Raw genomic sequence first — 230,686 nt, forward strand, 5'->3', positions numbered from 1 at the left:
TAATGCTATCAAGGACCTCTGTATCTGTAACCTCAAGCAGCACGGCTGCTTCCCGGTGGGTGAGTCCCCTGCACTCTCTTGCTTTTTCTAAAATGGACTGGACATAGGTCTCGTCGCCTGCCTTCACCTTGGCTTCTTCCAGACTGAGCAGAATCTCCTCGTCATTGATAAAATCAGCGGGTTCCCAATCTTTCCGCAACTTCGTCAGCCTCCTCAAAGTTTTGTGCTACGGAAGCATAGGTTTAAAACCTGGAACGCGTCACATAATGCGTGTGCAGCAGCTCATGTGCAAGGTGACTGTTAGGAGCACCCAGAAACTCTTCATAAAGAGCTTTTATATAAGGATTGTGATGTGATTTACGGACCGTTTGGGCCTCATCCTCCGTGTAAATGGCTTTTGCCCGTTCAGCCTTAATATCAATCCGCTCGGAGGTTCCCGCATCCACGATGGGCTGACCGCCACCCGTAATACAGCCGCCGGGACAGGCCATTACTTCTATGAAATCATAGCTTTTCTCGCCACGTTCCATCGCTTCCATCAGCTTGCGCGTATTGCCGAGACCATGAACAACAGCGGTGCGAATCTTCTGGCCGCCCGGCAGCTCAATAACATTTTCCTTGATTCCGTCCATTCCCCGGACAGCAGTGTATTCGATAGTCTCCAGCTCCTTGCCTGAGGTGAATTCGAACACGGTACGCAGCGCAGCTTCTGCAACACCGCCGGTTGCACCGAATATAACGCCCGCACCAGAGCCTTCACCAATCGGATTATCGAACGCTTCATCCTTCAGGTTAGCAAAGTCGATTCCCGCTTCTTTGATCATTGCCGCAAGCTCACGGGTCGTCAGCACCCAATCGACATCCTGCAGCCCTTCATGCGACAGCTCTTCCCGCGCGCCCTCGAACTTCTTGGCGGTACAAGGCATGATCGAGACGACGACAATATTCTGCGGATCAATCCCCATTTTCTTGGCGAAAAAGGACTTAACCATTGCACCTTCCATTTCATGCGGTGATTTGCAGGTAGACAGGTTACCCAGCCTATCCGGGAAATTATGCTCCATAAATTTAACCCAGCCTGGACAGCAGGACGTCATAAGCGGCAGGTTCTGTCCGCTAGTGAGACGGGAGATCAGCTCCGTGCCTTCTTCCATAATCGTCAGGTCTGCACCAAAGTTTGTGTCGAATACTTTATCGAAGCCAAGCTTCCGCAGGGCTGCAACCATTTTGCCGGTCACGCGGGTTCCCACGGGCATGCCGAATTCTTCTCCAAGAGCAACACGTACGGCAGGCGCTGTCTGGACCACCACATATTTGCCCGGTTCTGCGAGATCATTCCACACATCATTGATGCTCTCATGCTCACTAAGGGCGCCTACGGGACAAGCCATAATGCACTGGCCGCAGTTGACACAGGTTGAATCCGCAAGTGAGCGGCCGAATGCGGTCGAGATCACCGTATCAAAGCCGCGCCTAGCGAAGCTGATCGCCCCCACAGTTTGCACAGTACCGCAAGCCCCGACACAACGCCCGCAAAGGATACATTTGGACGCGTCACGAACAATGGACGGGGATGTGTAGTCCTTCTCCTGGCTCGATTTTTCACCGGTATATGTCACTTTGCGGATATTGAGCGCACTGGAGACGGTTTGCAGTTCACAGCCCCCGCTGCGGGAGCAGCTGAGACATTCCTGGTTATGATCGGACAGCAGCAGCTCTACGGAGGTTTTTCGGGCATCCCGGACCTTCTTGGTGTTCGTCCGGATGTTCATGCCCTCCTCCGCGATCAGCGTACAGGAAGCAATAAGCCTTGGGCCCACTTCAACCACACACACCCGGCAGCTTGAAGAATGGTTGATCCCTTTCAAATAACACAGGGTCGGAATATGAATGCCCTGGTCACGGGCTGCTTCGAGAACCGTTGTCCCTTTGGCAACTTCTGCCTCGATGCCGTCAATCATTATTTTAATGGTATCCAACTTGATCACTCTCCTCGTCAGACTATCGCTACGGCTTTGAACTTGCATACATCGAAGCAGACACCACACTTGATGCAGGCCGCCGTGTCGATGACAAACGGTTCTTTCATTTCACCGGAGATCGCATCACTCGGGCATTTTTTCGCACAGAGGCTGCAGCCCCGGCATAGCTCAGGATCAATTTGATAAGAAATCAGAGATTTACAGACGCCAGCCGGACATTTGTTGTCGGCAATATGGGCCATGTACTCTTCACGAAAATATTTAATCGTAGACAATACCGGATTGGGAGCAGTCTGGCCTAGCGCACACAGGGATGCATTCTTGATCTGGAGCGAGAGGTCCTCAAGCTTCTCCAGATCCTCGATACTGCCTTTGCCTCCCGTGATCTTATCTAGCAATTCAAGCAGACGTTTTGTACCTATGCGGCAGGGCGTACATTTACCGCAGGACTCATCGCGTGTGAAATCCAGGTAGAACCTTGCAACGTCAACCATACAGGTGTCTTCGTCCATGATGATCATGCCGCCGGAGCCCATCATTGAACCGAGACTGGTCAGCGTATCAAAATCAATGGTACAGTCCAGATGCTCTTCCGTCAGACAGCCGCCGGATGGACCGCCGGTCTGGACAGCCTTGAATTTTTTGCCGCCTGGAATCCCGCCGCCAATTTCAAAAATAACTTCACGCAAGGTTATGCCCATCGGCACTTCAACCAGGCCGGTGTTCACGACCTTTCCGCCCAGGGCAAATACCTTAGTGCCTTTAGACTTCTCGGTTCCGATGCTTGCATACCACTGCGCGCCGCGCAGAATAATCTGGGCAATATTAGCCAGTGTTTCAACATTGTTGATAATCGTCGGCTGGCCCCACAGGCCTTCTACTGCCGGAAAAGGCGGTTTGGGCGTCGGCATCCCCCGGTGGCCTTCAATGGAGTGAATCAAAGCCGTTTCTTCACCGCAGACAAAAGCTCCGGCACCCAGCCGCACATCAATGTTGAAGGTAAAGCCGGTTCCAAGGATATTTTCACCCAGCAGCCCATACTCACGGGCTTGATCAAGCGCTTTCATGAAGCGTTCGACAGCGATTGGATATTCTGCGCGAACATAGATAAACCCTTGGTTTGAACCAATGGCATAACCGGCAATAGTCATCGCTTCAATTACAGAATGCGGATTGCCTTCAAGGATCGAGCGGTCCATAAATGCCCCCGGGTCGCCTTCGTCCGCATTACAAATGACATACTTCATCTTCTTATCCTGCTTCGCGGCAAATTCCCACTTCAGCCCCGTGTTGAAGCCGCCGCCGCCGCGCCCCCGGAGACCGGACTGCTTAATCGTATCAATTACCTCTTGGCGGCTCATGGTCTTCAGTACTTGGTCCAGCGCTTTATAGCCCTCACTACCGATATACTCATCAATATTTTCCGGGTCAATGACACCGCAGTTGTGCAGGGCGATCCGCACTTGTTTTTTGTAGAATTCAGTTTCTTCAAAGTTCAGAATTTCGCCGTCCTGCTTGGTCTTCTCGTAAATTTTCTTCTCATACGGTTTCCCGTGGAGCAGATGCTCTTCAACCAGCTTCGGAATATCCTTAACCTCTACGCGGCTGTAAAAAATCCCTTCCGGGTATACGATAACGACTGGACCAAGCTCGCATAGGCCGAAGCAGCCTGTACGCACGATCTCCACCTGTTCCTGAATGCCGTGATTTACTATTTCCTTGTTCAATTCAGCGATGATTTTATTGGAATCCGAAGATGTGCATCCCGTCCCCCCACACACCATTACGGATCTGAACTTGATGGAATCAGCGGTTTCTCCCGTGATTTTCCGGTTATCGAGACGACCCTGCGCGAGCGTTTTGATTGCATCAAGATCCGTTACAAGCTTCATGCCCATACCTCCCGTATCAAATGCGCCTCTAGCGCAAGATCATCATTTGTATTCTTTCAGAATTTTCGGAATGTTGTTGGGAACCAGCCGTCCGTGGACCTTCTCGCCAATGGTCATGACCGGTGCAAGGCCGCAGGCTCCAAGGCAGCGGGTCGCTTCAAGCGTGAATTTGTTGTCCTCTGTGGTTCCTTGTACAGGCACTTTAAGCTCTGTGCTGAGACGGTCAAGCACACCTTGTGCGCCCTTGATATAGCAGGCTGTCCCGAGGCACACATGGATCACATTTTCCCCTTTAGGAGTGAGTGAAAAGAAATGATAAAACGACGCCACACCATAGATTTCACTCATCGGCAAGTTAAGCTCTGTGGACACGATCTGGAGCACATGCTCCGGCAAGTAGCCGTAGATATCCTGAATTTCATGGAGCACTGGAATCAGCGCCCCCTTGAGCATTTTGAACTGCAGGATTGCCGACTGTACCTTCATAAGCTTCTCGTCAGCTTCGGCTACGCCTCCGCAGCTCTTGGCCTGTTGATGTTCCATTAAGAACGCTCCCTCCACTCAAAGTAAAGATTTGGGCTCAGTTATTTAAGAATGCAGCATCTTTTGCGGAAATCCGGATATAATGTATTGAGAATGATTTTCAGTTGGGAAAAAGAGGCCGAAGCCTTTACCTATCGGCCTCCACAGAATTCTAGAGCAATGAGCTCTCATGTCTGAGCTTCAGCCTGCTCCAGCGGCGCTCAATTTCGGCTTCGAAGCTTTGCAGCAGCTCTTCATCCTTCAGCAGATGTTTGGTTTTACCCATTCCCTTCAGCCATTCCACTGCCGGGATGCGCTTGCCCTTCAGTTCCGGGTTGTATGTGATATTGGTGATGCCCTGCTCAATTTCATATAGCGGGAAGAAGCAGGAATCAACAGCCGCTTTCACCAGGTCATGGCCGCTATGGTCAGAGGTTCTCCAGTTCAGCGGGCAGGCGCAGAGAAGTTTTCCGTAGGCAGTACCCACATTATTGGCGTACCACTGGGCTTTGGCTGCTTTTTGCAATAAATCCTGCGGATTAGATTCAGCACCGGTGAACACATAAGGGATGTTGCAAGCCGCCAAGATTTGCGCTGTATCCTTGTGATGGCCCTTTTTGCCCTTTTGCGTTTTCCCCACCCCGGAGGTGCTGGTCAAGTGACCCACTGGCGTGGAGTAAGACAACTGCGAACCGGTGTTCATGTAACCCTCATTATCGTACTCAAGGATGATCATCTTGTGGTTGCGAAGTGCCGCACCTATAGTTGCGCCCATCCCGATATCCATTCCCCCGTCGCCGGATACCATGATGAAGGTAACATCGTCGCTGACCTGAACTTCGCCACGGCGCTTCAATTCATAGAAGGCATCAACCATACCGGCCAAGGTAGCAGCACCGTTCTGGAACAAGTTGTGTACGAAGGTCTGGTTATGTGAGGAGTACGGATAACTTGCGGTTACAACATACGCACAGCCTGTTTGGAACAGGACCACCATGTCGCCTTCGATTCCTTTGAAGAACAGCTCCAGTGCAGAAAGTGCGCCACAGCCGGGACAAGCGCCATGTCCGGGAGCCAGACGATGCGGCTTGGCAGTCAGTTGCCGGAGCGGGGGAAGCTTAACCTTCAGCAGACCGGTATCTTCACTAGGTGTCACTTGGATGAGGCCGCTCTTGTAGGCGCCGCCATGCAGCGGTTCATGAACCGGAACAAGTGCATCCTTGGCGTCCCCCGGGTAATGACCATGATAATCAAAAGGCTTCTCGGCATAGCCCTTTTCTGCCGCCTCTATAGCTAGTTTAAAGAATGCTTCTGCATCATCCGCATAGAAATCCTTGCCACCGAGACCAAAGATGCGGGAGAGGACGATCGTCTTATTGTCTGGATCTACTTGAAGTGCGGAGCGAATTTCGTGAGTCAGATTGCCGCCTTTGGCTCCATACGAGTCTGCGCGTTCACCGACAAGCAGTGCCTTGACGTTCTTGAGGGCTCGGCGCAGTTGTTCAGCCGGGAACGGACGGATAATGTTCGGGCGAACCAGCCCTGCTCGGATGCCTTTGGCACGAAGTGCGTCAACGGTATCCTTGGCGGATTCCCCTGCCGAGTTGAGCAGGAACACAGCTACTTCGGCATCATCCATTCGATACAGGTCGAGAACCGGATATTCACGTCCTGACAAAAGAGCATACTCCTGCGCAACTTCCTCATAGACTTCACCCGCTTTTTCCAGCGCTTCTGACAACTGATAGTGGTTATTCAGCAGGTCATCGCCGCCCATATGCGCACCAATGGTTACCGGACGGGAAGGGTCTGAGACATTCGGATAATTGTGATTCGGATTCGGACCTACAAAATTCTGTACGACCTCATTCTCTTTGAAGTATTTGACCTTGCGTTTTTGGTGGGAGGTGAAGAAGCCGTCATAAGCAACGATAACAGGCAGACGCACCTTAGAATGCTCGGCAATTTTGAGTGCCATGATGTTCATGTCATATACAGCTTGCGGTGTACTGGCCGTCAGGATGACCCACCCGGTATTAAGACCATAGTACAAGTCAGAGTGATCTCCGCGAATATCCAGCGGTCCACTGACAGCACGGGTAACGAGGTTCAACACCATCGGGAAACGTGTTCCAGACTGGGTGGGGAGCTGCTCCAGCATATACAGGAAACCTTGGGAACTGGTCGCATTGATAACGCGCGCACCAGCCATAGCCGCACCGTAGCATATCCCGGCAGAACCATGCTCGCCATCCGCTGCGATCAGTTCAATATCGTGCTGCCCCCTGGCTTTCATCTGGTCTAGGTATTGGGCCACTTCCGTGGAAGGTGTAATCGGAAAGTAACCCATGATGTGGTAATTAATTTGAGCGGCAGCGGTAGCCGCCATTTCATTGCCGGATTCGAAGCAGGTAACCTGCTCAGCCGCTCCTGTCTCTACTTGTGTATTTTCACTAATAGACATTGTCGTATCCTCCCTTTCCATTACTTGAACATTTGGGCTACACGATGTTGCTCGGCAAAACCAACCTCTTCCCGGATACTGGTAAGAGCTTCCGTCGGGCATACTTCGATGCATTTCAGACAGCCTTTACAGTATTGATAGTCGATGCCAAGCAGAACCTGCTGCGGCCGTCCACGCTTGTCTTCGCTTTCTTCCCAGACAAAGCAATTGTCAGGGCACACATTGTCACATGCCGCGCAGCTAATGCATGACTCAGTATCAAGTACTGGCAGCATGCCTGCACGCGAGCCGCTCAAATCCTTCAGAGTACTATTGCCCTGAGCCATAATCACGCCGCCGGGGAGCTGTGTCTCATAACCAAATGGAGATCTGGCACGGATAAAAGGAACTGCTTCAGTGCCTGCCGGTACTTCATATGTTTTAAATTTCACTTCATTGTAGCCGCGGTCAAAGGTGCGGATGTTCGGCTCCACCAGGTGCGGATATTTCTTCTCAAAGGTTCTGCGGATAACCTTGCGCATGGCTTCGGGATCAAGAAAGTCGCAGATACGGAACATAGCGCCAAGCATCGAAGTATTTACTTTCGTTTTCTCTTCAACGGCAATTCCCATGGCATCTACCAAAGCAACCGTTCCATATTCAAGCTTCAGGTCTGCCCGTACATCATCAAAGTCTCGCGTGGTGTTAACCAGAACAACTCCGTCCGGCTGCATGCCGCTAACCACGTTAACCGTCTTGTACAGCGCTTCATGAAAAACCGCTACCAGATGGGGCTCCTCGATTGGACTGTGGTCCCTTATCTCAACCTCCGGGTCACAGAAGCGGACAAAGGTTTTTATGGGAGTGCCTTTTTTCTCCGAGCCGTAAGATGAGAAGTTGGATGCATTGAAGCCAAGCTCAAGCGCGCCAGTCTCGGCAAGCATTTTACCTGCAAGGTTGGCCCCCAGTCCGCCGATGGATTCAAGACGAATCTCGTAGAAGCCAAGCGCATTCTTTTTCGGCAAAGTTGACATTGAATCTCCTCCTTAAAGCTTTGTCAGACCACAAAACGTGAAAATATTCACTTGAAACGTAAAAATGATGCCCGCAGCATTGGATTTTAACTGGTGTGCGTAATGAAGCTGCAGTGATCCCCTCTACTGAGTTCAATCTTAAATCCGGCGGCTGCGATTCTCATTTCAATACAGCTCCTGCAATGCGCGGCTTCGTCGCCCATACAAATCTTGTTCTCATAGAGGGCATATTTCTCGCGCACCTTCAGGGGGGACAGAATAGGCATAACAACATTGCTTCCTGCCAAAAGCGCCTTCTCCCTACCTTCTCTATCAAGAGTCCCTATTGCCGTAGTAGCAGGCATCAGCGCATCCGGAATAAGCAATCTTGCCATAGCAATCATCACGAGCGTATCTTCAACGGTTCCGCCTTGAGCAGCTTTTAGAGGAGTTGCGCTATGCGGGATGAATGGTCCTATGCCGATCATTTCCGGATGGAGCTCTTTCAGAAACAGCAGATCCTCTGCAAGATGCTCATGGGTCTGACCCGGAAGTCCTACCATAAAACCGGCTCCCACCTGGTAGCCAATATCCTTGAGAATCCGCAGGCAGTTCACACGGTTGTCATACGACATCCCCGGATGCAGAGATTGGTACAGCGAACGTGAGGCCGCCTCATGCCGGAGCAAGTACCTATCAGTGCCTGCATCAAAAAGCGCACGATAAAAAGCTTCGCTTCGTTCTCCGATGGATAAAGTGATGGCCGCATCAGGATAACTGGCCTTCATGTTCTTGACTACAGAGGTCATCCGTTCTTCCGTAAAATAAAAATCTTCGCCGCTCTGTAAAACAAACGAACGATATCCGAGGCGGTATCCCTCTGCCGCACACTCCAGAATCTCTTCCTCCGTCAGCCGGTAACGCTCTGCCCTGGAGTTCGATCTGCGCAGACCACAGTACAGGCAATCCCTTTTACAGAAGCTTGAAAATTCAATCAGGCCCCGCATAAAAACGCTTTCATTGTAATGCTTCTTCCGAGTTTGTGCCGCCAAATCAAACAAGCGATACTTGAGATCAGGAGTCAAATGCTTAAGGAAATAAATAATTTCCTCCTTAGTCAGCTCATTCTGCTCAAATAATTTGCCAAGCAAATCTCCCATCCGGCATATTCCTCCATCCCATATGGCTGAACGAATTACTATACACTATGCTGGGGTTATGGGTTAAATGACGGCTTGATCCGATCATATTTGGCATAATAACGAATTTGTAAAAAAGTGCAAAAAAACAGCGGGTCTCCGCTAACCGGAAACCCGCTGTCTATCCGCAATATAAAGTTATCTAAAATTCAGCTCCGCGCACCTTCGCATACACCTTCGAGTCATGCAATTCCCCATCCATGCCGCGGGTGCTGAGCCGCAGGATGCCGTCCAGTGTAAAGCCCGCCCGCTCGGCAACGGCAGCGCTTTTGGCATTACGCCCGCTGCAGCGGATTTCGATCCGGTTCGCTTCAAGCTCCCTGATGGCAAAGTCCACAACCCCGTTCACCGCCTCGGTTATGTATCCCTTGCCCGCGCAGAGGTTCTGATCCAGTATCCGGTCTCAAAACAGCGTGCCTCCCAATCAATATGGTGCAAGCCGCTGCAGCCAAGGAACTTCCCGTCTGTTTTGTGAAAGATGAGCATGTTCAACTGTGTGCGTTTGAGGAAATTCAGCCGCGACTCCCTGACGAATGGCTCGGATTCCGTAAGGGGCGGCATGCTTTGAGCAAAAGGCATCCACGGCTTCAGCTCCTCCAGACTCTCACCGATAGCCTCATTCACCGCTGCCCCATCTCCCCACAGCGGAGCACGTACCAATAATCGTTCAGTCTCAAAGCTCTCGGGAAAATCAAGCAAAAGCGGGTTCATACGTTCAGAGTTCATTTTGGTATAAAGCCTCCTGTTCAAATTATTTTACTAACCTTCTCCATGCCCTAACTCAACCTTCATGCCCGTTACCGCGAGCGTAACATTTTCCGGCAAAATATAGTCTTTTCTCAAATCCACATCATGCGACATGTGTGTATACACGGCCCGGCGTGGACGTACAAGTTCCAGCAGCTCTGCCGCCTCCGTCATATCGTACACAGAACGGGTGGACAGCTCCGCCGATTCATAATAAAAGCTCGTCCCGAGCACCAGCAGATCCGCTGCTTGCATCCGCTTCGTCTCCTCCGGCGTGAGGGAAATGGAGTCCGGGCAATAGACCCAAGCGTAGCCGTTCTTCTCCAGCCGGTAGGCGTAAGAATATCCGTTCTTGCCGTGGTTAACCCGCCAGGTGCTGATCTGCCAGCCGTCAAGCGTAAGTCCGTCGTCACAAGGAATCATATCCATATGGCTGCCAAGCCACGGATATTGCCGCTGTATAACAGGAATCACCTCCGCCGGGGCGTACAGCTCTCCCCTATATCCCATCCAGCGGCAGCTGTCCGCCCATTCCGGCAGTCCGCCGATATGATCGAAATGGGCATGCGTCACCAGCAGCCTGCGCATGCTGCGCCGTCCCTGCATTTCCATCTGCCGCCGCCAGTCGGGACCGCAGTCAATCGCCCAAAAATCACTGCCGTTATCTATAAGCACGGAGGAGCGCAGCCGAATATTTTGCCCGGTGCTTCTCGCTTCCGTACAGGTCTCACAGTTGCAATACACCCGGGGTACGCCCATAGCATCCCCAGTCCCCAAAAACACCAATGTGTCCATAAGCCAGCTCTCCCTTTTCAACGTCACGGATGTATATAAGTTGAACTTTAGTTTTTCATATTTGGGCCTAGTCGTAACTGCGGGGAATGTTTGGACTTCCGGCCGCTGCCCTCCTGCAGATTTCTTGATTTATACCGCTCTTCGTGGTGGAAATCCGCAGACAGCCTAATCATACGGCCAGCTTTCCTACGGAAAGCTCTCAGACGGACGCGTTCGCTCCTCCAGTTCCAAACTTCCCCTCCGTCACTTCTGCCCTTTTATATTTTCTCTAGTTCAACTTATATAGATATATCTTTTTATTATAGTACAGGTCCGCGAACCCAAACAAATAAAGAGCTGTCCCGTCCACAGTAATGCTGCGGATGTGACAACTCTTTTAACGATGGCAATTTCATATCATTCCACTACACATGCTCCAAGCTTCAATTAATCCCGGCCAGCACCTGATACCAGATTCCCCGCTTGGAATACAGTGTTGAGCGCACTTTATCCCAGCCGCCGAGATAATTGATATCGAACAGCCCCGCAGGAACTGGATAACGGTCCTCATGCTCCGCATAGACCATCTTATCTACAGGACGGAAGCCGTATTTAGCAAAAACCTCCTGCGCCTGCGGCGTTGTCAGGAAAGCGACCAGCGCCTCTGCTGCCTGGCGGGTACCATGCTTATCAGCATATTTATCCACCACCGCTGCCGGGTTCTCAATCAGAATCGTATCCTTGGGGATAATCACCTCATACTTCACCCCTTTGGCGATCCGCGCAAGCAGCTCATTCTCGTAGGTAACAATAACATCGCCCACACCATATTCAAAGGCAGCCATCGAAGCCCGCCCGCTTTTGTCCAGTGACTCCACGTTGGCATGTACGCTCTCCAAAAAAGCTTTGGCAGCAGCAGGGTCCTTCTCCCCCTTCTGCTCCTCAGACAGCTTCAGGCCCGCCCCGTAGATGGCGTTGATGTCCCATTGCGCCCCGCCGGAGGTCTTCGGATTGGGATAGAGCACCTTCACTCCCGGCTTCGCCAGATCGGTGAAATCATGAATATTCTTCGGATTACCTTCCCGCGTGCCAAGCGCCACCACCGAGCGGGTCACCATCCCGTTCTGGCCCCGGTTTTTCCAGGCTTTGTCTACCAGCCCCGCCTTAACCAGCTTATCAACATCGCCCTCCATCGCCAGCAAGGTTACATCCGCTTCGAAGCCGCCGGCAATCGCCCGCGCCTGTGTTCCCGAAGCCTCATAGGACTGCTGAAACGTGATGCTCTGTCCGGTTTTGGCCTTCCAGTCCGCCGCGAACAGGGGCAGAATTTCACCCATGGCATCCTTCGCCACACTGTAGGCTCCAATGACAAGCGTCAGATCGCCTTGCTGCGGACTCTCGGCCGCCGCTGCGTTGTCATTCCCATTCCCGCAACCGGCCACAGCCAGCGCGAGCATTGCCAGCATTAGGACAGCCAGCCATCCGTGCAGTTGTCTGCTCCTTTTGAAAAGCCTCATCCCGGCCACACATCCTTTGACAAGATACCCCCACAAAGTGGAGATTTGACTTCGAAGCTTACTCAGGTACTTATTTATTAGATAAATACCGGCATTGGATCTTCCTTCAATCCGTTCTCCTGAATCCAGCTCCGTTCATCATTGAACAGATAAGCACGGTGGACAAGCACAGCGATTTCCTGGCCCGGCGTAAGCGTCTCTTTCTCCAGAGAGCGGTAAGTCACCAGCTTATGCCCGTTCACTTCCACCTCTACCAGCCATTCGCTGCCGCGGAAGTGCAGATGCTTCACGATGCCCTGCTCCGTGGCCGATGCCATTTTGAATTCGTGCAAATGCCCTACCTCAATATATTCCGGCCGGATCAGCGCCTTGGTCGGCTTGCCGCCGCCTGCGTCCTTGAAGCCCTTCAGCTCGGAGGCACGCTCGATCAGCGTCGATTCCCCGATAAAAGTCGCGACGAACGGCGTCTTCGGCTCTTTATAAATATCCCAAGGTGTGCCCTTCTGCTCCAGGCGTCCCTGATTGATGATCATAATCTCATCGGCTACCTCAATCGCTTCGTCCTGGTCATGGGTTACAAAAATAGACGTGATCCCGACGCGTTCAATCAGCTCACGCAGCCAGGAACGCAGCTCTTGGCGGATCTTGGCATCAATCGCTGCGAACGGCTCATCCAGCAGCAGAAGCTGCGGCTGTGGCGCAAGCGCCCGGGCAAAAGCAACCCGCTGCCGCTGGCCCCCCGAAAGCTGATGCGGATAACGCTTCTCAAAGCCCTTCAGTCCGGTAAGCTCCACAAGCTCGGCTACGCGGTCCTGGATTACGCTTTTATTGGCTTTCTTGACCTTCAGTCCAAACGCAATATTCTCATATACGGTCATATGCTTAAAGAGCGCATAGTTCTGGAACACAAAGCCGATCTCGCGCTCCTGCGGCGGAAGATGATTCACCGTCTTGCCATGAAAAATAATCTCCCCGCTGTCCGGTGTCTCCAGCCCCGCCAGCATGCGCAGAATCGAGGTTTTGCCCCCGCCGCTTGGGCCGAGCAGCCCAATGAGATGGCCTTTGGTAATTCCGAAGTTAACGTCCTTTACGGCATGAAAATCTCCAAAATGCTTATCGAGTCCCCGGACTTCCACATGCATATTAGTGCACTTCCTTTCTTCTTTTGCTCCATTCCATAAGCAGCAGCAGACCTGCGGAAAATGCAGCCAGCACCAGCGCTACACCGCCCGCAGCCGTTACATTGAAATTCTCGACATCCTGATATACCAGCGTGGTTGCGGTCTGGGTTTTATTCATGATGTTGCCCGAAACAACCAGCACCGCCCCGAATTCACCCAGCGAGCGCGCAACCGTCAGGATCACGCCGTAAATCACCGCCCAGCGGATCGAAGGCCAGGTCACCTTCCAAAAGGTGGTCCAGCCGTACGCTCCCAGCGTCGAGGCCGCCTCCTCCTGCTGCGAACCGATCTCCTGAAGCACCGGCATCACCTCGCGCACCATCAGAGGGAAGGTCACAAAGAGTGTAGCAATGACCATCCCCGGAAAAGCATATACAATCTTCAGCCCGATTTGCTCAAATAAAGCGCCCAGCGCACTGTCCGGACCGAGCAGCAGCACGATCATCAGCCCGCCAATAACCGGAGATACAGCGTAAGGCAAATCGACGATGCTGTTGAGCAGGCTTTTGACCCGGTTGCCCAGCCAATTCGCCCGCACCAGATACAGCGCCAGCATAATGCCGAACAGCGTGTTCAGCAGTGTGACCACTACAACGACGAACCCGGTCATCATCAGCGCGTGCAACGCCTCCGGCCGGGTCAAGGCATCCCAGAACCCGCCAAAGCCTTCACTGAATGCGCCAATCGTCATTTTCCCCAGCGGTGCGGCAATCAGGAGGAAAAATACAAGGTAAGTGAGTCCAATCCATAGTCTTCTCATGCTCTTCTCCCCCGCATCTGCAGCATATTGATCAGCCAGAGAATAACAAAGGACAAGGTTAACAGAATAATGGAAACCCCCGCAGCCCCCACCGGATTGTCACTTTCGACTTCACCGAAAATAAAAACAGAGGATACGAGCGTGCGGCCCGGAATGTTCCCGGCTACCAGCACGACAGCTCCGAATTCAGCCAGCGCCCGTGAAAATGCCAGCATGCCGCCGCTAATCATCCCAGGTGCCATAGAAGGCAAAATAATCTGCCGGAATACCCGGCTGCGCCCCGCTCCCATCGTATATGCCGCTTCTTCCTCAGAGGGGTCAAGCTCCTCCAGCAGCGGCTGTACCGCCCGTATCACAAAAGGAAAGGTTACAAAGATCATGGCGATAACAATCGCCGGCTGATGGAACACAATTTCGAAGCCCAAGGATTCGGCCAGACCGCCGATCAGACTGCCCGGACCGAGCAGCAGCAGAATCATCAGACCGCCAACCGCCGTCGGCAGCGCAAAAGGCAGGTCCACCAGGCTGTTGAGCAGTGCCTTGCCGGGGAACCGGTAACGGATAAGCACCCAGGCAATCATCGTGCCAAGCAGCACATTAATAACCGTAGCAATAACCGCCAGCTTCAAAGTAAGCAGTACCGACTTCCAGGCAATCGGGTCGCTAATGCTCTCGGCAAAGCTGCCAAAGCCAAGCGAAAATGAGTTGTAATAGACACCAAGTATCGGCAGAACGATCAATATTACAAAATAAAGCAGAATCGTCGTGCGGAATCCCCAGGTCCAGCCCTTGTGTCTAAGCAGCGTATTCAAGAATCAATCCCCCCACCTCCGGCTTACCGGTCGGTATACTCGCCTTTACAGCCATAATTATTCCTATTAATATACTTGGTTTAAAGTTATCACTACTTTACCAAAGCCGCTTACTTCCGTCAATTACTTTCGTTCGATTTGGGGTAAACTATGGTATATTTACTGTACAGAGAGGGGACTACATTATGCTGCATACTATGGAGATTACTACCAGCAAACGGGATGAGCTGCGGGACATCACCCGCGAAGTCGTTTCCTATGTCAAAAAGAGCGGGGTACAGAATGGCATCGTCGTCGTCTATTGTCCGCATACTACTGCAGGAATAGCCATCAATGAAAATGCCGATCCCGACGTGAAGCATGATGTGCTGATGAGACTGGACGAGGTTTATCCGTGGGAGCATCCCAAATACCGCCATGCGGAAGGCAACACCGCTTCCCATCTGAAATCCATCACCGCCGGCCCTTCCCAAAGCATCATTATCCATGAGGGCGCACTGCTGCTGGGCCGCTGGCAAGGCATATACTTCTGTGAATTCGACGGGCCAAGACACCTCCAATGTTATCTGAAGATTATTCAGGGGTAAATACCGCTTGCCGGTTCTTAAAAAACGGTATCCGATACACAAATTGCAGCTCTGCTGGAACTAGCATACCCCACAAACAAATTGCGGCCCTGCCAGTTCAAGCAGAGCCGCATTCTATATAATTTATAGTCTCTTTCACACTTTCACCGTTCAAAGTTATACCAATGCAACGCGCTAAACCGAGAAAAGATAAAAAAACACCGAAATTATAAACTGCGGCTTAGTACTTTGACATGCATCACTGCAGCCTGCTTAACATCCTCGAACGAAACTTTGTCCTGAATATAATAAGAGATAAATCCGTGAGCCGACAAGAACAAGGTTAACGGTATGCTCTGCCAGTCCTCAGATACATAGCCCTCTTCCTTCATGTGAGAACGCACAATACTTGCGAACAACTCAAAACATCGTCCCTGTTCCGCACGACAATAAGCAAGCAGCTCTTCATCGCGGATCATGAACATGATTTCATACTGATAAGGATGATCCAGCCCAAAGCGGATAAACTCCATAATTAGCTGCTCTACCCGGGTCATTCCCTGTTCAGGGGGAGTATTCATAACTTGATTAAGCAGTGCGGCTACATGATTGAAATCCTCGACTACAATGGCGTAGAACAACTCCGCCTTTTCCTTGAAATGATAATAGAGCGAGCCATGGCTATATCCCAAATGCTGACCGATGCTGCGCATCGAAATCGCCCGGTATCCTTTGGTTATAAACAGATGCCTGGCCGCTTCCAATATTCTTTCCCTCGACAACTCCTGCTCCACTGCTCTTCTTGCCATATCTTATTCCCCTTCGCTGTAGTAAAGCCGCCGCCCTTCTGTAACCAGCGCTTGCCCCTGGGTAAGATCCGTTATCCATGCCATAAATGTGTCGCCTTCCTCATTACGCGGGAGACACAGCAGCGTAACTTTATCTGTAAACAAAGTTTCACCGGTCTTTATGCCTCTTCCCCTTAGCTCGTTCTCAACCTTGCCCAGCCAGGTATAGTCAAGCTCCACAAATACCTCTCGCCTAAGCACACGGGTGATTACTTCTCCAGCTTCAAGTGCCAGCACAGCGCCATCCGTATACGCCCGGATCAGACCGCCTGCGCCCAGCATAATGCCACCAAAATAACGGGTGACGACAATTGCGACATTTTTAACGTTCTGGCTGCGGATTACCTCCAAGATCGGTTTACCGGCCGTTCCACTCGGTTCCCCGTCATCCGACTGTCTCTGGATCTCATCCCGCTCACCAATCATATAAGCAGAGCAGTTATGTGTGGCGTTCCAATGCTGCTTCTTGATGTCTTCGATAAATTGCACCGCTTCTTCTTCGTTCTCCACCGGCATGACATGCCCAATGAAGTGTGACTTACGGATTACGACTTCCCGGGAACCGGGAGAACGCACCGTCCGGTATTGTTCCAGCATCATTATTCCAGTCCTTATTTCCATATGGATAACTTGATATATATTAGGAGCAGCCCGCGGTATTGGATTACCTATGGACTGCTCCCTGGTGAGTTACATTAGTATGAATGATCTGCGATGTTTGGTAATGCTACTCGTTAAGTCTGGCTTCCAGTTCTGCTTTTTCCTTTTCGTAGCCCGGTTTGCCAAGCAGAGCGAACATGTTTTTCTTGTATGCTTCTACGCCCGGTTGGTCGAACGGGTTAACGCCCATCAGGTATCCGCTGATACCGCAGGCTTTTTCAAAGAAATAAACCAGGTAGCCGAAAGTATAAGGTGTTTGGTCCGGGATCGTGACGATCAGGTTCGGCACCTGTCCGTCTGTGTGCGCCAGCATAGTACCTTGGAAAGCCTTCTTGTTGACAAAATCCATTGTCTTGCCGGTCAGGAAGTTTAGACCGTCCAGATCGTCCGGATCATTCTCGATGGATACATGGTGCTGTACTTGATCCACCTGGATAACCGTTTCGAAGATGTTGCGGTTGCCCTCCTGAATAAATTGTCCCATGGAGTGCAGATCCGTGGAGAAATCAACAGAGGCAGGATAGATACCCTTGAAATCCTTGCCTTCGCTTTCGCCGTACAATTGCTTCCACCATTCGGATACAAAGTGCAGGGAAGGCTCGTAGTTGACTAGAATTTCCGTTGTTTTGCCTTTGCGGTACAAAGCGTTACGAACAGCAGCATATTGATAGCTTTGGTTCGTAGCCACATCCGGGTTGTTGAACTCGTCCGCTGCGGCTGCGGCCCCTTGCATCATTTCTTCAATGTTGATTCCCGCTACGGCGATTGGCAGAAGTCCTACTGGAGTCAGTACAGAATAACGTCCGCCTACATCGTCAGGGATAATGAACGACTCATAGCCTTCTTCATTTGCCAGCTTCTTGAGAGCGCCCTTCTCTTTGTCTGTAGTAGCGTAAATGCGTTTGCGTGCTTCTTCCTTGCCGTACTTCTTCTCCAGCGCTGCGCGGAAAATGCGGAAGGCGATGGCCGGCTCGGTGGTTGTTCCCGATTTGGAGATAACATTCACGGAGAAATCCTTGCCTTCTACCAGATCGAGCAAATGCGTGATGTACGTCGAGCTGATATTATTGCCGGCAAAATAAATTTCCGGTGTCTTGCGTTGATCCTTAGTAAGGTTATTGTAGAAGGAATGTGAGAGCGCCTCAATCGCTGCGCGTGCTCCCAGATAAGAGCCTCCGATACCGATAACGATAAGCACATCGGAATCGCTCTGGATCTTCTTGGCGGCCTGCTGGATGCGGGCGAACTCTTCCTTGTCATACGCGGTTGGCAGATCAATCCAGCCGAGGTAATCGGAGCCTGCGCCACTCTTGTTGTGGAGCTGCTCATGAGCCAGCTTCACCGGAGCGGCCAAATAATCAATCTCATGCTGGCTGAAGAAGGAAAGGGCTTTAGTGTAGTCAAAATTAATCTTTTTGGACATCGGTAATGGTAACCTCCTGTATATCTCTTTAGATTTGACACCGTTTGTTACAACTTTATAATAGGATACTTTAATTTTCCTTGACTGGCAAGGTCTTAGCGCACATCCCGGGCTTTAGGACCATGTTTTCGGAAGTTTCTTGGAAGCGCTTGCTGTGAGAACAAAAGCCCGGTTCTGTGGAACATGCCCGGATGCCGTGATAGAATGTAGAAAAGCATCCCTAAGGAAGCTGGACTAAGACAGCCCCGGTTCAAATTCTATTAGGTATCTCAAAGAGCGAAGGTGGAAATGGAATGAAACAGATCGGCTTTATCGGACTCGGAACAATGGGAGCGCCTATGGCTTCCAACCTGCTGCGCAGCGGGTTTCAGGTTACGGTGTACAATCGCACAGCGTCAAAAAGCGAGCCGCTGGCAGCGGAAGGCGCTAAAGTCGCCGCGACTCCGCAAAGTGCTGCTGAAGGCAAGGATGTTATTATTACCATGATCAGCAATGATGATTCAATCCGTGAAGTATTCTACGGCGATCACGGTATCCTGAACGCCATGAAGCCGGGAGCAGTTATTATTGATTCCAGCACCATTTCTCCCGGCTTGGTACGGGAAATTGCTGCGGCTGTAGAGGAACGCGGCGGTAAATTCCTGGACGCTCCTGTAACCGGCAGCAAACCGGCAGCCATTGAGGGTACACTGGTATTCATGGTCGGCGGCAATGCCTCAGTCATTGAGGAACACCGTGATATCTTCGACGCTATGGGCAGATTGTTGCTGCATATGGGCGAAAACGGCAGCGGAGCCGTTGCCAAGCTGGCTCATAACGCCATGGTCGGCATTCATAACGTCGCTCTGGCCGAAGGCTTCTCCATCGCTGTGAAATCCGGTGTCCCGGCAGACAAGTTCCTGGAGCTGGTGCAGAACGGCTCTGCAGGAAGCAAGCAGGCCGAGCTTAAAGGCCGCAAGATTATCGACGATGATTTCAGCAACCAGTTCTCCCTCGCGCTGATGCTGAAGGATCTGAAGCTGGCCTCCTCGCTCAGCGATTCTACAGGCGTTCCTTCACCAATGCTTGGCCTAGCCAAAAGCATGTTCCAAACCGGCTATAACCATGGCTATGGCGATGAAGACCTGTCTGCGGTGGTCAAAACCTATGAAGAATGGATTGGCCAGAAAATCGGGAATAACTCAAGCAAGGAATAGATGTTGGTGAGTCGTAACATGGGTCTGGTCGTAACTGCGGGGAATGTTTGGACTTCCGGCCGCTGTTGTCTGCAGATTTCTTGATTTTTACCGCTCTTCGCGGTGGAAATCCGCAGACAAAGGCGGACGCTACCGCTCCTCCAGTTCCAAACTTCCCCTCCGTCACTTCTGCCCTTTTTATATTTTCTTTTGTTCAACTTACTATAGGCGCGGCCGAAGCTTCCGGCTGCGTTTTTTATTGTGGATACAGGGCATATCCCCATGCAGGATTTCGCCGTTCTTCTCCGAAGAACTAATAGTGTGCTCAATTACATAAAATACCACAGAATACAAAGGAGGAAAAAATACATATGCTATCCATTCAGCTAGCTAACCCGGAGGACGCCTCCAGGTTAGCAGAGGTACAAAAAAGAACTTTTGATCACGACGCCCAGCAGTATCAGAACAAACTCGAAGACGGCCCTCCGGGATACGGATCAATTTCCTGGCAGAGTGATATGATGAAGTCCGGGCATTATTACAAGCTGCTTGAGGATGATGTTATTATCGGTGGAATGGTTCTCTTCCCTTCTGAGAACAAGGAAGAATTCCATCTGGGCCGCATCTACATCGACCCTAACTATCAGAACCGCGGCTACGGGCAGGAGGCCTTCCGTTTCCTGTTCAGCACCTTCTCCAGCGCGCAGAAATGGACGCTCGATACACCGTCATGGGCGGTAAGAAATCACTATTTCTACAAAAAGCATGGATTTGTCCAAATTGCAGAGGTCCTCGATACCCAAAGTGGCGAAACACTCTTTCAATATGAACGAATCACCGAAGAAGCTCGGCCTTAAGACCCAAGATTAACTCTGTTGAGCCACTCTCTTGCCATCACGCCCAGCAGCCGTTCCTGCTCCAAATGAAGATTGTGTCCGGCACGGTCCAATACGGCAAAAGTCGCGTGAGTGTATGTATCAAGCAGCTTCCAGGCGTCCTTATATCCTGTCATTGAATCCTGACGCCCAGTCAATATCAGGCTGGGCTTGTCAAAGGGAGGCAACGCATCTACATCAAAGCTGTAGGCATACCCGCCGTCCGCTCTTATTCGCTGCATGAAAGCTTCATCGGCGAGCTGCAAACCGCTAATGATCTCACGGCTGTACCGCTCCCATATCATTCTGGTTTGTACCACCGCAATTGAGGTGAACTCCTCCCTGTCCGCTGCACCAAGCTCCTTCAGCAATTCAGCATCGTACTCCATCACTTGGTGCGGCGGCAGCTCTCTCTGCGACGGTTCGGCAATGACGCAAGGACACAGCAGAAATACGCCATCCATTAATCCGGCATAGTTCCTCATTAGCCCTCTTGCCAGGTAGCCGCCATAGGATTGCCCTACAAGAATGAATCGTTCACCCGGAATCAGGGCTTCAATCATCATCTCCACGGCCCGCAGCATATCATCTGACGAGGTAATCCAATCTGCAGCAGGTGATCTCCCCATCCCCGGCAAGTCAACATATATTCTTCTATACCGGTCTTGCGGCAAAAACAAAGGCTCCATACAGCCCATCATCATCTGATGATCCGGACCGTTTCCGTGTATGATCAGCATTGGCCTTCCCTCTCCGGCCACTTCGTAATTAAAGGTTATGTATGAATCAGAATACAGCACAATTCCACTCCTCTCATAGCTAGCGGCCGAGGACATCCAAGCAACACTTGACTTACTTATAAACCCAAACCACAAACATTTGTTCTCATTTAGAATAGCAAACAAATCATGAAAGGGCAAGCTCTTTTTGGCATGCAGTACTACACAAAGAAGCCCCGCCACAAGGCGGGACCTCCCTAAGCAAGCTATTCTGGTGCTGATTACGGGGTACTTGTAGTATTTGCAGGTTCTGGCTGTATTTCCCCGGATATGTCATCATCTGTTGTCGTAGTTGGCACTGTTTCCTCTGTCGGCCACTTGAGTTCTGTCTTTCGTCCGTCAATCCACCAACTGCCGTTTGGAGTCGAGGCTAGCAGCCAGGTTCCCCATCTTCCCGATACCTGGACGGTTTGTGGAGCGAGAACGGTTACCTTAGGTGCGAAAGCATCCGGATATTTATAGGCGGGTGTGCTCACCTTCAATTCAGCAGTCGCCGTGATATCCTCGACGATTACCAGCTTTCCCGGTGAAGGATGAATCCACCCTAGTCCTTTATCCGCCTGAACCTGATACCAGTCACCCTTCTGTGCAATAACTTGAAGCTTCTGCGGCTGTAGATTCGTACCTCCGGCTGTGGCCCCTACTTGCGTATAGAGTTCCGTTCCAGCCAGCAGGCTCATGGATTGTTGAAGATACTGAAGCTTCTGCTTCTTCAGCCACAAGGAATAGGATTGCTTCGCGGAATAAAGCCCTACCTCCTTGTTCTCAGACCAGATCCGGTTGAACTGTCTTAACGGAACACTGCTCTCTCCGGCATAATTTGCGATTTCAATAGTAAATCCGGGACGGCCATACTCTTGAATGAACCAATCCTTATATCCGCCTCCCGAAGGGTTTTTCTCCGGATTCACAAGAGAGTAACCTGTCAGGTAGCCAATTGCCCGGGCCATGGATTTATCGCGGGCCAGATTGCTGTTCAAAGTATTAAAGTGCCAAAATATAATCTCCCCGGAGCTATGGTAGGAAATTGTAACCTCAGGATCAATCTTATGCGTAAAATCCATCATCATCTGCACTTCAGCAGCCTGCCCCGGCTTCTTGCCCTTATAATTCTGATACCAAGGATATGTAGTGGCATGCTTAATCGTATCCCATTTCGCCGGATATTGGCGGTTAAGGTCAATTCCCTGCATATTTGCTTTCCAGCGGGTAAAATTTGTGCTGTTTCCATTATATTGACGCAGCGTTTTGGCTAGATCCGCCGGCAATCCTGCCGTGCCTTGCTGGGATAAGGTTACACCGTCCGGATTTACCATCGGAACAATCCAAATGCTGACTTCATCCAGTAAACTGCGTACGTTATAGTCAGCGATTTTCCCATTGTTGTAATAGGTCTGAGCATAAATATCGATCATTTTCATCAGCAGTGAACTAGTCATCCATTCTCTGGCATGATGAGAACCGTTAAGAAACAGCACGGATTCTCCTCTGCCCAGCTTCACCGCCCACAACTGCCGTCCATATGCGGTCTGTCCCAAAGATTCATAAGATATAAGGTCGGGGTATTCCTTCGCTAATCTCTCAATATCCCTTTGCATTACCTTGTAGGAATATACCTGATTGGGGTTCACAATGTTTGCCGATGCCTGTACAGATCCCGGAGTTACAAATAACGATCCTAGCAACAAAAAACTTAAGAAAAATAGTATGTACTTATGTATTTCCTTGCTAAACGGTGACTTTTTCATCTTCCATCTCCCATTCTATCTGCCTTGAGGCGATTCTAGCCTCTCTAGTAGCTAGTGGAAGTATATGAAAATGTACCTATTATCGTCAATGATATTGTTTAGAAGATTCATTTTTTTATAGTATCGTTAGGTATTACGACTTAATAATGGAAGTTTAAGTAAATATAAAAAATATCCCGACAGCCGAAGCTGCCGGGACATCTCTTTGTTTGAATTACAAAACCGGGTAAGAACAGCAATAATCAGTTAAAGCGAATACTTCCAGCGCAAACTTGGAGTTTCCGGGAACGTGGAATGTTTCTGTTCCTTTAATTTCTTTCCACACGTCTGTTCCGGGAAGCAGCACCTTAAGATCACCCGACAGAATTTCCATAGTCTCGGGGCCTTCCGTGCCGAATTCATACACTCCAGGCAGCATAATGCCAAGCGTCACCTTGGTACCGTCCTGCAAAATAACCGTACGGCTGGTAACTTTTCCATCGTAGTAAATATTAGCTGCTTTTTGAATTGTTGCGTTGGTGAACTGACTCATGTGCTTAATTCTCCCCCTTGTCTTTGATTCCGTCTATTATAGCAGGGCTTTCACACGGCTGACTACATTTTCTACAGTGAAGCCATATTCTTTGATTACAGTATCGCCAGGTGCGGAAGCGCCGAACGTGGTGATGCCGAGGATGTCGCCTTGGTCGCCTGTGTAACGTTCCCAACCGAAGGTTTGCGCCATTTCGATAGCCAGACGCGCTTTGACTTCAGGCAGGATTACGGAATCACGGTAAGCTTTATCCTGTTTCTCGAACAGATCCCAGCTTGGCAAGCTGATAACACGGACATCAATACCTTCTTCGGCAAGCGCAGCTTGTGCTTTCACAGCCAGCTGAACCTCGGAGCCTGTAGCGATAATTTGTGCTTGCGGTGTACCGTTCTTGGAGTCGGAAACCACGTATCCGCCGCGTTTGATGTTCTCACGCACACCGTCTACGGTTCCTGCCAGGATCGGCAGGTTTTGACGGGTCAGTACCAGCGCTACCGGGTTTGCTGTATTTTCCATCGCATAAGCCCAGGCTGCAGAGGTTTCGTTGCCGTCAGCCGGACGGATGACAGTAAGGCCTGGAATAATGCGCAGGGAAGCCAGTTGTTCAATCGGCTCATGGGTAGGGCCGTCTTCACCGACAGCAATACTGTCATGCGTAAGCACATAGGTTACCGGCAGCTTCATGATAGAAGCCAGACGAACCGCTGGACGCAGGTAGTCCGTGAATACGAAGAAGGTACCGCCGAATACTTTGAGACCGCTGTGGAGGGCAATCCCGTTCATAGCCGCAGCCATACCAAACTCGCGTACGCCAAAATAAATGTTGCGACCGTCATAAGAATCCGGTGTGAACTGGGCCAAGCCATTCAGATGCGTCATTGTGGAGCTTTCCAGGTCAGCGGAACCGCCCACCAATTGTGGAACGCCGGCAGTGAGACCGTTCAGGGCATTACCGGAGGCAACACGTGTGGACAGGGCCTTGTCTTCAACTTTATAGAATGGGAGATTAGCATCCCAGCCTGCAGGAAGCCCGCCGTTCAATGCTGTTTCGAGCTGTGCCGCAAGCTCTGGGTAAGCCTTTTTGTAAGCAGCAAATTTTTCATTCCAAGCTTTGTTCGCTGCAATGCCTTTTTCCTTCACTTCAGCAAAAAGAGCCCGAACTTCGTCAGGTACATAGAAGTTTTCCTCGTATACCCATTTGTAGAAATTCTTCGTCAGCTTGGCTTCCTCAGCTCCCAGCGGGGACCCGTGAGTACCGCCATGACCGCCTTTACCCTGTTTGTTCGGGCTGCCGTAGCCGATGACTGTCTTCACTTCGATCAGTGTCGGTTTGCCGCTCTCGGCTTGTGCTTCAGCAATAGCTTTGCCGAGTGCAGGAAGATCATTGCCGTCTTCTACACGCAGAACCTGCCAGCCATAAGCTTCAAAACGTTTGGCTACATTCTCGGAGAACGCCAGATTCAGCTTGCCGTCCAAGGAAATATCATTCGAATCGTACATTACAATCAGTTTGCCGAGCTTTAGATGACCTGCAAGTGAAGCAGATTCGGAAGAAATTCCTTCCATCAAATCACCGTCGCCACAGATTGCGTACGTATAGTGGTCAATTACATTATGTCCATCCTTGTTGTAGGTAGCGCCAAGCTGAGCCTCAGCCATCGCCATCCCTACCGCCATACCAATCCCTTGTCCAAGCGGACCTGTAGTAGCATCAACACCTGCAGTATGGCCGAACTCCGGATGCCCCGGTGTCAGACTTCCCCATTGGCGGAATTGCTTCAATTCTTCCATCGGCAGATCATAGCCGCTAAGGTGCAGCAAGCCATACAGAAGCATCGAGCCATGTCCTGCGGACAGCACAAAACGGTCACGGTTAACCCAAGTCGGGTGGTCCGGGTTATGAGTCATCGTCTTAGCAAACAACTGGTAGCCCATCGGCGCTGAACCCATCGGCATTCCTGGATGTCCGGAATTCGCTTTTTCAATGGCATCAATTGCTAGTGTGCGGATCGTGGTTATGGCCAGATTGTCCACCGTAGAGTTTTCTTCTTTGTGGATCGCTTGATCTTTTGCCTGTTCAGTCATTAAAATAAGCCTCCTCTAAATCAAGAATGTCATTTTGACTATTATTGTATCACTAATGTGGAAGCATTATCAATTGTTTTTGTAAACCTGGCGTTCGAACAACTTATATTTTGCGTCTTGCAGCCAATTTATACATCATGATTCCAGAAAAATAACAGACCTTAGTCTTTTGCAAGCAGCGAAAAAAGCAGCCCTATCCTAGAAGAACAAGGCTGCCGCAGCACATATACCTGCATAGGTCCAGTCACCGACTTAGCCTTTGGTCCAGTTGCCGGATAAGACTAAAGTTTGTTTTGCAGCGCTGGAATATACAGTAAGATGGGGTTACTTCAGTGAAGAAAGGAATTTCACCGATGACTCCAAATAAAAATATCTACATCGTTCTTACCGGAACAGGAACTGCCTTTAGCGGACTCATAAAATGGTTCACCAAAGCCGAGCTCAATCACGCTTCAATTGCCTTTGACAGTGAACTGCGTGAAGTATACAGCTTCGGACGCAAAAAAGCATACAATCCTTTCGTGGCGGGTCTAATCCGCGAGGACTTTGTTCATCCTTTTTACAGCAGTGCGGACTGCGCAATCTATCAGCTCAGAGTAAGCAAAGCGGAATACGAGAAGATGTACAATCATGTGAAAGGCATGATGCAGCATCAGGACCGCTACAAATATCATCTGCTAGGCTTGATAGGCGTTCTGCTGAATGTAAAAATCGACCGGGAGGACGCTTATTTCTGCTCCCATTTTGTCGCCTCCGTGTTCGAAAAGTCCGCTGTTCATCCGGTAGCTAAGCCCTCTTGCTTCGTAACGCCGGAAGATTTCGCTTCCTCCCTGTACGCCCATAAAATCTTCAGCGGCAAGCTCTCCTACTACATGCGCAGAACCCACGGAATGACGGGATTGAACGAAGAAAGGACGGAAGAAGTTGTCTGAGAGACAGCCCCCTTCCTTTGCTGTGAATTCTTTATTTCACCCGGTGGCTCTGAAAATAGTCCGTCCAATCCCCCAAGATAGTCACCGTCACCGCATCTGTTTTGACGTTATATTCATTCCTCGCGGTAAAAGTAAATGTAACAGGACCATCAGGCAGCTTTTCAAAAGCAGGATCATACAGCTCGCCGGTCCAAATCGTCTTATTGCTGTCTGTTGGACTAAGGTTTGTAGTGTACCCTCCGGACATTGCCACTTCAATAGTATCCGGCAGACCTGTTGCATTCGCTTGAAGCACAAAACGTTCACCCGCCCAATATACGTTGTAGCCCCGCGGGCTTTCCGCATTCCCGCTTTTATTCAAATTGTAAGCCTGACGGTTTCCGTTCCATTCCGCCGTATGCTGAACTCCCCCCTTCACCGAGAGCAGATTCACCATGAAGTATTTACGCGGTGACACACTGCTCCAATTGAAGCCGTCGTACACCTCTACTTCCACTGCATACTTTTGGTTCTCCACCAAGGCGTTAGCTGGAATCTGCCATTGCTTGGCGCTTGAAGTTTGCTCGCCCGACTGCACCGTGACCGCTCCAGTTGTCAGGTTGATGATCCGCACTTTATACCGCTGCTGTTGATCTCCGTCTTCGTCCTGGTAATCCCATTTAATTACCGGCGTAAGCGTACTAGCTATTGTTGGACTTGCCTGGCTGGTGCTGGTTGGATATGTGATATTCAACGTTGGAGTACGGTTCACTACCGTAATGGTTTGAGTGAGCTCCCGGTACAATCCCAATGAATCCGTGACCACCTGCCGTAAGGTGAAAGTTCCATTTGTAGTAAATTGCTTGGTAAATGCACTCTGCGTGCTGATGAGCCCCTCCGTCCCATTTGAAGGCTTCAGGAAATATTGATGGGTGATGCTGTCACTTTTCGGCACATCCAGATCCGATGCTGTACTCTTTATCTGCATTACATCTGTCCGGTAGATCGGTACCGCTGAAGCATCGCGCCCGGTATCCGTGATTAGTGTAAATCCTGGTTTCGGCGGATTGTCGATAATGAAAGCCTTGTCGTTAGAAATATCAGACCAAGATTGTTTGGAAAACACTCGCCCATTTAGGTAAAAGTACTTGAACCGTTCAAAAGTTTTGTTCGGAACCTGATATTGTCTCAATATACCCGTTGGATCCGCATTTTCTACAGTATAAACCAACAAATCATCCTCTTTTGAGTAAAAGTCTAAATGGTACTGTTCCTGCTGGTCATTTTCAGGGTCAGAATAAGCCCATTTCACCAAAGGATCTCCTTGAAGCTCTGCGTCCAATACAGTCGGCGCGGTTAGTGTTCCTGCCGGAGAAGTTATGGTCATAGAAGGGGCAATATTCTTGTCCACTTTCACTTGAAGCACGGCAATATTCGATTTATCACCAATTTGATCAATGGCCCAATGCTCCAGTGTATACACTCCTGGTTCTAAGAAAGTAAGGGCTACGTTGGAAGTCCGGTAAGATCTAATGTCACCGTCCGCATTAGTTACCTTCCAATAGTAGGACAGAGAACTTTGATCAGACGTATCCTCATCCACATCATTGGAAGAGTATATTTGCGTATCAAATTGATGGACATTACTTTCCCCGTTTATAGCTGCCACTGGAACATGATTTTTTACAACAAAAGTACGTGTGGCGTTTGAACTCAGTGTTCCGTCTGAAGCAGTCAACCGCATTTCCCAGCCTTCTGAGATTGCTTGCTTCGGTGAAATACCATTTCTATTAATCAGATCCCGTATAGTCAGGGATTGATAGCGGTTGTTGCCTGACCAGTAATACGGGCTGTTGTTAATTCGTGCATTCCAGATATATGTGAGTGCATCACCATCTGCGTCCGGATCAGGTGTTTGGTTATCCAGGGCTATCACTGTGTCTCTATACACTTCATTTGGCATGTTAAATGCAGCGACAGGTGGATGGTTTACTACCTTTACGTTTTGGCTGTAGTTCTCGGACCATGATCCCCGATTGTCGCGGACCTGTAAGCTAATTTGATAATCCCCTATCCCATATCCTGCGATATTAGGCGGTGTATTCGCCGCGCCATAATGCGTCCATACCGTGTTCCATCCATCCTTAACCACACTCCATTTGTATGTATCCAGTGGGTCATTGTCCGGATCAAAGGATTTATCTATAATCGTCGTGGCCTTACGGTACGACACTATACTGGGATTAACAGTGAACATAGCGACAGGCGGCAAGTTCCCTCCAGCAGTCCCAACTGTGCGTTGGCACCAGTCTGACCAGGCCCCAAGTCCATCATTTCCGTCTATATCCCGAACGCGTAAACGTATATCATAATTATCTGTTGCCGATACAGCTCCAGGCTTCCCGTCTACCCACATAGTCTCTGTCGTTTTTTTATACTGCCATTGCCACTGACTAAGCCCTTTATCGTCACTGGAGACATGATCCAAGTCGTAGGAACTGTCAATGAGCTGCACGGTAGAGCCAACCAGCTTCGCGGCAAAAAGTGCAATAGGCTTCCGGTGTACTTGAAAACTCATGGTAGAAGCTGCATCCCTACTCCACATCTGATATTCCGAAAATGCGGCATCCGCTTTGGGATTGTCTTTGGCCTGATACGTCACTACATATTCGCCCGTATACGGAAATGAACTGTATAATTGAGTCCTCCATAATCCGGAATCATTGATTATACCCATTGGATTTTCAAAATAGTTCGGATCATGATCATATCTTACACGCTCTGCATATTTAGGATCACTTTCATAGTCTTTATAGGTTGTCCCGCTGTTCTCTATAGGCGTGTTTACCAAGACATACGCATTTCGCTTCAGCCTAATCCTGACTTTTACAGTCATTGAAGTAGAAGCAGACATATTAGACGGATCAGCAACCTTTACATTGATCGTGTAGTCTCCCGGAGGAATAGAATCCGCAATTACATCAATGGGTATCGTGAACGGTTGATAGCTTTTCGTCTGCCTGACCACCGTTTTTTTGTAGAACACGTTTGGTATTTCCGCACTCACGATCAGATCATCATTGTCCGGGTCATGAACATACCCTTCGATATTCATCGTGTTCCGCCCTGGTTCATTCTGTAGCACTTGATCGTTAGGTGAATTCAAACTAATCGTCGGCGGTCCGTTTTCTACCAAGGGAATGACAAAGTTCATCGTATGGCCTATCATGGGGGAACCAAATCCATATTCTGCACCTACTCTCCATGAATCCTGTTTGCCTGCTGTCCAAGCAAGTCTGACAAAAAAAGCCATAGGATTTCTACCGGCAACAACATTATGTCGTGTACCGAGACTGTCGCCTGTAGCGTATGGAACATCCGTAGCTAAATTAAAAGATGTGGCAAAGCTGGCGTCGGAGAACGGACCCTGGAACCAGTGATTATCTAACAGAGTAGCAACCATTGTGGGGTGACCCATATAATAGTTTGTGGGACAAGCATAAAAGTCCAAACTATCAGGATACTTCAGCGGATATTCATCGTCTCCCACTACCCCTATACAAAATTGCAATTCCTCTACTCGTACATCATTTGAATTACTAGGTGCATCCAAGGTCGTATTCGTTGTAAACTTTGCATCTGGATTAAGATCATACGTGATTTTTCTTGTTGTTTTGTCGTATTTTATATTGGAGAAGGTTATCGTATTGGTACTACCCGTTGTTGTTCCTCCATAGGGACTGTTAAAGGTGGATTGTGATGCAGGAATGGTAATGTTTTTGTAATTGATAATATTCGGATTATCACTCGTTGCATATGCTGTTTCGGTAAAATCATTTACCTCAGAAAGAAGACTGAACAGCATTATAAATGACATCATAGTAAATAATATTCTCTTAAGTCGTACCATCATGTTCACCCCTTACCAAGACCAGTCAACCTCTGGCCCGCGATTCTTCACTTCAACAATTCGCTCTGATTGCGCCTGCCCATCCGAATTTGTTGATCTGCGATCATTTTCCGTAACAAATTCCTCTATAGTCGGCTGGCCAAACTCCTCAAAAACGGTTAACCGGACCTCATATTTTCCAACCTCACTTACTTCCAGGTTCAGGCGGTCCTTATTTTCATTGCTGAATATTACCCACGGCTCGTTGTTAAAATTACCATCATTATTGGAATCATAGCGATACTCCCATAGCCGCCGGCCAATGACATCTTTATCCGGGGAATAAGACATATCATCTATTGCAATAAGTGCTTTATTACCATTGTCTGGACTTCGATATGCTACTCCTACCAACGAGAAGTAATTAACCGGCGCTTCATCCGGAACAATATCAAACATGATGGAATCACTTGAAGAATATCCCAGCGTGTTCTCCACATAAATAGCTGCTTTGTACTTCCCTGGCTTCTTGAACAGTATATCTTTTGTTTCAAAGTCTCCTAATGTACCCTTGTACTTGATATCTGCATTCGTTCCTCCAGAAAGAGCAGTTATGTATACATACGTTTTCTCAGGAATCAATGGAAACCGGGTTGGACTTGTACTGCTGTTCCTTAGAATAACTTTACGGTTTTGCTTCAACGTTCCCTCTACCCTTAAACTGGCCTCTGGTTCCGGCTTGATGACTTTGATCTTCGTACTTGTGCTGCCGAACTGCAAATCGTTATCGACTACGGTTAAAGAGATGTCGAAGGTTTTTCCTACTTGCGCTTGGGTGTACCACGTGGTTCCCTTGGCCGTATTCCCGATTTTCTCCTGTGCACCAGGAGTATCCCACCAGTAATCTTTAATGAATCCATCCGGGTCATGCGATAAGGAGCCGTCAATCAGCGCATCGTCACCAGCTTTAATTTCACTTGGGGCGTTGATTACAGCAACTGGCGGCTTTCCGATTGGTGCTGGGGGCTGGGGAACAGGGGGAAAAGTGACTTCCGGTTTGTTTTTATACACGCCAGCCGCAGTACTTAACTTCTCCTCTAGTGAGTCAATCTCTCCCGTCTTTGTAACGATCTTTTTATTAAATCGAACCACAACTGTTAAATCGTAATCCTGCGTAAAGTTTTCGCCTGTTACCTCTGTCAGCATAATCTTAAAGTCGAAGCTCTTACCTGCAGTGAATGTTTTCGCAGCTTCCTTTTTGATCTGAAGTGTTTCGTTTTTATCCTTTTTTTTCGCGTAAAATAACCATTCTCTGATGTTAGACGAATCTGTGTACCCTTGCAGTTCCCCTTTTACAGAAATTTGAACAGGCATGTCCGTATTTCCTAGTTTGGCTGGATTGGGATTTGGTTTGTCTAACGTTACCGTCCCGACTAGAGTAGGTTCAGTCGGGAGTTTATAGTCGAAAGTGACGTTTCCGCTATATTTGTAAGTAGTTACGTTGGCGGAGGCGGTGAAGTAATATTCCAAATCTATTCTGTAACGTCTGCCTGTAGCCCACCCTCCTTTAAAACTATCAGGGACTTCCTCGGGCACATAATTTTTTGAAGCAGAATCCGTCATGTAAGAAATAATAAATTGATTGCCATTTACGATATTATGATTAACATACGTCGGTGGCAACGATTTTGTGAAGACAATTAATTGAACAGAAGACTCAATGATATTAGTAGGATCTATAACATTATTAACGTCCTTGTTATACCACTTGACTCCATCTCTAATTACAGGCGATTGAGTTACTATTTTCATGTCCGGAGGATCATTTCTTGGAGCACCTGTTCCTTGTCCATTTATGTCCTTATGTTTCTGAGAGTTAGTATTAGTATCCCATTCATTAATTTGCCAGCGAACTCCATCTGAATATCTCCAAATTGAATTCCCGGGACTTGTTTTGAACTTAGTCTCCCACGAAGAATGATACCCTAGAACGTTATCTATTCTCTGCTTAGCTTCCACACCTTTTAATGTCACTTTCACTTTTCCGTTTTCTATGGATAGAGCTACTTTTTGATTAATGCCATTATATTTTAGCGATGAAGCATTGATGGAAGAACTAGAAACTCCACTAGGCAAAGTTAAATAGTATGTCTGCTGGCTATTAGTTGATCCAGTAAGTATTTCCGTCGGTATGGATATTGTTTTATTCTGCGAGTCAGCAGCCTTCATAGAATTCGGGAGATTAGGTAATAGGAAAATGACAATAAGCAGTATGATATAGATTTTCTTCATCTTTACTTACTCTCCTGGACGCTTAACAATGAACTTTTCATCAAACCCACCACCAACAAAAGTACGAATTACTACATTTGTTGGATTTTCCATAGCGCCATACATTTGATATGTAGTCAGTTTCTGACCAGGATTTAAAACCCATGTGTATAGAGCTTATTTGTTGTTTTTTTCATTCATTACATTTCCAGGAGTAGGTGTAGAAAGTGAGTAATCATTAAAACTCAAAGACCATTTCGGCATCAAATCCCTGGCCCCCCATTGGATAACCTTTTTACTCTTATTTTCAATTGTGATTTTTGTCCAAACCATATATTTAGTTGGCTCTCTATAGATTTTATCTGAATAACCATACTTCTTCATCAACGCCTGAGCATCCTTAGACTTCACATCATAAATCATCAGCTTTTCCAACGTATAGCTAAACCCTCCGGATGTAACAGTCACTGGTAACTCAACAGCCTTTTTCAATCCATACTTCGAAAGGTTATCCCGCATAACCGGCGCAGCAGTCGCCGAAGGAGAAGTCCCAGCAGCGTGCGAGACACTTCCCTGTCCTACCACTGCACCAAGTAACATCGTTGCTGCCAAAATTGATTTCATCATTATTGTTTTTTTCATGTTCGAGTTCTCCCTAATAGTTAGTATTTGACTGCTCAATCTCTTAATCATTCATCTTGTACTCCTGCACTGCTGGCACGACGATAGCCTCCTGCACCTTTGCGCGCGAGATGAGTACCGGGTGGGCCGTCTCGATGACGGCAATAACGGAAGGGCCTTGTATGTATTTGGTAATGCCATACTTGCTGTCCTCATAGAGAAAAGGAAAAGCAACTCCGCTAGTTTGATCGACAATATCGAACTTAACGATTTTAACTTGAGTTTGGAGCCTGCTGCCTGCCAGGGGGGACAGGCCGTCGTCCAGTCCCAGATTAGCCTGAAGGGATTGCCGGAAGACGGCAAAAGCTTCAGCCGGGTCAATAATCAGACGGCCTTGTGCCCGTGCGGCTTCATTCAGCTCCTGTGATGCATCGTGTACAGCAATGTTATTGGCATCCTTCAGCATGCTGCGCAGCGTGTCCCACTCCTGATTTTGAATCTGAAAAAACCAGGAGTAGACGAAGATCAATAGAACAAACGCCAGCTTAATAATATAATCCATAGATTCGGTTCATCCCTTAATCAGTCGAGATACTCACTCATGATAGATCCATGTCCGTAATAACGCATAGGCTGGGTCACACCAGAAAAATTGTAGGGAAACAAATTCAACCGCGGTGCTGAGATATATACATCCATCCGCTGCTTGCGTTCTTGTACGGTTTCCGTACTGCTTGTTATTTGAATGGACGCCTCAGGAAATCCTACAGCCTTCAGGTTGGAGATCACCTCGCTCCTCATTGAAGCCGTGACCATCCCCTCCGTTGCCGCTTTTTGCGTTATATACGATGTGTTGGCTTTAACCTGCAAATCCAGCAAATAATCGATATAGGTGAAAATCGGCTGCAGGATAATGAACAAGACGAGCCACATGAATAATGCCCGGAGGACAGTAGCCTTCATGGCAGACTCCCCCTTTAATACTGCTCGACTTGTTTGGTATGTGTGATGATATCATCCTGGCTGCTGCCGATAATATGGGTTGCCGCCGCGATGAACATCCCGGCAATCACAAAACCAATAGCCAGAAACAGCGCGACTGAGATTGAATCTTTTTTCATGGCGATTATACCGCTGTATGGGATAGCGTTTGAGCGGATGCGGTCGATGTGCCGGAATCCAGTGGCTGAATTATACTCACACCAGGTATAGTCGGTCTGTTGTCATCTGCAGAGTTAATAACATCCCGTACAACCGGAATCAAAATGGCAATTACGATGGCAACACACAGGAACCCGATAGCGATGAACAATCCAGCAGAAATAGCGTCTTTTTTCATTGTTAATTTCTCCCTTTTCATTTTATATTTTTATTTGATTCTTGAATACAACAAAAATTTCAGACAATGCATTTTATCCACTCATTGGAACATTCCCACGCCGTTGAAATTTCCTTTGATCAGCAAAATGTACTGCATCGCCAGCGATACGATCATCAGGAAGGTGGCAATAGAAGGAATGACATTGATAATGGTCGAGACGTCACCGATGAAGGACCATTTTTTCAAATACTGGTCGCTGGAAATTTTGGTGATGATTTTGCCCTGCTCCCGTAAATAATTCGCCGCTTCCGAATCGTCGTCCATGCCTTCCGTAGCCAGCAGAATGGAGCGGATGTCATTAATGAACGCATGATCGTCCGGAAATTTGCCGCAGAACCATTCGATGGCCCGTTCGTTCCCCTCATCCACTGCCCGCTCGGACAGCTCATACAGATCCTGCCGGATGTAGCTGAAATGGCTAGCCGTTCCCGCACAGAATGCGCCAAACTGCATATATCCCCGCTTGCGCAGTCGATTGTTCTCGTAGAGTCGAATGAAGGAGATTAACTCGCCGTCTTTTTGAATGAGCGTTTTCTGATGCAGCCAGGCCAGCAGCCAGCCCAGCGGGAGATATCTCAGCGGACTGGTGATGAGCAGGATCAGAACACCCACAAGCAGATCGTAGATGGAAAAAGGTACGGAGCGCAGAAAGTCACCTGCAGCTTGAACCAGCACATAAATTAGCGCCGCCGAATAGCGGAACAAAGTAATTTTACCGGCAGAAATGGTTAGGCCGCTGTTATGCAGCAGTTGCTGGAGCCGTTCATTATGCATACGTTCCCCGATTATTTTCCACCTTGCCCCCAGCCGAAGCATATAACGCTCCTGTCTGGTGCTGCTGCTCACAAAAACCAGCAATGAGAGATACACAAGTCCCAGGACGGCAATCAAAAGTAAAAGTCTATCCATTATTCATCACCTTAGTGGTAGTCCAGTTTTGGCCTGGCGAGTACGGTACTGATCATAAAAGAGATGAACAGCCCTGAAATAATAACCATCAAAAAAGTTAAGCCGACACTAGTCTGAAACTGCAGCTTGAAATAGACATCAGGCTTCAGCATATACATAAATGTTCCGACCGACGACACCAGCACGACCAGATTACCGTATAACCCCAGGCTAATAGCATCTCTGCTTCCCGCCTTTACCGTCAAAATCGTCTCCCGCTGCTGCTCCATCGAGCGGCTCAGCATCATAAGGGTGTTCTTCAGGTAACGCGTGCCTTCTTTCTCGCAGTACAGCAAATCCGACACGAACTCCACGGCAAAGGTAGTCCCGATTGCCCGCGCGAACCGCTCCGCCTCATGGGTAAGCTCCCGTTCATTGCTGTAATTGGCAAACGCCGCCCCCATCAGCCTGAGAGGAGTCTTCAGTACATTTTCCTCCGTCAAAAGGTCAGCGGTTTTGGACAAAATCGAATCCACCGACAGATGCGTGAATTTGGCCGCTATTTTGATTACATCGAGCAAATCATAGCTCCCCCGTACCTTTCTCTGCGCATAGGCATACCTCAGCCGAAGATAAGGGATACTCGCCGCAATAATTGCTACAAAGAGCGGAAAACGCCAGGCCCCCTGAACCGGAAGCCGATCATCGAAGCTGATTCCTTCCAGAAAAGGATTGCTGAAGCTCAAATGCCCCGGCAGCTCTCTTAAGGTCAGCAGTCCCGAGAGAAAAACAGCGCTGAACAGAAACACGGTGCGAACGGAAAAGCGCATCACGCTGATGCCCGGTTCATATTTACGGTGAACAAAATACAGCAAATCGTCCAAGTGCCGGTACAGCCACCTCCTTTTCTTATTACTGCTGACCTTTTTGCCAAAAATACTGATCCGCAAGCTCATTCCCAGGTCGATCTTCTGCCCAAGCTGCCGCAAGTGCCCTTCAATCAGCGGCTTCACCAGCAGCCACAGGCCACCCGCAATCAATAAATGAAAGGCAACTCGAAGCATATAAAATAACAGCTCCATCCCTTCTCCCCCTTCATTCGTTCAGCACAATCTTCGATTTAAGACTCTCCTTCAGCGGCTCCTCCATCGGCTTCAGCGCGGCCAAATGTCCAAGCTCCTGCAGCAGCACGCGCGAGGCCCGGGGATTTTTCTTTTTCATCTTCCGCATGAGTCCGGCTGTCAACTTGTCATTATAGGTCCAGGCGGATTGTTCCTCTTCCCAGCGCATCAGATCATTGGCGAACACCGAGTTTGCGGCTTCGTCATAATACACCTCGGAGATCCGCGCCAGCCGCTTTTTCCCGTCAGCGACACTTTCCAGAATAAACACCAGCTCGCAGGATTTGAGCGCAGAGATCAGATGTCCCTTCAGACTCCCGCCGATCCGTGTCGATACCGCAAAAGCCCCCTGATAAGGAATATCCTCCGAATCCACCGTATGAAAGGTTCCTGTAATGCCGTCATAGCCCTTTTCACCGCTCCACAAATAGAACTCCCATTCGTTATAACGCATTTCCGTCATATAAAGGATGTTCGGATCATGCCGCAGCGACTCCACCCCAACCTCCATCAGCTCTTCGTTTGCAGCCTGAATCGGGATGATCCTATGGCCTTTGATCTGATATGGTAAAATTGACTCCGGATGCTTCTCAATCATCACCACACCCATGCAGGAGGAGGAGCCGAGAAGCTGTTCACCGACAATCGTGTTGGCAAAAGTAGTTTTGCCCGAGCCGACTGCCCCGGCAATAATCGTATTGCGGAACGTACCCGACAGGGCGCGGATCAGTTCAATAGCTTCAGCAGGGATGCACTCCGTACCGGCCTGATCCTCCAGATCGAGGAATTCCACCACCTGGCGCCGCAGCGAAATCGTTGTGAAGCCCTCCCAGACTCTAGGGGAAACCCAAATTGCGAGACGGATGAAGCGGCCCGGCCAGAGCGGATCATCCATTTTGAACTCTACTGAAGGATTGTCCTTGTTGAGCTTCTTATTGGGATCGCTTTTGAGCAAGGAGCGTTTGAGCTGCTCCACCCGGTCCAGTGAGGGCATCTCGTAAGGATAGACCACAAATCTGCCGCGATGGTTGTAAAAAATCTGCCGTCCGATCATCTGCAGCCCGGTAGACTCACTGTAAGCACGGTCGGTGAACCAGCGATAGGCTGGCCCGAAGCCCTTCCATTCATGAAAAAGCGCCTCCGCTGCTGTACCATACGCCTCCGGCACCTTGCCGGTAAACGGTGTTTTGCGCAAATATTTCTCGATCTCATTCATAAAAAAGCTGACTGCCTGCGGATCGCCGATCAATGCCTTGGCATTAAGCTCGAAGTACCCTTCGTCCTCCCGCTCCAGCTCGGCGTTCATATCATTTTTCATCATTTGAAGGAAACCATAAAAATCATCTTTGCCTGGCTTACTGGTCCGCAGAACGCTTTGCTTAAGCGAGAACAAACGTGGGCCATCATTATGGTTAGGCAGCCTTAACGGTTCCAATACAGATTCCTGCACAGTTCCTTCCCGCTGGTCTTGCGCTGCGCTCGTCCTATTGCACCATACTTCTTCCCGGTATTCGATCACTGGAAAATCCCCTTCTTTCGAGCTTCCGGCGCCAGGCCCAGTGCTACCAGCAGCGCGTGAACCTTATCGTCCACATGCTGAAGCTCCCTTTTGCCAAGCGGAAGGCTGTCCTGAAATGGCTGATAATAGGGAAGCTCAAGTAAAATCTCACTGCCGAAGCGAAGCGCCAGATTCTTGGGTGAGCTCAGCTCCTCCACATTGCTGCGGTTAATGAGCCACTGAAAATCCTGCGGCTGCAGATCCATATGACCGGCAAGCTCCATTAATGATTGAAGCCGGTACTCATGCTTCGGATGCGTAACGATCATACGCAATGCCGATTTCTGCATGCCTACATACCACGCCGCGCTTTCGGGGATAGAACCGAAGTCGGCAACCACCACATCGGCGGTTTCGGCTGCTTTGGCAAGCAGATATTCAATCTCTTCCTCCTGATAATCCTGGACACTCAGATAGTCAAAGTTGCCCGGCAAATAGGCGTAGCCCTCCTGCTTAACCAATCCTTCAAAATCCGCAGCCTGCAGCATTTTACCGGTCAACCGGGGCCGCAGCCTGTCGAGACTGATTGCCGTCTTGCGGTCGTATCCGGGATCGTACAGATTTAAGCCGAGCAGAATCACCTGCATTCCTGCTGCCGCCATCCGCCGGGCGAACAGCTTGGCCATACTCGTACAGCCAATGCCCGGACCGGAGCCGAAAAAACCGACGAGATTGCTCCGTTCCTCGCGCTCCTCCTCCAGAATAAAGCGCAGCTTGTCCACAATTGCCGACGAAGTCGAGCGCGGCGGAATAAAGAAGATTCCCAGGCTCTCACATAACATATGAATGGCCTGATAGCTGCGGACTCCTTTTTGCCGGTATACATACAATAACGATGAGTTCGGATAACCACGCCGCAGTTCACTAAGTCCCGACACGGGAATCTGCTCGCTCGTAACCATCAGCATCTGCCCCTGTGTTTGGGATGGTTCAGGCAGAACATTTTGCGTAACTACTGTGAACCCGGCAAGCTTAAGCTCATTAACCGTCAATTGATCCATGCCAAAACTAAATATTTTCATGTCATTGGCCTCCCTTCATTTTTACTCGACCCGCACAATCCACAGCTTCTTGCCCTGCTCCAGATATTGTCCCAGCAGTTCGCCGTCGCTTTTCTTCAGCTTCAGCTCGGGTGCAGCCACCTTGCCGGTTGAGGTGAAACGGTTGTTATTGTTGCCGTTCTCGGAATCCAACACATCATTGTTGTCCTCGGTCCTCACATAATTCACGGTGACACCAGTGAGAAACACCTTGCGGGCAGGCTCCGCGGGACCGGATTCAATAGCACCCGTTCCCGCTGTTGATCCCGCAGCACCTGGAGATCGGCCGCCTGCACCTGTAGAACCGTAGCCGCTACTCCGCAGCTGATTAGCCAATTCAGCGTCAACCAGATAAATATCCACCTTGTCTCTGCTGCGCAGGGAACCGTTGATCGCATAGATAGCGTCCTTTGGAATAGGGAAAATGCCTTCGTCCTGCTGCGGCTCCAGATCACTGACATCCACAAGGGATGCCGTCAAAATACTGCCGTTTGTCAAATTTACATTTGTAATTTTATGCTCTACCTGGCTTATGTCCGTGATCACCCCGTTGGGGATGTCCTTGGTCTGGACAGAATCCAGATAGAGATCGCTTGACTTCAATTCATAATTTTTTGGCAAAAAGCTGCCCTCGGCCACTTTAACCTTCACCACAGTCTGCGATAACACGTATGGCTTGAAATATAGATCATAGCCGAGCAATCCGCCGAAGCCGACGATCAGAATGAGAAAAGCAAACAAATAATTGCGTCTTAACAAATGTCCCCGTTGTGATGCCAAGCCTCTTACCCCCTTTGAAATGTCGTTTTTGCCCATGACAAAATACACCTTGGCCCAAAGTGCCAAAATGCCGGTAAAATGCTTTTTTACCTATAGTGGTTGAGAATAGTATTAGATTATCAATGAGGCTGTGAAGCTTGAGGATAACTGCGGGAGCAGGCTCCCGGCTGGAGAAGGGTTCCGGTGAAGGGCAGACACGGTGCCAAATATAACAGGACTGCCGCCATTCACCGGAGGATGTATCAATTAATTAAAAACCACAGTTTTGTTGTGATGGACAAGAATTCTGTCCTCGATATGCCATTTGACCGCCCGGGCCAGAACAACACGTTCAATCGTACGGCCGATGCGCTTCAGCTCATTCACATCATCGCTGTGGCTGACCCGCTGCACATCCTGCTCAATAATCGGACCGCCATCTAGCTCTTCAGTAACATAGTGGGCGGTTGCGCCGATAATTTTCACCCCGCGCTGGTAGGCCTGGGCATACGGCTTGCCGCCAACAAACGCCGGGAGGAACGAATGATGAATGTTAATGATCCGGTGGCGGTAATGTTCTATGAACGCAGGCGAGATAATCTGCATGTACCGCGCCAAAATAATGACGTCGATATCATCACCAATGACCTCAAGCTGGCGTTGCTCCGCTTCCGCTTTGGTGTCCGCCGTAACCGGGATATGATGGAACGGAATGCCGAAGGATTCAACATACGCCTGCATGTCGGTATGATTGCTGACCACAAGGGCAATATCCGCATCCAGATCACCGGCCTGCCATTGCCAGAGCAATTCAACCAGACAGTGATCCTCTTTGGAGACAAAGATCGCGAGCCGTTTCTTGTGGCTTACATTGAAAATTTGCCAGTTCATCTTAAACCGCTCAGCCACGCTGCCAAAGATAGAGCGCACTTCATCAATCCGCTCATCCAGGTTAGGCAGGTCAAACTCTACTCTCATAAAAAACATTCCGCCAACCGGGTCCATAGTGTATTGATCCGACTGCACAATATTGGCACCATGCTGGTACAGAAAATGCGATACAGCGGCTACTATCCCAGGTCCGTCCGGACAAGAAATGAGCATGCGCGCCCGGTTTGGGTAATGTCCGCTTGACGAATGATCTCTTTTTACATGTAAATCCATGATCCTCTTTCCATCCTCTCATCTACTAGCGCATTCTGTAATTAAGCTTATGCGTTCACGAGCAACTACTTGCCGGCCAGCCAGGCGATCAGCCGTTGATTGATGGCTTCCTCACTAAGCTGCGGGAAAAGCTGTGCAGCAGCAACATTATCGTATAGCCGTTCCAGCGGTTCACGCGGGTCAGCCTTTTTGGCCTTAGCGTCGTTCTTCAGCAGCTCCCATACATCCAGCACATACTGGCGGGGATCAAGCTCCTGTTTGGCAAAAAAGGCCTGCAGCTCCTCAACCTGCTGGAGAAACTCTGCTCCAAAGCGTTCCGCTACGTTGCCGCGCAAGAGAGCAATCTCCACCTCGTACATCGGGCGTACCGTCTTCGCATCCTTCCCAATCCAAGGAGTCTCCAAAATAAATGGCAAACCTGCCAGCGCTTCGTGATGAACTACCTTGTTGATGGCCTCAAAGCCAATGTAGCCTGAGCCAATCGGGGTATGACGGTCCTTGCCCGCTCCGCGCGGATTTTTGCTGTCGTTGATATGAACAACACCCAGCCGCTTAAGGCCAATAATCTGGTCGAACTGCTGCAGTACACCATCCAGATCGCTGACGATATCATAACCGGCATCATGAATGTGGCATGTATCGAGACAAATGGACAGCCGTTCGTTATGTTCAACTTTGTCGATGATCGAGGCAATCTCCTCGAAGCTGCGGCCAATTTCAGTCCCTTTGCCAGCCATAGTCTCCAGAGCAATGTGCACTTCCGTCTCGTCTGTACCGCCAAGCACCTCATTCAGACCATCCGCAATCCGCTGTACTCCGTATGCGGCATCCTTGTCCGTATAGGCTCCAGGATGGAGCACAATATGCTTCACCTCAAGGGCATGCGTGCGGCGGATTTCCTCCTGCAGGAAATCAACGGCCAATTGATACGTGTTATCCTTGTAGGAGCCCAGATTAATGATGTATGGAGCATGGACAACAATCTCCTCGACACCGTTCTCCTTCATCGCCTGCTTTCCTTCAGCGGGATACATGGATTCGATCGGCTTGCGGCGCGTATTCTGCGGCGCCCCCGTATATATCATAAATGAGGTAGAACCATATTCATTTGCTTCATTGGCCGCGCTCAGGAGACCCTTGTCCGCGCAGGACACATGTGAACCTATTTTCAGCATGCCTTTTCCCTCTTTCCTTCACGAATTAACCCCTATTCTACCGTGATCGGGAAAATAAATCTAGACAAGCTGCAGTAGCTGTCTTTGGCTTCGCAAAACTTTGGAAATACGCTATACTTTATCTGAGAATGAAGTTTGTGACAATCATCATTGTCAAAGGCGGTGTATACATGTCATTCAAATCAAGCTTAAGCTTGCTGTCCACAGCACCGAGCAATTGGTTTATGAACTCCATCGCATTTTGGACTTTCCTGCTGCTGGGCTGCATGTGCATCGGCGGCTATTTCATGTTCCGCAAATTTCTCAAGGTGCTGCCGAAGGCCGATGGCAAATCGAAGCTCGACTGGCAGAATTACTGGGTAGAGCGCAGCCGTCCGCTCTGGAGCGACGAGATGAAAGCTTTTCTGGATCAGCTTGTCCAGCCTGTACCGGGTCCCTTCCGCGATATCGCCAAGCATTCCATAGCTGCCGAGATTGGCAAGATCGCTGTGGAGAGCCAAGCGACGGAGGTCACCCGCGAGCATTGCATCAGAGGTTATATCATAGCTACACCGCGGCGTGATAACCGTTTCCTGGTCAGCTTCCTTGAAAAAAACGGCATCGACTACTCTCCTTACCAGCATCTGATCAAATAAACAACATCATTTCAGGACGGCCTGAACCGAAGGAGCTAACCTTATGAAATACGTAATCTGCGGCGGCAGCGGCTTTATCGGGCGCAAGCTTACAGAATATTGGCTGCAGGGTGGACATCAAGTCATCGTCGTTGGCCGTAAGCTGCCTGAGGCCCACCCTCCCCATCCAGGCCTTAGCTGCCTCACATGGGACAGCGTGGCGGCAAATCCAAAGCTTGCCGAAGGCGCAGATGCACTCATCAACCTTGCCGGAGCCTCGCTCAGTCAACGCTGGAGCCCAAAGGGCAAGAAGGTGATTATGCAGTCCCGGCTTGAGACCGTTTCTGCGGCTGCCAAGCTGCTAAATGCGCTGCAGCATAAACCCGCAGTGGTTATCCAAGCTTCCGCTGTCGCCATTTACGGCACATCGCTAACGGGTTCCTTTGATGAAACTTCCCCCGCCCATGTTATGGACTTCCCTTCCGGGGTTGTGCAGGCATGGGAAGAAGCTGCTGATACAGCTTACGCGGGAGTAAGGCTGGTCAAGCTGCGCACCGGAGTAGTGCTCGGCAACGAAAGCGGCGCTTTGCCCAAAATGAAGCTGCCTTATATGCTCGGCTTCGGCGGTAAAATCGGCAGCGGGAAGCAGTGGCTGTCCTGGATTGACATCGCTGATATCGTTCGGCTGATTGATTTCTGTGTACAAACTCCCGGAATCGAGGGTCCAGTCAATGCAACGGCTCCGCAGCCCGTGACCAATGAAGAATTCGGCAGAATGATCGGCAAAGTCTACCATCGTCCGCATTGGTTCCCGCTGCCAGGCTTTCTGCTGAACGCAGCAGTAGGCGAGCTGTCGGAAATTCTGCTGAAGGGTCAGCGTGTGCTCCCTGCCAAAGCGCTGGACCACGGCTTTACTTTCAGCTATTCAACCCTCCAGCCAGCGCTGGAGCATTTGAAATCGAAGTAACGCCAGCCCTTAGGCTGAATGAAACGTGTAGCAGCCTTTTAAAATGGTGAACACTGTCCCTTCCGTCAGCGGATACTCCTTGTACGGAATCATCGCCTCTCCCTGAAAAAGCGTTCCGTTTCGGGAGTCCAGATCCTTAAGGATGTATCCCCCCGGACCCTTGAGGATTTCGGCATGCACTCTGGATGCCCCCTCGGATTTTTCAACATACTGCGCTACCTCAGGTGAGCGGCCAATGAGAAAGCTGGGGCGGTTCAGTTCGATTTTTTCCGGACTGCCATTTTCGTCCTTCTCTACTCTCTCAAGGTATGGACCGGCCCTCCCTGTCTTCTCCTTGTCCCGCTCATTCTCGGAGGGCTGATCCCGTGTCAGCAGCGTTGTTGCCTCTACTGGTAATGGTACTGGTGCTTTTACATGCTGGCTGTGTACTTCTGCCTCGCCTTTGAATTGTATACCTTGAGCACCACCGTTGACCGGAGTATCAGGTTTCTGAGGGGGCCGTGTAGCAATCGGAGTCCCCAGAGTAATAACCGGAGTACCAGCAGCATTAGCTGAAGCATCAAGATTTCTTCCGAAATCCCATTCCAGCGCCCTATGATTCATCCACCTTTTATCCTCCGTGTCACCTTCTGCGTCTTCTTCACCCTTAACGCCCCCAAGCATCAATCTTCCGCTCCATACCAGCCAGCAGAGAATTGCGAGCGCCAGCGTCACTGCTGCACAGACCACCAGCCAAAGCGGCTTAGGATTGTTCAAATAAAGAAACTTCCATAATAACGCGTCGGCGAGAACACCGCCAAGCACAACATAGGTCCTGCTCGCGGACGGTTCAGTTGAGGCTTGACTCTCGGAACCCAGTTCGTCCAATTGTGGCTGCGGCTCCTCTTCCCTTAGTCTGAGTCTCGGATAACCGTTCATCCATGTAGCCTGACTCTGAGCTGCACCAGCCGTGTTTCCGTTACCCAGCTCTATTTTCCCCCTCTCCGGGATAGCTGGTTCACTCCCTGCGGAAACATTGTTCCGCTCCCGGACTACTCTTTCTGTTGACAAAGGTACTGACGGCAAAGGGAGGCTTGGAGCAGGCGGAGCAGCATCCCTTTGCCTTGTTGATCCATCACCGTCTGTCAGCAACTCCGCCAACAGCTCCTTTAACCCTGCCGGAGTAAATTCCTCCCCGCCACAGTATTGCAGCAGCCTCTGCACACCATCACCGGAGAGCTCACTTACTGAAGACATAAGCACCATAATTAATGACTTCAGTGAGTCTCCGGGACGCACGGCAGATTCGGCAGATAACAGAGGAAGGTAAGTGAGATATACCTTGCCGCCGCGAAGAGGCCCGTCGATAAAAATGTAATCCTCATGTAGCGCATACTGCTCCGCCCGAAGCATATACAACTGCCCCTCCTCCATACCCGCAGCAATTTGCAGTAGCAGTCCGAAGAGATCCGTCAGGCTAAGCTTTTCGCTTTTCAAAAGGTGGCTGAGCATTTTCCGGCGGGACAGTGCATACTCCAAGGTTACCTGCAAGTCAATTTCCCGGAGTAGTAGCCGCAGATGATGCGGAATGCCGGTATTCATCAGCATGCGGGCCTGAACCATGTTAAGCTCCGCCGTACGCAATCCTTCAGGCCTACTTAGCAGCATCGAGAACCCATCCTGTTGCACAAAATCACGGTTCAATCCGAACAATAACCATCACCTCCCTTATAGATACAAATAAGCACAGATAAACCCTGGAACGACCGCCAGCATAAAAGGAAATCTCAACAGCTCACTGGCGTTTCCCTTCTTGAATAAACGAAGATCGCGAAGCAGTAAAAATCCGGCTGTCCTGCTGATAATCCCCCGTATGCGTCTTCCGGTTTCACGCCTGGTCAGAACAATGATCCAGCCAATCACTGCCCCAAATAACACAGAATATACCGTAACCTGCAGTGTGAACAATATCCCCGTCCAGGCCCCGATTCCCGCAAAAAGCTTAACATCTCCTGCCCCAACCGCACCGATAAGATGCATGATCAGCAGCAGCAGGAACCCCGTAATTGCGCCGTAGAGGGAAAACAGAACGCCATGCCACCCTTTCATCAGGCCCTGCACAAGCACTCCGGCAAGCAGCGCGGTCAGAGTGATCCAGTTCGGTATCCGCATATAGCGGATATCCGTAATTAACGCCACTGCCAGGAACGGCAGGCAGCCCCAAAATGCCCATACCGCCATTAACATGTCCCTTCTTCCGCCAAATTCATTTCACTACTGTAAAGGTTGCTTCAAGCGTGGTCCCGTCGTCCAGGCGAATCACAAATGGCCATGAGCCTGGCGTAGTGTTAACACCGATTTTCCATTCCCATTCGATATATCCGTTCGCATCCGCCTGCTTCCAGCCCAAATATTTGGCCGTACTCTGACCACTCTTATAGAAGATCGACAGATTTGCGGAAGCATTCGGCGGGATTTTAACCCGAATCCTGCCCTGATGATTGGCCACTCCCGGGTTTGGCTTCTCCAGAATGACAATGGAGCTGTTCCCCTCCTGAGCTCCCCCATTCCCGCCTTTATCGCCTGCCGCGTCAGTATTTCCAATCCACAAGCGTTCAACCGCACTAGCCTCCAGTACAATGCTCTGATTCAGAAAAGGAACCTTCATCGGCAGCTCATAGCTCACAACCAGCCCAAAATATGGACGCGAGCCCTCCTTCAGCTCGGGTATCATCACATTGGAGACATGAATGCGGTCATACTCCAGCCAGTCCGATACGAGATAAGGCTTCATTACAGGCTTCAGCGCCAAATCCAGCACAGACTGTGACGCCTCTGCCTGCAGCTTCTGCAAAGGGGCTTCGCCCTTCTGCACGGCAGACTTTACCCACTCATCAATAGGCTCCGGGATATCCGCCACATAGCTCTCACTCCACTCCTCAATCGACAGCCTTGGAATGCTCCAACTGCCCGAAGCCGACCCTGCTCCTCCAGCAGCCTCTGTATTTCCGCTAGAGCTTCCGTTCCCTTTAATATCCGAAGCTCCGGCAGCGGTACCGCCATCCAACTCACCTGATGCAGCCTTCCCGTTTCCCTCTGTCCCCCATTTCTGAGCGGCAAGCGCGGCAGGGTACATATGAGTCGAGATCATTTTAACCGTATCCGAAGCGGTGCTCTGCAAGGCAGTCGAATATAAGGTCATCTGCACAATGAAGATCAGAAACAGGACAAACAGCAGAAACATGGGGAGAACCATTGCAGCTTCCACTACCATACTGCCTTCATCTTTTGCCCTCTTTTGCTTCCGGTACCAGCTCCCCACGGTGTTCACCCCCATGCTAATAAGAGAAATCGGCCTTCACTGCCCGGTAATATAACTTGCCCTGCACATCACCGGGAAGACCTGCACTGTAGTCGAGCAGCTTCACCACACCCGGCAAAAACCATAACGGCGTCGCCATTTTGATATCCGCAGCCGCATAGGTGAACTTCTCATTAGGATTGCTGCCGGTATTCAGCCGAATCAAGGCCAGCATCCGCGACAACTGCACATCGCCGCCTCCATGCAGCACCAGGAACAAGCGCAGGTAATCCCGATAACTAAGCTTGACGGGTATGTACTTGGAGAGCGGAATTTCGCCATCCTTGCATAACAGCAGCATATCCTGTACCGCCTGCTCGACTCCGTATAGAAGCGCCGCAGCCAGGATTAACAACGGATTACCTAGAGCAGCCTTTTCTGAAAGCCCCTCCATAGTTCGTATAGCCAGACGCGTTGCAAAAATCTCTCCATAAGCCGCCGCTACATTCCCGCCAGGATTATAGAAGCCATATAGGATATACTCTAGCTCTTGGGCATTAGGATCAAGCTGATCTGCGAGCAGCCCCGCTGCATCACCTATAGAGCCTGAAGTTAGGCCGCTTAATTTCGAAGGATCAAAGGCTGGAAAATACAGCGCCGAATATTCGGTTTGGAATAGCCTGTCCCTGGCTCCCTCCAGCACATCACCCATTGCAGCGTAAAGACCGTCCATTTTGCTCATGGATGAGCTTCCTGCCGTATATGGATTTGTGCTTGCGGACTCTGTGGCTGCTTCCTGGTCCACCCCCTTGTTAAAAGCAAGGTTCTCCTCATAATACTGGCGCAACGTCTGGTACCGCTTCATGGCTTCTCCCGCGCCATCGCTCAGCCCGCGGATCTGGTCCAGCAGCTTCATGGCATCACCCAGCTTGCCCTTGGCCTCCTGCTCAATTTGCTTGCGCTGGCTGTCTGATGTGCGGTGCGCTTCGATCTGAGCAGCTTCGGCAGCAATGACCGTCCCATTGCTGCCATAATCCCGCATGTAGCTGCTTATAGCTTGAGAAGCGGCCAGAACACTGTTAACTATAAGAGAAAGCTCCGCATTGTAACCCGTTGCTGCCCCCAAGCTCCCAGGCAACCCGGACACCGCCGGCCCCACCGCCTGCGAGGCTCCCTTCTGTGCAGATAAACTATTCTCCAGCTTGCTGATGTCACTATCCGTGAGAATAAGCGAGTCCTCCTGTTCGCGCAGCTTCTTAATGGGATCGGCGCTCTGCTCATCTGTACTGTCTGGAATATCCCAATCCCGCGCGGCATCCCTCGCATCATCCGGTCCGTTGTTCCTGGCCTGCTCCAATAAGCTCTTCATTTGAGCATTCAAGGTTTTGACCTGCTCAAGCGCAGACCCGGCATCCTCCATGAATTGGTCGTGTTCTTTTTGAAAATCAGACAGGGCAGCGGGAATCCGCGAAATCAGCTCAGCGGATTGCTGTGAATAAAGTGCCAGAATACTTCCGTACTGTGCAGACTCGTCTTCATCACGATACAAATCGGCATAATATTTGCCGACATAATCGCTGTACATAGCCGGGATATCCGCAGCCGAAGTGATATTTCCCACTGCGATAGACCCAATGCTAACGCCGGGGGGATTCATGACCAGCTCCTGCAGCGCTTTTCCGCTATCTGCAGCCTGCTTCCGCCGCTTCAGCATCAGATCCAGCGCTTCCTCGCGCTCATCATACAAGGGCTGGAGCTTACTAAGCATCTTCGTTGTCCGTGAGGCCTCTCCCATAGCTGCAGACAGAGGCTTGAACTCCCCGGCCAGCTCCAGGGCAAAATCAATCGGCGCCTTGTATTTCATCTCCTCAACGATTTGCCGGCGAAAGATTTCATAGCTGCCAAGCGGACGGCTCCAGCTCAGAGATGAGGAATCCACCTTCACCGGCAGCAAATTAAAAGCGTCGCCGCGCCCGCTCTCATAAAGATTGTCGTTCAGCACTCCGGCCAATAGCTGGTCGCCGTCACTGCCGCCAAAAGCAAACAAGCCATACTTGTCCTTGAGTTCAATATCGTAAGATGACATCACTGAACGGACGCCAGCTCTCGCCAAACGCTCCTCCTGCACATTGACAGCAGCAATTCGCGCATAGTCAATCAGCACAGCGGAGAACAGAAACACAAAAGCCAGCACCATAATCAGAAATATAGAGACCGAGCCATCTGTCCTGTGAATCCAGCGATAATTCCAGCTATGATTCCAGATCCTGTTGATCGGGCTTCTGAAACCTAGCATTCTGTTGCCCTGACTTCGGCCAATCGGGCTTCTGTTACCCTGACTTCTAAATATCAAGCTCCCGTTTTTCTTGTGCCTTATCCGTTTATCAATACCGCCGCCCTTCTCTTGCTGCACACCTCATCCACCTCCTTTCCTCGTTGTTATCTGCACGCATCTTTCATCTTGTGGCTTATCCCGCCTGCCGCATGCAACACCATTTGCCTATTTCAGTTTAGTCATCATAATGGCGGCATTCTTCTTCTCCATGCCTGTCCCTGACTTGGCGTTCTGCGCACCGCTCTTGAATTTGGCACCATAATAGCGCATCAGATCTACGGTACGAATGAATTCCACTGGCTCAGCAACCACAGACTGGGCAGTCACCTCAGGACTAGCCTTGTCAGCCAGCAGCTCATCCAGCACGGGCAGATTCAGCACCCGCTTCAGCTCTGCGCTTACCTTCCGGCCGGTGAGACTGAAGGCGTACTTCATCTCCCCCGGCATATTGGCCGGAACCATCCCGGAGGACCGCTGAAGCTTAACCGCGGCTAATGCGCCTCCACCTTCGGCGGCAGGAAGTGTTATTGTAACTGCACCGTTATCCGCCCCCACACCGAACAAGGAAGATAACAGGCCATCCTCGCCAATTCGCCAATACAGAGGGTCATATTGTCCGATGGCAAAAGAGCCCTCTTTCGCCTTACTGCTGTTATCCCAATTGTAGGCTGCGCGTTCAGTGGCGGCTGAAGCCACCTGTAGCAGCATCGACTTCTGATAGCTGTATAGACAGAAGAACAGCAGCAGCATAGTGATGAACATGATAATTGACAGCAGCATAGAGGCTTCAATGGTAAAGCTGCCCTCATCCTTCTTAAGTGCAATCACTCGAATACTTCCTGACTCTTGTCTCCCGCCGTGCTGATCAAGGATTTGACCACCTTCACAATCTCCTCACGGAATACCAGCACTACCGCAATCAACACCGCAATAATCAAGATCATCTCCAGCGTACCCAGCCCTTCCTCATCCTTCCAAAAGCCCTTTGCAGCTTCTACAACCGTTGAACTCATCATCAGCTTCATCCTCCTACATTTTTAGCATCATGAACGCCGGTGTCCCCACCAGCACAATTACAATTAAAAAGATAACCACCATCGGGAAAACCAGCTTCGATGAAGCCTGCTCCCCGCGCGTCCGGCTGATCGCCTTCCGCTTCTCCCACAGCATCCGCGAAAGGTCGCGCAGCGACAAAACAAAGTCTGCGCCGCCTCGGCGGTAATTGAGGAGCACTGTAGTCGTGAACAACGACACCTCCTGCACCGCGCAGCGCTTGCTGAAATTCTCAAACGCCTGCTGAAACGAATAGCCGCTCTCCCATTCGCTGGTCATGGTTCGCAGTTCCTTATACAGCGGATGTGAACTGTCTACTTTCCGGCTGTCCACACAGCGGACGACCGCCCGCTGCACTGTCTCTCCCGCACCCACCAGCAGCACAATGCTGTTCAGCAGCTCCGGCAGCTCCAGCAAAATATTCTGCTCCCGCAGTCTTACCTTCTTATGCAAATCGCTGACCAGCGCCACCGGAAGGATTGCCGCCAGCACTGTTCCCAGAAGAATCCCGGCCTTCTCCCCGCTGAACATAGTGAGTGTGCTTCCAGCCGCCAGGAACAGCCAGCTGTAGCTGAACATCTCCCCCATGAAGAGCAGTGTCCGCTCTGCACTGTGGCGGTTTCCATAGGTCCGCTGCAGCGAGCGCTGAATCCTGAACATTACCGAAGGAACATAACTGCCAAGCTTCCCCTTCTCTATCAGCAAAAGAATAGGCTCGCCAAGCCTGCGAAGCCGCAGTCCTTCCACCCTCAATCCGCGCAGCCCGGCATACCGGTTGCCACATTTTAGGCGCAGGAACGCCCAGCCGAGTGTGAGCGCCAACGTGATGGCGCCGCATACCCAAATCATCTTTTCACCCCCTTCACAGCGGAATATCCATGATTTTGGAGGTCCAGAGATAACATAGAAACAAGCTGCCGAGTGCCAGTGTGGAGATTGCAATTCCTGCACCGGTATACATAGGCTCCATGTAATCCCCTGCTGTCAGACTCATAAACGCCACCATAACAAGTGGCGAGACCAGCAGAGCCTTGGCTTCGAATTTCTTCTGGGCGATGCTGACAGCGATATCCTGCTGAATATCCAGCTTTTCCCCGATTATCGTCGAAGTCCGGCGCACGATTTCCACCAGGTCGCCTCCTGTCCGCTTGCAGACAGAGAATACGTCGGCGAACCGTTCAACGTCGTCCATGCCGGCCCGTTTGCTGAAATCATGCAGCGCTTCTTCCACCGGCTGGCCATACTCCATGCGCGCGCAGATAATATTCAGCTCAGAGATCATATCGCTGCCGCCCTCCGGGTCGAGCATGAGCAGGTCCTGCACCGCTTCACGAAAAGCATTCTCGACGGAGCGGCCTGCAGACAGCGAAGAAGAGAGTGAGAATAACGTCATCTTGAATTGCAGATTCAGTGCAGCACGCCGCCGGCGGAGCAGATAGTCGCGCAGCATTCTCGGTGCATATGCCCCGCCCGGGACCAGCAGCAGAGACAGCAGAACATTGTGGTAGAAAAGAAACCCAATGCCCCAGAGCAGCCCCCCTCCTGCCAGCAATGACAGGATTCTTTGCAGCGAAGTTAACGTGTACACCGTATAATCCGGCAATTGCACCTGGCTTCCACGAGCGCGAGCAGCCTCCGCTGCTTGAGTGCCTTCCTTCCTGCCTTTGAGGGCAAAGAATCTTCTTCCAGACTTCCGCGAACGCTGCGTTTTCTTATTCAAAATCATCAGATGACCTCCTCCTCCCGCCTCTGATCTCCGGCACTAAATTGGGACAACGGATAGCTGTGAACCCCGGCCATCTTCAGCTTGCCGTCATGCATCAGCGGATTCCCGCAAGCGACAAGACCTCCCTGCACCCGCCCACCTCTCTCCCCTGTTTCCCGGAACTCATACAGCGGGCTCAGCACCACCTCCCCGTCCTGCAAACCTATGACCTCACAGATTTCCATCACCCGCCGCGAACGGTCCCGCAGCCGCGACAGATGCACGAAAATATCTATCGCCGAGCCAATCTGCTGGCGGACCACCGCAACAGGCAGATCGGCCGCACTCAGCACCATCGTTTCCAGACGGCTGACCATATCCCGCGCACTGTTAGAATGGCCGGTCGACAAACTCCCATCGTGTCCCGTGTTCATCGCCTGCAGCATATCGAGACATTCCGCTCCCCGGACTTCTCCGACCACAATACGGTTGGGTCGCATGCGCAGCGAGGAGCGGATCAGGTCCCGGATAGTGATCTCGCCGCGTCCTTCCGTATTGGCATTTCTCGTCTCCAGCGAGACGAGGTTCGGCACAGTCACGATCTGCAGCTCGGCGGAATCCTCTACTGTAATGACACGCTCCTGAGGCGGAATGAACTGGGACAAGGCATTCAGAAAGGTTGTCTTGCCCGAGCCGGTGCCCCCGCTGATAAAAATGTTGTATTTGGCTGCCACCAGTATTTGCAGCAGCTCCGCTGCTTCCCCGCTTAACGCCTCACGGCGGATCAGTTCGCTCATCGTCATTGGCGTCTCGGGAAATTTGCGGATCGTCATCGCCGGGCCCTTAAGCGCAACGGGCGGCAGAACGATATTGACGCGGGAGCCATCCTTCAGCCGGGCATCTACGATTGGCGAAGAGTCGTTCACCACACGGTTAACACCGGAGACCACGGACTGGATAATATCCTCCAGCCTGCTTCTGGATTCAAAAGCCAGCGGCAACCGGCGGATATGTCCGTCCTCCTCAACAAAAATCTCATCATGACTGTTGATCATAATCTCGGTAATCGCCGGATTATCCACCAGCGGCTGCAGCACATCCAGTCCACGGAAGGAATCGAACAGCTTCTTAACCAGTTCATGTTTCTCTTGGGCGGTCAAATACCGCAGACTGTCGCGCTCCAGAATCGTCCGCTCAATATGAGCCGTAAGCTCGCGGTTCCCCACAGCGGAGGTAACATCAAGCCCTGACCGGATATCGCTGCGCAGTTCTCTGAACATCTCTTCATTCATAAAGGCTTCCGGTAAAAACACGCGGCAGCGCCGGCTCAACGAATTCCGTGCAAATCTGCAGCACCCCAGCCACAAATTGCGGCGAATTCAGGCTAAGCTCCCCGTGATGCGGCAGCGCCCAGGATGGGATGTAAGGTAGGACGGCATCAATTCTGATTTCCACAGGCATAGCCCTGTCATACGTTGAATCCGCTGCGAAATTCATAACAAATCTGCTCTTGTCCGGCACCTCCTGCAGCTTGCCTGAATTCGGATTGCTGCAATGTCCGAGCCACCTAGCCGTCTTATACAGACTGGCCTCATCATTCCTCAGCACCCACAGCAGAATGCCGCATCTCTGCAAAACAGCCTGGGCCCGTTCCTCCTCAATGCTTCCGGTATCTACAATTACGACATCATAGCGTCCCGCTGCAGACAGCCGCTCCAATAGATCCAGCGTATCCGCAAGCGACATCTGCAGCATTTCCTTGAAATTCGCTACAGGTCTGAAGGAATCACTCCGAAGGCTGTCCTGCCGCACAGTATATCTTTCCAGTGCAAGCCTGTCCGGCGCGGCCTCCCCCCCCTCTCCTCCGCTTGCCTTCAGTTCATACAGCAGACGTTCCAGCCCGGGGGAATTTCCAGCCGGCATCCGCAGCACCAATGCACTGCTGTCCACACTTTCCAGGTTCAGATAAAAAACCGACAGTCCCAGTCCGCCAAGCTGCTTGGCCAAATTCAGCGCAAGCGTGGTTTTGCCGCTGCTTCCGCTAGCCGAGACCACACCCAGAAGCAGCGTCTCTTCCTTCGGAATGGAGGATGCCCTGCTTCGCTTCACATCACATAACCGGAGTATGGACTCCAGCAATGACGGCAGCGACTGGTATTTGGCAATAACCTGACCGCCTGCCAGACTCCCGTGCTGCTTGCCCGAAATCTCCCCGGCTTCGCTCAGAACCGCCCACGGAACCGTGCTTCTCCCTTCCACGAGCCAAGCCTCGATAAAAGAAGGATCGCCTACAACAGCATCGGGAACCTCCTCTCCCTTCATAAATTCCACAAAGGTATCCAGCCGGCTAAACGCCGTGATCCGCAGCATTCCTCCATACTCGGTATGGTGGATGTAATGCAGTAGTGGCTCAATATATTGACTCTCCCGCACGGCGAGCACGATCCTTGCCGCCATATAACCCCTCTCCTTTCCGCATAAAAGAACGCAAAAAAAGCACCGCCAATAACCGTGAGATACGGTTACTGAACGGTGCTTCCGTTACTATTCCTATAATTTACAGCTATAGTAGCATATATATAAGAACACAGCAATAGCTTTTTTTAAAATTGTCGTTTTATAGCCTGCGCAGTACCTTCCATTATCCGTCACTTCCCTGTATAATTCATACGTCCATTATTTTCCTGAAACTAGATCATAACAAAGGAGCACATCTCATCATGAAGCTAGTACCTGGTTTTCTTGCCGTACTCACCTTGTCCGGTGCCATCAGCCTTTCGGCAGCCGCCGCAGAGCGGCCCATCACAGTCCAGATTGATCAGCAGAAGCTGAACCTGACCACCAATGCACCGGTTAAAGATCACGACTCCATCCTCATTCCTATGCGGCCCATTTTTGAGAAACTGGGGCTGAACCTGGTGTGGAACGCCAAAACAGGCACCATTACAGCAGCAAAGGAAGGCCTGACGATCACACTGCAGATTGGCAGCAAAAAAGCGAGCGTGAACGGAACCGTTAAGCAACTGGCAACCGCTCCCAAAATGATCAACAATGTCACCTACGTGCCTCTGCGTTTTGTCAGCGAAGCGACAGGAAACAGCGTCACCTGGAATGCAGCAGCAAATACCGTTGAAATCAAAAGCAATCAGAGCAGCGCGGACACCAAAGGGATTGCGGAGCTTTTCGACAAATATGTCACCTACTCCAACAAGGGCAATTCCGAAGGCTTCATAAGCCTCATTGATCCGAAATCACCGCTTGCCGCAGCCGGTCCACAGCTCAAGCAGCAGATGAATACCTTCACTACCACCACAGCGATTGTCCAGATGGACATTATTGATGTGCAAGCCAAGGAAGCGACCGTACATACCATTGAAACGACAGACAAAGTCAGCGGCCCCTTCATGCTGAACTCGAAAGCGGAGTATGTATATTCTCTTACCAGGAATGCAGATAACTCCGGCTGGCAGATCAGCAGCATCCAAATCAAAGGAATCCAATATATCCTCCCGGATGCTATGCTGAAAGCGGATATTACAGTTCCAAAAGCAGATGAAGATCAAATTAAGGCCACGCTGCAAGCCAACACGGATTTTACCAACAAAGAAGACCTGGACGGCATGCTGTCCACCATTGACGAAACTTCCGCAGCCTACGAGCAAAACAAGCAGACCTATAAACAGATCTTCCAGGCCTATGATTTAGAGACAACCGTGGAGTCCTCCAAAATCATTAGTTATTCAGACAATGAAGCCGCAATATATACCGTAGTTACAGTTAAAAAGCTAAAAGGACCGCAGTTCAACGATTCCCGGGTCAAAGCCGTCACCACGCTGAAAAAATCGGCGGACGGCAAGTGGAAGCTGGTTCAGACCTACAACATCAATGCTGAAGCGCTGACCAAGTAAGGCGAACTGATCTTTTTCCCGTCAAAAAACAAGCAGGCCCCAAACCCGGGGTCTGCTGTTGTTTTTTTCATCAATGCTTCTCACAGAAACCTCCGGCGGATCTCCGGTGTCGGCACCAGACACTGCTCATCACGGCCAAACCAGCGGTAACGGTTCCTGGCTACAAACCTGTACAGGGCATCACGCAGCGGGCGGGGGACAATTATGAATATATACGCAACCGGCCACGGAAATCGCAGCCTGCGGGCTATCCGCAGCACTGCAGCAGACTCTGTATAGCACACTCCGTTCTCAAGCAGCACTACCGTACTCAGCACCCCGGGCGTAAGCCCATTCGCAAGCATCAGTTCACGGGAAATCTCGCTCTGCAAAGGGGCGAATAGAAATCTGCCCTTGGGATCACGCGGAATAATGAACCGGACCAGCCCCTGGCACAAATGACACACCCCATCAATCAGCACAACGGACTTGCCCTCTATAGCTGTAATCCGTTCTTCCTCCAACGTCCCCCACCCCTTTCTGATAATCATAGTATATCCCTGAGCGCTCCTCTTAAAAAAACAAAAACGCGGGATAAGCTCCCGCGCCATCGCAATCCGTCCATGTAATTATTCGGCAATCGCCTTGTCAATCCATTCATTCCCGATCATTTGCCCTTCGAAATCAGCGGTGAAGGCTTCCATACATCTGCAGATAAAATCTTTGCGGCAAACCGGACAAGGCGTCTTGAGCAGGCGGCTGATGTTCGTCATTTTCCATTCCGGAAACCGATTGTAGAACGCGCGGCACTCCGTTCCGTCAGCGAGCTTAACAATGAACTCGTATAATCCTTCCTTATCATTGCTGCTGGCTTTGGTCACATTCGTAATATTCGGTCTATAAGACATCTTCATCACCCATTATTTAAATTTTTGGTAGTAAATAGCACACGCGACATTAACAGATACTTAGACATAGTAAAGAATTTTAGGGGTGATGTCAACCAAAGCACGCTCTCCCGCCAGCTATTTATTATTCTTCCTTATTTCCACGTCTCTATTTAGACATTATTCCCAGGAACATACCCCCATAGCCTTCCTCAGAGTTCAATATTTTCATGAGCTGGCGACTTGATTCTTGAAATAAATAGTGTACAATTAAATTGTTATAAATATATGTACGGGAGGTATGAATCATGAGTATTTATGATTTTGAAGTGAACACCCTGCGGGGCCAGGAAGAAACGCTCTCCAAGTACAAAGGCAAAGTGCTGCTCGTAGTGAACACAGCCAGCAAGTGCGGATTTACACCTCAGTATAAAGGTCTTCAAGAAGTGTACGATAAGTTCAAGGACCGCGGTTTTGAAGTGCTGGGCTTTCCAAGCAATCAGTTTGCCGGACAGGAGCCTGGAGACAGTGAGGATATCGCCGAATTCTGCGAAATCAACTACGGTGTAACCTTCCCGATGTATGAAAAAATTGATGTAAAAGGCGATGAAGCGCATCCGCTGTTCAAATACCTGTCCAAGGAAGCGCCTGGCGTTCTGGGCTCGAAGAGCGTTAAATGGAACTTCACCAAGTTTCTGGTGGACCAGGAGGGCCGTGTGCTGAAGCGTTTTGCCCCGCAGACCACTCCAGATCAGATTGAAGCGGACATCGCCAAACTGCTGGGCTAATCTCGGGCCGCCACACGCCAAAAGATACTCTTACGCGCGGCCCATTGCCGAGTGCGAAGAGTATCTTTTTTTGCAGACAATATGCCTGCCGCCAGTTGTTAAAATACATATAAAAAAAGCCCTTCTCACGAAGGGCTTTGCTGTGTTCTTACTATATGCGGTAGAGAGGACTCGAACCTCCACGAGCGTACGCCCACTACCCCCTCAAGATAGCGTGTCTGCCATTCCACCACTACCGCGCGGTGTGTTTTACATTAAAGCAATGTTTGAGGGCAACATTCAATATTATAAAACGTTTTTCGCAAAAAGTAAAGCAGCCCGTTTAAGAATTTTCTTCCGATTCTTTTTGCTTGCGGTATTGGGTAAAAGCGATGTATTCCTTAATGAAATTCTGCTCTTCCGACTTCAATCCATCGGTTTGGCAATTCAATTGCCGCATTTGGCCAAAAAAATAATCCTCTGAGCCTTCACGCACCATCTCAGGTGTCTTCTTCCCCAGGATCAGCCAATCCAGACTCACATGGAAAAAAGCCCCGATCTCAATCAGCTTATGCGTTCCGGGTGTTGACTTGCCACGCTTCCAATCTCCCATATTGCCTGTGCTGATATTCAACTGTTCACAGAAGGATTTCTTGGTCATTCCTTTTTGCTTAATCAGATATTCAATTCGTTCGTATATGGACTGCATCGGTCAACCGCCCTCCACTCAATTTTAAAAAAACACTTATTTACGTAATTATTATTGAAAAATGACGTAAAAAAGTATATAATTAACTATTATTATTCCTTATCCCATTATATCATACGGCTGGATAGTCGATAAGAGGTGAGCCCTTGTGAACAGCAAACGTCCTATTACCCCCTACGGCTGGGCAGTCAAACAGCGGCTGACGGAACTGCATCTGGATCAGAAAAAATTTTGCGAAATTTACGGAATCCCGCCTTATCGCCTCTCCAACCTGATTCACGGCACACGCAGAGCAGAACGGTACAGGCGCCAGGTTTCGGAACTTCTGGGTCTGCCTCCATCTTAGCTTTTCATCCGGTGTGATCTCAAGGAGCGATTACTTTTGCCACAGAGCTTGTCCTTTACCCCAACCCATTCCCTTCTATCGCTGCCTGGGAACATACTCGTTACGGGCAGCAATGGAGTTATTCTGTATGCCAACGCCAGTTGGATCGAATACAGCCAGTTCTATGGCCTCTCCCCTGACACTGAATGGATTGGCGGCAATATCTTAGAAGTGTTTCAAGAGCTTATTGCCTATCCGGGTATGACCGCAGCGCTGAGTGAGACGCTTCAGGACGTTGTACAGGGTGAGCGCCTGATTTCCAGCTCTGAGCTGGTGATCAGAACGGCCAATAAAGGCAGCAGGGCCGTCCGGCTGGATATATTTCCGCTTCTGACCGCGCAGCCCGCACAAGGCAGAAACCTTGTCCTCTCCCTCCATGATGCCGGTCCTGCCGCCGGAAGAGGCCATATTCAGCCGGTTAGAGCCGTCGCTGGCACCCGCTTGAGCACAACGTATCATCCTCTCATTCCAATCTGTGCTTCCTGCAAATCGGTCCGTAGTGCCGAAGAGGAATGGATCACGCTTGAGCATTTCCTGCAGCACCAGCTCTCCTTGCAGTTCACCCATGATATCTGCCCGGACTGCATCCGGCAACTATACCCCAAATACGCCGCAGCGCTGGAGCATTAAGCGGGCTCCAGTTCATCCATCCCTGCTTAATACCAAAAAAGCCACCCCTATCAGATACTCTGATTAGGAGTGGCTTTGTGTCAATGGATGCGGTAGAGAGGACTCGAACCTCCACGGGTATACACCCACTACCCCCTCAAGATAGCGTGTCTGCCATTCCACCACTACCGCATATACTAAGAAGAAATGGTGACTCGTATGGGATACGTTTCACACTACGAAACGATTGCGAAGTATTCCTAACGATGTCAATGCTCCAACGAACCTCTGGGTTCTCATCCCAAAACTCGAAGAAGAAATGGTGACTCGTATGGGATTCGAACCCATGTTACCTCCGTGAAAGGGAGGTGTCTTAACCCCTTGACCAACGAGCCATATTAACAAGTATGTCCTTGTCACAACAAAAATGAGTATATCAAACTCCGAGGATTTTGACAAGATGTTTTTTGGGAGAAGTTTTTTGCAGGCGCAGCAAAGAAAATACGGAGGGCATCAAGCCCTCCGCAATAGACCAACCGGACCCCTGGATTTTAACTTTTAAGGATTGACCTTGGTTTCGAAAGTTTGTTTTCCGTCGACGAATTTCAGAACGACAGCCGCTTTAACCGGGTCATGGGACTCGTTCAGCGTAATTTTGCCGGTAGCCAGCTGCAAATCCTTGGTCGCTACCAAAGCGTCCTTGATCTTGGCAGGGTCAGCCTCACCCGCACGGGAAATTGCATCGGCAACCAGCTTCAGCGCATCGTAGCCCAGAGCTGCCATGCCGTCCGGCACCGCGCCGCCATTGGCTGCTTTGTAGGCGTCAACGAAAGATTTGACTTCTGTGGCAGTATCCTCCGGCGAGTAGTGATTGGACATGTAAGTGTCCTTCAGCGCATCTGCGCCAGCGATTTCCGCAAGCTGCGGGGAATCCCAGCCATCGCCGCCCAGGAACGGAGCAGTGATGCCCATTTCACGGGCCTGCTTCAGGATTTTACCCACCTCTTCATAATAGCCCGGCAGATAAATAACATCCGGGTTGGCCTCCTTGATACGTGTCAGCACGGCTTTGAAGTCGGAATCCTTCTGCTGGTAAGACTCTTGGCTCAGCACCTCTCCGCCTTTGGACTTGAAGGTTTCTTCAAAAAACTTCTGCAGACCTTTGGAATAGTCACTCGAAGTATCGGTGTAGATTACCGCTGTTTTGGCTTTCAGGGAGTCTGTTGCAAAGTTTGCCATAACCTGCCCTTGGAAAGGATCAATGAAGGCCGCGCGGAACACCCATTCATTCACTTTGCTGGTACGTTCGTCAACCGTAACCTTAGGGTTGGTAGCTCCCACTGAAACGAGCGGAATTTTCTTTTCTGTGGCTACAGGAACGATCCCCAAAGTATTCGTAGATGTGGAGGCTCCGATGATCGTAACAACCTTATCATTGGTTATCAGCTTCTGGGCAACCTGTGTGGCTTCCTCGGATTTCGAGGCATTATCGGATACAATGAGCTCCAGCTTCTTGCCGAGGATGCCGCCTGCATCGTTGATCTGCTGCACCGCCAGCTTCGCGCCCTTTGATGCGGAGTCGCCAAAAGAAGCCTGGCCGCCTGTAAGCTCAAGGTCAGCACCGATTTTGATGGTGTCCCCGCCAGCATTGCCGCCGCTTGCAGAATTGCCGCTGCTCTCTTTGTTGTTACTGCCGCAGCCCGAAGCTAATACCGCTATCAGTACCGTCGACAAAATAATGGCCCCAATTTTCTTCATAGTTTCTCCAGCCTCCCGAATATTAAAATTTTATATATGTTGTTTCTGTGATGTTACATGCAGGCTACGGCACTAATGTCCGAGGTATGCCATTTTGATTTCCTCCGAATCAGCCAATTCCTTGGCGTCACCCTCCAGCACCACTCTCCCGGTTTCCAACACATAAGCGCGGTGGGCAATTTTTAGTGCCTGATGCGCATTTTGCTCAACCAGCAGCACTGTCGTGCCGGCAGCATTAACCTCCTTGATGATGTTGAAAATATCCTGCACCAGCAGCGGGGCCAGGCCCATGGATGGTTCATCGAGCAGCAGCAGCTTAGGGTGGCCCATAAGCGCCCGCCCCATAGCCAGCATCTGCTGCTCGCCGCCAGATAAGGTGCCGGCCTGTTGCTTTTTACGTTCCAGAAGCTTCGGGAAGGTCGTGTAGACTTTTTCAAAATCAGCCGCGAGGCTTGCGGAATCCTGCAGGTAAGCGCCAAGCTCCAGATTCTCCTCCACCGACATATTGGCGAATACGCGCCGTCCTTCGGGACAATGAATCAAGCCCTCCTTGACGATGGCCTGAACACTTTGGCCAGTAATTGATTTGTCCAGAAAGTCGATGCTGCCCGTCTTCGGCTTAAGCAGCCCTGAAAGTGTCTTAAGCAGCGTAGATTTGCCGGCACCATTGGCACCAATCAGCGTCACAATTTCTCCTTGTCTGACTTCAATGCTAAGATCCTTCAGCGCATGAATGGCCCCATAATAAACGTTGATTCCTTGTACCTTCAGCATAGCCCTTACGCCTCCTGTCCCAAATACGCTTCGATAACCTTGGGATTGCTGCGGATCTCCAGAGGTGTGCCCTCTGCAATCAGCATGCCGCGGTCGAGCACATAAATCCGGTCGCAAACTCCCATTACAAGAGACATGTCATGCTCAATTAAGAGGATGGTAAGGTCAAACTCCTTGCGAATCCAGGCAATCAGGTTCATCAGATCACGGGTTTCATTCGGATTCATGCCCGCCGCAGGCTCATCAAGCAGCAGAAGCTTAGGACCGGCGGCAAGCGCCCGAGCGATTTCCAGCCGCCGCTGGTTCCCGTAGCTGAGATTGCTGGCAACCTCTTCGCTCTGATCGGCAAGACTGAATATTTTCAGAATATCCATAGCCTTCCGCGTAATTTCGTCCTCTTCCTTGAAATGCTTCGGCAGCCGGAGCATAGAGGTGAGCAGGGAGTGTCCGGCATGCTGGTGAAAGGCGATTTTGACATTTTCCAGTACGGTCATTGATGTGAACAGCCGAATGTTCTGAAAGGTGCGGGCAGCTCCCTTATGGTTAATCTTGTAGGGCTTCATACCGCCGATGGATTCATTGTTAAGGATAATGCTGCCTGTAGAAGGCGGGTAAACTCCGGTCAGCAAATTGAACAGCGTTGTTTTTCCTGCACCGTTAGGCCCGATCAGGCCAATCAGCTCCCCTCGGTCAATATGAAGGGAAACTTCACACAGCGCTTTAAGCCCGCCAAAAGAACGGCTGGCCTCCTTAACATCAAGAAGCACTGCTGCCTTTGATTGCGTCATGGGACTCTGCCTCCTTTTTACCCAACTTGCCCAGCGAAAATTTAGTCTTCCCAAGCAAGCCGCTTGGCCGGAAGATCATCATCAGGATCAGCACAATCGAATAAATAATCATCCGCCATTCCGGGACTTCACGCAGATAGGTGTACAGCAGAGTAACGAATACCGCGCCAACGATGGAGCCAGCGGTACTGCCGAGCCCTCCGAGCACAACCATAACGATGATTTCGAAGGATTTCAGGAAGTTAAAGCTCCCGGGAGTAATCACGTAGAACGTATGCGCGGACAAGCCGCCTGCAATACCGGCGAATAAAGCACCGATGGTAAAAGCGATAATTTTGTAGCGTGTCGTATTAATCCCCATCGCCTCGGCGGCAATTTCATTCTCACGTATCGCTATACAAGCCCGGCCGTGGGTGGATCTGATAAAGTTATTGATCACTACAACCGTAATCAAGGTGAATAGGAACAGCAGAGTCCATGTGGTTTTGGCCGGAATGCCGCTAAGCCCGGAAGCCCCGCCTACATATTCCGTGTTCAGCATAATGATGCGGATAATCTCACCGAACCCAAGGGTGGCAATCGCCAGATAGTCGCCATTGAGCCGCAGTGTAGGCATGCCGATCAAGACTCCAAATACCGCTGCCAGCAGCCCGCCGGCAATAATCGCCGCTATGAATGGAACATTGTAATCCAGCGTCAGGATAGCCGAGGTGTACGCCCCCACTGACATAAACCCTGCATGACCGATGGAAAACTGTCCGGTAATCCCTGTAATCAAATTAAGCGATACCGCAAGCATGATGTTGACACCGATCAGCAGCAGCGTAGACCTGTTCACATCACTAAGAATCCCTGTTGTTAGAAGAACTTGTACGATGCCGTAGAACGCTAGGGCAACAATAATGCCGACCCAGAAATTTTTGTTCAGCTTTTTCATGCCGCTCCCCTCCTACACTTTCTCCCGGACATTCTTGCCGAACAGCCCGGATGGTCTAAAGATAAGGATCAGGATCAAGACAGCAAAGGCCACACCGTCACGCCAGGAGGAAAATCCGAGTGAAGAAATTTCTGTCTCTACCGTTCCCAGCAGCAATCCGCCTACAAGCGCTCCCGGGATACTTCCGATTCCGCCGAGTACCGCAGCTACAAAAGCTTTAAGGCCTGGCATAACGCCCATCAAAGGATCAACCGTGTTATAAGTCATACCGAAAATTACACCTGCCGCTGCTGCAAGTGCCGAACCGATAGCAAAGGTTGCCGAAATGGTGCGATCCACGTTGATTCCCATCAGGCGAGCCGCCTCCACATCGAACGATACCGCCCGCATCGCTTTGCCGGTTTTGGTGTAATGGACAATGTATTGCAGAATAATCATAAGAATTATCGTTGTTAGAAGAATCATTACTTGGTTCGATTCCACTTGAATGGATGAACCGAACAAGGTGTATTGTTTCTTCTCCATAATATCCGGGAAGCCTTTAGCCTGCGGTCCAAGAATTAGTACTCCCGTATACTCCAGTAAAAAGGATACGCCAATCGCGGTAATCAATGCTGCAATACGCGTCGACTTGCGGAGCGGCTTGTAGGCCAGCCTTTCAATTGTGATGCCCAGCAGGGCGCTGACCGTCATCGAAATGACAAGTGACAGCAGCAAGACGACCACCGGGGGCAAACCTGCGTTTGCCAGATAACTCGCGCTGTACAATCCGATAAAAGAACCCACCATAAATACATCGCCATGCGCAAAATTAATCAGCTTGATAATGCCGTAGACCATCGTGTACCCCAGGGCGATCAGAGCATAAATACTGCCTACGGAAATCCCGTTAATTAATTGCTGAATGAAATACTCCATCGCCATCCCCTCTTCCTATAAATATCCATAATACCCCTTCTTCTTCCTTGGATTCTTTTTATTCAATTTCATTTTTATGTCATTTATACTAACACATACCCACAATCCCGTCACCAAAAAACTTGGAGCGTAATATAAAATTCGAAATTTGTGTAACTTTAATTAACATATATGCGATATGTTTGCGTGATATAATGACGCTGTCGAGGAATAATTCGAAGATATCTGGAGAAAATCAGAGGATTTAAAAGTGTATGCATTCTTCAGTTTTTTCCTTTTTTTATCATAATGCTTCACTTTACCGTAATTCATATAACATTTGTCTCTTTACCGCATTAAACCATTAATTTAATGTGCAGGTTGGTACGGCGGCTCTAACAACGGCACTTTTGCCGTTGTTTCAGGGCATATCGGCCGCAGCGGCTCTAGCAACGGCATTTCTGCCGTTGTTTCGAGGCATATCGGCCTCGGCGGCCCCAGCAACGGCATTTTTGCCGTTGTTTCGAGGCATATCGGCCTCGGCGGCTCCAACAACGGCACTTTTGCCGTTGTTTCCGGGCATTCTGGCGACAGTGCCCTGCAGACGATGCCGACCTTATCGAAACAACAAAAAAAGAGCCCCGCCTGGAAGCTCTTCTTGTATTAATTAGTTAATTTTCCTCATCCCTAACAGGGAAGTTTTCCAACGGAGAGAGAGGGATTCGAACCCTCGCACCACTTACGCAGTCTAACCCCTTAGCAGAGGGTCCCCTTATAGCCACTTGGGTATCTCTCCAAAAAAAATGGCTCCCCGAACAGGACTCGAACCTGTGACAACTCGATTAACAGTCGAGTGCTCTACCAACTGAGCTATCAGGGAACATTACGTGAACAAGAAATAATTTATCATGATTTTCTGGTCTAGTCAAGCCTGAAAAAATAAATTTGATATCGTTTTCAGTATATCCCTAACACCATTCCCCATCCAGCGGAATCGCGACACGCTCCAATAACCCTTCTTGCTCCAGCCGCTCCTTAAGCTGCCCACGGGTGACGAGACAGTGGTTAATGGCCTCCATGTGTACCGCAATAACGGAAGCTGACGGGATATAGCGGCACAGCTCCACAATATCCTGCTCGTTCATCGTAATATGTCCCCCGGTTAAGAACTGCGCTCCACCGGCATTGACAATGATTACTTCAGGAGTATGCTCATCCAGGGCTTGCTTGACTTCCTCACACCAAATTGTATCCCCCGCAAGATACAAGGTCGGTTCTCCTTCGGCCCGGAAAACAAAACCGGACACCTTGCCCATAAGCTTCCCGATCTCTCCCGTTCCATGCCGGCCGCCGGTCCGCTTCAGGGTCACTCCCTGAAACTGCAGCTCCTCGCTGTCGTCAATCACAGAAATATGCTTAAATCCCTGCGCCGCGATAGTCTCTCCATCTCCGTCCTGGCATAACACGGGAAGCTCATTGGACAAAAGCGACACTGCCGCCTGATCCCAATGATCCGGGTGAAGATGTGTAACCAGGACCGCATCCGGTGCAAGCCACTGCTCAGCCGGTCCCGGCAAGGCTACGAGCGGATTTCTGCGTTGATTCTCCGTATTCGGAATCGGCGGGTTAACCTCTTTTTCTCCGAGCATAGGGTCAATCAGGAAAGTAACGCCACCGTATTCCAGCCACAGGGCTGCATGGCGGATGAGTTGAATTTTCATCACAAACACCTCTTTCTTCTTGCTGTCTTCTGCTACAATCAATTATAGACACCCCTCGCTCAAGAATACATTGTGCGGCGAAAGAGATTCGCCTGTTCTACTTTCACCCGGAAAGGATTTTATGAAGATGACCCCTTACTTAATAGATGATATAGATTACCGTATCCTGCAGTACCTTATAGAAGACTCGACGCGGAGCCACAAGGAAATCGGAGAGCTTGTACACATGACAGGTCAGGCTGTAGGCGCACGAATCCGCAGAATGCGGGAACTGGAGATTATTGAAGGCTACACCGTGCGCTGGAGTCCCCAGAAGGTCGGGCTGGATATTCATGCGTTTATCACAGTGTTTTTGAGTTCAAATAAGGCCCATCCATCATTTCAAAAGTTTGCGCAGGATCACAGTGGGGTGGCTGAGCTGCATCGTGTCAGCGGAGAAGGCTGCTACTGGATACGTGTGCGGGTCAGAGATCAGGAGGAGCTGAATGCTTTTCTGGACCAACTGCTGGAGTATGGCAATTATCGGGTCAATCTCGGAATGGGACAACTGAAATAATCCTGCAAAAAATTTATCACACGGAGGTCTACATATATGAAGAATAAAATTGATCTGCCCAAAATCCCCGAGCCTGCCACCCTGCTCCCGCAGCAAGTGAACGCTCTGCAATCCAAAGAGGAGTACAGCCGCTGCATCATCAGCGACAGTCTCCTCGAATATCAGGAAGCCGTCAGAGTCTCCTTCGACAAGGTGATTTTCAGGAATGTGACGATTACGGAATCCAGCCTGGAAGCTATTGAGCTTACGGATGTGATTTTTGAAAATTGTGATCTGTCGAACGTGAACTTCAGCGGCGCTTTTGTGCATCGGACGGAGTTTCGGAACTGTAAATTGATTGGGACGGACTTCAGCAGGGGGCGGTTTCAGAATGTCAGGATTGTGGACTCTATCGGGGATTTCGCCAGCTTCCGCTTCGGCACATTTAAAGGGACGGCTTTTGCGAACTGCCGGCTTGTCAGCAGCGATTATTATCAGGCCAGTATGAACAACGTAGAATTCTCGGAATGCGATATTGACCAGGCTACACTTGCGGGCTGCAAGTTAAAAGACATCGACCTGAGCGATTGCCAGTTCACCGGTCTGCATGTCGATACCCAGGATCTTGCAGGCTGCATCATCTCTGCTGAACAAGCTGCTTCCTTCGCCGGACTTCTCGGTCTTGTGATTAAGTAGCCTTGCCTCTTCCTTCTTCCAGCGGGACCAGCTTGAGCTTGCCGGCACAGTTGCCGCAGCGGTAGCGTTTCGGATCGGCTTTGCGCTTGCGCGGATATTCGGTGGCACAGGCGGTGCAGACGAGCTTGTACCGGTAAGGCTGCGGCTTGCGGGCCTTCGCTCCGGGCAAGGTCTGGCAAAAGCGGCTGCCGCCGACCATAGCCAGCAGTTTTTTAAAATCGGCATCCCGGTGCATATATCCTCTCTTCGCCAGATGCAGATGGTAATGGCACAGCTCATGCTTAATGATCCGCTCGGTTTCTTCGCGTCCGAACATCTCTAGCTGCATTGGATTGATCTCTATGTTATGGCTTTTGGTAAAATATCGTCCGCCCGTTGTGCTCAGTCTGCTGTTAAAGCTGGCTTTGTGCCGGAACGGCACGCCGAAGCTGATCTGCGACACCTGTTCGATCCACTGCTGCAGCTCTTCATTGCTCATACTTATCATCGCTAATCTCACAAGTCCTCTCCACAGGAATTCATATATCTACTTGAATTGTAACTTGCCCATAGGCTACACTGTCAAGAAGGAAGACAAGTACGGAGGGAGAATGTCTTATGCCGAAAATGCGGTATGTAATTTTGCAGCAGCATCAGGAACTGCAATTCGTGGAAATGCCGGAGGAATATGCTTATCAGCTAAGCGCACTCAATCTGCGCCTCAATAAAGAGATCGACAAGCTGACGGCGGATAATGTGCCGGACCTGCCGCTGTCTATTGCGGAATGCGATTCTCTGGAGCTGCTGCGCGAGGAGCACTCGCTGGAGTCCGGGCTGGCTTATATCAACCGGCTGGAGGGAGCTTTTGCCTCCATTCAGGAGAACAGCTACCCGCTCATCTCGCTGCTGACGGAAATCCGCGCGCTGCAGGCCCAGCTTGAGCAGTGGTACGAAGAGGAAGAAGAAGGCGTGCTGTAGCTCCTCTTTTTGGATACCGATGAGGAATTTCAAATAAAGCGCTGCCGCCGCACCTTTGGGCGACTTCTCCCATATGCTATCTTACGTTAGCATGCCAGAGGAGGGGTACCCATGCCGCAGTGGCTCTGCCATCAGCTCATGAAGGCTTATTACAAGAAGGACCGCCGTCAGATCAAGCTGCTTAATGAATGCTGGTTCTTTTACCGCAACTCGTCCGAATCCCGTGACTCCATTAAGCGGGAAGTATAGGTATCTGTATAACAAAACCCATCCCGCTCGATGAAGCTGGGATGGGTTTTGTTTGGGCGGCGGCTGCCCGGAGATGCGGAGACAGGGCTATTACGTTCGCTGACCGTGAAGCTCGCCGTGATTTTAGTCAAAAGCTCCGGTTCGTCGGCCAGGACCCTTGCAGCTTTCGAACCAGCACAATTTGGCCGGTATGATAGGCATCATGCAGGATGAGGCTCATCACTTCTTCACCCGGAGCATGCCCCGAGCCGCCCCAGTCATAAGCACCTTCCTCCAGCGCCTCAATGACCTCACGCAATGAAGCGTGAACGCTCTTCAGCTTGGCTACCGCCTGCTCCCACGCTTCCTCACCACTCGCCGCAACTGTAAAAGTAGCATCATTGCTCTCAGGGGGAGGCAACTGTGGCAGTCCTCTGAGCTTGTTCAGCAGACGTTCCTTGTAATAGGTCAAATGGTTGACCGTCTCCCAAATCGTATTTCCAGCCACACCCTCCGGCTTCCAGCTCGCCTGATCGCTGCTCACACCTTCCAGCGCTGCGCTAAGCGGCGGCGACCAATCCTCGATATCCATAGCATAATCCCAGTTTTGCAGCAAAACTTCACTGATCTTATTTTGCATATTGTACCTCCTGTGAGTTTGGTAACAACAGTTTCAAATTGATTTCAATTCTCCAAAAAACAATTTCGAATTCGGTAACGACTTAACATCGCCAATAATAGTTACACTGAAAATGTAGCACAATTCCTGCCACGATTCAAGTAACTAGCAAAAACAATGTTCAACTGTTACAATCAAAAGAAGGGTTACCGAATGAACGGAGGAATAGAACATGCTGTGGGATGATTTCATTAACAGCTACTGGCGGGATTGGCGGACTGGCGACCGCAGTAAAGACCGGGACAAGCTGGAGGAGCCGGAATGGCTTACGGACTGGCTGAAGCAGCATTCGTTGCCGGCGGCACTGCCGCCTGAGCCTGAGGAACTGAAGCAATTGCAGCAGCTCCGCGGCTTACTGTGGGATGAGGTGCAGAAGCTGGTACAGGGCCATGCCCCGGACAAAACATTGCTGGAGCAAATGAATGTATATATGAGCCATGGGCCAGCGATAAGGCAGATTATCTGGAATGGTGACGGTAAAGCGGAGCTTTCCCACCTGCCGCAGCGTGCTGATTGGGGGCAGATCATGGCGGAGATAACGTACTCTTTTGTCGCTGCCATACTTGAGAAAGAAACTTCACGCTTCCGCATATGCGAAAATCCGGACTGCCTCTGGGTCTATTACGATGACACCCGTAACCGCTCCAAGCGCTACTGCGACGATAAGCTCTGCGGCAATCTGATGAAGGTCCGGCGTTTTCGGGCGCGAAAAAAGGCAGGCGATAAAGGAAGCACCACCGAAGAATAGAACAACGTTCAAAGCCTAGATGCACTATGTACAAGCTATACCTGATGGACCAGGGCCATTAACTTGTTTTTGCCGGAGCGTTTGGCGGTATAAAGCAGAGCATCTACTTCCTCGAACAGCTTCTCTTTGCTTGTCCCTTTAGCGTAGCTCCCAAGCCCGATACTGACTGTGACCACCCCGCCCGCCATTTCTTCGTGTGGGGTATCTGAGAGCCGCAGGCGAATCTTTTCCGTCATCTCAGCCGCCTCTTCAAAGGTCTTCTCAAAGAGCAGAATTGCAAATTCCTCGCCGCCATAACGCGCAGCAATATCCGCTGGTGAAATCATCTCCCGGATTATCTTGGCTACCCTGGCCAGAATAATATCCCCTGTCCGGTGTCCATATTTGTCATTGATCATTTTAAAGTTGTCAATATCAATCAGGGCCAGATGAAACGGTGCGCCTTGATCCCCATATTCCAACGCCTTGTCGTAGAACTCGTGGAAGGAAATGTGGTTATAGAGATCCGTCAGAGCATCCGTTGTCGACAGCTTGCGTATGATGGCATTCTCAATCAGCAAATCCTGTTTGGCCGTCAGCGTCGTCTCCAGGTCACTTACCAGCTCGCGCCCGTTAATGATGATAACGCTGGCGATCAATGTGCCCATCACAAGAAATATCGGAATGGCAACCAGGTCAAACGAGCTCAAAAAAAACTTAAACCAATAATCCCACCGATACAGCACAAAAAAGGCTATCGCCTGCAGCGCAAACGTATACCAGGTTAAATCCAGTCTATAAAAAATCGCCGACGCAAAAATCGGCAATAGCATAAGCGCCCCAATAATTCGGATATCCATGTTCAGATGGATAATCATCATAGCAATAATCGTCCCCGCCAAAAAAAGTGAGAGGATCGAATATTTGGAGCCGCTATAATCCATCACTTGGGCCACGGCCACAACCGCCCCCATTAGCAAGGTAGGATACAGCAGGACATTAAAATAAAAATCATGCGCCGTCCTATCATATGGGAGAAATAAAAACGAGCCCAATTGCGCTATAAAATGAAAGGCAATCACGAGCCAATATATCTGCAAAAAACGTTTGATCCACTTCTCCTGCCGATAGGCCGAGGTAGCCGAAGCGCCAATGAAATCTCGTAATCTCAAAACGGTCACCTGCTGAATATAGAGTAGACTGTAACTGCACAAGTCACAATATTTTACCATGATACGGAGGGGAAATGATACTTCGTAGTTTAAGCTTGAATGGAATTCAATCCGTGCTCTATATAGGGAGCGTCAAAACATTCCACTTGACATTATAACATAAAGGAATCAATGCATGCTCATGTGTGGGGGAGGGACGATACGCCTTGAGTTCCTTACCAATTAAGGTCAAAGCGATAAAAGTGCGAACATCATAAATTCAGAAGGTTTTTCTGAGATATATTCTTTAAAATCCTTCACGATCCTTTCTACAGTAAGGAATGCGAACCTCCTAGGGATTTTGTGTGAGCTTTAGGTTCGCACTTTTTTACAGCATCGACACAACCTTATGGAAGAAAACAATGTGATTAGTTTACACAATTTCATTCAGAATCAATTCAATACAAAAAAAGAATGTCCCTTAGATCATGCATGATTCTGTAGGCCATTCTCTTCTATAATAAGCTATTTTTCTTCATCCGTTTTAATAATTCCCTTTTCCTTTTCAAATTGCTCTATATGCTCCTCAATAAGAAATTCTATTTGCATAGCAATAGAACGTTTATTCTTATCTGCAATATATTTAATTTTGTTGAAATTTTCATCTCTCAACCGTAACGTAAACACTCTTTTATCAGTCGCCATATGTATTGTACTCCCTAAAAGTGATGTCATTATTGTATCATTGTGAAAAAAGCACTTATAGATTCACATTGACATCTAAGTGATGTCACTATATAATTTGATTTATACATTTACTTTAATTTTTCGTTGGAGGATTTCATGAAAAATCTGGAGCAAGCTTTTGACCAGTTCCTCTCTATCCGAATGGAGTATACTGCACACTCAATATTGTCTAATACCGATGAATATAAGCAATTAATACGGGAGTGCAATCAACTGTTTGTAGAGTTGATCTCTTTTCTCCCTCCAGAATATAAACAAACTCTTCAAAATTATGATACAAACACCACTCTACTTCAGGGCATTGCGGAAACATTAATGTACAAGCAGGGCTTAAAAGATGGCATTAATCTTAACAAACTTTTAGTCGATGTGTAGTGTCGGTAGATTTATATATCGTCCTCTTTAATTCCTTAGAAATTCAATACTTTGTTCTACAACGATTTCAAGCATGGTTCTTATCATTCATAGGAGTGACATTAAAAAACTCTGGCTAGAGTTAGACATTTCAATCCACGCTCCCGCATAGGGAGGTCAGCGATTTTCAGGAAACCCTTATAACGGTCAGAAAATGCTTAGTTCTTAGTTCAATTTTAATACCTATCTAAATCCCATGCAAATAATGTAAAAAAACTGGTGCACCATTTATTGTACGTCATTTCGCATCAAGTAGCATCTCTTTACTAACAACAGCTTCATTCTCTAAGTTTAATACTGCATTAGTTAATGAAAGTTATATCTACCCGCTAAGCTCATGTCAAACTTTTTCATATCAAGCATTCTAACTACTTACACCGTAAAGTCCGTGTTGAGCGGAACCTCATTGCACGTTTAAAGTTCAACTTCTGTATCAACAATATACTACATGCACTTTAAAAGTGTAACTAATTCCGAATCGCTGGAGGATCAAAATGGACTTTAACGAATACACACTTTACTGCAAATTAGACACAATATTAAAAGAGCATGATATATCCGTACTAAAATTATCCAAAGAGATCGGGCACCGCAGAACTACGATAATGGAATTAATGCATAACACTAATATGGAAAAGAAGAAAATTTCAGCAGAGCTGATAATGAAGTTATGTCTTTACTTTGATGTCAGTCCTAATGATTTATTCGAAGTACGTCGCAAAGCATAATCTGTGATAGATAAAAAGCACCGAACTTCTCGATGAGCGGAAGTTCAGTGCTTTTTGTTCTGTGGGCTGTTTAGCTAAAGCTACTAAATAGCAAAATTGAAAGTATGAGTTGCTGTTCATGCTCCCGCATAGGGAGCGACCATTAAATCAGGTCAAATGAAGAACGGAAGCAAGAACAACCCGGTAACTGCACCAAATGGTATGCGTCTCGGAAAAAAGCGGCGGCGTGGAAAAAAACCTGGAAAAAAGCCAAATTGTCTATACGTAGCTTCTCTGGCGGGCATTCCGTTCATTTGTCCAATCATTTCGTTTGTGGGAATAGCAAGCGTAATGTAGTCCTGATCAACATGAGCAATAAACCCATCGTGAGATTGACCGTCAGTTGTTGTTATACCAACGTATTTATTCATGCAGTTCCAGGCGACTTGTTGATAATTTGTTTCCATGGATATGGATAACCTCCTCAAATAATATCTCGACAACAGTCTATGGACTACAACCTAGATCAATCACGGCATATGCCTATAACTCAAAAATTTCATGATAAATTAAGTCCTTTTTAAGGAGAGATAATGCAGTAAGTAATCACGCTTGTCAAAAAATCTTTGTCATTAATGTGGGCGGACATATCGGGGAAAGCCCCCTTCCATCAACAGGCAACTGAATAGAACAACGAAAACATGACCTGGGACAGTGCGAGAGGACTTGAAATTCTGAAATAACGAGGGTTAACACCCTCTCTCCTACAAAGGAGCTGATAAGCGCGGTAAATTCAATCCACGCTCCCACGTAGGGAGCGACCGTTCATACAATGATGATCTTGTTCTTTCCGGTTTATTTCAATCCACGCTCCCACATAGGGAGCGACGTTGCGGCTGCCGAATTCAGTACACAGCGGTACATTTCAATCCACGCTCCCACATAGGGAGCGACGAAAAAGACCCCTATGTGATGAAAGCTTTGGGCGGATTTCAATCCACGCTCCCACATAGGGAGCGACAGTGATTTTCGACCAAAAAAAGGATGAAAACCCTTATAACAAGTAAGAAACACGCTTAATTCTTAGATGAATAAACAAATCCATCTAAATAACATACAAATAATGTAAGAATCTTAGTGCAAAGAACCCGGCGATTTTATGTACGCTATACATTCGCAACACAAAATTAAGTTCCAGATGCTGGTACACCGTTTATTGTACTCTATCTGGCAACAAGCAAGCAGTATCTATTTTTCTAATCATAATCACTTTTCCCGCGCATCCTCTAATCGGTTGTTTTCCTCTGTTCCATCAAAAGTACACGCTCCAGCTCCGCCTCGATTTCTTCGTTGCTCACAACTGGTTCACCTTCGTCTGTGATTCCAAGCTTTTCTTTGATCCGCTGGACATCGGCGTGGATTTCTTTGGTTTTGACATAGGTGCTGAGCACCATTCCAAACCCGGTAGCAAGTAACACCAGGATGGCATATGGCCCCAGAACGAGCGATAAAACCACAGCAGCCGCAATGCCGATAAGTGTCCCCCAAATGATCATGTGTACTCCTCCGCTTAATCAAGGTATCTCATTATACAGGGAAATGACCTGAATCATTCCGGCAGCTATCTCTCTTCTTGTTCCCCTGCCGCTGAATCATCTACGTTCTCCTGTCGCAAACTAAATTCATGATAATTTGTGCGAATCTGCAACATTTTGCGGCATTCCGCCATCTAAGAGGATAAGAGGTGAGGCACAATGAAGAATAAATCTATCCAGACCAGCGCGAAAAAAATAACTTTGGCGTGCGGCATTCTGGCGGCAAGTATGTCTTTTGGAGTATCCGCTTTTGCTTTTACCGATTTAAAAGGCAACCCAGCCGAATCAAAAATCAACGCTTTGCATCAAAAAGGAGTTATAAATGGAGTGACGAGCGATAGATTTGCGCCAAAATCAAAGCTGACCTTTGCTCAAGGCATCCAGTTTATCGTCAGTGGACTACAGTTGTCTCCGCAGGCATCTGCTGGCGGCAGCTCAAATGCGGCAAGCAGTTATTTTGACAAAGTGAAGGATAAAGCGTGGTATGCCCCCGCCTTCCTGACTGCGAAGCAGAACGGCTTGTCTCTGGACAAGACTGTCGATCCGAATGCTGTGATGACGCGCATCCAGTTCGCGCATTTGCTGACCCAAGCTCTACAGAGTAAGGGGAATTTCCCGGTAACGAAGATGTACGCCAACATCACAGATGGCAGTAAGCTGACTTCAGCGGAAATGAACAGCCTGCAGATTCTGGTGAACACACATTTGGTGACGCTGGAGAAAAATAACACCTTCCGCCCGAATGATCCCGTTACCCGCGCCGAAGCTGCGGTTTGGATTTACGACGCTGCGAAATTCGCTGCAACAGTAATTCAACCGGATGACAGCAGCACCGCTCCGTCTTATGCTTACGAGGCTGCAGTCACTCTTGAAAAAGCCGGCGACGGCGTAAACAAAGCTACGCTGACCGTAAGCAATCTGCCCAATCCCGGCTACGGACTCTCCATCGAGCGGATTGAGTTCGGCAAGAACAAAACAGCGGTCATTTATTTCACCGTAACCAAACCTGCCCCCGGCCAAATGTACGCGCAGGTCATCTCCAAAGCCACCGCAGTAACGTATCTGCCGGAAGGCTATACAGCGGTAGCCAAGTCTTTGTCCAGCACCACTTCACCTCCTGCTTCCAGCGGGATGTAAGCTGCGATTGAGATCACGGGAAAGAAAACCTTTCAGCCCTTTCACTTCCTAACAGGAAGCCGGAAGGGCATTATTTGTTTTTGTAACAATTTCCCACGACTTACGAGTATTTATTTTACTGATTGACAATTTATACCTCCCGGTGATACCTTTCAAAGGAAAAAACAAATCTGGGAATACATACACAACTACTTTGGAGGACAACCATGGTTAAACAAACTTTCGCAAGCTTAGTAATTATCATTATACTTCTCGGTTCGATTCTTTCTTCCACTGCCCATGCTGAAACAAGGTATACCGACATAAATGAGGAGAAGTATGCATGGGCTATGCAGTCAATCAATTTTATGGATGATAATGACATACTCAAGGGGTATCCAGACGGAACATTCAGACCTGAAGGAACGGTTACCAAAGCGGAGTTTTCTGTCATGGTTTACCGTCTTTTCGATAAGTACAGACCAAACCTAAAAGCTACAGGTTATGAAAAGATTCTCGGCTATCCTGATGTTCCAAAGAATTATTGGGCCTATAAGGAGATCTCTGCGATCTACGACTATACTTTCAATTGGGGCGGAGCGATTTCAGCAAACGAGTCGGGGAAGTTTATTTTTAAGCCAGAAGCTCGAATTACCCGTCTTTCCCTCACAAATATGCTGTACTCCTTTTTCGATCAAGAGTTAATCGCAGAAATGAGTGGCGACGAAAAGTTCAAATCATTGAAAGGGCTCAAGGATATACCTATCAAAGAATTTACTAATGAAAAAGATTTTGAGCGGTATAGAAGTACGGATGGACGTTACAGTGCTTCTACCGGGGCTGCAACGAATACGAATGAAAAGGTGTTCCCAATCCTTTTTAATGTTGAAAAAACAGGGGTCCGCTACATGAATGACGATGTTTCATCAGTACAGGCATCAGCAATTGCGAGTATGCAATCTCAGGGAATCATCACCGCCGATGCCAATGGTTATTTTAGACCCCTTGCACCGATTACAAGAGCCGAGATGGTAACCATCCTGGACCGAATCTACCTTCTGCTAGAGAAGAAAGAAGTTCTCCAGAAGTACAGTACTAAGTAAATCAGAGATTACGCCCATGCCGGGCGCACCACAAAAAGACCAGCTTCCCATATTGGGAACGCGGCCTTTTTGTGTTTGCTACACTCCTGCACCATTATAGTTGTCCAGGAGTGCAACACATGGCAACTCAACTAATGTACCTTTGCGCTATAGTGGATTTTCTCCAACTAATTTTATGAATATCGTTCGTTTCAGCAATTCAGGTGGAATGTATGCGCTTAATTTATCGGAATACGGCAAGACTAGCCCTAATCCCCACGCAGCAAAATTATTAGTTTTACTTTTTCCACTTAAATCTCTCCATACAGTTTATATGGTCGAATTAGTGTTACTTTTTCCACCTAATCCCCATGAAGGTAAATGTGCTTAATCTTGAGTGTAGCCATAGAATAACTCGCATAAAAAAACAGACACAGCCACTGGAATGAACCAGCGGTGCGTCCGTCTCTTACCTTTTACGGCGTCCACTGATCATGGACGATGCCTACGAGGGCGTGGTCCTGCCCGATTCGTTCAAAAACCAGCCGCAGGCTGCGCCAGTCCATGCCTTCAGCGGAAGGATCGACGCCGGCGATGTGATATTCGACGAAATCATAGCTATCTCTAGGGTAGACCTCATTGATATTGTTGACGGTCGTTCCTTGCCCCAGCCCCTTGTTCAGAGCCTTTTCCGCATCATTAAAAAAGTCGGCATCATATACAAAACGTTTGTAGTATTCAGCAAAGGTCAGCTTTATGGCCTCGCCTGAACCGGCGTATTGGCCCCATACGTACTGTTTGGGATTTTTCATCAGACCTTTCAGCTCATCGGCGGTAAATACCAGATCTGTTGTGGTATCAACATAGGCGTAGGGTGAAAAACGGACGCCTTTGTCCCGGTGCACCCAGGAAGCAAGTGTATTCATGTTACCGTTCCTGAGCGCCCGCATCACTGTGGTCGCCGCTTCGAGAGCTGTAGGTGGTGCTCCCTCATCCGGCGCTTCCTGCGGCTCCGCTTCCGGCGGTGGACTTTCTGCCGGTTCCGATGGAGCTGGCGACGGGCTTGGTGATGGCTTCACTTCAGCTTGCCCCTGCGTCTGTTCCGGCGTAAGCGTTGCTTCCGGTTCTGCATCAGGTGCTGAGTTGCAGGCCGCAAGGACCAGCATGACAGCTACAAGGGCGGAACGTCCGAATCCTTTTGCAACAACCAACTAAATCCTCCTCCTCTCCCTGCTTCTCCCTTGCTTAGACGCTGTAAATCCGGATAAGGTTGCAGATCATGGCAAAAAACTGGAAATTGCGATCCACTGACAGCGGCAAGAGAATCCGTTATACTTTTGTTCAGATGCACAACTGTACATGAACTGCTAAAGGAGGACCTTGATTTGGTTCAGCTATCCGAGAGTCAGGCCCAGGAAATCGTGGATAAAATGATGATGGACATCCCTTACAATATTAATATCATGAATGCAGACGGCATCATTATCGGCAGCGGCCGAAAGGAACGGGTTGGCACGGTTCATCCGGGAGCGGTCAAGGCACTGTCCACTGGCAAAAGAGTTGAGGTCTGGGAGGACAGCCGCTTCGAGAAAAAAGGCACCAATGAGCCGATTGTCATCGGTCATACCCGTGTCGGGGTTATCGGCATTTCCGGGAATCCGGACGAGGTCCGCCCTTTTTGCAATATTGTAAGAACCACAGTGTCCCTGCTGATTGAGCAGCGTAACAGCCTGGAGCATCAGGCACATGAAGCCAGCCGCAAAAAAGCTTTTCTGGAGCTGCTGCTGAGCCATCAGGGGACATACTCCCAAAAGCTGAGAAAAGAAGCCGCGCCCTACCAAATCGACCTGCTTCTGAAAAGCATTGTGCTGCACATCAAGCATTTCAGCGCCGAAGAGGACACGGACAAGCTGCTGCTGCGTTATCCCAGCTTCGCCATTGATGAAGACACGCATCTGCTGATCATTCAAAATACAGGCGACCCCGGGCCGCTGATCCGCCAGCTTCTGCAGAACCGGTCCCGGGTGCTGGTCGCCGCCGGCAGGCAGGAGGCCAGTATTGCCGAGAGCTACCGGCAGGCCAAGTCGTCCATGAATGTTCTGCTGGCGCTGAAGCCGGCTTCACAGGTCGTAACTTTTGGAGAAGCCGAGTTCCTGGTGAAGCTGAGCCACGCCAATCTGACGAACAACCTCAACAGCGCCGCCAAGCTGGAGGATGCCGTGGATATGATTGAGACGCTTAGAAGCTTCATCAATCATAACTGCAGTGTCTCCCACACCGCCGATGACCTCAATATTCACCGCAATACGCTGCAATACCGCCTGAAGCGGATTCAGACCCTCACCGGCAAAGATCCGCGCAATCTGCTGCAGCTGTTCGAGCTGACACACGGCTTGCTGGCGCTTTACAAGTGATGCTGCCCGCGGAACAAGCGATATACGGCGAGTGGATGTGCGGCTTTCGGACTAATGGGTATACTCTGCTTGAACATCCAATAATATACATGGCAGCCCCACACATCAAGCGGCCCTGAGAGCATGCTCCCGGGCCGCTTTTTGTACTCTATTCGCTTAGTTTCAGGATTCGCGCAATATTCTCGCAGGTCCGCTCAACGTTCTGCGGCCCCTCGGCCAGCAGCTTCTCCAGATCAGAGGCCCCCGGAACGATGCCGAAGATCGCCGTAAAACCTTCCTCATACAGGGCATCAATTCCCTCACCGATATAACCGGCGATGGCAATGACCTTTTGTCCGCCGGCTTTGGCGGCACGGGCGACGCCGTAGGGCGTCTTTCCGAACTTCGTCTGGAAGTCAATGCCGCCTTCGCCGGTGAATACCATATCAGCGCCAGCCAGCTTTTCCTTCAGGCCGGTATTTTCGATAACAATCTCGATCCCCTTCTGCAGCACCGCCTGGGTGAAGACCAAGAGTCCCGCACCCAAGCCTCCGGCAGCACCCGCACCAGGCAGCTCAGACACATCCTTGTGAAGCTGCTGCTTCACGATCTGTGCGTAATGGGCAAGATTATCGTCCAGCTTCTGCACCATCTCCGGCGTTGCTCCTTTTTGCGGGCCGAACACCCGCGAAGCTCCCTGCTCCCCGCACAGCGGATTCGTCACATCGCAGGCCACAACCATTTGAACATGCTGCAGGCGTTCATCCAGCGAAGATACGTCTATCCGTGCCAGCCTGTCCAGGCTGCCGCCGCCACGGGGAAGCTCCGCTCCTGCCTCATCCAGAAATCTGGCCCCAAGCGCCTCGGCCATGCCTGTGCCGCCGTCATTCGTCGCACTGCCGCCGATGCCGATAATAATCTTGCGGATGCCCCGGTCAAGACATTCCCGGATCAATTCTCCGGTGCCGTATGTTGTTGTAATCAAGGGGTTCCGGGTTTCCTTGGTCACCAGATGGATGCCGCTTGCGGAAGCCATCTCAATCGCCGCAGTCTGCCCGCCGCCAAGAATGCCGTATTTCGCGGTAATCTTTTGCCCAAGCGGTCCAGTTACCTCTTTATAATGGATCTCTCCACCTGAAGCATCGACCAGCGACTGTACGGTTCCTTCCCCGCCATCCGCCATCGGCACATGAATGTAATTAGCCGTCGGATAGACCTTCCGCAGACCCTTTTCCATTGCGATACAAACCTCTTTGGCAGTCATGCTCTCTTTAAAGGAGTCCGGTGCCAGCACAAATGTTTTCTCTTTCTCTCTCATATCCTCACCCCATACCAGATGTTAGAACCAAACCCTAGAGAACCTGTATCCTATAACAAAAAGCCGTATATGATCGTCGCTGCAACCGCCATCGTTCCGCCTACAATTGCTTCGTAAGGGATCAGACCCATCCGCTGCTTGATTGACATTTTCATGCTGTCCGCCGTGACGTGGAAGTAATTGCCCTGCGGCAGTGAGTCGATAGCGGTTGCACCTGTATGCACCATGACCGCTGCGGCAAGCGGCGCCGTGCCCATATTCAGAATCGCTTGTCCAAACGAACCTGTCGCCAAAATAACGCCTGTCGAGGTGGAGCCTGTCGCCGCCGCCATCAAAATACCGGAAATCGGTGCCAGGAAGGTTCCCGAAATCCCCGCCGCCTGAATCAGGCTGACGATCTGGGTAGACAAGTCGGAAGCGGCAATCAGCCCGGCAATCCCGCCAGCGCCGAGCAGAATCAGCACTGTCGCCGTCATTTTATTCAGACCGGACGAGGTAAACGCCAGAATTTTATTCCCCTGCCCCATAGCCAAGAGACCAATAATCCCGGCCAGCGGCAGAATATACAGCGCATCAACCTTAATGCTGGACAAAACCTCAATCCCCGTGAACGAACCAATCGGGTTGATCATCAGCAGGATGACCGCAACCAGCGGTGCCACTATAGCCTTGCCAAGCGGAGGATATTTGGAGGTGTCGATTTCGTTGTATACTGCTTCCTCATCAAGCACCTTCACACCTTTATTTTTCAGAAGAGAAGCTACAATAACGGTTACAATCAGGCCGCACACTGCCGGAATGAAGCCGGCCAGCATCACATGGCTCAGATCGAGATCGAACCCCCGCGCTGCAGCAATCGTATTGGGATTGGGTGAAATGATATTCCCCGCCTTCCCGCCGCCGGAGAGTGCCAGCAGCAGCGCCGTTTTTGAAATTCCCATTTTGTTGCCTACAGATAAAGCAATCGGTGCCACTATCAGCACGGCTACGGGTATAAATACACCGACCGCTGTAATAATCATCGTGGCCAGGGCAAGCGCAAGAATGGCCTTGCTGCCGCCGAATTTTCTTACAATGGCCTGGGCTATCGTCTCAGCCGCCCCCGACTCCATCATCACCCCGGCCAATACACCGGCGGCAAGCACACGCAGGACCGTGCCCATGACACTTTGCGTACCGCTTACAAGTATGCTGACCGTCTGTTCCAGATTGGCCCCGCCAATCAGCGCACCCACGATAGCCCCCAGGAATAACGCGTAAACCGGATTCAGCTTTCTCAGGATCAGAATGATCGCAAGCGCCAGTCCCGCCAGTGCCCCGTACCAACCTATTGTTAACCCTTCCATTGTACAGCCTCCTATAGCTCTTGTTGAACACGCTTTCAGTATAAAGGCTGCCCTATATAAAAAAATATTGATGATCGGACGAAATGCATTGTGCATTTGACCAACTAGAACCGGCTTTGACCGTTCTCTGAAAGAGGCGGTAAAAGAAAACCTCCCGCTAATACAGCCTCAGACTGTCATTAACGGGAGGTTTGTTATCGTTGTTGAGACCAAAGTACGCTATTCAGAGGACTTAAGCTCGATGTAATATCTGGTTTCTTCGCTTTCCGTCTGAAAACCGGCAGAAGTATAAAGGGCCAGTGCAGAGTCATTGTCCGTCCGGGCTACCAGCGATGCGTTTCCAAGCCCGTGTCCCTGCAAATATTTCAAGACTTCAGCCAGCAAAAAGCTGGCAATGCCGCGTCTTCTCCAAGCTTCCCTGACGAACACATCCTCTATAACCCCGCCTTCGTCCTCCTGCCAGACCATCGCACTGCCGACAATCGTTCCTGCTTCGCGGGCAATGATCGCGGTCCACAGCGGATGCTCCCGATACTCGGCAAGCCGCTCTGCTCCAAGCGGAGCATCCGGCCATACCTCGGATTCCAGCTTCAAATACAGGTCCTGTTCCTCGCGGGTCTCCATACTCCAATGCATGCAGTCCAGTCCTTCAGCAAGAACTAGCTCCGCAATAGGCTCCGACGAGTCCCGCTCCATGCTGTACAGATTTTGCAGAGGCCGATACCCCTGCCGCTCTTGAAAGTACCGGTGGTAGCTCTCCTCTACCGCATAATTCCCCACACATAATAAGGTGCTGTGACTGCCCGGCAGTGTCTCCTTCAATTCACGGGCCCGGGCCAGCAGAAGGCTATACACCCCATCCAGCAGCGCCGTATCCTCTTCCCTGCCGGGTGCAGCTTTCAGATTGATGAACAGCTTATGCTTGCACTCCGGCGTACTTGCCGGCGGAATAATATTAAACACCTCAACCTGGCCTTTGGCGACCATCTGATTACCTTCAAAAGCGCCAAACACATTCACCCAGTTCGCTTCTTCGCCCACCCACCAAGAGATCGCCTGTCCACTTGAAATCACCGCATTATAAAACTCGCCAAGCGCCGGCATGTCCGCCTGCTCAAAATTCCGAATAACAATTTCACTCAATAGTTACTACCCACCTATCTATATTTTTCCAAATCATAGCACGGGCGAACAAGGCCCAGGTAGAGGAAAAATGATTAAAACTATTTAGTACGTTGAGCGGGCTGCTGGATATATTCATCATTTGGAGTCAAAAAGCAATAGCAGCTTATCGGAAATCATGATTTTCCGAAGAACAAAACGTCAGCGCTGTCGTTAACTGAATAGTGCAGCCGTTTTGAGTTTAGGAATTGCTGGAATACTGGAGCCAACTTGTACTATGAGGACAGACCCAAGTGGAAAAAGGGAACTTAATTCTGTACCCTCACGCTCCAAAGCAAGCGCTTGTGGGAAAAAGTCCACCTAATCCGGCTGATTCGTAGCATTCTAGCTGAAATCCCCCCAATTAAGTTTACTTATTCCAACTAACGTCCCTGCGGAACGCTTCTGAGTACATTTAAGTTTACTTTTTCCACTTCACTCTCACAATTCCCTAAACAAAAAAAGCCATCTGCCAGGTCTCCCCATGCAGATGGCTCCATTTCAGGTACTACTCGCGCGGCGGGCGCATGGTCAGGCTGACCCGGCCTTTTTTGAGGTCAACGCCCAGCACCCAGACGGTAACATTGTCTCCCACGGAGACAACATCCATCGGATGCTTCACGAAGCTGCCGCTGAGCTGGGAAATATGCACCAGCCCATCGTTCTTGATGCCGATATCGACGAAGGCGCCGAAATCGATTACGTTCCGCACGGTTCCCTGCATCTCCATGCCGGGAACCAGGTCCTCGATCTTCAGCACATCCGTGCGGAAGATCGGCTGCGGCAGCTCCTCGCGCGGATCGCGGCCCGGACGCTGCAGGCTCTCCAGGATGTCGCGTAGCGTAGGCACGCCGACATCCAGCTTCACGGCCAGCTCGGCGGCGTCCTGCGCCTGAAGCTGCTGGGCTACCTCTTTGCTGCCAAGCGCAGCCACATCCAGCCCCAGCTCACGGAACAGGCGGTCTACCACCGGATAGGATTCCGGGTGGATCGGAGTCCTATCCAGCGTGTTGTCGCCGCCCGGGATGCGCAGGAAGCCGATGCACTGCTCGTAGGATTTCGCGCCCAGGCGCGGCACCTTCTGCAGTTGCTTGCGCGTGGTGAATTTGCCGTTCTCCTCGCGGAATTTGACGATATTCTTGGCAATCGTCGCATTAACTCCGGCAACATAGGACAGCAGGGATGCCGAAGCTGTGTTCACGTCAACGCCAACATGGTTGACCGCCGACTCCACGACCCCCTTCAGACTTTCCTCCAGATGCTTCTGGGATACGTCATGCTGATACTGCCCGACCCCAATCGCTTTCGGGTCGATCTTCACCAGCTCCGCGAGCGGGTCCTGCACGCGGCGGGCGATGGAGGCGGCGCTGCGCTCCGCCACATCCAGGTCCGGGAACTCCTCCTGCGCCAGCTTGGAGGCGGAATACACGCTGGCTCCGGCCTCATTGACGATGAGGTACGCCAGCCCCGGGTCGCCGATCTCTGCGATGACCTCGGCGGTGAACTGCTCCGTCTCCCGCGAGCCGGTGCCGTTGCCAATGACGATGAGCTGGATGCCATATTTGGCAATCAGCTCTTTGAACTTCGCCGCCGCCTCTCTCTTCTTGTTGTTCGGCGGCGTCGGGTAAGTGACCGCCACCTCCAGCAGCTTGCCGGTGTCGTCCACAACGGCAAGCTTGCAGCCGGTGCGGTAGGCCGGGTCTACGCCAAGGACGCTCCGACCCTTCACCGGCGGCTGCAGCAGCAGGCTGCGCAGATTTCCGGAGAAGATGGATATCGCTTGCGTTTCCCCCTTTTCCGTCATCTCCCCGCGCACCTCGCGCTCCACGGAAGGCGCGATCAGCCGCTTGTAGGCATCCTCGGTCACTGCTTCCAGCAGCTCTTTGACCGGAGACGGCCCCTTAACCAGCTTCCGCAGGATAAAGGCGTGAATCTTGTCGGCAGTCACCTCTATGCCGACCTTCAGCACATTCTCCCGCTCGCCGCGGTTGATGGCAAGAATGCGGTGCGGAGGCATTTTATGTACCGGTTCACGGTAATTATAATAGTTCTCGTAGACGCTCTCCTGCTCCGTATCCTTTGCTTCCGATACCAGCACGCCTTGGCTGGCTGTATACTGGCGGACCCAGGAGCGAATCGCAGGATCGTCGGCGATGTTCTCGGCGATGATGTCCATCGCGCCTTGAAGCGCCAGCTCCGCGCTCTCGACGCCTTTTTCCGCATCCACATATTTCGCCGCTTCCTGAAGCGGATCGCCTTGACGGCGCTGCTCCAGCACCCAATCCGCAAGCGGCTCCAGCCCCTTCTCCTTGGCAACACTGGCGCGCGTCTTGCGTTTCTGGCGGAACGGACGGTACAGATCCTCCACTTCCTGCAGCTTCACCGCCTTCAGAATCTGCTCCTGCAGCTCCTTCGTCAGCTTGCCCTGCTCCTCAATGCTGCGAAGCACATCCTTCTTGCGGTCGCTCAGATTGCGCAGATAGCTTAGCCGTTCTTCAATATCGCGCAGCATATTCTCATCCAGCTCACCGGTCATTTCTTTACGGTACCGGGCGATGAAGGGGATGGTGTTCCCCTCATCCAGCAGCCCTACCGTTGTCCGCACCTGCTTCAGACTGATGCCAAGCTCCTTGGCTATCGCCTGAGTGATCGTTTCCTGCTCCTGCCGGACCAGCGCCTCTTCAGCAGCCTTGTCCGCATGATTCGTATCCACCGTCAATGCAATCCCTCTTTCCGTACACAATCTGTGTTCAAATAATCCCTACCTGAAATAGTATCACAGATTGACCCCGCCACCAAAGTCCAGAGAAGAGCAGCCGCTCACCCCTTCATCTCCACATCGGGACGGCTCATACGCTTTCTTGAGCCTAGCGACATCAGGAAACACAGAACGAGTACGATCGCAGCTATGGCATAAGGAAAGTTGATATCCAGGTCAAACAAGACGCCGGCAACGATAGGTCCGGCAATATTGCCGAGACTGGTATACGCCGAGTTCATGCCCATAACGAAGCCCTGCTGTGATTCTACAGCCAGCTTGGAGAGCTGGGTACCGACAGCCGGGCGCAGAATATCCATAGCAAGAAACACAATAAAGGTCACGGTAACGATAGCCCAGTAGCCATGCACAAACAATGTTAGGAAGATGAATAGGCCTGAGACAAGCAGAGAAGCCGAAATAACTCTGTTCTCACCGAAATGCTTCAGAATCCAACTGAACGCCGTAACCTGAATCACCGCTCCCGAAATCGAGCCAAAGGTCAGGACAAAAGCAATATCCTTTGGACTAAACCCAAATTTGTGATCCACAAACAAGCCGAATACTGTTTCATAGTTGGCAAGCCCAAAAGAAAGCACAAAAACAATCAAGAGTCCGAAGAAATAAGGCTCCCGGTAGGAACGCACCAGTTGAGAAACAAGGCTTTCCTTATTTTCCTGGCTGGTCCTCGCGGTGGCAAGCTGTGCATTTGAGCGTGATTCCGGCAGTACAATAACAGACACCACAGCAACAAGTGCCGCTACCACAGCGGCGGTGAAGAACGGGACACGAATGCCAAGCTCAGCAAGATACCCGCCGATTCCCGGTCCGATGATAAATCCGGTAGTAATAGCCGCGTTGATCAGTCCCATGCCTTTGGCCCGTTCCTCCATAGAGGTTGTATCCGCTACATAAGCCATGACCGCAGGCATAATCATTGCTGCTCCGACACCTCCGAGCATTCTGGCGGCAAACAGCACCCATGTGGAATTAGCCAGACCAAACAGCAGCTCCGACAGCGCAAATACAACCAGCCCGCCGACAATGATTTTCTTGCGGCCCATCTTATCGGACAGCCCGCCCGCAAAAGGGGAGACGATCAGTTGGGTCAGGGAGAAGGCTGCCACAAGCAGACCGACAACACTGCCTCCGATATGCAGCTCATTCATATAAGTAGGCATAATCGGGACAACCAGTCCAATTCCCGTAAACGTCAGAAAAATATTCAGCATAAGGAGCAGCATCGCTCCCCTGTTTCTAAGTAGTAAATTCATTTGATTAACCTCCGAAATTTCAAAACCATTTCTTAGCACACCTATAAGACCGACCATCCGGTCTAATTATACACTGCCAGCAGAAACGTTGGCACCGGCCGTTAGAAAGTCAGTGCCGCTCATCTGCGTAGACTTTGATATACTGACTGCTCTACCGGGCACGTATTCCCTGCAGCAGCAGCCCTATTGCTTCCCGGTAATATTTCATAATTCCCTCAGGCTCTTTGTCAATGGAAATAATCTCGCAGATTCTGCCGACCCCATCCAGCAAGCCGCTGAGCACAACGAGATAATTATTCAGGTCACCCTTGATCAGGTACCCGGAATCCATACTCTCCTGAAGGAGATCGCGGCAAGCCTTCGAGGAGTATTCATAGAACCGTGCAAGACGCTCATGCACCTCTGCGGAATGGATTCTGGATCTTGAATATTCATCAAGCGCATGGAACAGCGGATTCTGGTAGTCATTTGCATAATGCTCCCCAAGCGCATAGAATCGCTCCTCGGCACCGCTGATAAGGTTTTTCTTCTGTTCCCACTCCGAGAGCCAGTGCTCCAGATCCTCTTCCAACACATGCAGAAAGAGCTCATCTTTACTGGGAAAATGATGATACAGGCTCCCTTTGCTGACCTTGGCTGCCGAACAGACCTCGTTCATTGTCACAGCTCCGTAGCCTTTCTGCACAAACAACTGCGAAGCCTGCTGTACAATTCGTTTCTTCGTTTCTTCTCCGTCAGAACGTCCTTTTATCATGACCACCCCCTCTAAACCGACTGCCCGGTCTAATTATAGCATACCTATTGTTCCAACTCCAATCGGCGTTATATCAGTTGAACTATAGATTTTTCATATTGGGGTCTGGTGCCGCTGCCCGCCTGCAGATTTCTTGACTGTTACCGCTCTTTGCGGTTGAAATCCGCAGACAGCCTAATCATACGGCCAGCTTTCCTACGGAAAGCTCTCAGGCGGTCGCTGACGCTCCGTAAGTATCCAAACTTCCCCTCCGTCACTTCTGCCCTTTTTATGTTTTCTTTAGTTCAACTGATATAGATTACCCAGGCCTGTCCCACTCAAAGAGGCACACCGGCTTATCCGGTGTGCCTCTTATTACACGATCAATGATCTATAGTCTGCCTAGTTCAAAAATCAATCAGACCCAGGCTGATTTGCAGCGAATCATCCACCAGCTTCATCGTTTCGTCGTCCAGGTGGGTGATCTTATCCGTTAAGCGTTGTTTGTCAATGGTCCGAACCTGCTCCAGCAGGATGACGGAGTCCCGGTCAAAGCCGTGGGCAGCCGCATCAATCTCCACATGCGTGGGCAGTTTAGCCTTCTGAATCTGGGCAGTGATGGCTGCCACAATTACCGTCGGGCTGAAGCGATTGCCAATGTCGTTCTGAATGACCAGTACCGGCCGTACTCCGCCCTGTTCTGAACCCACCACCGGCGAAAGATCGGCAAAAAAAACGTCGCCGCGTTTTACGATCAATATCTACACCCCGCTTACTAAGCGGCCAAGAGTGCTGTCTGCATCTTCCTCCGCGAGAAAAGCCTCGCATGCCATGGTCAAATTAATCTTAGCCATTTCCATGTAGCCACGCTGCATCGACTCCCGGATGGTGCGTTTTCTCCGTTCGCTCAGATACAGCTTCATGGCCTGCCTGATCAATTCACTCCGATTGGAGTTCTCTAATTGGACGATTCCATCCACTTCCTGCAAGAGATGATCGGGCAAGCTGATCATGATTCTTTTGGTGTTCTGCAAATTGGCCACCTTCTCTTCCACCCCCACAAACCTTCTACCCTTGTGTTCCAGTGTTGCATTATACAAGGAATTTTATACAAAGAATATATGCCGCCAGTATATCAAGTATGCTGCATTCCATTATAAACTAGAAATGGCGGTTCGTATAGACCATAAGTCACATAGCCGATACGGTATTATCCTCCTATTCAATTCCTGCACAAGTCACACGGCACGGGGATTAGGCCTGCAGTAAGGGATTCACCAGGCTTGAAGCAGCACCTTCGCGCACATATACGCGGGGTACACGGTGAGCCAGCATACAGACTACCTCGTAGTGGATCGTTCCAAGATGGAGAGCCAGTTCATCTGCCGTGATGGACACGGAGCCTTGGCGGCCGATGAGTACAACCTCTTCGCCAGCTTTGATTTGTTCCGCTTCTTCAGCGAAAGATTCGAGCGTTACCATACACTGGTCCATGCAGATGGTTCCGACGACAGGAACGCGGCGTCCGCGTATTAACACCTCCGCTTTGCCCGTTAGCATGCGGGAATATCCGTCAGCGTACCCCACAGGAAGCGTTGCAATGGTCTCTTCCCTGTCCGTGAAGTACCGGGTGCCGTAGCTGATGCCGGAGCCCGGCGGCAGGGTTTTGACATAAACTACCTGCGTCTTCAGCTTCATTACCGGGTGTAAATTCACCAGCTCGCGGTTCACCTCTGTTGAGGGATACAAACCGTACAAGCTTATGCCTACACGCACCATATTGCTGGATAGAAAAGGTGTATCAATGGCCGTAGCGCTATTGCCCGTATGTATGATCGGGATTTCAATATTTCTGTCCCGAAGCGTTTCGGCCACGCTCATGAACCGTCGGTACTGCATCAGTGTATAGCTTTTGTCTTCTTCGTCTGCTTTGGCAAAATGTGTGAACATGCCCTCCAGCTCCGCCTGCGCTACAGAATGCACTTCTTCGATGAAATCGGGAGCGTCAGCCGGAAAAAGCCCCAGCCGTCCCATCCCGCTGTCAATCTTGATGTGCACCTTCAGCCGGTGCTCCGGATCAATTGGAAGCTGTCTTACCGCCTCCAGTACCTCCGGTGTGAACAGTGTCACGGTTACATGATTCTTCCAGGCAGCGGCTATCCCTTCCGGGGAGGTGTAGCCCAGCACCAGAATAGGAATTAGTATTCCCGCCTGACGCAGCTCCAATGCCTCATCCAAAAAAGCAACACTCACATAATCCGCTCCGAGTCGTTCCAGCTCCCGGGTCACTTCCACTGCTCCGTGGCCGTACGCATTTGCTTTGACGCATCCCATGAACTTGGTCTCCGCCGGCAATACCGAACGGAAGGCCTCGTAATTGGCACGCAGATCATCGAGATTAATCTCGGCTACTGTAGGTCGATAGCTTGCTTGCACTTCCGAGTCACCTTCTAACATTGTAGTAAATCATCTCTGCGGCATCGTATGGATCTGATGTCTTACTGTCAATGGTAATGCTAATGGAAGGCGGCTGTCAATGTGACCCGGACGATCTTACTGCTGATCCTGCAAAGGTATAATTCCCAGCATATTCACCTCCATATTTTTAGAAAAAACGGATACTGCATGTAGAGGAAAGGCTCCCACTATGCGCAGTATCCGCCTACTGATATTTACTTACCCGATTGTTCCTCCATAGAAGCGGCAATTTGCATCATTTCGTCCCTAGGAAGATTTGCACTCGTAATCCGGTACTCTACTCCATCGCTCATCCAGGTCAGCGTCTGCTGCTCGTCACCGGTCAGAACCCCTGCGGTGAACCCAAGATCAATCAATGTTCCCGGAGCCAGCGATACAGTGTGGTCCAGCGGCCGTGCTTCGATGATCGTGAACTGGTATATTCCGTCATAGCGGAGGAGCACGGAATGATCCTTACTGCCTTCGATTTTATTGGAGTCTTTGAGCTTTACACCTTCCGGAATATAACCGGGTTCAATAATCCCGAAGTCGCCAAGCTCGGCAGCTGCCGGCTGATCGGCCTGCCCTCCACTCTCCGGTGTAACCACCGGATTTCCGTTCTCGTCAACCTCGGCCACCGTGCTTTTGGACGGAGTGCCTGCGGTCATATTCTTTTGCATATCAAAAGAATCCTTGGTAAATTCCGGATCGAACTTGAAGCTGTCGAACTTCACGTTGACCACAACCTTGGCTTCGGAATCGGAGACCTGCACCTGCTTCGGCTCATAGGTTTTTTTGGCGAGCCAGATTTTCTGGCGGACCAGTGCGCTGCTCTGATAATTCGCCGCTACCTCAAATACATAATTGTCGCCGTCCTCCACGAACTGGCGGTTGTTGTCGGCAACTATGCCCCGGAGCAGCGTCTGGTACAGATAGACCTGGCCTTGATTGTCGGGCCAGTCACTCTGGAAGCGGAAGCTTTTGCCAAGGCTTGGTGTAAGCACGAATACGCCCTCATCATTGCGCAGCACAATTTGCGTAACATCCTTCTGGAGGTTCGACAGGCTGATCCGGTAGTAGGAAGGATTCTTGTACCATACCTCTACCCTATACTCCTGCGGCTGCTCGCCGGTGTACAGCGTCATTGTGCCCGAGCCCTGGTAAGCCCCCTGCTTGCTCTCCAGCTTGTCAGACACATTGTTCAAATCCTTGACCACGGAAGCGGCATCCTTCTTCCCGCACCCCGCGAGCACCAGGGTCACGCTCATAATGATTGCGAGTACCCATGTAATCCGGCGCATGACATCATCCCCTTAACCTGTTTTGAAAAGCATTGATTAGTACATGTCTATGAGGGACTTGGCCGCAATATGCAGACGGGCATGACAAGCATGATGGATAATCACGGCTGCCAAGGCAACAGCAAAAAGCCTGCGCAGGGCGCAGGCTTGCTGAACTGATTATCATTGAAACGGAATGAGCTGATAGTTATAGACGGTGAAAAACCTGCCCTGGGTGAAGAAAATATCATCAAAATAGATCGCAGGCTGTTCTCCAGCTTTGAGCGGATATGCGAATGAATACAGCGTTTTGTAGCTTTTCCGGTCCAGCACGGTCAGCGCAGTTTTCGTTTCTATTCTGTTATCGGACGAAATAGAGATGTACTTATCATCCAACCGTAATCTGTAGGCTATTCCTTTTACAGATATGGGAGCAAGCGGGGTATGATTCAGTTGTTCGCCGCTGCCATTCAGTACATAGAACCCTTTATTATTGGCGAATAAGAGTTTACCATCCACGATATAGAGTCTTTTTGTTGTCGTATCAATTCCCTTTGTCCATTTCACTTTTCCGTCTGTTCCTATAGCGGCCAGCAGCGTTGTGCTCTCGGATTTCTTTATTTTGAGGATATATGTATCATTGTTAAGCTTGAGCGCTTGCTCTACTGTACTGCTCGTGTTTAGCGGATAGCTTATTTTTTTCTTGAGATTCCAGTCCAGGACGTCAAAAGATGCTGCTTTATGCTGTGTGTTATATTTGAGCGTCAATATTTCATTCTGGGCGACCCCGCTAATAAAATGGGAAGGCTGCATTTTTTCCCTCTCGAAACTTTTACTCCAGGCCACCGTACCGCTCAGATTCACTGCGTAGACCGTAGAGCTGTCTTGCACAAACATTTTATTGTTAATCAGACCTTCAATCTCCAGCGATCTGGGAAATAACACCTGCCAATTCATTGTCCCCCTGGGACTAATGGAATAGAGAAACGTTTCATCAGAGGATTGCTTCAGCCCCGCCCCAACGAGACTATACAAATTACCTGCCTTATCAAAAAAAGCACTTTCACCGAACTTGAACCCCCCATAGATCGGAAGCTGCCACTCCACCTTATTCGTCTTGGTATTGATGGTAACGATATACTCCTGAAGCATCTGCCCCTTGGCATTACGCGGATTATTGCTCAAAAGCAGTTCCTTGAAGTATAAGAGTCCGTTCGCCGTTCCCAAATAATTATAGCCATCAGTAGAAACAGGGAAGTTGATCGGGTCCAGCTGCTTGAGTTGCTGCTCCGTCCCGGCAACGGGAGTTACTGCTTCTGCAGCGGCGGGCATAGGATTCAGTGGAACAAAGACAACCAACAGTACAATTAGTAGACTTAATAATTTTTTCATTACATCTCTCCTCATATCAACCGCGCAATCTTCTCAATCTCCACGGCGGAAGCGGCGAGCTGCTGCATGGAGGCGGTGATTTCCTCCGTCGCCGCAGCCTGGCGCTCGCTCTGTCCCAGACAATCCAGCAGCGTTGCATCCATCCGGGAAATGTTCATCTTGATCCGCTCCAGGATGCCGGCGATTTCCTTGGCCGAGGCTGCGCTGGAGACGGACATTTTGCGGATCTCCTGCGCAACGATGCCGAAGCCGCGTCCATGCTCGGCGGCATGCGCAGCTTCAATGGCGGCGTTAAGGCCCAGCAGGTTGGAGTTGTCCGCTACCTTGGTAATGAAATCCAGAATCTCATCCGTCTTATGCAGCTCTTCGACAACCTTCTGGCCAAGCACCTTAAGATCGCTTACGGTATTCGCCAAATCGGTGGCAGTTCCTGCGATTTCTTCAGAGGTCATGCTAATCTCTTCAGAGGTGGTCGCCAGGGTATTAGCCGCATAGCTTAACGTTTCTTGATTGCTTAAGCTGATGCCAATCGTAAAAACACCGGTAATTGCCCCGCCCTCCCCATGAATGGGTATGGAGGATGATTTGAAGGGCCAGCCGTAGATTTCCTTCGGAATGTTGGCACTGACCTCTTCCCCTGTCTCGAGTGCCTTCCGGATTCCTCCGCTTGGCGGGACCGGCGTGCCCTCTTGAATCCGGATATCCAGCTCCGTTCCCGGGAGGTAATAAATGAACTTTTCCTTATCCGCCAAGGCGAACATGACGTCAATCGGAAATAAGCGCTGCACTAGCGGCAGTGATAGTTTCAAAGATTCCAATAGCCGTTCAATATCTGTCTCATTTTGGCTTTTCATAGCTTAGCAGCTCCCATTACAGCAAATTTTTGTGATCATTATAGCATAGGAAAAAATTCGAATCAGGGACAAGAGTTACAGCAAAAGGAGCCCGCACAAAGGCGGACTCTCCAAAGCTATTCCTGTTATATCCAATTATACTGAGAATTTTGAAATGCTCTCTTGCAGCTCTTGCGCCAGCTCGGACAACAATCTGGAAGCTGCTGCAATTTCTTCTACGCTGGCTAATTGTTCCTCTGCTGAAGCGGAGACGTCATGTGTCCCTTCGGATGATGCTACTGTAATCATATTAATCTGTTCAAAAGCAACAACCAATTCATGGGTTTCATGAGACATTCCTTGGGAGGAATCTGATACATTTCTGATCTGCTCATTGATGGCTTGAATGGACGCTTCGATTTCGGAGAAGGATTGTCCGGCGGTTCTTACTGCATGAATCCCCCGCTCAACTTCCTTCTCTCCTTGTGCCACCATCGCAATCGTCTGGCTGGTCTCCAATTGGATCGAACGAACAACCTCGGATACCCGTTTCCCGGATTCGGTTGTCTGCTCCGCCAGCTTGCGCACTTCATCCGCTACTACAGCGAAGCCCCGGCCATGCTCACCCGCTCTCGCCGCTTCGATTGCCGCATTCAGGGACAAGAGATTCGTCTGGCTGGCAATGTCCGTAATAATCGCTATGATATCGCCAATTTCTTTGGAGCTTTCCCCCAGGACACTCACCACTTTGGAGACATCACTAACATTCGCCGATACCGTAGACATTTGGTGAATCGCTGTTTCAACAGCCTGCATGCCGTCGGCGACCAAGCTGGAGGCCTGATCTACGGATTCTTTTACATGAATGGCCCGATCTGCTATCTGTGCAGCTTCCTCATCCATCTTCTGAACGAGCGCAACACTGGCTGCAATGCTGTTCACTTGCGTCTGAGCGCCTTCAGCCAATTTCTCGGTAATCGAAGCGACATGCTCGGTGGCTTGTCCGGTCTGCTCCGCACTGGCTGTCAGCTCCTCTGAAGAGGCCGCAACCTGTTCTGCATTCGTGCCTACCTCCTGAATAAGCACCCGCAAATGGTTCGCCATATTGTTGAAGGACACGGCCAAATGACCGATCTCATCTTTATTTTTAATCTCAACCGTCGTATTTCTCAAGTCACCATCGGCAATTTGAACAGCCATTTTCTGCAGCTTGAGAAGCGGATTCGATATCACCCTGCTTATTAGAATAGAAGCAACAGCCCCTATAATTAGTGCTGCGCCAGTTAATATAAGAACCAGCATTTTAATTTGCGAGACTTCATCGAAGGTGGCATCGGCCTCCGCTGTCAGATCCTTCTCTTGAAGGGTAACCAGCCGCTCTGCGGTGCTGCTGAATTTATCCAGTACAGGGCGCTGTGATTCAAGAATTTTCAAGTAGCCTTCAGTATCATTTTGCTTTTTGCTGTCTATGACCTTCATGGCCGTGATGCTATACCGGTCCTGCAGCAAATCCAGACCAGCGAGAATCTGCTTGTCGTCGCGATGAGTAATTAACGCCTTTAGCTGCTCCAGAGCCGTACCAAACTTCGTGCGCGCATCCTTAAAGGCTTCCAGGCTTTGCTCGTCGCCGTTAACCAGATAGCCATTGATGCTGGACTCCTCCGCTTCCACAGCGATTCTCATATCCTTGATTAATTGAACAGATTGAGCTTTATTCGTTAACAAATGTGTATAAGACTTATTCACCTTCGAGAGATAGGAATAGCTGCTGAAGGCTACAATGAGCAGGAGGATTAACACCAATCCAAAGCCGCTGTAGAGCTTCTTTCTTATTGTAAAGCTGCCCAGTAGTTTGCTCATTTCGCTCCCGCCCCCTTTTGACCCTGCAGCAGCTCAAGCGCCTGTGCCCGGTAATCCTTTGCCCCTTGCTCAGGGGTAGTGTTGCCCTTGAGAACGTGGTTCAGGATCAAATCAAAACTGTTTTTAATGACTACCGCACTGCCCGGCGGCGGCGGATCAATTGGTGATGAATGAGCCTTCACGTAGTCCAGCAGCTTATACTGTTGTTTGCCCGCTTCATCCAGCTTTGCAGATAGTCTTGCAGAGATCACATTCGATACAGGAATTCCGCGTTCTCCCAAGAGAATATCATTTGCCTCTGTACTGTTCACGAAGAAATCGAGAAATTTGACAGCTTCCTCGGGATATTTCGAATAGGAAGAAACCGCCAGGAACTGACCTGGTTTAATAAACCTTCCTTCTGCTTCCTTTGTTATTTTAGGATAAGGCAGCAATTTAATCGTATGGCCGGCGATTTGGCTAAGTGCCGTTGTTTGGTTGCTGAAGCTCATGTACAATGCAGACTTGCCGGTAATGAGGGGATGATTCTCATCAACAGATATAGTTTTTAATGAGTCACTGCTCACCAGGCCTTCATCCACCCACTTTTTATACAGCTTGAAATAATCGACCACCATCTGATCATCCTTGTACCCAAGATCCGTTCCCTCAGCATTGTACATCGAGACTCCCCGGGTTCTCAGGTAATGATTCACACTAATCATATTCGCTAAAGGATAAAAATCAGGCGTGGTTATCGTTTGCTTCAACTGCACAAGCGTCTTGTACAGATCATCAATCGTATAGTCTTCCGTCGGAACTGCAATGCCCGCTTTCTGGAAGAATTCAGGATCATACATCACAGCTTCGGAATTCATTCCGATATTCAAGGCGTACAGTTCCTTCCCCTTCATCCCTGGAGCCAGCGTTTCCGGTGAGATATCCGAGGTGGACAGTATCTTCTTCTCTACATAAGGAGTGAGTGGTTCAAACAGATCACGGTTAATGTAATTAAAGATAAAATCATAATCTCCCTGAATAATGTCAGCGGTCTGCTGATCGGCAGTTTCTATCGACAATTGAGTCGATACCTCGTCTGTCCCCGGGAAATCTTCCGTAGTAATTTTCACGTTGGGATGCTTTTTCATATACAGTTCAACGACCTTGAGCGTGTCTACCTTCCGCTTCTCTTTCCCCCACCAAATAAACTTCAAATTCACTTGCTGATCTTTAGGTATTTCCTTTGCCTCATTCTCCGGGCCATTGCAGCCCGCCAGCACCGATAGTGCTAAAAGACTAACTAATCCCCATAAAAATGTTCTTGATGACTTCATCCCCAACGCCCCCGCCTCTTGTTGAAATTCTTTGCAGTTTTGTGTCTAAAACTTATTTTCTATATCGGATAGCCTATACGCTTTTTGAATAACAACCTGACATGTAGAAAAAACGCAGAGAAATGTAAAATATTCACCATTAAAAATGTATATCAATCTGCCGATAATTTAACAGATCCGCTTTCAGGATGACATATATCACAGGGGAGACTTAACTACATGAGAACTACTAACGAGTTATTGAACAAAATCAGGAACGTTTCTTTGAAGGTTAAGCTTCCGGCTTTATTGAGCTTGCTTGTTGCTGCCGTGCTCCTGGCGACATCAGTTACGGTGTATTTTTTCTCATCCGATTTATTGCTCAGAAAAAGCAAGGATGAAATTAACGCCAACAGCGACCGTATCAGTGAAGGTCTGTGGACAGCAATGCAGCTCCAGGAACAGACTTCTTATGTGATTTCTGTACATAATACCTTTAAGGAACTATTGAAGCTTAGAGCAGGAGGCACTCTGCCGGATCAGGAATTCTTTTCCGCGGAAAATCCATATTTCAGTAAAGCAAATACGGTCCTGAAGGATAGCATACAAGGAACACGGGGAAGCGACTCTATGATCGTTCTCGATACCAAAGGGACTATTGTTGCAGGAACGAACGCTGAATCCATCGGGCAGTCCAGATCAGACCGTGAATACTATACGGAAACAATAAAAGGGGCCTCGTTCATCAGCGATGCGATTAAGTCTAAAACCAATGAGAAAATACTGATTGTTTTTGCCCAGCCCATCAAAGATTTGGACGGCAAGGTGCTTGGCGTGTTCGCCATGACCGTAGACAGCAGCTTTTTTGTCGATAAACTAGGGAACATTAAAATTAACGGCAGAGGTCAAATTGAGGTTCTTAGCCGGAGCGGAATTCTCTTGTATCATTCAACCGACCCGGCCAAGGTTGGGCAAAGCGGCGTGGACAGCCCGCAAATGAAGGCATTACTGGCGGTTCGCGCAACCGGTGATCTTGCAACGCAGACGGTAGACACGGCTGAGGATTATTTGCGAATTAGTAAAATTCCCAACGCAGATCTTACAATTTCGGTTACCGATTCTTATAGCGATATCAAACGTCCTGTAAACGATATGCTGAATAAGGTGTTGCTGATTACGGTTCTGGCGCTGCTTGTAGCCGTTGGCTTTGGACTATTGTTATCCCGTTCAATTACGAATCCCATCGTCAAGTTAACTAAGCTGTTCAAGACTTTAGCCCAGGGTGATTTGACCGTAGAAGCCGACGGAAAATATAAAAGCGAGTTCAAGGATCTGGCTGACAGCTTCAATAGCATGGTCCGGCAAAATAAAGCGCTAATCACCAATATGAACAACTCCATTCATGTGCTTCATACAAGCACCAATGAGCTTGAGGAAACCTCCAAGCAGACAGCCCGCTCTATTGATGAAACCTCTGTAACCTCCATGGGCATCGCCCAGGCGATGGAGCTGCAGTCCAATGACACCGAACATATCGTTGATAAGTTCTATGGATTTGGTGAGAAATTTGCGGAGATGAACAGCAAGGCTCAATCCGTTAGGGAAAGAGCAGAGGAGATTATCGAGGTCTTCCATACGAGCAATCAGGTGGTCGAGAATTTGATTGAGATCAGTGACAAGAACGAACAGGAGGTGCAAAAAATCTCGGCCATCACCGTCAAGCTCCAAGAAAGCTCCAACAGCATCAGCAATATTACCGGTGCAATCAGCCAGATTGCCAATCAGACCAATCTGCTTGCCCTTAATGCATCCATCGAAGCTTCGAGAGCCGGAGAGCATGGCCGGGGTTTTGCTGTAGTCGCCTCCGAGATTCGGAAGCTCGCTGAGCAAAGCTCGAAGCAATCGAATGAAATCTATTCCATTATTCAGCAGAATCTTGCGTTTGTAGCTGAGAATAATGACAGTGTGATGGAAATAAATAACATTTCCACTATGCAGGATAAGCTTGTAGCACAGACTCAGGAAGCATTCCAGACCATTCTCGAGAAAATCACGAACATTACGGAGCAAATAAAATCAATGGCTGACGAGGTTGCCCATATGCAGAAGGACAAGGACGGCGTTCTGGAGTCGGCGCAAAGCCTTTCGGCTACAGGCGAGGAGGTCTCCGCTTCGGTGGAGGAAGTGACTGCTACAATGATGGAGCAATCCGCTACGGTCCGCCAGTTGGCTGAAATGGTTGAAACCATTGATCAGCTCACCAAGGATCTGGCAAACGCAGCCGCAACCTTCAAGGTGGAATAACATACAAGGGGGTTCCGGCAGCCGATTCAGGGTGCCGGAACCCCCCTCTTTGCATATTCGAGCCCGCATCACTGCGGGCTATGTGCTTTTTCCTAATCGATGGGGAAATAAAGGTCCATGTAGACCGAATCCCCGTTCTTCTTCTCCTCCTCAAGCCAGAAGCGTTCCTGCTCACAGGAGGTTTTGTAGCCTCTGCTGTTCACCCACTCGGCGAGCTTCTTCCAGCCCAGCGGAATACGCTCGAAAGGATCGACCATCGGCTCAGTAATCCGCAGCATTGCATATTTGCAGCTCTCCACATGCTTGTACACAAGCCCGGTTTCCAGAACCGCTGGCTGTTCCTCTACCGCTACCCAATATTCGTAACCCCGCAGCCCTTTCTCCTGATCCTCGCCCTCGACAGGGACATCAAAACCAAAAAGTCTTGCCTCGGGCGGTATCCCTGCCTTTTCCGCCCATTCGGTTACAAAGCGGATTACTTCATCCTCCGGGTTATTGCTGATCCGAACCCCGCTCACTACATTCATTGCATCCAAGCTGCCAATTGTAACCTCACTTAAATAGTTCACCTGAAATCCTCCTCGTAATTGCTTGATTTGCTCCTTCAGCACCGGCTTGGGCGGCAAAGCGTACCTCGCGCTTCTGCACCTGCTGGGCAATTGGCCGAATTCCTGCTGAAAGGCTCTGCTGAACGTCCTCTCTGAGCTGTAGCCGTAGTCCAACGCTATGTCCAGAATTCTTTTGCCGTGCATAACATCCAGCATCGCGTAGCCTAACCGCCTCTTGCGGACATATTCCATCAGAGTGACCTCAAGGTAAATGCCAAATATCCGGTGAAAATGAAATTTGGAGAACCCTGAGAGCTGCGCACACTCCTCAATGGAAATCGGTCCTTTCAGATTTTCCTCGATGTAATCAATGGTTTTCTGCAAATGTTCTATATACCCATAATCCAAGCGCTTCACTTCCTCGTTGCAACGATTACCTTTATTATATTAATCGCTTCCATCCGGCACAGGACATTTATTGCTAAATTCAAAATGAGCATAACAAAAAAACAGATCAATCATGGTGGTATCTGACCATAATCGACCTGTTTAGTGTAACGGAAAGCGTTAATTAGGTTATATAATTCAAGCATTGTTATGCGTAAATCAGAAATCATACAGATATTCCGCTATTAGCGATCTTCACCTTTTCCTTTTTAAATACGCAAAATTATTATTCAGCCATTGTTTCTGAATGAGGACAATAGACATGACCATTGGGGTCGATAATATATTTGACGGTTGCTTCCTTATCTGAAATGACAATTGTGTATTCATTTTCTGCAAAATAATCATTTGGTTCTATACTTACTGTGACCAACCAAACTGAACCATTAATGCTATCGAATTCACTATAGAACTTTATAGTGCGCTCCAAATTATCTGAAATATCACCTGATAACTCATATTTATTTTTATAATCTCGGGCAATGCTCAAAACTATATCCAAAGTTAAATTGGTATCCATTATATTCGTAAACGTAAAATACTCCCCACCTTTCAAGAGCCTCAAGCTCATTAAAAAATGAAGGCATCCTAGATGAGGAGGTTGCCTCATGACAAATAGAGATCAACGTCAAGATGAGTGGGCGAAACGCATTGAAGCTTATAAGGCCAGCGGACTAACGATGGTGGCATGGTGCAGTGCCAATAAAGTCAATTTGGAACAATTGAAATATTGGACACGGAAACTCAAAAAAATCGCCTCGTCAGACATCGTTTCTTCGGCACGCTTTATTCCGGTTACCGTCACGGAGCTCGACGCTCCTCTTGCCACTTCTTCGCTTGTTATTCATGTCGGGCCTGCCTGCATCACCCTTCAAAAAGGATTTGACCGGCAGTTGCTTCGTGAAGTGGTAGAAGCCTTAACCTCATCATGCTGACGTTTTCAAACGCACACCCTGTCTATCTGGCTGTCGGGTCCACGGACTTGCGTAAATCAATCGATGGACTCGCTGCTCTCGTCCAAGAAGGATATGGCCTGAATCCATTCTCTCCGAGCTTGTTCGTGTTTTGCAATCGCGAGCGTAACAAGCTCAAGCTCCTCTTTTGGGAGGTCAACGGCTTCTGGCTTTTTTACCGTCGTCTGGAACACGGCACGTTTCAGTGGCCGACCGGCAATGAACAAGTTGTGACGGTCACCTCTCGCGAGCTCCGCTGGCTGCTTGACGGGCTTTCCCTTAGCCAGCGGCAAGCCCATGCAAGAGTCATGGTGGAAACCGTGATTTAGATTCGCCATTTCGTCATATAAGCATGCAGGAATCATGCCAAGAACAAACGAAATGAAACGGTATGGAAAAACGTGCGGAAATCTCACCTACAATCGAAGAACTGAAACAAAAGACGGCAAGGCAGGAACAGCAAATTGCAGAATTGTCGGCTAAGCTGAAGTGGTACGAGGAGCAGTTCCGTCTGGCGCAGCATCGGCGTTTCGGCGCGTCAAGTGAACAAACCCATCCCGATCAACTCACACTTTTCAATGAAGCGGAGGCCGAAGCGAATCCAGCGGCCCCGGAGCCGACGATGGAGACGATCACTTACAAGCGCAAGAAAACGGTCGGCGGTCGAGAAGCGAAACTCGCATCGCTGCCAGTTGAGACGATTGAATACCGGCTGAGCGAAGATGAGCAGGTTTGTTCGTGTTGCGCGGGAAAACTGCACGAAATGAGTACGGAAGTGCGGCGGGAGTTAAAGCTCATCCTTGGACGCGTTCTCTGCTTGGTTAGAAGCTCAGCGGTCGCGTGTACTGCCCAAAAGTTTGTTAGGTACGGCGATCACTTACTGTACGAACCAGTGGGAGAAGCTGAACGTATTCTTGCAGGACGGACGGCTGGAAATCGATAATAACCGCAGCGAACGCTCGATTAAGCCCGTGGTTATCGGTCGAAAAAATTTCCTGTTCAGCAATACGCCGCGCGGAGCCAAGGCCAGCGCGATCATTTACAGCATCGTGGAGACGGCTAAAGCTAACGGTCTCAAGCCACATCTGTACTTGCAGCATCTGTTTGAGCGGCTGCCACAGCTTCCCAATCCAGCAGATCCTGAAGCACTGAGCAAGCTTGTTCCCTGGTCAGCTTCATTGCCGCTTGTATACCGCGTCTATTCCAAATAAGCATCGTTCAGCTCCGTTCCATCCAATACGGGGCTATTCAGTGTTCCTTCAATACTCGTGTTTCTTGATAATAAAATCGTTTAAATGGAACTCTTTTTTGGGATTGCCCTCGGCGGACATTGAATTATCGTATCCGTTGCGTAATGTTTTACTGCGATACGATTCACCGCGCTGTCTCTAACGGCAAGTTTAAGGAGCATCCCTCTACGGTGATATGCTCCCCATACGGTAGAAAGATGAAAGAAATAAACGGGGTGTCCCTCGGATCACTTTCGTGACCTTGGGACAGCCCCTTCTAATTTTGCTAATCGGCTTTGTCTATTGTCTGCTCCGATCCCCGTCCTCCAGCATATCGAGCAGCAGAGCGGCGAGCGGAGCAGGGAATTGCACGTTTTGCGCCGCCGAAAGGAAGAGGCCGACATCCTTCTGCGGAATTTTGCTTTGGGAGATGGTTGTTGACTTCTCTGCAATCATTTTGCCATAGCTTTGATAGATTGGGGCGGTAAACAGAGTGCTCGTAAGCATGTTGACCGCCGCTTTGGGATCGACCCCACCGCGCTCGGCCATTCCTAGTGCTTCCTCCAGCGAGCGTGCGGCGGAGACGATGAGGAAGTTACCGATCAGCTTGACTAGCACGGCGGTACCGGCTCCTTCGCCGAAGTCAAAGATCCCTTTGGCTCCCATAGCCTCCAGCACCGGCCACACCCGCTCTTTCGCTTCCTGCGGACCCGCAACGGGAATCCACAACTGCCTGGCAGTTGCTGCCTCAGGCCGCCCAAAGATGGGCGCCTCAACATATACGGAGCCGTGCCGCGCGTGCAAGTCCGCCAGCTTCCTGCCCTTATCCGGCGACACCGTACTCATCGACACATGAATACCGCCCGGTCCCAGTTTCTCCAGGAAACCCTCGCTCCTGACGACGTCTTCCAATGCTTCATCGTCCCACACCAAGGTGACGACGATGCCCCCGGCCGTCACGGCGTCAGCGGGACTTCCCGCCTGCAACGCGCCCTGAGCAACGACCGGCTCCGCTTTGTCCGCGGTGCGGTTGTATACGGTCAGCGCATAACCGGCTTGGAGCAGATTGGCAGCGATGGGTAGCCCGAGCTGGCCGAGTCCGATAAAACCAATGTTTTCTCTCATGAATATAACCTCCTTCGAATTTTTAAACATTACGTTTACGTCATGATTTTAGCAAAAAAAATTAGTCACGATCATTGGCCTCGAGCCACCGCTCGAAGCGTTCGATATGAGACTGTAGTTCGGCGTGGAACTGCCCAAGCGCTTCGAGCTTCTCGTCTGTGTCGGCCATATGCCGGCGCAGCAGGCCGAGAACCTTCCGCTTCGGCTGCACTCCGCTTGGGTCCGTGAAGTAGAGCTCGATAACGTCCCGAATCTCTTCGAGGCTTAAGCCCAGCTTTTTCAACTGATCGATCTTCCGCAGACGGGCGATCGTTTCTTCCGTGTAGTAGTTATGACCGTTGCCCTCGCGCTCGCCTGAAGGAAGCAGTCCGATGCTCTCGTAGTAGCGCACCGTGCGCTGGGTAACCCCGGCCCGTTCTGTCAACTCGCCGATGCGCATGCGGTTCATGATCAATCACTCCTTCCAAGATAGAATATAACGTTAACGTCATGTTTGCATCATAGCACTTTGATTGGGCTATGTAAAGGCACACGAAATTCTGCCCGTTAGTTTAGTGGCCGCGGTCAAAAAATAACTCGCATCTACTTACGTGCGCGCGTAACTTTCAGCTACGCAAATGATCGCATGAATCCCGTCGCTTTACTAGGTGTGCGGGATTTGACGCTTACTTATATTCCCCTCTCATCATTCAAAACCTTTCCACTCAGGTGGAGGCCATTCACCAGTCCTTAATTTATATATATACCTTTGTGAAAATAAAATCTCTTCAAAAGTGTATAAATCTTTATTCTTCATGATCAGAAAGCTTGGGCGCCTAGACAAAAATGACCCGCAAGCAGGCCGCTTTTTTCAAAGTTTCCTGCTTACGGGTCGTGTATTAAGGTTCTACACACTTTCTATTCGTTTATCAGCGGATAGATTCAGCAATCTTCAGCACTTCAGCCCGGTCCAGGCCGCGGGTGTTGATGCCATACAGCACACCGTCCGCTTCCCAATCAAGGCTTCTGCCGTTCATCATTATGGCATCGGCACCGTTCACTTGCACTTTTTCCAGCTTGCCGCTGGTTGACATTTCATAAGCCGTTTCTTCATCGGAGTAGCGCAGCTGCATCGAGATTTCCTGGCCTTCCTTCTTGCTGGTGAAGTACAAATTAAGATACTTGCCGTTCACTGCTCCTTTCTCGGAGGTATAAAATTCTCCCCGGTCAAAAGCAAACCCTTCCGGCAAATATTTCGGCAGCTTAACCTTGAAGAGTGCGTATTTATCCAGCTCCGCCTGCTCCTTCGCAACGAACACATTCTCCGCCGCTTCCTTTTCGCGCTGTTCCTGTTCGCTCTTCGTAATCAGCTTATCTCCGTCAAAGTTAACAATCTGCTCTCCATTAGCGTTATAGACCTCGTCAAGCTTATCTGTATACGAGGTTATCATATTGCCGTCCTTATCATAAAGCTTGCCCTTAAGCGCCTCCGGAAACTTTGGAGACTCGCCCGGATCATATTCGCTTGCAATGATATTCCCCAAATTGACCTCCTGCAGCACTCTGCCCAGCATCTCCTGGGCAAAGGATGGTTTAACGAAGGTAACACTCACCACACCTGCCACCAGAATGGAAGCGAGGATTATGGCCGGGCGTTTGACACTGTGTCTAATTTTCATTTTTCTTTCCTCCTGTTCGTATTGGGTCCGGTTCCGTACGTTGGAGAGAACGGCCGCCCTGCTGGAAGTGCCGCTGAAATCCTTACCGGCCAGAGCCTTGCTCAGCTCCAGCAGCTCAAGATATTCCGGTGAACCGTTCCACTGGGCGGGTTCCTTATGATGAAGACCTCCGTCGATATCCCTGGAGAATCTCTCTACCGTATCTTTGGTACTCACAGCCGCTCCACACTCCCTATTTCAGATTTTAACTTTCTCATGCTTCGGTAAAGAATGACGCCGACGTTGCTCTCGGAAATCCCTGTGAGGCTGGCAATTTCCTTATTCTTCAGATCAGCCCCGAATTTCAGCGCCACAATATTCCGCTCTTTCGCACTCAGGGTGTCCAGCGCACGGCTTAACTGGCCGCTTCGTTCTCCCTCCAGCAGTTGCTCCTCCGGCACCTGTCTGCTCGAAACCAGTTCCCGGATCACCTCTAGGGGGAAGAAGCGGGTCCGCTTCAAGCTTCTGTAATAATCGTTCACTACATTTCTGGCTATGGCAAACAGCCATACCTCCAGCGGCGCTTTATCCGGGGAGTAGCTGTGCAGCTTGGACAATGTCTTTTCGAAGACCAGACTGGTCAGATCTTCGGCCGTATAACGGCAACTGACGCGGTAAGCGGTATAGTTGAATATTCTTGTATAGTACGTTTCAAAAATCGTTGTAAACAGCCTGTTTGTCACTGTAGCTGTATCAGTATCAGTATTGGTCTCTTCCTTAACGCTCTTTTGCCTAAAAGATTGTAACAATGCGCGCTCTTGCATCCTTCAAGCTCTCCTTTCCTGCATACTTTCACTTGGCCAAGTTACTTACTTCAGCTAATACGCAAGTATATACCGTTTCATTACATACGGAGGGGAATTTAATGATTTCACGAAAAAAAGAAGTGCCCGGGCAGACTGGCTCATGCAGCCTGCCCGGGCACTTCTTTGAACAATACAACCTTTACCCTTGTTTACGCTCCGTTAAATAGTACAGGAATGCTGCAATCGGCAGCGCCATTCCGATCAGAGTGGTCAACCCCCAGCCGCCGTAAGCATACGCCCAGCCCCCCAGTGAAGAGCCAATAGCTCCTCCGATGAAGAAAATCGCCATAAACAGTCCGTTCAAGCGGCCTCTCGCTTCGCTGCCGAGTGAATAAATCGCCCGTTGACCAAGCACCAAATTACCCGAAACGCCCATATCCAGCAGAATAGCCGCCAGAACCAGCAGCCCGAGAGTGACTCTGGAATCATTCTGAAACAGATAAGCGATTAAAAAAGCCGCCGCCGCAAGTATAAACGCAAGCCCGGTCAGCGGTCTCGTCCAGCCCCGGTCAGCCCATCTTCCGGCGATTGGAGCAGCGACTGCCCCAGCTACGCCGGCCAGAGCAAACAAGGCAATACCCTGCTGGGTCAGATGATACGTATCGGCCAGCCGCAAGGAAACGGTAGTCCAGAACAAGCTGAAGGTTCCGAACAGACTGGCTTGATAAATCGCCCGGCGTCGCAGCACAGGAGTGTTCTTCAGAAGAGTTCCCAGGGAACGAATCAGTCCGCCGTAGTTCATAGTAGGCACAGGCTGCCGTTTGGGAAGAACGCGGGATAACAGAAGAGTCAACAGTGCAATCACTACAGCGGATATAGCAAAGATTGCATGCCAGCCCCAAAGGCCGGAGACAAAGCTTGCCAGCGGGCGGGCGAACATAATACCGAGCAGCAGGCCGCTCATCACATTGCCCACTACGCGTCCGCGATGCTCTTCAGCAGCTAAATATGAAGCATATGGCACCAGAACCTGTGCGGCCACAGAGCCGAGACCGATGAACAGAGCGGCTGCCAGAAAGATCGGTGCATTGGGGGCCATTGTAGCCACAACCAGGGCAACGAACACGACAAGCAGCGAGGCCACCGTCAAACGGCGATTTTCAATGATATCGCTAAGCGGAACCACAAACAACAGACCAATTACATAGCCAATCTGCGTCAGCGTCACAATCAGACCTGCTGCACCGGAAGAGAGATGTGTAGCTTCGCTGATCGGTCCAACCAGCGTCTGGGCATAGTACAGATTAGCTACAATAAGTCCGCAGGATGCCGCCAGCAGAAAAGTGATCCAGCCGGGCATGGTTTTACTTTCCGCACGCTCCTTCGCATGGTTCACACGGTTCACTTGATTTACCTGATTCATAGAAATTCCACCTTTCACTTTTAAATACTGAACGTTTGGTTTATTAATTATGGCTTTATAATATACTGAACGTACAGTTTTGTAAATAGGCAAATACAAATAATTTATTTGGCCGTCTACTTTCTACAGCTAATCCTTTGTTAGACTGGCAAACTTGATGCATTATTTTGTATAATGTACGTATAGTTTCTTTATTAAGCCGGTTGGGAAGAGTATATTCGATCAGGAGGTATGACTTATGGATAAAAAAAGAGGACGTCCACGGAATAATGAAGCGGAGGCTTCCATTCTTGCGGCTTCATATGATTTGCTGCTGGAGGCGGGATTTGGAGCGGTGACTGTAGAGAAAATTGCAGAACGGGCTAAAGTCAGCAAAGCTACCATCTATAAATGGTGGCCTAACAAAGCGGCCGTAGTAATGGACGGCTACTTGTCCGCCGCTTCCGCCAGACTTCCAGTGCCGGACACTGGTTCAGTGCAGGAGGATATTAGAATACATGCGACGAATCTGACCCATTTTCTGTGCAGCCGTGAAGGAAAGGTGATTACCGAGCTGATTGGCGAAGGACAATTCGATACCGGCCTTGCCGAGGCTTACCGGACGAGATTTTTTGCACCGCGCCGTCAAGAGGCAAGACAATTGCTGGAGCGTGGCGTAGCCCGTGGGGAACTGAAAGAGGATCTGGATATTGCCTGCAGTATTGATCTTATGTATGGACCGATATTTTACCGGCTTCTGATTACAGGGGATACACTGGATGGAGAATTTGTAGACAAGCTGCTTGCGTTAGCGTTCGGAGGGACTGGAGTGTAGCGGCTCTTCTCTTGTATATTCATTGATCAGTTCGTCCAGCTTCATGGATTGCTTGATCACTTTCGGATGCAGCAGCCCATAGATTGCTTCCATCTCATTCAGCTTCCTGCGCTCCGCTTCAATGCGCTTCTGAATGATATCCAAATTATTCATCTACAAAACCTCCTTTAGGTATTTTAGAAGGTTATGTAAAACTAGAAGATATCATTGGAAGTGCAGTACAGAATAACAAAAAACCACCGGAAAACAAGGGTATGCCTTCTCCGGTGGTTTTGCTTTGTCATGAATATCTGGAGTGCTTAAGAGCTTGGTTTGATCGAGATTCCCAGCTTGTTCAGATACGGATTAAGCTGTTCGATAAGCTGTTCCTGGTTTTTCTTATCTGCGTCTGACAGACGATCCATATGAATGCTGCCATCCGGGTCCGTAACTTTATCATTCATATCCTTCAACTCGCCGATTAATTGCTCGACCTGTGCCAGTTCTTTCCCGCTGAAGGTTTGCTGCGCTTTGGCAAGCTGCTCATCCCAGAACGCGCCGGGGTTAAGCTGCTCCACCGGTTCTTGCGATGTTCCGCCTTCAATCAGTTTGGCAAAGTAAGGCTCAAGCTCTGCAGTCAGCCTATTATAGCTCTTCCGGTCAGCAGCGCTTAACTTCTCGGGGTGAAGGCTGCCTGCCTTATCCGCCATTTTCAGATTGAAGCCGCCAAGCTCATGCAGCAAGGAAGATAGTGCGCTGAAGTCCTCCTTGCTCAGGCTCATCTGTGCCTGCTGCAGCTTGGCTTCAAGCTTCTCATACTGCTCAAGCGTGCCTACGTTTTGAATAAAGTTATCCTTTGAGCCATACATGGAATCAGCCAAATAATTGTATCCTGCATAGACTCCAGTCGGGATGATAAGCGATGCCGCTATTATCGTAGCTATTAGCCATTTCTTCATATGTCTTCCCCCTTGTCCGGGTGTGGTCCGCTCTAGGATCTTCCCCTTCAGTTCCGGTGGGGCGCTCCAGCCTTCAGCTTCTTCCAGTAGCGTCCGCCGCAGGTTCTCCTCAAGACTCATGCAGATCCTCCACCTTCCCTATTCTAATAGTGTCAGCCTTATGCTTCCGGCGCAGCTTCTGCAGTGCAGCATGAATTCGGGATTTGACAGTTCCAAGCGGGATATTCAGTATTGCGGCAATCTCTTCCTGGGAGTACTCCTCCAGGTAATGCAGAATAATAACCTGTTTCAGCTTGTACGGCAACCGGTTCACCTTGTCGAGCAGAGCACGGCTGGATAAACGGTCAATGACCTCGCCGGCGAAATCATTTTCTATGACCAGGCCAGTCTGCTCAGCTTTCTGCATAATCCTGAAATGCCTCCAGCCCTTTCGCCGGTAAGCATGAATCTGCCGCATGACCAGTCCCATCAGCCAAGGCCTGAAGTCCCGCATCCCGTCATACTGCCCCAACGAGCGGTGCAGCTCAATATAGATTTCCTGTACCACATCGTCAGCATCGGAAGGCTCGGAAACGAGGAAACGCACGGTTCTGTAGACATCGCGAACAGTCGCTTCGTATAACTCACCATATGCTTCACGGCTGCCGGCTAGCGTGAGCGCAATGAGCTGCGAATATTCAGCTGTATTCTCCATCCGTCATTCCCCCTTCTGGCTTACACTATGTATTGGCAGGAAGCGTTATTTTCGTTCGATTTATTTTTGGCGAGGGGCGCACCACACAAAAAAACAAGACCTCCCTTTATGGAAAGTCTTCTAATGTTACTTATCCGATTCACTCCTTCAAGCCGGATTCTTCACAGCTTAATCTTCGCAAGCAATGCAACCAGCTGCTGCTTCTCCTCCGGTGCGAACTCCTCATAGACTGCTGCCAGCAGTGTTCTTGAGATCTCCTCAAATATCGGCTGAAGCTCCCGGCCCTTGGGAGTAAGCGACAAGCGGAAAATCCGTCCATCCATCTGGTCCTGCTCCCGTTTCACGTATTCGAGACGCACTAATTTATCTACCAATACCGTGATTGTGGACTTGTCCTTATCAATGGAACAGGAAAGCTGGTTCATCGTAATGTCTTCCCGGGCAAACAGCTGATACAGAATGTCTCCGTGCGAAGGCGCTATGCCATGAAGATTATGTTTCTTAAGTTCACGCTCAATAAACTTGTTCCCACGCCGGTGAATATGACCGATAGTAGCCAAAATATTATTTTCATTCATTCCCCCATGTTAAATTTATACAAAATATGTGTCAACCCCCTTCCTTTTCAACTCCTAAAAATCAAAATCGGACGAGCAGTGTACATTCTGTGAATTTTAACTAAAAAATTAGTTTTATATAAAAATTTCTTTGATTTTTGTGACTTTTATCACACCTGTTGTGAAATTTTTCACTTATCATGAAGGTGTCGAAGATGATCATCCGATAACACAAACAAAGAGAAACCTGGAGGAGTGGAGATAATGTTCAACAACTGGTTCCGCAACAATAAGGCAGCAATGGTGCTGCTCACTATAGTACGCATTTACGTAGGTTACCAATGGATTGAGGCCGGCTGGCATAAGCTGACCGGAGGATTTGATGCTTCAGGCTTCCTGAAAGGAGCCATTGCCAAGAGTGTCGGTGAAGATGCCTCTGTACAGACCTGGTGGGCCAATTTTCTCCAGCATGCCGCACTGCCGAATGTGAGCTTCTTCAATGTTCTCATTCCTTACGGTGAGTTTCTTGTAGGACTTGGGCTGATCCTGGGTACGTTCACTACCTTCGCCGCGCTGATGGGACTTGTCATGAACGCTTCCTACCTGCTCTCGGGTACGGTCAGCACCAACGTACAGCTTCTGCTGATGGAAGTCATCATCATTGTCTCCGCCGCCAATGCCGGCAAGATCGGCTTGGATTACTGGGTGCTGCCATACCTGCGCAAGCTCTTCGGCAAAAAAAATCAAAATGTCACTTTTAACTCTGCTGCACCCGCTTCGGCAATGAAGCGTTCCGTATAAATGAAGCATAATCCTATAATGACCCGCAGGCAAGGACAGCACTAGCGTCCTTCTCTGCGGGTCATTGTCATGCTGTGACAACTCCAATCACAAAGCCATCGTACCCTTTGCTGCCTACTGTCTGCAGTGCAGTTGCCTCTATCCGCGGCTCGGCCGACAGCAGATCCATAAATTGACGAATGCCTTGCACCCGTTCATCCGTACTGCCCGCTTGAATGACCTCACCTTCACGTACCACATTGTCGGCTATAATCACCGCTCCCGGACGGGCCAGCTTCAGCGCCCACTTCAGGTAATGCGGATTGTTCGGTTTATCGGCATCAATAAAGATGAAGTCAAAAGAATTAACCCCCCGGGCCTCAAGTGCCGCCAGAGTCTCAAGTGCCGGGCCTTCAATCACTTCAGCTTTACCTTCCAGCTTCGCTAATCTCAGATTGTCCTCAGCCACGGCAACATGCTTATGTTCAGATTCAAGCGAGACCAGTTTTCCCTCTTCCGGCAAGGCCCGGGCCAGCCAGATCGTGCTGTAGCCGCCCAGCGTGCCGATCTCCAGAATATTTGCCGCCCCTCTCATCTTAGCCAGCAGATACAGCAGCTTCCCTTGATTGGGTGCAACATCAATCGCCGGCAATCCGGCGCCTGCATTCGCAGCCAGTACAGCAGCCAGTACCGAGTCGGTTGCCAGCAGCTTGTCATTGAAATACTCATCGACCTTGCTCCATGTGTTCAATTCTCCCATTTCGTTTACCTCCTTATTGGATCTGCCTTTAATATAGTTTAAAATAATTCATAATACTAATATATGTTTTTGTATAATACATAAATTTTGATTATATAAGGAGGAGAAACTCATCAATATTCATGCTCTGAGACTTTTTTATTATGTTGCCGAGACAGGAAGCGTCACTAAGGCGGCAGCCCGGCTCAACATCAGCCAGCCGGCAGTTACCAGCCAGATCAAAAAATTCGAGAAGGACTTGGGTCTGACCCTGTTTAATCCCCGTGGACGGGGAATTTCGCTTACTCCGTTTGGGGTAGAGCTCGCGAAGCAGGCAAGTAATTTCTTCACCTACGAGGAACAAATTGATGCATTTGTGGAGGATTACCGCCAGGGCAGAAAAGGAAAGCTCCGCATTGCCGCCACCTACCTTCCGGCGAACTTCCTGATTCCCGGCTGGGCTGCAAGGTTCAAGGCCGGACATCCCGAGATTGAAATGGTGATTACAACAACCAATTCCCAGCAGGCTTTTGAACAATTGAAGCGGCATGAAGCCGACGTTGCCTTTTATGGAGGGGGAGCCCGGGACAAGCCGGAAGATATCGACTGGATGGGGCTTTTTGAGGATGAGCTGTGGTTCGTGGTCTCTCCATCCCACCCCTATGCAAACCGTACGGTGTCACTGACGGAAATGATGCTGGAGCCGTTCATTATGCGTGAGGAAGGCAGCTCGACAAGGGCACGTCTTGTCTCCTTATGCACGACCTATGGGCTGAAGCCGCCGCAGGTCACTTTGCAATTCAGCGGTCTAGGCGAAGCTATTCGTTCGGTGATGGCCGGATACGGGGCAAACTTCATCTCCTCTCTGGCAGTGCGTGAATATGTGGAACGGAGGCAACTGTCCCGTGTGCGGGTAGAGGGCATTCAGCTAAGCAATCATATTGCCATCTGTACACGCAGCAATGAATCTCTGCCCGCAGCGCTGCAGCAATTTATTGAAATCTGCCGCAACTTCCCGCCCGATCTGTAGCGAACGAGCCACCGTCTTCCTGCACAACACAAATGTAACAGACTTGTCTTCTTATCGTTAACAGATTTTGGCCCCGGAGCGGATGTTTTACAGTATAATTGAACAGATTGGAACTTGTAGACTCTGGAGGTTATTCTGTGAAAAAAATTCTAGCCGCTTCCGCACTCGCCCTGCTCATTGCCGGATGTGCGGCAGCTCCCGATATAGATACGATTTCTGCCGCCTCACCGCTCACGCTGACAATAGACGGACAAGCGGTCCTCCCCCAGCTTCATCCCTTCACTTCCGCAAAGCTCTTGTATGTTCCTGCAAGGGCGCTGCTGGAATATTATCCATTTGAACTGAAGTGGGATAATACCCACAAAAAACTCACCCTAACCAATAACAGTTCCCAAACGATTCTTACGCCCGGCAGCGCAGCCATACAAGTCAGCTATACGCAGACGGACGGTAGTTATGAGGATGTACAGGAAGGTCCTGTTCTTTTGAGGGGAGGGCATGTGTATATTCCTGCCAGAACAGTGGAGCAGCTCACCGGGGCCGAACCCAAGCTTACAGCTTCTGGAAATGGAGTATCCATTACGTCTGGAGATGTCAGCACAACCAAGCGGATTCCCAAAGAGCCGCTTGCGGTTGCAGCAGGCAACTCCCGGGTTAAGCTATACACTGCACTGAAGGACGGCAACACCTATAAAGGATTCATACTTGAAGTAAATGGCAAGAAACACAGCTTCAAATGGGAAGCGCCGCGACTTGTCAGTTATCCGCCGGAGCTGATCTATGCCGATGTAGATAATGACGGGAAGCCGGAAGCCACGGTGATATTCACCCTTGGCACAGGAACCGGAATCGTTCAGCAGGAGATCCATGTCGTCAAGCCGGAGCAGTGGAAGGAGCTTGTGGTGCCTGCTGCGGAAAAAGCCGCCACTGATGCCGTATCCTCCACAATTTCGCTCGATCATAACGATGTGCTGGTCCGGCTTGAGCTTGCAGGTGCTTCTCCTTCGAAGGTTACGCTAAGACTTCCTGGCCGCGCCGGAGATGGCGGACTCGATTACTTCGGCACCAAGGCAGGAATTGGAGCAGTTACCTATTATAAAGTGGAGAATGGGAAGCTGAAGGCGGAGACGAGCGTAAATGTTGGATTGACAGAGAGTATAGGTACTCTGAAGCTGGACTACAAGCTAGGCAGCACAGGAATGGTACTGGATACGATAACATTCGAACCGGATGATACCAACAAACAGTACGTTGAAAAGTAGGACTACATAGAGCAAAGCGCAATGGAGGATGATACCATGATTGATGCCCATATTCATCTTGATCAATATAAGGATGAAGAGCTGGAGGTTATGCTGCAAGAACTGCCTGAGCAGGCTATCGAAGCACTGATTGCGGTCTCAATGAACCTCGACTCTTGCATCCGTACACAAGGCATCGCCGCGAAGGGTCTGGGGCGGGTGAAGCCAGCCTACGGCTTCCATCCCGAGCAGCCGGTTCCGGCGGAAGCTGAGCTTACGGCGCTGCTGTCGTGGATCGGGCAGCATGCCGGGGACATGGTTGCTGTAGGCGAAATCGGTCTGCCTTACTATTCACGGGCCGAGGCGCTGGCAAGAGGTGAAGCTTTTGAAATGGAGCCTTATCTCCGGATTCTTGATTCCCTGCTTGCGCTTGCCACCCGTCTGGACAAGCCGGTTGTACTGCATGCCGTGTACGAGGATGCACTGACCGTCTGCGATATGCTGGAGAAGCATGGTATTACAAAGGCGCATTTCCATTGGTTCAAAGGGCCGGAGGAAGCGGTCGCCCGGATGATCCAGCGCGGCTATTACATCTCCTTCACCCCTGACATTCTATACGAACCGGAGATTCAGGAGCTGGCGCGGCGTTATCCGCCGGAGCTGGTGATGGCCGAGACGGACGGGCCTTGGCCGTTCGAGGGGCCTTTTGCCGGACGACCTACTCATCCGGCGATGGTTCATGACGTTGCCGCCGCATGGGGCAGGCTGCACGGATACTCTATCGCTGAGGCGGAGGCTCATCTGACTGCTAATACGGTGCGATTTTACCAGTTGTAGCTGATCTGTGATGAAACGGTCGTGCGGTGAATTTTTTAGCAAATTGGCGATTGAAGAAAGGATTGAATCCATCATGACAATAAAAAAAACAACTGCTGCCGGTCTATTATCGGCCTTCCTGCTGATTGGCAGCTTGACCGCAGTGCTCGCAACTTTCCCAGCCTCTGCTGCAATATCCGCCGCCCCTGTCCCTGCTTCTACAGCCAAACCTGCCAAGGTGTATCATGCCGGTGAGACATGGAAGGTGAAGGGTGAATGGGAATTTACAGTGAATTCAATCCGTGAAACTCCGCTCCGTGCCAACGAGGCAGACGGTTATAAGCCCGCCCAACAGGTGCTGATCGTCGATTACAGCTACAAGAACCTTCGTCCGGCCGGCAGAGAGCCGTTGGCCTTTTCCAAAGCAAACTTTTACCTGAATGATGCTAAGAACGCCGATAATACGGCAGACGGCTCTCATTATACTTTAGTAGTTCCCGGCGAAGACCGCGCCATCAATGTTGAATCCGGTAAAAGTGTGCATAATGCTACCTGGGTGTACGCGTTTTATGATCAGAAGGCCGCTACCGTTCAGTTTAATGTCGGCGCATATGATTCGCATCTGAAGCTGCATGAGACCAAGTTCATCGTTCCTGTACAATCCGGTATGTAAAGAACAGGCGCATGGGGCCGCCCATCATAACCTTGGCCTCATGCGCCTGACCAACGGATTTGATCTGCACATTGCACATCAATCGTTAAGCAGCAGTCTCTCTACCTGGATCAGCTCTTCACCCATGAATTCCATCCGGTAAATATCCGGCTTGGAGGTCTGAAGCAGAAAATCCAGCCCATATTCTCCGGCAAAATGATTCATCATCAGCGTCATCACCATGCCATGGGTGCCGATGACTATTTTTTCGTCCTTGTGCTGGTGCAGGATCTCCTTCAGCGCTTGTACGGCCCGGGTCTTACAGTCGTTATTGGACTCCCCACCACCTGAGAGCACAAAGTCCGGCTCCGCGAACATTTGCTCCAGATAGGGATACAATTCATGATCCGGCAGCGTCCTCTCATCATCCGTCCAGCATCTTTCTTTCAGGTCTTCAACGATACGAACCTCTTGCCCAAGCTCCTCTGCCAATCCGGCAATCGTGTCAACCGCCCGAATATAAGGGCTGCTGTACAGCGTATGTATGCCTTCCTTCCGCAACCGCTCCGTCACTCTCCGCGCATCCTTTTCCCCAAGTGCCGACAGCCCGCGCGATCTTTCATTGCCCGAAGTTTTGATGGATTCGCCATGCCGTACCATATAAATAACAGTTGCCATTAGAGCCTCCTTAATGTATGTCCATCTACAAAATACCATGTCTGCTGCATGCCCTTCCCTCTTACACATTCGCCTGGACTATCCATATTCCTCCATAACAAAAGAAAAAAGCCCGATTGGGCTTGGCAGGAGTGCTTATTGGATCGCTTGAGAGCGGCAGAAATTGCATGCCAGATATCCCCCATACCAGATCCCCCACGACTGCTAAATGTACTTCGTACAGCTATAGCGCCTAAAATAGCGGCTATCAGAGCTTTAAATGTATTTCATACAATAAAATTCCGCGAAAACCGTATTTATCAAGCAAAATAGGATTTATAGCTGTACGAAGTGCAGTAAAACGTGATTTTTGGTTTTGTAAGGTCATTCTTACTGTACAAACTGCAATTATCTCTGAAAAAATAATCTAACCATGCTGCTCCAGCCGGGCATCAGCGTTATCAGAAGGCTGGGGCAGTGCTGCAATGTCAGTCCGCTGCGTCTTCACCACCGGCCACAGCACCCGCCCGAACACGATGCCAACCAGTCCAAGCAGGACCTGGACCATCCCGAAATTAACAAAAATACGGCCAGGTCCGGCAAGCTCTACGAAGAGTCCTCCAAGTAAAGGAGCTGCAATCATCACGACGCCAAGCACTGTGCTTTGGATGCCGAATACGCGTCCGGTCATGTGGGGAGGTGTTTCTTTTTGCAGGCAATAATTGAAGGTAACAAAAAACATCCCATTCCCGATGCCCAGTATGAATCCGAACAGCAGCACCCAGAAGGCCGGCGCACCAGGCTGGAGCAGCCCAAGACCTGCAATCGGTCCGCCGATCAGCACATAACCCATCCCAAGCCTCCAGCTATACCCCGTTCCCGGGTTCAGTCTGTTCAATAGAATAATGATCAGTACGGCCCCTACTCCGGATGCAGCCACCATCCAGCCCAGCAAGGATTCATTGGCCGGCGAGAGCACACGGAACAGGCTAGTGAACTGAAAATCAACGATCTGGATCGCCAGCGCCCCGGCGAGTCCGAACAGCATGGTATGCAGCAGCAGGCGGCTGCGCAGCATAAAGCTCCAGCCCTCCTTCCACATCGTGCGAAGCGGCACCCGTTCTTCCTGCACCTTCACCGCCTCGTTCTCTTCTTCTGTGCGAATGTTCTTTACAGAGAGCAGCAGCAGATAGGAGCCGACCCGCAGCAGGGCATTTAATAAAATACACCACTGCGGGGTAAGCAGGGTAAGCGCCACGCCACCCAGCAAGGGGCCGGCAATTTTGGAGCCCTGGTTCACGATCCCGTTCAGGGAAGCCGCCTGCAGCAGTTGATCCTCCCTGACAATGCTGCGGGTCAGCGACTGCTGCGCAGGCACATTCAGCGTGGAAATCGCGGAACGCACCGCCAGCAGGGGCAGCAACCAGAGCATATTCGGGGCAAACAGCACCAGTACGGTCAGGAATGCCGTTAGCAAATCGCACATCCGCATCAGCTTCAGCTTGTTCAGCCGGTCGGCGGCAACCCCGGCGACGGAGCCGAGCAGAATGCCCGGCAGCGCCATAGATACCGGGATCAGCGCCAGCATCAGCGGGCTGACCTGCCAGCGGTAGCCGACAAGCACCTGAATGGCCAGGGTGTCGAACCAATCGCCAAAGGTTGCCGTGGCAAAGGCGCTGTACACGCGCATGTATACTTTGTTGTGCAGCAGGCTGGCCGCCTGCTTAGTTGAAGCCTCCATTTTACATTCCTCCAGGTGCAGTCAGAATCATATAGCTGTCTTCTTTCTGCTCCAACTGTAACGGAGAATTGTCAGAGAAATATCAGGGGACCTGCAGCAGCCGCTGCAGTATGGCTTCCAGAGGCTGGCCTAACCGGTTCACCCCGGATTGCTCAAGCGCGGAGGCAAACAGGTTGTCATATTTGTGCTGCAAAGCCTTCTGGGGCGGGAATATGCGGCAGAAGTGAAAAATTCTGTACAGTGCGTAGAGCCTAAGCGGAACGAATCCGGACATTTCCAGCACCTGCAGCCCTTCATCCATCAGCTTCTCCGCCTCCCGCGATTGTCCGCGCTGTGAATGCCAAAGTCCCTTTACAACCTTGTAGCTCCCGATTTCCCGTAAAAAAGGCTTCTCATGCAGGATGGTTTCAATCTCTTCGTCCATCCGCTTAAGCTCCTCATCCCCGGTTCCCGCCACCAGATGCACAAAAAGCTCCGTAATCTTCGTCACTGGAATGAAATTTTCAAATTCAGGCGCAGCAATTACCTGATACGACCGTTTCAGACGCTCCAGCGCCCGCTCAGGTTCTCCCGCAAGGGTGAACAAATCCAGAATGGTCAGAATCTCCAGCTCAAGCTGGTAGTGAGGAAGCAGCAATTTCCGGGAGATTAGCTGCTCGCAATAGTTTAGCTTCACCTTGGGATCACCAGAGAAAATATAAAATAGAAGCAGATAAAAAAGCCTTTCCGCACGCGGAACCTCCTCCGTATGCAGCAGCCAGTCCAAATCTCCCTGCACAAAATGAATAACCATAGCATAATGCGGATCAAGCTCGTAGCCGAGAATGTCCTGCTGCCGTGCCAGCGTCAGCATGGATCTGCCTTGCCCGTATACATGGAACCTGGAGAACACTTCGCGCATCGTCTCGCGCAGCTCCGGGTCATTTGCTGTCGGGTTCAGCGCAACCCCTGCGGGAGAGCCCGGCAGCGTCAGACTGTAGCCGAAGCCGCGGACGGTTCTGATGTCCAGACCGCCAAGCCCGCGGAGCTTTTTGCGCAGCCGGTAAATATGGTCGTCCACCGTCCGCTCTACCGGATACTCCAGCGGCCACACGTTATCCAGGAGCTGCTCCCGGCTGAACGTGCGCCCTCTGTTACGGTATAAAAACTGAAGCAGCGCGAATTCCTTGGGCAGCAGCTCCAGCGCAATCCCGCCTGCAGTGACCTTATATTCGCTTTCGTTAAATTCGAGAAGCATAACCGAACCTCTTTTCCGGGGATAAGTCCATGAAAGTATTATAGCAGGCCCGGAATCGGCAAACGATAGCGGCTCTAAGCTTCAGGATAAAAAATGCCCCCTGGCTGCTATAGCAAAGCAGCCAGGAGGCATACATTGGATAAAGTGTATCTTGCTTAAATCAGATTGGACTTCTGCAGCAATCTTTGGATGATCGCGGCAACTTCGGCTCTTGTAATATACGCCTGAGGAGCCAGCGTAGTAGCGCTTCTACCGGAAACAATGCCGGACTCGATACTGTCCGCAGCACTGCTTGCTGCCCACTGCGAAACACTGCCAGCATCCGTAAATGGACTCAGCAGCTCATCTGCTGCTTTGCCCGGAAGCTTGTCTCTTAGCGCGGTGATCTTCATCGCTTTGGCAATGATCGTCATCGCCTGTTCCCGGGTAATCTTGTCTGCCGGACGGAAGGTTCCATCTTCGAACCCGTTAATCAAGTTGGCTGCGTATGCCGTCTGAACTGCACCGCTGTACCAATCCGAAGCCTTCACATCGGTGAATGGCGCTGCGCTGTTCTCCAGCTTCAGTCCAAGTCCGCGTACAATGATTGCGGCGAATTCAGCCCGTGTAATATCCGCATCCGGTGTAAACATGCCATTTCCTGTACCGTCAATAATCATGCGCGATCCCATATTATTCACGATATCCTTGGCCCAGTGCCCGGATACATCCTTGAATTCGAGCGGATGCCAGATTATGGAGTAGGTGCTGTTGGTTAGGCTGTTCACTTTTGCATAATACTTTTGGTTAATCGTAGTCACCTTAGTGGGCACATGTCTTACCGAGCCGTCCGGTTCTACCACAACCCCGGTTGTAATTCTATTAGGGTCAACGCCATCTGGAAGAGCAATCATCCGCTCAACATATGCGTTGAATTTAGACAATTCGATTGTGCTATTGCCATACATAGCCCGTACCACGAAGTTAAGCGGAGGAGCCACAAGCGTGAATTCTCCCTTAACAGCCGAATTCCCCACTGTTCTTAATGTATCGTCTGCTGGAGTGGCGATTTCAATCTGAATGGTTATATCCTTCAGTGCAACCGAGGCTCCAAGTTGTTTCGAAATGTCATCAATATTGATCTGGCGGGCAGGCAGAGTATAGGTTGTATTTCCTCTCTTCAGCTCCAGCACCGCCTGCTTTTCATCCATACTCTTGACCATTTCCCCATTCACTAGGCCAATGACAACATCTGCACTTGTATTTACCGGAATGGTAATTACCGCGCCCTGGCCTTCAGCAGCGAGCTTCTCTTCCAGCTTGGTCTGATCAACAGCTACGGTCATAACCGTCTGCCCGTTTACTACGGCGTTAGTTACTATTCCCGCATTTTCCAGCTTGCCGTTCACAAGTATATTGAACCCGTTGTCCGCTGGTGTTGGTGTTGATACTGGTGCTGGTACTGGCGTTGGTACCGGTGTTGGTACTGGTGTTGGTACTGGTGTTGGTGTTACCACAGGCCCAGTAGTTGGAGTGCCTCCATCGCCACCGGAAGGAGCGTTCGGTGTTACAACGTTTGACAAAGCAGAAGCGGCACTGCTGCCTGCGCTATTGATCGCTTTTACTGTAAACGTATAGGTCGTTCCATTGACCAGCCCTGTGATGGTAATCGGACTGCCGGTTCCAACAGCGACAACATTGCCAGGTGAGGATGTAACCTCATACCCCGTGATCGTACTGCCTCCGTTAATTTCAGGAGCGGTAAAAGATACCACCGCTTGCCCGTTCCCGGAACTGGCGGTTACACCGGTCGGCGCGCCCGGAACCGTGTTTGGAAATGCGCTTCTTTCATTAGAGGCCGCGCTGTCACCTTCCGGATTGGTTGCTTTGACCACAAAATAATATGCTGTTCCATTATTTAGCCCAGTCGCTGTATAGCTGTATACCGAACCCCCAACAGTGGCAATTTCACTGCCATAAGCGGCGGAAGCAAGTCTCTGGAATATTTTGTACCCCGTCGAACCGTCCACCGGAGTCCAGAACAAGCTGACTTCCCCGTTGCCTGCAAAAGCAGATTGCAAGAGTGGTGCCCCAGGAAGCGGCAAGGTTGTGTCAGTCATTGCGATATTCAGTGTTTGCGCGGCTCCCGCGCTGAAGTTGAAGGTCAGGCTAGTGCTCCCCTCTGCCAGGGTAGCCAAAAATTCTTTTTTGATTGTTACCGTGCTGCCGGACAAAGTGTAGTCTGTTCCCAGTGAAAGGTAAGCCACACCGTTCGAAATACTAATAAGTGTATTGCCGTTAAGCGTCAGCGCTGTTGTCACGTCAGCCTGGTTAGCCACGTTTTTATCAAAGCTGGCACTCACCGGATTAATAGTACTGTTCTGATCCGCTATAATCGTGTAGGCTTCGCTCAACACGGGACTATCTACCATCCCCGCTTTCACGGCGATGGCCTTAATGGTCTTCGCGCTCGTCAATGAAATCGGCGCGCTGTAGACTGCGCTGCCGCTGGTCGGCGTGCTGCCATCCGTCGTGTAGTAGATCGTCGCTCCGCTCGTCGTCGTGCTCAGCGTTACAGTTGTGCCGGACGCTACCGCGCCTCCAGCCGGGTTCGCGGTTGGCGCGTCGACTTGCGCCATAATCGTGTAGGCTTCGCTCAACACGGGGCTGTCTACCATCCCCGATTTCACGGCGATGGCCTTGATCGTTTTCGCGCTTGTCAATGGAATTGGCGCGCTATACACCGTGCTGCCGCTGGTCGGCGTGCTGCCATCTGTCGTGTAGTAAATCGTTGCTCCGCTTGTTGCCGTGCTCAGCGCCACGGTTGTGCCAGACGCTACCGCTCCTCCGGCTGGGTTTGCGGTCGGCGCGTCTACTTGCGCCATAGCTCCCGCAGTAGTCATTACCAACTGCGAGTTGCCGGAGATCAGCACTTCACCATTTACATCCAGCAGTGAATAGATCGCATTTGGATCAATACCTGACATATCGATTCCGGCATCCTGCCAGGTTGAGCCGTGATCATTGGTGTAATAAATCACTGGAACATTATTGTTATCCGTTACCAGCATATAGACGTTATTGCCCTTTTGCCCAAGTGTTGCTGTCGATGCATAAGAGCTAAAAGCATCTAATACCGTTGGTGCGCTCCACGAAGTTAGATCATCACTTGTACGGGTGAAGACTTTGTAGGTGGTTGAATCATAACCAGTCAGAATGTATTTGCTTCCGTCATACAGAATATTAATTAAGGTGTCTTGCTGGTTCGGGTACGCGCCGGACCGGTTGACCCAGGTTTCCCCATCTGCAGATGTCCAAATGCTGGCAGCATCCACATACCCTTGAGCGTCATAGCCGTATCCCAGCGCAATGAATTGATTATTGGTGTACGCTATGGAATACACTGCGTCTATAGATTGTGCGGGCAGAGCAGGCTCATGCCAGGTGATGCCGTCCGTGGACGTTTTTATTTTGGGAGCCGAACCTGAACCTGATCCAACCGCAACAAATTTCCCATTGCCAAAAGCGATATCCGTTATGGAGGTCGAATCATTTAAGGTATTTTGTATGGTCCAGGCTGATCCGTCATTCGAGGTGGCCAGCGCAGTTTGGGTTTGAGCCCCTTCGCCGATAGCCACATATTTGTTATTGCCGTAGGCTGCTGCCGTAAATCCCGCAAGCCTTGAAGGCAGCGTCACCTTGTTCCAGGCAGTCAGGTCGCTTGAAGTCCAGATTGCCCCGTCAGCGCCTTCTTTTCCTACAGCGATATACTGTGATCCACTGCCATGAATAATGTCAGTAAATGTCCCGCCCCATTTATAGCTCCAGTCAGAGCCATTCGAGGATACAAGCATCCCTTCATTCCCCAGGCGAAAATACTTTCCGTTCACAAACTTTGAGAACTGGGTGACGAAATTATTTTTGAACGGCTGCATGCTCCAGGTGGTTCCATTCGGCGATGTGTAGACCGCGCCATAGTATGGAGATTCATAGCCGAACAAGTAGTAATTCAAACCATCATAGAAACCATTGAACATCTGGTTATTGTATTGTGAGGAATTTTGCTTAAAAGGAGGTCCCACCAGCGTAAAGGTCGATAAATCTGTCGAGGTCCAAATATACGCCGACGGATCGGAAATAAAGTAGCGGTCGTTCATCCAGGTCAGCATATTCGTTCCGGAAGACGGCCCGCCAGCGGTTGAAGGCTGCGCATTGGTCCAGGTTGTACCATCGGTGGTAGAATAAATTTTTCCATTACTGCCCCCCACGGCTAATCTGGAACCGCTATTACCAGCAGTAACTTGGGTTAACCAAATCGTGGAGTCTACTCCCGCAGGAATGACAGAAGTCCAGATTATTCCATCCGGCGAGGTCAGAAGCTTCCCTTGTGTTGTCGCATAAAAAGCACCGCTTCCTTTAAAAGTGAGATACTCCACTCTCGATATCCCGGTACTTACATTGGATGTGCGCTGTGTCCACGTGTTTCCGTCCGGCGAGGTCAAAATTACCCCTTCACTCCCGGACACTACAAATAGACCATTTCCATATGCTACGCCATTAAAAGTAAACGACCCGGGATTCGTTACCCCGGAATAATTGATGTCGGCCTTGGTTTTTACATTCTCCCAGGTTTCCGCATCAGCCGACTTGATGATCGCCCCGTAATATCCGACAGCGATATACACATTGTTGCCGTAAGCCATCCCCGACATTGCGCTCGAGGGCAAATTTGTATAGCTTTTGGCCGTAAAGGTGTCAGGCGTGGAGCTTGCAGCATACAAATCCGCCGGGCGTACCAATAAAATCCCAATCATCCCCAGTAACAACATCCCCATAAGGATATGCGCGGAACCTTTCAAGCCTCTTGTCATGATCGCTGCCTCCAAATAATTGATTAAATTCTATGATGAGCGGCAAATAAACTACGAATAGTTCCATATTTCGACAAAAGGCTACACGATTCCTTCAAAATAATTATAATAAAATTTATTTTTTTGAGATTTTAAATTTCACCCAATCTAACGCAAGAAAAGGGATAGAACCGGCAGTCACCCGCTGCCAAATTCCATCCCTTTTTAAAATAAAACCGATTCTGCTGGGCTTACTTAAGACTATCCAGCGCCGCTTTCTCGATAACATAGGTTCCCGCCATGAGATCATGCAGCGCGCGTTTGTGCTTCGTGAAGGCAACACATACGCAGTCAATAGTAATGACAATACCGAGCATCGAGCTCAATCCTTCAGCAAGCGGGCTCCAGTTGGAAATGGGGCTATCAAAGGAAACGATGATATGATTGCCGAAAGTTACAACGAAAGCCAAAAAAGAATTTACTATAAAAAAGCTGTACCGGATCACGGACTGCTTCAATGAAGGCAAGGTACCATCGGCATTAACAATCCGGACCTTTAACAGCAGCTTCCCGGGCGTACCGCCATACCGGACCACCATGAAAATATTGAATGCGCACAGCAGCAGAAACTGGATAAACAGCGGTATCGCCGATTGAAAATAATCCGCCACCCCGACAATAAGCCAATTCAACAAGTATGCCGGAAGCAGCAGGACAAGAAAATCCACAAAGCTGATCAGCACTCTTTTCCAAAAACCTACATAATCACTTTCTTCAAGCTGATCTTCCACGCTATGCTCCATCGCTGCCTCCCCTCAAGGACTGTACGCATCCAAAATATCCTTTCCACCTGCTCCGCCTCTTCTATCCTATTGGCTGAACCGGAAATATATCCCTCTTCGCTTTCAGCGGCTCCTGCTACTGACTATTGCTTCTTTAAGCTAAAAGTGAACTTCCACGTAGCCGTGTTCCCGGAATAACGCCCCCGATTTTCGACTACAGTCACTTTCAGGGCTTTGGTGGTAGTTTTGGTGATACTCGATACCTTGATCGAAGCTGCTTTACTTGCCGAATCCGGGATCTTATCCTGTTCTTCCGCGTATGCTGTAAGCTTCACGCTGTCCGTTGATTTCAGAGTCAGAACTACAGAGTCGCCTTCGGCAATCTCTTTACCGTTGGCATTGGCCACTGTGTACCATTCATTTCCTACATGATTGTTTTCCGTCAGCTCGGCACTGACCAAAGTAACTTTAATTTTCACATTTTTGGCTGCCGCCGAAGTCGACTGCACCGGAACCGCCAGACTGAACAGAAGCAGCAGCATTACCATAATTCTGATTTCCTTCATCCGCATTTGAGAGTGCCTCCCTCATAGATTACGTGATTTCCACGTGTAGTTCAGCAAACAACCCGGCACAGACAAGTTTTGTCCGAACCGGGTTAGAGGCTGTATTAATCTATTTATTTCGCCAAAATATTCTATTATCCTCCATTGATCTGTAACTTATTGTATATTTCTGCGTGGCGGTGGCATCTAACTAAGCTCACGGATCGCTCGCTGCAGACTCACAATTTCCGCCATCAGCTCACGGTTCGCTGCTTCCGACCCGCTGGGCTCACTGTGCATAAGCCGGGCCAGCCGCAGCTCTAGTAACTGCAGCTCACCCTCGCGGGACTGCTCTTCTGGAGTCAGCACACGGCTGCGTTCCTTAGCGGCGTACTCCTCATAGGTGCCCGGATAGAATTGCGGCTTCCGCCCGCGTTCCAGCAAAAGCAGCCTGCTGGCTACTTTAGTGTGCAGATAACGGTCATGCGAGACGATAACCAGTCCACCTGGATAAGCGGCAAGGGCTTCCTCCACACGCTCACGCGTGTCGATATCCAGATAATTGGTTGGCTCATCCAGCACCAGCAGATTGGCCCTGCCGAAGTACAGCCGCAGAAAGGCTACCCGGCATTTCTCACCAAGACTTAAATCCCCAATCCGCTTGAACACATCCTCCCGGGGGAACATGAAGCAGCCCAGAATCGTCCGCGCCTCGGTCTGCGTCATACCCGGCAGCTCCAGCAGACTGTCCAGAATCGTAGAATTCAGGGGCAGATCATCCAGCTCCTGGGCAAAATACCCCACCTTCGTCCGGGGATGCAGACGCAGCTCGCCACCGGCAGGCTCTATCCTTCCTGCGATCAGCTTAAGCAGCGTGGACTTGCCGGCACCGTTCGGCCCCAGCACTGCCAGGCGGTCACCGCGCCGCAAGGTAAGATTGAAGTTCTCCAGCAGATCAGGACCACTGTCATAAGCACAACGAATGCTGCTCATAGCTGCCAGCGTATCGCCCTGGAAGCCTTCGCTTTCCAGCTTCATGCTCAGCTTGGGCGCGGCCTGCGGAAGCTCCACACGGTTCTGCTGAAGCCGTTCCAGGCTGGCCTCCTTGGCATGGAGGCGGGAGACATTTTTCTTCGACTTCGCGCGCAGGAAGTCATTCTGTCCGGCAGCGCGATGTGCCTGCTGGAACCATTCGGCGTACCGTCTGATGCTCTCCAGCAGCTTTTCCTTCTCCTGCTCCTGTTTCTTGTACTGCACAGCCAGCGTACGCGCTTCCACTTCCTTCTGTTCGCGGTACTGCATATAGGCTCCCGGATAGCGGCGGCAGCCGTGGGGACTCAGCTCCAGCACTGCCGTGGCTGTCCGGTCAATAAAGGCGCGGTCATGGGACACGTATAATACCGTGCCGGGATAATTCCGCACCCATTCCTCCAGCCATACCAGCGTCGCCTCGTCCAGATGATTCGTCGGCTCATCCAGCACCAGCAGCTTCGGCTGGCGGGCAAGCAGCGCGGCAAGCTGGACTCTCGTCTTCTGTCCGCCGCTAAGCTGGCGATACGGCAGGCTCCACTCCGCCGGATTAAGCTTCAGCTGGTTAAGACACTTTTCCGCCTTGGCCTCCCAGCCATAGCCGTCCAATTGCAGATAGTGTTCATACACTTCTCCGTATTCGGCCACTGCAGCTTCATCTCCGCCGTCCGACTCTTGAAGCCTGCGGCTCAGTTCTCCCAGTCTGCGCTTAAGAGCCGCCACCTCTGCCGAGCCGGAAATTACATATTCCAGCGCGCTGACGTCAGAGCAGATATCCAGCTGCTGGTCCAGCACGCCCCATTCCTCTGGCGGAAGCCCGTAAGCAACTGTCCCCTCCTCGAAGGAGTACCGGCCGAGCAGACCCTGCAGCAGTGTCGTCTTGCCAATCCCGTTGCGCCCGAACAGCAGGACGCGTTCCCCCTCGGATATTTCAAAGGAGACATCCGCAAACAGCGGGATGCCGTTCCACTCTTTGCGTATATTTTTAACTTTAATCAAGGTCATATCCATTCCTCCGCTTCAATAAAACAATACAAAAAAACCGCAGCGGGCGGCCTGCGGCATAACATGTATGAAGGAGGGAGATGCCTTGAAACAGCACTGCTGACCGCATTTCCCCGCTGAATGGCAGGGCAAGCCGTCAACATACAAGCTGCTTTCAAATGTAATAAGCATCGCAAGTTCCCCAATCGACACACGTATCCCCTGACCGTACACCCCAAACAGAAACTTTATAGCGCGCAGCAAATAAAGTCTTATATTTTAAAGGCGTCCCGTGGCTTGTGCATATGCACATCACAAGTAAAAAGGTCTTTTGACAAGGAATCGTGTTAGTTATTCATCGGCTTGGGTGAACCTCCGTATTTGTCCGAAATGCAATAATACCCAAAGTATAAAGAACCCCATCCCAAGAAACAAGGTCAAGAACAGTTATAACAAAAGTTGACCACTGGACCCGCACATTAGCTTAAGAACGGCGCTCCACCGGAATCAGCATACCGGCTGACGTGTTGCAGTATTTCCTGATTGTTATTCACAATAATTAGCTTTTCCGCAAATGGCTCCGTCAGCCTCATAATTTCCGGAACTCCCTCCCGGTCAAAGCCGCGGTTCCATTCAAACAGCATCACATACAGATTCCTAAAAGTTTGCTTGTAATTCCCCTGCTCCAGGCCCAGCCTTGTCTTGACGAATCTGCCCACTACCCGCAAATCCCGAACTACTCTGCCTGGTCTGATCAGAAAAATCACATCCGCCTGCCGGAAGCTCTCGCTCCCCCATTTGTAGTGTGCCCCTTCGATGATCCACTCGCTGGAGGCCACGGCTTCCGCTAACTGAGCGTCCCTGACTTCCACTGAGTTCCTGCAATTTTCAATGCTTCTGTCCCATACAAAATTATCGGTTTCATAGCACGGTATCCCGTAACGTCTGGACAGTTCTTTGGCAATATAGGACTTGCCGCTTCCACAGCTTCCAATAATCCGGATTCTAATATCCATCTCTCCCATGAAATATTTTCAGTATAAAATCCTTGTCCGGCACCCCCAGTTCTGCATACGACCGGATAAAATCCGTATTGTCATACGGAATCTCCAACAACTGCACATTCAGCTTGTCAGTGTTGACATTTACTATTCCATATCTCGCAATAGAAGCTAGAGAGTGGGCACAGCCCAGCGCCCCCGGATTCACAAACGTTCTGCTATGCGATTCAAAGTGGTGGACTATATGATGATGTCCATAGGCGACCAATTTATAATCCAGCCCACTATACATCTGTTCCAGCGAATCTGTGCTCGGATCGTTATCTATCGGCTGAAACCACTGATTTGAATCAAGATGATAATGGGTAAAAAGCATAGGCACACCGCCAATGGTTGCATCCACTGCCTTCTGCCAGTTGCTCATTATCTTCATGTAAGCGGGATACATTCTTTCCGCCACCCATTCATGATGCCTTCTCTCCGCATGATGCCCTGGCGGCGGATCTTCCTTGCGGAACGCGGCCAGCACGGCCAAATCATGATTGCCACTGACAAAAGAAATCTGTTCCTGCCCCAGCAGCAGCTCAAATACACGATTGCTGTCAGGTCCAATGCCTACCACATCCCCCAGGCAAAAAATTTGCCGGATTCCCCTGTCCGAGATATCCTTCAGCACCGCTTCCAGCGCTGGAGCATTGCCATGAATGTCGGTCAGAATTGCAAATGCAGGCAAGTCCATCACCTTCCTAAAAAAAGTCTCTATCATCCGGCCTCACCTTTTCTCGGCAATCCAGACCGTCCATCTGTCCTTTTCTTCGATGTGCTGCAGTTGGCCCAGCCTTGCCTTGATGAAACCGAGCAGTTCGGCGAGTTCATCGTCTGACAGCTCATGCAGGATCGACCGTCCCGTACGTTTCAACAGATCAGCCTCCAGCCCGGAGAAATCTTCATAGATTGTCCGGGTTTCCCAGAACTTGAGCTCGGCAATGACCTGAAAGCCGGCAAGCTTCAGTTCATCCTGAACCCGCTTGCTGGTATGCCTTCTGCCGGTTTCCTGCTCAAGCAGACGCGGGAATTTTTCGAAAAAGTAGCCCCTCAGGTGCGTTCCGCTTCCCGGCAGCGTGTTGTCTTCGGGAGTCCGGTCCTGAATAATCAGCCTGCCTCCCGGCTTCAGTACTCTCCAGGCTTCACCGAAGCACTGGTCAAGCTGCTGAAGATGATGAATCAAGGCACGCTCCAGCAGCAGATCAAAGGTATCAGCCTCCAGCCTGGTATCCAGCGCACTGCCTTGGACAAATGATATATTTTCAAGCCCCGCACAGTTCCGCGCGGCCCCCTCCAGCATTTCTTGGGAGAAATCCATAGCCGTCACCCGCTCCGCCCCCGCTACAGCCAGCGCCTTGGAATAGATGCCGCCGCCGCAGCCCAAATCAAGAACCCGCTTGCTGCGCAGCCGGGCATACTCCTCAATCATCTTGATCCACCGGTTCTCAGCCGTCCGTGAAGTATAACTCCATTTGTTGCTGCTGTCGTGAAAATCAATTGGCATAAGCTGTCTGTCCCCTTCCTCTCCCCTGCTTTCTTTCTATAACTTCAATATCTATCCTGCAATTCCTTCCACTATAAAAAGACCGCAGCAGGCACTGCACCTACTGCGGTGAGAGGATAAAGTACAAATTAGTCCTAGAATGTTACCGTGGCTTCCTGCTTGCTCCACTTAAACTGTAGCCCAAACAGCTCTGTCAGACTGCCGAGCGGGAGATACAGACGGTTATTTACGTTTTTGGATGCGGTCATGGCTACGGTTGTGCCGTTTACTGTTGCTTGATTGGTCAGCGGCTTATGCATCGCCGTACGGTTCCCTATAGTGATGATCAGCGCACCCGTTCCGGGATCTTGCTGCAGCGTGCCTCCCAGCAGGGCCACGGATTCTTTCAGCGGAACAAAAACACGCGAATTCTCCAGCACGAATTCATCCTTCAGCTTCACGGCTTTGCCGTTAATGACGAAAGTTCCGGCAATTGTTGTTGAGCCTAGCGAATATCCGCTTTTGACAGCAAGGCTCTCCATGCTGAGCGTTGAAGAGGTGATTACCACATTTGTATTCTTGGCGACTTTCGGATACAGCCAGTGGATGTCATCGTTATGCATGCGGATACAGCCGGCACTGACATATTTGCCGATGGAAGATTCATTATTATTGCCGTGAATGGCATACGTTGTGCCTTTCGTACCGTTCACTTCCAGCCCCAGCCAGCGGTCACCGAGCGGATTGGCCGGATCTCCTCCGGGGATGTGCTCCTTATAGTAAGGTCTGTTTTTGATCTTGACTACAATTTTGAAGCGGCCTTCAGGCGTTAGACTTTTGTTTTTGCCTGTGGCAACCGGAAAGGACCGGACCAGCTTGCCGCCGCTGAAATAGCCCAGCGTGTTCGTTTTTTTGTTGACAATAATCAGATCTGAGGACGATGCCGCCGATGCCGGAACCGCTCCTGTGAAACAAACCGTAAGCAAAAATACAAATGCAAGTGTCACCGCCAGGCTTCGCGCCACAAAGCCCTTCGTTCTAAAAAATTGACCCAGCAGATTCATGCTGCCCCACCTCCAAGTAATGGGCGATTCTGGAAATCACCTTTTTATTAAACGAAATCAGGCAGCAAAAGTTTCACATCAGCTTGCTCCTTTCTGTTTGGCTCGTCCTCCTGATTATGTGGTTACATGAATATTCAGCACCTTCCTCACAGATAATAAGGGCGCATTACAAAATCGAGCCTGTCTAGGAGGAACAATACTTTGAACTCAATGATTTCCAGCCAGATCAACCAATGCGAACAAATCATCCAGCAGCTTGTGAACCAGACCCAGCAGGGCACGCAGAATTACCAGCAGCTCCTTCAGCAAGAACAGCAGCATGCCGCCAAGCTTCAGGAGCTTAGCCAGCATAGCCAAAAAGCCATCCAGATGATTCAACAGTCGCTTCAGGGGCATCAGACTGCGATGCAGCAGCTCCAGCACATCTCCCAAATCACTAGACAAATGGAGCAAAGCTCCATGACAACCAGCTTTAATCCGGGCATGCCAGCTTACAGTACAGGGGGGCACAGCTACAACCCTGCCTTTAATCCCTCGTATGGACAGCAGCAGCCGATGCACACTTCCCCAATATCCGGCTCATCCTACGGCTCGCCAATGAATCAAGGACGGGGCTTCCAGCAGTAGTACTCTCCGGAGCGGCTATTCTTGCAGATTATTCTGCGGGAGTAGCCGCTTTTTCGCTTTATTAAGGCGCGTTCATTACACCACCAGCCGTCCGCGCTTCTCGGCCAGGCTAATTGTCGCTTCGACGCCGGAGTTGAACTCGAGAAAGTCGCTCTCAACACCATCGCTAAAAATAACTCCGTCCTCCGGCATCTGAGAGGTAATCTTCAGCGGGGCATTATTGCTGATCTGTCCGAAGACCAGGCCGGCAGAGGTGGTCCGGCTTGGAAAGGGCTCCCGAACCGTAAAGATCAGGTGCGGATGATCCCAGGCCAGCCGCTGCTCTATGAATGTGCCGCCAGCCGGATTTGCAGGCGCAAGCCCATCTCTTGCGGCAGCTTGCCCGTCGGCCTGTTGGGAATCGGCCGCAACACCCGTCATCTGAAGCTGCGCCGCGCTGCGGGATATTCCCGCCGCTCCGGCGAGCACGCTTTTGAGCCAGCCGGTAGAGCCCATTCCGGTGGAGACGATAATGCCACTGGAGGACTGCTGCTCGGCGATGCCGTTCAGCTCCATCTGATAACGGGCAGACACATGGGTTTTGCGGCCAATGAATAAATCATTGACGCCGTATAGACATTGCCCGTCGTTAAGCTGCGCCTTAGCAAGCGTGATCTCGCGCACCTGGTGCTGCCCCCGGAACACCTCGGGCACAAGCGTCCGCAGATCCTTGACGGTGAACGGCAGCAGCACACCATCCCAGCGTCCGGGATCGGGATTTACCCCGATCAGGGGCTGCTCATGCAGGTATTTTAGCGTATTGGCTACAAGTCCGTCCTGTCCCAGCACGACCACCGTATCCTGATCCCCAAAGATGAAGTTCGGCACATGCTGCCGCTCCAGCAGCTGCACCCGGCCCACCGCGCCAAGCTCAATGACTGCAGTCTCCACAGCCTTCCGGTAATGAAAATCCTCACTGATATAATCACTGAAATCGGCGCCCAGCCGTTCAATATAAAACTGCGCCTGCTGGATGGTATTGTAGCGGACTACCAGCTCTTCAAGACGAGTCTTGCGTTTAATCAGAATGATTTTATTTTCTGTAGTTCTGCTGTTCATCGTCCGCCCGCCCCTTTATTCGCCCCCGCAGCACTTCCTGACGAACCGGGATTAGCCATAATCCCCTGCAGAAGATCCGGTGTAATGTTCAACTGGCCGATTTTCTCCGCATTTTCCGCCAGCTCCTGGAAGGCGATTGCAATCAGCTTATCAGGCTTCATGCCAACATTGGTCAGTGCTTGCAGCACACCTGGGGCCACGCCCTGCAGTGAATTCATCACCGCCGACAGCTCATAGGCTTTGGCATCTGCTTCCGCCCTCTTATTGGCTACGGTCAGCCCGATCAGCTCCTGCTTCTTCTCTTCAAGCGCGGTATCGAAGCTGAGCTGCTCCTCCTTCATCGCATTCTGCTTCTGCTTCACCGAACGCTCGGCGTCGAGCTGGGTTTCTCGGATCTGCTTTTTCTTCGCCTCCACGGCAATCTCCGTATTCAGCTCATTTTCCTTCACACGGCGCTCCTGTTCAATGGAAGCATTGCGGCGTTCATAGAGCGCATTGTCGGCGCTGCGGAGAATCTCTTCCCTGGCCTGTGCTTCTAAAGCGCGGAGCGTCTCCTTATTCGGCACAATAGCCAGAATCGACAACCCCATCAGCTCAATGCCCAGCTTCTCAATCTCTGCGTTCCGTTCAATTTCCTGAGTGATGGTCTTCGCCAGACGTTCGCTGGACTGGATCGCCTCCCGCAGCGGCAACTGCTCTAACTGCTTCTTGGTCAGCACCTTGGCGATATTGATCACGCGCTGGGCCAGCTTGCCGGGATCATCGGACAGATAGGTATTTTTCCGCAAATTATAAGTATAGTTCAGGATCTGCGTAGTCTTGCGGTAGTCAACAATCCGGTAGGTGAGCTGCCCCTGCACTGTCACTGTCTGATAATCATTCGTTATCTCTTCGAACATGAACGGAACATCAATCGAGGATACCGGAACCACAACAACCGAAGTCGTAGGCGCATAATAGTGAAAAGAAAGCCCTACTCCCTCGCGGACAACCTTGCCGTTCTTCACCTTAAGCACATAGTCGCTGGGCTGGAATTTCACAAATCTGAATCCGAACATGGACAAAACCTCCTGTTTGCTTGTTATTAACAATTTGTTATTAACAGAATCATAGCACGATTTATTGATATTATCAAGTTGTTAATAACAAATTTCATATTGGAGCTTTACCCGCTTCAGCAATCCAGGTCCCGCTAAATTGAGGCCCTTCTATGAAATTTCATCGTCTGAAGTGCCGCGAAAGAGCGGCATGGCTGTCTACTATATAAAGTGCAATTGATTATTTCCAACAAGTAGAAACGGCAGCGCCGTCCTTAGAAGGACGGTATCCGTTCCAGCGAGAAATATAAGGATAAAGTATAGCGTGAAACTTATACTTTCTTGTATTTTTAAAAAAACACCGCACCCTCCAATTTTGGAGAATGCGGTGAGCGCTTTTGTAATGAAAGAAACCCAAGCGAACAACGCTGCTATTTCACAGTCACTTTAATTTTGACGGTCTTGCCGCCGTATTTCACCGAGATATAAGCTGAGCCTTTGCTGTTCGCCTTAACCAGACCGTTCTTCCCGGTAGCTACCAGTTCTTTGGTCGATGCCCAAACCGCGCTTTTGGAGACATCCGACTCACTGCCGTCTTCAAAGGTGGCTGTTGCCGTTAGCTGCACGGATTGGCCCTCTGTCAGCGTCAGATTCATCTGGCTGACCTCCAGATATTTCAGCACATCTACTGTGACTGGAATTTTAACGGTTTTGCCGCCATATGTTGCGCTCACGTAGGATTTGCCGTAACCGACCGCTTGAACTGTGCCTTTGGTCGCCGTGACAATTTTGTAGCTGCCGCTTTTCCACTCTGCTTTGTCAGTAACATCTTTGGTTTTCCCGTCACTGAACGTAATGGTTACTGTGGCTTTAGCTGTTTCGCCGGATTTCATTGCCATGTTAGTCACGGAAGCTTCAATCTTCGATATTTGATCTACTTCAACGTTGATCATGATCTTCTGGCCTCCGTAGGAAGCGGTGATCGTCGTCTTGCCTTTCAGAACACCGGTCACCAGGCCCTTCTTCACCGTTGCTACTGTTGCCTTGGACGAGCTCCATTCTGCATCTGCAGTCACATTACTTTCTACCCCCGATGAATCAGTAGCTGTCAATGTGATCTGCTCTTTGTCTGCAGCCGACATCGTAATCAAGCTTACACTCGCCGCAAGCTCATCGACCAGGCCGACATTGACCGTAATTGCCGCTTTTACCGTGCCCACTTTGGCGGTGATCACCGCTGTACCCACGCCGACGCCGGTAATCAGTCCATCTTCGACCGTGGCAATCTTCGCATCACTAGTGCTCCATTCCACCTCGTCCGTCAAGGTTTTGTCCGTGCCGTCACTATACTCGCCGGTTGCTATAACCTGATAGGTCTCATCTTCCTGAAGCTCCACCGTCTTCGCCTGCAGCGTCAGCTTCTCCGGTGTTCCTGCCGTTACCTTGATAGTCGCGGTCTTCCCGCCATAAGAGGCGGTGATCACTGCGCTGCCTGTAGCATAAGCGGTAATCGTGCCGTCACTTGCATCTGCGATGTCGGAATGATCGGAGCTCCATACCGCATCGTCCGTCACATCCTGTGAGGTTCCATCCTTATAGCTGGCCATCACCGTCACAGATTTGCTCTGGTCAATGCCGAGGTTCAGCTTGCTGATGGTAACATTTAGCCGGGAGGCTGTTTCAACATTCACAGTAATCGTAACGGTCTTGCCGCCGTATGCTGCAGTCACTGTGGTAGTTCCCGACTTGTAACCTGTAATCAAACCTTTGACTGCAGTAGCAACATTCTCATCTGCCGTGGTCCACACCGCATCATTTGTCACCACACTGGAGACACCTCCCGCGTCCAGCGCGGTCAGCACTAACTGCTGCGTTTTGTTTAGCCTAAGGAATACACTGTCATCGTCCACGCTAAGCTTATTGCTTTTGCCTACAGTGGCAGTTACGGTTACATTCTTCGAGCCGTAGCTCGCAGTGATCGTTGTATTCCCTTCGCTGTAAGTGGTAACACTGCCTTTGGACACAAAAGCTACCGCCTCATCGCTGGAGCTCCATGTTGCCTTATTGGTCACATCCGCCGTGGTTCCATCGGCAAAGGTAGCCGTCAATTTAATGGCCTTCGTGGCATTCACGGCCAAATTCAGGTTCGTCTCGCTAAAGGCAAGATGTCTTGCCGTTCCGATATCCACGGTAACCGTTGCCTTCACACCGTTATAGGTTCCCGTAATCGTTGTCGTGCCCACGGAGTAGCCCGTAATTAACCCTTTGTTGACCAGGGCAACGCTCTTGTCGGCAGAGGCCCATACCGCACTGCTTGTCACATCGGACGATGAGCCGTCTCCGGTAACGGCAGTCAGAGTAAGCTGCTTCGTTCCGCCCGATTGCAGGAATACGCTGTCTTCACTGGCGACAAGCTTGTTCACAGCGCCTACTTCAACCTCCAATGTGGTCTCAAGTGTGCCGTAGGAAGCGCTGATCGTTGCTGCTCCCGCCAGTTTGTACGTCGTGATGACTCCCTTTTTGACATAGGCAACTAGTTCATTGCTTGAACTCCATGTCGCCTGGGAGGTTACATCCTCGGTGCTGCCGTCGGCATAGGTTGCCGTTAGGGTCAGCGTATGCGTTGAGCCTGTCTTCAGGCTAAGCTGCTCTTCACTGAGATCCAGATAACGGGCTACTGCAACATCCACATTCACTTGCACAGATTTGTCGCCGTAGGTTCCCGTAATGGTTGCTGTTCCGGCTGTATAGCCGTAGACTTTGCCTTTATACACATAAGCAATGCTGGAATCGCTGGAGCTCCAGATGGCCGTGCTTGTGATATCCTTTGTGGCTCCATCCGGATACACCGCCGTCAGCTTGAGCTGCTGCTCCTCTTCCGGCTTCAGAAAAACGTTCTGATCATCCACTGTGAGTTTGCTGGTCTGATCCACCGTCACCTGGATGCTGGTCGTTTTGGTGCCGTATTTGGCCGTAATCACCGCTGCTCCCTGCTTATAGCCGGTAATGACGCCTTTGAGCACGTCCGCAACAGACTCATCACTGGAGGACCAGGTGGCAAGCGAAGTTACATTCTCCTGTGTGCCATCCTGAAAAGTGGCAGTAAGCACAACGGGCGAGCTGTCCTTCAGCAAAAGCGCAAGCTCCGGCTTGTCCACCGTAATCCGCTTGGCTACCTCTACGTTTACTGCAACGATAATTGTTTTTTTGCCGTATATCCCTGTGATCGTGGCAGTACCGGAAGAAATGCCTTTGACTTTCCCGTTGACGACAGTGGCGACCGCAGTATCGCTGCTGCTCCAGACTGCCTTGTCAGCCACGGTAGCATCGGTAGTATTGTCAGAGAAGGTTGCCGTCAAAATAATGCTGCCCGACTCTCCCTTGCGGAGATCCAGACTCTGCACATTCTGAGTCAAGGCCTTGACCTTTTTCGTAACCGTAACGGTAGCCGCTTGGGAGAACTTCGTCCCGTCGCTGTGTGTATACACCGCCACGATAGTTGCCGTTCCTTCCGCCTTCGCGGTAACGATGCCATTATAGACCGAAGCAACGGATGGCTTATCGCTCGACCAGTCGCTGTTTACAGTCACATCCCCCGAGGTGCTGTCGGAATAGACCGCAGTAGCGGTCAGGGCTTGCGTATCTTCGATGGACAGCGAGAGCTCATTTGCACTCAGCACGATTTTGGAGACTGTAACGGCCGTACCGGCCATAACCAATCCGCCATTTCCAAATACGAGAAGCATCGACATTACCAGCACAAACAATCGGTTCAAGCTGTTTTTCTTCAATCTGTCACCCTCCTAGCTGAATTATGATTTCATCCTCTTATCGACATATCCCAACTTGAAAATTAGGTGTGAAAGTCTCATTTTACTTCGGATAACAACGATTGAATATCATTTTATTGCTTATGTATAATTGGATGTCCGGCCTTCTGGGCAGACTCTGCCCCTCCCGAAGAATCTACAAGTCGAATGCATCATAGCAAGCGAAACTGAATCTATTCTGAAAGTTGTCCAAGTTTTATTTTTCGCTAAAAAAATGCAGCTTGCACAAAAGCAAATCCGCTATTGAATTTTGTCCATTGAGTAACGGGTGACTTTATTTTATGATATTCCTTGTTTATCGAGAATGATTATCATTATTGGTTCTGGGGGTATAGATTTCATGAAGACAACAAGACAACCTTTCGCCGTATTATGCGTCATCTTCCTGATGGCCACGCTGCTGCTCGCATGCGGCACATCTGAGAAAACGCCGGCGGCTGAGCCTGCGGCAACCCAAGCCGGAAGCAATGCCGCCGCAGTTGCATCGCCTTCTGCCGAAGCATCCGGCAGCAATACGGAAGCGGCCGCAGAGATGCGCACATATAAGGATTACGTGGGACATACGGTGGAAATCCCGGTTCACCCCAAGCGGGTGATTTTCTCGGGAGAGACCTATGGTGATCTGCTTGCGCTCGGTGTGCAAGCGGTCGGATATCCGCTGTCAATGGGCGAAGGCCAGGTTTTTGAGGATAAGCTGCAGGGTGTGGAGGATGTCGGATTCCCGATCAATCTGGAGAAGACACTTGAGCTTCAGCCTGACCTGATTATCTATGCGGGAACGGATGAAGCCGACTTCGAGGCATTGTCCAAAATCGCGCCGACCATCATCTTCAATACCTTTGCTCCTCTGCAGGAGCGGATGCTGGAAATCGGCGGTATTCTCGGCAAGACGAAGGAAGCGGAAACTTGGCTGGCGCAATATAAAACGGGTGAGGAAGCTATGTGGAAGCAGCTTAAGGCTGCCGGCTTGAAGCAAGGGGAGACGGCATCTGTCTTCACTTATTATCCCGGGAACCGGTTATTTGTAATGGCGACAACCGGACTTTCGCAGGTGCTGTATGGCGAGAACGGGTTCAAGCCGACTCCGGCCATTCAAAAGGTGCTGGATGAAGGAAAAGGGTTCCAGGAAATCTCTATGGAAGTGATTGGGCAATACGCAGGTGACCGGATCTTCATCCTGACCCCTGTAGCCGATGAGGCCAAACAATCGACAGAGAAATTATTGGCAAGCCCTATTTGGAAAAGCCTGCCCGCCGTCAAAAACGGCTATGTCTACACTCAGGAAATCATGAAAACCTCAAGCGATGCCACCACAAGAGAATGGCTGCTGGGTGAGATTCCACGGCTGCTGAATAAGTAGAAAGGTATGCGGTTGAGCCGGTGGCCAGTTGCATGCAGCGCGGTATTGCAAGTGCATAGCAAGTGCAAGAAGCTAATCAACGTCCGTTGATTAGCTTCTTTGTTTTGTATACAATATAAATCACTGATAATTATTCTCACTGATGAAAGGAGAAGCTCCGTGCGTCAACCTCAACCTGCCCCTCTCCGCTCGCTGCTGTTTCAGCTCGATGAGATCGGGCTATTGATCCAAGCACCGGATTCCAGCTCTGTGCCGCAGACCGTGCAGCAGCATACGCTGCTTGTATTTACAGGCGGCTGCGGACGGCTTAGCATCAATGGCAAGTCTGTCCCGCTAAGCTCGGACAAGTGCTGGCTGCTGGCTCCCGGAGCCTCTTACTGCTTAGAGAATCCGGAGCTGTCGCTATACTATTATCTGATTTCTTTTTCAGCCATTCAGACGGGAGAATCCCCTGGTTTCTATGAACAGGACTTACTTTCAGGCAGACGTGAACTGATCGTTCACCCCTTTTCACGGGTAGTCCGGCTGGCGGAAGAACTGCTCTCAGGCAGTGACAGCCAGGGGGATGACGTGCAGCATTTCAGGCAGCAATTGCGGTTTCAGGAGCTGCTGCTGCTGCTTTTTGAGCACAACTATTCTTCCCGGCAGCTGCCAAGCCCCGCGCAATCTGTAGAAAGCACCGTCCAATATTTGCAGGACCACTATATGGAGAGCATCACCGTGAAGCAACTGGCGGAACTGGCCAATGTCTCGCTGTGGCAGTACACTCCAATCTTCCAAAAGCTCACCGGCAAGCGGCCCTTGGAATACCTGACCGAGCTGCGCATCAGCCATTCGAAGATTCATCTTCTGGAATCTGCCGAACCGCTGCGGGAAATTGCCCGGCTGGTGGGCTTTGCCGATGAATATTATTTCAGCCGCCGCTTTCGTCAGACAACCGGAGTGACGCCGGGACAATTCGCCGGGGCGCAACGCCGGAAGCTCACTGTCACAGACTGGACGGGCCATCTCGTAGACATTCCTGAGCGGCCGAGAAGGATCGTCTACCACGGCGAGACCCTGGGCGACCTGCTGGCACTGGGTGTGAAGCCTGTTGGAGGAGATGAGGCCTTCTCACAGAACAGCGTCTACAAGCACCGGATCAAAAAGCTCGCCAATGTCGGATTCCCGCTGAACCCGCAGTTGGCCCATTCCTTGAACCCCGACCTGATTATTGTCGCGAATGCGGATGAAAAGGTCTATGAGCGCATCACCGGCATCGCCCCTACGCTCACCTTTGATTCGTTCGCGCCCCTTGAGCGCCGCATGCGGATTCTGGGAAGCTGGCTGGGCAAGCAGCGTGAAGCCGAAGCCTGGCTTGAGTCCTATAACACCAAAAACGCCGCCATGTGGCAGCGTCTTTACAGCGGTATCCTCCAGCCAGGCGAGACCGCTTCCGCACTGTTCTACGACCATGGCAACCATCTGTTCGCCATGGGAATGTCCGGGTTATCCAGTGCCCTGTATGCCCCTGGCGGCTTGCAGCCAACAGCGGAAATCCAGGCCATTCTGGATCAGGAGCTGGGCTTCGCAGAGGTTGACCCGGCGAAGCTCCACACCTATGCGGGAGACCGCATTTTCATGCTCATCCCGCAGCGTGAAGACTCCCGGGCAGCTATGGAGCTGCTGCTGGCAAGTCCGCTCTGGAGCAGTCTGCCCGCCGTCCGCCGGGGCCATGCCTACCTGCTCGACGGAGCCAGGTGGAACTACGGGGACGCCATGACCCGGGAGAGGCTGCTGACTCTGCTGCCCCGGCTCCTTGGCGGACAGCAGGGCGGTGCCTGAGCACAGCCTGGGTTACATAGAAACAGCCGGCGTCAGGTAGAGTTGCAGTCAATCGGGACAAGTCATAACCCAGGCAGCATGAATTTCTATAGTATTTTCTGCAGCAGATGATCTTTAATTCAAACAGAAAACAGATTCTACTGCACTATATACATTAGAATCCATTGAAAAAAGTACTTTTGATACGAAATCTGGAAAACTATCCTGAAATAACGATGTCCGAACAGAGGACATTGTTATGGAAGCCTCGAATTTGGCGAAGCCAAATTGAGGGCCTTCTATGAAATCTCATCGTCTGTAGTGCCGCGAAAGAGCGGCATGGCTGTCTACTGTATAAAGTACAATTACAGATCAGAAAGGGCTAGCTGCGATGCGTTCAATATTAGACGGCAGCCGTTTCTGTGCAAATAGCCTCTGGTTCAGCCTCGGTGTTCTGGCGTTTTATCTGGCCATTTCAAGATCAGCATATTCAATCCGTAGCACAGAAATGCCGCGCTCCCGTACGCTGTCCGGCAGTTGCACAATCAGCCCTTCACCTTCACGGCTCCACTTCAGCTCTTCGGTGCTGCCCAGCAGTTCCACCTTCAGAATTTCACCCGCAAGCAGCTTGGAGCGGCTGCCCAAGGTTGCGATCACAGAGGTTCCGTTCTCCGGCCACCCCATAATAGCTGCGTAGAGCAGTTGCTCACCCCGGGCAGTGAAGCGCACATCCTGCGGGGTGAACGGGCTGCGCTTCGTATCGTTGAACGTACCGCTGACCACCCGGGTCGGCCCCTCGCCGTATACCTTCCATGGGCGGGTGCCGTAAATCGCCTCACCGTTAACCGCCAGCCAATCTCCCACCTTCAGTAGCAGCCGCTGCTCCTCTTCGGGAATCGTACCGTCTGCACGCGGCCCGACATTCAGCAGCAGCACGCCATTTTTGCTGACGATGTCCACCAGATCACCCAGAATCGCTCCCGAGGTTTTGTATTTGTGGCCGGCAATATGGCACCAGGCGGTTTCCCCGACGGAGGTACAGGTCTGCCACAGCGCCGGATTGATGTCTGCCAGTTGTCCGCGTTCCATGTCATACACGGCAGTCCCTTCTGCAAAGGCATCGAACTTGTAGTTGATGACCGCCCCCTGGCCCCATTCGGCGGCCTTATTGTAGTAGTACGCGGCCAGCTTTTGCAGATAGGGCTTGAATACAGGCTGTTCAATCCACCAGTCGAAATAGACCAGCTGCGGGCCATAACGGTCAATCAGGTCGCAGGTACGGACCAGCCAGTCATCGAGAAACTCCTCATTCGGCGGCAGAATCGGCAGCGGATACGCCGGATCGCCATAGCAAGGCTGCGCCGGTCCGTACAGGCCGGCATATTTCGGGTCCTGCACATCGGAAGGAAGCTGGCGGCCGCCATTGTAATACCACCAATTCTCTGCACGGTGGCTAGATACCCCAAAGGTCATATAGTGGCGCCGGACGGCCTCGCCCAGTTCAGCAATCACATCTCTTTTGGGACCCATTTGGGCAGCGGTCCATTCCGAATAGGGACAATCATACATGGCGAAGCCATCATGATGCTCGGCGACAGGCACCACAAACGCAGCACCCGCCCGTTTGAACAAGGCCGCCCATTCCTCGGCATCGAATTTCTCCGCTGTGAATCGGGGGATGAAATCCTTATAGCCGAATTCGTCCGGGGGCCCGTAGGTTCTAAGATGATGTTCATACACCTCGGTGCCTTCTCTATACATATTACGCGCGTACCACTCTGTCCCGAAGGCGGGCACGGAATAGACCCCCCAGTGGATAAAAATCCCGAACTTTGCATCCTCGTACCAGCGGGGAACAGAATAGGCGCCCAGCGACTCCCAATTAGCCTGGAACGGCCCGTTGTCTACAGTGTTTTTGATCTCCAGCTTCTTCTCCTTGCGCAATTCATGCAGCTTTGACTTTGACATTACGCTCACCTCTTCCCTGAATTCAGAATACTGCGGATTACCTGCAGCCTTGCCGGATCAATGGGCTTCAGCGGATTTCCGTCTTCCCTGACGGCGGAGCCGAAGTGCACCCGCCTTACAAAGGTACGTGTTATGAAATCGCTTAAACCCTCTGCGGTTAAGCCACTGCCCGCAAGAATATTGACGGAGGATAAGGAGGACAGCCGCTCAAGCACAGCGATCCGCTCAGCACCCTCCGGTGCGGTATTTTGCCCGCCGGAGGTCAGAATATCGGTAATCTGCGGGTAACGCGAGACTGTCTCCAGTGCCGCAAGCTGATCAGCGGCCTCGTCAAAGGCCCGGTGAAACGTAACCTCGAGCCCATCCGCCGCCTGCAGCAGGCGCTTAAGCAGCTCTTCATCAACCGACCCGTCCGGACGGAGCATCCCCATAACAAGGGATAATCCGCCTATGCCGGCAATATGGCGGATGTCACGCAGCATCGTCTTAGCGTCGGCCTCATCGTAACGGAATGAGCGGGCATGCGGCCGCACCATCACTCTTACCGGAATGCTGACTGCTTCCCGTACACCTTCAATCAGCCCGAGACTTGGCGTAAGTCCGCCCTCGCGGATGGCGGTAATCAGCTCGATCCGGTCCGCTCCGTAACGCTCGGCAATGACAGCGTCATCCACCGTTGTTGCTATGACCTCCAGCAGCATCTTCTACTTCCTCCTCATCATGATCGTCCGCGCCGCACCGATCATCCCGGCTTCATTGCCAAGCCTGGCAGGCAGCACGTTGAAGGACAACGGTGACGCTTCAGCCAATCTATCCATCCAGACTGCCCACCATAACGGGTGGGATTCAGCAACGCCCCCGCCAAGAATAATGGCCCCCGGATCAAAAAACGACTGGATGTTGTGCATTGTCAAACTCAAATCATTCAGATACACATCCATAACCGCAGCTGCCCGCTGGTCGCCTGCGGCAAAGGCCGCCAGCAGCTTATGGCTGTCCCAGCTTTCGTCCGCACCGGCCGCCAGACGGTTCAGCGCGCGGCCGGACAAATAATGCTCGATGCAGCCCCTCTGGCCGCAGCTGCAGGGAATCCCGCCCGGGTACAGCACCATATGTCCGAATTCACCGGCTGCACCCTGTTTGCCGGAAATCGGCTCCTCCCGGTGAACGAGCGCTCCGCCTACGCCTGTACCCAGTGTCAGCATCGCATAATCCGCAAGCCCCGAAGCTGCACCCAGCCAGCCTTCGCCCAGCGCAGCGGCGTTCGCATCGTTTAGCACGGCGGCGGGAAGCCCGAACCCGGCTTCAATCTCCGCCGCCAGCCGCATGCCCGTCCAGCCGGGAAGATTGTCAGTCGCGTACAGTACCATCCCTTCCTCCGGGTCCACCCGTCCGGCAGTACCGATGCCGATGCCGCTCACCTCCGGCCCTTCTCCCATCAACTCAGCAATAATGCCCTTCAGGGCATGCAGGATGCCCTTCGCACCTTCGCTGACGGGGGTAGGCGTACTCCGGCGGGCGGCTATGCCGCCGTCCTCACCGATCAATGCAGCCTTAATGCCCGTTCCGCCAATGTCGGCGCCAATATAATACCGGCTCATCGTTCTGTCCCCCCGGCTTCCCAGGAAACCGTATGCCGCATCGCCTGTACATAGCGGGCAGCAATCCACTGAGGCCGGGTGATGGCCGAGCCAACCACGACAAACGCTGCTCCCAGCCGCAGTGCCTCAGCCGCCTGCTCAGGACGGGAAATTCCTCCCTCGGCAACGACGGGCACATCCAGCACAGCAGCCAGCTGCTTCAGCAGAGCAAGATTCGGCAGCGCTGTTCCTGCCGTTTCGCGGGTATAGCCGCATAGCGTAGTTGAGACGTAGTCTGCTCCCCACTCCGCTGCCAGCACTCCCTCCTCAAAGGTGGCGATGTCCGCCATCACTGCGGCTCCGGCGCGCTTCAATCCGGCGATGGTTTCGGCAAGCGAACGCCCGTCCGGGCGGGGACGGCCCGTGCCGTCAACCGCCACTATATCCGCTCCTGCCGCATGTATAGCCAGCGCATCCTCAAGCGTTGGCGTAATGTAAACCTCGCTGTTCTCGTGCTGTATTTTCACCAGTCCGATCAGCGGCAGGCCCACAGCCTCCTTAATGGCCCGGATATCCTCCAGCCCGCCAGCCCGGATGCCCGCGGCTCCGGCTTCCTTCGCCGCCATAGCCATAGCAATCATATGATGGCTTCCATACAGCGGCTCATCCGGCAGCGCCTGGCAGGAAACAACCAACCCTTGATAAGGAATTATGCGATCCGCTTCCTTGTTCATCCACTTTTCACCTCTATATATAGTTCAGCCCTTCTATCCTTTGACAGCGCCGCCTACCAGGCCTTTGATAATAAAACGCTGCACGAACAAGTACAGAATGATGATCGGCAGGGCCACAAGCGCGGCTCCGGCGAACATTTGCGGCCAGTTCGTATTGTATTGGCTTTTAAAGGCCATAAGGCCGACAGGCAGGGTCCGCATTTCCGGCGATGACAAGTAGACCAGCGGATTGAAAAAGTCATTCCAGGAGTTGATCGCCACCACAATAATGCAGGTTGCCGTAATCGGCAGTGTCAGCGGGAAAATAATCCGGATAAACGTCCGCCAAGGTCCGCAGCCATCAACCAGTGCAGCCTCTTCAATCTCGCTTGGCACGGTCTTGAAGAAATTCACATAGAGAAAGATCGGCAGTGCCAGCCCGGAGGCAATCTGGATCAGGGACAGTCCGATATGCGTGTTCAGCAGATGAACCTGCCTCAGGACCAGAAAAGCCGGAATCGTTCCGGAAAAAGCCGGAAGGATGAGTCCCATCAGGAAAAAGGTCGACAGCGCCTCCGATTTGTAGCGTTTACCGTGATGCAGGCCGTATGCAGCCAGTACAGAGACACCGATCGCAGCAGCGGTGGTCATCACCAGCACCAGGATGCTGTTCCCGAAATACGGCAGCAGGTTCCCGGTGCGGAAGGCTTCCGTGTAATTGCTCCACTGCGGGTCCTTCGGAAGACTGAGCGGATTAATCGTTGATGGCGTCTGCAGCGAGACAGAGACCAGAACAGCCATAGGTACGAGCACGATGATGAGCGCGATAATCAGCACGGTGTAGATTGAGGTTTTCTGCAGTGTAGTTGTCAATTCGCCACCTCCAGACGGCTGAGCAGCTTAATCTGCACAAAGGTTACCGCAAGAATCATCACCGACAGAATCATCGCCATCGCGGTGCCGTAGCCCATTTGCGAGGTTTTGAAGGCATACTGGTAGATCATAATGCCGAAGGTCTGCGTGGAGTTAGCTGGTCCGCCTTGCGTCATGATGAAGACATGCTCGAACATTTTCATACAGCCGATTACCGATAAAACGGTGTTCACAATAATCGAAGGGATCAGCAGCGGCAGAGTCACTCTCCAGAACTTATTCCACGGACCTGCTCCATCAATGCTCGCAGCCTCATATATTTCACCCGATACGGATTGTAGTCCAGCCAAATAAATCATCATCGAGTAGCCTGTATACTGCCAGACCATCACGAGTGCAATCGCATAAATGGCCAGCTTGGGATCACCAAGCCAGTCCAGCCCTGCCAGGCCATCCAGCCCGACTGCGTCAAAAAACTTCGGCAGAAACCCGACCATCGGCGCGTACATATAACTCCACACGTACCCGATAACGACGGTGTTCAGAATAACAGGGAAGAAAATAACCGCCCGCATCCACACAATGCCTTTCAGCTTCTGATCCAGCAGCACGGCCAGCAGGATGGAAGCAGTATGCTGCAGCACAATGACCAGGGCAGAGAGAATCGCCATATTCTTCAGTGCGGTCAGCAGCAGCGGATCACGGAAAGCCTCGCGGAAGTTCTCCAGCCCGACCCAGTCGGCCTTGAACGAGAACCCGTTCCAATCGGTGAAGCCATAATACAAGCCGCTGAAGATCGGTCCGGCAAAAAACAGCAGATAAATCAGCAGCGCCGGTGCAATAAACAGCACATAATTGCGGAAATTCATGAATTTCATGGTTTGCCTCCATCCCTACCCCCAAATTGGGTAAAAAAAAAGAAACCTAAGCGAAAGACAGCGTCGTTCTTTTTCTGAGCTTTCGCTTTTTAGTGGTTTCTATTTGAGTACATTGCCGCCTTGCGCATAAGTGTTAGATATCTTTATCCTGCGCTGTCTGCATTTGCTCCAGCAGCTTGGCCGTGTCCACGTCCTGCTTCAGCAGAATCTGCTGGAAGATCGGGAACATTACCGGCTCGATGGAGGAAGTCATACTCGGGAAGATTTGCGCTTCACTGGCATCGATCAGCGGCTGGAGGGAAGCGGCCAGCGGGCTGTAGGTTTCTGAGGTTCCGCCTTTTACCGTTACCGCCTGCTTCGTTTCATCCGACCAGATCTTCGCCATTTCCGGATCAGCGACGAATTCCATGAACAGCTTGATCTCTTCCTGGTGCTTGCTCCACGATACTCCAACCAGCAGGTTGTCGGAGACAAGGTTCGTTACCAGCGGCTGGTCGCCACGGTTAACCGGGATCGGAAAGGCCCCAAGGTCGAAGGCGGAGAAGTCCGCATCAAAGTTTTCGCTGTAGCCCCACTCACCCATCGGCCACATGGCTGCCTTGCCTTCTTTGAATACCTGTGCGACCTGGTCATAGCTGAGGCCGACGGAATTTTCCAGCAGATAGCCTTTATCCGAAAGCTCCTTCATGCCGTCGAAATAGCCCGTAAATTCAGGATCGGTCCACTTCTTAGCGCCGCTTGCCAGTTGTGCGAAGACATCCGGATTATCATGCTGATACAAACCGAACTGGGAGGTTGTAATGAACTGTGTCGCCCAGCCGTCCTTGCTGCCTATGACCATAGGTGCAGTACCGCTGGCTTTGATCTTTTCACTCACATCCATCAGCTCTTCCCAATTGGTAGGGATCGCAAGTCCGAGGGAATCAAACAGGGTTTTGTTATAGAACATGACAATCGGCTGGCTGTTGTATGGAACGCCATAGGTTTTGCCGTCCACTGTACCGAGCTTCACCGCTGCTTCGAGGTAGTTGCTGAGCCAAGGGCTGCCGGTAATGTCCATCAGGACATTCTCCTTAGAGAATTCAGCCACCTGGTTGGGGAACAGCCAGAGCATATCCATATCTGCCTGGGAAACGATCCGTGTGCGGATGATTTCGCGGAATTGATCATATACCTTGTCATGCTCTATCGTGATGTATGGGTATTTCTCCTGGAATTTATCAACTACCGTCTGGCTGATCGGATTCCATGTGGTCAGCTTGAGCACCACCGGTTCCTTCTCGCCCGCCGCAGCATTGCCATCTGTAGCCGCTGCACCGGAATTGTTATTCGTCGCCGCGTTGTTGCTGCCGCAGCCCGCAAGAATGACCAGCAATCCGAGACACAATACCGACAACCACCAGAACCCGCCTTTTCTTCTCATATGTTAGCCTCCCTGACATAAAGTGAATTTCTTGAGTTCATCGTACCTTTTATGTGTGAGGTAAACTACCGGTTCAATTTGCTGCTTTGCAGCTATTTATTGCTTAATTTAATGCCTCCTCCTGCTCACAGAGCTAATAACTAGACGAAACCTGCTTTTTGCATAACTTTTTTTGCTTTTCCGTACGAATTTGTTCTATTGATTGCGGAATTCAAGCGGTGTCATCCCTGTGTCATCTTTGAACAATTTGCTGAAATAATGCGGGTTGGCGTAACCCAGCTCCTCTGCCACCTCGTATACCTTGCGGTTGCTGTCCCGCAGCAGCTTGCGGGCCAGCAGCATTTTTTTGGCGGTCACATACTCGTTGAAGTGCTGCCCGGTCTCCTTGAGGAACAGGCGGCTCAGATGGCTGACGCTGACATGAATCTGCTCCGCTGTACGGGCCAGAGTCACATCCTCCAGCAGATGCTCGTCAATATAGGCTGTAGCCAGACGGATAATTCCGCTTAGCTTCCCGCCGCTCACCAGTTCACCGGACGCAGCACTCCTGTAAGCCTCCAGCAGCTCTTCTGCATTGCGGTGGATCATGCTGTACGAGTAAGCCAGACGGATTCCGAGCATTTTGAACAAGCTCTGCTCCAGTTGGCCCAGATACGCCTGCATAGCCCCGGCCTCCGCCTTGCCTCCGTCCAGCGGCAGCAGCCACACCAGCTCTTGATGCTCACGGCTGAGCAGAATCCCGCCCCACTCCCGGGAGGTGTACTCCTCCAAAAAATAACGGAAGGACATAAAGCGGGCCAATCTGGTCTGCGGCTCCGCCGCCCCGTTATCCGCCATACGCAGCACCGCCAGCTGATACCCCTGCCCATAGATGGCTTCCAGCCCCAAACGCTGCCAGCGTTCAGCCCAGTCTGGCGGCAGCTCCTCCGCCTCCAGCAGCAGTTGCACAAAATGGTCGCGGTCCTTGTCCGTATTCCCTTGCGGAACAGCTTCCTGATGAAACTGCTCCAGCGCCGCCACCGCTTTCTTCAAGGCTGCAGCAATCTCTTCGGCGTCCATCGTCGGCTTATGCAAATAATCGACCACACCAATGCGGACAGCTTCTTTGACATAAGGAAAATCCTCGAAGCTGCTAAAGAATATAATCTGCACCCCGCCGTACTGCTCCTTAATCCTGCGTGCCAGCTCCAGTCCGTCCATTCCGGGCATGCGGATATCCGTCAATACGATATGAATCTCCTCCTGGGCCAGCGCCTTGAGTGCCTCCTGGCCATTGGCCGCCTCGGCCTTCCAGTTGATTCCCAGCCCGTCCCAGTCCAGCATATACCGCAGCCCCAGCCTCACAATCGTCTCATCTTCCACCACAAGCAGATTCCACATCACTTCATTCCTCCATTCATGGCAGGGGCTGTTCCCCCATCCTTACAGGGCAAATTCAACTCGGCCCGGGTTCCCTGACCCGGCTCACTCACCAGCAAAAGTGTATAAGGGGAGCCGAATCTTAGACGGATGCGGTCACGCACGTTGGCTACCCCGATGCTTTTGCTTGAATGCTCAGCGGCATTCTGCAGGGTTCCCCCATTCAGGGCATTCAGGACTTCAGGCGTTATGCCATGCCCATTATCGGCAATCGTAATCAGCAGTTCCTCCCCTTTCTTCGCAAAAGAAGCGCTAACTTCAATCAACAGCGGGCCGTCCACATCGAAGGAGCCGTGAAAAATCGCATTTTCCATCAGCGGCTGCAGAATCATCGGCGGGACCATTACCCGCTCCGTATGCTCTTCGATTCTCCATTCCACCTGGAACCGGTTCGTGTACCGCAGCTCCATGAGCCGCACATAATGATGCAGCAGTTCCAGCTCCGCCGACAGCGGCACCAGTTCACTGTCCTGCTTCATGTTGGCATGCAGCAGCTTGTTCAGTGACTGCAGCAGCCTGGCTATCCCTTCAGACTGTTGAAGAACGGCAAGCATGCGGATCGAGTTAATCGTGTTGTACAGAAAATGCGGCGCAATCCTCGCCCTTAGCGCATACAGCTCCGCCTCCCGCTTCTGCCGTTCCTTCTCCTCAATTGATTGAATGAGCATATCCAGCCGCTTCACCATTGTGACGTAGCTGAGATGCAACTGGCCGATCTCACCTTTGATGGGCGGAGCAGCCGGAGCTACGAACAGTCCCCGCTCCACATCACGCATCGAAGAGATCAGGCTGCGGATCGGGCGGGACAGGTTCCGGGCCAGCAGCAGGGACAGAATCGCGGCAGCCGCAGTAGATATCACTACCAGCACAATTGTAAAATTGCGGATCACGTTGGCGTCACCCAGCAGCTCCTCGCGGTCAATCAGCAAATAGCTGGTCCAGCCCAAATATTCACTATAGGCGTATACGCCGGTAGCCGCCGTAAGGCCGTCTCCCAGTTCAGGGACTGTGATCACCCCGCGCATTGTATCCTTCCGGGCAGACTGCTCTGCCACCGCACTGAGGAAACGCTGGTTATCAGCAGATCGCGTGGAATAGATCAGTTCCCCTTTCTCATCCGCCACGATGACATGCATGCTCTTGAGCTGGAAGGAGCGGACAATCTTATCCATGAAATCGGGACGGATATCGACAGCTACAACCCCCGCTGGACTAAAATCATCATTCAGCAGCAGCCGGGACGCTGTAATGGTCGCAAACGGCGCACTGTTGAACTGCCGCTCCTGGCGCAGCCCGGAAATAACAACACCTCCGCCTTTGCTGAGTGTTTCCTTGTACCATTCCTCTTCCACCGGACTGACTGCTTCATTGATGGAGGAACGGTCACTGACCCTGTAGCCGTACACATTGCCTTTGGTGCTGTAGAAGATCAGACCTTGAATCGTGGAAAAAATCGAAGGATAAGTCACAAGCAGCTTGGCAAACTGCTGCTGGGTTTCAAGCTCCTGGTAGCCCCATTGATCACGGGGGACATAAGGCTGATTCAGAATCTGAAAGATCTCCGGCGTAAAATACGGAAAGGTGCTGAAGCGGTCCACATCCTCCACCTGCCGCTGAATCGCCTCGTTCAGTTGTCCGGCAATGACACCCAAATCCTCGTTCACCCTTGACTCCAGCGTGTCCACGGATTTTAGGTATGCCATCGTTCCTATCACAATGGATGGGATAATACCTAACAGAAAAAAGGCGAGCAGCAGCTTACTTTGATAAGTTAAATTGTTCCAACGCCGCATCATCCGCTTCACTTCCTCCGGGCAAATTTTCATTTAGTATAATAGATTATGCGCTGCGCTGCAGGGGGAAATGAACCGTTAATTTTTTGCATCAGCCCGGGAGGAAGAACATCCAGACAGGAGATCACTTGATAGATATGACTTTATAATTAACACATATATGCCATTGAAATATCATTTTAATTTGGGTTTGTAACTTTTCATTACACAGGTATAATAGAATAATGCGTACATGAGAGGAGAAATTTCCAATGAACCAGAAAATAACCATCTCTCTGCTGGAAGATTTACAACCGGAGATCCTGCAGCAATTAAGCAAACTGCTTATAGACGTGGTAGAGGATGGTGCTTCTATCGGCTTCCTGCCTCCACTGGCTGTAGAGGATGCTTCGGCTTACTGGCGGGGAGTGCCGGGACCGGGTGTGCTGCTCTGGGTAGCTTTTGAGGGTGAAACCATTGTGGGAACTGTGCAGCTCCATTGTGTATCCAAGCCGAACGGTGCGCACAGAGCGGAAATTGCCAAGCTGATGGTGCATCCGAAGCACCGCCGCAAAGGCATTGCCGGCATGCTGATGGACACTGCAGAGCAGGCGGCGGCCGCGAATGGCCGGACCCTGCTGGTGCTGGATACGCGCGAAGGCGATCCCTCGAACCTGCTGTACCAGTCACGGGGATTCGAGAAAGCGGGCATAATCCCGGAGTACGCCATCTCCCATAATGGTGAAAAGACAGGTACAGTGTTTTATTACAAGCATCAATAGACTATTGAAGTCCGGGCCTAATGAATGATTGCCAGGGACGCGCTGATACACACTAAGCTGGCACTGCCGCTTCTCAGCTTCATAAAGGGGGTATAATAGCGCCCGAGCTTGCTCCAACGTCTGTCCAACATGCTTCACACAGAGGCTGCACTTGCCGCATACAAAACTGTAGTGGAATTTCTCCACTTATTCTCCCGTTAATCTCATGTAATTCAATTTCAAGTGGAATTTCTCCAACTATTTTCACTGTATTTAGCCTGAATGTGCTTTATGGCAACTATTAGTTGGAGTTATTCCATATAATTCCGATAACAAGACTTATAGAGCAGAATTAGTGGTCATTTTTCCACTTAATCCAGCCGTTCCACACTGAATTCCCCCTGCATGGAGCAGAGCTAGGCTGTTCCCGTATTATATTTCAAAAAAAGCCATCGCCCCCTGCATATACAGGATGGTGATGGCTTTTGACATGTAAAGCTGATGCGGTCTGCCGCAGGATTACAGGGACTGGCAAGCCCTTTCGTTAAGACCGGCTCTCCTTACGCCCACCACATGTCCAGCGGCTGCTCGCGGATCAGGATCGACTGGAGATTGGTAACGGCGCGGTAAAAGCCTTCATCCACGGACATCAGCGGATCTTCATGCTCGATGCTCACCACATAATCATAGCCATAGGTGCGCAGCGCGCTCATGATATCCGACCAGACGGAGATGCTATGCCCGCAGCCGACGGAACGGAAGGTCCACGCCCGGGTCTGCACCTCACCGTAAGGCTGCATATCGGTCAACCCGTACATATTGATGTTGTCCTGATCCAGGTACGTGTCCTTGGCATGGAAATGGTGGATCGCTCCGGCCTTGCCGAGAATCTTGATCGCACCTACAGGGTCAATGCCCTGCCACCATAGATGGCTCGGGTCCAGATTGGCGCCAATAGCCGGACCTGTGGCTTCTCTGAGCTTGAGAATGGTATACGGAGTATGGCACAGGAAGCCGCCGTGCAGCTCGATGCCAATCTTCACACCATGCTCTTCCGCAAGCTGGGCGATTTCCTTCCAGTACGGGATCAGCTTATGCTCCCACTGCCAGGTCAGAATATCGCTGTACACAGTAGGCCAAGGCGTAACCGGCCAGTTCGGCGCTTTGGCCTCTTCGCTGTCTCCGGCTGTACCGGAGAAGGTGTTGACAACAGCAACGCCCATCAGCGAAGCCAGCTTGATTGATTTACGCAGGATTTCATCCCCTTGGCGGGCTTCTTCCTTGTCCGGCGAAATCGGGTTATTGTGGCAGCTGAAGGCGCTGATCATAATGCCGCGCTTCGTGAACTTCTCTAAATACTCTTTACGGGCCGCTTCGCTGGCCAGCAGCTCGTCCGTGGGACAGTGCGGATTGCCGGGATTGCCGCCTGAGCCGATTTCCACTGCGTTCAGGCCGGCCGCTGCAATTTTATCCAGCATCTCATCGAGACTGAGACTTCCAAATACGGGATCAAATACACCTAACTTCATTTATTTTCCCACCTTTGCTTTTATCGGCTCAAGCGCCTCGGAATGTCCATATACAGGGTAATCACCCTTCGCCCCCGCACACCAGTTTACGCCGTTGATAATGACCTGCTGGATTTCCTTGTTGTAATAAGTCGGATGAGATTCATGTCCGGGCTGAAAATAAAAGATTTTCCCGTTACCCCGCCGATAGGTCGAGCCGCTCGGGAACACATTCCCGCCCTCGAACCAGCCGACAAAGATCAGCGACTCCGGTGCCGGAACATCAAAATGCGCCCCATACATCTCTTCCTGCTCCAGGTCGATATACTCGCCGATGCCTGCGGCAATCGGGTGGCTGGGCTCCATTACCCACAGGCGTTCTTTTTCCCCTGCTTCGCGCCATTTCAGATCACAGCTTGTGCCCATCAGCTTGATGAAGATTTTGGACATGTGGCCCGAATGCAGCACAACCAGCCCCATTCCCTGCAGCACACGCTGGTGGATACGGTTCACAATCTCGTCGCTCACTTCCTGATGGGCCACATGCCCCCACCATACCAGCACATCCGTGTTGTTCAGCACTTCCTCCGTCAATCCGTGCTCCGGCTCATCCAGCGTTGCTGTCGTCGTATCCAGTCCGGCCGCGCTCAGAAAGGAATCAAGCTGTGTGTGAATTCCCTGCGGATAGACCTGGCGGATTCTCTCATCCTGGCGTTCATGTCGATACTCATTCCATACGGTTACTCTAGTCACTATGAACACACACTCCCGGTTCTCTCATTTTAGTCAAAAAATACAGGCATTCCCGTCTCGGACGATTTGTAAATCGCCTCCAGAATACGGGTAACGACCAGAGCCTGCTCCGGTTTCACTACCGGCTCGGTGTCATTTACAATACAGCCGATCCACGACGCCGCTTCCAGCACAGCAGGATCATCTCCCGAGCCATCGTAAAAGTCTACGCCGGCCGCATCCAGGCCGATGTGCTTTTCATACGTTTTCCCATATTCTTCACCATTGATACGCAAGCCCTTCTCCATATCCGCTCCGCCTTCCGTACCGCACAGCACGGTTTTGGCCTCACCGACATCCAGCGTATTCAGCGCCCAACTGGCTTCAAGGACAATACTCGCCCCGTTCTCCATCGTAATAAAACCAATCGCGGAATCCTCAACGGTGAATTTCTCCGGGTCCCACGGGCCCCAGGCATTCGCGGCGTTCTTGCGCCCGGACAGCTTATGATATGCGTTACCCACAGCATATTTTGGCTTGTAATTGTCCATCATCCACAGGGTCAGGTCGAGAGCATGGGTACCAATGTCGATCAGCGGCCCGCCGCCTTGCGCTTCCTCATCCAGAAATACGCCCCAGGTCGGTACTGCGCGCCGGCGGATGGCCTTGGCTTTGGCGTAATAAATTTCCCCCAGCCCATTATTCTCGCATACGGTATGCAGGTAAGCCGAATCGGCTCTGAAACGGTTCTGATAGCCAATGGTCAGCTTCTTTCCCGTCCGCTTGGACGCGTCGATCATCGCCTGTGCTTCTGCCGTAGTCTTGGCCATTGGCTTCTCGCACATCACATGCTTGCCGGCCTCCATCGCAGCGATGGAAATTTCCGCATGGGAGATATTTGGCGTACATACATGAATCACATCTATGCTTGTATCTTTAAGCAGCTCTTTATAATCGGTATATACCGCAGCGCTTTCATTTCCGAATGCAGCTTTCGCCAGCTCAGCGCGTTCAGGAACGATATCGCAAAAAGCAACTATCTCTGCGCCCTCTACCTTTTGCAATGCAGGCATATGCTTGCCGTTAGCGATACCGCCACAGCCGATAATTCCAACTTTCAAAGTCATTTTCTGCTACCTCCAACTATTGGTTTGATACCTCTATCTTACAAACCTGATGGACTGCTTTCTTCCTGCAATCTTGCCCTATTATTCCTGAATATTGTCTTATGGTATCTGAGCGGGGAAATTCCCGTCGCCCCCTTGAAGTAATGATGAAAGGTCTTCACACTGCCAAACCCTGCGGCTTCAGCTACAGCGGACATTGGGAGGTCTTCGTTCAGCAGTATCCATTTTGCTTTGTTCAGCCGGTATTCATTCAGGAAAGCGACAAAGGTCATTCCAGTGTTCCGCTTGAACAGCTTGGTGAAATAATACGGGCTGAAGCCCATATACCGGGCCACCTCATTCAGCGTAATCGCCTCCCGGTAATGCTGCTCCACATAGGCAAAAATCCGCTCCAGCCGCTCCAGCGTTTCTCTGGACTGGGTCAGCGTGTCCTCCGAAAATTTGGGCAGACGTTTGACTCTGCTCCGCGGAATCTCCCGCATAATAACGGTCAGCAGCTCGAACATTCTCGCCTTGATCAGATAGGCATACCCTTCGCGGCGCCGGGTGTCCTCCTCGTAAATGCTCTCAATAAGACCAATAACCTTGGCAGAAACTGCCTCGGGCCAATCAGAGCTAGAGTACTCCATCGCCGTAAAAATATCCCGCAGGGAATAGTCAGCGCCGCTGAGAGCAGCAACCTCCTGGAACAGATTCAGATCAAATTGAATTACGACCCGCTCACTTTCGGGCGAAGCGAGAAAATAATGCACATCCCCGCCGTTAATAAACTGAACCTCGCCCTGCTCCATACGGATAGGGGTATCATTGATTCCCAGATTTAGATTTCCTTTGGTGACATAAATAATTTCAATTTCCTTGTGCCAATGCGGATAACACAGCTCATCCCCTCCACAAATCAAGGTGCGAAAAGGAAAACGCTTATCCACATCCGGAAATTCGAGATAGATATTCATAAACGCGGCTCCTTACACGGATTATTCACTGAGTACAGATCATAATGTGCTGCTAGTAACGTAAATAATTATACGCTGGAATCGTTGCGGGGATATTAATTCAAATTAATCTGCTTGCTTCGGCGGCTTTTGAAAAGAAGCGTCATATTGATAAATTAGAGAGGGACTGGACGGATCATGGTGCTGCAACGTTTTGTTAACTGCCTGTTCACTTTGTACCGCATAACAATACATGCAATTAAACTTACAAGTATTGTATATCCCAACATCAACAGATTCCGTACATGAGCAGAAGCCGCGTTGATTTTTATCCTTTGCTGACTTAAGGTCCAATTGAAACACACGGGAGATGAGCTCCTTGTCAATACAGCTCCCATGTTCAATCCCACAGTCTTCAAGGTCCACAGCCTCAGCACATGTCTGAACCTCAAGGCCATAACGTCTGCCAATCTGGCTGATCTTCCCTGCCATGTCTACCAACTGCTCACGATATTCTGAAGCGGTAATATCTGTGAAGATGATCTGATGATTGCTCTGCAACTTCTTAATTTTATTCTCCGTCTTCCCGTAAAAATCCATAAAGCTGATTACCAGCCTGTGAGTATATGACTCCAACTGCCGGGCCAGTGATTCAATGCGTTCGAGATGGTCATTTACCGGAGTTATATTGCTAATAATGATAGGATCATACCTCCAAATGACCTTGCTAGACCCAATCTGGCGGCTGAGCTTCTTAAAATACTGCACCCTGCTTTGGATCGGTGGCAGATTGGGTTCAAACTGAGGCGGATAATCATTTAATGTATACTGAAAGTAGTATTTATAGCCTTTTTCATCAAGAACCTTCAGATGCTTCATAAACGGATTAGGGTTTTTGGTCCAAAAGACAATAACATCTACATTTTCAGACTTTAAGCTGCAAGAGCTTACCTGATTAGAGTTGAAAGGATTAACTCTGTAAAAATAACCTTCCGCAATTCTTCTCATGAACCAGTCACCAAAAAAAGCAGGAATATCCGTTCTTCTGCTGGCGCTAATAATCAAGGTTGTTCACCACCGTTTACCAAATTTAACTTAGGTCTTCTCACATTTATTGTATCGAACAGGATCATTGGCCACATTGACCAGAATTTCGAAATAACTCTTAATATTATAGCACATATGTTCGTTTCCTAACACAAAAGTACCGTTTCACAGAGCAATCGCTTACGAAATGAACCTCGAGTTTGGATGAAGTGGAAAAAGGAAACCTAATTTGCGGATTTCACCGATTTATTGGAGATTAGATGGAAAAAGTAGACTTAATTCTCTCCATTTCCATCCATTCAGTGATTTCAGGGGGAAATAAGTGGATTTTTTCCCACTAACCCTCCGTGGGGGAGGTCACTCAGCGGAATGAAGTGGAGAAATTCCAACTCAGTTATCTATTCCAGCTCCTCCCTACAGAGAAAGGAGTCTTCACGCCTTTTTCAGATAATTGCCTCAAAAAAAAGAGCCCCCCGGCTCCTTTGATGGTTTTATTTTAAAGAATATATACCGGTTAGAGCAGCGAAGGGGAAGTTTGGAACTGTAGGAGCGTCAGCGACCGCCTTTGTTCACGGATTTCAACCGCAAGCAGCGGTCTCAAATCAAGAAATCTGTGAACAACAGCGGCCGGAAGTCCAAACATTCCCCGTAGTTGCGCCAATACCGGTAGCAGACTTTATACAACTATCAAAGCTTAATCTTCATTACAACCTTCCGCACCGCATCCTTCCTCCCGGCCGCAATCCCTGTCATATGACCGTCCTGCGGATAGCAGACTACGAGCGCTCCCGGACTGGCAGTCACAGCCGATTCCAGTGCTCCGGTGAAGAAAACCGCATCCTTCTCGGCGCTGTATTCGTCTTTTACATGAAGCTGTTCAATAGCGGCGTAGCCGATCCGTTCCGTGCCTTCCAGAATATAATGCAGATCCAGGTTCACTCTGTGCGCTTCCCAGAAGCATTGATCAGCATCCTTGGTTTCATACTCATTAATGAAGTAGAACATTTCCTCATTCACATCGTGGCGTCCCACCGCCTGTCCGGAAAAATCGGTATCCCGCAGGAATCGCAGCCCTCTCTGAATCTTCTCTCCGTAAGCGGTCTCATTCTCCAGCAAATGCTCCAGTGTATCTACAATCATCGCCGATATCCCCTTATCCTCTTTAATTTGTTCCCAGTTTTGCGGAATAAAAAAATAATATATAACCAGACCAGGTACAGTCTATGTATTTGTTCACGCCTCCGGCATAACTATTAATAGAGGATGCTTATACTCGTAAAACTTAAGCATATGCTTCCGAAGCTAGTTTTGCTCGATGTGATTCATGGATGCTTATGCTCACAAAACTTTTAGGAGGCATGTAAATGCTTATATTCCTGATGTACATGTTCGCCATACTGGGAGTTATCTTGCTGCTGGCAGCCGCAGTAATGCAGATTAAGCTATCTTCGGAGCCGTCCCACCGGAACAAACTGGCCAATGCCATGGCAGCCTTCAGCTTCAACTTTCCCAAGCAGTATATTACGCCCGACAAGTCCCATATCATCGCACTGGATGAAGCCGGTAAAAAACTGGCAGTCGGCAAGTATTGCCCCGGCGGGCAGGAGGAGGCAACCGCAGCCCTGTATACTTTTGAAGCTATACTCGGGTCGGAAATTGTGGAGAATGCTCTAACGCTTACCAAAGTCAGCAAAACCAGCCGGATTACAAGCAGCGCGGTCAGACAATATGCGGGTATGGCTGCTAAAGCAGGGGCAGTTGGAACGGCTCAAGGTGCGGACAGCACCGAGGAAATCAATGAACTTACATTAAAAATATACCTCGACAACGCTGATACCCCTGTTCTGTCCATTCCGTTCCTGCCGGAGCTGTCACAGGCTAAAAAATGCGACTCTGCTTACTCTCAAGCTTTCTCGGAAGCTCATCACGTGCATGAGATGCTTCGCGGAATTGTATCAGCCTAAATGCTGGAAAGGAAATCAATCACTTTTGGCGAAAGATATACAGATCATATGAATTATTGGAGGTAAGACACGTGGTTCAACTCATCTCTGTTCCGAAAGAGAGTAAGGATACTCTTCATAATCTGTATCAGTTTTATCATTATGACTTTAGCCAATATACTGCCGAAGATATGAATGACAACGGGAAATATGATGTTAACCTGGAGCATTTCTGGCAAGATCCGCGATGGAATCCTTTTTTTATTGTTCACGATGGGAAAATTGTCGGTTTCCTAATTGTTCTATTTGATAACTATGACGTTGACCCAGATCCAACACATGTTATTTATGATTTTATGATTCTCAAGAAATATAGAAGGAACGGATTCGGAAGAGAAGCTGCCATTCAGGCCTTTAATCTGTATAAGGCAAATTGGAAAGCGGCCCAGATGAGTTCAAATGAACCTGCTATTCATTTTTGGCGCAAGGTGATTGCCGAATACACAAACGATGCCTTCACAGAATTATATAGAAATGAAACTAGAAAATATATCCAGTCCTTCAGTACCAAAAGCTGATGATTACGTATCCCCCTGCAGTTTTTTGTTAGATCAACATCACGACAATGTTAAATTTGCTCAAAACGACGCCCTTCCGCCTCCCGCGGACAGGGTTTCTTGTTGTGGTGTGGAATATGAAATAAGAAAGCCCACGCTTGCTCGGGCGTAAGAAAATTAATAGCGGAGGATTGAATGACATGAATCACATTATTAATTTTGCGCATCGCGGCGCATCCGCAGTTTGCCCGGAGAATACGATGGCAGCATTCCGCAAAGGTCTTGATCTTGGCGCAACAGGCATTGAAACCGACGTACAGATGACCAGTGACGGAGGGCTGGTGCTCATTCACGATGAAAGCCTGAACCGTACGACGAATGGCAGCGGATATGTGAAGGACAAGACACTGAGTGAAGTACTGGAGCTGGATGCCGGTTCCTGGTTCGGCGCTGAATTTAAGGGAGAACGCATTCCTGCCCTAGAGGAGCTGCTGGATTTGCTGCATGATCGAGACACCATCCTCAATATCGAGCTGAAAAACGGCATCTTCTTCTACCCTGGTATGGAGGAAAAAGTCATCGCCGCTGTGCGGGAGTATGGCATGAGTGAACGTGTTGTGCTGTCGAGCTTCAACCATTATTCACTTGCCCACTGCAAGTCGCTGGCGCCGGAGATTCGCACCGGTATTTTATATGGGGAAGGTTTATACCGCCCTTGGGATTATGCGGCTTCCCTGCAAGCCGATGCGCTGCATGCCTATCATTACGCCGTACTGCCGGAGTTTGTCACTGAAGCGACGGAGCATGGCATCGTGTATCATCCTTGGACTGTTAATGAGCCTGAGCGTATGAAAGCCTTGATCGAGGCCGGAGTCGCGGGGATTATTACCGATTACCCGGATGTGCTGGCCGGACTGCTGGCAGCCAAGGGAGTGTGATGGTGTGAAAAAAGTCTGGCTGCTCGGCTTCGGCTTTTTCAGCATCAGTATTACGTGGAGCTTGTATAACGCGTTTGTTCCATTTTTTCTTGAAAAGTATGTGCACAGCGTAGCTCTAATCAGCTTCATGATGACCATCGACAACTATTTCGCGCTGTTTCTGCAGCCGTGGATCGGCAACCGGAGCGACCGGACGGCAACCCGTTTCGGACGCAGAATGCCTTATCTGATGATCGGAATGCCGCTGGCCGCTGTGCTGACGATGCTGATTCCGCTGCATACCGGACTGTTCACCCTGCTCTTGTTCATGATGCTGATGAACCTGGCCATGAGCCTGTACCGTTCGCCGACCGTTGCGCTGATGCCGGACATTACACCAGATACCCAGCGTACGAAGGCTAACGGCCTGATTAACTTTATGGGCGGTGTCGGCTCGATTCTGGCTTTTGGCGTCGGTTCGTACCTCTATGATGCCAGTCCGGTGCTGCCGTTCGTTGTGGCCGGGGTGATTACACTGCTCTGCCTGTTCATTGTCTCGCATTTCATCAAGGAGGACCGGGATGGTGTGAATAAGGTGGCGGGGAGATCTGATGCTGAGGGTAAAACGCTGCCTGAGGGCAGCGTTCTCCCGCTTGCCAAGCCATCGCGGGTCTCCCTAAAGAAGCAGCTTGACCGAACGACTGTATTTCTGCTGGCAGCGATTTTTTTCTGGTTCGTGGCTTATCAGGGCGTGGAAACCCTGTTCACTCTGTATGGTAAACATCATCTCGGGCTCAGTGAAAAAGACGCCTCCTTCTCGCTGACCTTCTTTTCTCTGGCCTTCGTATTGTTCGCGATTCCGAGCGGCTGGCTGGGGGGAAGATTTGGGAAGAAAAAGGTCATTATCACCGGTGTCTGCGGACTAATGGTGGTGTTCTCCCTGGTAGGGTTCGCAGAGCATATTCTTGTTCTTCGCGGCCTGCTGCTGCTTGGAGGAATGTTCTGGGCCTGCATCAATATTAATTCCTATCCTTATGTCGTGGCTACCGGAGGCGAGGAGAGCATCGGCACGCGTACAGGCCTGTATTATCTGGTCTCATCGCTTGCGGCTATCAGTTCTCCGCCCCTGCTGGGACTGCTTATTGATCTCACGGATTACTCCATCCTGTTCTATGCGGCAACCGTTAGCATGGCCTTCGCCTTGCTGTGCCTGCTCCTGATGAAGGGACGCACCAGAGCCGTGAACACCGTTCATTCCAATAAAGCGTAGGAACAAAACGGCGGACGCGGCTTCAGCAATGGCCTTTGCGGCTATTCCTGCGCTAACCCATCACTGCGGCTCTAACAACGGCATTTCTGCCGTTGTTCCTGGGCTAACCGGCCTCTGTGGCTTCAATAACGGCATTTCTGCCGTTGTTCCTGCTCTAACCGGCCATCGTGGCTTTAACAACGGCATTTCTGCCGTTGTTCCTGCGCTAACCCATCACTGCGGTTCTAGCAACGGCATTTCTGCCGTTGTCCCTGCGCCTCCAGAAAGCCTTATCTATTATAAAAGCAAACGGCCACCCGCTCGAGATTATTGCTCAAGCGGGTGGCCGGCTGTTTAGTTGGCTTTGGATCTGCTGACCAATTTGATCTGCTGGGTATGCGGCTCCTGCTTATGCACGGAATAGCGGCCTTGCCCTAGCTGCTTCGCATTGTACATAGCTGAATCTGCTTCTTTCAACAGGCGCTGCCGGTCGATTCGGCCATGACTCATAGTGATCCCAATGCTGGCCGAGACAAACAATTCATGCCGCTCCAGCTTGTAATTGCGGGTCGTGCTCTCCAGAATCCGCAGCGCAAGCTGCTCTACTTCCTTGCGGCTGGTGCGCTTGGCGATGATCACAAATTCGTCCCCGCCGATCCGAAAAATATGCCGCTTGCCTTTGCTTGAGAATTGATTCAAGTTGCTGCCAACGGCCTGCAGCAGTAAATCACCCACATGATGCCCAAGCGTGTCGTTGATGGCCTTGAAACGGTTCAGATCAAGAAATAACACGGCGAGCTGCTCGTTTGGCTTGCAATGATCCCAGAAGTGATCCATCCCGTTCTTGTTCAATAATCCGGTCAAGGTATCCCGGTAGGCCAGTTCCTTCAGTTGCTCTCTCTCCGTCAGCAGCTGGCGCAGCCGGAAGATCAGGTACATCATCCCTGCAAGAGTCAGTGCATAAATCCCCAGGGCAAGTGAGGCGCTGCCCTTGTCAGGTTCAAGCTCCGGGAGAGACTGCAGCCCCAGAAGGTGCATCACATACAGCCCCGCACCGGCAATAAGAATCATAAAAACCGTGAGCATAGCCTTGGCTTGTAGTGTTCTGCCGCCGAACTTCCGTGCCAGAATGAGAATACTATAGACAGTCAATGCTGCAACAAGCACCGAGAATACGGCCAGCATATAATTTCGCGCTTCCATTGTTCATTCGCACTTCCTTAACATGATCTGAATACCAATTACGCTTATTATCGGCAGGATCGGCGGCTTCTGACATAGAATGTATGGGAATCTGCCGCTTTTTAATGTAGAAATCATCATGGAATTTAGCCTTTCATATGCTCCACACAATTGTACAGCTCACAGGTCCAACCACTGTCTCCCTTGACAATACGGGTAATCGAAGTGTTATCCAGGAACTTACTTACGTCCAGCCCGGGAACAAGCCCTCTAAGGCTGCTGCGCAGAATGGCGCCGTGGCTGACGACAAGTATTCTTTTGCCGGGATGCCGTGCAGCTATTTCTTCGATTGCCTGACTGCCTCTGAGCTGGCCCGATTCGTTGCTTTCCAGCCCCACGTCCATAGTCTTCCACTCGCTGCCCCAGCGCTCCACACGTTCGCTTTCGGTAGTCCCCTCAATCATTCCGCCGTACATTTCCCGCATTCCCGGGATCTGTCCCGCTAATGGAAGACCTAGCCGGGCTGCAATAACCTCTGCTGTCTGAACGGCCCTCAGCAGGTCACTAGAGTAAATAAAATCCCAATTCTCCCGGCTCAGACGTTCCGCAATGGCCGCCGCCTGGCGCAGTCCCTCTTCATCCAAAGGGTTATTCGTATGCCCCTGTATCCGGCCTTCTTTATTCCAAGCAGTGCTCCCATGTCTGATTAAGCCTATCGTTGTCATTTCGCTAACCCGCCTTTATAGATCAAGATAATTCACTAGCTGAGCTGTAATTTATACGTATATTCGAAAATTATAAACCATCGGCGAAGCAGATGCATACTGAAAGCTTGCTTTTTGTGATAAACAACATTGCACAATAGGGCAATTGACGATTTTGGGCACACAGTTATATGATAAGAAAGCTTGAAATTTCTGCCACAAGTAAAAGGAGATTCTGTTCACAATGAAAAAAATGTCTGCACTCTTTCTGGCCTTCTTTACCATGCTTTCTGTTCTACCCGTGGTGCAATCCAGCGCAGCTGCAGCGGCAGCGCCCAAAACAGCCGTCTATGTCGATAAGGACAATCACTCCTTCATCCCGCTGCGGTTCCTGAACGGCTTTGCCGGCATCCAGGCAGGAGTGGATGCCGCCGGCAAACAAATACAGATTACAAAAGGCGAGTCCTCACTGCTTCTGACTCCGGGCCAAGCGGCAGCCTCGGTCAATGGCGAAGCTGCCACGCTGACCGAGCGGCCTTTTAGCAGCAACGGAACTACATATGTCCCCTTGTCTCTTGTCAGCAAGACACTGGGAATTCAACTAAATTGGAACAGAACTGCCGCTTCTCTCACTCTTGCCGCCGATGATGCCGCAGCCACTTTGCCCGTGTTAACCGGTACGCTTATTCAGTCAAGCACTCCAGCGGTGGTAAATGCTAAGCACACCTACAGGGTGGGCGGCAGATCCTTTTCCGTACAGACGGTAACGGTGTCCCTGCTACACCCTTCCCTTAAGCTGGATGTTGTCCTCGCCGGCAACACGGTCGGCAAGACGGAAGCGCTCGGCAGTATCGCCAAACGCAGCGGCGCTGTAGCCGCCATTAACGGCACCTATTTTAACGCATATACAAACAGTTCCTACAAGGTTCCTTACGGTTATATTATCAGCGGCGGGAAAATGCTGAAGGACAGTCCTGCCGACAAGCGGACAGTGTTTGCTTATGACAGCAATCTTCTCGCCGAGCTGATCCCGGGGAATAAATTCACGGACCGCTTCAACTCCGGTTCTGTTGTCGGAGCGCTTCAGGCCGGTCCCCGGCTGCTGGTTGACGGCAAGGTATCGCTGAATGTTGCCGGCGAAGGCTTCAGAGACCCCAAAATTTTGACAGGCGGCGGCTCCCGCAGCGCGCTTGGCCTGACACGCGACCACAAGCTGATTCTCCTTACCTCCGGCGGAGCCACGATTCCGCAACTGGCCCAGATTATGAAGCAGGCCGGAGCGTATCAGGCGATGAACCTGGATGGCGGCGCCTCCAGCGGCCTGTTCTACAGCGGCAAATATTTGACCACGCCGGGACGGCTGATCAGCAACGCGCTGGTGGTCAAAACCAAATAACGGCATCAAGATCAGCAAGCCTCCATGAAACGGTCCTTTTGGCCGGGCATGGAGGCTTTTTGCTATGGCAATACTCGATCCATCCGTTTCAGCTTTTGCAAGATTTCCCTTGAGCATGATACTGTAGATTTGGACAAAGGAGTGAGATTATGGAAACCATCCTGATTGTTGAAGACGACGCCAAGCTGGCAGACCTGCTCGGCGCCTATCTGTCAAAATACGAATTTCATACGGTGGCTGTGGAGGATTTCAACAGGGTGCTGGAGACGTTTGAGCAAGCCGCGCCCAGTCTGGTGCTGCTGGATGTCAACCTCCCAAGATTCGATGGATTCTATTGGTGCCGCCAGCTGCGCAAATCCTCGCTTTGCCCCATTCTATTCATTTCGGCGCGTGACAGCGGCATGGATCAGGTGATGGCGCTGGAGAACGGCGGCGACGATTATATCACCAAGCCTTTTCAATACGAGGTGGTGCTGGCCAAAATCCGCAGCCATCTGCGCAGAGCCTACGGCTCTTACGCCCAAACCCAGGAGGAGCGCAAGCTGCAGACAGGCGGTCTTACGCTTTTTCCTGAACGCTATACGATCCAGTATGCCGGACAGTCTGCCGAGCTGACCCAGAAGGAATCGGTTCTCCTCGAGGCGCTGCTGCTGAAGGAAGGGCGGGTTGTCACCCGCGAACAGCTGCTGGATCTAATGTGGAAGGATCAGCATTTTATTGATGACAATACACTGAACGTCTATATTACCCGGGTTCGCCGGAAGCTCAAGGAGCTGGGGCTGGGAGATATTGTGGAGACGGTTAGAGGGGCGGGCTACCGGATAAGCCTTCCCGGAGAAAACCCATGAAGCTGTTCCTCAAAGACCAGCGTCCGCTGCTGCTCTTCTACCTGGTGCAGATGCTCCTGGTTCCGGTCCTGTATTATCTGTCGGGCGAATCCAGGCCTTTATCTATCATTCTGTATGGAATGGCACTTAGTGCGGCGGTTCTTCTCGTCTATCTGGTGTACCGGTATATCCAGCACTACAAGCTGTATAACCGTCTAAGCCATCCAGACGCCGCTCCCGGTGAGCTGCCCGCACCTCTCGGCGATGCTCCGCTGCCCGAAGCGGTGGAAGAAGCGCTGCAACTTACCCACCGCCACTACCAGGAGCAGCTCCAGGAGCATATCCGCCGGATGGATCAGCATATTGTCTTCATCAACCGCTGGGTGCATCAGATGAAGACGCCGCTCTCCGTGATCCAGCTTACGCTGCAGGATCTGGACGAGAAGGAAGCGGCCAGCATCCAGGAGGAGCTTGAACGGCTGCGCAAGGGGCTGGAAATGGTCATTTACACCTCCCGGCTGGAGAGATTTGCGGATGACTTCCAGGCTGAGGCCCTGCCGCTGCGCAGAATCGTGAGCGAGACGGTCGCCGAGAACCGCAGGCTGTTCATACGCCGCGGAATTAAGGCTGACATCCAGGTGGATGCCGAACTTATAGTATACAGTGACGCCAAATGGCTGATGTTCATGCTGACGCAAATCCTGGTCAATGCCGTGAACTATACCTCCGGTTCTGGCAAGACCGTTACTGTCTCTGCACAGCGTACAGTTAAGGAAATCGTTCTTAGCATTCAAGATCAGGGTATCGGCATCTCGCCTGAGGATCTGAAGCGGGTCTTCAATCCTTATTTCACCGGTGAGCGCGGACGGCAATATCATGAATCGACCGGAATGGGCCTTTATTTGGTCCGCGAGATTTGCAGCCGGCTCGGCCACAAGGTTGAACTGGCATCCCGTCCGGGCGAGGGGACCATGGTGCGGATTACTTTTAGCGCGGCATCTATATAAGTTGAACAACAGCGTCCGGAAGTCCAAACATTCCCCGCAGTTACGACCAGACCCCAATATGAAAATCTATAGTTCAATTTAAAAGGTTAGCTCAGGGCCGGTATGGCTTCAGGCTGGCCTTTTTGTGCTGGCGATCTAAGATAACGCTCCCCCGCAGCCAGAATAAGGAATCAGAGGACAGGGGATATTATCTCCAAAGCACCCAGATTTCAGCAGAACGGAGGCGTTATGATGCCAAAAAAGCAGCAAATTGCCCGTAAGGACATAAGTGACCCCGGGGAGAAAACCGTGCCCGTCCCGCTTCCTCTTGATCCTTCACTGGAGGTGAATCTGCAGGAAATCGACAGGCTGATTGGACAGAGCTCAGACGTTATTTTCCGCAGATTCACCAATGATTCGTTAAGCTCGCTCTCCCTGGTTTTTATATACATTGATGGTTTGGTCAATGCGGATGCGGTCAATCAGGCGGTGCTGCAGCCTTTGATGGAAAAGGCCACACAGAAGCGCACCAACATTACTCCCGAAGCTGCCTACAGCATGATTAAGGATCAAATGCTGCCGGTTGGGGGCGTGAAAGAAGGTAAAACGCTAGAAGCACTATTGTCCATGCTGTTTGATGGCTACACGCTTATCTTGTTCAACGGACTCCAAACGGCACTGGCTGCCGATACCTCGGGCTGGGAGAAACGAAGCATCAATGAGCCGACCTCGCAGGGCGTCATCCGTGGTCCCAAGGAGGGCTTCACGGAGAACCTGCGGACAGGAACCGCTATGCTGCGGCGCAGGCTCAAAACCTCTGATCTCAGAATCGAAGAGTATAAAATCGGACAGCGTACCCAAACCGGCATTGCCCTCGTGTATCTGCATGGCATCGCCAGCGAGCAGGTGCTTACGGAAGTCCGCCGGCGGCTGAATGCGATCAATACAGACAGTATTCTGGAGAGCAATTATATTGAGGAGTACATTCAGGACGGGGGTCTGACACCCTTTCCGACTATCCAGAACACAGAACGCCCGGATGCGCTCGCGGGTGGCATTTTGGAAGGACAGATTGGGATCATTATTGACGGCACTCCCTTTGCGCTGCTGGCGCCTTCTACCTTCTTCAACTTTTTTCAATCCAGCGAGGACTACTATCAGCGTTATGATATCTCCTCTTTCCTGCGGCTGATCCGGTACTCGGCATTCTTCGTATCCATGCTGCTGCCGGCAATATATATCGCCGTCACCACCTTTCACCAGGAAATGCTGCCGACCACCCTGCTGATCAGCCTCGCCGCCCAGCGTGAAGGCGTACCGCTGCCGGCGCTTGTGGAGGCGCTGCTCATGGAGCTGACCTTCGATGTGCTGCGTGAAGCCGGGGTCCGCATGCCGCGGACCATCGGTCCGGCCATTTCGATTGTTGGCGCACTGGTGCTGGGCCAATCCGCAGTTCAGGCCGGTCTCGTCAGCGCGGCTATGGTTATTGTCGTTTCTTTTACCGCCATCTCTAATTTTGTTATTCCGTCTCTGGCCATCGCCAACTCGATCCGCTTAATCCGGTTTGTCATGATGCTTATTGCCGCGACACTCGGCCTGTTCGGGATCATGTCCTTTTTGATGGTGCTGCTGATTCATATGGCGGGGCTGCGCTCTTTTGGCGTACCCTACCTTTCTCCGGTCGCACCAATGGTTCCCCGTTACCTGAAGGATGTATTCGTCCGCGTTCCTCTGTGGAATATGACTATGCGCCCCAAGACCAATTTGGGTAAAGAAACGCGCAGACAAGGATCAGAACAAAAGCCGAAAGGAGAGAATCCAGCTTGAACGGAAAAATCGGCACTGCCCAGGCAGCCATGCTGGTCGTCAGTATAATCCTGCCGACTGCTGTTATCGTGCTTCCCCTGTCCATCAGCAGCTATGCGGAGCAAGACTCGCCACTGGCCCTTCTTTTGTCGGCCCTGGTTGGGCTCGTCATTGCCGCGATTGTCGGTACGGCCATCCGGCATAATAAAGGTGCACCATTTCTGGACTGGATCGGCGAGAAAAGCTCGCCCATCATCGCCACTATCCTCGGCCTCTTCATGCTGCAGTTCTATCTGGATGCTACGTCGGTGATCCTGCGTGAATTCGTGAATTTCCTGAAGGATTATGTTCTCATCAATACCCCTGTCACGGTGACGACCCTCCTGATCGTGTTCATCAGCATTTATATGGTCAGACAAGGCCTTGAAGCCATTGCCAGGGTGAACATCCTCATCATACTGCTATTTCTGTTCTTTGTGCCGCTGGCCATGTTCGGTTTGTCCAATGAAATGAATGTACATCATCTGCTGCCGGTATTCGACCACTCTCTGGCGGAATTGACGCTGGGCAGTACGGCAAGCGTTGCATTGATGTCTGAAGTGAGCGTGCTGCTGTTCCTGGCCCCTTATCTGAAAAATCCGCAGAAAGCCCGCGTTATAGGCTGGACCGGCATTCTCCTATTCTTGGGAATGATGATGTTTGTATTGATTCTAACGCTGATGGTATTCGGAGCAGAAATAATCAAGCTTAGCGTTTATCCGGGATTTTTAGCTGCCAGTATCGTCCATATTGGAAGATTTGTGGAGAATTTGGATATTCTCTTTGTCTCCTACTGGGTGCTTTCCTTCTACCTCAAGTTCTCGATTTTTCTGTTTGTTACCGTAGAGTGCTTCAAGCAAACCTTTCGAGTGAACAACAGCAAGCCATTTATCGGTGCACTGGGTCTGGTTATCGCTTTGGAGTGCCTGTTTACCTGGCAGAGCTCGGCCAAATTAAATCTCTACAACAAGGAAGGACATTTTCTGGTCTTTTACCTGTTCAATGTGTTCGTTCCACTCGGGGCATTATTGCTAGGCCGGTTACATAAATTCAGATCCAAGGAAAAAGGGTGGAGAACATGAGCTTATGGAAGAAAGCACTCTGTCTGCTGCTCTGTCTCCCTCTGTTGTCGACTCTTCTCAGCGGATGCTGGGATGACCGTGAGCTCACTGCGCTCGGTATTGTTTCCGGTTCGGCATACGATTGGGAAGATGGGCAGTGGAAGGCTACCTATCAGGTAATCACCCCCTCCTCCGGGGCGAGCGGCATGGGAGGCAGTACAAGCGGAAGCACAAGCTCTCCTCCGTTTATTACCTTTACAGTGAAGGGTAGGACGATAATGGAAGCTGTTGAAAAAACCAATCTGACCAGCACACGTGAAATGTTCTTCTCCCACTCCAGAATTACCGTACTGGGAGAAAGCTTGGCCAGGCATGGTGTGAATCAATTAATTGATATGTTTCTCCGCAAGCAGGATGCCCGGGAAACGGTATATGTATTTATTGCCAAAGGCGAGGCCAGTAATATTCTGGATCAGCTCATGCAGATGACCAAGAATCAGGGAGCCGGCATTCAGTTAATGATTGAGCAGGAATCCCGGCTGCTCTCTTATTATACCGGCACCCGGATGTTTGAGCTGGCAATGGCTCTTTCTTCCGATTCGGGAAGCGCGATCCTTCCCGAGATTCTGCTTACCGGGAATGTAATTATGGATAAATCAGATGAAACCGCCCGTACGGATCTCCCTTCACGGCTGGCTCTAGGCAGGCTAGGCGTACTGAAGGGTGAAAAGCTGGTAGGCTGGCTAACGCAGAAGCAAGCCTTCGGCTTATCGTTTCTGACGAGTAAAATTAAAAACGCTACGATTGCTTTCGCTTCCCGCCCCGGTACAAGTGACAAGGCCGACGCCTCTTTTGTTCTTCAGCATTCAACCACCTCCGTTCATCCGAAATGGGAAAAGGACCATTACATCATGGATGTGGATATTAAGGGAAGCGGAGTGCTCCTCGAGCTTGGAAGCGTCATGGATCTGAATGACCGTGCCTCCATTACGGAAATGGAACAATCTATAGAACAGCAGGTGCTGGGGTTTGTCAACAACTCCTGGACGAAGGTTCGGGAGCTTGGGGCTGATGTCACTGGCTTTGCAGTGAAAATTCACCGCAGCGACCGCAAGCGCTGGAAGCAAATCCAGAAGGATAAGAGCTGGGACAGCGTGTTCAAGAATATCGAAATCCGCCCCCATGTCGCAATGAAAATTGTACGGTCAGGCCTCAGCAGCAAATCCTTCGAATCAGTTCACAAGAAATAAAGGAGCTGGCCCTATGAAAATAGCTATAATTCTTGGGCTTTATGGTCTCGCCTTCTGGCGGGGCAGCACCCTGTTGAATGGAAAGGGCCGTTGGGTGCACAGGCTATGGTTCGGCTGCATTATGCTCTACTGTGCCTATGTTAACATTTCAGGCATTACCGGAACTGCACATATAGGGGTGTCTACCCTGTATATAGCGTTCTTCCAGCCTGCCGGCAGGGCAATTATCAAATGGTTAGGAGGCTGATCCCCGCTTATGCAAAAAAAAGAACAGGTGTCTGCCCTGCAATTTTCGTTTATGATCATGCTGTTTGAGATCGGCAGCACGCCGCTGTTTCTGCTTGGCGGCAAAGCCAAGCAGGATTCCTGGCTGGTCATGTGCACCGGCTCTGCAGCCGGCTTCATCCTGCTCATGCTCCTGATATGGATTCAGAAGCGTTCTCTGGATACCGACCTCATCGGCATGCTCGAATTCCATTTTGGGCGTATTGCCGGTTCCGTTCTCGGCGGAATCTACAGCCTGTATTTCGCCTACGAGTCCATGCGTAATGTCCGCGATTTAGGCGAGCTGACAGCGATGACGATGCTGCAAAAGACTCCAATGGCTGTCACCATGCTGATTTTTGTATTCATTGCGCTTTATGCCATATGGAAAGGGACCAACGTTGTTTTCCGCTTGCCAGAGGTTCTCTTTCCGCTGATACTTTTCTTTTATGGCCTGTTAATTTTGCTGCTTGGCATCATGGGTTCCATGGACTTTAACCGCCTGACCCCCGTTTTGGATGGCGGACTGCTGCCGATTATGAAGGTCGCGCTGCCGGATGTTGTTTCTTTTCCCTTCGGCCAAATGATTGTGTTCTTAATGCTGTGGTCCTTGTGGGATACGCCCGGTGTGCCTGTAAAAAGCACAATAACCGCTTATATTCTGATCAGTTTTTTTCTGGTCTTCATGAACGCGCTCAATGTGGCCGTCCTCGGACCGACGGTAGCGGGAATCAGTCAATTGCCCTTTTTGAAAACGGTACGCACCTTATCCAATTTGCAGTTTATCGAACGCCTTGACATCCTGGTCACGATCCAGCTCTTCATCGGCCTGCTGATCAAGATGATGCTATTCTACTATTGTTCGGTTAAAGCAGTGGCAGAGCTGACCGGAAAACCGGCAAAATGGTGGGTATTTCCCGTGGGTGCGGTCATTTATGGCGCTTCCTTTCTGGAGAGAGACTACACACAGCATATTGCCATCGGCCTGGGACCAAGCCTTAAGATTGATCCGATATTTCAGGCGGGCATTCCCCTGCTTCTGGCTGTTTCCATCCTCCTGCGCAGCCGGTCTAAGCACTCCTCCTAAGTACGAACGTAACCTTAATCACGCTGTAAGGTAATGTTAAGGTAAAACCATAGCACCCCCAGTGCTCTTCCTGTAAACTCGGTAACAGAAGCGGAAACAGCTGCGTCCTGATAACAAGGATGGCACCTCTCGTTTCCGGCAGGAAGGAATGGATAGAATGAATGTACTGGAAGTTACTGCTCTGAATAAAGTATATCCCGGCAAAGTGCATACACAGGCTCTCACCGATATTCATCTCAGCATCGAGCAAGGCGAGTTCGTCGGGATTATGGGACCTTCGGGCAGCGGCAAAACCACTCTGCTCAACATGGTCTCCACGATTGACCAGCCCTCCTCGGGCGAGGTAAAGATCGGCGGAAGCAATCCTTACCGGATGAACAAGAAGGAGCTGGCCCTGTTTCGCCGCAGACAGCTCGGCTTTGTGTTCCAGGACTTTAATCTGCTGGAGACCTTGACCGTAGCGGAAAATATCGTACTGCCTCTGACCCTGGACAACCGCAAGCTGGACGAAATGGACGCTCTGCTGCAGAAGGTCGCCGCCCGCCTGAATATCACAGATATCCTGAACAAGCGGACCTACGAAATTTCCGGCGGGCAGCGCCAGCGGACAGCCATCGCCCGGGCTATCATCACTCAGCCGGCAATTCTTCTGGCCGATGAGCCCACCGGTGCGCTGGATTCCAATTCCTCACGGATTGTGATGGAATCGCTTGAGGATATCAACCGCAAGGAAGGCACCACATTGATGCTGGTTACGCATGATCCGCTGGCGGCGAGCTATTGCCACCGCATTGTCTTCATCAAGGATGGCAAGCTGGCGGCGGAAATTCATCGCGGAGACAACCGCCAGGCCTTCTTCCAGAAGATTATCGACACACTTTCATTCTGGGGAGGCAGCGGCCATGAGCTTTCCTCAATTCGCGTTTAACAATGTGCGGCGCAATACGCGTGCGTATATGGCCTTTTTTCTCAGCAGTGCCTTTATGGTAATGATATTCTTTTCATATTCGGTGTTTATCTATCATCCGGGCGTCGCGTCTGTAACAATGGGAGCAAACTCAGCTGCCGGCATGAAGATCGCTTCATACATCGTGTTCATCTTTGCTTTCTTCTTCGTGCTCTACTCGATCAGCGCCTTTCTTAAATCACGCAATCTGGAATTCGGTATTCTGATGATCCTCGGCGCACGTCCGGGGCAGATCAACCGGCTGATTCTGCTGGAAAATATGCTGATCGGACTGCTGTCGATCCTGACCGGGATGGCCGGCGGAATGCTGCTGTCCAAGCTGTTCCTGCTGCTCAGCACCACTGCGATCGGCATTGACGAGCTGCCCTTCTATTGGCCGGTGAAGGCGATGGTCCTTACTTCTGTTTGTTTTATTGCTCTTTTCCTGGTTAGTTCTGTCTTTACCCTGCTGTTCATCCGCAAAAACCAGGTGCTTGAGCTGCTGAAGGGCAGCGTCAAGCCGAAGAAGGAACCGAAGGTCTCCTGGCTGTTGTCGCTGCTCGGACTGGCCCTGCTGACTGCAGGTGCCGTCGCCATCCGCAGCCCGTTATCCCCTGCCTCTCTGCTGGCAGCAGCTGTCACCGGGATTCCCGGCACTTATTTTTTCTATTCGCAGCTGTCCGTGCTGGGTATGCGCCTCTTGAGAAAAAACCGGAAAAGGCTATGGCGCGGGACCAATCTGCTATGGATCTCCGAAATGAGCTATAAGATCAAGGATAACGCGCGGATGCTGTTCCTTGTCACTGTCGTTACCTCGGTGGCCTGTATGGCCACCGGATGCCTGCTGTCGATCAGTCAGGCGAACAGATCAGCTTTTATGAACGATCCCTTTGCAATCACCTATACGATTTATGATGGAGCAGATACTGGCGCCGGGCTGCAGGAAATCCGCAGCACTCTGGATAAGGCTGGAGTCAAATATACAGAGAGCAAGGCCAGGTTCATCTACGGCTCTATCAAGGAAGAGGGCAAGAGCGAACAGCACGATGTTGAAATGGTTCCGCTCACCCTCTTTAATCAACTGGCAAAGCAGATCGGTTATTCCCGACTGCCTCCGCTGGCGGATGGTGAAGCTGTATTGCTTCTTAATTCGGAGTTAATCTCCTTTAACTTTGATGCCGGCCAGAATGTAGTGTTACCCAATTTGAGCGGGCAAAAGCTAGCGCTGAAGCAAGTGCAGAAGCAAAAGATACTGCCTTTTGGCCCATACACTAAACCGATATTGATGATTGTGAGCGACGGCTTGTATGACGAAGCTGCAGCCGCGTCTGACAAATACGCCCTGGTGGAGAATTACTTCTATACTATTCACGCATGGGATAATGCTTTGCCCAAAAACGGTGAAACCGGGACTGCTATCTCAAGAGAGCTAGGGCGGTGGAGCATGGACTGGAATACCTCCCATGACAATTGGGACACAGCAATCAGTGCACGAGCGGATAGATATATGACTAACATGCAGAGCACCTCCATGCTGAGCTTCATTGGAGTCTTCATCGCCCTGATCTTCTCGCTCTCATCTGCCAGCTTCCTCTATTTCAAGCTGCATACGGAGCTGAACGCAGATATAAGAATGTATCATGCCCTGTCCAAGATCGGTCTGAGCGTCAGAGAAATGTCGGCTTCCGCCACCCGGCAGATCGCGCTGCTGTACTATATTCCTATTTTTGTCGCTGTCATACAGATGCTGGTAGTCATTCGTCCAGTGCTATACCAGGTCCAAATCCGGAATGTCACCATGCCGGGTCTAGTTACGGCGGCTGCATTTTTGACCGTGCAGACCATTTATTTTATCATTGTTAGATCGCGTTATATTCACAGCCTGAAGAAAATGATGGTATAACACAGGAGGAACTCAGCAGATATGTCCAAAGCCGACCATATGTTGTCCATTCTGTGGATGCTGCAGCAGCGCAGAAGAACCGCCGCAGAGCTGGCGGAGGAGCTGGAGCTAAGCGTTCGCTCGATCTACCGCTATATTGACGCGCTCTGCGCCAGCGGCGTTCCCGTGATTGCGGACGCCGGTCCGGGCGGCGGCTACAGCCTGCCGGAGCATTTCAGCGCGGCACCGCTCTTCTTCGACGACGGGGAACGGCGGGCGCTTGTTCAAGCCTCCGCTTTCGCCCGGGGAAGCGGGTATCCTTATGTGGATGCCCTTGAAGGTGCGCTTGCCAAGCTCAAACGTTACAGCAATGCCGAACAGCAGCTACAGATGGAGCGCCACGGCAGCGGCCTGGAGACGCTGCATTCACCGGCTGCACCGCTTGAGCAGCTGCTGGAAGAGCTTGAGAGCTCCACTGCGGACAGCCTGACGCTGGAGATGGAGTACCGCAAAGGAAACGGCGATGCTCCTTCCACCCGCTGCATTGATCCTTACGGGCTGGTGCTGTGGAAGGGCCAGTGGTACTTGGCGGGCTTCTGCCATCAGCGCCAGCAGATTCGCAGCTTCCGGGTGGACCGGATCACCGGGCTGCGGCGGACAGGCGCAAGCTTCCTCCGCCCCGCCGGCTTCTCGGCGCGTGAATTTCTGCTGCAGAGCCTTCTGCCGGCCCAGGACAAAACGGAAGAGCTGATTCCCGTTGTCATCGAGGCTGCAGAGAGAGTGCTAAATGAGCTCTGCAGCCACTGGCTGTTCGGTCATACGCTGGAGCAGCGCAGTAGTGAAACGGCGCGGTTTCTGCTGGACGAACCCGCTATATACAGCTACGCCCCATACTTCCTCCTGCCTTACGGGAAGTCGCTGACGATCCTTGAGCCGGCAGCCTTGAAGCAGAAAATTGCTGCCGTAGCCAGAGATATTGCAGCACATTATTCGGAATAATCCTCTTCCTAAGGATCACTGACCGTATCTGTCAGTGATCCTTTTGTATAGTGTAGACAGGTCTGAGATATACATGAAAAAGACACTTCCAGAGAGGAATGATTGAGATGAAAGAATTGAAATATGAGTTCTATATTGGCGGTACCCCGGCGCAGGTGTGGCACAGTCTGGTTGCACCGGAGCAAGTCAAACAAATCTATTACGGCAGCGTAATCCGCTCCAGCTTCAAAACAGGAGAACTGCTGGAATATGTTGGCCCGGGAGCCGAGGGCGATGGAACCGTCCATGTCTACGGCACACTGCTGGAGTATGTTCCAGAGCAAGTCTTAAGCTTCATACACAAGGCTGGCCCTTCTTACCTTAAGGGGGAGGAGCCTTATGAATCCCGCATCACCTGGCGGCTCGAACCCGCTGGCGGCTGCACCAGGCTGACGCTGATTCACGATGACTGGCACCCGGACGACCCCTTATATGCAGCCAGCGACAGTGCCTGGTGGCAGATTCTAAGCAACATCAAAACACTGGTGGAGACCGGCCGAACACTGGATTTTGGCAGCGGGGAATAGCAGGATGGTACTGATTTAACTTTTTTCCAAATATATTAAATTTAATTTATATTTTTAATATAGCGTGATATTAGCCGATAATCAGGTTTGCAATCAAAAAAACAGTACATTAAAGCGCTTTTTTATACATGTTATATATTTGACATAAAACATAACACATAAATATAATCCCATTAATAATTATTTAAATATGTTAGGTTTAATGACGTATATGAATAATTATACATACTTAGGGGGGTTGAATTTATGTCATTATCCAAATCAATATGGCTAAAAACTGCTTTAACTGCTGGACTGGCTTTAGGTTCGCTTTTTCCAACTATCACCATGTTTCCGGTCTCAAGCACCTATGCAGCAGAGGCTGTAGTCCAGGGAACCGTCGTATCTACTCAATCCGCAATCAAACTGCCCAAGGTACAGGTTATTGCAACCGGGGGCACTATCGCAGGCCAATCTGTTGATGAAACAAGCTTTCAAAATTACAAGGCAGGCACTTTATTAATCGAAGATATGGTTAAAGCGCTGCCCAATAAAGATCAAATCGCTGAAGTCTCCAGCTATCAATTTGGCAATGCGGGTTCCGGCTCCTACTCAATGCAGCAATTATATAGTCTTTCCTTAAAAGTCGATGAGGCGCTTAAGACACAGGATGGAGTCGTCGTAACTACAGGTACAGACACGATGGAGGAAATAGCTTATTTTCTTGATCTCACCGTACGCAGCCCCAAACCCGTTGTAATTACAGGTTCAATGCGCCCATGGACAGTTATCGGCAGTGACGCTCAGGCGAATTTATACAATGCCATCAAGCTGGCTGCAAGTGGAAAAACAAAGTATTTCGGAACCGTTCTGATGCTGAATGATGAATTCCATGCGGCAAGAGAAGTTACTAAAAGCAATGCTTACCGGACTGATACTTTTGAAACACCTAAGCTTGGGATGCTGGGATATATTGACGAAAAAAATATCCGCATCTACCGCTCCAATGCCAGATCACTCATGAGTGAAGATAAGTGGGCAACACCCTTTGATTTGAGTAAAATTTCCGCATCCAGCCTGGCGAAGGTGGAAATTGCCTATGCTTATCAAGATGCCGGGGCTGGAGCAATCACAGGTTTTGTCGCGGACGGGGCAAAGGGAATTGTTACTGCCGGCACAGGAGCCGGGGGAATTTCCAAAGCAATGGGAGAAGCCCGGACGAAGGCGATTAAAGAGAAAGGTGTTATCTTCGTTGCAACAACCCGTACGGGTTCCGGCAGCAACTACACAAGCGCCGATGGCATTATTGCCGGAGACAACTTAAACGCCGCACATGCCCGCATTCTACTGATGTTAAGCCTTTCTTTCAGCAGCGATTTCAACACGATAAAAGGCTGGTTTGACACTTATGGGTCAGGTCAAATCGACACTGCGGGAAAATAACAGATTTTGAAACGTATATATGAAGAAAAACAAGCACCAGGCCCCTTAGAGGTCTGAGTGCTTGTTTTTTTCTTTCGCTATTATTCTTAATTTATTTTTCCCTAGGGAAACTTTTTTGTTGCCAGGACAAATTTATTCTCGTATACTACTATTGTGGAATACTACAATAATCTAACCCTAGTGCACAATATATACTTATTTCTAAATATGAAAGTAGGGGATGTTATGGCTGGAGCTTCTATCCCATTGTCGGAAGCGCTGAATGGCAACAAGCTTGTGATCACTGGCATCGAAGTGCAGGGGGTGCTGCGGAGAAGGCTGCTTGATCTCGGATTTGTGGTCGGCAATGCCGTTGAGGTTCTGCGGCGCAGCCCGCTCGGAGACCCTACGGCTTTTCGGGTAAGCAATACGACCATTGCCCTGCGCCGGGAAGAAAGTTCGCTGATCTACGGAGAAATCATTGGAGGTGAAGAAGGATGAGTCAATTTACTGTCGCGTTTGCAGGCAACCCCAATACCGGAAAAAGCACGCTCTTCAACCTGCTGACCGGCCTGCGCCAGCACACGGGCAACTGGGCGGGCAAAACCGTCATCACCGCCGAAGGCGAATTCACGCACAAGGGCCACGCCTACCGGGCGGTTGACCTTCCCGGCACTTATTCACTGTACTCCAATTCTGCCGATGAGGAGGCCGCGCGGGATTATATTATTTTCGAGCAGCCGGATGTGACGCTAGTGGTACTGGACGCAACTTCGCTGGAGCGCAATCTTAATTTAGCACTACAGGTGCTGGAGATTACCGGGCGTACCGTAATCTGCATCAACCTGATTGATGAGGCCCAAAGGCTGGGCATCACCATCAATTTGAAGGCCATCGCGAAGCGGCTGGGCGTCCCCGTTGTGGCAATTTCAGCCCGGAATAAAATCGGCATTGAAGCTCTGCTGGACCAGATCGAACGTGTTGCTACCGGGGCATTCACTGCACCGCCGCTGCGCATCGCCTACAGCGATGAGATTGAACAGAGCATTGCCGAGCTTGTACCCCTCGTTGAGCAGACGGTTGGTTCCAAATATCCGGCGCGCTGGATTGCCCTGCGGCTATTGGACGGTGACGACAGCTTACTGGCCTCGCTCAAAGAACATATGAACCGCAAACCTAGTCTCGTAGCAAAGGAGGCCATAAGTCATGGAGTCACCGCATGCCATTAAAGGAACAGACGCTATGGATTCCCTGCTGTCGGCAGCGAAGAAGCTGGCGGACAAGGGCGCGATCCGGGATGAGATCGTCAGCGGCATTTATGGCGTATCGGCGGGAATCTGCCGGGATGCCGTCACCTATCAGGACCAAAAGAAGCTCACCAGCACTTACAAGCTGGACAATATCGTCACCTCTAAAATCTGGGGTTTCCCCATTATGCTTGCCGGTCTCGGCCTGGTGTTCTGGATTACGATTGCCGGAGCGAACTACCCTTCGAGCTGGCTCGCTTCCCTCTTCGGTTGGATTGAGGGTTATCTGAACGCTGGCTTTGAAGCGGTGAACGCTCCCTCCTGGCTGCATGGCGTGCTTGTGCTGGGGCTGTACCGCGGAACCTCCTGGGTGATCAGCGTCATGCTGCCGCCTATGATGATTTTCTTCCCGGTGTTCGCGCTGCTGGAGAATTTCGGCTATCTGCCGCGCGTGGCTTTTAACATGGACCGTTTGTTCAAAAAATCCGGCGGCCACGGCAAGCAGGCCTTAACGATGTCGATGGGCTTTGGCTGCAATGCTGCCGCCATTCTCTCCACCCGCATTATCGAATCGCCCCGGGAACGGATGCTGGCCATTCTGACCAATAACTTTGTTCCCTGCAACGGGCGCTGGCCGACGCTGATTCTGCTCTCATCCCTGTTCATGGTCGGAGGTGCTGCAGCAGGTGCAATGCAAACTTTATCGACCGCCCTCGTGCTAATGGGAATCGTGCTGATCGGCATAATCGTTACCCTGACCGTCTCCTGGGTCATGTCAAAAACCGCTCTGCGTGGAGTGCCTACCCATTATACCCTGGAGCTTCCGCCGTACCGCCGCCCGCAAATCTGGAAGACCATACTTATCTCCTCCAAGGAAAAATCCCTGAACGTGCTGACCCGGGCCATCGTTGTTGCCGCTCCTGCCGGAATCATCACCTGGATCCTCGGCAACGTGTTCATTGGCGGGGACAGTGTACTTAATCATATGGCGGCTTTCTTTGATCCTTTTGCCGGGCTGCTCGGGCTGGACGGCTTCATTATTATGGCCTTTATCCTGGGGCTGCCGGCCAATGAAATTGTGCTGCCGATTCTCCTGATGGGCTATATGTCCTCAGGTGCAATGGTTGATGTTGATGGTCTCGGCAGCATCAAGGACATCTTTGTAAGCCACGGCTGGACCTGGCTGACCGCGCTTAACATGATGCTTTTCTCCCTGCTCCACTATCCTTGCGGCACTACGCTTGTAAATATCTACAAGGAGACCCGCAGCATGAAATGGGCTGTGCTCTCCGCCGTCATTCCGCTTGCGATTGCCATTGGCGTAACCTTTGCCATTGCACAGGCGGCCCGCTTGTTCGGCTGGGTGTGATGCACAAAAAACTCCTTCGCAGCTCTTACTGTGAAGGAGTTTTTCATTTGCCCGGGTCAAAGCATTTCCTCAATATCACATCCCCTGCAGTCTGTTCGCAGAGTCCTCATAATGCCCTGCCAGCCTTAACCTGAAAGTGGTTCTAACGCTTGGCGACAAGGCCTCCACCTGTAAAATAGCCGTGAGCAGCTCTTTATTCCGTATATCCTTATACATAGCATCATTGACCATTGCAATCGAGATTTGTGCGGGATGGGGTTTGGAGCGAACGAATGGACTCTCAATGCTAACCCACCCTTCCTCTAGCACACGCATGAGAAAACCGGTTCTTCCTGAATTTTGGAAAAGGAGCGGCAGTTCAGGACTGGCAAATTTTTTAGCCAGCTTATGACATGGGGGGCGGGGCTGGGTAACCTCAATCAATGCCTCCCCCCACATGAAAATATCACCGATATGTATTTCCGATTCCCTCATCCCTTGTACTGTAAGATTTTCTCCGAAGGAACCCAAGGGAAGCTCCCGGCATAACTCCTGCTCCCAGTCCTCGTAATATTCTTCCGGATAAACGCAAAGCGCTTTGTCCGGTCCGCCGTGCCTGACTTGGTTCGCCTGTTCGTCTCCTTGCAGACCCAGAGCAGATAAGAACACAAAGTCTTTGGTTGGCTTTTTCGTTATCGCAGACAATACACGTTTCCCTTCAAATTCAATCCACTCGGATTTTCCGATGTTCACAGAACAGATCCGCATTCCCATTCCACTCTCCTTACACCGCTGTATCCGTCTGCAGCTCCTTTTGCGCCAACGCGACTTTCTGATTCTGTGCATTACGGATAAGCTGATAGATAGCCACGCCACAGAGAACCAGCAAACCAGCGATTAGCGAAAACATCGTGCTCCCGCCGAACTGTTCAAAGATCACTCCGAAACAAATGGGGCCGAGAATTTTGGGAATCTGCATGTATAGGCCAAAAATAGAGTTGTATCTTCCTCTCATGCCTGCGGGAGCGGCGATAGAAACATACTTTTGCAAATGGATGATGCCAATAATTTCGCCTACGGTGAAGATTAGCTCCGTGACCACCAATACGAGGAAAGATGTCGCAAATCCATAACCCAGACTTACGATGGCAAACAGCACATAGCTGATCAATATCATGGACTGCGGCGATTTGTTCTCCGTCTTCTTAGGAAGCCAGACCATCAGCAGGATAACAACAACAGAGTTAATCGTCATCAGCCCGGCAAAGACGGAGGACGCATTAGAAAAGTTTGTTTTCAAATGTAAAGGAAGGGTGGTTTCCACCTGGGAATACAATAGCCCCACAGGAATCGCGAGCAAGGTCAACAGGTACAACAATCTGTGCCCCCGGTATGGAAGTCTGGCAGAATGGGCTGCAGGCTTATCCGCCAGCAAGGTATCCTTCGGGCGTGTCTCCGGCACCTTCCACCAAATGAGCAGAGCGAACAGAACAAAGGATGCCGAGCAAATGATAAAGATAACATTCTGATTCAATAAATACACGGCCAAGCCCAGTAAAGGCCCCAGCGCACCGCCAACATTGACTGCACCATGAATAAGGGCGAAGGCCTCCGCGCGTTTCTCCTCAGGAACAATATCAGAAATCTGGGCATTGGCTGCAGGCAAAAACATCGGCATGCCCATGCCTCCAAGCACAGAAATCAGAATAAGCATCCACAGCGTATCGGCAAATATGAAACCAAGCATGGACAAGGCCTGAATCGCAAGCGATACAAGCATAACCGGCTTGCGCCCGTAACGGTCAGCCAGCCCTCCTCCCCAGAAGCTCAGCATAATTCCCGCCAGCGGCTGAAGACCTACAACCAGCAGAGGCATCAGCACAGTTCCGCCAAGCTTATCCGAGATATAGAAAATAAGAAAAGGCCGGATCATAAATGTAGTCAGCGCACACAATCCGGTTCCAAACACTCGAATCCATAGAATGGGGTCATGTCGTCTAAAATAAGAAAAAGTAAGCCGCATGGAAGAATCATCCCCTCCTTGTTCTATTCAACGATGCCCATATGCCCGTTATTCTCGTGGGACAACTCCCAGGTACGCAATTCATAGTTCTCTTTGCCTGACAAAACATAAGGATCACGTTCTGCAATCTGCACAGCTTCTTCTTTGGAGGCTGCGCGTATAATGACCATACCGCCGGCATAATCCATAAACGGCCCGCACATCACCAATTTCCCCTCCCGGTCAAGCTCCCGCAAATGGTTCACATGGGCGCGAATGAGCTCAAGACTCATTTTTTCACTGGTTACATGACTGAGCAGAATAACATAACGAATATCTTCATCTCTAGTAATATAGCTCATTTGTAATATCCCCTTTTTTATTAGACTGTGATCCGGTCAGCAGATACTGGTGCAGAATGCAGCCAGCAGTGCGTATCATCAGCCAGATAGTCGTTATACAGGCCATAAGCCACTCCGCGGCAGCCGCCGCATTTTTCCCGAATCCCGCAGCTTCCGCAGTTTCCGCCCAGGTTGCTCCGGTCACGCAATTGCTGGATGACAGGAGAGTTGTCCCAAATCTCCTTCAAAGGACGTTCCTTTACATTGCCCAAATGGACCGGAAGCATAACACATGGAGTAACGAAGCCATCTGCAGAGATATAGCCTTGCGCCATACCAGCCTGACAGCCGCGAAACCCCTCTTGGCAAGCCAAATCCGGATCGACCAAAGCCATTTGCGCCAAGTGGCTGCTGAACTTCATGCGCCCTTTAAGCTGCTCTCTTTTGTTCACCCATAGCTCAGCCAAAGACTTCCACTGATCAGGAGGCAGATCCATGCTCTGACTTCCCCGGCCTACGGGAACAAACTGGGAAAGATTGAATAGATGTACACCTTTGGATAGGGCAAATTCAATGACCTGCTCGGTGTGATGCACATTCTCCTTGTGGGGAGTAAAACAGAGATGCGTCTGGAGCCCTGACTCAAGCGAAGCATCAATGGCCCGCTCCACCCGGTTGAACAGCCCCTTCAGCCCGCGCACATCATCATGCGTCTGGCCTATGCCATCGAGGCTGATCTGAATACGCTGAAGTCCTAGTGCTCTCAATTCCTTCGCTCTTTTCAGATCCAGATGCCAGCCATTGGTTCCCAGACCCACCTGCATATGATGATGAACAGCGAGTTTAAGGATGCTTTCGATATCCGGCCGAAGCAGCGGTTCCCCGCCCGATAAGGCCAAATCAATACATCCTATATCCGCCAGTTCTTCTATCAGGTGCAAGGCCCGTGCCGTATCCAGTTCGCCCGGAAGACAAGTTCCAGAGCTTGACGAGCAATGAATGCAGTGGGCATTACACAGATTAGTAACCGACCAGACCATATGCACAGGATAGCGGAACCATTCCTCCACCATTTTTGACCAGCTCCGTTTCATGTAATTATCCGTATATTTCAAAGCATTCCCGGTTGCTAAAATACAACGCAATTATATTTCGAACGTCATCCACACTTATCCGGTCGATGAATGCCAGAAGCTCCTCCAGAGGAACCATACGTCTGTGGCGCATCCAAGCCTGGGCAATCGAGACCGAACGGCTGTGGGAGACGGAGGCATCCAGGGCCATTTGTGTTTTTACTTTTTGCTTGGCACGGTTGAATTCGCGTGGTGTGATACTTCCATTCTCCATCTGGCGCAGCTCGGCCAGCAGCTTTTCCTTGATCCCTTCCAGCTCGGCAGTCTTTGCCAGCCCGTAGATTTTGAACAGCCCCTTGCCTCCCAATACGGAGTAGACACAGGTGAGCTGCTGGGCGATTCCAGGGGCGACGATCACATTATAGAGCCTTGAGCCGATGTAATTATCGTCACCCAGCAGGGTACACAGCAAATGGACTGCATAATGCTCTTTATCTTCAAGCGGCGGGAGACTCCAGGCCCATACCGAGTAACCTAGTTCCGCACGCGCCCGCGAGAGATTCACAACCGCAGGTTGTGTCATTTGAGTCTGTTCCAGCTCGGCCGGAAGATTCGGCTCCTCCCAATCCTGTAACGCTTGCAGGCAGGATTCTAGTCCGCTACACTTTTCCAGGCTGCCGGCAATCACCAGCAGAATATTGGAAGGGATATAATGCTGCCGATGAAATTGTCGAAGCTCCAGAGAGCTAAGTTTGAGAATATCCTCATCCTGGCCGATCAACAGCTTGCCCAAGCGCCCGGGATACACGGTTTGATGAAGCGCATGAGTAATTCTGCTCCTCGGTTCCTCTAATTGTCTTGATAATTCCTTGCGGATAATATTCTGTTCCAGGCCAAAATCCTCTTCCCGCAAAAGCGGCTGACGAATCATATCCATCAACGGAAAAAAGATTCCCGGCAATTCCTCAGGTGTGGAACGGCTATAGAAGCAGGTATATTCCCACGTGGTAAAGGCATTCATCGTCCCTGACATTTGAGTAAATTCCGGACTCATGGCTCCCTTCGGATAAAGCAGCGATCCCCGAAACAGCAAATGCTCCAGCGCATGTGCTGTCCCTGTCTGTTCCTCAGCCTCATGCCTTGCCCCGCTCAGTACAAAAAATCCGGCCGTCACACTTGCCATTGAAGGCATATCCTCCGTGATTACGTTCAGACCATTTGGATACTTCCACTGCGAATAGGCCATAACGTCCCCCTAATGATTCATTACTAGCGCTGAAGCGGATACCGGACCAAGCGTCACCACACCTATGTCTGCAGCCGGGGCGGCGTTCTGTAAAGCGGCCTGAATAGCGTCTGGGGTAACCGAGCTTATAGCTTCCTTCATGGCGGTTAATGTCCCGGGGTATCCCGGATACCATGCAGCGGTCAATAGCGTGTTCATCCTGGAAGCTGTGCTCTCCGATCTTAATACCATCTGGTTTAAAAGCTGGTTCTGGGCGGCCTTGACCTCCTCCCCGCTTATACCGTTGTTCCTGATTTGCTCCACTTCCTGAACGATGGCAGATGCCGCCCAGGATACGGAATTCGGTCCGGTGGCCAGATAAAAGGTCATGAGTCCCGTGTCCCGGAAGGACATTAGACTGCTGCGCACTTGATAGGCCAGCCCTTTTCGCTGCCGGATGCTTTCAAAAAGTCTGGAGCCGTCTCCTCCGCCCAAGGCTTGCGACAACACAGCAAATGCGAAAAAATCAGGATGTCTGCACGATACACAGGGTAGCGCCGCCCCCAGATGAACGAGTCTGCCTTCCTGTTCTATGGAATACGCGCAGGATTGCCAATAAGGAGGTTCTTCCCGGGGAATACTCAGGGAGTCCTGTACGGTAACGGCTTCTTCGAACGCATCCAGCAGCTTTTCCAGTCTGTCCTCTGAAATGCCTCCAACGACAGCAAGCACACAATTATTCGGAACGTACAGCCGTTCATAGACGCTCTTCACCTTGGGGAAATCCAGCTTCACTATATCTTCAACAGGGCCTACAGCTGACCGGCCGATGGTCTTGCCCCCGGACATTCGCTCACGCAATACATCCATTACATACGCATTCGGTTCCTTCCGGCGTTTGCTTGAAAGAACTGCTGCATACTCCTTGCTGGCCGCAAAGGTCCCAGGGCTGGGTTCAAACTCCAGAATATCCTGCATAAACAGTCTGAAGACCGGCTCAAATTGATCACAAAGCACTGTAGTCCAGTGGCGTGTCCATTCTATATTAGAAGAGGTTTTCACATTAGCCCCGTAATCTGCCAAAATTTCAGCGCGATCCTTTTCCTTCTGCTCTCTTCGCCATATCCAATGTTCGAGAATCCGCGAGCTGCCTATTTCATCCTCCGCTTCAAGCCTTGCACCCGCACCCGCAAGCAGACCCAGCGATACTGTGTTCATCCCTGCTAATGGAAGATGAATAATGTTCAGTCCACTGCTTAACCTTCGGCAGGATGCTCTGCTCTGATCCATTGGCTGCCTCCTTTCAAGTAGAAACGGCTACGCCGTCCTTAAAAGAACGGCATCCGTTTCAGCGAGAAATATAAGGATAAAGTATAGCGTGAAACTTATACTTTCTTATATTTTTAAAAAGAACCTCCGGCAGCGCCCGAGGCTCCTTTCTAACTAAATTACTCTCCAGGCAATAACAGATAATTCCCCTAAATCTACGATATCCAGTTCTTGAATGGCTGCCAGCAAATCAGCGTCTTCCATCTCCGCCATGTTATCACGGGCGATGTCCCACAGCATTTCTCTGGTTGCTTCCATTTCCTCACCTCCTCTCCATAGAACTGATCAAGCTACCTTCAATAAGCCCCGTTTCAGCAGTTTCTGAAGTAATCCGTCCACTTCCCCGCGTCCCTCTTCACACTGGAAGGCTGGAATGGATCCCTCAACAAGCCCTGTAATTTCGGCAACCCGGGCGGGATGCTCACACAGCTTCAGTATGGTATAGGCCAGACGGGACAACACATGGAGCTCGTCCGTAGCCGGGTTGTACACCACGTACTTGCGGTTTTCCTCTTTGCGGGTAACAATACCTGCTGCGAGTGCCAGCACCGTATCCGAAGTTAAATTTGGCATCATCTAATCCCTCTCCTTCTACACTTGAACTGCTTCAGGAACTACCCAGCAATAAGGGTCACCCATTGAAGCATCGTTATGATAGGCCAGTGCCGCCGAGCGGCATCCTCCGCAGATGAACTTATGCTCACAGGTGCCGCAATTCCCTTCGTTTCTTGTTGTTCTGTCCCGGATATTCGCCAGAACCGGCGAGTGGCTCCATATTTCCTGGAAGCTCATCTCACGCAAATTGCCTGCTGTGAGCGGTAAAGTCACGCAAGGGGTGACATCGCCGTTAACCGTGATACGGGCGGTAACATAACCAGCACCGCAGCCGATATATTGCGCTGCCTGCTCTGGCGGCAGCATCAACGCAACACGGCAGTCATGCCAATATATCTTCAGCTTTCCGGCGTATTCCTGCTGCATGGAGATCCATTCCACTATTACATCGCGAAGTTCATTCGGCGTAAGCGCCAATGCCTGATCCCCTCGTCCTGTGGGAATAAATTCGGAAAGATTTACCCCATTTGCACCGAGTCTCGCGGCCAATTCTACAACCTTGCGGCCATCCTTGAAATTAAGCCGGGTCGGCGTATACCCGACGGTTACATTAATTCCGTGCTTCACCAATGTCTCTATGGCTCTAACAGCTTTGTCAAACAGCCCTTTGACACCACGCACCTGCTCATGCACTTCCGCCGTTGCTCCATCAATACTGACACAAATCCCGGATACTCCCGCCTCGATGATCTTGCGGCACATCTCATCATCAATCACAGCTCCATTGGTGCCGATCGAAACCATCATTCCCTGTGACGAAGCACGGGAGGCTATGTCCATCCAATCGGGCCTAAGCAGAGCTTCTCCCCCGGAGAGTCCAAGCAGAAGGACTCCGGCTTCAGCTAATTGATCCACTACGGAAAGAGCCTCCGCTGTGTCTAGTTCGTCCGGGTGCCGGCGGCCTGCGCCTGAATAGCAATGCACACAGGTGGCGTTGCACAACAGGGTAATCTCCCACACCAGGTAGAACGGAGCTTTGAACTGATCCTGTATCGCTGCTATATTACTCATATTTTCCTCCCTCACCGGGACCGCTTGCTCCCGGCTTTCAATATGTGATACAAAATTAACATATACTAGGAGTGGGAGAATCGTACAATTGAGGTATTTTTGAAAAAAATTAGGATATTAAGTCGTAAAAAGGATCATCCCCTCAGTCAGCTACCGGGAGATGATCCTTTTCTATTGCCTATTAAATATTATTTAAGCAGCTCAGCAAAAAAGAGCGACACTGCTTCCTTCTGAGTGTGTACTCCAAGCTTGCTCAACAGATTACGGATATGGGTTCGCACCGTAGTGTAAGAAATGTGCAGATCCATAGCAATCTGCTGCGCCGTCTGTCCTCTGGATAATAAGTCCAGCACTCTATTTTCTTGTGAGGTCAGCTTATCGGTCAGGGAAAAAACTGCGGCCTGTTCGAGAGTTACCCAGATCAACCGCTTATCGTAGCTGCTGGCCCGGATGCTTTTCAGTAAAGGAAACCTTACCGAACCACGTTGAACATATACTCTGCGTGATCCATTGCAATTCTTCATATGCTGTGCAGCACTCAGAACCTGGCAGGTTTTGCAGAGGCTGTTCCCGGTACAATCACTGAATAGATCGAGGGAACGGCAAGTCTCACCAACCGCTTGTGCGGCCGAAATACCAAGCAGCGTACCAATCTCCGAGCTCCATTGTAAGATATGACCCGTCTCATCAATGATAAAATAGCAGTCAGAAGTACGCTTGATCCAGCTCATATCCTCTACATCGGTGATGAAAGGCGCTTTGAGCTCACCCATCCCATTACCCCCAATCTCCAAAAAATGGTTAGCGAGTCCGTCTGGATGCAGATCCCATAAAGAAAAATTAATTGAATAATTTTCTATTTATTTGATTATAGCATTGCTTGCCAGCCTGTCAATTCTGGTAGGGTTATGTAATTAAAAAGAAAGGGCCGGCCATGAATCCGGCCAGCCCCATAGGCAAGAGAGGACATTACTCCTCTCAACTGCCCTATTATTTTTTCACTTTGAAGCCATATGCCTGCATAAGTTTGTCGAACACGGCTGTGTTTTCAAACACTCCAGTGAAGAGCTGGGCGTTTTTGCCCATAGCGGTAACCGGAATGTCAACTGCAGTGTGGCCGGAGGTTGTCCAATCCACGACAAAGTTAGCTTTGGAATTGGCAATCGCAAAAGGACCGTCCTCTTTGGAGATGCCATCTCCCGATTCATCCTCAGCGTCTACCGGTTCAATGGAGAGTCCGCCTGTTTCATGGTCGGCAAGCACCAGAACCAGGGTGTCCGGGTTCTTTTTGGCGAAATTTTTGGCGACCTGAACTGCTTTATCCAGCTCCTGGCCGGATTTGATCGTCATTTTGGCATTGTTTTTGTGGGCAAATTCATCCGTGCCTTCTTCCTCTACCATCAGGAAAAAGCCCTTTTTGTTCGTTGACAGCGTGTCAATCGCCTTCTGGGTCATCTCTGCGAGGGAAACAACAGGGTTGTAGATATCCCCTTTGCCTTCTTCATTCTGCTGGAACATTTCCTCGTTGGCGAACAGCCCGAGCAGCTTGCCGTTCTTGGCCTGCTTCAGACCGTCCTTGGTCGATACGTAGTTGTATCCAAGCGATTTTGCTTTTTCAACCAGATTGCCCTGTGTTCCCTTGCTCTTCTCCGAAGGATCTTCAGCCGGTGCGTCCGGGAACTTGCCTGCTTCTCCGGCCGGATACCAGAAATCCTCGCCGCCACCGAGCAGAACATCCACTTTGCTCTTCGTCAAAAGCTGCAGCGCGATGTCGCTTTGCTTCGAGCGGTCTTCCACGTGTGCGCCAAAAGCGGCACCTGTAGCATCCGTAATCTGGCTGGTCGTTACCACGCCTGTGGATTTGCCGGCATTTTTGGCGTATTCCGCAATGGTGGCTACCGATTTTTTGTCGGCATCCATGCCGATTGCGCCGTTATATGTTTTCACCCCACTGGCATATGCCGTGGCTGATGCAGCCGAATCTGTAACAGGTACTGTAGAGCTCGTATGAATCAGACCCGCGTAAGGCATATCGTCCATAGCCAATGTGCCTTTTTCGCCTACAGTTGCCAGCCGAATCGCATTGCGTGCCGCTGTCCCCATGCCATCGCCGACAAAGAGAACAACATTCTTCGTCTGTGAGGTCGCTGCTTCTGCCTGTTTTGCAGGCTGTGTACTCACTACACCTGTAGCCAAAAGCGCACCTGCTGCAGTTACGGTTAACGCAGTCTTGAATCTATTCTTTTTCTGAGAACTCATATATACCCTCCTTAAGTTTGTTTTACTACCTCATACTAGAGTAGAAATATTAGGGGGATATTTTCTGGAAATCTATCTAATGTTAAACAGAGTGCGATATATGCAATGTTTGTAAAATGAATGCAAAATCTTACTTTTGTAGATGCGGCGCATTTGGCCCGTGGGAACTTTGAGTTTTAGGGGAGCGATGTACATCGGTGGATGGGGATTCCGGTTGTTCGGGAACGGAGGCGGGTTGGGGAGCGGAGGGGCCAAGGCTGGAGTGGGTTGGGATGTGGGGAGGCTGCAGACGGTGCGGGCTGGTATGCGAATGAGCTAGGAGACACCCAGTAAATATGTATTGTGAAAAATCTGACGACTCACCTCACTCCCTCTGCTCCCCCCGCTGCTTAATTGCACTCTGTACACTTAAAATGAGCATTTGAAGACTAATATTACTTTTAATTGCAGTTCGTACAGCTAATGCACCGAAATATCGCCATACTCCTGAGTTTAGGAGATTCTAGTTGCACAGAATACAATTAAAACCCTGTTGGGCGCAGAATTGAGCAATATAGTTGTACGAAGTACAGTTAAGCTGCTGAGGGAGCTGCTTAATTGCACTCTGTACACTTAAAATCAGCATTTGAAGACTAATATTACTTTTAATTGCAGTTCGTACAGCTAATGCACCGAAATATCGCCATACGCCCGATTTTGGGAGATTCTAGTTGCACAGAATACAATTAAAACTCTGTTGGGTGCAGAATTGAGCAAAATAGTTGTACAAAGTACACTTAAGCTTCTGAGAGAGCTGCTTAATTGCACTCTGTACACTTAAAATCAGCATTTGAAGACTAATATTACTTTTAATTGCAGTTCGTACAGCTAATACGCCGAAATATCGCCATACACCTGAGTTTAGGAGATTCTAGTTGCACAGAATACAATTAAAACCCTGTTGGGTGCAGAATTGAGCAATATAGTTGTACGAAGTACAGTTAAGCTGCTGAGAGAGCTGCTGATTCAGTCTGTATTACTAATTCTATTGTATTTGATACATTAGATTGATCATCACAAGTTGTGAATATAGCTTCTGATGTATATTGTGCAATAGATTTTCGAGCAACCCTCACAAAATGGCTGTTTTCCGGAATTCTGCTGTATAAAGTGCAGTAGAATCGCTTTCAGCACCTATTTTGCCTGATTCTACTGTACAAAGTGCAGTAGAATTGGAGCTGAAAGAATATTGGGGGGTTTGGGGGGTTTGGGGGGTTTGGGGGGCTTGGGGGCTTGGGGGGCTTGGGGGGGCTTGGGGGGACTTGGGGACTTGGGCAACTTAGCGGCTTGGGCGACTTGGCGGCTTAGGCGCTTAGCACCCTTTACGCTCCTCCCACGCTTGCGAAGCACAACCCTTCCGCCTGTCAAAACTCCCGCGCAAGTGCCGCAAGACGGCGCACCCCTTCGCGCAGCACGCCTTCGCTGGCGAAGGAGTAGCTGAGGCGCAGCCAGGACTTCATTTCCCCCAGCGGATCGAGAATTTCCCCCGGGACAAAGGAAATGGACTCCTCCATACAGCGGGCAAGCAGCGCGGCCGCGGAAATATGCTCCGGCAGCTTCACCCACAGGTTCAGCCCGCCTTGCGGCGGCGTCCATTCCCAGCCGGTGGCAGCCAGCTCTTCCTCCACGATCTCCTTATGCACCTGGAGCGCGATCCGCAGCTTGCCGAGATGCTGCTGCAGGCGCGGCGTGGTGTAATAGTGCAGGAAGATTTTCTGATTCAGAATCGGCGTGCCGTTGTCCGCCAGCGATTTGGCGGTAATCAGCCGCTCCATGAACGGATAGCGGCAGCCGACTGCGCAGATCCTCAGGCCCGGAGCGACGTATTTGCTGAAGCTGCCGATATAGATCACCCAGCCCTCCGTATCATAGGCAAAAAAAGGCGGCGGCGGCTCCTCCTCAAAATACATATCGCGGAACGGATCATCCTCCACCAGCAGGCAGCGGTAGCGCTCCGCCAATTCGACCAGAAGCTTGCGCTGCTGTGCCGGAACCGTGTAGCCGGTCGGATTATGGTGCGTCGGATTCATGTAGAACATCCTCGGCCGGTGCCTGCGCATCAGCTCCTCGACCTGCTGCAGATCATAGCCCTGCGGGGTGATCTCCACCGGCACCAGCCGCGCCCCAAGGCGCCGAAAGATATCCATAGCCACGCTGTACGTCGGCCGCTCCACCAGCACAGCATCCATCGGACCGAGCACAACGCCCGCGATCAAATTGATCGCCTGCTGACCACCCGAGGTAATCAGCAGCTCGCGCGGCGATAGCTGCAGCCGGTGCTGCTTCTGAAAATGGATGCTAAGTGTCTCCCGAAGCTCTTCATCACCCTGCACGGAGGAATAGGTTCCCATCACCTTCGGGTAGAGGTCAAATACTTTTTTTACATACTCGGACAGGAACAGGTTGGGCAGCAGACCCGGATCAATCAGCGCCTGCGAGAACTGATAGCTTACGGGCATCCGCTGAATATCGGACATTGGATTCGCCAGCACGTATGAGGCTACATTCGCTCCCTCTGCCATCTTGTCCGCCGCACTGCTGCCTTGGGCCACATAATAGCCGGATTTGTCTTTTACATACACCTTGCCATCTTCGGTCAGCGCCCGGTAAGCCTTGAAAACCGTAAGCCTATGGACCTTCAGTTCCTCAGCCAGCAGCCGGATCGACGGCAGTTTGTCATGGAGTTTCCATTCTCCGCGCTCGATCCGGTTCTGTATGTACTGGTACACCTGGCGAAACAAGGGATGAATCTGTTCTGCACCTGCCGCTTTTTTCATAAGTCTGCCGCTCCCTTCCACAATGACTGCTCCTAGCAGCCATATCCAAGTTCCGTCTTCATCAGCTTCTTCATGGACCTATTGTACACCATATTGTATTTCAACTGTTCTGTTACCTAGAATCTGTTCTGTTCCCAACCCTATATGATTAACAAAATACTTCAACGACTGCCACACTACCATTACAAAGGGGAACAGAACATGATTATGCTCGCTTACTCGCTCGTCTGTCTTATTTTTGGCACCACCTTCCTGGCTATCAAAATCGGCGTGGACGCCGGTGCACCTCCATTCTTCTCGGCGGGGTTGCGTTTTTTCATTGCGGGTGCCGTCCTCTTCCTCTTCATGGTCATTAGAGGCAAAGCCAGTTTCGCCCTGCTCCTGCGCAAAGAAATGCTCCTCACCGGCGCCACGCTGACCTTCGGGACGTTCTCCGCGCTGTATTGGTCCGAGCAATATGTCTCCTCGGGGTTCGCAGCCGTGCTGTCGGCTACCGGTCCGATGATGATTCTGCTGATGCAGACCGCTTTTCTCCGGCAAAAAGCTCCCGCCTACTCGCTGATCGGCTGCATCATCGGCTTCACTGGCGTATTGCTGCTGGTTCTGCCGGGCCTTGCAGTGGATGTCTCCCCTCTGTGGGTTATCGGCTGCACTGTCATCCTGATTGGTGAATGCGGCTACTCGGTGGGAGCGATCTACTCCAAAAAAGTAACCAGCACATTCTCCAGCGAGTCGCCTGTCGCCCTGAACGCGGCACAGATGATGTACGGGGGAGCGTTGTTGTTCATTCTGTCCCTGTTCACAGAAAAGGTGCACCCTGAAGTACTTCTGTCCTTCAAAACAGCCGGCTCCCTGCTCTACCTGACGGTTGTCGGCTCCATGGTTGCGCATACGCTATTTTACTGGCTGGTCGCGAAGACCAATCCTGTCTTTCCGTCCACCTGGCTCTATATCTCTCCGCCGATTGCGGTAGGTGTAGGTTTCCTGTTCTACGGGGAGACTGTTACCTGGATTACTGTGCTTGGCGTCTTCACCATCATTGCCGGGACCATTCTTGTGAACGCTGGCGCACTGAAGCAACTGTTGCTCAAACCGAAGCGGAGTACCCCGCTGGCACAACCGGCGGCAGATGCAGCTATTCCACGGAAGCAGGTTTTGTAGGACTGGGGGCTGAGGCTGGTGCGGGGACCGGGGCGCTAAAGGCTAGTGACCCTTTGGCTCGCGATAAAAACGGCAGTTCTGCCGTTATTTTTGCGCAAACTGGCCTCTCTGCCTCTAACAACGGCGTTTCTGCCGTTATTTCCGAGTAAACTACATCTCTGCCTCTAACAACGGCAGAAATGCCGTTATTTTCGAGTAAACTGGCCTCTCTGGCTCCAACAAGAGCGTTTCTGCCGTTAATTTTGGGCAAGCCAACTGGAGATCACTTAACAACGGCAATTCTGCAGTTATTTTCGAGTAAACTGGCCTCTCTGCCTCTAACAACGGCGTTTCTGCCGTTATTTCCATGAAAACCAACCACGGCCCCTTCAACAACGGCGCTTCTGCAGTTATTACCGTGCACCCCAACCGTGCCCCTCCAACAACGGCAGTTATGCCGTTGTTTTGGCCTGCGCCCCCGAGCGCGGCGATATCGTAGCCTTCCCCGGCTATGATATCCGCAACAACGGAGAAGCGCTCCTTTTTGCAAATAAGGTCCCCAGTATTCGCAGCGCGCAGCATTTCCCCCGAAGCCGGTAACGGCTAATCCTCACCTGAGCATAGGCTGCTCGCTAAGTAAGGAAACCGTCTATTTTTCATCAAATAAATATATATGACGTATTATATGTTGCATTAATGATTATTATTGCGTATTATATAAGCAAGTTAAGGGTTGTTAATCCTATTAAGACGTACGAATGAGAGGGGGAATCCGCGCACGGTGCTCCTTTTCTCTAGAAGGGCAGCCTGAATGTATTCGGAAAGTGGAGGGAACCTGTGATCGAACTGACATCCCGTCAACTGCAAATTATTGATATTGTGAAAAAAAGAGCGCCGATTACCGCCGAGCAAATTGCGGAACAGCTCAACCTCAGCAAGCCAACGATCCGCTCGGACTTGTCCGTGCTCGTTATGCTGGAGTACATTGACGCCAAACCCAAGGTCGGATATTTTCCCGGCAAAAAAGCCTCAGAACGCCTTGGCAACGGCTATCTGCTGCAGGAAACCAAGGTTAAGGACATTCAGAGCATTCCAATTATCATCCGCGAGACTACAACGATTCAGGATGCCGTGGTTACGCTGTTCCTGCAGGATGTCGGTACGTTGATCATCTGCGATAGCGAGGGCAAGCTGACCGGAGTGGCTTCACGCAAGGATTTTTTGAAGGTTACGCTGGGCAATCCCGGCGCGGTGTCCATGCCTGTGAGCATGGTGATGACCCGCCAGCCCAAGGTGGTGACGGTTTCTCCCGAAGATACGGTGCTTGATGCCGCGCAAAAAATGATTTTTCATGAGGTAGACAGTTTGCCTGTGGTCATTCCCGGCACTGTGGAAGAAGCAGGTCTGCGGCTGGATGTGGTAGGCCGGCTGACGAAAACTTCCATCGTCAAACTTCTCCTCGATCTCGAAGCCAAAGGATAACGGGAGGAATTCAAAAAGCATGGAGCCATCCTCACATTTCATTACGATATGCTCTGATTCTATAGGGGATACAGCGGAGGCTGTCGTGCAGGCCGTCATCCACCAATTCCAGAATCAGCGTGTCACGATCAGAAGATACGGCAATGTAAGACATGAAGACGAACTGCGGAAGCTGATGGAGGAGACTGCACAGTTGCAAGGCTTTGTCGCTTATACGCTGGTCCAGCCCGAGCTTCGGGAGATGATCCGTGAGGAAGCGGTGCGCCTCGACCTGCGGATTGTCGATATTATGGGCCCGATGATGCAAGCCTTCATTGACACCTTCGACGATGCGCCGCAGGCGCGGCCCGGGCTGCTGCACCAGCTCGACGAAGACTATTTCCGCCGGATCGAGGCGATTGAATTCACAGTTGCCTGTGACGACGGCCGTGATCTTGGCGCAATGCTGAAGGCGGATATTGTGCTGCTGGGCATGTCCCGCACCTCCAAGACTCCGCTCAGCATTTTCCTGGCCCACCGGGGCAAAAAGGTCGTAAACTATCCGATTGTCCCGGAGATCGGCCCACCCCAGCAGCTCATGAGCCTGCCGCCGAACCGGCTGATCGGACTTACCATGAAACCCGAGTACATGCTGACAATCCGCTCCGAACGGTTGAAGCAGCTCGGCCTCCCGGCTGGCTCACAGTACGCCAGTATGGAGCGCATTACAGAGGAGATGGAATACGCTGCGGCGCTGTTCGCCAAGCTGGGGTGTCCGGTCATTGATATCACCAACAAAGCCATTGAAGAAACAGCAGGCATTATTATGGGGCATATTTCCGATTCCCCGTAAGCTTAAATTATTGTGGGCCGAAAGCCAAATATACAGAAAATATACTGGAGGGAAATCATATGGAACGCGAATTGGCACTGGAAATTGTACGGGTAACTGAATTGGGCGCCTTATCCTCCGCCCGCTGGATTGGCCGGGGCGATAAAAATGCTGCGGATGATGCAGCCACAACTGCCATCCGTTCCATGTTTGATTCCGTCTCCATTGACGGGACTGTGGTCATCGGCGAAGGCGAGATGGATGAAGCGCCGATGCTCTATATCGGGGAGCGTGTCGGGAACCAGAACGGCCCTTCGGTTGATGTTGCCGTTGATCCGCTGGAAGGCACAGAGGTAGTGGCCTGCGGCCTACACAATGCGCAGTCGGTTATCGCTATTGCGGACCGGGGCAGCCTGCTGCATGCGCCCGATATTTACATGGAGAAGCTGGCCTGCGGACCCGAGCTGGCCGGCAGGCTCAGCATCGAAGACCCGGCTGAGGTCACGCTGCGCAAAGCCAGCCTCATTACCGGCAAAGCGCTCTCCGAGCTGACGGTGATGGTCCTGGACCGCAAGCGGCATGAGAAGCTGATCGCCAGCCTGCGCGGACTCGGCGTGCGCGTCAAGCTGATCGGCCACGGCGATGTGGCCGGGGCTATCGCTGCGGCGCTGCCGGACAGCGATGTCGATCTCTACATGGGCTCCGGCGGAGCACCCGAAGGCGTGCTCGCTGCCGCCGCGCTGAAATGCCTCGGCGGAGAGCTGCAGGGCAAGCTGCTGCCGGAGGGTCCCTTCGAGCTGCAGCGCTGCCTGATGATGGGGCTCGACAATCCAACACGCGTGCTGTCGATGGAGAATATGGTCGGCACCGGCGACGTCATCTTCGCGGCGACCGGTGTAACCTCCGGCGAATTCCTGAACGGAGTCCGTTTCATCGGCAAGGACCGCGCCGAGACCCATTCTGTCATTATGCGGGCGCAGAGCCGTACCATCCGTTACATCCGCAGCATTCATTTTCTGCCGGGCAAGGAAATCCCGCAAGTGGCTGCCAGCCATCAGAATGCCGCTCTGATCTGATCCAGCTCCGCTGAAACTGCGCATATTGCTACTGCCAGAAAATCCAGCAAAGGGTTTTCCAGCGTCCGTCAAGACGCGGGAAGCCCTTTGTTTTATTTTCCATCCTCCATCCGCCCATCTGGCATCAAATAAAGACACATTTTTATCAAAAATCCCGAATTGAAGTCAGGTAATCTAACACTAATTTCATGGTTTTTTTCCATTTGTTAAGCCTTTAGGAACATTGCGCACAGCCTCATTACAGAAGCTGCAAAAGGGACTATACTCCTCATAAGATGTGGAAACAATATTCACACTCACAAGGAGGTACAGCGATGAATATGCGCTTGAAGGTGCTTAAAAAACACCTGCTGTTCTGCTGCAGCGAGCACTGTAATAATCAGGATGTGGAAGATGTCATGCAGGAATTCAAGGAACAGCTCGTGGAACATGGCATCAATAAAACGGTCAAACTCAATAAAACAAGCTGTCTCGGGCTGTGCGGCAACGGGCCGTTTGTGATTGTGTATCCCGACGGCATCTGGTATTACAATGTGACCACAGACGATGTGGCGCGGATTGTTGAAGAGCATCTGGTGAACGGCGAGCCGGTGGAAGAGCTGGTTATGCTGAAGATGGAAGCTTAAATTTCTCCCCGCCTAAAACCCTGTCTGCATTAAAACCATTCTGAGCCAGGTCCCTCCCCGGCCCGCTCCTCCTGCTTTAAGTCCCATCCTCTGCCTGGGGGCCGGGACTTTTTGCAGACTTTGTATACTGCCCGCCATAATGGTCCTGTTTCCCGCTCAAATTACAACCGCCCTTTGATTAGAATGGCAGCGTTTGGGTTAATCAGCCTTGAAGATTCTATTGTATAATGGGGTAAATGCGCATCTTGCCAAGAACAACCTTATACCGAAAAGAGGCTGAAGCATGGCCATATTCAAATATAATTCAGAACGCCCCTTCCGGGGCAATCCCGATCTGCATCTGCATTATTGGGGACGCGAGCAGTGCGCTCCCGGACACAGCGTTGGCCCCGGCGTGCGCGACATCTACAAAATCCACTTTATTCACGAAGGAACCGGCAAAGTGGCTGTCGGCGAAGAAACCCACATTTTACAGCCTGGACAGGCCTTCCTGACTTATCCTCATATCGTCACCCATTATGCAGCGGACACGGATCAGCCCTGGACGTATTCATGGATTGCTTTTACGGGAGAAGAAATTAGTTACCTGCTGTCCAAAACCTCTCTCACACCCGAGCACCCCATATTCCCGATGGATGATCAGCTCATGCCCACCCTGTACGACCGGCTTACCCTTGCGGCGGACAACACGGACAGCCTTGATTTTCCGCTGAAAGCAATTATGTATGAGTTCTTTGGTCTGCTGCTGCGCACGGTTCCGGCGGCGGCGGATATCTTCCCTATTCCACGCCAAAAGAGCATCTACGTCGAGCAATGCCTCCACTATCTGCATGCCCATTACTGTGAAAATGTCACCGTGGAGATGATGTCCTCCTCCCTGAAGCTGGACCGCAAATATTTATCCGCGCTGTTCAAAAAGACCGTCGGCCTGCCGCCGCAGCAATATCTGCTTAATTTCCGCATCGCCAAAGCATGCGAACTGCTAACGGAAACGAGCTGTACGATCGGTGAAATCTCGCGGTCTGTCGGCTATCAGGACCCGCTGCTTTTTTCGCGCATGTTCAAGAAGGTCAAGGGCTGCTCCCCCAAGGAATACCGCATCCGCCATGCCAATAACGACATTGTTCTATAAAAATCTTCCTTGCTGACATACGTTTGCCGCCGCGCATCCGCTACAATAAGAGCGTAACCAGGATGTAAGCAGCGGGCGCTTTCGCGTGATTACTCTTGGTGATTACAACCTTTCATCTAGGAGGTAAAAAATGTACAACGCTAATCCTGAACGTTATGCGAATATGAAATACAACCGTACCGGCCGCAGCGGCCTGCTCCTGCCGGCGATTTCGCTTGGCCTCTGGCATAACTTTGGCGGCAATGATGTGTTCGAGAACGGCCGCGCTATGGTCAGACGCGCCTTCGATCTGGGCATCACCCACTTCGACCTTGCCAACAATTACGGACCGCCTGCTGGCTCCGCCGAAGAGAACTTCGGGCAGATTCTCCGAAAAGACTTCGCCGCCCACCGCGACGAGCTGATCATCTCCAGTAAAGCCGGCTATTACATGTGGCCGGGCCCTTACGGTGAGTGGGGCTCCAAGAAATATCTCGTTTCCAGTCTCGACCAGAGCCTGAAGCGGATGGGGCTGGACTATGTGGATATTTTTTACCATCACCGCCCGGACCCGAATACACCGCTGGAAGAAACAATGGCCGCGCTGGATTTGCTTGTGCGCCAAGGCAAAGCGCTGTATGTCGGCATCTCCAACTACAAGGCCGAGGAAGCGCGGGAAGCGGCGCAGATTCTACGCCGTCTCGGCACGCCTTGTCTGATTCATCAGCCGAATTATTCCATGATGTCACGCTGGATTGAAGACGGGCTGCAGGATGTGCTGGCTGATGAAGGCATCGGCACCATCGCCTTCTCCCCGCTGCAAAAAGGCATCCTGACCGACCGATACCTGAACGGCATCACCCCTGATTCCCGCGCAGCCGGACCAAGCGTGTTCCTCTCCGAGAAGGAGATCACCCCCGAGGTTATCGGCAAGGTAAGCAAGCTGAATGAACTGGCTGCCGCACGCGGGCAGAAAATGTCACAGCTCGCCCTATCTTGGGTGCTTCGCGGGGGTAAGGTCACTTCGGCCCTGATCGGCGCGAGCAAGGTCAGCCAGATCGAAGACGCCGTGGCTTCCTTGAACGCACCGGAGCTCAGCGCGGACGAGCTGGAGCAAATCGAGACTATTTTGCGGGGATAAGCTGAACGATACACAGATAAAGACGGCAATAGCGTCCGCACGGCTAACAAGCTGTAGCGGTACGCTACTGCCGTCTTTTGCTGCGGACATAGACAGTAGGAAATTCCGATTCGCAATCTGGATCATATTGTTTTTCTCTATCTTTTTTGAATTATTTACACAATATGTTAAATATGGTACTATCAAATTGAATACGCTTACATTTCATGACTACCGCACGGCTTTGATTCTCAAGTGTGGTGCTTCAGTGCGGGAGAGGGGGAACTCACTCAGTTTTGAAAGGGGATACAAGGCCAAGAGAATTCACAAATCCAATCTAGGAGGAGAAGAAGAAATGATAAAAGGTTTAACTCGTATTGTAAGTCTGGCTTTGGCCGCTGCGCTGCTGGTGCCGACGATGTCCTATGCTGCACCCGAGACACAAGAGCAGAGCAGCGCTGTTGCTGCGGCTGCCAGCGGCGCGGTAACCCCGGCTCCACAGGGATATGATGCTTACCGCCAAAATATTCCGCACGGGAACGTACAGCAGATCTCCTATTATTCCACAACAGTAGGCAAGTCAAGGAACGCGATGGTGTATACACCTCCCGGCTATACGCCTTCGAAAACCTATAACGTCCTCTACTTACTACATGGTATTGGCGGGGATCAGTATGAATGGCTCAATGGTATGAACCCCAAGAATATTCTGGACAACCTGTACTCCGAGAACAAACTGGAGCCGATGATTGTGGTATTCCCGAACGGCCGCGCCATGTGGGATGATCGTCCGATAGGCGATATTTATGCGCCGGACAAGGTAACCGCCTTCGAAAAGTTTGAGTTCGATCTGATCAATGACCTCATTCCTTACATTGACTCCCATTTCCCAGTGTATACTGATCGGCAGCATCGCGCGCTGGCCGGCCTGTCGATGGGCGGCGGACAAACGCTGAACTTCGGATTGACCCATCTGGACAAATTCTCTTGGATTGGCGCGTTCTCGTCTGCTCCTAATACGAAGTCAGCATCGCAGCTCATCTCCAATCCGTCCCAGGTTACCAGCCAGCTGAAGCTGCTGTGGCTGTCATGTGGTGCTTCGTCTGCTGTGGGTCAGCCAAAATTTCCATAATAGCTTGAACAGCATGAACGTCCCCCACATGTGGTATTTGGATGTAGGCGGACACGAAGGAAAAGTATGGAGCAGCGGGCTGTATCAGTTCTCGCAACGCATCTTTAAGTAAATATTACTCCCTTCGGCCTTGCCAACGACTACGGCCGCCCGCAGGTTCTGATGATCATCTCCAGCAAAGACGGCAATAGAGTCCACACAGCTAACAAGCTGTAGCGCCGCTCTATTGCCGTCTTTTACTGCGGGAATGCTATAATATACCCAAAACTATATAAGATGAGCTTAAAAAGTTCATGAAAAGGGCAGAAGTGACGGAGGGAAGCAGATGAACAAGAACCGTTTAGGAAATTCCGATTTATATGTAAGTGCTATGGGTCTCGGCTGCATGTCCCTGGGGACTGACGAGGCTAAGGCAATTCCGATTATTCATGAAGCGCTTGAGCGGGGCATCAACTTTCTGGATACCGCCGACCTCTATGATAGCGGGCGGAATGAAGAAATTATCGGGCAGTCGCTGCGCCGCCGCCGGACAGATGTTATCCTTGCCACCAAAGTTGGCAACCGTAGAGTTCCCGGACAAGAGGGCTGGATCTGGGACCCTTCCAAGGCCTATATTAAATCGGCAGTAAAAGAGAGCCTGCGCAGGCTACAGACGGATTATATCGACCTGTACCAGCTGCATGGCGGTACGCTCGAAGATCCGATTGACGAGACCATCGAAGCCTTCGAAGATCTGAAGCAAGAAGGACTGATCCGCTATTACGGCATCTCCTCCATCCGCCCGAATGTGATCAGGGAATACGTCTCCCGTTCCAATATTGTCAGTGTCATGAGCCAGTACAGCATACTGGACCGGCGGCCTGAAGAAGAGATTCTGCCCCTGCTGGAACAGCAGGGCATCAGTGTCATTGCCCGGGGACCGCTGGCAAGCGGCATACTGACCGAACACGGTGCCAGTAAGGCTAACCGGGAGTATCTTGGCTACAGCAGCAAAGAACTGGCAGATCTGCATGAACAACTTCTGCAGCAGACCAGCGGCTCCCGTACCCTGACGGAGACAGCACTGCATTATCCGCTGGCAAATCCGGCGGTTGCCGCCATCATTCCGGGCGCGAGCAGTCTGGAGCAGCTCCGGCTGAATGCGGCGGCGGCTGAAGCCGCCCCGCTCTCTCCCGCAGAGCTGGCCGCTGTTCGTGCTGCCAGCAAGAGCAACCGGTATGCGCAGCACCGGTAAGAATATGCATGACGAAGAGGCTGTCCTTGCAACTGTTAGGTTATAACAGTTCAGGAGCAGCCTCTTTTCATAATACTTGATTTGCTGGTTCTACAGCTTGGAGATCAATTGAACCGCTTCGGCCCGGGTCGCATTCTGCAGAGGCTGGAACTTATTGCCGCTCCGGCCCTGAACCAGACCCAGCTCATGAGCAGAAGCCACATATGGCCGCGCCCATTTAGAAATGGAGCTATAGTCGGCAAAAGCACTGGAATCCTCTGCTGTACTCAGCGTCTTATTATTTTTATAGAGATAAGCTTTGATCAGCATGACCGTCATCTCCTGACGGGATATAGGCAGGTCCGGTGCAAACGTAGAACCGGAGGTTCCCGTTACGATACCGGCCGCAGAAGCTGCAGCAACCTCATCCGCATACCATTTGGCCGCTCCAACATCACTGAAGCTGCTTGCAGTGCCTGCCTTCAGATTCAGCTTGCGGGCAATAAACGCAGCAAATTCGGCGCGTGTTACCTTGTGATTGGGAGAGAATGCCAGATCACTTGTCCCTGTCACCACCTGCTGAGCCACCATTGCTTGAATGGCACCGGATGCCCAATAATTAGCGGAAACGTCACTGAACGATTTACTGTATTGCAGCACGGCGTATTTGCTGAAATGACTGGTCTGAACACTCAGATAGCCGCTCTCCATTTGTCCTGCTGTGTACTGCAGTCCGCCTTGTGCATCCAAATAATAAACACCAGTGAGCGGGGTATTAACACCTTCGTTAACCTTCAATTTCAACGTGACCGGAAGATCGAACTCAGACAGCTTCGTTTCCTTTCCATCTGCCGTTATTAGTGATAAGCCAAAATCATAGGCCGCACCAGCGGAGGTAATTGCAGTATTCACCGATTTACCGGTAGTTCCGCTTGTTGCCTTGGCAATATCATCACTGCTAAGCGGAGTAAAGGAGACGGAAATCTTCGCATCCTTTAGTTGCTCTGCTGGCACAGAAGCCTTAAGCTTCTCCAGATCACCTCCTGGAATTTCAATAGACAAATTATCTTTGGAGACAACCAGCGCATTGTCTTTGTTGATTGCTTCAGAGCTTGCAGGCAGCAGGAGCTGCTTAACCTCGCTGGCCACAGGTACTGTTACCTTGCCGTTCTCACTTTTGAGTACTATGTCTAAGGCCTTCGTGGCTCCAGCCTGATCGACTACACTAACAGGAGATTTAACCGCTACCACAGCAGGGACCGATAAGCTTGGTCCTGAGGCCCCGCCTCCTCCTGCTGCACTACCTCCTCCTCCTGGTGACGCCCCCCCTCCAGAAGCCTGAGGCACTGGAAAGATGTAAGCCTGCAACGAGCGATTGCCCACCTTGTCTACAGCCGCTACGTTAACATGATATTTCTTGCCGTTGGTTAGCCCATTAATATTATAGCTGGTTTGTTTGATCCGCGTGTCTGTCAGCAGTTTGCCATCCAGCCAGACGAGATAACCATCGAGGTCAGCTTCCTTATTACTGTCCCATGTTATAGACAGACTGCCGTTGCCAGATGCCTTTAAGCCTGTGGGCTTAGCAGGTGCGTATGGATCGCCGGTTACGATGCCATTCTCACGGTATTCATAGTCATAACCATAGGGTTCGCCTTTTTTATTGGTATTGGTATAAAGATAGGCACGTCCATATTGAGAGTTAACATTGGGTAAGCTGATCTCATGACCTGAAGCTGAAGAGGTAAGTTTCAAGATATATTGTTCGTCTGTTTTTAGTGGAGCTTTAAAATGAAAGTCAAAATATTTGCTCCAATGAACGAGGTCGCTTACTGGAAAAACAGTTCCATCCTTATCGATTAATTCAAAATCTGAAGCACTCACTTCTGAGTGGTTTATTGTATACGGGACAGAAAGAGAACGCAAATAAACATCAGGTAAAGATAAACTCAAATCTTCCCATGTATCTGGCTGGTCTACAGCATTCCCTGTAATAACAAATGATACCAGCGCCTCATTTGGTTGAAGCGCGTAACCGGGTTCCTTTCCACTAAAGAGGAACTTCACTTCCTTCATTAACCCAGGAGTACGGATTGTATAGGTAGGTGAAAAATCCGATTCCCGGCCAAATACGTCTACTGCAGACACTTTGAAATGATTCAAAGAATGGGCGGGAAGATTTTTGATTTTGATTGCGTTAGCCGTAGTAATTCCGATGAATTGGTCATTGTTATAAAACTTGTAATATGAAATTGAAAACCTGTCCAAGTCTTTCCAGCCAACATGGATATCGCTAGACTTATCCGTTTGATTGGACCAGTTCGTATAATAAATCTTCGGAGCCGCTGGAGCATCCCCGAACGAATACACATTCCCCGTTACACTCGCTCCATACATCTTCGCAACAACTTTAGCATAGCCGGGTGCCAGACCTTGAGCAATCGTACCGTGTACCTTAGACCAGTAAGCCTTGGCACTATCTGAGTAATACACCTCGCCAAGTACCGATGAAGGTACTTGAACTTCGCTGCCATCATTCCGATTAACCAGATTCAATGCAATGACTTCCTGATCGGAGTAGATCACTCCCGAAATCTCTCCGGTGGATGCATCGTAATATACTTTCAGCATACTGGCCGCATAGGTCAGTACGGGCGCGCTTAAAGCCAGCAGCATGAGGACTGCCAGTGAAGCACTAATTTTGCGTAAAATGTTATGCAGAATAATTCCCCCCAGATAGATGTATAGGATTCGGAAATCCTTCCCCATAATACGAGGAATTCCAACATATTACAACGTATTTTTTAACTCCAAACCCATTATTCGCCTCTATTTTCCGACTGCTTCAACATCTGCTTGTAGCTCCTGTTCTCCGGGATCATATTCGAGGCATTCTGCATCTCCTCTACTGCCTTCTTCATATACGATGCATCTCCTTCAGATTGGGCTATCCCGGAATAAAGAGCAGCTAATTGGTAATGGGCCTCATGAGACCACGGAATCCAGGTTGCCGCCGTCTGCAAGGATTGCTCCGCTTGTTCCCAGTCCTGTCTGGCAATCGCCGACACTCCATTTTCAAGCCGAATATAACCTAGGGTCAGCCAAGTGAAAGCAATTACGGCAACCGCCAGCGTCAGTGTCAAAGTTCTAACTAAAGAGCGAGACAGACGATATTCTTTGCCTGCACCGCCCTCTACCTCCGTTCCTGTCAGCAGCATAATGAACAATCCGAACACCAGCGGATAAGCCAAATCAATGTCAAAACAAAGGTGGGCAAAGAAGAGTGCAATGGCCAGCACACTGCTCCAGCCTTCCCGTCCTCTGCGCAGGCTTGCACGAATCGGGCAAATCATCATGCCTATAAAGCTTAGGACCCCAAAAATCCCTGTATCCAAAGCCACCTGCAAAACCTGCTGATGTGTATACTTCACAAATACTGAAGGATACAGCACAGCCCACCCTCCTCCGCCAACACCCAGCAGCCAATGCTTCAGCCATAAATGAAAAGCATCGCTCCAATAGACACGGCGCAGCGCAAATTCTGGCGCATTCCAGGCAATTCCGCGTAACACGGCACCTCCATTTAGCACAGCAAGGGCAACTGTAACTACCAATAAAACCGCCACTGCCAAGGTCCACAATGTTACCGCCTTTTTCTCCTTCTTATTGATGAAAAGATAAATGACCATCCCGATCACCGCGAGAACCAGCACCGCTCTGGAGCCGGATAACAGCAAGCCCCCAAGCTGAATGGCACAGGCAATCCAATAACGCTTATGGCCCGACAGCCTGTAAGCGCGCCAGCCTGCTGCAGCTCCTGCCGCAGCAATAACGGCAAAGCTGTTCGCGTACCCTAGCGTCGATTCCAGCCTGCCTTCCCGGAATAGCCCAAAGGCCAGCCCCCATAGGGTAAGGGTTGTTCCGCACCAGGCCCAGGCTGACCAGACCCGATCCCGCTGCTCCCGGGACAATCCAGCGAACAGCAGCGACAGCGGGAGCAGGGAGGAGATTTTTCCTGCTTCCAGCAGCGCTTGTTCAACATCAACTGCCCAAATAGCAGAGAGCCAATACAGCGCCACAAGAATCAGCAAAAAGATATGCACGGGAAGCAGCCTTATCCGGCCGGAACGCCATATGAAGACCAGCCCTGCCGTATACAGCAAAACATCCAACGCCAAAAAGGAACGGGTATCGAAATACCCCGCTCCAAGCGCTCCGGCAAATATATACACAAGCAAGATATAATAAGACATTCGTTCCGCAGGTTTGTTGTTTGGTATATTTTTCTTCATAATAAGGAAGTTTTCGACAAACCCTGACGGAATTCCTCCCAGGACCTCACCCAAAAACCTGAGTAATATACACCATCGCCAGCAGGCCGAAGATAAATGAATACGTTGAGGGGCGTTCATAACCGTGTCCGTGGCTTTCCGGGATCAGCTCCTTGTAGACGATGAAGAGCATCGCGCCTGCGGCAAAGGCCAGACCGTAACCGACCACATTTTGCACATAGCTGGCTGTAAAATAACCAATCCCCGCCGACACCATCTCCATAAGGCCGGTTAGCGCAGCCATAGACAGCGCTTTTCGCCGTGTAGCCTGGGAGTTCATCAGAAAGACGGCCAGAATGAGGCCTTCCGGCATATTTTGTGCTCCGATGGCAATCGCCACCATAGGCCCGAGGCTCGTCTGCTCGCTGGCATAGCTGAAGCCTGTACTAAGCCCTTCGGGAATGTTGTGAATGAACAGTGCGATCAGCACAAGCAGCGCTTTGGAATCCATGTTGGTGTAGCCCGGTTTATTCTCGACATCAATATGCGGGATATTATTCTCGATCAGATCAAGCAGCAGCACACCGGTAATCAGCCCAAGGGTTAGCCCGATGATTCCCGATTCCTTAATTGCCTGCGGCATTAAGCCGAAGGTGGACGCGGATACCATAATTCCGGCGGTGAAGGCGACCAGCACATCCTTCCAGAGCTCGGATAACCTTCTGACAAACAGAATAGGAACCACTCCAAGCACCGTAGCCATAGCAGATAAAAAGCTCCCCAGAAGCGCAGTTGCCAAGTCTTCAACCCCTTTTGCGGACAGGTCGTATAGACCAAGCTTATGCTTGCGGGAGCGGCAATTATGTCTGTATTTTCCATCCCCTAGTGCTGCGGCAACAGTTCCAAAGACATCAGGTCCTCGTCCAGATATTGCTCCCCTAGCTTCATTGCCTTCGGCTCCGTTCCATAACAGATGAAACCGAGCGATTCGTACAGTTTTTTGGCGGGAAGATTGGTGGAGGTTAAGGTTAGAGTAAGGATTTCCAGCCCCGGCATCGCCTTGGCCCGGCTAATCAGCTCCAGCATCAACGAACGGCCCAGCCCCTGCTTCCGGGCATCGGGATGAATGAATACGGAATATACATGGGCTTTGTGATTGATTTTGGGCCTGCTCTCGCGGAAAAAGGTTACCATGCCCACAAGCTTCTCCTTATCGTCGAATGCGCCCAGCGTGAAACGATCGTCCGACGGCTCCAGCCTGATTCTAGTGGTAACTATGGATAGCTTCGACTCCGATTCATAGGAGCTGAGAAAAGCTTCCGGGGATTTCCGCAGCGACAGCAGCCGGATCTCCCGGTAGATCTCCGCGTCGGCGGTAGTCAGCGTTCTTATGTACATAGGTCCGTGCCTCCTCCCAGGATTCTTTTGGAAATATTGTGTCTGCTAACATTATACCGGGTTACCCTGTATACTGGTCTTATCTATTCCAAATTTTATTCAATGAGGAGGACAATTCTTGTGAATTCACTCTTATAATAATTAATATCCATTTCCATCAGCAAATCCAACTGTTTCTCCAGTATATCTATATCCTCTATAATAGCTGGTTTCATGAAACTTTGGTCAAAAAGGGCCCATTGGGAAATTTCATCCCAGTAAGGCGCGTTTCATTCAGCCCACAAGAAGGGCACAGGTCTGGTGAATCCAAGCCCAACTCATCGTTCTAGAATTGTGGTTCTATGAGAACGTTTATTCAAGAAAAAACTCCTTCAGTAACTGTGCAATTTCTTGAGGAGCATGCCTATTCTCAGGTGCAAGATGATCAAGTTTGGGAAAAACCCGGGATTGAACGTGCAAGATCGTCTGCTCCAATACTCGAATCATTTGATGCACTGCTTGCGGGCTTTTTCCACCTTCCATCAACAACACTTTTGCGTCGATCGATTCATATTTGGAGTAAGTCGACTCCAACCGTCTTACCTCCTTATGTTCATTTAAACAAGCGGGTAACAACCGCTCAATCCTCTCCCATTTTTGTCCACGGATCACCAATCGCAGAATAAATTTTGCATACCAATTCGGAAAATTTTTTAGAGGAGTATGCCCTGCACCTCGTACAAAGCTAGTAAATGCTCCTCTGGAATCCTTTGCTTTCAAAGCTTCCTCATATTCATGGATCCATTCCCACTCCTTAGGCTTCGATTCAATTGAAACCCCAGGCTCGTAGACAGCAACCTTCTTAAACGATGAATTTGTGCTCGCAAACTCTAAAGCTGCAAGTCCGCCAAAACTGTGCCCAAAAATGTTAGTCGCGCCTGTCACTTCTTGGACGACCTTAATATCCTCACACTCTTTGACTATCGAGTAATCTGATCCTTGCTGACCGCTCCTGCCACGTCCTCGTCGATCTATGATATGGAGGGTCAATGCCTCCGATAGCTCATAAGCTATATTGGTAAAATCATCTGAAGTACTCAGTGCCCCAGGAATGATTAAGACACCCGGACCTTGCCCAATACTTTGAAATCCTATCTTAGTCCCATCATGCGAAACAACGTTTGAATGAGTAAATGAACCAAGTTGCTTCATCTTTTTTGTGACACTTGACATAAGCAATCCTCCTTCTAAGTTACATTGAAGTTTTTTTTGATTGAAATTTAATTCAATAATAATCCTGAAAAATCTGACAGTCAACATAAACATTTACAAACTGATGCAATAAAATTATGATTGAATATATATTCAATAAAAGGAGTCTTCCTGTGCCAAGAACAAAAGATAAATTTGACGAGATGAGACTAGTCACGATAGAAAAAATAAAACAATCAGGACTGCATCTTTTCGCACGGAAAGGGTTAGCCGCAACCAATATTAAAGAGATTGCCAAAAACGCTAATGTAAGTCTCGGTCTCATCTACCATTATTATAAATCTAAAGATGACTTATATCTCGCTCTTACCAATGAAGCTATGGATAAATCTGCTCACGTTGCAGAAGAACTCAATAGAATGAATGTGGGTGCCGGAGAGAAGCTCAAAGCGTTCACTGAAATCTTCTTGAATGCGGTCAACAAAGAAGATGGCATTTACTATTTCATTCTAATTTCTCAATTATCTGAAACAAATAACGATGAAGAAAACAAAAAACTATTGGATAGAAAACTTCAATCCATACAAAACTTAGCTTTAATTGTACAGGAGGGGCAAGGTTCAGGGGAGTGTGTAGACGGAGATGCGTTCCAATTGGCAGCAACATTCATTTCTGCTACACAAGGCATAGCCTCTTTCAAGCTCATGTTCGGAGACAAATTTCAGATTCCAACCAAGGAAATTCTTATGAGAACCTTGTTGAAATGAGCTCTCATGAGTACTACAAGAGCAGAAATCCATCAGCGCGCTGGCTGAATAGGCAAGTACTAAAGAAAGACCATCCTTGGGTATGAATGGTCTTTCTTTGAATTTTTATAACCGTTTTAACCAGTCCTTTATTCTATCTACTGCCTCAATATACCTTTGTCCTACAAGCAAGCCAGTATGGGTTGTGTTCAAAAGTCCTGTATATTCAGCATTGAATTGTTCTGCGGTCGCCTTGCCTCTTTTTTCATCCTCCTCTTCCAATATTGCTTTAATAACCAGGCATGGGCAAGTAATCAAGCAGCCATTTATAGAAATTCCCTTTGTTCCTCTGAGCCAACAACCACAAGCGCGAATGGCTTTTAATGATTCCATAGACAGATACTTTTTTTGAAAAGCAATGTCATCCGCTGATTCATCAATACTTGAATGTTCTTCACGTTCTGGAGCTGGCAAAATGGTTGACGATGTAATTTCAACTGTTTCTTTATATGGCGCGATTTCATTTACTTCCTTGCTTATACTGGTATCAATTAATACCAGCCCGGCGAGCTTAACTGTCTCAGCCAGCTTTTGACTAAGTATTCCCCCCATGCTGAACGCGATGACTATTGGAGGTTCATTGCACTCGGCAATAACCTCCTTTATGTCCTCCAGATAATTCTCGAAGGTTACCTTCGTCATGTCCATCGCCCTGCTTTTATAATGACTTCTCATATTCATTACATAGCATTTCCACCCCTCACTTACAAAATGGGGAATGTACTTGCTCCACATCCAGCTTCCCGTGTAAGCGCCATGCACGAATAGAAGCGGCGGTCTTTTTGCAGTTGCTCCTGCTTCAACCTCGAATACCTCTAAAAATAAATCATTTTCTCCAATATATTTTTCAATATGCTGAGGCAATATTTTTGTGTAATCCTTCATGGTTTGTTCCTCCTTATCGGATATAGTTTGATATCAAACTATATAACTAAAAAAATTAGAAATTCATATAAATCTTATTTAAAATTCTCGTCAGTTCCTTCTTTTCATTTTCTGAGATATGCATGTAAAAAACACCCAGAACCTTTGCAGATATAGCTTCAAATATGGGTTTTAATTCATCCCCCTTGCTGGTTAAAGTTACATAGACAACCCTTGTATCCTTGGTATCTTTCTCTTTTGCCACATATCCAAGCTTCACCAATTTGTCTACAAGGGCTGTAATGGTGGACTTATCCCTGCCAATCTTGTCAGCAATCTCTGCCATACTCATTTTTGGTTTATTGTATAGAGCATATATGATGTCCCCATGCGAAGTTACAATTCCATCTATGCCGTTTGTGGACATCTCTTCTACAAAAAGCCGGTTTACCTTTTCTCTAATCTTTGATATCAATGATATCGCATCTCTTGTTTTCATAATCCCATTATAGTTTGATGTCAAACTAATTTCAACTCCGCACTCTTCGTTAATCCTCTGATTTAGTGATCATATCATAAACTTTACTCAAATTTGTTTTAAAATATGCAGTAAAGTACCAGTCATGATACAACTTCGGTACTGAGATTTCATCAATGCTTTTCTTACTTTGAACGGTTTCGGCCACTATCGCCATTATATCGGTTATGTAGCCTTTCACTTCGTGAAGCTCCTGCAATGAGCACACGTCGCCATGCCCTGGTACGATAGTTTCTACATCCAGCAGTTCGACTTGCTCCAAAATATTCAGCCATTCCTGAGGATTGGCATACGTCAAAACCGGGTGATGCTTAGAGAGCACCAGATCCCCTATTACGACAACTTTGTCTTCGGGAATGTACACGAATGCATCGCTTTGCGTGTGACCCCCGCCAAATGTAATGAGCTGCACGCTGCGTTTGCTGCCATGAATGGTCATCTGCTGATCAAAAGTTATCGTCGGCAGCGTATGCACCAGACTAGGGAGCATCTGCATAAACTCACGGTCACTGGCATTTTCCCAGGCCATTTCCCTTTTTAGCTTTTCATCCGTCTCTTGTTGTATTTTCTCTTCGAGTTCATCAATAGCCTGATATAACTGTTCCGGTTTTGACTTATATTGGGCTAACCTGTCTCTAGCAAAGGTATCCATAATCTCACGGGTAGCTGATGTAGAAATAATCTGAGCCGCAGGGGTAAACACTTGATTTCCAAATGTATGGTCACTGTGCCAATGCGTGTTGATTACGTAGGATACCGGGTTTCCCGTGAGGTACTCAGCAGCTGCTTTCAAATCCTCTGCCGCCTGTATTGTAGAGAATGTATCCACAACAAGAGTTATATCACCTAGATCAATGATTGCTGCATTTCCCAAAGAACCGGTACCTGGAACCGCAACCGCTGCAATCACACTATCAGCGACGTAATTCAGCCGAAAATGCTTTGAGCCCTTGAATGTTTCGATTTTATTTTTCATTGTCACCTCTCCCTTCCTACATAAAAATACATTATATGCCTGGTTGATGCGGCAGACAATGATTTTCCTCTGGCTAATTCGCTGTCTCATGGTCACAGCTTCCAACGGCACGTCATCGTTAAGTTGCCTCCTTGCAGCTCCGCTGTCAGCGTACCGTTCATCTTGTCCATCAGACTTTTGGCGATGGAAAGACCAAGTCCCGATCCTTGGGCGGATCGGGTGCGGTCGACCGTATAGAAGCGGTCGAATAGCAGCATCACATCAATGTCGGATAATTCCTTCGCTTCGTTCACGATCCTCAATTCGGCTGTCTTCCCCCGTTGTTCGAAGCAAATCTCCACATGGCCGGCCGCATGTTTGGCAGTATTGATAAGCAGATTCTCAACGACCCTCCGCACGGCTGATTCGTCGGCATATAAAACCACGGCGTCCTGCGGCAGCCGGATGTCCGGCGTGATGTTCCGTTCGTTGAAATGATCGTAGAAACCGACCAGAATGTCTGACAGGAGGACATTCATTCCGATCCGTTCGGTCTTAAGCTGATAATCCGAGGATTCGATTAACGACAGCTCAAAAAAATCGTTCAATAACGCTTGAAGCCGTCTCGTGCGATTCTTAACAATTGCGAGGTATTCGAGCTTCTCCTCAGGCGTTATAGGCTCATCCTCCAGCAGTTGTATATAGCCAAATATAGAGGTCAGCGGAGTGCGGATATCATGGGAAATGTTGGCAATCGCCTGCCGCAGCTCATTCTCGGTTCGTCTTCTGCGGGCCTCAGCGTCAACTACGAGATCGGACTGGCGATTAATTTGATCCGCAAGCGCTTCGAGCCGCCGGTCGAATAGAGTCACGTCTATTTTTTTACCGGTTGTCCGTTTATTATAACGGCTCAGTTGCTCCGTCATCCGCCCCAGCTCCCGCCTCATCAGCAGCAGATGGGCTAGCAGGAGAGCCGCCACCGTAACCGATATGAGCGTTATGATAAGCAAGTCTCCTCCGCCCCTCTCATTATTATTTAATTTCCTTTCTGCGGAACACGAGAATCCCGAGCAGTGCGGCTACGACAATCGTCAGCAATGGTACGAGCAGGAGCGCTGGCAGATCGCCGCTGTCGATACTGGCCTTGCCGATATCGCCCAGCAGTTTGAAGATAGAATAATCGTTTACCGTAGTAAAGAATGGTACGTACTCACCCAAGCCCCCCAAAATTGTATCAATCATTAGGAAGAAAATCATTGAGAAGCCGATCGTCTTGCCGCTTTCAGTGAACACAGCGGTGAACAGCGCCCCGATCGCCGCGTAGCCCGAAGTGTACAGCAGTGTTAGTCCGAGGGTCCGCGGTATGAACAACGTGTCAACGCCCTCCGGCAGATGACCGAAACCTGCAAGCAGCGAAACTTCGGTCGTGCTTACGATCGGAAATACTAGAGAGAGCGCCATGGCTCCGACCGAGAATCCGATGAGCTTCGCGATGAACAGCCGTCCTCTATCGTTGCCCGACGATGCGATCGTCTTCATAACACCTGTTGAATATTCGCTGGCGATGAAGAATCCGGCCAGTGCTGCTACGCCGAATTTGATCAGATAGGCATTGCCAGCAATAAATCTGATCAGAAACTCGGCTCCTGTGAACTGCGGATTTCCATTCGACCTATTGTCAAAATAGTAGAGCAGTGGATACGCCAGTGAAAGAACGGCGGTTACGAGCAGCAGTACCCGGAATGACCTGTCCTTGCGCAGCTTGAACAGCTCGGATCTGATCAGATTATACATGCCCGGCACCCCCGATCCGCTTCATGAAATAGCTCTCCAGGTCTTCGCCCATCGGCATGAACTGCTCAATTTCCAGTCCTGCGGAGAATAGCGCCGACGATACCTTGCCTGGCTGTTCGATGCAGCCATACAGCTTGATGGCGCCATCCGGCATCACTTCGAAATCGTTGGTACCCAATTTGTTCTGAATAACCGTTGCCGCCTTGTCTGGATTATCCGCTTTTATATACACGTATTGCTGGCATTTATCGTTCAATTCCTGTGCAGTGAGCTGCTCCAGCAACCTGCCCTGATGAATGATGCCGTAATGGCTTGCCAGCAAATGCAGCTCGCTCAGAATGTGGCTGGAGATCAGAATCGTTATCCCCCGTTCGTGGTTGAGCTGCTTGAGCAGCTCGCGCATCTCGATGACGCTCATCGGATCGAGCCCGTTGGTCGGCTCGTCCAGAATCAGAAATTCCGGATCGCCCAGCAAAGCGATCGCCAGACCCAGCCGCTGCTTCATTCCAAGCGAGAAATTCTTCACTTTCTTCCTGCCTGTTCCCTGCAGTCCGACCAATTCCAGCATCCTTGCAACACAGTCTTTGCCGGGGATACCCCGGAGGAGCCGGTTCACCTCCAGATTCTCTCCAGCGGTCATGTGGGGGAACAGCGAGGGGCTCTCAATAATCAAGCCCATCCGCTTACGGGCCTGGGTCAACGCCTGCTCGTCGCTGGCGCCGAACAGCTCGATCGTTCCGCCGGACGGAAAAGCAAGTCCGGTAACGATGCGCATCAGCGTCGATTTCCCGGCTCCATTCTGCCCAATAAAGCCATATATGGAGCCTTTGCGGATAGACAAATTCACTTTATCCAGCGCTACGCTGCCTTTGAACTTCTTAGACAATTGATTCGTTTGTAATACATATTCACTCATCGTAGTCTTGGCCTCCCTTATGTGATAGACCAAGTATAGAAACGAAAACTTAAGAAGGGCTAAAGCCATTTCTTAAGAATGTCTTAAGGCTTTAGCCGATAGCCCATGCCCCATACCGTCTCGATAAATTCGCTGCCGGGCGCAGCCTTCGCAAGCTTGCTCCGCAAATTGCTCATATGGACGTTGACCGTATTGTCGTCTCCGTAGTATGGCTCATCCCATACGCTTTCGTATAGATTTGCTTTTGTGAATACCTTTTTCGGTGCCGATAGAAGCAACGTGAGAATCTCATACTCCCGGGCGGTCAGTGCAACCTCTGTCCCCTCTGCCGTTACCTTTTTGGATTCGTGGTCGAGCATAAGTCCCTTATGCTGCAGTACGCCAGACACAGCCTGCGGAGCCATTTGCACATACCGGCGCAGATGGGAATCAATTCGCGCCGATACCTCCTCGATATCGAAAGGCTTCGTAATGAAGTCGTCCGCACCTCCACGCAGCGCTGACACCTTGGTCTGCTGCTCACCCTTGGCCGAAATAATAATGACTGGCACGCCTCCCCGCGAGCGGATCCATGTGAGCAGCTCCTCACCCGTCATTCCCGGCAGCATCAGATCTAGCAGCACCATGCTCCATTGCCGTTGCTCCAGATAGAGCAGCGCCTCCGTTCCGGAGAAGGCAGGCTGCGGCACGTAACCGCTTTTTCTTATAATACTGCACAGCAGCCGGCTGATGTCACTGTCGTCCTCGGCTACGAGAATATTTATTGAATTATCCATCTAATCTCCTTGTACTATCTGTAGTCAGCTATCAATCAAATAATCTTTAGCATATATGATAGACTGTTTTTGCCTCTAATTCCAGATAGGCTAACTCGGAAGCCCCCTTCTCCTCTGAAGGCATGGTCACCTTCGGCGAAGCAATCCGCTTAGGCAAAATGGATAATTTCACGGACGACTTCAAGAAGCTGACGGGTCAGGCTCCAATTTCCGTGAAATACATGTTCGAGCACGCGGATGATTTCCAGGTTGGGGAAAGACACTCGAGGGATAATTAAGAATTAAGGATAGGTACAAAAAAACGCTCATTCCCTGATGGAATGAGCATTTTTTGTCCTGTGAAGGCAGCCTATTGCCCGGCCTCATAAAAAGACGTATCCAACGCCTGGATATAAGGTGTCCATTCCCCTGTCGTGTAGAGCAGCAGCCGATGCATCGCCCGCGTGCATGCTGTATAAAACAGCTTCCGCTCGCTTTCCCGGTGATACGTCTGCGATGAAGCATCGTACATCAACACGGCGTCGAATTCAACTCCCTTGGCGAGATAAGCGGGGATAACCAGCGTCCCCTTTTCAAAGGTGAGCGTTTCCTTCGTAATGAGCCGCAGCGCCTCGCACCCCTGTGTCTTCAATGCTTCATAGGCCTCGCGGCTTTCGGCTGCAGTCTTCGTAATGATAGCGATGGAATCGAAGCCTTCCGCCTTAAGCGCCGCAAGGTCCTCCATGATTCGCAACGCCCGCTTTTCCCCGCTACTGGCCTTGAGCAGATACGGCTTCCTGCCGCTTCTCTCAAAAGGCACAATCTCTTCGCCCGGCAGCAGCAGCTTCGTAAACTCCACAATCTCGCGGGTTGAGCGATAGCTTCGGACAAGGCGGATCAGGCTCGTTTCAGCTTCACCGTACAGCCGGATCAGCGGCGAATCCGCCTCGTGCAGATTTGTTGCTTGGGGGAAGATCGCTTGGCCGAAGTCACCGAGCACTGTCATTCGGGCGCGGGGAAACAGCCGCTTGAGAAACACGTATTGGAACGGCGAATAATCCTGGCCTTCATCGACAAAAAGATGCCGCACCTCCGTATTCATCCGTCTGCCCTCTACGAGTTCTTTTAAATAAAGGAATGGAGTCGCATCCTCATAGAACAGCTCAAGCCGGCTCAGCTTCTCCTTCGTTTGCTTGCAGATTTCCGGCCACTCAGCGGGAACTTCGGTCTCGTTCGTCATTATCCGGTAAGCCGCAGCATCACTGAATAACTGACCATACAGCCCAATCGTATCTATGAACATGAACCGTTTCACATCCCGTCTCAGCGGTTTGAAGTGTTCCTTCACGATCATCCGGCGAAGCAGCTCTTCTTCCTGGATGGCAAAGTCGAAGACATTCTCCTCCCCTAGCTCCTTCTGGCGAAACTCGCCATAGAGCTCCTCATACTGCTGAGTGAAATCGAAGACAGCCACTTCCCGCTGATACTTCTTAAGCAGCGCACTGTAGGCTTCAGCATATTGCTCATTGTCAAGATAATCGAGTTCATCCTGAACCCAGGGCTCCTCCTGCTCCCGGCGCTCCAGCGAAGCCAGCTCACGCAGCAGCCATTCCTGCAGCAGACCGATGCGGTTAACCAGGTGGATAGAGCTGTCATAGCTGTAAAATTGAAGTTTCATTTGCTCCACGGTAATTAGCTCCCGGTCCCGGAATCGGATACTCCGGAATAGCATACCTTCCTTTTCCAGCCACAGCGCATAGTTTTGGAGAGCATGCAAGTAGGCTTCGGACGCCTTGTACTGCATCCCGCTCCTCCGTGCTTCATAGCCTTGTGAGAGTTCTGACGCCAGAATATATTCGATCTGTTCGAATGGGTCCTCCAGCCGCAACGTAGACCCGAGCCAATACTCAAGATATTCCTGAAAGGTCGTCTGCTGCATGTTCTCCTCACCAAGCTCGGGAAGTACCGTGGATACATAACTGTTGAACATCGGATTAGGCGAAAAAAGCACGATCTGATCCGCCCTGAGTCTATCCCGGTGCTTATACAATAAGTACGCTACCCGTTGCAGAGCCGCAGATGTCTTCCCGCTGCCGGCCGCCCCCTGCACAATGAGCATACGGCTTTGGTCATTGCGGATAATGGCATTTTGCTCTTTTTGGATGGTCGCCACGATGCTCTTCATTTGTGCATCTGCTCCCTTGCCCAATACCTGCTGAAGCAATTCGTCACCGATGGTTAAGCTTGTGTCGAACACATTCCGAAGCTGACCGCCCTGGATCTGATACTGCCGCTTCAGCGTCATTGCCCCCGTAATCGTTCCGCCCGGCGTTTCATAGGCAGCCTTCCCCGGAGAATGATCGTAGTACATACTTGCAATGGGTGTCCGCCAGTCATACACCAGAAAGCTCATTCCGTCTGCATCCACGAAGGACGAGACTCCGATGTAAATTTGCTCGCTGAAGCCCAGTCCCTCTTCCTGAAAATCAATACGCCCGAAGTAGGGAGACGGCAGCAGCCGTTTCATGCTTTTATAGCGCTGCACCCGCAGCCGGTGGCTCCGCTCCCGTTCGGACAACAACGCCTCTTGCTGCTTTATACTGTAAAAGGTTTCTTCGAAATCTTCGTCTGTGCTCGTGTTGACCGAAACTTCCTCCCAGAACCGCTTGCGGATGTCCGCTACCTGTTCCCGCAGCCCGGCAACCTCCGGTTCCCATTCGGCGATTCTCGACCGCAGCTTTTCCGTAACCTCATCCAGCCGCTCCTGTTCTTGCTGCCAATCATTTGCGTTAATCATTCTCCTGAACACACTCCTTTTCAGTCTACTCAGAATACGAAAAAGAACATTTGACAAACCCTTAATCCGCATGGTAAGATTAAGGTGTAAATAAGATGTGATACTTATGATCTTTTACATAAAAAATCAAAACACGTTTTTAGCATACCACAATGTTTATTTGTGCGCAATTTTTTTATATCAAAGAACCCGGCAAAGTCTGCCGGGTTCTTTTTGTATTCATCTTTTGATTGGGTGCTGGCCTATAAAATTCTGCGGGCGGTTACGAACCGCTTCTTCCACTGGCCGTCGAAGGCCTCCACATGCACGTTAAGCTTGGTGGAGTACGTATGCAGGAGCTGATTATTCCCGGCGTATATTGCTACATGACCGATGTTCAAGCCGCGTGCGCTGAAGAACAGCAGGTCTCCCGGACGCAGCTCATTCAGCCCTACCTCCTTGCCTTCCTTCGCCTGATCATAGGATACACGGGGGAGCTCGATGGACAAGGTATCCTCAAATACACGTTTCACAAAAGAAGAGCAGTCGAAGGTTGCGGTCTGGTCAGGTGAAGCGCCGAACTCATACGGTGTGCCGAGGAAGGTCTTACCGTAAGCGATCAGTGCATCTGCTTGCTTGTCCGCGAGCAAAGTGCTGGTGTAATCGGTATATCTCGGTTTGGCCGAGATGTAGCCCGTCTGGTTGTCCCCGGTTCTCACCTTCAACCACAGCGCATCGGCAACGCTCTCCACATGCACCTTTGTACCTGCGGAGAGCAGTTCCGGGCTTACGGGAGTACTCTTCGCATCCGGTAAGCTGCGCAGATTGACTCCACGGAGAATCGAGGTTTCATAAATAATGGAGGAGATTTGCACGGATTGAGTGCCCGGCACCCAGTCTACCTTACTGCCCAAGGCTTCGCTGATGAAGCGCAGCGGGATCATTGCCGAATTTCCGGTAATTTGGCCGGGAACCTCCACACTCAGTGTCCGCCCGTTCAAATCGGCAGTCAGCGCCCCAATACGGTAGGTAAGCGTGGTATCCGCCTTGGTTGCGGTGACGATTTTGTCCGCGTTGTTCCAGATCAGCTTGGCCCCTTGCGCTTCGAACAATCCGCGCATCGGTACGAGCACTGTCCCGTTCAGATTCAGCGGCGGGACTCCGGGCTCAAGCCGCTGTCCGTCCAGATAGATGGAGATATTCCGGGCTTCGGCCTGCGGCCGGGCATCTGCATGGACAACGCCGGAGGAATAGAGTGAAAGGGCTAGCATAGACAAAAGTGCAGCATTTCGTTTGATCATATGTTCATCACCTTGTGTATAGATTTGCTACTACACAGTTGGACGAGGCAAAAGCAAAATGGTTTTGTGGTAATTGATGGTAAACAATATCCTTCCGTAAGTTCGAAACCTCAATTATTACTTATGCGTATCATTGGGTACGCAAAGAATAGAGAGGAGATACTTCCATTGTCCATGTTCAAACGTATGCTGGCGAGCGCCGGAATTGGTGCCGCCAAGGTTGATCTTATGCTTCATCAAGATACGGTGAGTGCCGGAGATACAATCACCGGTGTCGTTCAGATTCAAGGCGGCCGTGTGGATCAAAAGGTAGATGACGTTTACGCTTTTGTCAAAACGCGTTATGTGAAAGAGTATAATGATTCAAAATCAAATGTCGAAGCAACTGTGGCCAAAATTTTGCTCGCTGAGAAATTCACCGTAGAAGCCAATCAAGTCTATGAGTTCCCTGTCTCCTTCCAGCTTCCGCCCTTTACCCCGGTGACAATGGGCAGAACGCCGGTGTGGATTCACACCGGTCTGGATATCAAGGAAGCGCTTGATCCAACCGATCAGGACCATCTGCAGGTAATGCCGCATCCCCATTCAGCTATTATTCTTGATGCAGCCGATCTGCTCGGATTTAGACTTCGTGAGGTAAGCTGTGAATATGCACCGCATTACGGCAAAACATTCGGAATGCCTTTTATCCAGGAATTCGAATTTGTCCCTACCTCCATGTTCCGTGGCCAGCTGGACGAACTCGAAGTCATCTTCTATCCGGATGAGGATGGCGTCGGCCTGCTGCTGCAGGTTGACCGCAAGGCACGCGGGCTCGCCGGCCTGTTCGCAGAAGCTCTGGATGCGGATGAGAGCTTTGTAAAGCTGCGTTTTGACCGTAACGAGCTTGCTTCCGGAGCGCATTACATCGCTGACCGGCTGGCCGATACAATTAGCAGATACGCTTAAGTAGGGTATACTTGAAATAAAAAATGGCGGCTCAAGGAACTTAATCCCTGCGCCGCCATTTTTCTTCGCCTTACATGTCAGGCATCTACGGATTGCTTGCTCTGCACTGAACCTGTATGGTCTACTTCCCGCTTTCTTTTATTCGTGGAATATAGAACAAATAGGAGAATAAACCATACAGGCGTCAATAATAAGGCAGGACGTGTATCTTTTGCATATAGCATAATTATAAGGATGACAGCAAACAACGCCAGGACAACATAATTGATAAATGGGGTAAACGGTGCTTTAAACTTCGATTTTGCCTGTAATTCCGGCTTTGTTCTCTTATACCGTAAATGGCAAATTAGAACGATACCCCAAACCCATATAAAACAGATAGCACTGATTGTTGTTACGATGCCAAAGGCTTGCTCTGGAATAAGCTTGCTCAAAAGAGCTCCCACGGATAGGACAAGCGTGGATGTCAATAATGCGCTGCTTGGTACATGATTTTTATTCAGTTTTGCAAAACTGGCTGGAGCCTGGTTATTCTTGCCCAAATTATATAGAATCCGGCTTGTTGAAAACATCCCGCTGTTACAAGCAGATGCGGCAGATGTTAATACGACAAAGTTAATAATTCCTGCGGCAACCGGTATCCCGACTAAACTGAATGTTTTAACAAAAGGACTTTCTGACGGATTCAGCTCCGTCCACGGGTTAATGCATAATAGGGCGATAATTGCCCCAACGTAGAAGAACAGAATTCTTAAGGGAATTTTATTGATGGCCGAAGGAATATTTTTTTCCGGATTAGCTGTTTCCGCTGCCGATACCCCCACCAGTTCCACACCGACAAAGGCAAACACAACCATCTGGAAGGAGAGCAGGAAACCCGAAATTCCGTTTGGAAATATTCCCCCATGTCCCCAAATATTTTTAAGTGAAACCGTTCCTGCATCTGTTTTGAAGCCGATCACCAGCAAAATAACCCCAATGGCAATTAATGCGAGAATAGTCACCACCTTGATTAGCGCAAACCAAAATTCCAGTTCCCCGAAGTTTTTTACCGTTAACAGATTGAGTCCTAATAAAATGATTAAGCAGATGACTGCAGGTATCCATTGCGGGATATCGAACCAATATTGCACATACACCCCAACAGCGATGATATCAGCCATAGCCGTCATGATCCAGCAAAACCAATATGTCCATCCGGTTATGAACGCCGCCCGCGGTCCAAGATAATCTTCAGCAATGTCTGTAAAAGATTGATATCCTGCTTTAGACAACAAGAGCTCTCCCAGTGCCCTCATAACGAAAAAAACAGCGATACCCACAATTAAATAAGCAAAAATAATGGATGGCCCTGCCAGTTGAATAGCTTTACCCGATCCTAAAAACAGTCCGGTACCAATAGTGCCGCCAATTGCAATGAGCTGAACATGCCGATTCTCTAAGTCTCTCTTTAATTCTTGTTGTGCCAAGATTAGCTCCCCCTCAATATTTCTTTCATGTGAAAAAACGAACAAGCAATAATGCCAATAAAAAAAGAGATTGGATACGCTCCAATCTCCGGGTCATAAGAATAACAAATAATATATGCTATTCTGATTATTATCAGGATAACAAATAAATTATTCAGTACTCTTCTGTCCTTTTGCCTGAGATTGTGAACCCTTCGGCGCCGTGAATTTCCACGGTCTCTCCAGAAGCTGCTCCTGCTATAGTGTGATCCATAGCAATCATAGCTTGCGAATATTCAGTTTTTAATGGTGTGCCGCTTTTAATTTTTTTCAATACTAAACCTAGTTAAATGTTTTGTCAACGATAATAAATACAATGGAACGAATCCGGTGCCGATGTATTTCTTAATTCGCCATTTGTCCGGCCAGTCGCGGCTCCTTCATCTGCTCACGATCCGGGACAGAGCCGGATGCCGGTTGCAGCAATTGCATTACCGTCTGCGCGCAGCGTTCCGGCTTGTAGACAGGCTGCGGATTCAGCCTTTTCACTTTCCCGTAGCCGCTGATCCCCGTGCTTTCGCCCGCAACCCGGCGGAACCATATGTCCAAAGCATCCCCGGAGGCCAGCACTTCACCATATCCGTTTTTGACGAAATATTCGCAATTTTTTGCTTCCTGCCCGGGCAGGGATTCAAAAAACAGCATCGGCAGCCCCTTGGCCAGCCCTTCGGTACAGGTCATACCGCCCGGCTTGGTAATCAGCAGGTCGGATGCATCCATCCATTTGCTTATCTCACGGGTATACCCGAGCACGATGATATTGGGATGGTCAAAACGGGGATCATTCCGCAGCTTGGCAGCCAGTTTAGCGTTGCTTCCCACGCAGCATACGATCTGCACACGCTCCCTCCAGGCGGCGAGCCTGGAGATGAAATCCTCTTTGAACAACAGTCCCCAGCCGCCCCCCATCACAAACACGGTAGGCATATCCTTGATGGCCAGTTCTGTTCTTACGGCCTGTTTGTCCCGGACGCTCCAGAAATCGGGGTGCACCGGAATGCCCGTCACCTGAACGGCTTCCGGCTTAATGCCGCGCTGGATCAGCAAAGCGCGCACTTCCGGCGCGGATACGAGGTAGCGGTCCACACCGGGCGTAATCCATGAACTGTGCGCATCATAATCGGTAATAACCGTGTAGAGCGGAATGTCCATGCCGGACCTCTTCAGCCTGGAAATGATCGCGCTGGGAATGGGGTGCGTACAGATGATCAGGTCGGGCTGCAACTGTTCTATGACCTGGGCCGTATGGTGATAGAACATTGTGTGCAGCGCCATCCAGGAGAAGCGTCCGACCGGCTTTTCATATTTCATGCGGTACATCATGCCGACCAGGGTCGGACTTGTATTCACGGTCGCGCGATATGCGGACAAAATCAAAGGAGCCGCCGTAGGATTTAAAAAGGAACCCAGCTCCATCACCTTCGTTCGAATGTTCCGGTCCATCTTTTTTAATCCGGCAGCCAACGCGTAACCAGCCTGAGTATGACCGCTTCCGAATCCTTCCGAGAGAATCAGCACTCTTGTTTTGCGCATCGTTATCACCTGCTCCTTATTATCCGCCGCCAATCGGGCAGCCTTATTTTCCGTCAACCAACTCTTTTACAAGTTTATTCCTTCTGCAGCGCAAACAAAATGGTCTGCGGACCGGTCCTGCGGCTGGACTTAAGTCGGGGAGGAGGACAGAACGCACCTTTAGCCGTACGGATGATCATCCGTACGGCTAATATCGTTTTACTCTCCTGCCAGCTTATTGATTATTTCCAGATCTCTCCGGCAATCTTACATTCATTTTGTTAAATCACGGCAGCTTTCCCGTATGATTAATTCCGTAGGAACAAGTATTTGCAAGTGAGTTGTTCGTGTCTGCTCAATTAGATCAACAACTGAGGAAATTGCGATCCTGCCCATAAACTCTGTCGGTACACTGACGGTCGTCAATGGCGGCGTTGTATATTGCGATGTTGGATGCCCATCAAGACTAACAATACTCAGTTGCTCAGGGACGCTGATGTTGATTTCTTTCAAAAATTCGAGAGCCCCAAATGCAAGGGGATCGTTGCCAAAAAAGATAGCCGTAGGCAATGGTCCCTTTTCGTATATCTGTTTCATTAGCTTATATCCTCCATTCGTCCCGTGCTCACCAATATATATATGGTTAGGATTAAAACCTGAGTAACTGGACATAAAACGCAGTAAAATCTGATCTCTTCGATTTTCCAAAGGGATATCGCAATTTTCATGCGCTCCAATAAAAGCGATATCCTGATGCCCACAGGCCGTCAGATATTTCAGTGCGGAATGGATGGCATTGTGCGTGTCAAACCAAACGGAATCAAAGCGTATACAGTCAGGATTTCTTCCAATAATAACAATAGGTATGTCTGACAGAGGCGATGTCATTTCCTTGATTTCCTCGTTAGTATAATTACCGATGATGATCGCGCCGTGCAGCTTTTCAGAGGCAAGGCTGGAATAATTAAATACACTAATCAGATCAATTCCTAACTGGGCGGATGCTGTTTCAATCCCGCTGCGGATGGAAAAATGAAAGCCCTGCCTCAATTGGCCCTGGTATACATTGGGTCTGTAAACGAGTGCCAGTCTGTAATTTTTCAGTGAATGCCGCTCAAAAACCTTTCTATAGTTCAACTCTTTTGCAATATCCAGTATTCGATTGCGCGTTTCATCTGAAACATTGAGGCTGCTATCCCTGTTTAGAACTCGGGAAACAGTCGCGGTTGAGACATTTGCTTTTTGGGCGATATCTTTTATGGTTACCATGCTTTCACTCCTGAGATGATAGTAAATAATTTACTTACACATTTTAGTATAAGAAAAAAGCTTGCCAATGTAAACTCCCGATATAAATCCTCTACTTTGTACACCTACTGTTTTTGATGTTTTTTTACAAAAACGACGATTTCAGAAAACAAATGCTTGCTAAATTAATATCACATCAAGTAATTATTTTTTCGTATTAGGTAAATAAATTACTAAAGGAAGTGATCTATCATGAAGGGTTTTCCCCCTCCGCGGCGATGGAATGAAATTATGTTGGGTTATGCATTTCTATTTCCGTCTTTATTGGTAATTGGGATGTTCATGTTGTACCCAATGGCAAAATCCGTTTTTCTAAGCTTTTATTTAACGAATCCGCTTGGACAGCTCTCTTCATTTGTTGGACTGGGCAATTATAGAGAAATTTTGTTATCGGACCAGTTTTACAAGAGTCTCTATGTTACTGTTTTGTTCGCCATGTATACCGTTCCGGCAACTATATTAATTGCCTTAGTACTGGCAGCGCTAACCTTTCAGGAAATCAAAGGAAAACGAGTCTATCAATTCATTTTCTCATTACCTATGGCAATTTCAGTGGGAACAGCTTCCGTCATTTGGCTGTTGCTTTATCATCCGAGCACCGGAATGCTCAATCATTTTTTAGGGCTATGGGGGGCAGGGCCTATCAACTGGCTGACCGATCCGAAATGGGCGCTTTTTTCTGTGTCCGCAGCCACGATTTGGATGCATCTGGGATTCGCTTATATAACCCTGCTTAGCGGGTTACAGGGTATTTCAAAAGAAATTTTCGAAAGTGCAAGAATGGATGGCTCCGGTCCGCTTCGAACGTTTTGGCAAATCATGATTCCCTTAGTATCTCCAACATTGTTTTTTCTCGTGATTGTATCCATAATCGGTTCATTTCAAACATTTGGTCAAATTCATATTCTTACAAAAGGCGGGCCTATCCATTCCACAGAAGTCATTGTCTTTTCCATTTATCGTGAAGCCTTTATGAATTTCCAATTTGGTACGGGCAGCGCTCAGGCTATGGTACTGTTTGTGATCATCATGCTTCTGACGCTTGTGCAATACTCCGTCCTAAAAAAGAAGGTGCATTATCAATGAAGCATCGTTTGAAGCAGCTCATTCAGCATGCAGTGCTGCTTGCTGCAGGGATTATCATTCTGTATCCTGCCGTCTTCGCGCTGATGTCTGCATTTCTTCGTCCCGAAGAGGCTAATCAGTATCCACCGCGTCTATGGCCTTCCAGTTTTTATCTTAACAATTTTGAAACAGTTTTGAATTTTCTGCCAGTTGGAAGATTTATCATGAACAGCTTTATTGTGTCCATTATCGTATTGGCCGGACAGTTGATTACATCAAGCCTTGCCGCATATGCCTTTGCATTTATGTATTTTCCCGGTAAAAAACTGCTATTCTCGTTGTTATTAGCTACAATGATGATCCCTTGGGAGGTCACAATGATTCCCAATTATTTAACGGTAAAAGGGCTTGGCCTGACAGACAGCTATGCCGGCCTTACAATCCCTTTTCTTGCTGCCGCCTTTGGAACCTTCATGCTTCACCAAGCATTTTTGCAATTGCCCCGCGACTTATTCGAAGCGGCTAAAGTGGATGGCTGCGGGCATGTATACATTTTTACGAGAATGGTACTCCCACTGTCACGCCCAGTACTTGCTTCTCTTGGCATCTATGTGTTTTTGAATACATGGAATACGTATTTATGGCCTTTGCTCATCACGAACAAACCTAGTATGCGAACCGTCCAGATTGGCATAGCAATGCTGCAAGTTGAAGAGACTACTTCCTGGAATTTGATTTTAGCCGGTGTATCCATTGCAATTTTGCCCTCCCTCTTCCTGCTTGCCTTTGGCTTGAAGCAACTGGTTCAGGGCATTACAACCGGTGCAGTAAAAGGATAGACGGCCTAACTTAGGATGAAAGCGCCGCAGCTTACTTCTTCGTGCGCATAATCATAATCTATGAATTAAAGGAGAGTCAGAGTCAATGAACATTTTGATCACAAAAAGAAAGTTGGTTGCACTGTCGCTAATCTTATTATTAATCACATCTGCTTGCACAAAGGTCAGCCCGGAAAACAAAGGGAATGCCACAAATGCAACTGACAACGGCCCAGTGAATGTAGTGTGGTGGCACGCTATGGGCGGAGAATCGGGAAAAGCACTTGACAAGCTTGTTGCCGACTATAATGCCTCTCAGAACAAAGTTCATGTAGAACCGATTTATCAGGGCAGTTATGATGAATTACTGAATAAGCTGAAGGCCTCCATGGGCAGCAAGGATGAGCCCACCATGGTGCAAGTGAATGAAGTCAGCAGCAGGTTCATGATTGATTCCAACGCAATTACTCCAATTCAACAATTCATCGACAAAGATAAATTCGACGTCACGCAGTTGGAACCGAATATCACATCCTATTATTCGTTCGACAATAAGCTGTACTCCATGCCCTTTAACGTATCCACTCCTATTTTGTACTATAACAAGGATATGTTTAAGCAATCAGGGCTTGATCCGGCTAAGCCACCCCAAACCTTTGATGGTATATACACTGCTGCCAAGGCAATGACGAAAGATGGCACAACGGGCTTGTCCATTGCCATCAGCGGTTGGTTTATGGAAGAATTTTTTGCATCTCAAGGTGCGGAGTATCTGAATAATGCCAACGGCCGCAAAGCTCCTGCCACGCAATCATTATTGAATGAGAAAGCAGGACTTACAACATTGGAATGGTGGAAGAAAATGAACGATGAGAAGGTCAATTTGAATTTGGGCCGTAAAATAGCCGATACAAGAAAAGCATTCCTTGCCGGTCAGATCGGAATGACTTTCGATTCCACCGCTGCTCTAAAAGGAATTGTAGATGATGCAGGCGGAAAGTTTGAAGTAGGTACAGCATTCTTCCCGAAACCTTCGGATTCCAAGGATGGCGGAGTTGTAATCGGTGGCGGAAGCCTCTACATTATGAAAAATCAAGAGGAGCAGGTGCAGCAAGCAGCTTGGGATTTCATCAAGTATTTGGTTGGTCCGGAGCAACAAGCCTATTGGCACCTGAATACCGGCTATTTCCCGGTTTCCGTTGGAGCCTATGAACTGGAGACTGTGAAAGAAAATATGAACCGATTCCCTCAATTTAAAACGGCTGTTAACCAATTGCACGAAACCAAGAACAACGTCGCCACCCAAGGCGCAGTGATGGGCATATTCGCGGATGCACGCCTTACAGTGGAAGATGCTATTGAAGGTGTGCTGACGGGAACAAAAATGCCGAAGGATGCTCTGGATTCTGCCGCCAAAGAAATTGATAGCAAGCTAGAAAAATATAACAAAACAGTGCAGAAATAAAAGCTTGCACACTGGAACGGAGATAAACAATGATGTATGAAAACTATATTCAACAGTTAATTCAGGATTACGAAAAAAATATGGTTAACCAGCCGGAGGAATGGACTATATCCCCAAAGCTATCGGATAAAGTCGATATGAATGGTGAATTAAAAAGTTTTTTCGGAACAACAACGGTCATTAAATTAACGGAGCAGGATAGGCAGGTCTGCAGTAATGTCCAAGCAAAATTATTGGACCATACAGTGGATATGCTCGCGCCTTTAGAGCCATCCACATTTCATTTAACCATTCATTCGTTAAGCAATATGACCACTGTATCCAGAGATTTGGAAGCCATTCAAAACAGTATTGAGACGCATCATGAGAAAATTAAAGCTGAATTAGGACGAATTTACGAATTGTATCACAATGTTTCTATTCACATGAGATCGCTTGGTCCAAGTACAATAGGCAGGGAAGTCATCAGTATTAAATTTGCCCCGGGCAGCCAACGCGATTATGAGCTTCTCCTAGATTTGAAGCAGCGATTTAATGCCATTTTTCCGTTACAGGCCTTTTTTATTCCACATGTATCCTTAGCTTATTTTAAGCTCATAAAATTTACTCCCGAGCAGATTCAGGCGCTATATGACGCCATGCGAAAACTTCATGCACCGCAGTTTAGTATTGATCTAGATGTAAATAAGTTAGTGTACCAATATCATTATACGATGAATGAT

Annotated in this window: 215 protein-coding genes, 5 tRNA genes, 4 pseudogenes and 1 riboswitch (2 of these 225 only partly in view); of the genes and pseudogenes, 71 read left to right on the forward strand and 153 right to left on the reverse strand. The window is 50.3% G+C overall.

Going from position 1 to position 230,686, the window contains the following annotated elements; translation table 11 throughout:
- The 13 genes and pseudogenes from hydG to cysT all read right to left on the reverse strand — a co-directional run.
- Positions 1 to 199, reverse strand: partial view of a [FeFe] hydrogenase H-cluster radical SAM maturase HydG gene (hydG, locus tag AC0LWN_RS15355; protein WP_474666733.1) — the 5' portion only. Its footprint begins 1,226 nt before the window's first position; only the first 199 of its 1,425 coding nucleotides appear in the window; it begins with the start codon at positions 197 to 199; its stop codon lies off the left edge, out of view.
- A gap of 43 nt (positions 200 to 242) precedes the next feature.
- A complete protein-coding gene (locus AC0LWN_RS15360; RefSeq protein WP_474666735.1) occupies positions 243 to 1,979 on the reverse strand; it encodes an NADH-dependent [FeFe] hydrogenase, group A6 in 1,737 nt (578 codons plus the stop codon).
- A 17-nt stretch (positions 1,980 to 1,996) separates the two neighbouring features.
- Positions 1,997 to 3,874: an NADH-quinone oxidoreductase subunit NuoF gene (gene nuoF, locus AC0LWN_RS15365; protein WP_474666737.1), complete on the reverse strand. Its 1,878-nt coding sequence runs from the start codon at positions 3,872 to 3,874 to the stop codon at positions 1,997 to 1,999.
- Positions 3,875 to 3,916: 42 nt separating this feature from the next.
- Complete coding sequence (nuoE, locus tag AC0LWN_RS15370) at positions 3,917 to 4,417, reverse strand: NADH-quinone oxidoreductase subunit NuoE (RefSeq protein WP_474666739.1); 501 nt, start codon at positions 4,415 to 4,417, stop codon at positions 3,917 to 3,919.
- Between the two features lie 151 nt (positions 4,418 to 4,568).
- Complete coding sequence (locus AC0LWN_RS15375) at positions 4,569 to 6,860, reverse strand: thiamine pyrophosphate-dependent enzyme (RefSeq protein WP_474666741.1); 2,292 nt, start codon at positions 6,858 to 6,860, stop codon at positions 4,569 to 4,571.
- A gap of 20 nt (positions 6,861 to 6,880) precedes the next feature.
- On the reverse strand, positions 6,881 to 7,873 hold the full coding sequence (locus AC0LWN_RS15380) for a 2-oxoacid:acceptor oxidoreductase family protein (RefSeq protein ID WP_474666743.1): 993 nt from the start codon (positions 7,871 to 7,873) through the stop codon (positions 6,881 to 6,883).
- Between the two features lie 86 nt (positions 7,874 to 7,959).
- Entirely contained in the window at positions 7,960 to 9,012 is a 1,053-nt protein-coding gene (gene hydE, locus AC0LWN_RS15385; RefSeq protein WP_474666745.1) for a [FeFe] hydrogenase H-cluster radical SAM maturase HydE, read from the reverse strand.
- Between the two features lie 181 nt (positions 9,013 to 9,193).
- Positions 9,194 to 9,777 (reverse strand): annotated as a pseudogene (locus AC0LWN_RS15390) (GNAT family N-acetyltransferase).
- A gap of 33 nt (positions 9,778 to 9,810) precedes the next feature.
- Positions 9,811 to 10,593 (reverse strand): MBL fold metallo-hydrolase, encoded by a 783-nt coding sequence (locus AC0LWN_RS15395; RefSeq protein ID WP_474666747.1) that lies wholly within the window; start codon positions 10,591 to 10,593, stop codon positions 9,811 to 9,813.
- 422 nt (positions 10,594 to 11,015) lie between these two features.
- A complete protein-coding gene (locus AC0LWN_RS15400; protein WP_474666749.1) occupies positions 11,016 to 12,089 on the reverse strand; it encodes a sulfate ABC transporter substrate-binding protein in 1,074 nt (357 codons plus the stop codon).
- 77 nt (positions 12,090 to 12,166) lie between these two features.
- A complete protein-coding gene (locus AC0LWN_RS15405) occupies positions 12,167 to 13,231 on the reverse strand; it encodes a sulfate/molybdate ABC transporter ATP-binding protein (RefSeq protein WP_474666751.1) in 1,065 nt (354 codons plus the stop codon).
- Between the two features lies 1 nt (position 13,232).
- Positions 13,233 to 14,030 carry a sulfate ABC transporter permease subunit gene (locus AC0LWN_RS15410; protein ID WP_458964496.1) on the reverse strand — a complete coding sequence of 266 codons (798 nt, stop codon included), beginning with the start codon at positions 14,028 to 14,030 and terminating at the stop codon, positions 13,233 to 13,235.
- Entirely contained in the window at positions 14,027 to 14,842 is an 816-nt protein-coding gene (cysT, locus tag AC0LWN_RS15415; RefSeq protein WP_474666753.1) for a sulfate ABC transporter permease subunit CysT, read from the reverse strand. The genes AC0LWN_RS15410 and cysT overlap by 4 nt, the downstream gene beginning before the upstream one ends.
- A gap of 185 nt (positions 14,843 to 15,027) precedes the next feature.
- Between cysT and AC0LWN_RS15420 the strand changes: the two genes are divergently transcribed.
- Entirely contained in the window at positions 15,028 to 15,429 is a 402-nt protein-coding gene (locus AC0LWN_RS15420) for a secondary thiamine-phosphate synthase enzyme YjbQ (protein WP_474666755.1), read from the forward strand.
- Between the two features lie 206 nt (positions 15,430 to 15,635).
- Here the strand turns inward: AC0LWN_RS15420 and AC0LWN_RS15425 are convergent, their stop codons facing one another.
- The 3 genes from AC0LWN_RS15425 to AC0LWN_RS15435 all read right to left on the reverse strand — a co-directional run bounded on the left by AC0LWN_RS15425 (position 15,636) and on the right by AC0LWN_RS15435 (position 18,339).
- Positions 15,636 to 16,217 carry a TetR/AcrR family transcriptional regulator gene (locus AC0LWN_RS15425; RefSeq protein WP_474666757.1) on the reverse strand — a complete coding sequence of 194 codons (582 nt, stop codon included), beginning with the start codon at positions 16,215 to 16,217 and terminating at the stop codon, positions 15,636 to 15,638.
- 3 nt (positions 16,218 to 16,220) lie between these two features.
- Positions 16,221 to 16,853: a YigZ family protein gene (locus tag AC0LWN_RS15430; RefSeq protein WP_474667114.1), complete on the reverse strand. Its 633-nt coding sequence runs from the start codon at positions 16,851 to 16,853 to the stop codon at positions 16,221 to 16,223.
- Positions 16,854 to 16,983: 130 nt separating this feature from the next.
- Positions 16,984 to 18,339, reverse strand: coding sequence for a glucose-6-phosphate isomerase (locus tag AC0LWN_RS15435; protein ID WP_019912914.1), 1,356 nt, complete (start codon positions 18,337 to 18,339; stop codon positions 16,984 to 16,986).
- 293 nt (positions 18,340 to 18,632) lie between these two features.
- Between AC0LWN_RS15435 and AC0LWN_RS15440 the strand changes: the two genes are divergently transcribed.
- Both AC0LWN_RS15440 and AC0LWN_RS15445 read left to right on the forward strand, forming a co-directional pair.
- A complete protein-coding gene (locus AC0LWN_RS15440) occupies positions 18,633 to 19,535 on the forward strand; it encodes an NAD(P)-dependent oxidoreductase (RefSeq protein ID WP_474666759.1) in 903 nt (300 codons plus the stop codon).
- Between the two features lie 350 nt (positions 19,536 to 19,885).
- Positions 19,886 to 20,371: a GNAT family N-acetyltransferase gene (locus AC0LWN_RS15445; protein WP_474666761.1), complete on the forward strand. Its 486-nt coding sequence runs from the start codon at positions 19,886 to 19,888 to the stop codon at positions 20,369 to 20,371.
- Here the strand turns inward: AC0LWN_RS15445 and AC0LWN_RS15450 are convergent.
- The 4 genes from AC0LWN_RS15450 to tkt form a co-directional block, all read right to left on the reverse strand.
- A complete protein-coding gene (locus AC0LWN_RS15450; protein WP_474666763.1) occupies positions 20,368 to 21,129 on the reverse strand; it encodes an alpha/beta fold hydrolase in 762 nt (253 codons plus the stop codon). The two genes, AC0LWN_RS15445 and AC0LWN_RS15450, sit on opposite strands and share 4 nt — an antisense overlap.
- A 260-nt stretch (positions 21,130 to 21,389) precedes the next feature.
- A complete protein-coding gene (locus AC0LWN_RS15455) occupies positions 21,390 to 22,916 on the reverse strand; it encodes a M14 family zinc carboxypeptidase (RefSeq protein ID WP_474666765.1) in 1,527 nt (508 codons plus the stop codon).
- A gap of 214 nt (positions 22,917 to 23,130) precedes the next feature.
- Positions 23,131 to 23,448 carry a pyrimidine/purine nucleoside phosphorylase gene (gene ppnP, locus AC0LWN_RS15460; RefSeq protein WP_458964510.1) on the reverse strand — a complete coding sequence of 106 codons (318 nt, stop codon included), beginning with the start codon at positions 23,446 to 23,448 and terminating at the stop codon, positions 23,131 to 23,133.
- Between the two features lie 36 nt (positions 23,449 to 23,484).
- Complete coding sequence (tkt, locus tag AC0LWN_RS15465) at positions 23,485 to 25,533, reverse strand: transketolase (RefSeq protein WP_474666767.1); 2,049 nt, start codon at positions 25,531 to 25,533, stop codon at positions 23,485 to 23,487.
- Positions 25,534 to 25,865: 332 nt separating this feature from the next.
- Here tkt and AC0LWN_RS15470 point away from each other — a divergent pair, with 332 nt between their 5' ends.
- Entirely contained in the window at positions 25,866 to 26,465 is a 600-nt protein-coding gene (locus AC0LWN_RS15470) for a hypothetical protein (protein WP_458964512.1), read from the forward strand.
- Between the two features lie 31 nt (positions 26,466 to 26,496).
- On the opposite strand, the gene AC0LWN_RS15475 is transcribed toward AC0LWN_RS15470, so the two are convergent.
- The 14 genes from AC0LWN_RS15475 to AC0LWN_RS15540 form a co-directional block, all read right to left on the reverse strand.
- Positions 26,497 to 30,357: a glycoside hydrolase family 78 protein gene (locus tag AC0LWN_RS15475; protein WP_474666770.1), complete on the reverse strand. Its 3,861-nt coding sequence runs from the start codon at positions 30,355 to 30,357 to the stop codon at positions 26,497 to 26,499.
- A gap of 9 nt (positions 30,358 to 30,366) precedes the next feature.
- Positions 30,367 to 32,625, reverse strand: coding sequence for a hypothetical protein (locus tag AC0LWN_RS15480; protein ID WP_474666772.1), 2,259 nt, complete (start codon positions 32,623 to 32,625; stop codon positions 30,367 to 30,369).
- 156 nt (positions 32,626 to 32,781) lie between these two features.
- Positions 32,782 to 33,246 carry a hypothetical protein gene (locus AC0LWN_RS15485; protein ID WP_474666774.1) on the reverse strand — a complete coding sequence of 155 codons (465 nt, stop codon included), beginning with the start codon at positions 33,244 to 33,246 and terminating at the stop codon, positions 32,782 to 32,784.
- Positions 33,247 to 33,289: 43 nt separating this feature from the next.
- A complete protein-coding gene (locus AC0LWN_RS15490) occupies positions 33,290 to 33,787 on the reverse strand; it encodes a hypothetical protein (protein ID WP_474666776.1) in 498 nt (165 codons plus the stop codon).
- A gap of 20 nt (positions 33,788 to 33,807) precedes the next feature.
- Entirely contained in the window at positions 33,808 to 34,188 is a 381-nt protein-coding gene (locus AC0LWN_RS15495) for a hypothetical protein (protein WP_474666778.1), read from the reverse strand.
- A gap of 14 nt (positions 34,189 to 34,202) precedes the next feature.
- Positions 34,203 to 34,346: a hypothetical protein gene (locus tag AC0LWN_RS15500; RefSeq protein ID WP_458964518.1), complete on the reverse strand. Its 144-nt coding sequence runs from the start codon at positions 34,344 to 34,346 to the stop codon at positions 34,203 to 34,205.
- A gap of 5 nt (positions 34,347 to 34,351) precedes the next feature.
- Positions 34,352 to 34,564: a hypothetical protein gene (locus tag AC0LWN_RS15505; RefSeq protein ID WP_458964519.1), complete on the reverse strand. Its 213-nt coding sequence runs from the start codon at positions 34,562 to 34,564 to the stop codon at positions 34,352 to 34,354.
- 81 nt (positions 34,565 to 34,645) lie between these two features.
- Positions 34,646 to 35,515 carry a hypothetical protein gene (locus tag AC0LWN_RS15510; RefSeq protein WP_474666780.1) on the reverse strand — a complete coding sequence of 290 codons (870 nt, stop codon included), beginning with the start codon at positions 35,513 to 35,515 and terminating at the stop codon, positions 34,646 to 34,648.
- An 11-nt stretch (positions 35,516 to 35,526) separates the two neighbouring features.
- Positions 35,527 to 36,576, reverse strand: a complete 1,050-nt coding sequence (locus tag AC0LWN_RS15515) for a hypothetical protein (RefSeq protein ID WP_474666782.1) — start codon at positions 36,574 to 36,576, stop codon at positions 35,527 to 35,529.
- 13 nt (positions 36,577 to 36,589) lie between these two features.
- Positions 36,590 to 38,134, reverse strand: coding sequence for a hypothetical protein (locus tag AC0LWN_RS15520; RefSeq protein ID WP_474666784.1), 1,545 nt, complete (start codon positions 38,132 to 38,134; stop codon positions 36,590 to 36,592).
- A complete protein-coding gene (locus tag AC0LWN_RS15525; RefSeq protein ID WP_474666786.1) occupies positions 38,131 to 39,195 on the reverse strand; it encodes a CpaE/TadZ family protein in 1,065 nt (354 codons plus the stop codon). The genes AC0LWN_RS15520 and AC0LWN_RS15525 overlap by 4 nt, the downstream gene beginning before the upstream one ends.
- A 21-nt stretch (positions 39,196 to 39,216) precedes the next feature.
- A complete protein-coding gene (locus AC0LWN_RS15530) occupies positions 39,217 to 39,993 on the reverse strand; it encodes a CpaB family protein (protein ID WP_474666788.1) in 777 nt (258 codons plus the stop codon).
- A 246-nt stretch (positions 39,994 to 40,239) separates the two neighbouring features.
- Positions 40,240 to 41,136, reverse strand: coding sequence for a formyltetrahydrofolate deformylase (purU, locus tag AC0LWN_RS15535; protein ID WP_474666790.1), 897 nt, complete (start codon positions 41,134 to 41,136; stop codon positions 40,240 to 40,242).
- A gap of 65 nt (positions 41,137 to 41,201) precedes the next feature.
- On the reverse strand, positions 41,202 to 42,311 hold the full coding sequence (locus AC0LWN_RS15540) for a deoxyribonuclease IV (RefSeq protein WP_474666792.1): 1,110 nt from the start codon (positions 42,309 to 42,311) through the stop codon (positions 41,202 to 41,204).
- 170 nt (positions 42,312 to 42,481) lie between these two features.
- On the opposite strand from AC0LWN_RS15540, the gene AC0LWN_RS15545 reads away from it, so the two are divergent.
- Positions 42,482 to 42,946, forward strand: a complete 465-nt coding sequence (locus AC0LWN_RS15545; RefSeq protein ID WP_458964527.1) for a DUF2621 domain-containing protein — start codon at positions 42,482 to 42,484, stop codon at positions 42,944 to 42,946.
- A 43-nt stretch (positions 42,947 to 42,989) separates the two neighbouring features.
- Positions 42,990 to 43,892 (forward strand): TIGR01777 family oxidoreductase, encoded by a 903-nt coding sequence (locus AC0LWN_RS15550; protein WP_474666794.1) that lies wholly within the window; start codon positions 42,990 to 42,992, stop codon positions 43,890 to 43,892.
- A 9-nt stretch (positions 43,893 to 43,901) separates the two neighbouring features.
- Here AC0LWN_RS15550 and AC0LWN_RS15555 read toward each other — a convergent pair whose 3' ends face one another.
- The 10 genes from AC0LWN_RS15555 to AC0LWN_RS15600 form a co-directional block, all read right to left on the reverse strand.
- The gene (locus AC0LWN_RS15555) at positions 43,902 to 45,584 is read right to left on the reverse strand and encodes a DUF6382 and FHA domain-containing protein (protein ID WP_474666796.1); all 1,683 of its coding nucleotides are present in this window, start codon (positions 45,582 to 45,584) and stop codon (positions 43,902 to 43,904) included.
- A 15-nt stretch (positions 45,585 to 45,599) separates the two neighbouring features.
- Positions 45,600 to 46,112 carry an A24 family peptidase gene (locus AC0LWN_RS15560; RefSeq protein ID WP_474666798.1) on the reverse strand — a complete coding sequence of 171 codons (513 nt, stop codon included), beginning with the start codon at positions 46,110 to 46,112 and terminating at the stop codon, positions 45,600 to 45,602.
- Between the two features lie 25 nt (positions 46,113 to 46,137).
- Positions 46,138 to 47,193, reverse strand: a complete 1,056-nt coding sequence (locus AC0LWN_RS15565; RefSeq protein ID WP_474666800.1) for a pilus assembly protein — start codon at positions 47,191 to 47,193, stop codon at positions 46,138 to 46,140.
- Between the two features lie 16 nt (positions 47,194 to 47,209).
- A complete protein-coding gene (locus tag AC0LWN_RS15570) occupies positions 47,210 to 49,585 on the reverse strand; it encodes a hypothetical protein (RefSeq protein ID WP_474666802.1) in 2,376 nt (791 codons plus the stop codon).
- A gap of 87 nt (positions 49,586 to 49,672) precedes the next feature.
- Positions 49,673 to 50,335, reverse strand: a complete 663-nt coding sequence (locus tag AC0LWN_RS15575) for a pilus assembly protein (RefSeq protein ID WP_474666804.1) — start codon at positions 50,333 to 50,335, stop codon at positions 49,673 to 49,675.
- A complete protein-coding gene (locus AC0LWN_RS15580; protein WP_474666806.1) occupies positions 50,332 to 50,523 on the reverse strand; it encodes a Flp1 family type IVb pilin in 192 nt (63 codons plus the stop codon). The genes AC0LWN_RS15575 and AC0LWN_RS15580 overlap by 4 nt, the downstream gene beginning before the upstream one ends.
- Positions 50,524 to 50,536: 13 nt before the next feature.
- Positions 50,537 to 51,409, reverse strand: a complete 873-nt coding sequence (locus AC0LWN_RS15585; RefSeq protein WP_474666808.1) for a type II secretion system F family protein — start codon at positions 51,407 to 51,409, stop codon at positions 50,537 to 50,539.
- 13 nt (positions 51,410 to 51,422) lie between these two features.
- Positions 51,423 to 52,286, reverse strand: a complete 864-nt coding sequence (locus AC0LWN_RS15590) for a type II secretion system F family protein (RefSeq protein ID WP_474666810.1) — start codon at positions 52,284 to 52,286, stop codon at positions 51,423 to 51,425.
- A complete protein-coding gene (locus AC0LWN_RS15595; RefSeq protein WP_474666812.1) occupies positions 52,286 to 53,557 on the reverse strand; it encodes a TadA family conjugal transfer-associated ATPase in 1,272 nt (423 codons plus the stop codon). The genes AC0LWN_RS15590 and AC0LWN_RS15595 overlap by 1 nt, the downstream gene beginning before the upstream one ends.
- On the reverse strand, positions 53,550 to 54,722 hold the full coding sequence (locus AC0LWN_RS15600) for a CpaE/TadZ family protein (RefSeq protein WP_474666814.1): 1,173 nt from the start codon (positions 54,720 to 54,722) through the stop codon (positions 53,550 to 53,552). The genes AC0LWN_RS15595 and AC0LWN_RS15600 overlap by 8 nt, the downstream gene beginning before the upstream one ends.
- 263 nt (positions 54,723 to 54,985) lie before the next feature.
- Between AC0LWN_RS15600 and AC0LWN_RS15605 the strand changes: the two genes are divergently transcribed.
- A complete protein-coding gene (locus tag AC0LWN_RS15605) occupies positions 54,986 to 56,173 on the forward strand; it encodes a stalk domain-containing protein (protein WP_474666816.1) in 1,188 nt (395 codons plus the stop codon).
- An 80-nt stretch (positions 56,174 to 56,253) separates the two neighbouring features.
- Here the strand turns inward: AC0LWN_RS15605 and AC0LWN_RS15610 are convergent, their stop codons facing one another.
- Both AC0LWN_RS15610 and AC0LWN_RS15615 read right to left on the reverse strand, forming a co-directional pair.
- A complete protein-coding gene (locus AC0LWN_RS15610) occupies positions 56,254 to 56,703 on the reverse strand; it encodes a thiol-disulfide oxidoreductase DCC family protein (RefSeq protein WP_474666818.1) in 450 nt (149 codons plus the stop codon).
- Positions 56,704 to 56,781: 78 nt separating this feature from the next.
- Complete coding sequence (locus tag AC0LWN_RS15615) at positions 56,782 to 57,060, reverse strand: hypothetical protein (RefSeq protein ID WP_458964541.1); 279 nt, start codon at positions 57,058 to 57,060, stop codon at positions 56,782 to 56,784.
- 287 nt (positions 57,061 to 57,347) lie between these two features.
- On the opposite strand from AC0LWN_RS15615, the gene AC0LWN_RS15620 reads away from it, so the two are divergent.
- Positions 57,348 to 57,827 carry a glutathione peroxidase gene (locus AC0LWN_RS15620; protein ID WP_019912954.1) on the forward strand — a complete coding sequence of 160 codons (480 nt, stop codon included), beginning with the start codon at positions 57,348 to 57,350 and terminating at the stop codon, positions 57,825 to 57,827.
- Between the two features lie 156 nt (positions 57,828 to 57,983).
- On the opposite strand, the gene AC0LWN_RS15625 is transcribed toward AC0LWN_RS15620, so the two are convergent.
- Positions 57,984 to 58,066 (reverse strand) — tRNA-Leu (locus AC0LWN_RS15625).
- Between the two features lie 83 nt (positions 58,067 to 58,149).
- Positions 58,150 to 58,515 (reverse strand): helix-turn-helix domain-containing protein, encoded by a 366-nt coding sequence (locus AC0LWN_RS15630; protein WP_474666820.1) that lies wholly within the window; start codon positions 58,513 to 58,515, stop codon positions 58,150 to 58,152.
- 148 nt (positions 58,516 to 58,663) lie between these two features.
- Between AC0LWN_RS15630 and AC0LWN_RS15635 the strand changes: the two genes are divergently transcribed.
- Both AC0LWN_RS15635 and AC0LWN_RS15640 read left to right on the forward strand, forming a co-directional pair.
- Entirely contained in the window at positions 58,664 to 58,861 is a 198-nt protein-coding gene (locus AC0LWN_RS15635; protein ID WP_474666822.1) for an XRE family transcriptional regulator, read from the forward strand.
- 36 nt (positions 58,862 to 58,897) lie between these two features.
- On the forward strand, positions 58,898 to 59,530 hold the full coding sequence (locus AC0LWN_RS15640) for a PAS domain-containing protein (RefSeq protein ID WP_474666824.1): 633 nt from the start codon (positions 58,898 to 58,900) through the stop codon (positions 59,528 to 59,530).
- Positions 59,531 to 59,618: 88 nt separating this feature from the next.
- Here the strand turns inward: AC0LWN_RS15640 and AC0LWN_RS15645 are convergent.
- The 11 genes from AC0LWN_RS15645 to AC0LWN_RS15695 all read right to left on the reverse strand — a co-directional run bounded on the left by AC0LWN_RS15645 (position 59,619) and on the right by AC0LWN_RS15695 (position 66,384).
- Positions 59,619 to 59,701: transfer RNA gene (locus AC0LWN_RS15645), tRNA-Leu, on the reverse strand.
- A 128-nt stretch (positions 59,702 to 59,829) separates the two neighbouring features.
- Positions 59,830 to 59,904, reverse strand: a tRNA-Glu gene (locus AC0LWN_RS15650).
- Positions 59,905 to 60,067: 163 nt separating this feature from the next.
- Positions 60,068 to 61,267 (reverse strand): ABC transporter substrate-binding protein, encoded by a 1,200-nt coding sequence (locus AC0LWN_RS15655; protein ID WP_474666826.1) that lies wholly within the window; start codon positions 61,265 to 61,267, stop codon positions 60,068 to 60,070.
- A 72-nt stretch (positions 61,268 to 61,339) separates the two neighbouring features.
- A complete protein-coding gene (locus AC0LWN_RS15660) occupies positions 61,340 to 62,041 on the reverse strand; it encodes an ABC transporter ATP-binding protein (protein ID WP_474666828.1) in 702 nt (233 codons plus the stop codon).
- A gap of 5 nt (positions 62,042 to 62,046) precedes the next feature.
- A complete protein-coding gene (locus tag AC0LWN_RS15665) occupies positions 62,047 to 62,829 on the reverse strand; it encodes an ABC transporter ATP-binding protein (RefSeq protein ID WP_474666830.1) in 783 nt (260 codons plus the stop codon).
- On the reverse strand, positions 62,798 to 63,766 hold the full coding sequence (locus tag AC0LWN_RS15670) for a branched-chain amino acid ABC transporter permease (protein WP_474666832.1): 969 nt from the start codon (positions 63,764 to 63,766) through the stop codon (positions 62,798 to 62,800). Before AC0LWN_RS15670 ends, AC0LWN_RS15665 begins: the two co-directional genes overlap by 32 nt.
- A 12-nt stretch (positions 63,767 to 63,778) precedes the next feature.
- A complete protein-coding gene (locus AC0LWN_RS15675; protein ID WP_474666834.1) occupies positions 63,779 to 64,684 on the reverse strand; it encodes a branched-chain amino acid ABC transporter permease in 906 nt (301 codons plus the stop codon).
- A gap of 400 nt (positions 64,685 to 65,084) precedes the next feature.
- Complete coding sequence (locus tag AC0LWN_RS15680; protein ID WP_474666836.1) at positions 65,085 to 65,246, reverse strand: hypothetical protein; 162 nt, start codon at positions 65,244 to 65,246, stop codon at positions 65,085 to 65,087.
- Between the two features lie 124 nt (positions 65,247 to 65,370).
- A tRNA-Ser gene (locus tag AC0LWN_RS15685) sits at positions 65,371 to 65,459 on the reverse strand.
- Positions 65,460 to 65,467: 8 nt separating this feature from the next.
- Positions 65,468 to 65,543, reverse strand: a tRNA-Asn gene (locus tag AC0LWN_RS15690).
- An 88-nt stretch (positions 65,544 to 65,631) separates the two neighbouring features.
- Positions 65,632 to 66,384 (reverse strand): MBL fold metallo-hydrolase, encoded by a 753-nt coding sequence (locus tag AC0LWN_RS15695; protein ID WP_474667116.1) that lies wholly within the window; start codon positions 66,382 to 66,384, stop codon positions 65,632 to 65,634.
- A gap of 127 nt (positions 66,385 to 66,511) precedes the next feature.
- Between AC0LWN_RS15695 and AC0LWN_RS15700 the strand changes: the two genes are divergently transcribed.
- Both AC0LWN_RS15700 and AC0LWN_RS15705 read left to right on the forward strand, forming a co-directional pair.
- A complete protein-coding gene (locus AC0LWN_RS15700; RefSeq protein WP_474666838.1) occupies positions 66,512 to 66,940 on the forward strand; it encodes an Lrp/AsnC family transcriptional regulator in 429 nt (142 codons plus the stop codon).
- 36 nt (positions 66,941 to 66,976) lie between these two features.
- Complete coding sequence (locus AC0LWN_RS15705) at positions 66,977 to 67,615, forward strand: pentapeptide repeat-containing protein (protein ID WP_474666840.1); 639 nt, start codon at positions 66,977 to 66,979, stop codon at positions 67,613 to 67,615.
- Here AC0LWN_RS15705 and AC0LWN_RS15710 read toward each other — a convergent pair.
- Positions 67,608 to 68,093, reverse strand: coding sequence for a SprT family protein (locus tag AC0LWN_RS15710; protein ID WP_474667118.1), 486 nt, complete (start codon positions 68,091 to 68,093; stop codon positions 67,608 to 67,610). The two genes, AC0LWN_RS15705 and AC0LWN_RS15710, sit on opposite strands and share 8 nt — an antisense overlap.
- Positions 68,094 to 68,212: 119 nt before the next feature.
- Here AC0LWN_RS15710 and AC0LWN_RS15715 point away from each other — a divergent pair, with 119 nt between their 5' ends.
- Positions 68,213 to 68,572 carry a hydrolase/acyltransferase gene (locus tag AC0LWN_RS15715; protein ID WP_474666842.1) on the forward strand — a complete coding sequence of 120 codons (360 nt, stop codon included), beginning with the start codon at positions 68,213 to 68,215 and terminating at the stop codon, positions 68,570 to 68,572.
- A 111-nt stretch (positions 68,573 to 68,683) separates the two neighbouring features.
- Positions 68,684 to 68,821, forward strand: coding sequence for a cortex morphogenetic protein CmpA (gene cmpA / locus AC0LWN_RS15720; RefSeq protein ID WP_458964554.1), 138 nt, complete (start codon positions 68,684 to 68,686; stop codon positions 68,819 to 68,821).
- A 127-nt stretch (positions 68,822 to 68,948) separates the two neighbouring features.
- On the opposite strand, the gene AC0LWN_RS15725 is transcribed toward cmpA, so the two are convergent.
- Complete coding sequence (locus AC0LWN_RS15725; RefSeq protein ID WP_474666844.1) at positions 68,949 to 69,440, reverse strand: DinB family protein; 492 nt, start codon at positions 69,438 to 69,440, stop codon at positions 68,949 to 68,951.
- Between the two features lie 211 nt (positions 69,441 to 69,651).
- Here AC0LWN_RS15725 and AC0LWN_RS15730 point away from each other — a divergent pair, with 211 nt between their 5' ends.
- Complete coding sequence (locus AC0LWN_RS15730) at positions 69,652 to 70,227, forward strand: CGNR zinc finger domain-containing protein (protein ID WP_474666846.1); 576 nt, start codon at positions 69,652 to 69,654, stop codon at positions 70,225 to 70,227.
- Between the two features lie 35 nt (positions 70,228 to 70,262).
- On the opposite strand, the gene AC0LWN_RS15735 is transcribed toward AC0LWN_RS15730, so the two are convergent.
- Both AC0LWN_RS15735 and AC0LWN_RS15740 read right to left on the reverse strand, forming a co-directional pair.
- The gene (locus AC0LWN_RS15735; protein ID WP_474667120.1) at positions 70,263 to 71,306 is read right to left on the reverse strand and encodes a GGDEF domain-containing protein; all 1,044 of its coding nucleotides are present in this window, start codon (positions 71,304 to 71,306) and stop codon (positions 70,263 to 70,265) included.
- 576 nt (positions 71,307 to 71,882) lie between these two features.
- On the reverse strand, positions 71,883 to 72,062 hold the full coding sequence (locus tag AC0LWN_RS15740; RefSeq protein WP_474666848.1) for an Arc family DNA-binding protein: 180 nt from the start codon (positions 72,060 to 72,062) through the stop codon (positions 71,883 to 71,885).
- A gap of 138 nt (positions 72,063 to 72,200) precedes the next feature.
- On the opposite strand from AC0LWN_RS15740, the gene AC0LWN_RS15745 reads away from it, so the two are divergent.
- Together AC0LWN_RS15745 and AC0LWN_RS15750 are read left to right on the forward strand one after the other, a co-directional pair.
- Complete coding sequence (locus AC0LWN_RS15745) at positions 72,201 to 72,479, forward strand: hypothetical protein (protein WP_474666850.1); 279 nt, start codon at positions 72,201 to 72,203, stop codon at positions 72,477 to 72,479.
- 533 nt (positions 72,480 to 73,012) lie between these two features.
- Positions 73,013 to 73,246: a helix-turn-helix domain-containing protein gene (locus AC0LWN_RS15750; protein ID WP_458964561.1), complete on the forward strand. Its 234-nt coding sequence runs from the start codon at positions 73,013 to 73,015 to the stop codon at positions 73,244 to 73,246.
- Between the two features lie 152 nt (positions 73,247 to 73,398).
- Here AC0LWN_RS15750 and AC0LWN_RS15755 read toward each other — a convergent pair whose 3' ends face one another.
- Both AC0LWN_RS15755 and AC0LWN_RS15760 read right to left on the reverse strand, forming a co-directional pair.
- The gene (locus AC0LWN_RS15755) at positions 73,399 to 73,692 is read right to left on the reverse strand and encodes a phosphatidylinositol kinase (protein ID WP_458964562.1); all 294 of its coding nucleotides are present in this window, start codon (positions 73,690 to 73,692) and stop codon (positions 73,399 to 73,401) included.
- Positions 73,693 to 74,511: 819 nt separating this feature from the next.
- Positions 74,512 to 74,781 carry a hypothetical protein gene (locus tag AC0LWN_RS15760; RefSeq protein WP_474666852.1) on the reverse strand — a complete coding sequence of 90 codons (270 nt, stop codon included), beginning with the start codon at positions 74,779 to 74,781 and terminating at the stop codon, positions 74,512 to 74,514.
- A gap of 198 nt (positions 74,782 to 74,979) precedes the next feature.
- Between AC0LWN_RS15760 and AC0LWN_RS15765 the strand changes: the two genes are divergently transcribed.
- The gene (locus AC0LWN_RS15765) at positions 74,980 to 75,957 is read left to right on the forward strand and encodes an S-layer homology domain-containing protein (protein ID WP_474666854.1); all 978 of its coding nucleotides are present in this window, start codon (positions 74,980 to 74,982) and stop codon (positions 75,955 to 75,957) included.
- A 206-nt stretch (positions 75,958 to 76,163) separates the two neighbouring features.
- Complete coding sequence (locus AC0LWN_RS15770; protein ID WP_474666856.1) at positions 76,164 to 77,039, forward strand: S-layer homology domain-containing protein; 876 nt, start codon at positions 76,164 to 76,166, stop codon at positions 77,037 to 77,039.
- A 455-nt stretch (positions 77,040 to 77,494) separates the two neighbouring features.
- On the opposite strand, the gene AC0LWN_RS15775 is transcribed toward AC0LWN_RS15770, so the two are convergent.
- The gene (locus AC0LWN_RS15775) at positions 77,495 to 78,229 is read right to left on the reverse strand and encodes a hypothetical protein (RefSeq protein WP_474666858.1); all 735 of its coding nucleotides are present in this window, start codon (positions 78,227 to 78,229) and stop codon (positions 77,495 to 77,497) included.
- Between the two features lie 174 nt (positions 78,230 to 78,403).
- Between AC0LWN_RS15775 and AC0LWN_RS15780 the strand changes: the two genes are divergently transcribed.
- Entirely contained in the window at positions 78,404 to 79,432 is a 1,029-nt protein-coding gene (locus tag AC0LWN_RS15780) for a CdaR family transcriptional regulator (protein ID WP_474666860.1), read from the forward strand.
- A gap of 148 nt (positions 79,433 to 79,580) precedes the next feature.
- Here the strand turns inward: AC0LWN_RS15780 and AC0LWN_RS15785 are convergent, their stop codons facing one another.
- The 14 genes from AC0LWN_RS15785 to AC0LWN_RS15850 form a co-directional block, all read right to left on the reverse strand.
- Positions 79,581 to 80,729 (reverse strand): glycerate kinase family protein, encoded by a 1,149-nt coding sequence (locus tag AC0LWN_RS15785; RefSeq protein ID WP_474666862.1) that lies wholly within the window; start codon positions 80,727 to 80,729, stop codon positions 79,581 to 79,583.
- Positions 80,730 to 80,779: 50 nt separating this feature from the next.
- Complete coding sequence (locus tag AC0LWN_RS15790; RefSeq protein ID WP_474666865.1) at positions 80,780 to 82,075, reverse strand: GntP family permease; 1,296 nt, start codon at positions 82,073 to 82,075, stop codon at positions 80,780 to 80,782.
- 219 nt (positions 82,076 to 82,294) lie between these two features.
- A complete protein-coding gene (locus tag AC0LWN_RS15795) occupies positions 82,295 to 83,218 on the reverse strand; it encodes a GNAT family N-acetyltransferase (protein WP_474666867.1) in 924 nt (307 codons plus the stop codon).
- Positions 83,219 to 83,744: 526 nt separating this feature from the next.
- Positions 83,745 to 85,910 carry a Tex family protein gene (locus AC0LWN_RS15800; protein ID WP_474667122.1) on the reverse strand — a complete coding sequence of 722 codons (2,166 nt, stop codon included), beginning with the start codon at positions 85,908 to 85,910 and terminating at the stop codon, positions 83,745 to 83,747.
- 146 nt (positions 85,911 to 86,056) lie between these two features.
- The gene (locus tag AC0LWN_RS15805; RefSeq protein ID WP_474666870.1) at positions 86,057 to 87,268 is read right to left on the reverse strand and encodes an MFS transporter; all 1,212 of its coding nucleotides are present in this window, start codon (positions 87,266 to 87,268) and stop codon (positions 86,057 to 86,059) included.
- A 151-nt stretch (positions 87,269 to 87,419) separates the two neighbouring features.
- Positions 87,420 to 88,022 (reverse strand): TetR/AcrR family transcriptional regulator, encoded by a 603-nt coding sequence (locus AC0LWN_RS15810; RefSeq protein WP_474666873.1) that lies wholly within the window; start codon positions 88,020 to 88,022, stop codon positions 87,420 to 87,422.
- A gap of 386 nt (positions 88,023 to 88,408) precedes the next feature.
- The gene (locus AC0LWN_RS15815) at positions 88,409 to 88,759 is read right to left on the reverse strand and encodes a type II toxin-antitoxin system PemK/MazF family toxin (protein WP_019913013.1); all 351 of its coding nucleotides are present in this window, start codon (positions 88,757 to 88,759) and stop codon (positions 88,409 to 88,411) included.
- A 3-nt stretch (positions 88,760 to 88,762) separates the two neighbouring features.
- Positions 88,763 to 89,044, reverse strand: a complete 282-nt coding sequence (locus tag AC0LWN_RS15820) for a CopG family ribbon-helix-helix protein (RefSeq protein WP_028530971.1) — start codon at positions 89,042 to 89,044, stop codon at positions 88,763 to 88,765.
- Between the two features lie 211 nt (positions 89,045 to 89,255).
- A complete protein-coding gene (alr, locus tag AC0LWN_RS15825) occupies positions 89,256 to 90,437 on the reverse strand; it encodes an alanine racemase (RefSeq protein WP_474666875.1) in 1,182 nt (393 codons plus the stop codon).
- Positions 90,438 to 90,673: 236 nt separating this feature from the next.
- A complete protein-coding gene (locus AC0LWN_RS15830; protein ID WP_474666877.1) occupies positions 90,674 to 91,759 on the reverse strand; it encodes an outer membrane lipoprotein-sorting protein in 1,086 nt (361 codons plus the stop codon).
- 162 nt (positions 91,760 to 91,921) lie between these two features.
- Complete coding sequence (locus AC0LWN_RS15835; protein ID WP_474666879.1) at positions 91,922 to 93,130, reverse strand: hypothetical protein; 1,209 nt, start codon at positions 93,128 to 93,130, stop codon at positions 91,922 to 91,924.
- 11 nt (positions 93,131 to 93,141) lie between these two features.
- Positions 93,142 to 93,984: a methyl-accepting chemotaxis protein gene (locus AC0LWN_RS15840; protein WP_458964579.1), complete on the reverse strand. Its 843-nt coding sequence runs from the start codon at positions 93,982 to 93,984 to the stop codon at positions 93,142 to 93,144.
- Between the two features lie 135 nt (positions 93,985 to 94,119).
- Complete coding sequence (locus AC0LWN_RS15845) at positions 94,120 to 95,823, reverse strand: methyl-accepting chemotaxis protein (RefSeq protein WP_474666881.1); 1,704 nt, start codon at positions 95,821 to 95,823, stop codon at positions 94,120 to 94,122.
- Positions 95,820 to 97,136 (reverse strand): ABC transporter substrate-binding protein, encoded by a 1,317-nt coding sequence (locus AC0LWN_RS15850; protein WP_474666883.1) that lies wholly within the window; start codon positions 97,134 to 97,136, stop codon positions 95,820 to 95,822. The genes AC0LWN_RS15845 and AC0LWN_RS15850 overlap by 4 nt, the downstream gene beginning before the upstream one ends.
- A gap of 219 nt (positions 97,137 to 97,355) precedes the next feature.
- Here AC0LWN_RS15850 and AC0LWN_RS15855 point away from each other — a divergent pair, with 219 nt between their 5' ends.
- Positions 97,356 to 99,419 carry a methyl-accepting chemotaxis protein gene (locus AC0LWN_RS15855; protein WP_474666885.1) on the forward strand — a complete coding sequence of 688 codons (2,064 nt, stop codon included), beginning with the start codon at positions 97,356 to 97,358 and terminating at the stop codon, positions 99,417 to 99,419.
- Between the two features lie 92 nt (positions 99,420 to 99,511).
- Here the strand turns inward: AC0LWN_RS15855 and AC0LWN_RS15860 are convergent, their stop codons facing one another.
- Positions 99,512 to 100,375 (reverse strand): AraC family transcriptional regulator, encoded by an 864-nt coding sequence (locus tag AC0LWN_RS15860; protein WP_474666887.1) that lies wholly within the window; start codon positions 100,373 to 100,375, stop codon positions 99,512 to 99,514.
- Between the two features lie 265 nt (positions 100,376 to 100,640).
- Positions 100,641 to 100,985 (reverse strand): hypothetical protein, encoded by a 345-nt coding sequence (locus AC0LWN_RS15865; protein WP_474666889.1) that lies wholly within the window; start codon positions 100,983 to 100,985, stop codon positions 100,641 to 100,643.
- A 37-nt stretch (positions 100,986 to 101,022) separates the two neighbouring features.
- Here AC0LWN_RS15865 and tnpA point away from each other — a divergent pair, with 37 nt between their 5' ends.
- The 4 genes and pseudogenes from tnpA to AC0LWN_RS15885 form a co-directional block, all read left to right on the forward strand.
- Positions 101,023 to 101,349, forward strand: coding sequence for an IS66 family insertion sequence element accessory protein TnpA (gene tnpA / locus AC0LWN_RS15870; RefSeq protein ID WP_474666891.1), 327 nt, complete (start codon positions 101,023 to 101,025; stop codon positions 101,347 to 101,349).
- Entirely contained in the window at positions 101,343 to 101,696 is a 354-nt protein-coding gene (gene tnpB, locus AC0LWN_RS15875) for an IS66 family insertion sequence element accessory protein TnpB (RefSeq protein WP_458964586.1), read from the forward strand. The genes tnpA and tnpB overlap by 7 nt, the downstream gene beginning before the upstream one ends.
- A gap of 62 nt (positions 101,697 to 101,758) precedes the next feature.
- Positions 101,759 to 102,010 (forward strand): annotated as a pseudogene (locus AC0LWN_RS15880) (transposase domain-containing protein); the annotation flags it as partial.
- 157 nt (positions 102,011 to 102,167) lie between these two features.
- Positions 102,168 to 102,578 (forward strand): annotated as a pseudogene (locus tag AC0LWN_RS15885) (IS66 family transposase); the annotation flags it as partial.
- A 318-nt stretch (positions 102,579 to 102,896) separates the two neighbouring features.
- Here the strand turns inward: AC0LWN_RS15885 and AC0LWN_RS15890 are convergent.
- The 5 genes from AC0LWN_RS15890 to AC0LWN_RS15910 all read right to left on the reverse strand — a co-directional run bounded on the left by AC0LWN_RS15890 (position 102,897) and on the right by AC0LWN_RS15910 (position 107,524).
- On the reverse strand, positions 102,897 to 103,721 hold the full coding sequence (locus AC0LWN_RS15890) for an NAD(P)-dependent oxidoreductase (RefSeq protein WP_474666893.1): 825 nt from the start codon (positions 103,719 to 103,721) through the stop codon (positions 102,897 to 102,899).
- A 61-nt stretch (positions 103,722 to 103,782) separates the two neighbouring features.
- The gene (locus AC0LWN_RS15895) at positions 103,783 to 104,169 is read right to left on the reverse strand and encodes a MerR family transcriptional regulator (protein ID WP_458964588.1); all 387 of its coding nucleotides are present in this window, start codon (positions 104,167 to 104,169) and stop codon (positions 103,783 to 103,785) included.
- 460 nt (positions 104,170 to 104,629) lie between these two features.
- Positions 104,630 to 105,595: a DUF4367 domain-containing protein gene (locus tag AC0LWN_RS15900; protein WP_474666896.1), complete on the reverse strand. Its 966-nt coding sequence runs from the start codon at positions 105,593 to 105,595 to the stop codon at positions 104,630 to 104,632.
- Entirely contained in the window at positions 105,592 to 106,182 is a 591-nt protein-coding gene (locus AC0LWN_RS15905) for a sigma-70 family RNA polymerase sigma factor (protein WP_474666898.1), read from the reverse strand. The genes AC0LWN_RS15900 and AC0LWN_RS15905 overlap by 4 nt, the downstream gene beginning before the upstream one ends.
- A gap of 181 nt (positions 106,183 to 106,363) precedes the next feature.
- On the reverse strand, positions 106,364 to 107,524 hold the full coding sequence (locus tag AC0LWN_RS15910; protein ID WP_474667125.1) for an MFS transporter: 1,161 nt from the start codon (positions 107,522 to 107,524) through the stop codon (positions 106,364 to 106,366).
- Between the two features lie 301 nt (positions 107,525 to 107,825).
- Between AC0LWN_RS15910 and AC0LWN_RS15915 the strand changes: the two genes are divergently transcribed.
- Positions 107,826 to 108,401, forward strand: a complete 576-nt coding sequence (locus AC0LWN_RS15915; protein WP_474666900.1) for a TetR/AcrR family transcriptional regulator — start codon at positions 107,826 to 107,828, stop codon at positions 108,399 to 108,401.
- Here AC0LWN_RS15915 and AC0LWN_RS15920 read toward each other — a convergent pair.
- The 4 genes from AC0LWN_RS15920 to AC0LWN_RS15935 form a co-directional block, all read right to left on the reverse strand.
- Positions 108,375 to 108,554 (reverse strand): aspartyl-phosphate phosphatase Spo0E family protein, encoded by a 180-nt coding sequence (locus AC0LWN_RS15920; protein WP_474666902.1) that lies wholly within the window; start codon positions 108,552 to 108,554, stop codon positions 108,375 to 108,377. The two genes, AC0LWN_RS15915 and AC0LWN_RS15920, sit on opposite strands and share 27 nt — an antisense overlap.
- Positions 108,555 to 108,700: 146 nt before the next feature.
- Positions 108,701 to 109,459, reverse strand: coding sequence for a DUF3600 domain-containing protein (locus AC0LWN_RS15925; RefSeq protein WP_474666904.1), 759 nt, complete (start codon positions 109,457 to 109,459; stop codon positions 108,701 to 108,703).
- On the reverse strand, positions 109,449 to 110,033 hold the full coding sequence (locus AC0LWN_RS15930; RefSeq protein WP_474666906.1) for a sigma-70 family RNA polymerase sigma factor: 585 nt from the start codon (positions 110,031 to 110,033) through the stop codon (positions 109,449 to 109,451). The genes AC0LWN_RS15925 and AC0LWN_RS15930 overlap by 11 nt, the downstream gene beginning before the upstream one ends.
- Positions 110,034 to 110,194: 161 nt before the next feature.
- On the reverse strand, positions 110,195 to 110,611 hold the full coding sequence (locus tag AC0LWN_RS15935; protein WP_458964595.1) for a MarR family winged helix-turn-helix transcriptional regulator: 417 nt from the start codon (positions 110,609 to 110,611) through the stop codon (positions 110,195 to 110,197).
- A 243-nt stretch (positions 110,612 to 110,854) separates the two neighbouring features.
- Between AC0LWN_RS15935 and AC0LWN_RS15940 the strand changes: the two genes are divergently transcribed.
- Complete coding sequence (locus AC0LWN_RS15940) at positions 110,855 to 111,391, forward strand: DoxX family protein (protein ID WP_474666909.1); 537 nt, start codon at positions 110,855 to 110,857, stop codon at positions 111,389 to 111,391.
- 67 nt (positions 111,392 to 111,458) lie between these two features.
- On the opposite strand, the gene AC0LWN_RS15945 is transcribed toward AC0LWN_RS15940, so the two are convergent.
- Positions 111,459 to 112,130, reverse strand: a complete 672-nt coding sequence (locus AC0LWN_RS15945; protein ID WP_474666911.1) for an O-methyltransferase — start codon at positions 112,128 to 112,130, stop codon at positions 111,459 to 111,461.
- A gap of 112 nt (positions 112,131 to 112,242) precedes the next feature.
- On the opposite strand from AC0LWN_RS15945, the gene AC0LWN_RS15950 reads away from it, so the two are divergent.
- From AC0LWN_RS15950 to AC0LWN_RS15965, 4 genes are all read left to right on the forward strand, one after another.
- Positions 112,243 to 113,139, forward strand: coding sequence for a LysR substrate-binding domain-containing protein (locus AC0LWN_RS15950; protein ID WP_474667127.1), 897 nt, complete (start codon positions 112,243 to 112,245; stop codon positions 113,137 to 113,139).
- Between the two features lie 137 nt (positions 113,140 to 113,276).
- On the forward strand, positions 113,277 to 114,401 hold the full coding sequence (locus AC0LWN_RS15955) for a stalk domain-containing protein (RefSeq protein ID WP_474666913.1): 1,125 nt from the start codon (positions 113,277 to 113,279) through the stop codon (positions 114,399 to 114,401).
- Positions 114,402 to 114,437: 36 nt separating this feature from the next.
- Entirely contained in the window at positions 114,438 to 115,217 is a 780-nt protein-coding gene (locus tag AC0LWN_RS15960) for a TatD family hydrolase (RefSeq protein WP_474666915.1), read from the forward strand.
- 73 nt (positions 115,218 to 115,290) lie between these two features.
- Entirely contained in the window at positions 115,291 to 115,869 is a 579-nt protein-coding gene (locus AC0LWN_RS15965) for a hypothetical protein (RefSeq protein WP_474666917.1), read from the forward strand.
- 78 nt (positions 115,870 to 115,947) lie between these two features.
- On the opposite strand, the gene AC0LWN_RS15970 is transcribed toward AC0LWN_RS15965, so the two are convergent.
- The 11 genes from AC0LWN_RS15970 to AC0LWN_RS16020 form a co-directional block, all read right to left on the reverse strand.
- Positions 115,948 to 116,526 carry a histidine phosphatase family protein gene (locus tag AC0LWN_RS15970; RefSeq protein WP_474666919.1) on the reverse strand — a complete coding sequence of 193 codons (579 nt, stop codon included), beginning with the start codon at positions 116,524 to 116,526 and terminating at the stop codon, positions 115,948 to 115,950.
- Positions 116,527 to 116,932: 406 nt separating this feature from the next.
- A complete protein-coding gene (locus AC0LWN_RS15975) occupies positions 116,933 to 118,246 on the reverse strand; it encodes an MFS transporter (RefSeq protein ID WP_474666921.1) in 1,314 nt (437 codons plus the stop codon).
- An 82-nt stretch (positions 118,247 to 118,328) separates the two neighbouring features.
- Positions 118,329 to 119,483: a winged helix-turn-helix domain-containing protein gene (locus AC0LWN_RS15980; protein WP_474666923.1), complete on the reverse strand. Its 1,155-nt coding sequence runs from the start codon at positions 119,481 to 119,483 to the stop codon at positions 118,329 to 118,331.
- Positions 119,484 to 119,638: 155 nt separating this feature from the next.
- Complete coding sequence (locus tag AC0LWN_RS15985; RefSeq protein WP_474666925.1) at positions 119,639 to 124,333, reverse strand: chitobiase/beta-hexosaminidase C-terminal domain-containing protein; 4,695 nt, start codon at positions 124,331 to 124,333, stop codon at positions 119,639 to 119,641.
- Between the two features lie 230 nt (positions 124,334 to 124,563).
- The gene (locus AC0LWN_RS15990; protein WP_474666927.1) at positions 124,564 to 125,115 is read right to left on the reverse strand and encodes an RDD family protein; all 552 of its coding nucleotides are present in this window, start codon (positions 125,113 to 125,115) and stop codon (positions 124,564 to 124,566) included.
- Between the two features lie 122 nt (positions 125,116 to 125,237).
- Positions 125,238 to 125,666: a hypothetical protein gene (locus AC0LWN_RS15995; protein ID WP_474666929.1), complete on the reverse strand. Its 429-nt coding sequence runs from the start codon at positions 125,664 to 125,666 to the stop codon at positions 125,238 to 125,240.
- Between the two features lie 180 nt (positions 125,667 to 125,846).
- Entirely contained in the window at positions 125,847 to 127,673 is a 1,827-nt protein-coding gene (abc-f, locus tag AC0LWN_RS16000; RefSeq protein WP_474666931.1) for a ribosomal protection-like ABC-F family protein, read from the reverse strand.
- Positions 127,674 to 128,131: 458 nt separating this feature from the next.
- Positions 128,132 to 128,668, reverse strand: a complete 537-nt coding sequence (locus tag AC0LWN_RS16005) for a P-loop NTPase family protein (protein WP_474666933.1) — start codon at positions 128,666 to 128,668, stop codon at positions 128,132 to 128,134.
- Positions 128,658 to 129,386, reverse strand: a complete 729-nt coding sequence (locus AC0LWN_RS16010) for a metallophosphoesterase family protein (RefSeq protein ID WP_474666935.1) — start codon at positions 129,384 to 129,386, stop codon at positions 128,658 to 128,660. Before AC0LWN_RS16010 ends, AC0LWN_RS16005 begins: the two co-directional genes overlap by 11 nt.
- Positions 129,387 to 129,425: 39 nt before the next feature.
- Entirely contained in the window at positions 129,426 to 130,202 is a 777-nt protein-coding gene (locus AC0LWN_RS16015) for a methyltransferase domain-containing protein (RefSeq protein ID WP_474666937.1), read from the reverse strand.
- A gap of 134 nt (positions 130,203 to 130,336) precedes the next feature.
- Positions 130,337 to 131,245 carry a L,D-transpeptidase family protein gene (locus AC0LWN_RS16020; RefSeq protein WP_474666939.1) on the reverse strand — a complete coding sequence of 303 codons (909 nt, stop codon included), beginning with the start codon at positions 131,243 to 131,245 and terminating at the stop codon, positions 130,337 to 130,339.
- A gap of 210 nt (positions 131,246 to 131,455) precedes the next feature.
- On the opposite strand from AC0LWN_RS16020, the pseudogene AC0LWN_RS32825 reads away from it, so the two are divergent.
- Together AC0LWN_RS32825 and AC0LWN_RS16030 are read left to right on the forward strand one after the other, a co-directional pair.
- Positions 131,456 to 131,638: pseudogene (locus tag AC0LWN_RS32825) on the forward strand (hypothetical protein); the annotation flags it as partial.
- A gap of 66 nt (positions 131,639 to 131,704) precedes the next feature.
- Entirely contained in the window at positions 131,705 to 131,872 is a 168-nt protein-coding gene (locus AC0LWN_RS16030; RefSeq protein ID WP_474666941.1) for a hypothetical protein, read from the forward strand.
- Between the two features lie 75 nt (positions 131,873 to 131,947).
- Here the strand turns inward: AC0LWN_RS16030 and AC0LWN_RS16035 are convergent, their stop codons facing one another.
- The 3 genes from AC0LWN_RS16035 to AC0LWN_RS16045 form a co-directional block, all read right to left on the reverse strand.
- Positions 131,948 to 132,970 (reverse strand): NAD(+)/NADH kinase, encoded by a 1,023-nt coding sequence (locus AC0LWN_RS16035; protein ID WP_474666943.1) that lies wholly within the window; start codon positions 132,968 to 132,970, stop codon positions 131,948 to 131,950.
- Positions 132,967 to 134,028 (reverse strand): SPFH domain-containing protein, encoded by a 1,062-nt coding sequence (locus tag AC0LWN_RS16040; protein WP_474666945.1) that lies wholly within the window; start codon positions 134,026 to 134,028, stop codon positions 132,967 to 132,969. The genes AC0LWN_RS16035 and AC0LWN_RS16040 overlap by 4 nt, the downstream gene beginning before the upstream one ends.
- Before the next feature lie 410 nt (positions 134,029 to 134,438).
- Complete coding sequence (locus AC0LWN_RS16045) at positions 134,439 to 137,798, reverse strand: Ig-like domain-containing protein (RefSeq protein ID WP_474666947.1); 3,360 nt, start codon at positions 137,796 to 137,798, stop codon at positions 134,439 to 134,441.
- A gap of 379 nt (positions 137,799 to 138,177) precedes the next feature.
- On the opposite strand from AC0LWN_RS16045, the gene AC0LWN_RS16050 reads away from it, so the two are divergent.
- Positions 138,178 to 139,197, forward strand: coding sequence for an ABC transporter substrate-binding protein (locus AC0LWN_RS16050; RefSeq protein WP_474666949.1), 1,020 nt, complete (start codon positions 138,178 to 138,180; stop codon positions 139,195 to 139,197).
- Between the two features lie 159 nt (positions 139,198 to 139,356).
- Entirely contained in the window at positions 139,357 to 141,021 is a 1,665-nt protein-coding gene (locus AC0LWN_RS16055; protein WP_474666951.1) for a helix-turn-helix domain-containing protein, read from the forward strand.
- A gap of 441 nt (positions 141,022 to 141,462) precedes the next feature.
- On the opposite strand, the gene AC0LWN_RS16060 is transcribed toward AC0LWN_RS16055, so the two are convergent.
- The 9 genes from AC0LWN_RS16060 to AC0LWN_RS16100 form a co-directional block, all read right to left on the reverse strand.
- On the reverse strand, positions 141,463 to 142,968 hold the full coding sequence (locus tag AC0LWN_RS16060; RefSeq protein WP_474666953.1) for an alpha-L-fucosidase: 1,506 nt from the start codon (positions 142,966 to 142,968) through the stop codon (positions 141,463 to 141,465).
- Positions 142,969 to 142,973: 5 nt separating this feature from the next.
- Positions 142,974 to 143,669, reverse strand: a complete 696-nt coding sequence (locus tag AC0LWN_RS16065; protein WP_474666955.1) for a copper homeostasis protein CutC — start codon at positions 143,667 to 143,669, stop codon at positions 142,974 to 142,976.
- A 3-nt stretch (positions 143,670 to 143,672) separates the two neighbouring features.
- Positions 143,673 to 144,569 (reverse strand): ROK family protein, encoded by an 897-nt coding sequence (locus AC0LWN_RS16070; protein ID WP_474666957.1) that lies wholly within the window; start codon positions 144,567 to 144,569, stop codon positions 143,673 to 143,675.
- Complete coding sequence (locus tag AC0LWN_RS16075) at positions 144,566 to 145,282, reverse strand: N-acetylmannosamine-6-phosphate 2-epimerase (RefSeq protein WP_474666959.1); 717 nt, start codon at positions 145,280 to 145,282, stop codon at positions 144,566 to 144,568. Before AC0LWN_RS16075 ends, AC0LWN_RS16070 begins: the two co-directional genes overlap by 4 nt.
- A gap of 33 nt (positions 145,283 to 145,315) precedes the next feature.
- Positions 145,316 to 146,134, reverse strand: a complete 819-nt coding sequence (locus AC0LWN_RS16080; RefSeq protein ID WP_474666961.1) for a carbohydrate ABC transporter permease — start codon at positions 146,132 to 146,134, stop codon at positions 145,316 to 145,318.
- Positions 146,131 to 147,012 carry a carbohydrate ABC transporter permease gene (locus tag AC0LWN_RS16085; protein WP_474666963.1) on the reverse strand — a complete coding sequence of 294 codons (882 nt, stop codon included), beginning with the start codon at positions 147,010 to 147,012 and terminating at the stop codon, positions 146,131 to 146,133. Before AC0LWN_RS16085 ends, AC0LWN_RS16080 begins: the two co-directional genes overlap by 4 nt.
- Before the next feature lie 133 nt (positions 147,013 to 147,145).
- Entirely contained in the window at positions 147,146 to 148,435 is a 1,290-nt protein-coding gene (locus AC0LWN_RS16090; RefSeq protein ID WP_474666965.1) for an ABC transporter substrate-binding protein, read from the reverse strand.
- Positions 148,436 to 148,630: 195 nt separating this feature from the next.
- Entirely contained in the window at positions 148,631 to 149,815 is a 1,185-nt protein-coding gene (locus AC0LWN_RS16095) for a response regulator (protein WP_474667129.1), read from the reverse strand.
- The gene (locus AC0LWN_RS16100) at positions 149,815 to 151,650 is read right to left on the reverse strand and encodes a cache domain-containing sensor histidine kinase (protein ID WP_474666967.1); all 1,836 of its coding nucleotides are present in this window, start codon (positions 151,648 to 151,650) and stop codon (positions 149,815 to 149,817) included. Before AC0LWN_RS16100 ends, AC0LWN_RS16095 begins: the two co-directional genes overlap by 1 nt.
- 248 nt (positions 151,651 to 151,898) lie before the next feature.
- Between AC0LWN_RS16100 and AC0LWN_RS16105 the strand changes: the two genes are divergently transcribed.
- A complete protein-coding gene (locus AC0LWN_RS16105) occupies positions 151,899 to 152,408 on the forward strand; it encodes a GNAT family N-acetyltransferase (protein ID WP_474666969.1) in 510 nt (169 codons plus the stop codon).
- Between the two features lie 539 nt (positions 152,409 to 152,947).
- Here AC0LWN_RS16105 and AC0LWN_RS16110 read toward each other — a convergent pair.
- From AC0LWN_RS16110 to AC0LWN_RS16135, 6 genes are all read right to left on the reverse strand, one after another.
- Positions 152,948 to 153,916 (reverse strand): sugar phosphate isomerase/epimerase family protein, encoded by a 969-nt coding sequence (locus tag AC0LWN_RS16110; RefSeq protein WP_474666970.1) that lies wholly within the window; start codon positions 153,914 to 153,916, stop codon positions 152,948 to 152,950.
- Positions 153,917 to 154,648, reverse strand: coding sequence for a ThuA domain-containing protein (locus AC0LWN_RS16115; RefSeq protein ID WP_474666972.1), 732 nt, complete (start codon positions 154,646 to 154,648; stop codon positions 153,917 to 153,919).
- A gap of 29 nt (positions 154,649 to 154,677) precedes the next feature.
- The gene (locus tag AC0LWN_RS16120) at positions 154,678 to 155,754 is read right to left on the reverse strand and encodes a Gfo/Idh/MocA family protein (protein ID WP_474666974.1); all 1,077 of its coding nucleotides are present in this window, start codon (positions 155,752 to 155,754) and stop codon (positions 154,678 to 154,680) included.
- Positions 155,755 to 155,792: 38 nt separating this feature from the next.
- Positions 155,793 to 156,710, reverse strand: coding sequence for a helix-turn-helix domain-containing protein (locus tag AC0LWN_RS16125; RefSeq protein ID WP_474666976.1), 918 nt, complete (start codon positions 156,708 to 156,710; stop codon positions 155,793 to 155,795).
- Positions 156,711 to 156,815: 105 nt separating this feature from the next.
- Positions 156,816 to 157,754 carry a DUF1848 domain-containing protein gene (locus tag AC0LWN_RS16130; protein WP_474666978.1) on the reverse strand — a complete coding sequence of 313 codons (939 nt, stop codon included), beginning with the start codon at positions 157,752 to 157,754 and terminating at the stop codon, positions 156,816 to 156,818.
- Positions 157,755 to 158,423: 669 nt separating this feature from the next.
- Positions 158,424 to 158,876 (reverse strand): NanQ anomerase/TabA/YiaL family protein, encoded by a 453-nt coding sequence (locus AC0LWN_RS16135; RefSeq protein ID WP_474666980.1) that lies wholly within the window; start codon positions 158,874 to 158,876, stop codon positions 158,424 to 158,426.
- Positions 158,877 to 159,100: 224 nt separating this feature from the next.
- Between AC0LWN_RS16135 and AC0LWN_RS16140 the strand changes: the two genes are divergently transcribed.
- From AC0LWN_RS16140 to AC0LWN_RS16155, 4 genes are all read left to right on the forward strand, one after another.
- A complete protein-coding gene (locus AC0LWN_RS16140) occupies positions 159,101 to 159,700 on the forward strand; it encodes a hypothetical protein (protein ID WP_474666982.1) in 600 nt (199 codons plus the stop codon).
- 71 nt (positions 159,701 to 159,771) lie between these two features.
- Positions 159,772 to 160,257 (forward strand): GNAT family N-acetyltransferase, encoded by a 486-nt coding sequence (locus AC0LWN_RS16145; protein WP_474666984.1) that lies wholly within the window; start codon positions 159,772 to 159,774, stop codon positions 160,255 to 160,257.
- A 179-nt stretch (positions 160,258 to 160,436) separates the two neighbouring features.
- Complete coding sequence (locus tag AC0LWN_RS16150; RefSeq protein ID WP_474666986.1) at positions 160,437 to 161,174, forward strand: glycerophosphodiester phosphodiesterase; 738 nt, start codon at positions 160,437 to 160,439, stop codon at positions 161,172 to 161,174.
- 4 nt (positions 161,175 to 161,178) lie between these two features.
- Complete coding sequence (locus AC0LWN_RS16155; RefSeq protein WP_474666988.1) at positions 161,179 to 162,423, forward strand: SLC45 family MFS transporter; 1,245 nt, start codon at positions 161,179 to 161,181, stop codon at positions 162,421 to 162,423.
- Between the two features lie 333 nt (positions 162,424 to 162,756).
- Here the strand turns inward: AC0LWN_RS16155 and AC0LWN_RS16160 are convergent, their stop codons facing one another.
- Positions 162,757 to 163,605 (reverse strand): diguanylate cyclase domain-containing protein, encoded by an 849-nt coding sequence (locus AC0LWN_RS16160; protein WP_474666990.1) that lies wholly within the window; start codon positions 163,603 to 163,605, stop codon positions 162,757 to 162,759.
- A gap of 125 nt (positions 163,606 to 163,730) precedes the next feature.
- Positions 163,731 to 164,309, reverse strand: a complete 579-nt coding sequence (locus AC0LWN_RS16165) for a histidine phosphatase family protein (RefSeq protein ID WP_474666992.1) — start codon at positions 164,307 to 164,309, stop codon at positions 163,731 to 163,733.
- Between the two features lie 223 nt (positions 164,310 to 164,532).
- Between AC0LWN_RS16165 and AC0LWN_RS16170 the strand changes: the two genes are divergently transcribed.
- From AC0LWN_RS16170 to AC0LWN_RS16245, 16 genes are all read left to right on the forward strand, one after another.
- Positions 164,533 to 165,684 carry a phosphodiester glycosidase family protein gene (locus tag AC0LWN_RS16170; RefSeq protein ID WP_474666994.1) on the forward strand — a complete coding sequence of 384 codons (1,152 nt, stop codon included), beginning with the start codon at positions 164,533 to 164,535 and terminating at the stop codon, positions 165,682 to 165,684.
- A 149-nt stretch (positions 165,685 to 165,833) separates the two neighbouring features.
- Positions 165,834 to 166,532, forward strand: a complete 699-nt coding sequence (locus tag AC0LWN_RS16175) for a response regulator transcription factor (protein ID WP_474666996.1) — start codon at positions 165,834 to 165,836, stop codon at positions 166,530 to 166,532.
- A complete protein-coding gene (locus AC0LWN_RS16180) occupies positions 166,529 to 167,518 on the forward strand; it encodes a sensor histidine kinase (protein WP_474666998.1) in 990 nt (329 codons plus the stop codon). Before AC0LWN_RS16175 ends, AC0LWN_RS16180 begins: the two co-directional genes overlap by 4 nt.
- A 228-nt stretch (positions 167,519 to 167,746) precedes the next feature.
- Positions 167,747 to 169,324 (forward strand): spore germination protein, encoded by a 1,578-nt coding sequence (locus AC0LWN_RS16185; RefSeq protein ID WP_474667000.1) that lies wholly within the window; start codon positions 167,747 to 167,749, stop codon positions 169,322 to 169,324.
- Entirely contained in the window at positions 169,321 to 170,424 is a 1,104-nt protein-coding gene (locus AC0LWN_RS16190; RefSeq protein ID WP_474667002.1) for a GerAB/ArcD/ProY family transporter, read from the forward strand. Before AC0LWN_RS16185 ends, AC0LWN_RS16190 begins: the two co-directional genes overlap by 4 nt.
- The gene (locus AC0LWN_RS16195) at positions 170,421 to 171,653 is read left to right on the forward strand and encodes a Ger(x)C family spore germination protein (protein ID WP_474667004.1); all 1,233 of its coding nucleotides are present in this window, start codon (positions 170,421 to 170,423) and stop codon (positions 171,651 to 171,653) included. The genes AC0LWN_RS16190 and AC0LWN_RS16195 overlap by 4 nt, the downstream gene beginning before the upstream one ends.
- 13 nt (positions 171,654 to 171,666) lie before the next feature.
- A complete protein-coding gene (locus tag AC0LWN_RS16200; protein ID WP_474667006.1) occupies positions 171,667 to 171,900 on the forward strand; it encodes a hypothetical protein in 234 nt (77 codons plus the stop codon).
- 9 nt (positions 171,901 to 171,909) lie between these two features.
- Complete coding sequence (locus AC0LWN_RS16205) at positions 171,910 to 173,004, forward strand: GerAB/ArcD/ProY family transporter (protein ID WP_474667008.1); 1,095 nt, start codon at positions 171,910 to 171,912, stop codon at positions 173,002 to 173,004.
- A 157-nt stretch (positions 173,005 to 173,161) separates the two neighbouring features.
- Entirely contained in the window at positions 173,162 to 173,932 is a 771-nt protein-coding gene (locus AC0LWN_RS16210; RefSeq protein ID WP_474667010.1) for an ABC transporter ATP-binding protein, read from the forward strand.
- Entirely contained in the window at positions 173,907 to 175,853 is a 1,947-nt protein-coding gene (locus AC0LWN_RS16215) for an FtsX-like permease family protein (protein ID WP_474667012.1), read from the forward strand. Before AC0LWN_RS16210 ends, AC0LWN_RS16215 begins: the two co-directional genes overlap by 26 nt.
- Before the next feature lie 21 nt (positions 175,854 to 175,874).
- Positions 175,875 to 176,831 (forward strand): helix-turn-helix transcriptional regulator, encoded by a 957-nt coding sequence (locus tag AC0LWN_RS16220; protein WP_474667014.1) that lies wholly within the window; start codon positions 175,875 to 175,877, stop codon positions 176,829 to 176,831.
- Positions 176,832 to 176,938: 107 nt separating this feature from the next.
- On the forward strand, positions 176,939 to 177,397 hold the full coding sequence (locus tag AC0LWN_RS16225) for an SRPBCC domain-containing protein (protein WP_474667016.1): 459 nt from the start codon (positions 176,939 to 176,941) through the stop codon (positions 177,395 to 177,397).
- 246 nt (positions 177,398 to 177,643) lie between these two features.
- Entirely contained in the window at positions 177,644 to 178,819 is a 1,176-nt protein-coding gene (locus tag AC0LWN_RS16230; RefSeq protein WP_474667018.1) for an asparaginase, read from the forward strand.
- 225 nt (positions 178,820 to 179,044) lie between these two features.
- Positions 179,045 to 179,299, forward strand: a complete 255-nt coding sequence (locus tag AC0LWN_RS16235) for a FeoA family protein (RefSeq protein ID WP_458967575.1) — start codon at positions 179,045 to 179,047, stop codon at positions 179,297 to 179,299.
- Complete coding sequence (locus AC0LWN_RS16240; protein WP_474667020.1) at positions 179,296 to 180,027, forward strand: FeoB small GTPase domain-containing protein; 732 nt, start codon at positions 179,296 to 179,298, stop codon at positions 180,025 to 180,027. The genes AC0LWN_RS16235 and AC0LWN_RS16240 overlap by 4 nt, the downstream gene beginning before the upstream one ends.
- Positions 180,005 to 181,414, forward strand: a complete 1,410-nt coding sequence (locus AC0LWN_RS16245; RefSeq protein ID WP_474667022.1) for a nucleoside recognition domain-containing protein — start codon at positions 180,005 to 180,007, stop codon at positions 181,412 to 181,414. Before AC0LWN_RS16240 ends, AC0LWN_RS16245 begins: the two co-directional genes overlap by 23 nt.
- Positions 181,415 to 181,489: 75 nt before the next feature.
- On the opposite strand, the gene AC0LWN_RS16250 is transcribed toward AC0LWN_RS16245, so the two are convergent.
- The 12 genes from AC0LWN_RS16250 to AC0LWN_RS16305 form a co-directional block, all read right to left on the reverse strand.
- Entirely contained in the window at positions 181,490 to 182,161 is a 672-nt protein-coding gene (locus AC0LWN_RS16250) for an MOSC domain-containing protein (protein WP_474667024.1), read from the reverse strand.
- A 16-nt stretch (positions 182,162 to 182,177) separates the two neighbouring features.
- Positions 182,178 to 183,416, reverse strand: a complete 1,239-nt coding sequence (locus AC0LWN_RS16255; RefSeq protein WP_474667026.1) for an MDR family MFS transporter — start codon at positions 183,414 to 183,416, stop codon at positions 182,178 to 182,180.
- A 23-nt stretch (positions 183,417 to 183,439) separates the two neighbouring features.
- Positions 183,440 to 183,757, reverse strand: coding sequence for a YciI family protein (locus AC0LWN_RS16260; RefSeq protein ID WP_474667028.1), 318 nt, complete (start codon positions 183,755 to 183,757; stop codon positions 183,440 to 183,442).
- 20 nt (positions 183,758 to 183,777) lie between these two features.
- Positions 183,778 to 184,809: a radical SAM/SPASM domain-containing protein gene (locus AC0LWN_RS16265; protein WP_474667030.1), complete on the reverse strand. Its 1,032-nt coding sequence runs from the start codon at positions 184,807 to 184,809 to the stop codon at positions 183,778 to 183,780.
- 25 nt (positions 184,810 to 184,834) lie between these two features.
- A complete protein-coding gene (locus AC0LWN_RS16270; protein ID WP_474667032.1) occupies positions 184,835 to 186,055 on the reverse strand; it encodes a M16 family metallopeptidase in 1,221 nt (406 codons plus the stop codon).
- Positions 186,056 to 186,064: 9 nt separating this feature from the next.
- A complete protein-coding gene (locus AC0LWN_RS16275; protein ID WP_474667034.1) occupies positions 186,065 to 187,324 on the reverse strand; it encodes a M16 family metallopeptidase in 1,260 nt (419 codons plus the stop codon).
- 153 nt (positions 187,325 to 187,477) lie between these two features.
- Positions 187,478 to 187,621, reverse strand: a complete 144-nt coding sequence (locus AC0LWN_RS16280; protein WP_458967566.1) for a hypothetical protein — start codon at positions 187,619 to 187,621, stop codon at positions 187,478 to 187,480.
- Between the two features lie 27 nt (positions 187,622 to 187,648).
- Positions 187,649 to 187,939, reverse strand: a complete 291-nt coding sequence (locus tag AC0LWN_RS16285) for a PqqD family protein (RefSeq protein WP_474667036.1) — start codon at positions 187,937 to 187,939, stop codon at positions 187,649 to 187,651.
- 15 nt (positions 187,940 to 187,954) lie between these two features.
- On the reverse strand, positions 187,955 to 188,989 hold the full coding sequence (locus AC0LWN_RS16290; RefSeq protein ID WP_474667038.1) for a radical SAM protein: 1,035 nt from the start codon (positions 188,987 to 188,989) through the stop codon (positions 187,955 to 187,957).
- A 188-nt stretch (positions 188,990 to 189,177) separates the two neighbouring features.
- Positions 189,178 to 189,762 carry a response regulator transcription factor gene (locus AC0LWN_RS16295; RefSeq protein ID WP_474667040.1) on the reverse strand — a complete coding sequence of 195 codons (585 nt, stop codon included), beginning with the start codon at positions 189,760 to 189,762 and terminating at the stop codon, positions 189,178 to 189,180.
- A gap of 217 nt (positions 189,763 to 189,979) precedes the next feature.
- Positions 189,980 to 191,248, reverse strand: coding sequence for an alkaline phosphatase (locus AC0LWN_RS16300; protein ID WP_458967562.1), 1,269 nt, complete (start codon positions 191,246 to 191,248; stop codon positions 189,980 to 189,982).
- Positions 191,249 to 192,651: 1,403 nt separating this feature from the next.
- A complete protein-coding gene (locus AC0LWN_RS16305; RefSeq protein WP_474667042.1) occupies positions 192,652 to 194,064 on the reverse strand; it encodes an aminotransferase-like domain-containing protein in 1,413 nt (470 codons plus the stop codon).
- Positions 194,065 to 194,265: 201 nt separating this feature from the next.
- On the opposite strand from AC0LWN_RS16305, the gene AC0LWN_RS16310 reads away from it, so the two are divergent.
- On the forward strand, positions 194,266 to 195,225 hold the full coding sequence (locus AC0LWN_RS16310; protein WP_474667044.1) for a DMT family transporter: 960 nt from the start codon (positions 194,266 to 194,268) through the stop codon (positions 195,223 to 195,225).
- Positions 195,226 to 195,375: 150 nt separating this feature from the next.
- Here the strand turns inward: AC0LWN_RS16310 and AC0LWN_RS16315 are convergent, their stop codons facing one another.
- On the reverse strand, positions 195,376 to 195,786 hold the full coding sequence (locus AC0LWN_RS16315; protein WP_474667046.1) for a hypothetical protein: 411 nt from the start codon (positions 195,784 to 195,786) through the stop codon (positions 195,376 to 195,378).
- A 255-nt stretch (positions 195,787 to 196,041) separates the two neighbouring features.
- Between AC0LWN_RS16315 and AC0LWN_RS16320 the strand changes: the two genes are divergently transcribed.
- From AC0LWN_RS16320 to AC0LWN_RS16355, 8 genes are all read left to right on the forward strand, one after another.
- Complete coding sequence (locus AC0LWN_RS16320) at positions 196,042 to 196,686, forward strand: helix-turn-helix transcriptional regulator (protein ID WP_458967559.1); 645 nt, start codon at positions 196,042 to 196,044, stop codon at positions 196,684 to 196,686.
- 19 nt (positions 196,687 to 196,705) lie between these two features.
- Positions 196,706 to 197,518, forward strand: coding sequence for a pyruvate, water dikinase regulatory protein (locus tag AC0LWN_RS16325; protein WP_458967558.1), 813 nt, complete (start codon positions 196,706 to 196,708; stop codon positions 197,516 to 197,518).
- 59 nt (positions 197,519 to 197,577) lie between these two features.
- Entirely contained in the window at positions 197,578 to 198,573 is a 996-nt protein-coding gene (glpX, locus tag AC0LWN_RS16330; RefSeq protein ID WP_474667048.1) for a class II fructose-bisphosphatase, read from the forward strand.
- Positions 198,574 to 198,887: 314 nt separating this feature from the next.
- On the forward strand, positions 198,888 to 199,199 hold the full coding sequence (locus AC0LWN_RS16335; RefSeq protein WP_474667050.1) for a (2Fe-2S) ferredoxin domain-containing protein: 312 nt from the start codon (positions 198,888 to 198,890) through the stop codon (positions 199,197 to 199,199).
- Positions 199,200 to 199,482: 283 nt separating this feature from the next.
- Positions 199,483 to 200,331 (forward strand): AraC family transcriptional regulator, encoded by an 849-nt coding sequence (locus tag AC0LWN_RS16340; protein ID WP_474667052.1) that lies wholly within the window; start codon positions 199,483 to 199,485, stop codon positions 200,329 to 200,331.
- A 130-nt stretch (positions 200,332 to 200,461) separates the two neighbouring features.
- Complete coding sequence (locus AC0LWN_RS16345; RefSeq protein WP_474667054.1) at positions 200,462 to 201,451, forward strand: aldo/keto reductase; 990 nt, start codon at positions 200,462 to 200,464, stop codon at positions 201,449 to 201,451.
- 334 nt (positions 201,452 to 201,785) lie between these two features.
- On the forward strand, positions 201,786 to 202,562 hold the full coding sequence (locus tag AC0LWN_RS16350; protein WP_474667056.1) for an alpha/beta hydrolase: 777 nt from the start codon (positions 201,786 to 201,788) through the stop codon (positions 202,560 to 202,562).
- Between the two features lie 325 nt (positions 202,563 to 202,887).
- Positions 202,888 to 203,796 (forward strand): aldo/keto reductase, encoded by a 909-nt coding sequence (locus AC0LWN_RS16355; RefSeq protein WP_474667058.1) that lies wholly within the window; start codon positions 202,888 to 202,890, stop codon positions 203,794 to 203,796.
- 90 nt (positions 203,797 to 203,886) lie between these two features.
- On the opposite strand, the gene AC0LWN_RS16360 is transcribed toward AC0LWN_RS16355, so the two are convergent.
- The 5 genes from AC0LWN_RS16360 to AC0LWN_RS16380 all read right to left on the reverse strand — a co-directional run bounded on the left by AC0LWN_RS16360 (position 203,887) and on the right by AC0LWN_RS16380 (position 210,656).
- On the reverse strand, positions 203,887 to 206,544 hold the full coding sequence (locus AC0LWN_RS16360) for an S-layer homology domain-containing protein (protein ID WP_474667060.1): 2,658 nt from the start codon (positions 206,542 to 206,544) through the stop codon (positions 203,887 to 203,889).
- Positions 206,545 to 206,594: 50 nt separating this feature from the next.
- The gene (locus AC0LWN_RS16365; RefSeq protein ID WP_474667062.1) at positions 206,595 to 208,028 is read right to left on the reverse strand and encodes an O-antigen ligase family protein; all 1,434 of its coding nucleotides are present in this window, start codon (positions 208,026 to 208,028) and stop codon (positions 206,595 to 206,597) included.
- An 85-nt stretch (positions 208,029 to 208,113) separates the two neighbouring features.
- A complete protein-coding gene (locus tag AC0LWN_RS16370) occupies positions 208,114 to 208,845 on the reverse strand; it encodes a ZIP family metal transporter (protein ID WP_474667064.1) in 732 nt (243 codons plus the stop codon).
- Positions 208,846 to 208,928: 83 nt separating this feature from the next.
- Positions 208,929 to 209,444, reverse strand: coding sequence for a GNAT family N-acetyltransferase (locus tag AC0LWN_RS16375; RefSeq protein WP_474667066.1), 516 nt, complete (start codon positions 209,442 to 209,444; stop codon positions 208,929 to 208,931).
- A gap of 351 nt (positions 209,445 to 209,795) precedes the next feature.
- Complete coding sequence (locus AC0LWN_RS16380) at positions 209,796 to 210,656, reverse strand: alpha/beta fold hydrolase (RefSeq protein ID WP_458967548.1); 861 nt, start codon at positions 210,654 to 210,656, stop codon at positions 209,796 to 209,798.
- A 152-nt stretch (positions 210,657 to 210,808) separates the two neighbouring features.
- Here AC0LWN_RS16380 and AC0LWN_RS16385 point away from each other — a divergent pair, with 152 nt between their 5' ends.
- Positions 210,809 to 211,402, forward strand: coding sequence for a TetR/AcrR family transcriptional regulator (locus AC0LWN_RS16385; RefSeq protein WP_474667068.1), 594 nt, complete (start codon positions 210,809 to 210,811; stop codon positions 211,400 to 211,402).
- A 105-nt stretch (positions 211,403 to 211,507) separates the two neighbouring features.
- On the opposite strand, the gene AC0LWN_RS16390 is transcribed toward AC0LWN_RS16385, so the two are convergent.
- The 9 genes from AC0LWN_RS16390 to AC0LWN_RS16430 all read right to left on the reverse strand — a co-directional run bounded on the left by AC0LWN_RS16390 (position 211,508) and on the right by AC0LWN_RS16430 (position 221,340).
- Positions 211,508 to 212,326, reverse strand: a complete 819-nt coding sequence (locus AC0LWN_RS16390) for an alpha/beta fold hydrolase (protein WP_474667070.1) — start codon at positions 212,324 to 212,326, stop codon at positions 211,508 to 211,510.
- A 55-nt stretch (positions 212,327 to 212,381) separates the two neighbouring features.
- On the reverse strand, positions 212,382 to 212,828 hold the full coding sequence (locus tag AC0LWN_RS16395) for a MarR family winged helix-turn-helix transcriptional regulator (protein WP_474667072.1): 447 nt from the start codon (positions 212,826 to 212,828) through the stop codon (positions 212,382 to 212,384).
- A gap of 25 nt (positions 212,829 to 212,853) precedes the next feature.
- A complete protein-coding gene (locus tag AC0LWN_RS16400; RefSeq protein WP_474667074.1) occupies positions 212,854 to 213,819 on the reverse strand; it encodes an MBL fold metallo-hydrolase in 966 nt (321 codons plus the stop codon).
- 92 nt (positions 213,820 to 213,911) lie between these two features.
- Positions 213,912 to 214,808: a sensor histidine kinase gene (locus AC0LWN_RS16405; RefSeq protein ID WP_474667076.1), complete on the reverse strand. Its 897-nt coding sequence runs from the start codon at positions 214,806 to 214,808 to the stop codon at positions 213,912 to 213,914.
- Positions 214,809 to 214,830: 22 nt separating this feature from the next.
- Positions 214,831 to 215,592 carry an ABC transporter permease gene (locus tag AC0LWN_RS16410; RefSeq protein ID WP_474667078.1) on the reverse strand — a complete coding sequence of 254 codons (762 nt, stop codon included), beginning with the start codon at positions 215,590 to 215,592 and terminating at the stop codon, positions 214,831 to 214,833.
- Positions 215,585 to 216,508 carry an ABC transporter ATP-binding protein gene (locus tag AC0LWN_RS16415; protein ID WP_474667080.1) on the reverse strand — a complete coding sequence of 308 codons (924 nt, stop codon included), beginning with the start codon at positions 216,506 to 216,508 and terminating at the stop codon, positions 215,585 to 215,587. The genes AC0LWN_RS16410 and AC0LWN_RS16415 overlap by 8 nt, the downstream gene beginning before the upstream one ends.
- Before the next feature lie 83 nt (positions 216,509 to 216,591).
- On the reverse strand, positions 216,592 to 217,284 hold the full coding sequence (locus AC0LWN_RS16420) for a response regulator transcription factor (RefSeq protein WP_474667082.1): 693 nt from the start codon (positions 217,282 to 217,284) through the stop codon (positions 216,592 to 216,594).
- Positions 217,285 to 217,633: 349 nt separating this feature from the next.
- Entirely contained in the window at positions 217,634 to 220,060 is a 2,427-nt protein-coding gene (gene helD, locus AC0LWN_RS16425) for an RNA polymerase recycling motor HelD (RefSeq protein WP_474667084.1), read from the reverse strand.
- Between the two features lie 242 nt (positions 220,061 to 220,302).
- The gene (locus AC0LWN_RS16430) at positions 220,303 to 221,340 is read right to left on the reverse strand and encodes a C40 family peptidase (RefSeq protein WP_474667086.1); all 1,038 of its coding nucleotides are present in this window, start codon (positions 221,338 to 221,340) and stop codon (positions 220,303 to 220,305) included.
- A 174-nt stretch (positions 221,341 to 221,514) separates the two neighbouring features.
- Here AC0LWN_RS16430 and AC0LWN_RS16435 point away from each other — a divergent pair, with 174 nt between their 5' ends.
- Positions 221,515 to 222,288 (forward strand): sporulation protein, encoded by a 774-nt coding sequence (locus tag AC0LWN_RS16435; protein WP_474667131.1) that lies wholly within the window; start codon positions 221,515 to 221,517, stop codon positions 222,286 to 222,288.
- Positions 222,289 to 222,365: 77 nt separating this feature from the next.
- Here AC0LWN_RS16435 and AC0LWN_RS16440 read toward each other — a convergent pair whose 3' ends face one another.
- The 3 genes from AC0LWN_RS16440 to AC0LWN_RS16450 form a co-directional block, all read right to left on the reverse strand.
- Positions 222,366 to 223,757 (reverse strand): amino acid permease, encoded by a 1,392-nt coding sequence (locus tag AC0LWN_RS16440; protein ID WP_474667088.1) that lies wholly within the window; start codon positions 223,755 to 223,757, stop codon positions 222,366 to 222,368.
- A 155-nt stretch (positions 223,758 to 223,912) separates the two neighbouring features.
- Positions 223,913 to 223,992, reverse strand: a riboswitch (glycine riboswitch).
- 149 nt (positions 223,993 to 224,141) lie between these two features.
- Positions 224,142 to 225,329 carry an MGDG synthase family glycosyltransferase gene (locus AC0LWN_RS16445; protein ID WP_474667090.1) on the reverse strand — a complete coding sequence of 396 codons (1,188 nt, stop codon included), beginning with the start codon at positions 225,327 to 225,329 and terminating at the stop codon, positions 224,142 to 224,144.
- 252 nt (positions 225,330 to 225,581) lie between these two features.
- The gene (locus AC0LWN_RS16450) at positions 225,582 to 226,577 is read right to left on the reverse strand and encodes a LacI family DNA-binding transcriptional regulator (RefSeq protein WP_474667092.1); all 996 of its coding nucleotides are present in this window, start codon (positions 226,575 to 226,577) and stop codon (positions 225,582 to 225,584) included.
- Positions 226,578 to 226,808: 231 nt separating this feature from the next.
- On the opposite strand from AC0LWN_RS16450, the gene AC0LWN_RS16455 reads away from it, so the two are divergent.
- The 4 genes from AC0LWN_RS16455 to AC0LWN_RS16470 all read left to right on the forward strand — a co-directional run.
- Positions 226,809 to 227,702 carry a carbohydrate ABC transporter permease gene (locus AC0LWN_RS16455; RefSeq protein ID WP_474667094.1) on the forward strand — a complete coding sequence of 298 codons (894 nt, stop codon included), beginning with the start codon at positions 226,809 to 226,811 and terminating at the stop codon, positions 227,700 to 227,702.
- On the forward strand, positions 227,699 to 228,520 hold the full coding sequence (locus tag AC0LWN_RS16460) for a carbohydrate ABC transporter permease (RefSeq protein WP_474667096.1): 822 nt from the start codon (positions 227,699 to 227,701) through the stop codon (positions 228,518 to 228,520). The genes AC0LWN_RS16455 and AC0LWN_RS16460 overlap by 4 nt, the downstream gene beginning before the upstream one ends.
- 85 nt (positions 228,521 to 228,605) lie before the next feature.
- Positions 228,606 to 229,964: an ABC transporter substrate-binding protein gene (locus tag AC0LWN_RS16465; RefSeq protein WP_474667098.1), complete on the forward strand. Its 1,359-nt coding sequence runs from the start codon at positions 228,606 to 228,608 to the stop codon at positions 229,962 to 229,964.
- A 29-nt stretch (positions 229,965 to 229,993) separates the two neighbouring features.
- Positions 229,994 to 230,686, forward strand: the 5' portion of a protein-coding gene (locus AC0LWN_RS16470; RefSeq protein WP_474667100.1) for a hypothetical protein. The gene runs 21 nt beyond the window's last position; 693 of the gene's 714 nt are visible here — the first part of the coding sequence; the start codon lies at positions 229,994 to 229,996; the stop codon falls past the right edge of the window.

Source organism: Paenibacillus sp. sgz302115 (genome assembly GCF_056120445.1).

Coding starts and splice junctions, on each gene's coding strand:
- AC0LWN_RS16265 (WP_474667030.1), bottom strand. CDS start 184,809: ATGGTGGAGGAATGGTTCCGCTATCCTGTGCATATGGTCTGGTCGGTT.
- AC0LWN_RS15595 (WP_474666812.1), bottom strand. CDS start 53,557: ATGAATGAAGAGATGTTCAGAGAACTGCGCAGCGATATCCGGTCAGGG.
- AC0LWN_RS15765 (WP_474666854.1), top strand. CDS start 74,980: ATGAAGAATAAATCTATCCAGACCAGCGCGAAAAAAATAACTTTGGCG.
- AC0LWN_RS16020 (WP_474666939.1), bottom strand. CDS start 131,245: ATGAATCTGCTGGGTCAATTTTTTAGAACGAAGGGCTTTGTGGCGCGA.
- AC0LWN_RS16290 (WP_474667038.1), bottom strand. CDS start 188,989: ATGAGTAATATAGCAGCGATACAGGATCAGTTCAAAGCTCCGTTCTAC.
- AC0LWN_RS16350 (WP_474667056.1), top strand. CDS start 201,786: ATGATAAAAGGTTTAACTCGTATTGTAAGTCTGGCTTTGGCCGCTGCG.
- AC0LWN_RS16210 (WP_474667010.1), top strand. CDS start 173,162: ATGAATGTACTGGAAGTTACTGCTCTGAATAAAGTATATCCCGGCAAA.
- AC0LWN_RS15750 (WP_458964561.1), top strand. CDS start 73,013: ATGGACTTTAACGAATACACACTTTACTGCAAATTAGACACAATATTA.
- AC0LWN_RS16050 (WP_474666949.1), top strand. CDS start 138,178: ATGAAGACAACAAGACAACCTTTCGCCGTATTATGCGTCATCTTCCTG.
- AC0LWN_RS16040 (WP_474666945.1), bottom strand. CDS start 134,028: ATGTTCGGATTCAGATTTGTGAAATTCCAGCCCAGCGACTATGTGCTT.
- AC0LWN_RS15890 (WP_474666893.1), bottom strand. CDS start 103,721: ATGAGAGAAAACATTGGTTTTATCGGACTCGGCCAGCTCGGGCTACCC.
- AC0LWN_RS15610 (WP_474666818.1), bottom strand. CDS start 56,703: ATGATTATCAGAAAGGGGTGGGGGACGTTGGAGGAAGAACGGATTACA.
- AC0LWN_RS16215 (WP_474667012.1), top strand. CDS start 173,907: ATGAGCTTTCCTCAATTCGCGTTTAACAATGTGCGGCGCAATACGCGT.
- AC0LWN_RS16335 (WP_474667050.1), top strand. CDS start 198,888: ATGAATATGCGCTTGAAGGTGCTTAAAAAACACCTGCTGTTCTGCTGC.
- AC0LWN_RS15925 (WP_474666904.1), bottom strand. CDS start 109,459: ATGAGTCTTGAGGAGAACCTGCGGCGGACGCTACTGGAAGAAGCTGAA.
- AC0LWN_RS15960 (WP_474666915.1), top strand. CDS start 114,438: ATGATTGATGCCCATATTCATCTTGATCAATATAAGGATGAAGAGCTG.
- AC0LWN_RS15865 (WP_474666889.1), bottom strand. CDS start 100,985: ATGAGCTTGAGGCTCTTGAAAGGTGGGGAGTATTTTACGTTTACGAAT.
- AC0LWN_RS16365 (WP_474667062.1), bottom strand. CDS start 208,028: ATGTCTTATTATATCTTGCTTGTGTATATATTTGCCGGAGCGCTTGGA.
- AC0LWN_RS15770 (WP_474666856.1), top strand. CDS start 76,164: ATGGTTAAACAAACTTTCGCAAGCTTAGTAATTATCATTATACTTCTC.
- AC0LWN_RS15410 (WP_458964496.1), bottom strand. CDS start 14,030: ATGAGAAGACTATGGATTGGACTCACTTACCTTGTATTTTTCCTCCTG.
- AC0LWN_RS16360 (WP_474667060.1), bottom strand. CDS start 206,544: ATGGGGAAGGATTTCCGAATCCTATACATCTATCTGGGGGGAATTATT.
- AC0LWN_RS16150 (WP_474666986.1), top strand. CDS start 160,437: ATGAATCACATTATTAATTTTGCGCATCGCGGCGCATCCGCAGTTTGC.
- AC0LWN_RS15915 (WP_474666900.1), top strand. CDS start 107,826: ATGGATAAAAAAAGAGGACGTCCACGGAATAATGAAGCGGAGGCTTCC.
- AC0LWN_RS16200 (WP_474667006.1), top strand. CDS start 171,667: ATGAAAATAGCTATAATTCTTGGGCTTTATGGTCTCGCCTTCTGGCGG.
- AC0LWN_RS15660 (WP_474666828.1), bottom strand. CDS start 62,041: ATGCTGAAGGTACAAGGAATCAACGTTTATTATGGGGCCATTCATGCG.
- AC0LWN_RS16295 (WP_474667040.1), bottom strand. CDS start 189,762: ATGGGTGAGCTCAAAGCGCCTTTCATCACCGATGTAGAGGATATGAGC.
- AC0LWN_RS15910 (WP_474667125.1), bottom strand. CDS start 107,524: ATGCCCGGCTGGATCACTTTTCTGCTGGCGGCATCCTGCGGACTTATT.
- AC0LWN_RS15990 (WP_474666927.1), bottom strand. CDS start 125,115: ATGGAGCATAGCGTGGAAGATCAGCTTGAAGAAAGTGATTATGTAGGT.
- AC0LWN_RS16280 (WP_458967566.1), bottom strand. CDS start 187,621: ATGGAAGCAACCAGAGAAATGCTGTGGGACATCGCCCGTGATAACATG.
- AC0LWN_RS15790 (WP_474666865.1), bottom strand. CDS start 82,075: ATGGAAGGGTTAACAATAGGTTGGTACGGGGCACTGGCGGGACTGGCG.
- AC0LWN_RS16170 (WP_474666994.1), top strand. CDS start 164,533: ATGAAAAAAATGTCTGCACTCTTTCTGGCCTTCTTTACCATGCTTTCT.
- AC0LWN_RS16275 (WP_474667034.1), bottom strand. CDS start 187,324: ATGGATCAGAGCAGAGCATCCTGCCGAAGGTTAAGCAGTGGACTGAAC.
- AC0LWN_RS15605 (WP_474666816.1), top strand. CDS start 54,986: ATGAAGCTAGTACCTGGTTTTCTTGCCGTACTCACCTTGTCCGGTGCC.
- AC0LWN_RS16105 (WP_474666969.1), top strand. CDS start 151,899: ATGAACCAGAAAATAACCATCTCTCTGCTGGAAGATTTACAACCGGAG.
- AC0LWN_RS15525 (WP_474666786.1), bottom strand. CDS start 39,195: ATGAAAATATTTAGTTTTGGCATGGATCAATTGACGGTTAATGAGCTT.
- AC0LWN_RS16315 (WP_474667046.1), bottom strand. CDS start 195,786: ATGCTGCGCGCTGCGAATACTGGGGACCTTATTTGCAAAAAGGAGCGC.
- AC0LWN_RS16205 (WP_474667008.1), top strand. CDS start 171,910: ATGCAAAAAAAAGAACAGGTGTCTGCCCTGCAATTTTCGTTTATGATC.
- AC0LWN_RS15700 (WP_474666838.1), top strand. CDS start 66,512: ATGACCCCTTACTTAATAGATGATATAGATTACCGTATCCTGCAGTAC.
- AC0LWN_RS16270 (WP_474667032.1), bottom strand. CDS start 186,055: ATGGCCTATTCGCAGTGGAAGTATCCAAATGGTCTGAACGTAATCACG.
- AC0LWN_RS16375 (WP_474667066.1), bottom strand. CDS start 209,444: ATGTACATAAGAACGCTGACTACCGCCGACGCGGAGATCTACCGGGAG.
- tkt (WP_474666767.1), bottom strand. CDS start 25,533: ATGACTGAACAGGCAAAAGATCAAGCGATCCACAAAGAAGAAAACTCT.
- AC0LWN_RS16230 (WP_474667018.1), top strand. CDS start 177,644: ATGTCATTATCCAAATCAATATGGCTAAAAACTGCTTTAACTGCTGGA.
- AC0LWN_RS15665 (WP_474666830.1), bottom strand. CDS start 62,829: ATGACGCAATCAAAGGCAGCAGTGCTTCTTGATGTTAAGGAGGCCAGC.
- AC0LWN_RS15920 (WP_474666902.1), bottom strand. CDS start 108,554: ATGAATAATTTGGATATCATTCAGAAGCGCATTGAAGCGGAGCGCAGG.
- AC0LWN_RS15495 (WP_474666778.1), bottom strand. CDS start 34,188: ATGAAGGCTACTGTCCTCCGGGCATTATTCATGTGGCTCGTCTTGTTC.
- AC0LWN_RS16430 (WP_474667086.1), bottom strand. CDS start 221,340: ATGATCAAACGAAATGCTGCACTTTTGTCTATGCTAGCCCTTTCACTC.
- AC0LWN_RS15725 (WP_474666844.1), bottom strand. CDS start 69,440: ATGCAAAATAAGATCAGTGAAGTTTTGCTGCAAAACTGGGATTATGCT.
- AC0LWN_RS15395 (WP_474666747.1), bottom strand. CDS start 10,593: ATGGACACATTGGTGTTTTTGGGGACTGGGGATGCTATGGGCGTACCC.
- AC0LWN_RS15680 (WP_474666836.1), bottom strand. CDS start 65,246: ATGCCCGGAAACAACGGCAAAAGTGCCGTTGTTGGAGCCGCCGAGGCC.
- AC0LWN_RS16250 (WP_474667024.1), bottom strand. CDS start 182,161: ATGCGGATCTGTTCTGTGAACATCGGAAAATCCGAGTGGATTGAATTT.
- AC0LWN_RS16065 (WP_474666955.1), bottom strand. CDS start 143,669: ATGCTGCTGGAGGTCATAGCAACAACGGTGGATGACGCTGTCATTGCC.
- AC0LWN_RS15715 (WP_474666842.1), top strand. CDS start 68,213: ATGCCGAAAATGCGGTATGTAATTTTGCAGCAGCATCAGGAACTGCAA.
- AC0LWN_RS15600 (WP_474666814.1), bottom strand. CDS start 54,722: ATGGCGGCAAGGATCGTGCTCGCCGTGCGGGAGAGTCAATATATTGAG.
- AC0LWN_RS16460 (WP_474667096.1), top strand. CDS start 227,699: ATGAAGCATCGTTTGAAGCAGCTCATTCAGCATGCAGTGCTGCTTGCT.
- AC0LWN_RS15475 (WP_474666770.1), bottom strand. CDS start 30,357: ATGATGGTACGACTTAAGAGAATATTATTTACTATGATGTCATTTATA.
- ppnP (WP_458964510.1), bottom strand. CDS start 23,448: ATGAGTCAGTTCACCAACGCAACAATTCAAAAAGCAGCTAATATTTAC.
- AC0LWN_RS16140 (WP_474666982.1), top strand. CDS start 159,101: ATGCTTATATTCCTGATGTACATGTTCGCCATACTGGGAGTTATCTTG.
- AC0LWN_RS15480 (WP_474666772.1), bottom strand. CDS start 32,625: ATGAAGAAAATCTATATCATACTGCTTATTGTCATTTTCCTATTACCT.
- AC0LWN_RS15745 (WP_474666850.1), top strand. CDS start 72,201: ATGAAAAATCTGGAGCAAGCTTTTGACCAGTTCCTCTCTATCCGAATG.
- AC0LWN_RS16400 (WP_474667074.1), bottom strand. CDS start 213,819: ATGAAAAATAAAATCGAAACATTCAAGGGCTCAAAGCATTTTCGGCTG.
- AC0LWN_RS16100 (WP_474666967.1), bottom strand. CDS start 151,650: ATGATGCGGCGTTGGAACAATTTAACTTATCAAAGTAAGCTGCTGCTC.
- AC0LWN_RS15935 (WP_458964595.1), bottom strand. CDS start 110,611: ATGAATGAAAATAATATTTTGGCTACTATCGGTCATATTCACCGGCGT.
- tnpA (WP_474666891.1), top strand. CDS start 101,023: ATGACAAATAGAGATCAACGTCAAGATGAGTGGGCGAAACGCATTGAA.
- AC0LWN_RS16355 (WP_474667058.1), top strand. CDS start 202,888: ATGAACAAGAACCGTTTAGGAAATTCCGATTTATATGTAAGTGCTATG.
- AC0LWN_RS15675 (WP_474666834.1), bottom strand. CDS start 64,684: ATGGAGTATTTCATTCAGCAATTAATTAACGGGATTTCCGTAGGCAGT.
- AC0LWN_RS15850 (WP_474666883.1), bottom strand. CDS start 97,136: ATGAAGTCATCAAGAACATTTTTATGGGGATTAGTTAGTCTTTTAGCA.
- AC0LWN_RS15730 (WP_474666846.1), top strand. CDS start 69,652: ATGCTGTGGGATGATTTCATTAACAGCTACTGGCGGGATTGGCGGACT.
- AC0LWN_RS15405 (WP_474666751.1), bottom strand. CDS start 13,231: ATGCATGTGGAAGTCCGGGGACTCGATAAGCATTTTGGAGATTTTCAT.
- AC0LWN_RS16095 (WP_474667129.1), bottom strand. CDS start 149,815: ATGTGGAATCTGCTTGTGGTGGAAGATGAGACGATTGTGAGGCTGGGG.
- AC0LWN_RS15945 (WP_474666911.1), bottom strand. CDS start 112,130: ATGGGAGAATTGAACACATGGAGCAAGGTCGATGAGTATTTCAATGAC.
- AC0LWN_RS16180 (WP_474666998.1), top strand. CDS start 166,529: ATGAAGCTGTTCCTCAAAGACCAGCGTCCGCTGCTGCTCTTCTACCTG.
- AC0LWN_RS15485 (WP_474666774.1), bottom strand. CDS start 33,246: ATGAAAAAAACAATAATGATGAAATCAATTTTGGCAGCAACGATGTTA.
- AC0LWN_RS16455 (WP_474667094.1), top strand. CDS start 226,809: ATGAAGGGTTTTCCCCCTCCGCGGCGATGGAATGAAATTATGTTGGGT.
- AC0LWN_RS15840 (WP_458964579.1), bottom strand. CDS start 93,984: ATGAAAAGCCAAAATGAGACAGATATTGAACGGCTATTGGAATCTTTG.
- AC0LWN_RS15985 (WP_474666925.1), bottom strand. CDS start 124,333: ATGACAAGAGGCTTGAAAGGTTCCGCGCATATCCTTATGGGGATGTTG.
- AC0LWN_RS15705 (WP_474666840.1), top strand. CDS start 66,977: ATGAAGAATAAAATTGATCTGCCCAAAATCCCCGAGCCTGCCACCCTG.
- cmpA (WP_458964554.1), top strand. CDS start 68,684: ATGCCGCAGTGGCTCTGCCATCAGCTCATGAAGGCTTATTACAAGAAG.
- AC0LWN_RS16415 (WP_474667080.1), bottom strand. CDS start 216,508: ATGAGTGAATATGTATTACAAACGAATCAATTGTCTAAGAAGTTCAAA.
- AC0LWN_RS16005 (WP_474666933.1), bottom strand. CDS start 128,668: ATGGATATTAGAATCCGGATTATTGGAAGCTGTGGAAGCGGCAAGTCC.
- AC0LWN_RS15445 (WP_474666761.1), top strand. CDS start 19,886: ATGCTATCCATTCAGCTAGCTAACCCGGAGGACGCCTCCAGGTTAGCA.
- AC0LWN_RS15435 (WP_019912914.1), bottom strand. CDS start 18,339: ATGTCCAAAAAGATTAATTTTGACTACACTAAAGCCCTTTCCTTCTTC.
- AC0LWN_RS16175 (WP_474666996.1), top strand. CDS start 165,834: ATGGAAACCATCCTGATTGTTGAAGACGACGCCAAGCTGGCAGACCTG.
- AC0LWN_RS16185 (WP_474667000.1), top strand. CDS start 167,747: ATGATGCCAAAAAAGCAGCAAATTGCCCGTAAGGACATAAGTGACCCC.
- AC0LWN_RS16195 (WP_474667004.1), top strand. CDS start 170,421: ATGAGCTTATGGAAGAAAGCACTCTGTCTGCTGCTCTGTCTCCCTCTG.
- AC0LWN_RS15550 (WP_474666794.1), top strand. CDS start 42,990: ATGAAATACGTAATCTGCGGCGGCAGCGGCTTTATCGGGCGCAAGCTT.
- purU (WP_474666790.1), bottom strand. CDS start 41,136: ATGGATTTACATGTAAAAAGAGATCATTCGTCAAGCGGACATTACCCA.
- AC0LWN_RS15755 (WP_458964562.1), bottom strand. CDS start 73,692: ATGGAAACAAATTATCAACAAGTCGCCTGGAACTGCATGAATAAATAC.
- AC0LWN_RS16380 (WP_458967548.1), bottom strand. CDS start 210,656: ATGTCAAGTGTCACAAAAAAGATGAAGCAACTTGGTTCATTTACTCAT.
- AC0LWN_RS16325 (WP_458967558.1), top strand. CDS start 196,706: ATGGAGCCATCCTCACATTTCATTACGATATGCTCTGATTCTATAGGG.
- AC0LWN_RS15835 (WP_474666879.1), bottom strand. CDS start 93,130: ATGAAAAAATTATTAAGTCTACTAATTGTACTGTTGGTTGTCTTTGTT.
- AC0LWN_RS16450 (WP_474667092.1), bottom strand. CDS start 226,577: ATGGTAACCATAAAAGATATCGCCCAAAAAGCAAATGTCTCAACCGCG.
- AC0LWN_RS16410 (WP_474667078.1), bottom strand. CDS start 215,592: ATGTATAATCTGATCAGATCCGAGCTGTTCAAGCTGCGCAAGGACAGG.
- AC0LWN_RS16420 (WP_474667082.1), bottom strand. CDS start 217,284: ATGGATAATTCAATAAATATTCTCGTAGCCGAGGACGACAGTGACATC.
- AC0LWN_RS16135 (WP_474666980.1), bottom strand. CDS start 158,876: ATGATTGTAGATACACTGGAGCATTTGCTGGAGAATGAGACCGCTTAC.
- AC0LWN_RS16060 (WP_474666953.1), bottom strand. CDS start 142,968: ATGTCAAAGTCAAAGCTGCATGAATTGCGCAAGGAGAAGAAGCTGGAG.
- AC0LWN_RS15760 (WP_474666852.1), bottom strand. CDS start 74,781: ATGATCATTTGGGGGACACTTATCGGCATTGCGGCTGCTGTGGTTTTA.
- AC0LWN_RS15580 (WP_474666806.1), bottom strand. CDS start 50,523: ATGATGAGTTCAACGGTTGTAGAAGCTGCAAAGGGCTTTTGGAAGGAT.
- AC0LWN_RS15975 (WP_474666921.1), bottom strand. CDS start 118,246: ATGGAGGCTTCAACTAAGCAGGCGGCCAGCCTGCTGCACAACAAAGTA.
- AC0LWN_RS16305 (WP_474667042.1), bottom strand. CDS start 194,064: ATGAAAAAAGCGGCAGGTGCAGAACAGATTCATCCCTTGTTTCGCCAG.
- helD (WP_474667084.1), bottom strand. CDS start 220,060: ATGATTAACGCAAATGATTGGCAGCAAGAACAGGAGCGGCTGGATGAG.
- AC0LWN_RS15450 (WP_474666763.1), bottom strand. CDS start 21,129: ATGCTGATCATACACGGAAACGGTCCGGATCATCAGATGATGATGGGC.
- AC0LWN_RS15995 (WP_474666929.1), bottom strand. CDS start 125,666: ATGCGGATGAAGGAAATCAGAATTATGGTAATGCTGCTGCTTCTGTTC.
- nuoF (WP_474666737.1), bottom strand. CDS start 3,874: ATGAAGCTTGTAACGGATCTTGATGCAATCAAAACGCTCGCGCAGGGT.
- AC0LWN_RS16035 (WP_474666943.1), bottom strand. CDS start 132,970: ATGAACAGCAGAACTACAGAAAATAAAATCATTCTGATTAAACGCAAG.
- AC0LWN_RS16120 (WP_474666974.1), bottom strand. CDS start 155,754: ATGACTTTGAAAGTTGGAATTATCGGCTGTGGCGGTATCGCTAACGGC.
- AC0LWN_RS16075 (WP_474666959.1), bottom strand. CDS start 145,282: ATGAACAAGGAAGCGGATCGCATAATTCCTTATCAAGGGTTGGTTGTT.
- AC0LWN_RS15400 (WP_474666749.1), bottom strand. CDS start 12,089: ATGAGGCTTTTCAAAAGGAGCAGACAACTGCACGGATGGCTGGCTGTC.
- AC0LWN_RS15940 (WP_474666909.1), top strand. CDS start 110,855: ATGTTCAACAACTGGTTCCGCAACAATAAGGCAGCAATGGTGCTGCTC.
- AC0LWN_RS15630 (WP_474666820.1), bottom strand. CDS start 58,515: ATGCAGTCCATATACGAACGAATTGAATATCTGATTAAGCAAAAAGGA.
- AC0LWN_RS15965 (WP_474666917.1), top strand. CDS start 115,291: ATGACAATAAAAAAAACAACTGCTGCCGGTCTATTATCGGCCTTCCTG.
- AC0LWN_RS16245 (WP_474667022.1), top strand. CDS start 180,005: ATGGAGTCACCGCATGCCATTAAAGGAACAGACGCTATGGATTCCCTG.
- AC0LWN_RS16345 (WP_474667054.1), top strand. CDS start 200,462: ATGTACAACGCTAATCCTGAACGTTATGCGAATATGAAATACAACCGT.
- AC0LWN_RS15810 (WP_474666873.1), bottom strand. CDS start 88,022: ATGATAAAAGGACGTTCTGACGGAGAAGAAACGAAGAAACGAATTGTA.
- AC0LWN_RS15970 (WP_474666919.1), bottom strand. CDS start 116,526: ATGGCAACTGTTATTTATATGGTACGGCATGGCGAATCCATCAAAACT.
- AC0LWN_RS15740 (WP_474666848.1), bottom strand. CDS start 72,062: ATGGCGACTGATAAAAGAGTGTTTACGTTACGGTTGAGAGATGAAAAT.
- AC0LWN_RS16030 (WP_474666941.1), top strand. CDS start 131,705: ATGACAACCAGCTTTAATCCGGGCATGCCAGCTTACAGTACAGGGGGG.
- AC0LWN_RS15980 (WP_474666923.1), bottom strand. CDS start 119,483: ATGCTTCTCGAATTTAACGAAAGCGAATATAAGGTCACTGCAGGCGGG.
- AC0LWN_RS15375 (WP_474666741.1), bottom strand. CDS start 6,860: ATGTCTATTAGTGAAAATACACAAGTAGAGACAGGAGCGGCTGAGCAG.
- AC0LWN_RS15895 (WP_458964588.1), bottom strand. CDS start 104,169: ATGAACCGCATGCGCATCGGCGAGTTGACAGAACGGGCCGGGGTTACC.
- AC0LWN_RS15710 (WP_474667118.1), bottom strand. CDS start 68,093: ATGAGCAATGAAGAGCTGCAGCAGTGGATCGAACAGGTGTCGCAGATC.
- AC0LWN_RS16220 (WP_474667014.1), top strand. CDS start 175,875: ATGTCCAAAGCCGACCATATGTTGTCCATTCTGTGGATGCTGCAGCAG.
- AC0LWN_RS15425 (WP_474666757.1), bottom strand. CDS start 16,217: ATGGCAAGAAGAGCAGTGGAGCAGGAGTTGTCGAGGGAAAGAATATTG.
- AC0LWN_RS15785 (WP_474666862.1), bottom strand. CDS start 80,729: ATGAGAGAGAAAGAGAAAACATTTGTGCTGGCACCGGACTCCTTTAAA.
- AC0LWN_RS15805 (WP_474666870.1), bottom strand. CDS start 87,268: ATGAATTTACTACTTAGAAACAGGGGAGCGATGCTGCTCCTTATGCTG.
- AC0LWN_RS16445 (WP_474667090.1), bottom strand. CDS start 225,329: ATGCGCAAAACAAGAGTGCTGATTCTCTCGGAAGGATTCGGAAGCGGT.
- AC0LWN_RS16235 (WP_458967575.1), top strand. CDS start 179,045: ATGGCTGGAGCTTCTATCCCATTGTCGGAAGCGCTGAATGGCAACAAG.
- AC0LWN_RS15655 (WP_474666826.1), bottom strand. CDS start 61,267: ATGAAGAAAATTGGGGCCATTATTTTGTCGACGGTACTGATAGCGGTA.
- AC0LWN_RS15845 (WP_474666881.1), bottom strand. CDS start 95,823: ATGAGCAAACTACTGGGCAGCTTTACAATAAGAAAGAAGCTCTACAGC.
- AC0LWN_RS16300 (WP_458967562.1), bottom strand. CDS start 191,248: ATGAGTTCTCAGAAAAAGAATAGATTCAAGACTGCGTTAACCGTAACT.
- AC0LWN_RS15615 (WP_458964541.1), bottom strand. CDS start 57,060: ATGTCTTATAGACCGAATATTACGAATGTGACCAAAGCCAGCAGCAAT.
- AC0LWN_RS16090 (WP_474666965.1), bottom strand. CDS start 148,435: ATGAGAAGAAAAGGCGGGTTCTGGTGGTTGTCGGTATTGTGTCTCGGA.
- AC0LWN_RS16310 (WP_474667044.1), top strand. CDS start 194,266: ATGATTATGCTCGCTTACTCGCTCGTCTGTCTTATTTTTGGCACCACC.
- AC0LWN_RS15380 (WP_474666743.1), bottom strand. CDS start 7,873: ATGTCAACTTTGCCGAAAAAGAATGCGCTTGGCTTCTACGAGATTCGT.
- tnpB (WP_458964586.1), top strand. CDS start 101,343: ATGCTGACGTTTTCAAACGCACACCCTGTCTATCTGGCTGTCGGGTCC.
- AC0LWN_RS15560 (WP_474666798.1), bottom strand. CDS start 46,112: ATGGCGGTATGGGCATTTTGGGGCTGCCTGCCGTTCCTGGCAGTGGCG.
- AC0LWN_RS16390 (WP_474667070.1), bottom strand. CDS start 212,326: ATGAAGGATTACACAAAAATATTGCCTCAGCATATTGAAAAATATATT.
- AC0LWN_RS15930 (WP_474666906.1), bottom strand. CDS start 110,033: ATGGAGAATACAGCTGAATATTCGCAGCTCATTGCGCTCACGCTAGCC.
- AC0LWN_RS15855 (WP_474666885.1), top strand. CDS start 97,356: ATGAGAACTACTAACGAGTTATTGAACAAAATCAGGAACGTTTCTTTG.
- AC0LWN_RS16285 (WP_474667036.1), bottom strand. CDS start 187,939: ATGATGCCAAATTTAACTTCGGATACGGTGCTGGCACTCGCAGCAGGT.
- AC0LWN_RS15905 (WP_474666898.1), bottom strand. CDS start 106,182: ATGCAAGAGCGCGCATTGTTACAATCTTTTAGGCAAAAGAGCGTTAAG.
- AC0LWN_RS16070 (WP_474666957.1), bottom strand. CDS start 144,569: ATGAGCCGGTATTATATTGGCGCCGACATTGGCGGAACGGGCATTAAG.
- AC0LWN_RS16435 (WP_474667131.1), top strand. CDS start 221,515: ATGTTCAAACGTATGCTGGCGAGCGCCGGAATTGGTGCCGCCAAGGTT.
- AC0LWN_RS16260 (WP_474667028.1), bottom strand. CDS start 183,757: ATGAGCTATATTACTAGAGATGAAGATATTCGTTATGTTATTCTGCTC.
- AC0LWN_RS15440 (WP_474666759.1), top strand. CDS start 18,633: ATGAAACAGATCGGCTTTATCGGACTCGGAACAATGGGAGCGCCTATG.
- AC0LWN_RS15695 (WP_474667116.1), bottom strand. CDS start 66,384: ATGAAAATTCAACTCATCCGCCATGCAGCCCTGTGGCTGGAATACGGT.
- AC0LWN_RS15540 (WP_474666792.1), bottom strand. CDS start 42,311: ATGCTGAAAATAGGTTCACATGTGTCCTGCGCGGACAAGGGTCTCCTG.
- AC0LWN_RS15430 (WP_474667114.1), bottom strand. CDS start 16,853: ATGCTGGAACAATACCGGACGGTGCGTTCTCCCGGTTCCCGGGAAGTC.
- AC0LWN_RS16240 (WP_474667020.1), top strand. CDS start 179,296: ATGAGTCAATTTACTGTCGCGTTTGCAGGCAACCCCAATACCGGAAAA.
- AC0LWN_RS15510 (WP_474666780.1), bottom strand. CDS start 35,515: ATGGATAGACTTTTACTTTTGATTGCCGTCCTGGGACTTGTGTATCTC.
- AC0LWN_RS15830 (WP_474666877.1), bottom strand. CDS start 91,759: ATGCGCCGGATTACATGGGTACTCGCAATCATTATGAGCGTGACCCTG.
- AC0LWN_RS16340 (WP_474667052.1), top strand. CDS start 199,483: ATGGCCATATTCAAATATAATTCAGAACGCCCCTTCCGGGGCAATCCC.
- AC0LWN_RS16125 (WP_474666976.1), bottom strand. CDS start 156,710: ATGAATATCTATCTCGAATTTCCGGATGTGGATAAGCGTTTTCCTTTT.
- glpX (WP_474667048.1), top strand. CDS start 197,578: ATGGAACGCGAATTGGCACTGGAAATTGTACGGGTAACTGAATTGGGC.
- AC0LWN_RS15420 (WP_474666755.1), top strand. CDS start 15,028: ATGCTGCATACTATGGAGATTACTACCAGCAAACGGGATGAGCTGCGG.
- AC0LWN_RS16465 (WP_474667098.1), top strand. CDS start 228,606: ATGAACATTTTGATCACAAAAAGAAAGTTGGTTGCACTGTCGCTAATC.
- AC0LWN_RS15515 (WP_474666782.1), bottom strand. CDS start 36,576: ATGGAGCTGTTATTTTATATGCTTCGAGTTGCCTTTCATTTATTGATT.
- AC0LWN_RS15455 (WP_474666765.1), bottom strand. CDS start 22,916: ATGAAAAAGTCACCGTTTAGCAAGGAAATACATAAGTACATACTATTT.
- AC0LWN_RS16110 (WP_474666970.1), bottom strand. CDS start 153,916: ATGAAGTTAGGTGTATTTGATCCCGTATTTGGAAGTCTCAGTCTCGAT.
- AC0LWN_RS16255 (WP_474667026.1), bottom strand. CDS start 183,416: ATGCGGCTTACTTTTTCTTATTTTAGACGACATGACCCCATTCTATGG.
- AC0LWN_RS15670 (WP_474666832.1), bottom strand. CDS start 63,766: ATGAAAAAGCTGAACAAAAATTTCTGGGTCGGCATTATTGTTGCCCTA.
- AC0LWN_RS16160 (WP_474666990.1), bottom strand. CDS start 163,605: ATGGAAGCGCGAAATTATATGCTGGCCGTATTCTCGGTGCTTGTTGCA.
- AC0LWN_RS15590 (WP_474666810.1), bottom strand. CDS start 52,286: ATGATTTTGAATAAGAAAACGCAGCGTTCGCGGAAGTCTGGAAGAAGA.
- AC0LWN_RS16225 (WP_474667016.1), top strand. CDS start 176,939: ATGAAAGAATTGAAATATGAGTTCTATATTGGCGGTACCCCGGCGCAG.
- AC0LWN_RS16015 (WP_474666937.1), bottom strand. CDS start 130,202: ATGCCAATTGATTTTCACGACAGCAGCAACAAATGGAGTTATACTTCA.
- AC0LWN_RS16165 (WP_474666992.1), bottom strand. CDS start 164,309: ATGACAACGATAGGCTTAATCAGACATGGGAGCACTGCTTGGAATAAA.
- AC0LWN_RS15500 (WP_458964518.1), bottom strand. CDS start 34,346: ATGAAAAAAGATTCAATCTCAGTCGCGCTGTTTCTGGCTATTGGTTTT.
- AC0LWN_RS15490 (WP_474666776.1), bottom strand. CDS start 33,787: ATGGATTATATTATTAAGCTGGCGTTTGTTCTATTGATCTTCGTCTAC.
- abc-f (WP_474666931.1), bottom strand. CDS start 127,673: ATGACCTTGATTAAAGTTAAAAATATACGCAAAGAGTGGAACGGCATC.
- AC0LWN_RS15620 (WP_019912954.1), top strand. CDS start 57,348: ATGAGTATTTATGATTTTGAAGTGAACACCCTGCGGGGCCAGGAAGAA.
- hydE (WP_474666745.1), bottom strand. CDS start 9,012: ATGGGAGATTTGCTTGGCAAATTATTTGAGCAGAATGAGCTGACTAAG.
- AC0LWN_RS15545 (WP_458964527.1), top strand. CDS start 42,482: ATGTCATTCAAATCAAGCTTAAGCTTGCTGTCCACAGCACCGAGCAAT.
- AC0LWN_RS15505 (WP_458964519.1), bottom strand. CDS start 34,564: ATGAAAAAAGACGCTATTTCTGCTGGATTGTTCATCGCTATCGGGTTC.
- AC0LWN_RS16085 (WP_474666963.1), bottom strand. CDS start 147,012: ATGAAATTCATGAATTTCCGCAATTATGTGCTGTTTATTGCACCGGCG.
- AC0LWN_RS15585 (WP_474666808.1), bottom strand. CDS start 51,409: ATGATTTGGGTATGCGGCGCCATCACGTTGGCGCTCACACTCGGCTGG.
- nuoE (WP_474666739.1), bottom strand. CDS start 4,417: ATGGAACATCAACAGGCCAAGAGCTGCGGAGGCGTAGCCGAAGCTGAC.